This is a genomic window from Saccharothrix sp. NRRL B-16314 (assembly GCF_000716595.1).
Classification (GTDB): Bacteria; Actinomycetota; Actinomycetes; order Mycobacteriales; family Pseudonocardiaceae; genus Actinosynnema.
The window spans coordinates 1-226,223 of sequence record NZ_JNXC01000005.1; the positions used below are offsets into that span (position 1 = coordinate 1).

Genomic DNA, 226,223 nt, shown 5'->3' on the forward strand with positions numbered 1-226,223 from the left:
CCGCCGCCATCTGGCACAACGACCACACCGACCAGCCCGTCAAGCGATCACTGACCGCCTACGACCACTAACGAGCCCTTGGACTTACTCATCTAGTCGCGGCTCGGCGCCACGGTGGTGGCCAGGAAGAAGCGCACCGGCCGGGCGCCTTCCGGGCGGTTCTCGACGGTCTCGAGGCGGTCGGCGTAGGGCGCGAAGATCTCGAAGATCCGGGCGTGCACCTCGGCGGCCTCCGCCACGGTGAGGAACTCGGTCGTGGCGAACGTCCCCATCCGCTCGCGCCACTCCACCGGTTCGCCGTCCTTGCGGCGGAAGCGCTCGCGGATCGCGGAGAACTCCTGGTCCAGGAACGCGTCGCCCGCCGCCTCGGCGGCCATCGCGGTCTCGTCGTCCATCCCGATGGACGACCAGCTCTGGTCCGGGCGCACCAACCGCCACGGCTTCTGCCGACCCTTGCCCTGCACCTCGGCCACGAAGCCGTACTGGCTCAGCACGTTCAGGTGGTAGGAGCAACTGGCGACGCTCTCACCGAGCAGTTCGGCGCACTGGGTGGCGGTCGACGCGCCGTACGTCCGGAGCACGTCGATGAGCTTCCAGCGCATCGGGTGCGCGAGGGCGCGGAGCGTCTTGGGATCCCGGATCAGCTCGTGCTCGTCGGCCATGCCACCACGGTAGCTATATCAAGGAACCTTTAGCAAGGGTTCTTTAGCAAGGGTTCTTGAGGTAGCCCGCCTCGTAACGCCCGCAGCCGTTCAGGCGAACTAGGGGCAACCGATCTGCAGGGAGTTCCGCGTGATCAGGACCGTGCTCGTCGCCGCGGCGCTGCTGGCGCTCGGCGCGTGCACCGGTACCCCGCCGGCCCCGACGCCACCGCCGGCCACGGCGCAGTCACCGACGCCGACCGCCACCGACTCGGCGGGCGTGAACTGCGAGGACGCGCCCGAGGACGTGGTCGGCGCGGCGCTGGGGCTGGAGCTCAACCACCCGCGCCAGACGATCACCGGCGACGTGGTGCGCTGCTCGTACAACGGCGGCATGACAGAGGTCCGGTTCCACACCGGCGCGGACGCGGCGTCGTTCGCCGAGAGTCGCGAGAAGCAGGCCCGTGCCACCGACCTGCCGGACTTCCACGACGAGGCCTACCGCGCCACCGCCGTCACCGGCGAGGTCGTCCTCACCGCCGTCGTGGCCCGCCGCGGCACGGTCGAGATCACGGTGACGTCCAACGCGAACGCCGACCAGGCCCAACGCCTGATCACCGACCTCTTCGCCCGCCTCTAACCCGTGAGTCCTACGTTCAGAACCCGTGAGTCCTACGCTCAGAACAACCATGTCCTACGTTCGGAACGCCTGAATTCAACGCTCAGGTCACGCCGACCGCCCCAGCACGGCCATCGCCGCGTTGTGACCGCCGATCCCGCTGACCCCGCCACCACGCCGCGCCCCCGCCCCGCACACGAACAGGTTCGCCACGTCCGTCTCCACGCCCCACCGGCCGACCTCGTCCTCCGCCTCCGCGAACGGCCACGCCAGCTCGTCGTGGAAGATGTTGCCGCGAGGCAGCCCCAGCTCCGCCTCCAAATCCAACGGCGTGCGCGCCTCCAGGCACGGCTCACCGTCGGCGTCCCTCGCCAGGCAGGACTCGATCGGCTCCTCCAGGTACGCGTTCAACCCGGCCAGGTACCGCCCCACCAACTCGCCCCGCAGCACCGCGTTGTCCCGCTCGAACAACGCCGCCGGCGTGTGCAACCCGAACAACGTCAACGTGTGCCACCCCCGCGACACCAGCTCCGGCGCGAGGATCGACGGATCGGTCAACGTGTGGCAGTACATCTCCGCGGGCAGCACCGACGGCACCAGCCCCGCCGCGCTCTCCCGGTACGCGCTCTCCAACTGCCCGTACGACTCGTCCAGGTGCAACGTCCCCGCGAACGCCACCCGGGCGTCCACCCCGCTCCGGAACCGCGGCAGCCGCTCCAGCAGCATGTTCACCTTCACCTGGCACCCCTCGGCCACCGCCGGCGCAGGCCGACCGCGCAACCGGTCCAAAGTGGACGGAGCAACCCCGGCCAGCACGAACCGTGCGCCGACCGTGCGCCCGTCGTACTCGACCTCGCCCACGACACCGTCCGCGTCCACCCGAGTGACCTCGGCGCCGGTGACGACCTCCACCCCGGCCTCACGCGCCACCCGCGCGAGCTCCCCCGTCACCGCGCCCATCCCGCCGACCGGCACCTGCCACTCCCCCGTGCCGTTGCCGATCACGTGGTAGAGGAAGCACCGGTTCGCCCGCAGGTCGTGCAACGACGTGTGCGTGCCGATCAACGCGTCGGTGGCCACCACCCCGCGCACGACGTCATGCGCGAACAGCTCCTCCAACGCCTCGCCCAACGGCCGTTCCACGACCTGGTCCCACAGCCGCGCGTCGACCCGCCGCCGAACGTCCGCACGCGACCGCAACGGCTCCAACATCGTCGAGGACACCGCCCCCGCCAGCACCTCCAAGGAGGCGTACCACCGCCGCCACCGGTCGTACTCCGCGTCCGAACCGGTCAACGCCCGGAACGACGCCGCCGTCGCCTCACCCGGATCGCGCTCCACCAGCAGGTCACCCGCGGGCGTGTAGGACGACGCCGCCCGTGACCGCAGCGACACCCGCAGCCCGAGGTCCGCGACGATCCGGTCCGGCAGCAGGCTGACCAGGTACGAGTACCGCGACAACCGCGCCTGCACCCCCGCGAACGCCGTCGAGCTCACGGCCGCGCCTCCGACGTGGTCGAGCTTCTCCAGCACCAGCACCGTGCGTCCCGCCCGCGCCAGGTACGCCGCCGCCACCAGCGCGTTGTGCCCGCCGCCGACCACCACCACGTCGTAGGTATCCACCCGCCCGACTCAACCAGATCCAAGATCACGCAGCTACCTCCGTAACCTGGACAGCGGGCACACGAGCGAAGGAGCTTCACATGGGGCGAGTCACGGTGCGTCGCCCGGTGGTGACCTACGCGAGCGGAACGTCCCGCAAGCGGGTCGACGCGCTGGCCGCCGAGGAGCCGCTGGAACTGCGGGTGGGCGGCAAGGCGCTGACCGTCACGATGCGCACACCCGGCCAGGACGTGGAGCTGGCGCACGGCTTCCTGCTCGGCGAGGGCGTCATCGGCGGCCTGGCGGACATCGCCGTGGCCCGGTTCTGCGAGGGCACCGGGCCGGACGGGATGAACACGTACAACGTGCTGGACCTGACCCTCGCGGACGGCGTCGCACCGCCCGAGGTCGGCGTGGAGCGGAACTTCTACACGACCTCGTCCTGCGGCGTGTGCGGCAAGGCGGCGCTGGACGCGGTGAAGTTGAAGACCCGCTTCTCCCCCGCCGCCGACACGTCCAAGGTCGACGTCGGGGTCCTGTCGGCGCTGCCGGACGCGCTGCGCGAACGCCAGAAGGTATTCGCCTCGACCGGTGGCCTGCACGCCGCCGGGCTGTTCACCACGTCCGGTGAGGCGCTGGTGGTGCGCGAGGACGTGGGCCGGCACAACGCGGTCGACAAGGTGCTCGGCTGGGCGGTCCTGCAGGACCGGGTCCCGCTGGGCGGGACGGTGCTGGTGGTGTCCGGGCGGGCGTCGTTCGAGCTGGTGCAGAAGGCCACCATGGCCGGTGTGCCGGTGCTCGCCGCCGTGTCCGCGCCCTCGTCGCTGGCCGCCGAGCTGGCCGAAGAGCAGGGCGTGACGCTGATCGGCTTCCTGCGCGGCGACTCGATGAACGTCTACACCGGCGCGGAGAGAGTGGTCGCGTGAGACCGCTGGACGGCGTGCTCGTCGTCAGCCTCGAACAGGCCGTCGCCGTCCCGTACGCCACCCGGCTGCTGGCCGACCTCGGCGCACGCGTGATCAAGGTCGAACGGCGGGACGGCGGCGACTTCGCCCGCCACTACGACACCGCGTGCGGCTCGGTGTCCTCCTACTTCGCCTGGGCGAACGTCGGCAAGGAGTCCCTGACGCTCGACCTGAAGCACCCGGCGGGACGCGAGGTGCTGGACAAGCTCATCCCGACCGCCGACGTGGTCCTGTGCAACCTGTCACCCGACGCCGCGCGTCGACTGGGTGTGGACGCTTCCTCACTCCGTGCGGTGAAACCCGATCTGGTGGTCGGCGAGCTCTCCGGCTACGGCGACGAAGGCCCGTACGCGTCACGCAAGGCGTTCGACGCGCTCGTGCAGTCGGAGGCGGGGCTGGTCGAGCTGACCGGGGACGGTGACGTCACGGCACGCGCGGGCATCTCGGTCGCCGACATCGCGGCCGGCGTGCAGCTCCAGTCCGCCGTGCTCGCCGCCCTCCTGCACCGCGCCCGGACCGGTGAGGGCGCCACCCTGCGGCTGACGCTGTTCGAGGCGATGACCGAGTGGATGCACCAGCCGATGCTCTACGCGGCGGGCACCGGCCGGGCCGCGCCGCGCACCGGCGCGCACCACCCGAGCATCGCGCCGTACGGCCCGTTCCCATGTGCGGACGGCGCCGTGCACCTCGCCGTGCAGAACGACCCGCAGTGGCGCCGGCTGTGCACCCTCCTCGGCAGACCGGACCTCGCGGACGACCCCCGGTTCGGCACCGTCAGCTCCCGCGTGGCCCACCGCGCCGACCTGCACGCCGAGCTCGACTTCACCGCTTGGACGGCGGCCGACCTGATCGACGCGCTGGACCGCGCCGACGTCCCCGCCGCCCGCACCCGCAGCGTCGCCGACCTGCCCGACCACCCCCAGCTCACCGCACGCGACCGGCTCGCCCGGGTGCCGGTGCCCGACGGTCGCATCACCGTTCTCCGCCCGCCCGTCGACTCCACCGCCTGGGAGTGGACGCCCGGCTCGGTGCCCGCGCCCGGCGAGCACACCGACCACGTTCTGCGCGGGCTCGGCTACTCCGAGGAGCGGATCGCGGAACTTCGGGCCGAGTCGGCGATCTGACGAAACACCCGCTCCACCTCGCGCGATGTGAGGGGAGAATGGGCTTGGGGAGAACATGGTCAGCAGGCGAACGATGCTCGGCGCACTGGGTGCGGGAGTCGCAGCCACCGTGGGTGTCACGGCGGCGTGGCACAGCGATGCCCCGTTCGGTGAGGCGATGCGGCACGCTGTGGGCGTGGCCGGACCGGTGCCCGCCGTGAAGCGGGCCGTCGTGCAGGTCGAACGGGTGCGCTCCGAGTTCCGGGGCCGTGACGTCGACCTGCTCACCATGGTGCCGCCGGGTGTGCCGACCGAGGGCCTGCCCATGTCGATCCTGCTGCACGGCCGCTACGGCAACGCCCGCCTGGCCGCCGTGGGCGGTATGCCCGAGGTGCTGGTGGCGGCCGTCGGTCGAGGCCAGGTCCCGCCGTTCGGGTTCGTCGCGGTGGACGGCGACAACCACTACTGGCACGAGAACCTGCCTGGTGACGACCCGATGGCGATGCTGCTGGAGGAGGTTCCCCGGTGGCTGGCCGAACGCGGGTACGGCGCGCCGTTCGCCTGCACGGGGGTGTCCATGGGCGGCTTCGGCGCGCTGCTCTACGCACGCCGACGGCACGAGCGGCGTGACCCGGCCAAGGCCATCGCCGCCATCGCGCCCGCCCTGCTCACCGACTGGGCCGAGATGGTGAAGCGCGACGCGTTCAGGAGCCCGGAGCAGTGGGCCTCACTGGACCCGCTGAAGAACCTCGACAAGCTCGGCACCGCCCCGACCGGCGTGTGGGTCGGCGACAAGGACCACTTCATCGAGGGAACGCGGAAGTTCATCGCGGGCACCAAACTCGCGGTCGCCTCGATCAGCCCCGGCGGCCACGACGACGGCCTCTACCGCAAGGTCGTCCCCGACGTCATCCGCTTCCTCGGCAAACGCGTTCCCCGCTGACCCTCACAGGACTTCCACAGAACGTCCACACGGCTGTGGTTGTTTGGCTGCATGCTCACGCGACCGGACCCCATCACCTACCTGGACCACGTGGCGGAAGCGGGCCGCGCCTACAAGCAGCGCCTGCTGGACTCCCTGGACCTCCGGCCCGACCACATCGCGCTGGACGTCGGCTGCGGCCCCGGCACGGACCTGCCCTCCTTGGCCGCACGCGCGGGCGCCGTCATCGGCGTCGACCTGGACCCGGCCATGGTCGAGGAGGCAAGACAACGGGCCGCCGGACTGCCCGTCGAGGTACGGCTGGGCGACGCCCACGCGCTACCCCTCGACGACCGCAGCGTGGACCGTGCGCGCGTGGACCGGGTCCTGCACCAGGTCGCCGACCCTGCCGGTGTCCTGGCCGAACTGCGCCGAGTCCTGCGCCCCGGAGGACGTGCGGCGCTCGCTCAACCCGACTGGGAAACCCTCGCCGTCGACCCCGGCTCGGTGGCCACGAACCTCGCGTTCAACCGGTTCGTCTGCGACCGGATCATGACCAACCCCGTCGTCGGCCGCCAACTGGCGCGGCTCGCCGCAGGAGCCGGCCTGACCGTCGTGACGATCGGCGCCGACACCCTCCTGCTGCGGGACTTCCCCGTCGCCGACGAACTCCTCGGCCTGACCCGCAACACCCACCGGGCCGTCGAAGCGGGCCGCATCACCCGCCCCGCCGCCGACGCCTGGCTGGCCGATCTGGAGACCGGCCCGTTCCTGGCCTCGTTCACCCTGTTCAGGGTGGTGGTCAGCGCGGAGTGAGCGGCACGCGCCCGCTGCGGACCCACTTCAGCACGGCGCCCCACGGCCCGTACCCGGCGTCCACGTTCAGGTGCGCGCCGCCCACGATGACGTCCAGGTCGACCCGCAACTCCTCGGCCAACGCCTTGGCCTGCGGCAACGTGCAGTACGGGTCGCCCTCGCCGACCACCAGCCGGGTCGAGACCGCCGCCCGCCGCACCGCCGTCGGATCGAGCGCGGGGTGCAGGAAGCCGGAGATCAACGGCTCGTCGGCGAAATCCGGCGCGGGCGGCGCGACCAGCAGCACCCGGTCCACCCGCAGCGCCTCGTCGAACTGCCCGGCCGCGTGGTGCAGCCACAACAGCCCGGCGAGCGAGTGCGCGACGACCACGCGTTCGGCCGCGCCGGCCTCGGGCATCGCGGCCAGGTGCGACCGCAGTTCCGCCAGCCACACCGGCAGCTCCGGCGCGTCGGGTGCGCTGAACTGGGGCAGGTCCACCGCCCCACCGTGGTGGGCCAGTTCACCTGCCAGCCAGTTCTGCCAGTGCGTCGGCCCGGAACCGCCCAGGCCGTGCAGGATCAGCGCGTGCGGGAGGGTCAACTCACGCCGACTTCTCGCGGCGCTCCCGGCGCGAGGGCTGCCGGGCCACGATGGTCGGGTTGACGTTGTCCTTCACGGTCTGCTCGGTGATGACGACCTTGGCGACGTCCGTGCGGCTCGGGATGTCGTACATCACCGGCAGCAGGACTTCCTCCATGATCGCCCGCAGGCCGCGGGCGCCGGTGCCGCGCAGGATCGCCTGGTCGGCGACGGCCTCCATCGCGGTCCGGGTGAACTCCAGTTCGACGCCGTCCATCTCGAAGAGCTTCTGGTACTGCTTGACCAGCGCGTTCTTCGGCTCGGTCAGGATCCGGACCAGTGATTCCTTGTCCAGGTTCGTGACGCTCGCGACCATCGGCAACCGGCCGATGAACTCGGGGATCAGACCGAACTTGATCAGGTCCTCGGGCATCGAGTCGGCGTAGTAGTCCGCCGCGTCGACCTCGGCCTTGGTGCGGACCTCGGCGCCGAAGCCCAGACCGCGCTTGCCCACCCGGTCCTGGATGATCTTGTCCAGACCGGCGAAGGCGCCCGCCACGATGAACAGCACGTTCGTCGTGTCGATCTGGATGAACTCCTGGTGCGGGTGCTTGCGACCGCCCTGCGGCGGCACGGAGGCGGTGGTGCCCTCGAGGATCTTCAGCAGCGCCTGCTGCACGCCCTCGCCCGACACGTCCCGCGTGATCGACGGATTTTCACTCTTTCGAGCGATCTTGTCGACCTCGTCGATGTAGATGATGCCGGTCTCGGCGCGCTTGACGTCGTAATCCGCCGCCTGGATGAGCTTGAGGAGGATGTTCTCCACGTCCTCACCCACGTAGCCCGCCTCGGTCAGCGCCGTGGCGTCCGCGATGGCGAACGGCACGTTCAGCATCTTCGCCAGCGTCTGGGCCAGGTAGGTCTTGCCGCAGCCCGTCGGGCCGAGCATGAGGATGTTCGACTTGGCGAGCTCCACGCCGTCGTCGCGGCCCTCACGCCCGCGGTCACCCGCCTGGATGCGCTTGTAGTGGTTGTAGACCGCCACCGAGAGCGTGCGCTTGGCCTCGTTCTGGCCGATCACGTACTGGTCGAGGAACTCGTGGATCTCGGCGGGCTTGGGCAGCTCGTCGAGCTTGACGTCACCGGCCTCCGCGAGTTCTTCCTCGATGATCTCGTTGCAGAGGTCGATGCACTCATCGCAGATGTAGACACCGGGGCCGGCGATGAGTTTTTTCACCTGCTTCTGGCTCTTACCGCAGAAAGAGCACTTCAGCAGGTCGCCGCCGTCACCGATACGTGCCATGACCGCTGACCTCTGTCCCCTCCGGCGCACGACCTGGTGAAGTGCGCCTGACTACTGATGTGGCGAGAGCCCGCTGGACGCGGGGTCCGCCCGTTCCCCTCGACGGTACCTGTCCTACCCGCCTGTGCGGGAGGACCAGCGTGCCCCCGACACACCGAACCGAGCAGGACCCCTGGTCGGCTCGGCGTGTCGGACGCCACGCCGGTGCTACTTCCCCGAGAGCTTCCGGTACGGCAGAACGCTGTCGATCAGGCCGTAGTCCTTCGCCTCCGCGGCGGTGAGGATCTTGTCGCGCTCGATGTCCGTGCGCACCTGCTCGGGCGTCTGGTTGGTGTGCCGGGCGAGCGTGGTCTCCAGCAGCCTGCGCACCCGCTGGATCTCGTTGGACTGGATCTCCAGGTCGGAGACCTGCCCGTAGACGCCCTCGGTGGCCGGCTGGTGGATCAGGATTCGGGCGTTGGGCAGCGCGTGCCGCTTGCCCGGGGTGCCCGCCGCGAGCAGCACGGCCGCCGCCGAGGCCGCCTGGCCCAGGCAGTAGGTCTGGATGTCCGGGCGGACGAACTGCATGGTGTCGTAGATGGCCATCAGCGAGGTGAACGAGCCACCGGGCGAGTTGATGTACATCAGGATGTCGCGGTCGGGGTCCTCCGACTCCAGCACGAGCAGCTGGGCCATCACGTCGTTGGCCGACGCGTCGTCCACCTGCACGCCGAGGAAGATGATGCGCTCCTCGAACAGCTTGTTGTACGGGTTGGACTCCTTGATGCCGTAGCTGGTGCGCTCGACGAACGACGGGAGCACGTACCGGGACTGCGGCGCGTGGAACTGGCTCACTTCAGGTCTCCTGGTGCTCTGCTCGCGGTCAGTTGGTCGACGCCTGGCTGGCGCGGCTGATCACCTTGTCCACGAAGCCGTACTCGAGGGCTTCCTGGGCGGTGAACCAGCGGTCGCGGTCCGAGTCGGCGATGATGCGCTCGACCGGCTGGCCGGTGTGCTCCGCGATCAGCTCGGCCATCTCGTGCTTGGTCTTGGTGAGCATGTCCGCCTGGATCGCGATGTCCGCCGCCGTGCCGCCGACACCCGCCGAGGGCTGGTGCATGAGGATGCGGGCGTGCGGGAGGGCGTGCCGCTTGCCGGGCGTGCCCGCGGAGAGCAGGAACTGCCCCATCGAGGCGGCCAGGCCCATCGCGTAGGTGGCCACGTCCGGCTCGATGAGCTGCATCGTGTCGAAGATCGCCATGCCCGCGGTCACCGAGCCGCCGGGCGAGTTGATGTAGAGCGTGATGTCCTTCTCCGGGTCCTCGGCGGCGAGGAGGAGGAGCTGGGCGGTGATCTGGTTGGCGATGCCCTCTTCGACCTGCGACCCCAGCACGATGATCCGCTCACGGAGCAGGCGCTCGTAGACCGAGTCGTTGAGGTTCATCCCCGTGGCCGCTCGCATCTCGGGCGTCGGGAAGGAATGCTGCGTCACGTCTGCCTGCCTAACTTTGCCGACTAGCTGTGCCGAAAAGAGTCTCGTAGCAACGACCTTAACGAAGGCGGGCGGCGTCGACGTCCCGACACCGCCCGCGTTCGCTCAGGGCTTCACTCCGCGTTGGCGGCTTCCTCAGTGGACTTGGCCTCGGGCTTCGCCTCGCCGAAAAGCTCGTCGAGGTCGAGGGCGTTGCCCGCCGCGTCGGTGACGGTGGCCTGGCGCACGACCGTGGCCAGCGCCTTGCCGCGGCGCACGTCGGCGAAGATCGCGCCGAGCTGGCCCGACTGCTGGGCCCGCTTGACGTACTCGTCCGGGCTCACGCCGAACCGCTGGGCCTGGTAGATGATCCGCTCGGTCAGCTCGGCGTCGGTCACGCTGAGCTGCTCGGCGTCGGCGATGGCGTCCAGCACGAGCTGGGTCTTGACCGCCTGCTCGGAGGCCTCGCGCACCTCGGCGTCGAACTCCTCCTTGGTCTGGCCCTGCTCGGCCAGCCACTCGGCGAAGCGCGCCTCGTCGTGCTCGAGGGCGTGGATCGCGTCGTGCGCACGCGCGTCGATCTCGCCCTGCACGACGGCCTCGGGCAGCGGCACCTCGACGCTGGCCATCAGCGCCTCCAGCACCTTGTCCCGGGCCTGGACGCCCTGCTGCATCTTCTTGACGCGGCCCAGGCGGGTGCGCAGGTCGGCCTTCAGCTCGTCCAGGGTGTCGAACTCGCTCGCGAGCTGGGCGAACTCGTCGTCCAGCTCGGGGAGCTGGCGCTCCTTGACCGAGGTCAGCGCGACGGTGACGTCGGCGTCGCGGCCGGCGTGCTCACCGGCGACCAGGGTGGTGGTGAAGTTGCGGGACTCGCCCTCGGAGGCGCCGATCAGGGCCTCGTCGATGCCCTCGACGAGCTGGCCGGAGCCGATCTCGTAGGACAGGCCGGCGGTCTTGGCCTCCTCGACCTCCTCGCCGTCCACGGTCGCCGACAGGTCGACCACGACGAAGTCGCCGTTCTCGGCCGGCCGCTGGACGCCGGTCAGGGTGGCGAAGCGGGCGCGCAGCTCGTTCAGCTGGGTGTCCACGTCCTCGTCGGTGACTTCCTGGTCGTCGACGCTGACGGACAGGTCACCGAAGGCCGGGACGGTGATCTCGGGGCGGACGTCGACCTCGGCGGTGAACGCCAGGGACTCGCCGTCCTCGATCTTGGTCACCTCGAAGTCGGGGCGGCCGAGGGTGCGCAGCTCACCGGAGTTGACCGCCTCCAGGTACTTGGCCGGGATCGCCTCCTGGACGACCTCGTCCAGGACGGGCGCGCGGCCGATGCGGCTCTCCAGCACGCGGGCGGGGGCCTTGCCGGGGCGGAAGCCGGGGATGCGGACCTGCTTGGCCAGCTTCCGGTACGCGCGGTCGAAGTCCGACTTGAGCTCGTCGAACGGCACCTCGACGTTGATCCGGACCCGCGTCGGGCTCAGGTGCTCGACGGTGCTCTTCAACGTGGTCTCCTCGTAACGGGCACGACGTGCGGAACATCCCGGGAACGCGTCTGGGTGCGCCGGGATTCCGCCTGAGTCTAGGCGGTCCGCCGGCGCGGGGGCGCTAGCACCCCGGCTCCGGGGGCCGCAAGGGGACGCGGCGGCCGTGCCACGAGGGCCTCCGGGCATTGTCGCGGCAATAGCGGGTGAGCGGGAATCACATTGTGGGTTCGGCCTGCGGAATTCCTGGTGTCGGCCGCATTACGCGACGGGACGCAATCGGGAACGCTCCCAGATGCAGCCGCCGAGGTGCGCTCGGAGCCCGTCGGCGGTGCCGTGCCGTAGGGGCCGCTCGACGGGCAAGCGGAAATCGCAACACTGGCTATTAAATAGGACCGCTTAAGTGCGGTCTTGGCACCGTGTGACCACGGACGCGTTCCAGGGGTCAGCCAGGACACCGCCGGCGACGCGCCGACCAGGAGCCATTCGCGGCAAGCCGCATTTTTCGGTCTCGGCCGTAGACCGTTCAGCCCTACGACCGCCGCCGGACGGTCGATCAGCACCCCGAATCGCTAGTCCATTCGAGTGACACAGGGAGCCGTGTACCTGACTTGTCACGTCATCACCCCAGCGAAGCCGTCTACTGGTCGTGTAACACATATGTCGTAGCGTCGAGTGACGCTCAGCAACCGAGAGGAGGAACCAGTTGGGCACAAGGAGTGAATTGAGGCCGTTCGGAGTAGTGCCCGACGGAAAGTTTTCACTTGTCGAGATGACTCCAGTCGCCGTAGTCCATTAGTGTGGGTTTCAGGTAGCGTGACGCCCGGACCCGCGTGTTCGACCAGGAATAATTAGTGTTGCCGGACGTTCTGGGGGGTCAGCAGCGGACGCAACCGGCAACCGGGACCGACAGGAACGAGCGAGACAATGTCATCGAGCTCTTTTACCACCTACCAGACAAGGTGCCGATGACCCGATGAGATCCATTCCGCCGCTGCCGAACACGAAAACAGGATCATCGCTGGGCACCGGCCGTGTCGTCGGTGTCCGAAGGGTGGCGGGCACTCCGCCCGACCGCCAGGTGCCATCCCTCACGGTAGAGCGGCGATGTTGATCGACCTCAGGCCGCGCGCACGCAGAAGCGCAGCCAGGGTCGGCTGCCGCCATGCACAAGAGATCACGACGCCGTCCTACACCGGCCTCTCGTGGACCACTTATCCGCACCGTTGGGGAGCTCCATGGAGACGCGTCAACTTTTGGCGTTCACAACTGTGGTTCAAACGGGCAGTTTCACCAAGGCAGCCGCCACGCTGAATTGCTCGCAGCCCACCATCACCACCCGGATCAAGGCGCTCGAAGAAACCCTCGGGGTGCCCCTGTTCCGGCGACTCCCGCGCGGCATCCAGATGACCTCTGCAGGTGTCGAGCTCTTACCGTTCGCACGGAACATCATCACCCTGACCGACAAGGCAAGAAAAGCCATAACGATGAACGGCGAGCCGCACGGCAAGCTGGTCATCGGCAGCGCACAGAGCCTGACCGACTACCGTCTGCTACCACTGATCGAGTACATGTGCTGGCGCTACCCGAGCGTCCAGATCTCCCTCCACTCGCGGAACACCCAGGCGAACCTGACCTCGGTGCGCGAGGGGCGGTTGGACTGCACGTTCTTCATCGGTTCCGTCGAGCCCCGTGAGGGGTTGGAGACGACGGTGCTGTGCCCGGAGCCGCTGGCCATGGTCGCCGGTCCCAGCCACGCGCTCACGAGGCGTTCGGTGATCACCGAGGACGAGTTGCGCGGGAGCACGCTCATCCGGGCCGAGAACGGTGCCAGCTACTACGAGCAGTTCGAGCAGGCGTTGGGCTTGCAGGAGACGGAGTCGAAGTCGCCGGTGCTGGCGCTCGACTCGATCGATGCCGCCAAGCGGGCGGTCGCCTCGGGTCTGGGGATCTCGCTTGTCCCCGAGGTGACGGTCGCGGCGGAACTCGCCGACGGCAGGCTGTGCCGACTGCCCTGGGTACCGCCGTTCAGGGTGTACACCCAGTTCGCGTGGCGCAGGGACAACTCCACCAACCCGTCCGTGACGGCACTCGTGTCTGCGGCGGCGCAGGTGGTGAGCGAGCAGGTGGCCACACCCGCATGACACTGGGGAACCGTTCTTGAGCGCCTGGGCGCGGAGTGCTCAAGAACGGCCCGCGTTTGACTACGCGGCGTGTCGGGTAGGCCGGACTGGTGAGTGTCAAAGCAGGTGATCTGCGGGAGTTGTTGAGCTCCCAGCTGCCGGACCCCAACCTGGTCCTGATCGAGGGACGGTTGGAAGTGGTGCCGGTGGACGACTTGGACGCGGACCGCTACCGCGGTGCCCTGCTGCTCCTGTCGAGGTCGGAACTCCTGGGGCGAGGCGTCGACGAGACCTCGTCGGACGAGGAGCTGGAGCGCCAGGCGGCGACGATCTCCACGGCCGTGAACGACCTGGGCGCCTAGTTGTGGTTCGAAGGAAAAGCCCTGACCAACCACGAGGGTCGGCCAGGGCGACCGTCGGGGCGACAGGATTTGAACCTGCGACCCCCCGCTCCCAAAGCGGGTGCGCTACCAAGCTGCGCCACGCCCCGGTCCACCCCAGCTTATCGGTACCAGCTAAGCTACTCCCGCGCCCACCCCGGTAGGCGCGATGCGGGTGTAGCTCAATGGTAGAGCCCCAGCCTTCCAAGCTGGTCATGCGGGTTCGATTCCCGTCACCCGCTCCAGCCTCTTCCTGCTGGTAGAACCCTCACGGACCGTCCCACGTGGACGGTCTTTTGCGTTTCGTAAATCTTCCGCGCTCCTCGCGTGCCCCGCGTCCTCCCAGCGCCCAACTCGGGCACGGTCCTCTGGCATGGAGGCAAGTGGCTGACACACTCGGCGGCTATGGAGTTGGAGCCACCTTCGCGCGCTGAGGTCGAGCGGCAGTTTGAGCGGCTGTTGTCCGGGTCGGTGGGTCGGGATGAGGTTGATCGGTGGGCGGGGCGGTACGTCGCCGGGGACGTTGACGTGGCGGACGCGGTTGTGTGGCGGGCGCTTGGGCTGCTGCACGGGATCGACCTTCTCGACGGTCCCGGCGGGGCGTACTTGCACGGGCTCGACCAGGTTGCCGGGTGGCTCTCGGAGCTGCGTGAAGGCGACGGCCCTCGCTAACCCCGTTTGCCTCACCCACCGGGGTGGCTCGGCGGGCGGGTGGTGATCGGGGTTCTTAGCGTGACGAGCATGGTTACTTTGCTCGCGCAAGAGTCCGGCAACGCGGTCAGTGTCGTGGTCGTCGTCGTGTTCGGGGCCATCGCGCTGGCCCTCATAGTGCTGTGGGTCGCCGCCATCGTCTCGGTGATGCGCAACGATCGGTTGACCGGCGGCGGGAAGCTGCTGTGGATTGTGGTGATCCTGGGCTTCCCCTTCCTCGGCAGCCTCGCCTGGTTCATCTTCGGGAAGGATGCCCAGCTGGTCAAAGGCGCCGCGGGGCGGTTCGAATGAAGCGGTGGGTGGCTGCGGGGCACGTCGTCAGTCCACATCGGACAGAGGGGGTGCGGGCTGCCTGATGCCCTCCAACCAGGAGGGTCGAGGATGATGCAGCCCATGCGTCTGGATCAGATCGTGGTGGACTGCCTTGATCCCGCACGGCTGGTGCGCTTCTGGGCCGCGCTCTTGGGCGGGGAGCCGGTCGAACGGGAGCTCGGGTGGGCGCACGTCGCCCCGCCGGGATGGCCTCGGATGTCGTTCCAGCCCGTCCCTGAACCGAAGTCGCTCAAGAATCGGCTCCACCTGGACATCGAGGTCGATGATGTCGGGGAGGCCACGGCACGGGCCACTGCGTTGGGCGCCACGGCGCAAGGTGACCTTCAGACCGACGAGCAGGGCAGTTTCCAGGTCCTCCTCGACCCCGCCGGCAACGAGTTCTGCTTCGTCCGCCCCAACCCTAACCGCCCCTAGGCCGTCAGCGCGCGCCACAGGGCTTCGCCGAAACGGATCGCCAGCACCACCATGAGCAAGCCGATGGCGAAGGTCACCAGGCATCTCAGGATCACGCGCAGCTTCGTCACGACGCACAGTGTGCGCCGCGCCCACCGGTAAATCAGCCCGTCGCCCCGGCCACAGCGGCACGCAACGAGCGCACCAGAGCCACGTCGCCGTCGACCGACAGGTGCTCCTCCCCCACCCGCCCCCACAACCACAGGTCCACCGCCGACGGCGATCCGCTGACCACGGCCGCAGGGTCCGCATGGGGGCAGTAGTCGACGATGCCCGAGTGCAGCGCCACGGTCCATGTCCGGCCGGGTACCCGCAGGGACACCGCTTGACCGGACGTGTGCGCCGCGGGTGGCAAGTGGCAGCCCAGCCACAAGCGCAGCACCTCGTCGATGCCGTCGGCCGCCAACCCCGCCTCCAACGGCGCCGCCAAGCCGATCGCGGCCTGCGCGTCGACGCGGTGCACGGCGGTCTCATGCGCCATACGGCGTAACCAGAAGCCGAGCGTGCGGTCCCACGGGCACCACGTCGCCGCAGGAGCACCGGCGCGCGCTGGGTCGAGTACGGCGATCAACGACGCCGCCCCTATCCGGTACCAGTCGACGGGGTCCTCGTCACCGGGCGAGCACGTCCACTCCGCGGGCCGGGCACCGCGCGTGATCCAGCGCGTCACCATCCGGTGGATGGAGCCGACGTGCACCAGCAGGTCGCCCACCGTCATCCCCGGGCACGCCGGCACCGCCCGATCGGGTGGAGCCAGGTCTGCCGCGACCGCCAGCGCCGAGGCTTCGACCCGGAGCGCGCTCGCCAACGAGTGGGCGTCCATCAGCGCAGCATCTCGGATCCCGCCACTCGGTTGCGACCCCTGAATTCGATCGCGCGGCTCCGACATCAGGCGTATGAACGTGTGATGGCGCTCACCCTCCGCACCCTAACGGCGGACGACCTGGTCGAACTCCAGCGGGTCGTCAACGCCGCGTTCCTGTCCGACAGCGTCGAAGACCAGCTCGAACGGTGGCGCGACGTCTTCGAACCGGAACGCCACCACGCGGTGTTCGACGGCGACGAGCTGATCGGCTGCGGCGGCATCCAGACCCGGGACATCACGGTGCCCGGCGGCGGTCCGCAGCCGGTCGCCGCCGTCACGTCGGTGGCCGTGAAGCCGGGCCACCGCCGCCGCGGCGTGCTGACCCGCGTGATGAGGGCGCAGCTGCACGGCCTGCACGAAGAGGGCCGTGAGGCGCTGGCCGCGCTGTGGTCCTCGGAAGCGGCGATCTACCCCCGGTTCGGGTACGGGCTCGCGGCGGAGTTCTCGAAGCTGGACGTACCGGCCAGGGCGCAGTTCCGGTCCGGTGTGTCGGTGGGCGGCGAACGGGTGCGCGAAGCCTCACGGGACGAGGCCATGCCGGTGATGAAGGCCCTCTACGACGAGATCCGACCGAACCGCACGGGCTGGCTGAGCCGGGCGGACCCCTACTGGGACCACCACCTCGCCGATACCGAACGCGACCGCGACGGCCTGAGCGCCTACCGGTACGTCCTGCACCCGCACGGCTACGCGGTCTACCGGGTCAAGGCGCACTGGCCGGACCGCGGTCCGCGCAACGAGCTGCACGTGCGGGAGATCGCGGCGCGGACCGACGAGGCGTACGCGGCGCTCTACCGGTACCTGCTGGACGTGGACATGGTCGGCGAGCTGAAGTTCTTCACCGCCTCCGACGACCCGATCACGCACCTGCTGGAGGACTCGCGCCTCGCCTTGCGCAGCCTGCTCGACTCCCTGTGGGTGCGCATCGTGGACGTCGACCGCGCGCTCACCCTGCGCCGCTACAACTCGGACGTCAACGCGGTGCTGGAGGTCGTGGACGAGTTCTGCCCGTGGAACGCCGGCCGGTGGCGGTTCGCGGTGAAGGACGGCACGGCCACCGTGGAGCGGGTGGACGACGACCCGGACGTCGTCCTGGACGTGCAGGCGCTGGGCGCGGTGTACCTCGGTGGGACCAGGCTCACCTCCATGGCACGCGCCCAACGGGTGCGAGAGGTCACGCACGGTGTCGTCAACGCCCTGTCGCACGTCTTTTCGGGTGACCGCGACCCCCACTGCCCGGAGGTCTTCTGACCGGTTCCGGGAACCTCCGCCGGCCGCGGGGCGTTTTCCCGACAACAGGCACCAGGAGGGTCCGATGACCACCGCGATCGTGTTGCTCGTGCTACTGGTTCTGGTCGTGGGCGCCGGCTGGTACTTCGCCAAGGCCGCCGCCGAGAAGCGCCGCCGCGAGCTGGAGGACGCCCAGGCCGACGCGCGCCGCTGGGTCGAACGGCTCGGCGGCCAGGTGATGAGCCTGACCGGCTCGGACGTCGCCTCGCAGCAGGCGCTCGCGGACGCGTCCGAGCGGTTCACCGCCGCCGGGTCGCAGATGGAGCAGGCGCGCACGGTGGAGCAGTGCCGCCTGGTCACGCAGACCGCGATGGAAGGCCTGTACTACGTGCGGGCCGCGCGCGTCGCGATGGACCTCGACCCCGGCCCCGAGCTGCCGGACCTCACCGGCCAGAGCCGTGCGGGCAAGGTGTTGGAGGACCGGGACGTCACGGTGGAGGGTCACCGGTACGTCGCCTCGCCGCGGCCCGGTTCGGGCACGCCGCACTACTACCCCGGTGGCGTGGTCGCGGGCCGGCCGGTGCCGCAGGGCTGGTACTCGGAGCCGTGGTGGAAGCCCGCCCTGGTGGCCGGCGCTTGGGGTTTCGGCTCGATGCTGCTGTTCAGCGCGATGTTCTCGGGCATGGTCGGTGTGCCTTCCGCGGTCGCGTCCGAGGACGCCGGCGGTGACGCCAGTGCCGGCGACGGTGGTGACGCCGGGGGTGACGGTGGCGATGGTGGCGACAGCGGCGGTGATTTCGGTGGCGACTTCGGCGGTGGCGACTTCGGCGGGTTCTGAGCGAACAGGACCAGGCGCGATTTGATCAGGCCGCGATTTGATCAGCCAGTGATTTGATCAGGCCGGCTGGCAGGTCGGGCACCAGTAGAGGTTCCGGCCCGCCAGCTCGGCGGCGGCCACGGGTGTGCCGCAGACCAGGCAGGGCTGACCGGTGCGGCGGTAGACGTAGACCTCGCCGCCGTGCCGGTCCTTGCGCGGCGCCCGCCCGGTGACGTCGGGCATGTGCTCCGGCCGCACGGTGTCGATGCGACCCGTCTTCACGCCACCGCGCATCAGCACGGTCAGGTCGAGCCACAGGTCGTCCCACAACGCCCGGTCGACCTCGTTCCCCGGCACGAGCGGGTGCACGCCGTGCCGGAACAGCACCTCTGCCCGGTACACGTTGCCGACGCCCGCGAGCACGGACTGGTCCAGCAGCAGCACGGCGAGCGACTGCCGCGACCGGGCGACGCGGGCGTGCGCCACCTCCGGTTTCGCGTCACGTCGCAGCGGGTCCGGGCCGAGGCGGGCGCGCAGGGCGGCGACCTCGACGTCGGTCAGGACCTCGCACCGGGTCGGACCGCGCAGGTCAGTCCAGTGGGTGGGGCCGGCCAGCCGCATCCGCACCTGGCCGACCGGTTCCAGCACCGGGTGCGGGAACTCGGCGAACGTGCCGTAGAGGCCGAGGTGCACGTGGACGGTCGTGTCCGGGCCGTACACGTGGAACAGGTGCTTGCCGTGCGCCTCCGCGCGCACGAACCGCCGACCGTCCACAAAGGACGCAGCGAACTTGCCCTGCGGGCTCGACACCCGGACGGTCGAGCCCGCGTAACGGCGTTGGTGCAGCTTCGCCAGGCGGTGGAGGGTGTGGCCTTCGGGCATCAGGGCAGGGCCGGCGCCTCGCCGGTGCGCTCGTACTCCGCGAGGATGTCGATGCGACGGGCGTGCCGCTCCTGCTCGGAGAACGGGGTGGCGAGGAACGCGTCCACGATCGCGAACGCCTCCTCGGTGGAGTGCATCCGCCCGCCCAACGCGACCAGCTGGGCGTTGTTGTGCTGGCGGGCGAGTTCCGCCGTCTCCACGTTGTAGGCCAGCGCGGCACGGGCGCCGGGCACCTTGTTGGCCGCCATCTGCTCGCCGTTGCCGGAGCCGCCGATGACGACGCCGAGGCTGCCCTCGTCCGCCACGACGCGGCGGGCCGCCTCGATGCAGAACGGCGGGTAGTCGTCCTCCGCGTCGTACACCGCCGGACCGACGTCGACCACGTCGTGGCCCGCGTCGGTCAGGTGCTTGGCGAGGTGGGTCTTCAGCTCGAAGCCCGCGTGGTCCGATCCCAGGTAAACGCGCACTTCAGTGAGTCTGCCATCCTGGCGCAGGTGTTCGGACAAGAGGGTTGCCGGCTGCGGCTGGAGTGGGGACCGGAGGGGGTCGCCGCGCTCGGGAAGCAGTGCGCGGTGCTCGTGATCGTGGACGTGCTGTCGTTCTCGACGGCGGTGGACGTCGTGGTCGGGCGTGGGGGCGCTGTGCGGCCCGTGCGGTGGGCGGACCGGTCTTCGGCGGCTGCCCCGGCGGACCCGTCGTGGACGTTGCGGCCGTCGTCGCTGGTGGCGGTGCCGCCGGGGACGGTGCTGGAGTTGGCGTCGGCCAACGGCGCGACGTTGTGCGACCTGGCCGCGTCCACCGGGTCGATCGTGTTGGCCGGGTGCCTGCGAAACGCGCGTGCGGTCGGGGCGGCGGCACGGACGTTGGCGGCCGGTGGGCCGATCGGCGTGGTGCCCGCCGGCGAGCGCTGGGGTGTGAACATCACCACGCACGGAGCGGACGCGGGACCGCTGCGGCCGGCGGTGGAAGACCTGCTCGGCGCGGGTGCGGTGATGGCGTCGCTGCTGGGCTACGGCTCGGCGTCGGTGGAGGCCGCGCTGGCCGCGGAGATGTACGCGCGGGCGCCGGTGGAGGACGTCCTGGCCGGCTGCGTGTCCGGACGTGAACTCATCGCCGCAGGTCACAGGGGTGATGTCGAGCTGGCTTCCGAGGTGGACGCGAGTTCCGCCGTCCCGCTCCTGCTGGACGGAGTGCTCCGGCCACACGCGTGACACGGCACCGTTCTTCTGGTTTGGTTCTCGCCTGACGACTCGTGGCGACACGAACACGCACGGTGCACATCAGGGGGACTGCGTGGACGGCGATCCGACGGCGCGGATGCGCGACTTCGACCACCTCGACCCCGCTGTCGCGGCCGACATCCACGACCTGACGGGGCAGCTGCGGAGTCGGTGCCCCGTCGCGCACAGCGAGAAGTACGGCGGTTTCCACGTGCTCAGCCGCTGGGAGGAGATCGACCACGCGGCCAAGCGGGACGACCTGTTCAGCGCAGCCGTCGACGGCTTGGGCGCGACGATGGTGCTGCCCGAGCTGGAGAAGGTCGAGGCGCCCCTCTTCGAGACCGACCGGCCGACGCACACGGTGTGGCGGCGCGCCATGCAGCCGTTCTTCACCCCACAGGCGGTGGCCTCGCACGAGCCGTACATCCGGTCCCTGACCAGGGAGGTCCTGGCCGAGCTGCGCCCGCGCGGCCAGGCGGACCTGGTGGCGGAACTCGCCAGCCGGATCCCGCCGATGGTCACCGCCGGGCTGCTCGGGGTGCCGGACGAGCAGCGTCCCGAGCTCAGCCGGCTGGCCCGCACGCTGGTGACGTCGAAGTCGGCCGAGGAGGCGCAGCGGACCGGTGAGCGCTTCGCCGAGTTCCTCCACGCGCAGGTGACGTCACGGCGCGGCCGGGAGGACCGGGACGACGTGCTCACCGCCGTGGTCAACACCTCGATCGACGGCTGCCCGGCCTCCGACGACGAACTGCTCAAGCACGCGTTCCTGATGGTCGCCGCCGGGCACCTGACCACGACCGACACCATCGCCAACACGGCGTTGACGCTGGCGACCGACCCCGCGCTCCAGCGTCGTGTCGCTCAGGACCGGTCGCTCATCCCCGCGCTGGTCGAGGAGAGCGTGCGGCACGAGTCCGCGGTCGCCGCGACCGGGCGGACGGTGCGCGGGGACGTGACGCTCGACGGGGTGGAGCTGACCGCGGGCGACCGCGTGCTGCTGCTGTGGGGCAGCGCCAACCGGGACGTGACGCGCTTCCCCGACGGCGACCGCTTCGACATCGACCGCGCCCGTGCGCCGCACCTGGGTTGGGGCGCCGGCGCGCACCGCTGCCTCGGCATGCACCTGGCCCGCCTGCAGGTGGGCATCGTGATCGAGGAACTGCTGGCGACCCTCCCCGACTTCTCGCTGGAGCCGGGGTTCGAGCCGGCGCGGACGTTCGGCGTGCTGCGCGGTGTGGTCGCCCTGCCGGTCCGCTGGCAGGCCTGAACCTCAGGGCTCCTCGCGCAGGGCGAGCTGGGCGCCGACCCACGTGCTCAGCTCGACCCGGTTCGCCACCCCGACCTTGGCGAACACCGCGGTGAGGTGGTTCTCGATCGTCGACACGGACAGGTGGAGCTTCCGCGCGATCAAGTGATTGGTCATGCCCTGCGAGACCAGCACGGCGATCTCGCGCTGCCGACGTGACAGCTGGTCCCAGCCGGAGTCGGGCGCACGCCGTCCGCCTGCCTCGACCCGCGGACCGAGTGCCAGCGCGTACACCGCTTCCCGGCTGGGCAACGCGGTTCCACGCCCGTAAGCGCGGTGGTACCGGTCGTGACCCAGCCGGGCCACGATGGCGTCACGCGCCTTGTCGCGTTCGCGGCCGAACGGCGTCAGCCCGGCGATCGCGACGCCGGTGACCTTCTGCATCGCGACCGCGCCGCCGAGCAGCTCGGCGGCGATCTCCAGCAGGTCCTCGCCCCCGGCCGTCTCCCGCGCCACGGCGGCCAGTGCCCAGGCGATCGCCTCGGACGCCCACGTGCTGCCCCACTGCTCCTGCAGTCGGACCTGGATCTCCAGGCCCGCGCGGAACCAGGCGACGGCTTCCTCCGGTGCGCCGTGCCGCAACGGCGCCAGGCCGCGCGCCCACAGCGCCCAGCTGATGGCCCACTCCGCGCCGGCCTGGCGCGCGTCGTTCAGGCAGTCCTCGGCCGCTTCGATCGCGGTCGCCTCGTCGCCGTAGAAACCGGCCGCCAACGCCCAGATCAGCTTGGTGTTGCCGCAGTCGCCGCAGAACTCCGGCCCCATCTCCCCGAACAGCTCCACCGCCCGGCGCAGCGGTTCGACGGACTTCGGGTCACCCACCGCCAGCAAGGCGTGCGCGCCTTCGAGGAAGTACAGCGGCGCCACCTGCGCGTCCTCGTCCAGCATCGACACCAGCTCGCGACAGTGCTCCAGCTGGACGGCCACCTCCCGCGGCGCGCCCTGGCACAGCTTGATCCAGCCCAGCAGCGCCACGGACCCGATCCGCTCGGGCGTCGGGCGCACCGGCGCCCGGTCCAACAACGTCTGGAACCACGTCGTGAACTCGCCCAGCTGCGCGAAGAAGAACTGCACCCGCAACCGCGCCAGGTCGTGGACCATCGCCAAGCCGATCTCCGCGAGACCCGACGTGGTGGCGCAGTGGTGCAGTGCCGCGCGGAAGTTGGGCATCTCGACGTGGGCGCGGCGGAGCAGGGCCACCTCGTCCTCGCCGTACCAGGTCGAGGCCAGTTGGGCCGCCAGGTCGCGGAAGAACGCGCAGTGCGCGTCGCGGACCCACAGCTCCTCGTCCAACGCGCGCAGCCGGCGTTGCCCGTACTCGCGCACGGGCTGCAACTGGTGGTAGCGGCCGTTCGGACCGGCCACCACCAACGACTGCCGGACGAGGTCGGCGAGCAGGTCCACGACGTCGTGCTCGCCGATGCCGGAGCCCGAGCAGACGCGTTCGGCGGTGTCGAGCGTGAAACCGCCCGCGAACACGGAGATCCGCGCCAACAGCCGTTGCTGCTCCGGTGAGCACAGGCCGTGCGACCAGTCGAGGGTCTGCTCCAAGGTCCGGTGGTGCGACCGCACGCGACGGGTGCGGGTGGCCAGCAGCCGACCGCCGTCCAGCCTCGTCAGGACCTCGCGGGGCGACATCCCGCCGCCGAGCCGGACCGCGATCAGCTCCAGCACCAGCGGCAGGCCGCTGGACCAGTCGACCAGTTCGGCCAACGCCTCCAGGTCTTCGTCCGCCTCGACCACCCGACCGGCGGCCTCCGCGCGCCGGAGCAGCAGGCGCATGGCGTCCGACGGCCGGGCCGAGCTGCCTTCGGAACGCACCGACAGCGGCGGCACCATCGTGGCGTGCTCCCCGGCGATGCCCAGGTGGTGGCGGCTGGTGGCCAGCACGCGCACCTCAGGCGCTTCGTCCAGCAGCACCGCGCACAGGTCGCCGACCGCTTCCCACAGCTGCTCGCAGTTGTCCAGCACGAGGAGCTTGTCCTGGCCGCGCAGGTGCTCGACCAGGACGTCCACGGGATCGTCGCTGGACTGGTCGGTGATGCCGACGGCGCGGATGATCTCGCGGTGCAGCTCGTCCGACCTGGTGATGTGCCCGAGGTAGGCGACGGCCACGTACTGGTCGTCTGGCTCGCGGTTGAGGCCGGTGGACGTGCCGTCGTGCTGATCGCGGCAGCGGCGGGCCACTTCGAGCGCGAGCGCCGTCTTGCCGACACCTCCGGGCCCGACCAGCGTGACGAGCCGGTCGACGCCGAGCACGCGTTGCACCGTTTCCCGCACCAGGTCGTCGCGCCCGACGAGATCGCCGACCGCCGCCGGCAGCGTCTGCCGTCCACGACCTGTGGCCATCGTCCCCACCCCCACGTCCGCCGGTACACCTCCCAGGAGGTCGACACCACACCCTAGGGGTATCGGGCGCACCCCCGGACTGTGAATTCGGGAGTTAATGGGATGCGCCGCCGCGGTGTTACCGGAATGCTGATCCCGGTCCTGGCACGGGACAGCAGGTCGCGGCTGCTCGAACCGCTACGGCGGCAATAGTGGCCCTGCGACCCGGGGGGCGCGGTCGGGATTCGCGGCGAGCACGCTTGACGAATCCCGGCCTGTCCGGGACCCAAGCAGAAGAAGCCGACAAGTGGCGATTGCCATCACGGGGGTAAGCATGTCCGACTCATTCGACGCCAGACGCATTCAGGTCGTTACCGGGGTTGTGCGCGACGCGGAATTCGGCGGCCTGACGCCGCAGGCGCCCACCCGCCGGCGGGACAACCGCCCGCACCTGCGCCGCACGTCCGACGACGCCAGCGTCGGCTCCGCCTAACCCGCGCGAGTCCTACGTTCACGTCCCGTGAGTCGTACCTTCGGAACCCCCGTGTCCTACGTTCGGAACCCCCGAGTTCAACGCTCAGAACAAGATCGACTGTTCTGAGCGTTGAATTCAGGGGTCCTGAACGTAGGACACGGTGGTCCGGAAGGTACGACTCACGCGTTCTGGACGTAGGACTCACGCGTTCTGGACGTAGGACTCACGGGGTCAGCGTTGGATGGACTTGAGTTCGGTGAACTCGTCCAAGCCGTGTCGGCCGAACTCGCGGCCGGTGCCGGACTGGCGGTAGCCGCCGAACGGGGCACTGGTGTTGAACGCGGCGCCGTTGATGTCCACCTGGCCGGTGCGCAGGCGTTTCGCCACGGCGAGCGCGCGATCCGGATCGGCCGAGAAAACGGCGCCGCCCAGGCCGTAAATGGTGGAGTTGGCGATGCGCACGGCATCGTCCTCGTCGTTGTACGGCATCACGGACAGGACCGGGCCGAAGATTTCCTCCTGCGCGATGACCATGTCCGGGCGAACGTCGCCGAACACGGTCGGAGCCACGTGGAAGCCGCGCTGAGTAGGCGCGTCCGGACCACCCAACGCGAGCTTCGCGCCCGCCTCGACACCGCTCCGGATGTACCCGACCACGCGATCGCGCTGGGCCGCCGACACCGCCGGGCCGATGCGGGTCGCAGGAACGGCCGGATCGCCCGGCTCGTACTTCGACGCGGCGGCCACGGCGATCTCCAACGCCTCGTCATGACGCGACGACGGCACCAGCAGCCGGGTCCACGCGCTGCAAGCCTGACCGTTGTTCATGAACGCGTTCGCCACGCCGATCTTCACCGCGCGCGTCACGTCCGCGTCGTCCAGCACGACGTTCGCGGACTTGCCACCCAGCTCCAACGCCACCCGCTTGACCGTCTCGGCGGCCAGCGCGGATACCCGCCGACCGGCACGCGTCGAACCGGTGAACGACACCATGTCCACCAGCGGGTGGGCCGCCAGCGCCTCTCCGACCACCGGCCCCATGCCGTGGACCAGCGAAAACACGCCCTCGGGCACACCGGCTTCGACCAGGATCGAGGCCAGCAGGTCCGCCGTCATCGGCGCGAGCTCACTCGGCTTGAGCACCACCGCGTTACCCGCCGCCAGCGCGGGCACGACCTTCGCGACCATCTGCTGGAGCGGGAAGTTCCACGGCGTGATGGCGGCGACGACACCGATCGGCTCGCGCAGCACCAGCGAGTTGCCGATCTCCTCGCCGGAGAAGTAGCCGCCCTCGATGACGTCGGCGACTCCCCGCGCGATCCCGACGGGGTTCGGCACCTGCACCCGGGTCGCGAACGTGATGGGCGTGCCCATCTCCGCCGTCATGGTGGCGGCCAGCTCGTCGGTCCGCGCGACCATCGCGTCGGCCACCCGCCGCACCAGCGCCAGCCGCGTGTCCAACGACGTCGCCGCCCACTCCGGGAACGCGGCAACGGCCCTGGTCACGGCCGCGTCCACGTCGGCGGGAGTGCCGGAGCGGACGGTGCCGACGACCTCTTCGGTGGTCGGGTTGACGACCTCGATCACTGCGGACTCCCCGGGGAACGGTGTGACACTCCAAGGCGAAAGCAGCCCCAGAGTGTCACACCGATGACCTCAGGAGAAGTCCAGGTCCCCGGTCCGGGTGCGCTTCAGCTCGAAGAAGTGCGGGTAGCTCGCGAGCGCCCGCGCACCGTCGAAGACCTTCACCGCGTCCTCGCCGCGCGGGATCTTGGTGAGCACGGGACCGAAGAACGCCACGCCGTCGATGTGGATCGTGGGCGTGCCGACGTCCATGCCGACCGGGTCCATGCCGCGGTGGTGGCTGGCACGCAGGTCGGCGTCGTGCTCGTCGGTGTGCGCCGCCTCGGCCAGCTCCGCGGGCAGGCCGACTTCGGCCAGGGCCTCCTTGATGACCTCGTCGTAGTCCTTCCTGCCCTCGTTGTGGAACCGGGTGCCGAGCGCCGTGTAGAGGTCGCGCAGCACGTCGTCGCCCTTGACCTTGGCCGCGGCGATCGCGACGCGCACCGGCCCCCAGCCGAGGGTCATCAGGTCCCGGTACTGGGCGGGCAGGTCACGACCCTCGTTGAGCACGGACAGGCTCATCACGCGGAAGTCGAGGTCGAGATCCCGCTCCTTCTCCACTTCGAGGATCCACCGGGACGAGATCCACGCGAACGGGCAGATCGGGTCGAAGTAGAAGTCGACCTTCGTGCGTCCCTCTGTCGACATGCGGTGTTCCTTCCGTGGCTGTACGTGTTCGGGAACGCCAGGTTCGACGTGTCCCACCGTGGTCAACCAGCCGACCGCACGCAGTCTTCCCTCGGACGCCAGTCCACTTCCCCACGTCCTACGTGATTGGATGCGACTGTCGTGTTCACCGACTCGACACCATCCCCATTCCGACGACGTCGGCGCCGAGATTCCCGTGGCGCCGGCAGACGAGGTGACCAGTGGCGGCACCCAACCTCACCCGCGACCAGGCCCAGCAGAGGGCCGCGTTGCTGGAAGTCGACTCCTACCGGATCGAGCTGGACCTGACCGACGGTGGCGGCAAGCCCGGCTCGGACACGTTCCGCTCGACCACGACGGTGGCCTTCCGCAGTCGCACGCCCGGCGCGTCCTCGTGGGTCGACATCGTGGCCGCCAACGTCCACCGCGCCGTGCTCAACGGGCACGAGCTGGACGTCTCCGCGTACCGCGAGGAAGACGGCGTCCACCTGCCCGACCTGGCCGAGGTCAACGAGCTGACGATCGAGGCCGACTGCCGGTACATGAACACCGGCGAGGGCCTGCACCGGTTCGTCGACCCGGTCGACGGCGAGGTCTACCTGTACTCGCAGTTCGAGACGGCGGACGCCAAGCGCATGTTCGCCTGCTTCGACCAGCCGGACCTGAAGTCCGTCTACGACCTGGCGGTGACCGCGCCGCACCACTGGAAGGTGGTCTCCAACGCGGCGATCGAGTCCACTGTGGACGGTGTCGGTGGCGCCGACAGGCACGTCTTCGGCACCACGAAGCCGATGTCGACGTACCTGGTCGCGCTGGTCGCGGGCCCGTACGCGGAGTGGCGCGACGAGTTCACCGACGGCGAGACGACGATCCCGCTGGGCATCTACTGCCGCGCGTCGCTCGCGCCGCACATGGACCACGAGCGGCTGTTCACCGAGACCAAGCAGGGTTTCGGCTTCTACCACCGCGCGTTCGGGGTGAAGTACCCGTTCGGCAAGTACGACCAGTGCTTCGTGCCCGAGTTCAACGCGGGCGCGATGGAGAACGCGGGCTGCGTCACGTTCCTGGAGGACTACGTCTTCCGCAGCCGCGTCACCCGCTACCTGTACGAGCGCCGCGCCGAGACCGTGCTGCACGAGATGGCGCACATGTGGTTCGGCGACCTGGTGACCATGCGCTGGTGGGACGACCTGTGGCTGAACGAGTCGTTCGCCACCTGGGCGTCGGTGCTGGCGCAGGCCGAGGCCACCGAGTACCGCCAGGCGTGGACGACGTTCGCCAAGATCGAGAAGTCGTGGGCGTACCGGCAGGACCAGCTCCCGTCCACGCACCCCGTGGCCGCGGACATCCCGGACCTCCAGGCGGTCGAGGTCAACTTCGACGGCATCACGTACGCCAAGGGCGCCAGCGTCCTCAAGCAGCTGGTGTCGTACGTGGGCCTGGACAACTTCCTGGCCGGGCTCCGGGTGTACTTCGGCAAGCACGCCTGGGGCAACGCGACCCTCGCGGACCTGCTCAACGCGCTGGAGGAGGCGTCCGGCCGCGACCTGTCGTGGTGGAGCGCGCAGTGGCTGGAGACCACCGGCCTGAACCTGCTGCGCCCCAAGTACTCCGTCGACGCGCAGGGCCGGTTCACCGACTTCGCGGTGCTCCAGGGCGGCGCGCGGCCGGGTGCGGGCGAGCTGCGCACGCACCGGCTGGCGATCGGCGTGTACGACTCGGACGAGAGCGGCAAGCTCGTCCGCACGCACCGGGTCGAGCTGGACGTGTCCGGCGAGCGCACCGAGGTGCCCGACCTGATCGGTGTGCCGCGGGGCAAGCTCGTGCTGGTCAACGACGACGACCTCACGTACTGCACGATGCGGTTGGACGCCGATTCGCTGGCGTCGCTGATCGACCACATCGCCGACATCGCCGAACCGCTGCCGCGCACGCTGTGCTGGTCGGCGGCGTGGGAGATGACGCGCGAGGCCGAGCTGAAGGCCCGCGACTTCGTGAACCTCGTGCTGAGCGGGTTGGGCACGGAGACCGAGGTCGGCGTGGTGCAGCGGCTGCTGCTGCAGGCGCAGACGGCGCTGTCGTCGTACGCGGACACGTCGTGGCGGGACGAGGGCTGGCGGAAGTTCACCACCCGGGTGCTGGCGCTGGCGCTGGCGGCCGAGCCCGGTTCGGACCACCAGCTGGCGTTCGTGAACGCGCTGGCCGGGTCGGTGCTGGACGAGCCGACGCTGGGCGTGGTGCGGGGTTGGCTGGACGGCACGGACACGCTGGCCGGTCTGGACGTCGACACCGACCTGCGGTGGCGGCTGCTGCAAGCGCTGGTCGCGCACGGTGCCGCGTCGCTGGAGGAGGTCGTCGCCGAGGAGGAGCGCGACCCGACCGCGACCGGGCGGCGCAAGGCCGAGTCGGCGCGGGCGCTGCGGCCGACGATCGAGGCCAAGGACGAGGCGTGGGACCGGGCGGTGAACGACGACGAGCTGCCGAACGCGGTGTCGGAGGCCATCATCGCCGGCATCCAGCACCCCGGCCAGAAGGCGCTGTTGCAGCCGTTCGTGGCGCGGTACTTCGCCGACGTGGCGAACGTGTGGGAGCGGCGGTCCAGTGAGCGGGCGCAGTCGATGGTCGTCGGCCTGTTCCCGTCGTGGTCCATCTCGAAGGACACGGTGACGGCGGCCGACGAGTGGTTGGCCGAGGAACGCCCGCCCGCCCTGCGGCGGTTGGTCTCCGAGGGTCGTGCGGGCATCGTCCGCGCCCTGGCGGCCCAGGAGTTCGACCGGTCCTGAGCCGGATGTGCGACATGTGGTGCCACTCGAACGTGTCACCACATGTCGCACACTTCGCCATACAGTTGTGGTGTGGGCACTATCACCTTCCGCCCGGACGGCGAGGCCGAACGGGCCCTCGCGACGTTGACCGCGAACGGACGCAGCGCTTCAGCCGCGATTCGCGACGCGTTGCTCCTGGCGGCCAAGGTGCAGCGGGCCGGTGAGTTGCGCGCGGAAGCGCTGGCGCTGGCCGCAGATCCCGACGACGTGGCGGAAGCACGTGCCGTGCTCGCGGATCTGGAGCCCTTGCGTGCGTGGTGAGATCTACCGCCTTCGTCCCCCGCGCAACGCCACGGGACAGGAACAGGGCAGCCGCTACGCGGTCGTCGTCCAATCCAGCGCGCTGCCGTTGAGCACGTGGCTGGTCGCGCCGACGTCGACATCGGCCCGACCGGCGACGTTCCGCCCCGAGATCGACCTGAACGGGCAGCCGACCAAGGTGCTCGTCGAGCAGACCACGGCCATCGACCCGGAGCGCTTGGGCGATTTGGTGGACACCCTTGCCCTGCACGAGATGAACGCGGTCGACGCCGCACTCCGCATCGTGCTGGACCTCTGAGCCAGGGGTGGGTGGCCCCGGGCACTGGGCTGCGGATGGTCGGCGCGAGTTCTTCCGCGAGCTCGAACTCCCCTGACGAACCCCATCGAACACCGCCGCCGTCCGTCAGGTGCGGGTGTCGCGGTCGTAGGCGTCGGCCCAGCGGGCCAGCACGGCGCGTGACTCGGTCGGGGGCAGGACCAGGCGCTCCAGGTGGTTCATCTTGACCTGGTACGCGGTGATCGCGCCGGGGTCGTCGTGGAAGACGGTTGCGGTCTCCGTCTCGGTGTAGGCCAGCGGTTTGACGGGCGCGGTGAAGGTCAGCAGGGTCGCGGGATGGCGCAGCGCCACGTGCAGCGGCGCGTTCATCGGGATGACGCGCGGGTGGATCTGATCCCAAGCACACATCAGCGTCAGGCGCAGCAACTGGTCGCGCATGACCTTCCGATCGCCGACGACCAGGCGCAACGCGGCCTCGTGGAGGTAGATCACCGTCTCCGGGCCGCCGGTCCGGCGCAGCACCTCCTGCCGCGTCATCCGGGCCTGGGTGACGGCCCGGTTCCTGGTCAACGCGTACGCGTAGTCCTCGGTCTGGGCCAGGCTCGGCACCGTCAACGGCTCGTACGAGGTGACCGTGCGGGCCGTGTGCTCGTGCACGGCCAGCGCGGTCAACGTGTCCGAGGACGAGTCGTGCATGCGCAGGAAACTGCCCGTGTCGGCTTCACTGGCAATGGCCAGAACCCGGTCACGAGTCGGTTTGTCGGCACCGCAGCGACCGAGCAGCGTGCTGATTTCGCAAGGGCTCGTGCCGCGCGTGCCGGTTTCGAGTTTCGACAGTTTTCCCAGCGACCACCCCAGCGCCTCGGCCACGGTGCCCGACGACATCCGGGCCCGGTGCCGGACCCGGCGCAATTCCTCCCCCAATTCCCGACTGCGGGCAGTGCTCAGCCGCACAGGCGGCCGTTCTTCGGACTCCATGTCTCCCCTTGGTACGAGACGCGACGGGTGGTGGGCGCCGCGCGGTCCTCGCGCGCTCCAACCACCCGCCGCGCATGTCCGACCAGCGTGCGGACCGGTCGGCAGCTGTGTTGCACAACAGAGTGTCCGGCCGCGAACAATCGGTCAATGCCCTTATCGAGCGAAAGACCGGACCACCGGTCCCGCTTTAAGCTGCATATTATGAAACGCAATACCCCGAAAGCCATCGAGTTGGGCGCGCTCCTGCGCAACGCCCGTGAGGCGAACAATCTCAGCCAGCGCGCGCTCGGCCGGAAGATCGGTGTCATCCACTCGCTGCTCTCACGCAACGAAAGCGGGCAACGCGTTCCGGCGCTGACCGAAGTGATCCGCATCCTCGACCCGCTCGACATCCCCGATCGTGTACGGAAAGAAATCCTCGCGCTGGCCGAGGACACCACCGGAACACCCCTGGAAGTGATCGAACTGCCCGCACCGCGCACACAACTCGCCGCACTGGTCGAGGTCGAGCAGCTGGCCAACGAGGTGGTGAACTGGTCCCCGCTGCTCGTACCGGGCCTGCTCCAGGTGAGCTCCTACACCCGAACGATCATGGAGGCCGCCCGCCTGCCGCACGAGGAGATCGCCACCCGCGTCGCGATCCGGATGGGCCGGCGCGACATCCTCACCCGCCGCGACCCGGTCCGCTACACCGCGCTCATCGGCGAGGGCGTGCTGGGCCAGAAGTTCGGCGGCCCGAACGTGATGGCAGAGCAGTTCGACCACCTGCTGATGATGAGCGCGCACGAGAACGTCGACCTCCGCGTCGTGCCCACCGCGACCCGCTGGCACCCCGGGCTCTGCGGCCCCTTCTTGCTGATCAAGTGCGACGGCACGTCGTTCGTGCACCTGGAGAACCCGGTCAGCTCGCTGTTCGTCCAGGAGCCTGACGCGGTGGCCGGCTTCGAGGCGTGCGTGCCACAGTTGCTCGAGGTCGCGATGAGCCCGGAGCAGTCCTTCGAGGTCATCGCCCGGGAGGCGGACCGGACGACGGGAGTCGCATGACGGTGCGGTGGAAGAAGTCCAGCAGGAGCAGCGACAGCAGCGACTGCGTCGAGGTGGGCAGCCACCTGGGCGCGGTCCGGGACAGCAAGAACCCGGCCGTGGTGCTGGCGGTCGGCCCGACGCGGTTGAGGGCGTTCGTGCAGGCGCTCAAGACCCGCTAAGCGCGAGGGCCCCGGCTCGTCGCCGGGGCCCTCACTTCGTCACGCTCGCGTCGTCGGGTTCAGCGCTGCTTGGGCGCGCTGCCCGCCTGGTCGGTCAGCATCCGCAGGCCGCTCACGAGTCCGCCGGCGAGGTCGCCCTCCTTGAAGGACGCGACCATGCTCATCACGGCGAGCTTGGCGCCGCGATCGGCGATGCGGCGGCGGGACTCCTCGCCCGTCACCACCTCGACCACGCGCTCACCCGGCGACACCGCGATCAGCACCGCGTGTGCGGGGCGCGTGGTGCTCGCGTGCAGCTCCTCGGCCTTCTCCCGGACGTCGGGGCCGAGTTCGCCGATGTACACGCTGTAGTCCAGTCCGGTGGTCCGGCTGGCCAGCGTCACCGCCTCGTCCAGGCTCGCCAGCTGGACCGGCGTGAACGGCAGGCTCGGCGCGTGCGGCTCGTACATCTTCGCGGCGGACACGCGACCGCTGTTGGTGACGACCGCGCCGACCTCCAGGGTCGAGGGGTCCACGTCCGCCCTCGTCAGCTCACCAGTTGCCACGGGCACCTCCCTTGGCGGTACGGCCCTCGGCCTGGGTCGCGGCGGCCTGGTGCGCGCCGCCGGTCAGCCCGGCGGGGTTCGCGCCCCACCAGACGGGGGCGTAGTTCCATTCCTGGCCCGGGCGGTACCGCTGGATGCGGGTGGCCTTCGGCCTCAGCGTCAGTAGCGTGATCACGCCGTAGATGGCCAGCGGGATCAGCGCGAAGACGAGCATGGTCTCCACGATGGTCACGCCGGTTACGGTAACCGATCGTCCTGGTCACGTGAGGGCGAGGGCACCTGTTCCCACACCGGCGAGGGCTCGACGGGTGCTCGGCGACGTCCGACCGGGCGCTCTATCTGTGAACGCGGGCGGGGAGGGGCGGCTCGTCACCCCGCGTTCGGCGGTGACCGCATCATGGGACCGGGGCCTCCGGCCGCGGCACCGGTTCCGCCACCGGCACGGGCCCCGTCACCCGACATGGGTCGATGTGATCTCCGCGACCCCTACCTGCGGTGATGTCACCCTCAGTGTCCATAGGTACCGGATGCACTAGATCGGCCGCTCGATCGTCGCAGTGCGTACACCCGGACGGCCTTCCCCCATACGGAGGCGTATGGCGGCCGGTTTGGCGTCTTGTACTGGGCCCACTCGGCTTCTAGCTTTTCACCTGTACGGGTCTTGCAAATCCGATTCCGGATCCTAATTCCCGCCCGATGAGTCTCGGAGGACACGACATGTACACCGTGAACCTTGCCCTGGTCGCCGCTCTCACCCTTTCGTCGTACGCCCAATTGGAGCAGAGCGTTACGACCGATCAGCGCCCCGCCGAGCTCGCTTCGTCGGTCCGCATCACCTCCGGGGACTCCGTTCGGATCACGGCGACGTCGACGCAAGGCTCCGTCCGGATCACCTCCTACGACTACGACTCGGTCCGGATCACCGCCGCCGACCCGGCCTCGGTGCGCATCACGGGTTCGGTGCGGATCACGGGCTCGGTGCGCATCACGGGTTCGGTCCGGATCACCGGCGACGACACCGGCTCGGTCCGGATCACGGGCGACGACACCGGCTCGGTGCGCATCACCGGTGACGACACGGACTCCGTCCGGATCACGGGCGACGACACCGACTCGGTCCGCATCACCGGGACCGAACCGGGCTCCGTGCGCATCACTTCGGACCGCGAGGACTTCGTCCAGGCGGCGTGAGGGAGCGAACGCCTAGGCCGCGGGCTCGCCCAGGTAGGGCAGCCACAGCGGGTCGGCTTCGGTGACGCCGGCCAGCAGCCGCCAGTGCGGCCCGCGGGGAGCGTTCGGGACCACGCGCAGGCGCCAGCCGAGCTCCGAGAGGAGCTTGTCCGCCTTGCGGTGGTTGCACTTGGCGCAACAGGCCACGCAGTTCTGCCACGAGTGGGGACCACCCCGGCTGCGCGGCACGACGTGGTCGATCGTCTCGGCGCGCCCGCCGCAGTACGCGCAGCGGTACCGGTCGCGGTGCATCAACCCGGCCCGGGTGAGCGGGACACGGCCGCGGTAGGGCACCCGCACGTAGTTCGCCAGCCGGATCACCGACGGGACGACGACCTCGGACGACGAGGAGTGGACGACGGCCCCGGCGGGATCGCCGTGCACCACCTCGGCCTTCCCGCACACGACGAGGACCACCGCGCGCCGCAGGGGCAGCGCGGTGAGCGGTTCGAACGTGGCGTTGAGCAGCAGGACCTTGCGTCTACCCCAGGGCAACACCACGGGCGCCTGACCGGCCCCCTCCCCGTCGACCACAGCGTGCACGGACGCGACCACGAGCTGTTTTTGGCCGAACGGTGCCGACGACGCGTTCCCGGCGTTCACCAGGGCGCCGATCGGGGTGGGTTGTCGGTCTGGCACGCGACCACCTCCACCGGTTCAGCAATAGCAGACCACAGATCGACCCCAAAAATCACCTGTGATATGCGACGTGTCACGGACCCGAGATCGAAACATCGGGTGAACACACCCCTATCGAAGATGGTTTTCATCGTGGCCGCTACGCTCACCGGGGTGACTGAGGCCTCCCCCGCAGCGCTGCCTGCGACGATCACCTATCCCGCCGCGGCACGGCTCGACCTCGTCGAGGACCTGCACGGACACCCCGTGGCCGATCCGTACCGCTGGCTGGAGGACGCCACCGACCCCCGCACCGCCGACTGGTCCGCCAGTCAGGACGTGCTGGCGAGGTCGTGGCTGGACGCCATGCCCGGACGTGACGCGCTGGGCGCCCGGCTCACCGAGCTGACGCGGACCGGGTCCGTCGGCGCGCCGGTGTGGCGGGCCGGGCGGTCGTTCTACACCCGGCGCGGGCCGGACCAGGACCACCCCGTGCTGTACGTGCGGGTGGACGGCGTGGAGCGGGTGCTGCTGGACGTGTCGGTGGTCGACCCGACCGGGCGGACCACGTTGGACCGGTGGTCGCCCTCCCTCGAGGGCACGCGGCTCGCCTACCAGCTCTCCGTCGGCGGCGACGAGCACTCGTTGTTGCACGTCGTCGACGTCGACTCCGGCGAGTTGCTGGACGGGCCGGTCGACCGGTGCCGGTACTCGCCGGTGGCCTGGCTGCCGGGCGGGGAGGAGTTCTTCTACGTCCGCCGGATCGACCCGGAGCTGGTGCCGGAGGACGAGCGGCAGTTCCACCGGCGGGTGTGGCGGCACCGGGTGGGCGCGCCGGCGTCGGACGACGTGAACGTGCACGGTGACGGGCTCGACCACACGTACTACTACGGGGTGTCCCTGTCCGAGGACGGTCGGTGGCTGCTCGTGAACGGTGTGCCGGGCACCGTGCGGCGGGACTCGGTGTGGATCGCCGACCTGCGCGGTTCCGGCGAGTTGCGGCCGGTCGTCTCCGCCGACGACGGCGCGCAGTGCTCGGCGTGGGTCGCACCGGACGGTCGGCTCTACCTGCGGACCAGCCTCGACGCGCCGCGGTTCCGGCTGTGCGTCGCCGACCCGGCGACGCCCACCGAGTGGACCGAGCTGGTGGCCGAGCAGCCCGACTCCGTGCTGGACGCGGTGACGTGGCTGGACGGGGCGCTGGTGCTGCGGCGGACCCGGCACGCGGTGTCGGAACTGCACCTGCACTCCCCCGACTCCGGCGCGCACCTGCGGGAGGTGCCGCTGCCCGGGACGGGGTCGCTGCACGGGTTGTCCACAGTCGACGCGCGCACGGTGGCGGACCGTGACGTGCTGTGGTTCGGGTGGTCCGACTTCACAACGCCCACGTCGGTGTACCGGTACTCGCTCTCCGAGGGCCGGACGGAGCTGGAGACGGCGGCGCCCGGAACGGTCGCCTTGCCGCAGGTGTCCACACAACAGCTGTCGTACACGTCGTCGGACGGGACGGTCGTGCGAATGTTCGTGGTGTCCGGAGAACAGCACCCGGACCTGCCCCGGCCGACGTTGCTCACCGGGTACGGCGGTTTCGCGGTCGGGCGGGGGCCGGGGTACAGCGCGACGACGTTGGCCTGGGTCGAAGCGGGCGGTGTGTGGGCGCACGCGTCGTTGCGGGGCGGTGACGAGGAGGGAGAGGAATGGCACCAGGCAGGGATGCGTGACCGGAAGCAGAACGTGTTCGACGACTTCCACGCGGCGGCCGGGAAGCTGATCGAGGACGGGTGGACCACGCCTCAGCAGCTGTCGATCATGGGCGGGTCGAACGGCGGGCTGCTGGTCGGTGCGGCGATGACGCAGCGACCGGAGCTGTACGCGGCGGCGGTGTGCTCGGCGCCACTGCTGGACATGGTGCGGTACGAGAAGTTCCTGCTCGGGCGGCTGTGGGCGGAGGAGTACGGCTCCGCAGCGGTGCCGTCGGAGCTGGCGTGGCTGCTGGCCTACTCCCCGTACCACCAGGTCCGGTCCGGGGTTGAGTACCCTTCGGTCCTGTTCACGGTCTTCGAGTCGGACAGCCGCGTGGACCCCAACCACGCCCGGAAGATGTGCGCGGCGCTCCAGCACGCGACGTCGAGTGATCCGACCAAGCACCCCGTGCTGCTCCGCCGCGAGACCGAGGTGGGGCACGCGGGCCGATCGGTGAGCCGATCGGTCGGCCTGGCCGTGGACCAGTTGACCTTCCTGGCCTGGACGACCGGCCTCGATCTGTGAGTGGAGGACTGAGCAGGTGAACGTGGAGGCGACCCTCGCCGTCGAGTGGTGGGTGGTCAACGGGCCGAAGATCGCCGAAGGCGGGCTGCGGATCGCGTTGACCATGATCATCGCGGTGGTGGTCCGGTTCCTGCTCCGCAGGCTGATCGACCGGATGACCCGCGGCAACGGCGGCCGGAAGCCGAAACTGCTCAAGCCGCTGCGGGAGCGCGCGCCGCAGGCCCTGGGCGCCCTGGTCTCCGAGCGGCGCGAGCAGCGGGCCAAGACCATCGGCTCGGTGCTCAAGTCCTTCGTCACGATCATCGTGTTCGGCGTGGCGTTCATCCAGATCCTCACCGAACTGGGCATGAACCCCGCGCCGATCCTCACCTCGGCGGGCATCCTCGGCGTCGCCATCGGTTTCGGCGCCCAGAACCTGGTCAAGGACTTCCTGTCCGGCATGTTCATGATGCTGGAGGACCAGTACGGGGTCGGTGACGTGGTCGACCTCGGCCCGGCGACCGGCACGGTCGAGTCGGTGGCGCTGCGGATCACCACGATCCGCGACACCAACGGCACCGTCTGGTACGTCCGCAACGGCGAGATCCTGCGGGTCGGCAACTCGTCGCAGGGGTTCGCGGTGGCGGTGGTCGACCTGCCCCTCGGCTACGGGGCGAACCTGTCCTCGGCCGCCGACGTGCTGACCAAGGCCGTGGTCGCGGCGACCGACGAGGAGACCCTGGCCAAGGACGTCATCGACAAGCCGCAGGTGCTGGGTGTGGAGAAGGTCACGCCCGAGGGCATCACCATGCGGGTCACGGTGAAGGTGCGGCCGGGCAGGCAGTGGGCGGTCCAGCGCGCCCTGAGGGCCAAGCTGATGCCGGCGCTGGAGGAGGCGGGCATCTCGCTGAAGTCGTCCTAGACCGGCCCTGGGCCCTTGTCGTAGGCCCCTGCGCGTGGGCTTCCGGTTGAGGGCTGAGGCAGGATGGAGGGGTGACCACTCCTCCGGAGAACTTCTACGAAGCAGTGGGCGGGTACGAGACGTTCCACAAGATCGTCGCGCGCTTCTACGAGGAAGTGGCCCACGATCCCGTCCTGCGCCCGATGTACCCCGAGGAAGACCTCGGTCCCGCCGAGGAGCGCTTCCGGCTGTTCCTCATGCAGTACTGGGGCGGACCGCACACGTACTCGGACAACCGCGGTCATCCTCGGTTGCGGATGCGCCACGCTCCGTTCGTGATCGGTCCCGTGGAGCGGGACGCTTGGCTGCGGTGCGCCAAGGTGGGGGTCGACTCCGTTGATCTCTCCCCGGAGCACCGGGCGCAGCTCTGGGCCTACCTGGAGATGGCCGCCAACAGCATGATGAATGCCTGGGTGTGATTCTTGATCACCCGAACGGGGTCGTGGTGTCCGTCGCGAATGGCAGGATGACGTCTCGTGCGACGATCCTCCGATCTGCAACCAGAGATCGCCGACGAGTCCGCCTGGTGGCGTGACGCCGTCTTCTACCAGGTCTACGTCCGGTCCTTCGCCGATTCCAACGGTGACGGCGTGGGCGACCTCGACGGCATCCGCTCCAGGCTCGGCTACCTCGAACTGCTCGGTGTGGACGCCCTGTGGCTCACACCGTTCTTCACCTCGCCCATGGCCGACCACGGGTACGACGTGGCCGACCCGCGCGACGTCGACCCGCTGTTCGGCGACCTGGCCGCGTTCGACCGGCTGGTCGCCGAGGCGCACGAGCACAACCTCAAGGTCACCATCGACCTCGTGCCCAACCACACCAGCGACCGGCACCAGTGGTTCCAGGCCGCGCTGCGGGCCGGGCCGGGTTCGGTCGAGCGGGACCGGTACGTGTTCCGGGACGGCGGTGGGTTCGACGGGTCCGTGCCGCCCAACAACTGGCCGAGCCAGTTCGGCGGGCCGGCGTGGACGCGGGTTCCGGACGGGCAGTGGTACCTGCACCTCTTCGCGCCCGAGCAGCCCGACCTGAACTGGGACAACCACGAGGTCTCGGCGGACTTGGCGCGCACGCTGCGGTTCTGGCTGGACCGCGGGGTGGACGGCTTCCGGATCGACGTGGCGCACGGGATGGCCAAGCCCTACGGGTTGCCGAACATCGATCCGCGGACCGAGATCGGCGCCGGGGTGATGCACGACAACTCGGTGGACCCCCGGTTCGACAACGACGGGGTGCACGAGGTGCACCGGATGATCCGCAAGGTCATCGACGAGTACCCGGGCCGGATGGCCGTCGGCGAGGTCTGGGTCAAGGACGACGAGCGGTTCGCCAAGTACGTGCGGCCCGACGAGCTGCACCTCGGGTTCAACTTCCGGTTGGTCGAGGCGTCGTTCGACGCGGACAGCGTGCGGGCGGCGATCGAGCACTCGCTGGGCGCGGTCCGCGGGCTGGACACGCCGCCGACCTGGACGTTGTCCAACCACGACGTGACGCGGCACGTGACGCGGTACGGCGGTGGCGCGGTAGGCGCGCAGCGGGCGCGGGCGATGACGCTGGTGGAGCTGGCCCTGCCGGGCGTGGTCTACCTGTACAACGGCGAGGAGCTGGGGCTCCCGGACGTGGAGCTGCCGGACTGGGCGTTGCAGGACCCGATCTGGCTGCGGTCCAGGCACACGCTGCGCGGCCGTGACGGCTGCCGCGTGCCGCTGCCCTGGGAAGGCGACACCCCGCCGTTCGGGTTCTCGCAGGCCCCCACCACCTGGCTGCCGCAGCCGAACGAGTGGGCGGGCCTGACGGCGGAGTCGCAGCTGGAAGACCCGGAGTCGATGCTGTCGTTCTACCGGCACGCCCTGGAGCTGCGGAAGTCGCACAGCGCGTTCAACGGGGACGACCTGGAGTGGTACGGCGCGCCGCCCGGGTGCTTCGCGTTCCGCCGCAAGGGCGGCGGCCTGATCTGCGCGCTGAACACGTCCGGCGGCCCAGTACCCCTGCCGCCCGGCGAGGTGCTGCTGGCCAGCGGTCCGATGGACGGCAACCAGCTGCCGTCGGACACGGCCGTCTGGCTGGCTTAGCCCCGCGGTCGTCCACGGGCTGCCCGGTTGTCCACAGGCAGCCCGTGAGCGACGTAGAGCGTCGGCCCTGCCTCATCTTCGAGGGCACGTTCCCGGTGATGACGGCATGCCTGATGTCCCGCTGGTACCGGCGAAGTGCGACAGGTCCAGCCGTCGCCGGCTCAGTGGAGGATCGGCTCGATCCCGGTGAGCACGGCTGTCAGGAGGCCCGCGCCGCGGCGTGTCCGCTCATCAGGGTGCCCGGTCAGCACCTCGCACTCCCGGACGGCGGCATCCCGCTCGTCGGAGAACACCGCGAACACGTCGCGCACTGCTGTTCCGACCCAGTCGGCGTGGTTCGGATCGGCCGCTGCGAGCGCTGAGGCGACCGCCGCGAGCCCGACCGCGTCCCCACGTCGCAGCAACGCCTCCGCCGTTGCGCGGGTGACGAACGTGTCACCCGCGTCGAGCACGAGGGCGAGCAGCGGCCCTCGTGCTGCGGGCATCTCGGCGAAACTGGCCAGGCAGCGGCCTGCGTCCGCCCTGTCGCGGTAGTCGGCGCTTCCCGCCAGGTCGACCAGGGCGGCCACCACCGCGTTCCTCGCCTCGTCACTCATGGACGCGGGTCGAACGTGAAAGCCGGGGCCGCCTGGCAGGAACCCCTGCGCAGCGCGTGCGCCCCATCAGACCAGCAGGGGCAGCATGGAGTGCCGGCGGCGGACTACGGCACCGAAGCGGGCGTCGATGCGCATCCACGAGTCGGTGGCCGTGATCCGCACGTCGTCACCGCCCAGGAAACCCATGCCGGACAACGCGAACAGGCACCGCATCGGCACCTTCACGTCCAGCCCCGACCCGCTCACCGTGATCACCGTCTGGTCCAGCAGCGACGCGGGCGGCGTGCCGCGTGGGCCGGCGTTCTCGCGCGCCACCTCCACGCCCTTCTCCGCCAGCTCCGACACGACGCTGCCGGGCAGCCGGTCCACCGGCAGCCAGCCCGTCGACGGCGGCAGGGCCGAGCGCCACATCATGTCCCGCGCCGGACCGGGGTCGACGGTTTCGCTGCGCACCACGGCCAGGCCGGTGAGCAGGTCCGTGCCGGACACCGTCACGTCGTTCGGGGTGATCTGCCCGGCGACGGTCCGGGTGGCCAGCGCGTCGAACGGCGTCGCCACCCAGGCGTCCACCAGGCCGCCGGACGCGCGGTTGCGCAGCCGCACGACCGCTTGGCCTTCCAGCCGCACGGCTCGGGCGACGAAAGCGCCGAGGTCGTCCCGCTCCGCGGGGTCGGCGAGGACCAGCTCAGGCACCATTGCCTCCGGCACGCCAGCCCGCGAGGAAGTCGCGCTCGGCTTCGAGAAGACGGCGCGGACGTCCGGCCGTCAGGTTGTAGGGCACCATCAGGGTCTCCGCCTTCGTGACCACGGCGCTGCCCTCCCGGCGGTCTTCGCGCACCGCGTAGTCGAGCGTGAACGACGCCGACTTCAGTTCCCGCACCGACATCTCCACCACGATCTCACCGCCCGTGAACATCAACGGCGCGAGGTAGTCCACCACCAGCCTGGCCACCACCACGCCCTTGGCCATGTCCGGCACGCCGTGCCGGGTCGCCTCGGTGAACAGCAGGTCGATCCGTGCCTCTTCGAGCAACGTCACCGTGTTGGCGTGGTTGACGTGACCGTAGGCGTCCATGTCCGACCAGCGCGGTCGAACACCCGTGACGAACACACCCAACTTGAACGCGCCTCCCGGTTCCGATGCGGTGGCAGTGACCCTATCCACGTGCTACACCCAGGTTAAGGCCGCATCCACCTGGAGGAATCGGCCCAGGTCCGCGACCTCCTCGGCGATCTCCCCGGCGAGCTCGGGCCGCGCGCCGAACGAGTGGACGGCGATCCGCGCGCCGTCCCGCCGCCACACCGCGACGACCTTGCCGTCCACGACGACGTGGGGCGTGAGGAAGCCACCGCCGGTCTGGACGAGCGGCGCGTGCTCCGGTGCCAGCGCCGACGAGCGGTCGCGGTAGCCGAGCAGGTAGGGGTCGAAGTGGCCGAGCATGCGGACCGCGCCGTTCGGCTCGGCCGGTTCGCCGGTCACCTCGGGGAGGTCCTTGAGCAGCCGTCTGGGCAGGCCGCTCCACGTGGCGAAGTCGTCGGGCGTCGCCGGGCCGTAGGCACGCCGGTAGCGCCGCCACAGCTCGTCCACGCCACGCGGTTCGCACTCGATGCGCAGCAGCCGGTAGGTGTCGTCCTGGCCCCGGCAGAGCACGCCGGAGTTCGCCGCGAACGCCAGCAGGTGGGCAGGGGCCTGCGACTTGGGGTCCAGGACGATGCCGACGTTGGCCAGGCGGCGGACGACCTCGGCACGTTCCAGCGGCTCGGTCAGGACTTCGCGGAGCGCGGGTAGCGCGCGCTCGCACAGTTCGTCGGTGAGGCCCAACTGGTCGCGGCGACGTCGTCCGGTGGCGATGAAGGTCGGTCCGACGAGGTTCACGACCCACAGGTCGTCCTCGTGGAGCAGGTGGAGCGTCCCGCGCATGGCCCACGTGCGCACTAGAGGGCCGTCAAGGGACCGGACACCCCTGGCGCGCGCTGCGAGCCGTGCTGCGGGCATGTCCTGGGCCTGCAAGGCGAAAACGGACCCGAACAGGTCCGTCACGTCGGTTGCCGGGTGCGAGAGCCGTTGCGCCCGCATCCGCCGGGCCAGGACCTGTTCGACGGACGCGGTCATCTGGGGCGGGCGCCCGTCGAGCCGCGCACCACCAGCTCGGGCTGGAACACGAACTCCGCGTGCGGTGCGGGGGTGCCGCCGATCTCCTCCAGCAACGCGTGCACGGCGGCCTGCCCCATCGCCTCGACCGGCTGGCGGATCGTGGTCAGCGGCGGGTCGGCGAACACGATCAGCGGCGAATCGTCGAAGCCGACGACGGAGATGTCGCGCGGGACTGCGAGACCGCGCTGACGCGCCGCGCGGATCGCGCCGAACGCCATCAGGTCGCTGCCGCACACGATCGCCGTGCAGCCGCGGTCCAGCAGGGCGTTCGCCGCCGCCTGCCCGCCCTCGACCGTGAACAGGGAGTGCTCGACCAGGTCGGACGCCTGCGGGCGGACGAGCGTGAAGCCCTCCACCATGCGCTGGGCGGGCACGAACCTCGGCGGGCCGACCGCCAGCCCGATCGCCTCGTGGCCCAGCTCCAGCAGGTGCGTGACGGCGAGCCGGACGGCCGCCCGGTTGTCCACCGACACGAACGGCGCGGACACCTGGTCGGTGTACCCGTTGATCATCACGAACGGCACGCCGCGCCCGGCCAGCTTCACGTACCGGTCCTTGTTCGCCGTCGTGTCGGCGTGCAGCCCGGACACGAAGACGATGCCGGTGACGCCGCGGTCGACCAGCATGTCGGTCAGCTGGTCCTCGGTCGAACCGCCGGGCGTCTGCGTGCACAGCACCGGCGTGTAGCCGTCGCTGGTCAGCACCTGCTCGATGACCTGCGCGAACGCCGGGAAGATCGGGTTGTTCAACTCGGGGGTGATCAACCCGATCAACCCGGCGCTGCGCTGGCGGAGCCTGGGCGGTCGCTCGTAGCCGAGCACGTCCATCGCGGCGACGACGGCCTGGCGGGTGCTCGCGGACACGCCTGGCTTGCCGTTGACCACCCGGCTGACCGTCGCCTCGCTCACGCCTGCCTGGGTCGCGATGTCACTGAGCCGCGCTGTCACACCGTGTGACTCTACGGGCGCGAGAGCCACACGGTCGTGTCTGCCGGCACGAGGACGTCCGTGCCTTCAGTAGCGCAACCACCCGACGACAGCAGCACCTCGCCGTCGACCGGCAGCCGTGCCACGTCCGGGCCGAAGTTCACCACGCACGTGAAAGCGCCCCGGCGGAAGGACAACAGGCCCTCGGGGACCTCCAGCCACTCCACCTCGGAGCCCGCACCCAGATCCGGGTGCTCGTGCCGCACCCGCAGCGCGCTGCGGTACAGCTCCAGCACCGAGTTCGGGTCGCCCTGCTGCGCGGCGACGCTGAGCCGCGCCCAGTCCGCCGGCTGCGGCAGCCACGAACCGCCGTCGCCGAACCCGAACGACGGGCCGTCCGCCGTCCACGGGATCGGCACGCGGCAGCCGTCCCGGCCGCGGTCGGTGTGCCCGGACCGGACCCACACCGGGTCCTGGAGGACGTCCTCCGGCAGGTCCAGCACCTCGGGCAGGCCCAGTTCCTCGCCCTGGTAGACGTACGCGCTGCCGGGCAGCGCGAGCATCAGCAGAGCGGCGGCCCGCGCCCGCGCCACGCTCCCGTACCGCGTCACGTGCCGCTGCACGTCGTGGTTGGACAGCACCCACGTCGTCGGCGCGGACACCGGCGCCATCGCGGCGAGCGAGTCGTCGATGACCTGCTTGAGGTCGGCGGCGGTCCACTCGGCGGTCAGGTAGTGGAAGTTGAACGCCTGGTGCAGCTCGTCGGAACGCAGGTAGCGGGCGGTGCGCTCCGGGCTCGGCGTCCACGCCTCGGCCACGCCGATCCGGCTGCCCGGGTACGAGTCGAGCACCTTGCGCCAGTCGCGGTAGATCTCGTGCACGCCGTCCTGGTCGAAGAACGGCAGCGCCTCCGTGCCCAGCAGCTTGAGGTGGCCCGGCGTGCCGACGTCCGGCAGGCCGTCCGCCTTGATCATCCCGTGGGCCACGTCGATGCGGAAACCGTCAACGCCGAGGTCGAGCCAGAAGCGCAGGACGTCCAGGAACTCGTCCCGCACCTCGGGCTGGTCCCAGTTCAGGTCCGGCTGCTCCGGGGCGAACAGGTGCAGGTACCACTGGCCGTCGGCGGTCTTCGTCCAGGCGGGGCCGCCGAAGACGGACTCCCAGTCGTTCGGCGGCTGGTCGCCCCGGCCGTCGCGGAAGTGGTAGCGGGCGCGTTCGGGAGAACCGGGAGCGGCTTCGAGGGCCTGCCGGAACCACTCGTGCTGGTCGCTCGTGTGGTTCGGGACGAGGTCCACGATCACCCGGATGCCGAGGTCGTGCGCGTCGTCCACGAGGGCCTTCGCGTCCTGCGTGGTGCCGAACTGCGGGTCGACCACGCGGTAGTCGGCGACGTCGTAGCCGCCATCGGCCATCGGGGACTTGTAGAACGGCGTGATCCACACCGCGTCCACGCCCAGTTCGGCGAGGTAGGGCAGCCGGGAGCGGATGCCGGGCAGGTCACCGACGCCATCACCGTCCGAGTCGGCGAAGCTGCGCACGTAGACCTGGTAGATGACGGCCTCGCGCCACCAGTCCTGCGTCATGGGGGTGTCCTTCCGGATCGGTTCCGCGCCGGTGGGCAATGAAATACTTTGCAAGTGTTTTCAGCAAGTCTGCCGGCTGGTATGACCTAAAGCACATCCCTGCCAGCGAGGAGACATCGTGGTTTCCCTCAGCCGACGCGCCCTGTGCGCGATAGCCGTACTGCTGTTCAGCCTGTTGGCCGTACCGCAAACTTTTGCAGCTCCGCCATCCGCCAAGGACGTGACCGCGACCCTGTTCCAGTGGCCGTTCTCGCGGGTCGCCGCCGAGTGCACGAACGTTCTCGGGCCGAGAGGCTACGGGTTCGTGGAGGTGTCACCGGCCACCGAGCACATCCAGGGCTCCCAGTGGTGGACGTCGTACCAGCCCGTGAGCTACCGGATCGCCGGACGCCTCGGTGACGAGGCCGCGTTCCGGAACATGGTGGACACCTGCCACGCGGCGGGCGTGAAGGTCATCGCGGACGCGGTGATCAACCACATGAGCGCCGGGTCGGGGACGGGCACCGGCGGTTCCTCGTACACGAAGTACAACTACCCCGGCATCTACAGCGACTGGGACTTCCACTCCTGCCGGTCCCACATCAGCGACTACCGCAACCGCGACAACGTGCAGAACTGCGAGCTCGTCGGGCTGTCGGACCTGAACACCGGCAGCGACTACGTGCGCGGGCGGATCGCGTCGTACCTGAACCACCTGATCTCGCTCGGGGTGGACGGGTTCCGGATCGACGCGGCCAAGCACATGCCGGCGGCCGACCTGTCCGCGATCAAGTCGCGGTTGAGCAACCCGGGCGTGTTCTGGGTGCACGAAGTGATCTACGGGGCCGGTGAGGCCGTGCAGCCGGGCGAGTACACGGGCTCGGGTGACGTGGACGAGTTCCGGTACGCGTACGACATCAAGCGGATCTTCAACAACGAGAACCTGGCGTACCTGAGCACGTTCGGGCAGTCGTGGGGCTACCTGCCGAGCGGGCAGGCGCGGTCGTTCGTGGACAACTGGGACACCGAGCGCAACGGGTCGACGTTGACGTACAAGGACGGGTCCACCTACACGCTGGCGAACGTGTTCATGCTGGCATGGCCCTACGGGGCTCCGAACGTGTACTCGGGGTACGAGTTCTCGAACCACGACGCCGGGCCGCCTTCGGGGTCGGAGTGCTACACGTCGGGGTGGAAGTGCCAGCACCGGTGGACGCAGATCTCCTCGATGGTGCAATTCCGCAACGCGGTCGCCGGGACGTCGGTGGTGAACTGGTGGGACAACGGCGGCGACGCGATCGCGTTCGGCCGGGGCGGCAAGGGGTTCGTGGCGATCAACCGGGAGTCCTCGTCGTTGACGCGGACGTTCCAGACCTCGTTGCCGGCCGGGTCCTACTGCAACGTGCAGAAGGACGGGTGCGTGGCGGTTGCCGTGGGGTCGAACGGGCAGTTCACGGCGACGTTGGCTGCAGGTGAGGCGTTGGCGCTGCACGTCGGTGCGACGGGTGGGGGCACCCCGCCGCCCGCCGGCACGGCGTCGTTCTCGGTGAACGCGACGACTTCGGTGGGGCAGAACATCTTCGTCGTCGGTGACCACGCTTCGCTCGGCGCGTGGAACCCGGCCAACGCGGTGGCCCTGTCGTCCGCCGCCTACCCGACTTGGCGGGGGTCCGTGTCGCTGCCGGCGGGGACTTCGTTCCAGTACAAGTACATCCGGAAGGATGCGGGCGGGGCGGTGACGTGGGAGAGCGGGACGAACCGCACCGCCACGGCACCCGTGACGCTGTCCGACACCTGGCGCAACTAGCACACCGAGCACGTTCCAGCCCGTCAGACGCACACCGACACGGCACACACCGACAACGACAGACACCGGCACGGCACACCGCTCGTCGACCCAGCACTCGTCGACCCAGTGCTCGTCGACCCGGCGCTTGGCGGGGGCGCGCTTCGCAGGCGTCCCCGCCAAGGGACCCCTGTCTTGATTTTACCGACGGGGTCCGACAATTCCGTGGCTTCGGTTTCCCAAAGCCGGAAGCGCGGCCCGACTCCAAGCCACCTGGACGCGCGACTCCCACTCGACTCGCGCGTTCTGAGCGTTGAACTCATGCGTTCTGAACGTAGGACTCACGCGTTCTGAACGTAGGACTCACGGGGGGTGGGTGGGTCAGGCGACGCGGGTGGTGGTGATCAGGCCGTCTTCGAGGGCGCGTTGGTACAGCTCCACCGTGGAGCCCGCGGCGCGGCCGGCGGCGCGGTACTTGCAGCGGATGCGCTCCAGGTAGGTCTTCACAGTGCCCTCCGAGAGGCCCAGCGAACGGGCTACCGCGAGCCTGGTCCGCCCCTCGGCCACACCACGCAGCACCTCCACCTCGCGGTCCGACAGGACCGGCCGACGGGAAGGCACGGACAACAGGGCGCCTTGGGCCGACAGCCGGGTCAGGTAGTGGCCCCCGGCTGCCACCGCGACCACGGCGTCGACCAGGTCCGACAACGGCGCGCGCTTGGACACGTAGCCCTTCGCCCCGGCGGCGAGCGCGGCAAGCACGACGTGAGGCGCCTCGTCGGTGCTGTGCACGATCACTCCGGCACCAGCGGAGCACAGCTGTGAAACCGGCTGGGTCGGCCCGGCCGGGGACGGGTCGATCAGCACCACTCCGGGCAACGGACCGGCGACCAGCAGGTCACCCACCGAACGCACCGCCGCCACCACCCTGATCCGCCGGCCCGGCTGGTTCTCCAGCCAGAGCGCCGCCCCGTCGCGGTACATGGAGCGGTCGTCGACGAGCCCCAACTCGATCGGCACACACTCGTCCGGCACGCTGCCCCCATCCGACTGGCCCTGCTGCTGTCAGCATGTTCGACGCGCCAGAAGGCTCCCGGTTGGCCCCGAAGACCGGCTTGACGCCGAAAGTGCCGCCGAAAGCGCCGCCCAGAGCGCCCCCGAAAGGCCGCCGGTCGACCGGCGGACAGCCGGTGAGGGCCGAACCGCCGACTCGTCACCAAGCCGGTCCGCCCGCACTCTCAGGGCTCGTCCCACGAAGGGGTCGGTCCGGGAAGGGCCGATCCAGCACAAAGGGGAGAACATGCGCAGGCTCGTCAACCCCGTGGTGGTCACCCTGGTCGCGGCGACAGCCGTCGTCACCGCCGGCACCGCGAACGCCGACACCGGCCCGGTCGCCGGCGCAGGCTACGTGTGGGCGAACAGCCCGACCGCGGCGTCCTACACGCCCGACCCGACCTACCAGATGAACAGCATCGGACCCACGACGAGAAACACGATCACCAGACGTGGCACCGGCTATTACGCGGTGACCTTCACCGGGTTGGGGATCGCGGGCGGCGTCGCCCACGCCACCGCGTACGGGAACAACACGCACCAGTGCAAGCCCGACACCTGGGTGGTGTCCGGCAGCGACCAGAGCGTCGTCGTCCGCTGCTACACCCTCGCCGGCGCGCCGGTCGACAGCATGTTCACCGCGAGCTTCACCAACAAGCGGGTCTGGCCGGGGTTCGACTACGGCCGGACCTACCCGGGCGGCTACGTGCACCTGACCAGCCCGAGCAGCGCGAACTCCACGCCGCCGCTCCACCAGCAGTTCAACTCGATGGGCATGACCAACACGGTGTCCCGCACCGGCGTCGGCACCTACGCCGTCTTCCTGCCCGAGATCGGGCGCACCACCGCGGGTGGGCACGCCAGGGTGACGGCGGCCGGTTACGGCGCCACGCGGTGCAAGGTCGTGAACTTCGGCTGGACGTCACCGTCCTCGACCATCCGGGTCAACATCCGGTGCTTCAACGCCGCCGGCACCCCGACCGACTCGCGGTTCGCGATGACCTTCACCGACCGCACGAACACCTTCGGCCTCAACGGCTGCTGCAACCCCGACGGCCACCAGTCGGCCTACGCGCTGGCCAACAACCCCACCGGCGCGTCGTACACGCCGAGCTTGTCCTACCAGCACGAGGTCCCGTCCGGCGGCGCGACGGCGAGCCGTTCCGGCACCGGCAACTACTCCATGCGGTTCACCCACGCCGACCTCGCCACGGGCCACGTGCACGTGGCCGCCACCGGCTGGGACGCCGAGTTCTGCAAGGTGCACTCCTGGGGACCGGACAGCGGGATCAACGTCCGCTGCTTCAGCCCGACGGGCGCGCCCGTGGACACCCCGTACGAGCTCGACTACACCGGCCCGTGGCTCCTGGGCTGACCGGAAGACCCGGTCGGGCACCCCACAGCGGGGCGCCCGACCGGCGTCGTCAGCGGATCATGCTGCGGACCTGGCGGGCCGCGACGGACAGGGTGGCCAGGTCCAGCTTGGACACCCGGTTGATCTCCTCCAGCGCGGCGCGAGCACGGCCCAGGCGGGACGAGTTCGCCTGCTCCCACTGCGCGATCTTCTCCTCCGCGCTGTCACCCGGCTCGGACGACCGCAGCACGTCGATCGTGATCGAGCGCAGCGACGAGTAGAAGTCGTCCCGCAACGCCAAGCGCGCCAACGCGTGCCAGCGGTTCAGGCGTTCCAGGCTCGACACCGAGCTGAGCATCCGGTCCACGTCCAGGTGCTCGGACAGCGCGAAGTACAGCTCGGCCGTCTCCTCGTGCGTCCGCTCCCGACCGGTCGCGCCCTCGCCCTCCTCGCGCTCGGCGAGTTCCGCGACCTCCGTGACGTCCAGCAGCCCGTAGGTGAACAGCAGCCCGGCGATCCGGCGCGCCAACGTCACCGGCACGCCGTGCGCCACCAGCCGCTCGACGTGGTCGATCACGGTCTGCTTCTCGTGCCCCTTGAGCATGTCGATCGTCTTCGGCACGAGGGCGCCGACCACCGGGGCGAACCGGCTGATCGTCGACCCGACCGCGAGCGGCTGGGGGCGGTTGGTCAGCAGCCAGCGCGACGCGCGGTCGAGCAGGCGACGCGTCTCCAGCACCATGTCGTCCTGGACGTCGGTCGGGATGACGTTGTCCAGCGCCCGGATCTCCCGCCACAGGGACGGCAGGTCGTAGATCGCCGTGACCACCGCGTACGCGCGCACCGCGTCCGTCGCCGAGGCGCTGGTCTCCTCGGCCAGCCGGAACGCGTACGACACGCCGCCGCCGTCCACGACCTCGTTGACCAGCACCGTGGTGATGATCTCGCGGGACAGCGGGTGGTTGCCGATGGCGTCGGCGAACCGCTCCCGCAGCTCGCTGGGGAAGTAGTCGGGCAGCCGGCGGGCCAGCACGTCGATCGTCGGCAGGTCGCCCGCGAGCACTTCCTCCTTCAACGCCAGCTTGACGTGCGCCAGCAACGTCGCCAGCTCCGGTGACGTCAGACCCTCGCCCGCCTTCTCCAGCGCCTTGAACTCCGCCACGCTGGGCAGCGCCTCCAGCGAGCGGTCGAGCGCGCCGCGCTGTTCGAGATCGGCGACGAGCCGCGCGTGCACCGAGAGCATCGGTGCGGCGTGGGCGCGGGAGATGCCCAGCACGAAGTTCTGCGAGTAGTTGTCGGCCAGCACGAGTTCGCCGACCTCGTCGGTCATCTGGCCCAGCAGCTCGTTGCGCCGCACCTGGTCGAGCCGGCCGTCGCGCACCAGCTCGTCCAGCAGGATCTTGATGTTGACCTCGTGGTCGGAGCAGTCGACGCCCGCCGAGTTGTCCAGCGCGTCGGTGTTGACCTTGCCGCCCTGTCCGTCCGGTCCGCCCGAGCGGGCGAACTCGATCCGGCCGCGCTGGGTCAGGCCCAGGTTGCCGCCCTCGCCGATGACCTTGACCCGCAGTGCCGCGCCGTCGACCCGGATCGCGTCATTGGCCTTGTCGCCGACCTCGGCGTGCGATTCGGTGCCCGCCTTGACGTACGTGCCGATGCCGCCGTTCCAGAGCAGGTCCACCGGCGCCAGCAGGATGGCCTTCATCAGCTCCTGCGGCGACAGCTTCACCACGTCCTCGGGCAGGCCCAGGACCTCGCGGACCTGCGCGCTGACCGGGATCGACTTCACCGAGCGCGGCCACACGCCGCCGCCCTCGCCGATCAGCGAGCGGTCGTAGTCGTCCCACGACGAGCGGGGCAGGTCGAACAGCCGCCTGCGCTCGGCGTAGGACGTGGCCGCGACGGGGTTCGGGTCGATGAAGATGTGCCGGTGGTCGAACGCCGCCACCAGCCGGATCTGCTCCGACAGCAGCATGCCGTTGCCGAACACGTCACCGGACATGTCGCCGACGCCCACGACGGTGAACTCGTCCGACTGCGTGTCCGTGCCCAGCTCGCGGAAGTGCCGCTTCACGCTCTCCCACGCGCCCTTGGCGGTGATGCCCATCGCCTTGTGGTCGTAGCCGACCGAGCCACCGGACGCGAACGCGTCACCCAGCCAGAAGCCGTAGGACTTCGACACCTCGTTGGCGATGTCGGAGAACGCCGCCGTGCCCTTGTCCGCCGCGACCACCAGGTACGCGTCGTCGCTGTCGTGCCGGACGACCTGCGGCGCCGGGATCACCGTGCCGGAGTTCAGGTTGTCGGTCAGGTCCAGCAGGCCGGAGATGAACTGCCGGTAACAGGCGATGCCCTCGGCCAGGAACGCCTCGCGGTCCGCACCGGGGTCACCCGTCGGCGCCGGCGGCTTCTTGACGACGAACCCGCCCTTGGCGCCGACCGGCACGATCACCGCGTTCTTCACCGCCTGCGCCTTCACCAGGCCCAGCACCTCGGTGCGGAAGTCCTCGCGCCGGTCGGACCAGCGCAGACCGCCGCGCGCCACCGGGCCGAACCGCAGGTGCACGCCCTCCAACCGCGGCGAGTACACGAAGATCTCGAACCTCGGACGCGGCTGCGGCAGGTCCGGGATCGCGCGCGGGTCGAGCTTCACCGCCAGGTACGGGCGCGGGTTGCCGTCCGCGTCACGGACGAAGTAGTTCGTACGCAGCGTGGCCTGCACCAACGTGAGCAGGCTGCGCAGGATGCGGTCCGCGTCGAGGCTGGTCACGTCGTCGATCATCTTGGTGATCGCGCCGACGAGGTGCTCGCTGTGGTCGGCGCGGTCCACGTCGGTCAGACCCGGGTCGAACCGCGTCTCGAACAGCCGCACCAGGGCCGTGGCGACCTCGGTGTGCGCGAGGACCGCGTCCTCGATGTAGTCCTGGCTGTACGGGGTGCCCGCCTGGCGCAGGTACTTGGCGTAGGCGCGCAGCATCGCCGCCTGCTGCCACGTGACGCCCGCCTTGAGCACGAGCGTGTTGAAGCCGTCCACCTCGGCCTCACCGCGCCAGGCCGCGCCGAACGCGTCCTGGAAGCGGGTGCGGATCGACTCCATGTCGTCGGTGGACAGCTGGTCCAGCGTGCCCTGGTCGATGCGCAGGCCGAAGTCGTAGATCCAGCACTCGACGCCGTCGTCGCGGGACAGCTCGTACGGGCGCTCGTCCACCACGACCACGCCCATGCGCTGCAACATCGGCAGCACGTCGGACAGCGTCAGCCGGGCACCGACCAGGAACAGCTTGAACCGCCGTTCACCCGGCTCGGCGTCGCGCGGCGTGTAGAAGGCCAGGTCAAGGTCGCCCGGCCGCAACGCCTCGATGCGCAGGAAGTCCGCCAGGCCGTCGGCCGCGGCGAAGTCCTCCTTGTAGGCCTCCGGGAAGGCCGCGGCGATCCGCTGGCCCTGCTCGGACGACGACTCCGCGCCCAGACCGGCGCCCTGGCCCTCCACGACCGCCTCGGCCATGCGGTCGTCCCAGGTGCGGACCGCCTCGGCCAGCAGCTGCTGGATGTAGGCGGTGTCCGGCTCCGCCTGGCGGCTCGGGTCGGTGTGCACGGTGAAGTGCACGCGGGCCAGCGCGGACTCGCCGATGCGCGCGCTGTACTCCAGGTTCACGCCGCCGAGCTGGTCGATCAGGACTTCCTGCATGGCCAGCCGCGACGTCGTGGTGTAGCGGTCGCGCGGCAGGTAGACCAGGCACGAGTAGAAGCGGCCGTACGGGTCGCGGCGCAGGAACAGCCGCAGCCGGCGGCGTTCGGCCAGCGCGATCACGCCCGTGACGGTCTGGTACAGCGTGTCCGTGTCGACCGAGAACAGCTCGGTGCGCGGGTAGTTCTGGATCACTTCGAGCATCCGCTGGCCCGAGTACGAGTGCAGCGGGAAACCGGCGCGGTGGATCACGTCGCGGACCCGGCGTTCGACGGCCGGGATGTCCAGCACGTCCTCGTGCAGCGCCGTGGTGGAGAAGACGCCGAGGAACCGGTGCTCGCCGTTCACGTTGCCGTCGGCGTCGAAGGTCTTCACGCCGACGTAGTAGGGGTAGACCGAGCGGTGGACGCTCGACTGGGCGCTGGCCTGCGTCAGGACGAGCAGTTCCGGTGACAGTGCCTGCGCGCCCGCGTCCGGGCCCGCGGTGAGGCTGCGCGCCGCGAGGCTGTCCTGTCTGAGCACACCCAGGCCACTGGCGAGGACCGCTCGCTGCGCGGGTTCGCCGTCCGTCGCCGGGTCGTCGCGGACCAGCTCGTACTGGCGGTAGCCGAGGAACGTGAAGTGGTCGTTCGCCAGCCAGCGCAACAGCTTCGCGCCGTCCAGGACCTCGTGGTCGGGCAGCGGCGGCGGGTCGGACTCCAGCTGCTCGGCCAGGTGCAGGGCCGTGCCGACCATCTTGTCGGTGTCCTCGACGACCTCGCGGACGTCGTTGAGGACGGTGTGGAGCTTGGACTCCAGCTCACGCGCCCGGTCGGGGTCGGTGAGCAGGTCCACCTCGATGTACATCCAGGACTCGGCGATCGCGTCGCCCTGCGGGTCGGCCGGGTCGGCCTTCGGCAGCACCTCCTGGAGGGCGCCCGTCACCACGTCCCGGCGCACCACGACGATCGGGTGCACCACGCGCTGCACCTGCACGCCGCCGCGGGTCAGCTCGGAGGCGACCGAGTCGACCAGGTACGGCATGTCGTCGGTGACCACCTGCACCACCGTGGCGGGGCACGTCCAGCCGTCGTGGTCGCGGGTCGGGTTGAGGATCCGCACCACCGGGCGGCCGGGCACCCGTGTCTCGGCGAGCTGGTAGTTCGAGCGCACCGCACCCACCAGGTCCACCGGGTCGTCGTCGTTGACTTCCTCGGCGGGGACGTGGCGGTAGTACAGGCGGATCAGGTCGGCGAGCTCGGGGGCGTTGGCGGCGGCCCGTTCGATCAATTCGTCACGAGCCTGTTCGGGACTGGCCGTGCGGGCCGCGCCGACGTCGTGGCGGGCGGCGAGCTCGGGTCGGGACGGGACTCCAGTCGGGGTCATGTTCAGGCGGCTCCACGCTATCCGGCACCTCTGTGTGCCGGGTCCGCACACCACTAAACCAGACGCCGTCGATCCCGTTCGCCGCAACCCTGGCACTGAATCGAACCACTTGCCGGAAAGTAGCAAAATGACTACGGGCCAGGCTATTTCCCGCTTTGTTACCCGCGGGGAACCTTATTAGAACCTCAAATTATTCACGACTCGGGAAGTGTCCAGGTGTCGAACCGGGGTGCGGGTTCGACGCGTCGGATGGGTGCGGTGGTCTCGGCGGCGGACTCCGGCGGCGGGCCGACCGGCGTGATCGGCACGGTGTCCTCGTCCACCCTGCCGGCGGCCTCGTCCTCCCGCCGGGCGTCCTCGTAGGCGACCAGGGCTTCGGCCAGGAGTTCGGCGAGGCTGAGGTCGCTCTTGTGGCGGCGTGAGGCGCGGGTGGCGCTGGGCGATTCCAGGGCCGGGGGCGTGGGTTCGACGATGGCGGGGAGGTCGATCGTCTTGCCGCCGACGACGACCGCGGTGACGAACGGATCCTTCGCCGGGTCCTCCCCCGGGACGTCGGCGGCCGGGGTATCGGCGGTCGGGGCGTTGACAGACGGCGCGTCGGCGGTCGGGGCGTCGGCGGTCAGGGCATCACCGGCCGGCATATCGACAGCTGGAGTGTCGGCGATCGGGGCAGCGGCAGCCGGCACGTCGGCAGCCGGGGCAGCAGGCTCTGCCGGGACGACCGGTGCTGCCGTCGTGACACCGTCTGGGACACCAGTCGGGATGTCGACTGGTGCGGCAACCGGCGCATCGACTGGCGCGTCAACCGGCGCGTCGTCGTGCTCGACGTCGGCGGCACTCAGGAAACCGGTCGACCCGAACGCCGCCGGCGCCGACTCAACCGCCTGGGCCGAGGGTGCGGCCACCTCGGGCGAGGGGTTCGACGGCACCGGGTCGGGAACCGGCACCGGAGGGACCTGATCGGGCTCCGGGACGACCGGAACCTGGTCCGGTTCAGGCCTCGGCTCAGTCATGGACTCGTTCACCTTCGGCGCAGCCGCATCGGGATGCGCCAAGTCGGACACCAAGTCGGACGCCGAGCCCTGCGCGGGCACGGTGGCCATCGCCGAGAAGTCGGGCAGCGGCGAGGCGAAGTCCGGCACGGGCGGTGGCGGGAAGTCGGGCGGGTCGGGCACCCGGGCGGTGGGGATGACCGGCCCCTTCACGAAGGCCGCGCCAAGGCCGACCGGCGGGACGTCGTCGCGCACGGCGGGCTGGACCATCGTCGGCGAGTCGAACATGTCGATGGACGGTTCCTCGGTGCGCAGCCGTTGCGGCGCCTCCACCCGCCACTGCACGGGTTCCGGCACAGCTTCGGGTTGCGTTCCGGGCTCCGCCTGCGGCAGTTCCGCCTCCTGAGTCGGAACGGAAACGGCGGCGTCCTCCTCGACATCACGGGCACGTCGGCGTCCGCCGGTGCGTTGCGAATCGAGGAGCCCGGCGGCCTTCAGGGCGTCCAGCACATTCGGGTCGGACCCGTGATCACCGGAGGTACGTTCGCTGTCGCCCTCGGTGGCCTCACGAGCAGCCCGCCGACGCCCACTGCGCACGACTCCGGCGGCGGCGATCAACCCTGCCGCGGGCACAGTTCGCTCGCCGGCCTCGTTTTCAGGGGTCGAAGGAGAGGCTCCCACCGCGTCCGCTCTGCTCACTTCGCTCGCAGCGCCGGATTGACCAGCACCAATCTCCCGGCCGCCGTCGGCAGCCGTCACGCTGAAGCCACTTCCGACAATGTCCGAATGGTGCCCGCCAATTCCCCCGTCGGCACCAACCTGCGGCGCACCGGAAGAAGTCACGGATTGGTCCGCCACAGCCGACTCCAAGTCACGAGCCGCCAACGGCCCTCGCCCCACTCCGGCAGCACCACCACCGGGCGAAGCAGCACCGGGCGAGACCCCGGCGCTCATGCCACCGTCGCCAGACCCCACACCGCCGCCGTGGCCAACGCTCGGCGCACCCGCCCCGTGCTGCGCAATCCCGAAGCCCCCACCCCCACCAAGCCCAGCCCCCGTACCGCCCACGAAGCCACCGGCCGAAGTGACGGATTGGTCGCGCGAGGCCCCAGCGGGACTATTAGCCGACACGGCGGAACCACCGGTCAACATTGCGGAACCCTTACCCACAGCATCGACCGGTACAGCGCCCGGCACGGCGGAACCGTGACGCGCAACTCCGGCACTGCTCTCAGCCGACGCGGCGGGATTCTGGCGCACAGGGCCGGGGAAGCCGCCGGCTGGCGTGGCGGAACCTTGGTGAACAACGCCGGCAGGCTTGTCCCCCAGCGCTGACGAGTCATGGCGCCCAGCGGCGGAAGGACCGTCAGCCGACACGGACACCGACACCGCCGAATCGTCGCGGACACCGCTGGCAGGGTCACCGGTCGGCGCTGCGGCACCGTGGCGGGCACCTCTCGGCGGGCCACCAGCCGACTCCGCAGCGTCCTGGCGCATGGCCTGCGCTTGGCGGGAGCTGCCGGTGCCGCCGTCGTTGAACTCCGCACGGGCCAGACCTGCATCGGCGGCAGCGTTGGCGGCGGCGGCGATGTTGGCGCTGTCCGGGGCGGGAGTGGTTGCGGCGGCTGCGGCGGGGTGGGGCATGCCGGAGGGGACCTGGTTGAGGTTCGGGGTGCCGTGTGGTGACACGGATGAGTGCGGCCTCGCTTGGCCACTCCTCGCGTGTTCCGGGCGGCCTTCGGTCGCGGCCGGCCCGGTCCCGGGTGCCTGGGGCTGGGTCGTCTGGCTGCCGGAGTGTGAGGTCGGAGCCGCCTGAGATCCAGGCGCTTGGGACTGGAATGCCTGGGGTCCGGTCGGCGCGGCCTGTGGCGTCTGCGTCGCAGAAGCCTGGGCCTGGGCCTGGGCCGCCTGGGTACCGGACGGTGCGATCGAGGCCGCCTGCATCCCAGACAACTGGGGCCCGGCCGCCTCGATGCCGGACGGTGCGGTCGGAGCCGCCGGAGTTCCAGGCAGTTGGGACTGGGCCACCTGGGCACCGGACAGCGAGGTCGAAGCCGCCTGCATACCGGACAGCGAGGTCGGAGCCGCCGGAGTTCCGGGCAGTTGGGACTGGGCCGCCTCGGCACCAGACGGTGCGGTTGGAGCCGCCGGAGTTCCAGGCAATTGGGACTGGGCCACCTGGGCACCGGACAGCGAGGTCGGAGCCGCCGGAGTTCCAGACAGTTGAGACTGGGCTGCCTCGGCACCGGACAGTGGGGCCGAGGCCGCCTGCATACCGGACGGGGAGGTCGAGGCCGCCGGAGTTCCAGGCGGTGGGGGCTGGGCCGCCTGAGTTTCGGGCAGTGGGGTCGGAGCCGCCTGGATCGCGGGCGGTGGGGTCGGGGGTGTCTGGATGCCCGGCGGTTGCGTCAGGGGCGCCTGGGTACCGGCCAGTGAGGGCTGTGGCGTCGGGGTGCCGGGCTGCGAGGGCTGGGGGGTGCGGGTGGGAGCCGGTTGGATGGCTGCTGCGGCGGCGGATGCGGCGGCGGCTTGGTGGTGGGCTGGGGGGTGGGGCTCTGCCGCTTGTGCCGCTCCGAACTCCTCCGCGAGCACTTCCGCGAACTCTGCCGCGTCGTCCAACGCCTCCGCGCTGCCGAACGGCTGCACCAAGCGCCAGCGGTCGGCGGCGTGGGCCCTTGCTGCCGAGATGCCCTCCGCCGTCATGTCCTCGGCCGCACGCCGGGAGCGCTTGACGCGGACGCCCTCGTTGCGGTGCATCTGCACCGGGCGCCACTGCCGGAGTTGCTGCTTCGCCTCGGGTGCGAGAGCGGTGTCCGCAGGAGGCGGTGCGGTTTGGGTTCCGGTGCGGAGCAGGGCGGCCAGTTCGTCGTGCAGGCTGCCGGCCGGCGGCCGGTGGACTCCGGAGAACTCGGCCGCCAGCCGCGCCCGCACCGCGTAGACGGCCCGTGCACGCCTGCGCTCGGCCGCGTGCGCCGAACGCAGGTTGGCCAAGGCCTCCGTCAGGTCGCCGCCCACCTCGTGCACGTGGGCGAGCGCCAGGAGGCTTTCGCTCAGGAGCAGGTCCAACTGGTGCCGTTCCGCGCTGTCCGCCGCGTCACGGAGCAGGTCACGTGCCTGGTCGACCCGCCCTGCCGGGAGGTGGACCCTGGTGGCCAGGGCCAACCGGAGCCAACCCGCCGTGGACGCGGACGGTGCCCGTACCGGGCGTTCCAGGAGCGGGGTGCCGGCTTCCGACGCCTCGCCCGGCTTGTTCAGGTCCAGCAGGGCGCAGACCAACTCCACGGTGAGCCTGCCGCGCACCTGTCCGTTGTCCGACTCCGCCTCCTTGAGGCGGTCCAGCAGGTCCAGGCCGTCGCGGCACGCCGCGGTCGCCGCTTGGAGGTCTCCCCAACGGCGGTGTTGGCCTGCCGAGGCGGCGCGGAGCAGGGCGCGGTGCAGGAGGGTCGTGTCGTGGTCCAGCAGCGGGTCCGCCTGGTAGAGGCGGTCCGCTTCGTCCAAGGCCTGGGACAGCGCGTCGCCCCGACCCACCGAGACCAGGCACTCGCTGGCCTGGACGAGCGCGGCGGCGCGGAGCCCCGGTGGGACGTTCTCGGCTTCGAGGACGGGTCGGACCGCCGCGAAGCCCGTCAGGGGTGCCCCGACCGACCTGGCGCTGTCCGCCAGTTCGACGCGCAGCCGCCAGGCCGTTTCCTGCTCGGACTCGGACTCGGCCGCCTTGAGGGCGTCCAGCGCCCGGTCCGCGGTCCGCACTCCCCGGCCCATGCGGTTGCTCGCGAAGACCACCAGGGCCTCCGCGCGCAACCTGTCCACCTCGTCACGGCGGGCCGAGGCGAGGGCGACGGCGCGCTCGCCCAGCACCAGAGCAAGCTCCGGTGCCCGCCAACGCAACCGCCAGGCGGGCACGACCAGCGTGCTCACCTCGACGTCCGCCCGCGCCTCGCCCCTCGCCGCCACGATGCAGGTTCCCTGCTCTCAGTCCCGCGTGAGCTTGCGGTAGGTGACGCGGTGCGGCCTTGCCGCCTCCGCGCCGAGTCGATCGATCTTGTTCTTCTCGTAGCCCTCGAAGTTGCCCTCGAACCAGTACCACTTCGACGGGTTCTCGTCCGTGCCCTCCCACGCCAGGATGTGCGTGGCGACGCGGTCGAGGAACCACCGGTCGTGCGAGATGACCACGGCGCAGCCGGGGAACTGCTCCAGCGCGTTCTCCAGCGAACCGAGCGTCTCGACGTCCAGGTCGTTCGTCGGCTCGTCCAGCAGGATCAGGTTGCCGCCCTCCTTGAGGGTCAGCGCCAGGTTGAGCCGGTTGCGCTCACCACCGGAGAGCACGCCCGCCGGCTTCTGCTGGTCCGGACCCTTGAAGCCGAACGCGCTGACGTACGCCCTCGACGGCATCTCGACGTTGCCGACGTGGATGTAGTCCAGGCCGTCGGAGACGACCTCCCACACGTTCTTCTTCGGGTCGATGCCGCCGCGGTTCTGGTCGACGTAGGACAGCTTGACCGTCTCGCCGATCCGCACGGTGCCCGCGTCGGGCTCCTCCAGCCCCACGATGGTCTTGAACAGCGTCGTCTTGCCCACGCCGTTCGGACCGATGACGCCGACGATGCCGTTGCGCGGGAGGCTGAACGACAGGCCGTCGATCAGCACCCGCTCGCCGAAGCCCTTCTTGAGCTTCTCCACCTCGACCACGACGCTGCCCAGACGCGGGCCCGGCGGGATCTGGATCTCCTCGAAGTCGAGCTTGCGGGTCTTCTCCGCCTCCGCGGCCATCTCCTCGTAGCGGCCGAGGCGGGCCTTGGACTTGGCCTGGCGGGCCTTGGCGCCCGACCGGACCCACTCCAACTCGTCCCGGAGTCGCTTCTGCAGCTTCTGGTCCTTCTTGCCGGTGACCGCGAGCCGCTCCGCCTTCTTCTCCAGGTAGGTGGAGTAGTTGCCCTCGTACGGGTGGGCTCGGCCGCGGTCGAGTTCGAGGATCCACTCGGCGAGGTTGTCCAGGAAGTACCGGTCGTGGGTGACCGCCAGGACGGCGCCCGCGTACTGCGCGAGGTGCTGCTCCAGCCACAGCACGCTCTCGGCGTCCAGGTGGTTGGTGGGCTCGTCGAGCAGCAGCAGGTCAGGCTTGCTGAGCAGCAGCTTGCAGAGGGCGACCCGGCGGCGCTCGCCACCGGAGAGCGTCGTGACGTCGGCGTCCGGCGGAGGGCAGCGGAGGGCGTCCATCGCCTGGTCCAGCTGGGAGTCGAGGTCCCACGCGTTCGCGTGGTCCAGGTCCTCCTGGAGCTGGCCCATCTCCTCCATCAGCTCGTCGGAGTAGTCGACGGCCATCTTCTCGGCGATCTCGTTGTAGCGGTCTAGCTTCACCTTGATCTCGCCGAGACCCTCCTGGACGTTGCCCAGGACGGTCTTCTCCTCGTTGAGCGGCGGCTCCTGCTGGAGGATGCCGACCGTGTAGCCCGGCGCGAGGAAGGCCTCGCCGTTGCCCGGGGTGTCCAGGCCGGCCATGATCTTCAGCACGCTCGACTTGCCGGCGCCGTTGGGACCGACGACGCCGATCTTCGCACCGGGGAGGAACATGATGGTGACGTCATCCAGGATGACTTTGTCCCCGTGCGCCTTGCGCACCTTCTTCATGGTGTAGACGTACTCGGCCATGCCCGCGATCGTAGAGCGGTGCCGATCGGGCCCGAACCTCGGACGCCGGCAACGGACGTGGGCGCAGCGCAGAGTTAACGCGAACGTGGGTCGCCCCCGCCCGTGACCCGGTCGGACGGCACGCCTGGCGCGACCCCGCGACCAGCGCCTCCGATCGGATGCGCGAACTCGATGCGCTGTCAAACCCCGATGCCTGCGCACGGATCCGGCCCTGGCGCCGGCCCGACGACCTCCCTCCTCCACGCTCGCAACGGCGACGACTGCCCGCGCATTGTCCGCCCGGAGCGGGCGAACGGAACCCCATGTAGCCCGATCGGCTCAGAACGGCACTTCGGCCACCTCCTTCGGCGCCTCCGACCCGACCGAGAGGACGAGCGGCAGCTCGTCCGGCTTGCGGGGCGCGACGATCTCGGGTGCCGCACGGGCCTCGATCGCGTCCGGCGCGAGCCTGGTCCGCAGGGCTGTCGCGGTGCACAGGGCGAGGTTGGGGCCGATCGCGGTGGCCTCGACCTCGACGAGTTGGCTGACCTTCCCGTCGTGCTCCACGTCCTTGATCGCCAGCCGGCCGGTGACCACCACCGGGTCACCCCTGTTCAACGACGCGTGCGCGTTGTCCGCGAGCATCCGCCAGCAGGTGACCGTCAGGAACATCTTCGCGCCGTCGCTCCACGTGCGTTCCTGCTGGTCCCACACCCGCTCCGCGGTGAACAGCCGGAACTTCACCCGGCTGAACCCGGTGCCGACCTTGGTGTGGGTGACCGGGCTGGCGACGTTGCCGCAGATGGTGACCCTGCACTCGTTGTAAGCCATTTCCGCCTCCTGTCGTGGATCGCTTGGGACCAGGTTGCCGGGGGTCGAGGTGCGGGGACAGGTGCGGTTGGGGATCTGTGGACAACTGCTTGGGACACGCATAATCGGATGAGTGAGCGCTCACTCGTTGACATGAGTGAGGACTCACTCATATGCTGGCGGCATGCCCGAGGACATCACCCGACGCCGTCGGCGCGCGCCCGCGATGAGCCCCGAGGACCGCCGCGAGGCGATCGTCACCGCCACCGTCCCACTGCTCTTCGAGCACGGCGCCAACGTCACGACCAGCCAGATCGCCAAGGCAGCCGGCATCGCGGAGGGCACCGTCTTCCGGGCGTTCAAGGACAAGCAGGAACTGATCCACACCTGCGTGCGGACGGTCCTCGCGATCGACTCCGAGCTGGAGCTGATCGAACAGGCGAGGCAGGCGGGCACCCTCGCCGAACGCCTCTCCTGGGCCATCAGCGCCGTCTCCAGCTACCTCGACCGGCTGTGGAAGCTGATGAGCGTGCTCCGGGACTCGGGCTACGACCCGCAGGCCGACCACAAGCACAAGGGCCCGCCGCCGGAGATGCAGCGGATCGCCGAGCAGGTCGCGTCGCTGTTCGGCCCGGACGACGACCTGCGCGTGGACCCGTCCCTGGCGGCACGGCTGCTGCTCGGGCTCGTGTTCACGAACCGCATGCAGGGCAAGGGCTTCGGCGACTCCACCGCCGACTCCGACCTGCTCGTGGAGCTGTTCCTGCACGGCGTGAAGAACTGATCGAGGGGGATGCAGTGAACGACCTGATGATCGAAGCGACCGACGTGGGCAAGGCGTTCGGCACGGAGAAGGCACTCGACGGGGTGAGCATCGCCGTGCCGAAGGGCACGGTGCTCGGCCTGCTCGGGCACAACGGGGCGGGCAAGACGACGCTGGTCAACGTCCTGACCACGATGCTCCCACCGGACTCCGGCAGCGCCAGGGTAGCCGGGTTCGACGTGGTCGCACGGGCGCACGAGGTGCGCAGCCGGATCGGCCTGACCGGCCAGTTCGCCGCCGTGGACGAGCAGCTGTCCGGCCTGGACAACCTGATCCTGATCGCCCGGCTGCTCGGCGCGAGCCCGCGCGAGGCCAGGGCGAGGGGCCACGAACTGCTGGAGCTGTTCGGGCTGGCCGACGCCGCGAAGAAGCAGTCCCGCAGCTACTCGGGCGGCATGCGGCGACGCCTCGACCTGGCCGCGAGCCTCGTCGGCCACCCCGAGGTGATCTTCCTGGACGAGCCGACCACGGGCCTCGACCCGGCGAGCAGGCTCGGCCTGTGGGAGATCGTGGAAGGCCTGGTCACCGACGGCACCACGGTCCTGCTCACCACCCAGTACCTGGACGAGGCCGACCGCCTCGCCGACTCGATCACCGTGCTGTCGAAGGGCAAGGTCGTCGCCGCGGGCACCAGCGCCGAGCTGAAGGCCCAGGTCGGCCAGCGCACGGTCACCGTCACCCTGGCCGACGCAGCGGACGTCACCAAGGCCTCCGCCGCCCTGGAACGGGCGGGTCTCCAGCCCGTGAGCGCGCTGAACACGCTGACCGCGCCGGTCACGTCGTCCCGCGAGATCGCCACCGTGGTCCGCGCCCTGGACGAGGTCGGCCTGGAGGCCACCGAACTGGCCCTGGGCGAACCGACCCTGGACGACGTGTACCTCACCCTCGCGCAGCACGCGGCCTGAACAGGAGCCCCGAATGACCACCACCACCGCCGCACCGCCGCAGACGCGCTGGCGCGGAACCGACTTCGGCACCCAGGTGCTCGTGCTGACCCAGCGGTCGCTGCGCACGCTGGTCAGCGACCCGCGGATGATCGTGTTCAGCATCCTCCAGCCGCTGATCATGCTCACCCTGTTCAGCCAGATCTTCGCCAGCATCGCCAACACACCGGGCTTCCCGCAGGGCGTCGCCTACATCGACTTCCTGATGCCCGCGATCCTGGTCAACACGGCCATGCAGTCCGCGCTCCAGGCCGGCGTCGGCCTGGTCACGGACATGAAGAACGGCGTGCTGGCCCGGTTCCGCTCGCTCCCCATCCGGTCGGGCTCGGTGCTGGTCGCCAGAAGCCTGTCCGACCTGGTCCGCACGGCCTCGCAGCTGCTGCTGATGCTGGTGTTCGCGGTCGTGGTGTTCGGCTTCGCCCCCGCGGGCGGCGTCGTGGGCATCGCCGCGGCACTCGCGCTGGCGCTGGCCGTCGGCTGGGGCCTGGGCTGGATCTTCCTGGCGATCGCCGCGTGGCTGCGCAACGCCGAGCTGATGCAGACCGTCGGCTTCCTGGCCATGTTCCCGCTGATGTTCGCGTCCAGCGCGTACGTGCCGGTCAGCGGCCTGCCCGGCTGGCTCCAGGCGGTCGCCAACGTCAACCCGCTGACGTTCGCGGTCGACGCGGCCCGCTCGCTGGCGCTCGACCAGCCCGTCAGCGGTGTGGTGGGCGCCCTCGCGACCAGCGCCGTGCTCGCCGCAGCCGGCTGGATCATGGCCGTGAAGGGCTTCCGCCGGCCGCTGTGAAGGGTCAGTCCTTCCCGGACATCTTGCGCAGCATCGCGTTGTACGCGACGAGGTCCGCGTCACCGTCCGCGTCGGCCCGCCGGTCAGCCCGGCGGGCCTCGCGGCTGTCCGACCTGGCCCACTGCACCAGCAGCGCCACCATCACCACGATCAGCGGCACCTCCCCCGCCGCCCACGCGATACCGCCGCCCAGCCGCTGGTCCTCCAGCTGCGACGTCACCCACGGCAGGCCCAGCGAGCGGTAGAAGTTGTCGCCGATCCCGGTCTGCGAGCTCATCAGCACGATGCCGAAGAACGCGTGGAACGGGATCGAGGCGAACAGCAGGCCCAGCCGTCCCAGCGGCGGCAGCCGGTTCGGCGACGGGTCGATCCCGATCACCGGCCAGTAGAACGTGTAGCCGACCAGGATGAAGTGGGCGTTCATCGCCAGGTGCGCCCAGTGGTAGTCCAGCGCCCAGTCGAACAAGCCGGAGAAGTAGAGGCCGTAGAACGAGCCGACGAACAGCGCCAACGCGATGAACGGGTTCGTCAGCGCCTTCGCCACCGGCGAGTGCACGAGCGCCAGCAGCCACTCGCGCGGCCCCGGTGGATTGGCCTTGCCCGCCGGGGGCAGCGCGCGCATCGCCAACGTCACCGGACCGCCCAGCACCAGCAGGACCGGCGCGAGCATGGACAGCAGCATGTGCGCTTCCATGTGGACGCTGAACATCGCCGCCGAGTACCGGCCGACACCGGACGACGTGGCGAACACCACGGTCAGGCAGCCCGCGATCCACGCGATCGTGCGGCCGACCGGCCACGCGTCACCACGCTTGCGCAGCAGCCACACGCCCACCGCGTAGAGCGCGGCGAGGGCGAGGAAGACCGTGCCGAAGACCAGGTTGAACCGCCAGTCGAAGAGCAGCCGGGCCAGGGTCGGCGCGCCGGCCAGGTCGTAGCCGATGCGCAGCTCCACCGTGCTGGGCAGCACCCGGCCCTCGACCGGCGGAGGCGTGCGGCTCAGCGCGGCGGCCAGGCCGATCGTGAGGAACATCAGCAGCACCTCGACGCCCGCGAGCTTGAGCAGCGAACGCCCGGAGCCCGTCGCGACGACCTGCTTCACGCTCTTCTCGCGCTGGAAGTACCCCACGACGCCCAGCACGACCAACGCGAGCGTCTTGCCGAGCACCAGCAGGCCGTAGTCGCTGCTCAGAAGCTGGTCCAACGGCAGCCGCACCCACGCGTTGACCACGCCCGAGGCCGCCATCACGATCCAGCAGACCAGCGCCATCCTGGAGAACCTCGTCGTCGCCAACGCCAGGTGGTCGCCGCCCCGCCGGCCGTGCGCGAGCAGCGCGATCAGACCGCCGACCCACAACGCCGCCGCGATCAGGTGGTACAGCAGGCTGTCCGTCGCCACGTCGTGCGCGCCGCCGCCCGACGAGTGCCCCGTCACGGCCACCGGGACCAGCGCGAACACCGACACGAAGAACAGCACCGCGGTCCAGTTCCACGACAGCACCAGCCGGCAGCCCAACGCCAGCAGCGCCACCACGACCGCCGTGACCATCCACGCCTTGGCCTGCTCCATCAGGCCCGCGACCTGGAACAGCACCGACGGCTCCAGCAGCGCCGTCACCGGCTGGCCCAGCGCGTCCGCGACCGTGAACGGCACCGACAGCACCGCGCCCAGCGTCCACACCAACGCCGCCCCGCCCGCCGTGCGCAGGGCCGCGTAGCCGTCCGCCGCGAGCGTGCCGTTCTCCTGCGGCGGGACCAGGAACGCCGCCAGCAGCAGCGAGCCGATGGTCACCACGGCCGCGGACTCGGTCAGCACGCGGACCACGATCAGCGCCGGGCGGTCCGCACCGGTGATCGTGAGCAGCCCCACCGCGACCAGCGCGGCGACCGTCGAGCCGACGATCAGCAGCGGGATCAGGCCGGTGCGCTGGGTTCGGGTTGGCGCTTCAGTGGGCACGCCACGAGCGTAGGCGGCGGCGCCGGGCTGTCACCAACCGCCGGACGTGCACAGATCACACCTACTACCGTTGCCGGACGTGACCAGCTCTCGCACGGTGCTCGTGACGGCCCTCGCCCTGCTGCTGTCGGCGGGGTGCAGCTACTCCATCCACGGGGACGCGCTGCCCCAGGCCGGGGTCACACCGGCGACGGCCCCCTCCACCTCGTCGAACGCGAAGTCGGACGCACCGTCGGCCCCTCCGAAGATCGCCAAGCCGCGCACGGTCGCGGGCGTCGAGCCGTGCACGCTGCTCAACGCGGACGACCTGAAGCCGATCGGGCCGTTCAAGAAAGAGCCCGCGCGCAAGGACGACGTGATCCAGGAGTCGTGCCAGTACGTGCTGGAGGACGGCTCCGCCAAGGGGCGGACCGTGGTCGCCGCGCTCTACCAGAAGTACGAGCAGGTGCGGACCCGGCAGGAGAAGGGCCACGAGGTGGTCGTGGAAGGGCACTCCACGTGGGTGCTGTGCGACCTGAGCGGCAGCGAGATGGCGTGCACCGCGACCCTGGCGGTGAACGCCAACCGCAGCGTCCTGGTGGCGATGGCCCAGCCCAGCGGCGTCCCCGACCTGATGCTGGCCGAGATGCAACCGCTGCTCAAGGCCGCGCTGAGTCGACTTCCAGCCGCTTGACCTCACGGGCGCGGGAGCGCCGCGCCAGCAGCACCGCGGGCACGATCAACGCGATCACGCACGCCACGACGCCGAGCGACACCGAGAGGCTGCTGGCGTGCGCGATGCCGCCGACCATCGGCGGGCCGATGAGGAAACCGGTGTAGGCGACCGTCGTCACCAGCCCGATCTCCCGTTCACCGCCGGTGCCGTCCGCGCGCTTGCCCGCGTCGCCGGCCAGGTCCATGACCACCGGGAACGCGAAGGCCAGCCCCAGGCCGACGAACGCGAACCCGACGAAACCGACGGCCGGCACGTCGACCAGCACGGTCAGCGCCAGCCCTGCCGCGGCCACCACCGCACCCGACGCGAGCAGCCGGTACGGGCCGAGGAGGCGTTGCACGGGCTCGCCGAACATCCGGGCGGCGGCCATCGCGATGGAGAACCCGGCGTACGCCGACGCGGCGGCGGCCTCGCTCAGACCCCGTTCACCGACGAAGAACAGGGCCGACCAGTCGGACGTCGCGCCCTCGGCGATCGCGGCGAAGAACGTGATCACCGCGAGCAGCCACAACAACGGCCGCTTGAGCACCGGGCGGTCGTCCGCCGGGGTGTCGGCGGTCTCGCCGTGCACGCCCGGCACGGCCCTGATCACCACCGCCATCGTGATCGCGCCGATGACGGCGACGGTGACGAGGTGACGGGTCAGGCTCCAGCCCGCGCTCGCCGCCGCCGCCGCGCCCAGCGAGCCGACCAGCCCGCCGACGCTGAAGCCCGCGTGGAACTGGGGCATCAGCGGCCGTTGCAGGCTTCGCGTGACGGCGACCGCGGCGACGTTCATGCCGACGTCCATCGACGCGCTGCACGAGCCGAGCGCGAACAGGATCAGGCCGAGTTGCAGCGGTGACTCCGCGAGCGTGAGGCCCGGCACGGCCAGCGCGGTGACCACCACGCCCACGATGATCAGCTTGCGCGCGCCCACCTTCGCGCACATCCGGGCCGCGATCGGCGCCGACAGCGCCAGGCCGATGCTCGCGCCGAGCAGGGCGAGGCCGAGGGTGGCCTCGGTGGCGCCGACCTGCGCCGACAACGCGGGCATGCGCGCCGCCCACGACAGGAAGAGCACCCCGTTGAACAGGAACACCGTGAAGACGGCGAGGCGAGGCGTGGGCATGGTCCCGAGTGTGACTAGAGCGCTTCAGTACGTCCAACGGATTACCTGGTTACGCTCATCACGTGGACCGCCCTCGCAAGCCGACGCTCGACACGGTGGCCGGTGCGGTCGGTGTGTCGCGCGCCACGGTGTCCAACGCCTACAACCGGCCGGACCAGCTGTCCGCCGCGTTGCGCGAGCGGATCATGGAGACGGCGGCGTCGCTGGGGTACGCGGGCCCCGATCCGGTGGCACGCAGCCTGGCCACCCGGCACAGCGCGGCCGTCGGGTTCATGCTCGGGCAAGGGCTGTCGGCGTCCTTCGCCGACGCCGCGTTGTCGATCGTGCTGGACGGGTTGGCTTCGACCGTGGACGGACACGACCACTGCCTGGTGCTGATGCCCGGGCGTGACAAGGGCGGACCGCGACCGGAGACGGTGGCGCGGGCGCAGGCGGACGTCGTGGTGGCGTACTCGCTGCCGGACGACGCGCCGGCGTTGGCGGCCGTGCGGGCGCGTGGGCTGCCGATAGTGGTGATCGACCAACCCGCGCTGCTGGACACCGCGCGGGTCGAGGTGGACGACTTCGGCGGGGCGCGGCTGGCGGCGGCGGCGTTGTGGGAGATGGGCCACCGGCGGTTCGGCGTGATGACGTTCGCGCTGCACGCGGACGGGCACAACGGGCTCGTGTCGCCCGTGCGGCAGGCGTCGACGTCGTTCCGGGTGAGCCGGGACCGGTTGCACGGCTACCTGGACGTGACGGGGGCCGGCACCCCGGTGTGGGAGTGCGCGCGGAGCAGCCGTGAGCTGGGTCGGGCGGGGGCACGGGCACTGCTGTCCGAGTCGCCGCGACCGACGGCGCTGCTGTGCGCTTCGGACGAGTTGGCGTTCGGCGCGTTGCAGGCCGTTCGGGACTTGGGGCTGCGCGTGCCGGCCGACGTCTCGGTCGCCGGTTTCGACGACGTGCCCGCCGCCGAACACGCAGACCCACCGTTGACTACTGTGCGTCAACCCCTGGCCGAGAAGGGGCGCCAAGCCGGTGAACTCGCGCTGCGCCTGCTCGACGGCGGCAGACCGGGAGAGCCGACAAGACTGGCGGTCTCGCTCGTTTCGCGCGACTCGACAGCCCCTCCAAAGTGATCCACATCACTTTTAAGGCATCTTGATCACTCTTCTGGTGCCTCGACGGAAACGCACCGGGTCTTCCGGACGATGTGTCCGGTGGGGCGGCTACGCTGCTACAGCGCGTGGTCAACAGCCCCTCCAGCCTCCGTAGCTCAGTGGAGAGAGCGAGGGACTTCTAATCCCGAGGTCGCAGGTTCGAATCCTGCCGGGGGCACCAGCTAGACAAGCCCCTGACCTGCAAGAACAGGTCAGGGGCGACAGGTAGTGACGATCGTGTACACGTTCGTGGAGCCACACGTGGAGCCTGAGTGCTCCTAGACTGGCTCCATGAGCCCTCGTAAGACCCCCGCGAAGGCTGCCCAGCGCGGCGAGATCCTGACGCTGCCAAGCGGCTCGCTGAAGGTCCGTGTCTACGCCGGCAAGGACTCCTTGACTGGCAAGAAGCACTTCCTGACCGAGACGATCTCCCACAAGCTCCCCGACTACCGCAAAGTCGCGGAGCGAGCGCGGACGAAGCTGCTCAACCAGGTTGACGAACGCCGCGCCCCGCGCACGAATGCCACCGTCAACATGTTGATGGACAAGTATGAGCAGAACCTGAACGTCGATCGAAGCACCGAAATCAGCTATCGCCGGAACATCCGGCTGCACATCCGCCCGTTGCTCGGTGACCGGCAACTCGGCAAGGACCTGCACGGTGAAACGTGGGACTCCTTCAACGCCACCCTCAAGCAGTGCTCGAAGCACTGCGGAGGCAAAGGCAAGTTCATCGAGCACCGCAAGTCGGGCGAACACGAGTGCACGGACAAGTGCAAAGTGCACGCCTGCGAAGGGTTATCCGACTCCACCATCCGCAAAATCTACTCTTGCTTGAGCGGTGCCATGAAGCTCGCGCTTCGGTGGGGCTGGATCTCAGTCAACCCTCTGGACGTTGCGACGCAGCCCAAAGCGCCGCAATCGAAGCCGCATCCTCCGTCCACCGAAGAGGCCGCGATCATCGTCAACGAAGCGTTCAGGGACTTCGCTTGGGGGATGCTCGTGTGGCTGACGATGGTGACAGGGTTCCGACGCGGTGAACTCTGTGGCGTGAGGATCGCTGACGTCGACTTCACTCAGCGCGCACTCACCGTAGAGGTAGCCGTAGGCCAGGAGGGAGGCGAAACCTGGGAGACTGATCCGAAGGATCACCAGAAGCGGCGAATCGCACTGGACGAGGCGACTTGGAGTCTGCTGCTCATCTACATCGAGCACATCAAGGAGATCGCCGCAGAGGCCGGTGTGACTCTGGCACCCAAGGGCAAGTTGTTCTCCCGGTCCATTGACCACAAGACGCCACTGAAGCCGGATTCCGTCTCCCAGCGCTACTCGCGCATGTGCAAGCGACTTGAGGTCCAGACGAACCTGCACGCGCTACGCCACTACAGCGCGACCGAACTCATCGCGGCAGGGGTCGACCCCAGGACGGTCGCAGGCCGTCTAGGGCACGGCGGGGGCGGCGCAACGACGCTCAAGGTGTACTCGGCGTGGCGGTCGGAAGCCGATCAGCGGGCAGCGTCCACCTTGACCGGTCGGATGCCTACGCCGCCGATCGCGCTGGATCGAAGCGGTAAGGCAGTCTCAACACTTGAGCCGAAAATTACCGGGCCGTACCGGAAGATCGCTGCTGACCTTCGGGGAGCCATCACCTGCGGTGCGCTCCGCCCAGGCGACACACTGCCGACCGTAGCCGAGCTGACTACGCGGTACGGCGTGTCAGCGGGCACAGCGAATCGCGCAGTCGCCGAACTGAAAGCAGCCGGGTTGGTACAGGCGAGTCGCGGCAAGCGGCCGGTCGTACTCGACCCCTCGGCCGCAGCCTCCCAGTCCGCAGAAGTTGTCCAAATTACGTCGAACCGGAAGGCGCGGCAGGGATGAAGTCGAATCAACCGGCTAGCTCCTCCAATCGCCGCCGCTGCCGAACCGACCCGACTCGCGCGGCCAGAATCCGCGCACGTTCAGCGTGAGTGGATGCTTGGCGACGTTCACCAAGTCCTGATAGCACCTGCACCAGGTCCACTCGCACGGCCGTTTCCGCTCGCGCGAATTCTGGGTTCAACTGGTCGAGCACATCGGACAGCACGGCAACAGCCTCAGGCTCGCCGAGTCGTGCGAGCGCGCTACCTCGCCACCTGGCAAGGTGTGTTCCGTCGAACACCAGGTAGGCCGCTTCTGTGTTGCCGGGACGAGTCGGCATGAGTCGCCCTGCATTGTCGAACGCGTGAAGGCTGCCGTCACGATCGCCAGTTGCGGCCAATGCTTCCCCATGACCGGCGAACAGCCACGAGGCGAGAAGTCCGGGGGCATGATGTTCCGCGATAGCGCACGCATAGCGGGTCAACTCGACTGCGGATCGCGTCTCGCCGATGTCGAGCAGAACAACCGCTTGACCCGCACAGGCGTACGCCTCCAGAGCGCTGGATTCGGCGACGCGTGCCGCGCTTCGGGCCTTGTCGTAGTGCTCCCAGGATTCGCGGAGCAATCCTTGATCGAGTGACTGCCAGCCGGCCAGCGTGCACGCGTCCACCAAGACGCGCGCGAGCGCGATCCTCGACCGTTGGTCCAGGACGTTGCCGAGCAGGCTCCACATCTGGCTGATCTGGGCGCGGAGTTCGCCGAGCAGTGCCGACCCACCCAATCGGCGATCAATGATCCGAGTCAGGTCGAGCTTCTGCTGAAGTAGCGAGATCGTCTGTTGATCGACCGCTCGTCCGGAGGTGATCCGTGCCCGCAGTTCCAGCGCCTCCCCTGACCACGACTGGACCTCGGATGGTGAGGGCTTGGCGGGTTTGAGCAGTCGGTCGATCGGGACGCCGAGCATTTCCTCAAGCAGTCGCTTGGTGCCTGCCCGTACCGGCCCCAGTGGTCGGCCGTCGGCGCGTTGGCCCGATGCCAGGCGGTGGACGTGGCGGACGCTGAGCGTCGCGTCGATGCCGTGTTCGTAGGCGAACAGGGTGGCCTGTTCGCTGAACTCCTCTGCTGTCAGCCCGCGCTTGTGGAGCAGTTCGCCCAGCAGTGTTCGTCCGTGCCCTGACGTCATCGGTTGATCTCCATATCACCAATGTCAGCGCTGACCAGTCTATGCCCCCATAGGTCCCGCTGGGGCGCTGGCAGGTCATTTGCTTCCACTGGACCAGCGGGCAAGCTGAAGTCAGCGATTCGTCAAGGACGGTGGTGATCGTGGTGTGGAGTGGGCTTGCGAGCGATGTCGGCGGGGTCGCGCTGTTTCTGGTGTGGCTCGTGATCCCCCTTCTCTACCTCGTCGCTGTCGGCAGGCGATACGTGCGGCAAAGCCAGGAGAACGCACAGGTGGCGGTCCGGGCGCGCGACGAGGTGTGCCAGATCCGCGAGGAGCACAGGGAAGGCAGTCATGACCTTGACGCTGGTGAGTGACGGTGACCGGGGTGAAAGCGGGGAGCGGCGTGCGTCGTTGTTCGATGACCCGAAGATCGTCGCCGAGGTCCAGGAGCTGGTGAACGATCAGGCACCGCGTCTGTTCGCGGTGGTGCGGGAGACGTTCGAGCCTGAGGACGTGCAGGTCGCGGCGTGGGGGATGACCACCCGCAAGGGTGTCGAGGTGTTCCCGGTTCACGGGGGTGCGCACATGAGCCTTCAGTCTGCGGAGAACGCTCTGATCTTCTTCCGCGCCGGCGGGCGGGCGGTTCCCCGAGTGGTCTGGGTCGGGGGCGACGGTGGGAAGTAGCGGCCTGGCGAGTGCGCTGGAGTGCGTGGAGCGTGGATGGCCGGTGGTGCCGGGTGCGCTGTGGATTGATGACGCCTATGTCGATCCTGTGACGAACCTCGACTGCGAGTCTTTGGCCCTGTGTCTACCGGCTATGGCGACGTCGGACCCGGAGTTGGTCCGGCGGTTGTGGCCGGTGCTGGAGGACGGAGTCACGCGTTCGACGCTGGCCGTTCTGGGGCCGGAGATGGTCGCGTTCGCGGTGGAACCGGAGCGGGGACGGCGGGTGGTGATCTCCGGGCGGTTCGGTACTGCTCCCACGCCGGTGGTGATGCTGCCGCTTCCGGCGGCCGGGCTGATGGTGGAGTTCGCGGTGTTCGTGCTGTCGTCCGTGGATGGGTTGGACGAGAAGTTCGTGATTCCGGCGGGGGCGACGTTGCCGCTTCCTCCGGTGGTGGTCGAGGGGTACGAGGCGCGGTGGCTGGTGTCGCCGTTCGAGTGCGAACGGCTGATGACCGGTCCGGAGTTGGCACGTCTGCTGAAGACCTCCGACCGGCGTTAGCAGGATCGGACGGTTGGTGCACGGGTGCCGCTCGCCTCCCTCTCCGGCACCCGTGGGACGGAACGGCCGTGTGCGAACCATCCACCCGGATGGCACCGCACACGGCCGTTTCGCGCTGTCCGGGACGGGTGGCCCGTCCCATGCCCCACCCGTCACAAGAGCCCGTTTAGGCAGGTCAAAGCGCATATCGGGCGTGTCACAGCGGGTGTGACGGGATACCAGGCTTGGGACGGGTTCGGTGACGGGTCAGTCCTCATCCTCGATCACCTCGCCATCCACGACGGTCCCGTCCCTGACTGCGCTCAGCGCCGCACGGATGTCCGCGACGAGGTAGCCGCGCACCTGCCGCACACCGTCATCGGTGGTGATCCGGTCGCGCTTCGGTCGGCACCCCACCTCGCCCATCCGTAGCCCGAACGCGGTTGGCTCGACAGCCAACGCGGCCACGAGTTCCGCCGTGGGAACGAAGTCCCGTCCACCGGGGTGGAGATCGTCGCCGAGGTAGTCCACAACGGACGCCAGCAGTTCCGGCACCTCCGCTTCCTCCGTGCGTTGGACCGCTGTCCCGATCGCCTTCGCCACAGCGGCGTGGTCGAGCGCCGGCTGGCTGTCCTGTCCGGCCGCATGGCCGCTCAACGTGCCCTCCGCTTCTCTGAGCGCACGCCCTCGGGAGCAGATGGTTCGCCAGTCCTCGTTCGGCATGTAGTACGTGCGGACGGTCGTAGCGAGCACGTCTGCCCCTGCTGTGTTCTCCCCGTCCGGTCGGAGGATGCCGACGCCCTTGTGCGTGGCGAGTAGCCGGCTGCTGTCGTAGCCGCGTGTGTTCATCTGTTCACCCAGGACGATGTTGCTGTCGCGCCAGTCCATGACCCGCAGCGCGAACCGTGAGCCGAGCACCGCCCGCAGATTGCTGGGGATGGTCTTGCTGTCGGGGCGTTGGGTTGCCAGGACGAGCACGATCCCTGCGGCCGGTCCCTTGCGGGCAAGCCACGTCAGCAGCTCGCCCACGTACTCGCCTGCGGTGAGCTTCTTGTCCTGCACCTCCAGTGGTGTCCGGTCCTCCAGCGGGATCTGCACTTCGTCGACGACGATCGCGGTCACCGGCATGTCGAGGTCCGGGTCACGGGACATGGCCGGGGTGATCTTCGATTCGGGGCACACCTCGTCGTCGAGGTCCTGCATCCTGCGGTAGCGGCCCTGCACCTCGGCGACGAGTTCCACCAGCCAGTCCACGAGCGTCAGGACGTGTTCCGGTTCGTCACCGGCCATGAACCGATGCGCCACCCGTCCCGCCGCGTACCAGTCCTTCCCCGCCTTGAAATCCGCCACGTAGAGCCGCGTATACGGGTCCAAGATCAAGCCCGCGGCTGCCAACCGTGCCGCGAAAGTCTTGCCCTGCCTGGGAATCGCGCCTACGAGCAACGACGTCCACACCAACGGCAGATCCACCCGCCGCTGCCGCGCGTCACGCCCGAACGGCACCGGCCGCCACGCATCCCACCGCTCGACGCCGAGCAGTGGCGTCCGCAGCGGAGGCGACCCGTACGGGTCCTCATCGGCGACCCACAGCGCGACCCTGCCCGCGTGGCCGCCATTGCCACGCACCCGCTCCACGATGAGCTGTACCTCGTCCACCGCGAGCGCCGACGCCAACGCCTCCCGGTTCTTGACCACATCGGCCGCTTTACGGGTCGCGGGCAGGTCCACTGTGACCGCCCACCCGTCACCCTGCCGCGTGGCGCGCTCGACCAGCCGCAGACTCTCGTCCTTGCCGATGAGCTTGGCGTCCCGAAACGCGTCCACGAGCACCTGCGGGTCCATCGTCCACGTCAGCGTCCGTGGTCCGGCCAGTACCGGTGTGCGACCCGGTGAGCCGTCCTTGCGGCGGCCGAGCACCGCCAGGACCACCGCGACCACCACGCCACCTGTCCACAGCACCCGATGCCCGTAGACGAGATCGAGCACCGCGACCACCACGCCAGTGGCGATGAGAGTGGCGCCGGTGACCTTCCACCGGAACAACGCCAACGCCCGGATGTCGGTGAACTTGTCCGCCAGCTTCTCCGACTGCTCCGCAGCCGCCCGGAAGTCGGCGACCCGAACCCACGACCGCCACCACCGCAACGCCACCACCAACCCCCGCACCACCGCACCACCGCACCGGAACGGCGACCGCAGCACCGCCACCACGAGATCCCTGACGGCCTGCACCACCAGCCGACGCGACTTCATTACGGCGGGCACACGGGGCGAACGCTGCCACCAACCGGCGACCCGCCGCGCCCACGACCGCCGCTCCGTTCGCGGCTGGTCGTTCACGAACTCACCGTCAAGGACCGCGTTCACCAGGTCACGCCGTGACGCCTGCACCGGCAGCGAACCGCTCTCGTCGTTCATGACAACCCACCCCTGCCGAGTTCACGCGTCAGCGTGGCCGCCAGACGTGACGACAGCCCACGCGAGCACCCCGTGACCTCACGGACCCAAGACGGCGTCACCGTGGTCCCTGGTGCCCACGCCGCCCGTGCTGACACCAGGTACTCGGCGAACGTCGTCCGACTGCCGGCGCGCTTACTCTTGGCGGCCGGTCGCGGTCGGGGTTCATGAACGGCTACCGGCATACTGCGGTCGGCTTCCATGAACGCTGCCGACACAGCCTCCGTCAGCTTGTCCCGCAGGTCCGTGACCGCCTCCGCAGCCACGAACACCACCAACGGCGGAACCGAGTGCAGCACGACACCCGACACCGAGCCGGCCGCGTACGACGCCCACGTGTTCATGACGTACGTGGCAGCGAGCGTGAACCACTTCGCCCGCCGCACCCACGGCCCCGTCCGCACCCGATACCGCGCGGTCACCTGCTCCGCCCGCAGGATCGCCAGCAACACCAGCGACACCGTCGGATCAAGCAGCCACGCCGCCAACCACGGCAGCGACCACACCGACGCATCACCGGCCGCGAAGTGCTGGACGTTGGTCATCGTGAACCCCAGGCCCAGGACGATCCCTGCCCAGCACAACCGGTCCACCTGCGCCCGCACCCGCTCGACCCGCAACGCCACCACGTCCGGCCGCGCCTGGTGCGCCCGCAACTCCGCAGCCTCAACCGCCTCCCGCGCAATCCGGGCCGCCGTGTTCTCGTCCGGCGCGGCGGGTGGCCGCCCGAAGGCGACCACCCTTCCCACACCCTTCGGTGTGCTCACCGTCGATCACCCCTGCGACGCGGACCGTCCACCGCAGTCACCGTCAGCGCCTTCGTGAGTGTGTAGCCGGAGAACAACGCCGGCAGACCCAACACCACCCACAACAGCGTGGAGTCCCGACCATGGGTGACCACCAACCACTGAACACCCACGATCACACCGGCCGTCACCACCACCCGGCCCGTGAGCGACAGCAACCGCGCACCGGCACGCGCCGTATCGGCGGCAGCCTTCGCCCGACGCGAACCGGCCCGCCACACCATCACCAGTGCCAGCAGCACACCCACACCAGCGAGCACCTGGGTAACCGTCAGATTGATCGTCATGACGACGGCCCACCCATCCGGCTACGCCGCGCCCGCCACACCGGGTACAGGGCGCGCCGGTCCTCATCGGACAGGCCACCCCACACACCGACCGTGCCAACACCGGCCGTACGCAACTCCAGTTCCAAGCACGCACGCCGCGCCGGACACTCCGCACACAACCAGGCCGCCAACTCCCGATCCGTCAACTCCTCGTCGTCCCACTCCGGCGACTCGTCACCCGACACCAACCACAAGCACCGGCCATCCCGCGTGACGATCTCCAACAACACCTCATCCGGTACCGCCGCGAAGCGGTCGAGGTCCGCCGCAATCACCTCGTAGTAGTTCTCTCCGTTCACCACGAGGCACCCCCGGTCAGCCGAGCGACCTCACGGGCCGTCCGACGCTCGGCAGCCATACCGACCACGTCGACCACTCCCCCGGAGTCCACCGCCCTCCGAGCCATCTCCTCGACCGCCTGCGCCGGCACGACGTACCGGGTTCGGACACGAACGGCAGGGAAGGCGTCTTCCCGAATCGCCCGGTACAGCGTTGACGGAGCGATGCGCATCAAGCGCGCGGCCTCTCGCACCGTGTAGAAGGTGGGCGAGCCAGCGCCCACGCCAGTTGTCTCAGCCATTGGTTCCGCCTTCGAAAGACTGATTTCACCGCTCGAAGCGCTGACATAAGCGTTGATTATCGGTCAATAGACGCTGATATCAGTGATAACTCCGAAATCGGCCTGAACCTCGCGCTAACGTCGGCGCTGAGGGCGGCGCACGGAGGCGGACGTGAAAGAGGATTGGTCGGCAGTCGCGGAGGCAGTCAACGCCCGCGCGGCCGAGCTGGCTTTGAAGCAGCGCGAACTTGCCGAGAAGTCGGGAGTCTCGCTGGCGATCGTGCGTGAGATCCAGCAAGGCCGGATCGAACGTCGCCGCAATCCACGCACGCTCGAAGCGCTGTCGATCGCGCTTGACTGGCACCCGCAGCACCTGACAGCGGTTCTCAACGGCCAGAACCCGCCGGAAGCAGACGCGACCGCAGCACCGGTCGACAACCCGGTAATTCCGCTGCTTAACACCATCATCCGCGAGATTCGCGGACTGCGCGCCCAACTCGGGACGCTCACCAACCGGCTTGACGACGAAGCGCGAAGAAAGGACTGATTCGCGGTAGTCGTTCGGCGGCTTCTGTGTCGCTGTCATGGCAACAGCAGACAGCCGAACAGGGGGACGCAATAATTGTCAGCGGCTAACGCGCCCCATGTTAGGTCGAGTTAAGTTCGCAGGTCACGGCCTCAGGGAACGGGGGAGAACGTGCCAGGACGAGCACGAGGTGACCCGCCGGTCACGCGGCTACAGGCCATCCGCAGGGAGTCCGGACGCACGCAAGCCCAGGTCGTCCGCTACTTCCTCACCAGAGGCAAGACCCTAGGCATCGCAGTAGCCAGCGAGTCAGCACTATCGGTCATGCTCTCCCGCTGGGAGAACGGCCGCGTAGAAGTAACCGACCCCGGCTACCAACGCCTGTTCCGCGAGTTCTACGGCCGAACCAACGAAGAACTAGGCTTCGCACCGGAACGTCAGAATGAATCCGCCGAAGAACTCCGCGACCGCTTGATAGTCGCACGCAACATCGACCGTGAAACCGTGGACCTGTTCCAACGTCAAGTCAACGACCTGCGCAATTCAGACAAACGGTTCGGCGCGCTGGTCGTTCTAGACCAGTTGAACAGCCTCGTCCGCCAAATGGAGAGCGTCAAGACGTTTAGCGTCAGCACCCAACACCGCGAACGCTTGGCAGCCATCCTCACCGACGCCCGAACCCTAGCCGGCTGGACAGCACTCGACCGGGGATCACAACTACAGGCGTGGCAGTACCACGAGGACGCCAAGGTATCCGCCCGCGAAGCAGACTCGCCCTACCTCCTGGCACACGCCGCAGCACAGCAAGCCGTGATCCTCCTCGACATCGGTGAACCGACCGCAGCCGTCGAGCTGCTGGAGTACGCACGGTACGTAGCCGAGAACCGCGCACCGTCCCTCCTGCGGACATGGCTTGCCGCCGCACACGGAGAAGGACTCGCAGCGGCTGGACTCCACGACGAGTCCCTACGCGCATTCGATGAGGCACAAGGACTTCTGCCCTCGGACCCGGTAGACCCCGAGCTGCCCCACCTACTCCTCAGCGACGGTCACCTTGCAAGGTGGCGAGGCAGCGCCCTAGTACGCCTAGGCGACCAGGACGCCATCGGCAGCCTCGAAGCGGTAGCGCGAGAAATGGAGACCTCCCCGCGCTCAACCATCCGCGCCCAACTCCACACCTACACAGACCTAGCCTTCGCCTACGCCGCCGCAGGCGACAGCAGAGGCGCACTGGCCTGCGCCGCCAAAGCCCGCCAACTAGCCACCCGCATCGGCTCCGACCGCCAACGCCAGCGCCTAGCCAAGCTGCAGCTACCCGAGGTCGGCCGAACCGGCATTGCGTGACGCCAAGTAGAACAACAGTGGCACAATCGCCCCAGATCCCAACACCTCACCACGCTTGATCAGATCCAGCATCTGATCAACCGGAATCCACTCGATCCGCGCGGCTTCCTCACCATCGGTGGGCTCGCCCACCTTCTCAGCGTTCCGCCAGATGTAGGCATTCACCGGCGCGTCGACCATGCCAGGCAACGGCTGAAACGTAGCCATGTGTTCAGGCTCGCCGACCGGCCGCCAACCAGTCTCCTCTACCGCTTCCCGCGCAGCCGTAACTGCCGGATCTTCACCTTCCTCAACCAGCCCACCAATGAGTTCATAACCCCATTGGTCAACAGCAAACCGATATCGCCACAGCGTCAGCACCTCTTCGCGCTCGTTCAGAAGCAGCGCAACCGCTACATGATGCAACTTGACAACGTGATGTTCAAACCGACTACCATCGGGCGGTTCAACGTCAACAAGGTTAACCTTGACCCATTCATTGTCGTAGACGGGCCGCTCGCCGTAGACTGTCCATTTGAGTCCTTCATGGAGATCTGCCATGTGTCATATGATACGGCTTCATATACAGCTAGAGAAGTCGCTGTCAGCCATCGGCCACACTCTGAAAACTGCCGTACACGACTTAACACCAAAACCGAAAGATCCTCGCAAATCGTACACAGGCCACCAGGTGCAACTTGCTGTAGCCACCCCCAAGCGCTAAGTAGTGAACATGCAACACTTACCCTGCCGCCTGCAATACGGTAAGATATAGTGATGGCCGACACATTCGCTTTGAAGGAAATAGCCAAAAGCTTGCCCACCTGGTCGGGGGATGCACCAGTTATAGTCGCTCAACACGACGGGTTTGTGGGGACTACAACACCAGATGATGCGTATGTGTGGCCAGATGCGACTACAGAAGAAGATATCACCCGCCAACACATTGTATTAATTACAGCTCCGGGTGCGGGTGGCAAGTCCGCAGCAGCTCGCGCTTTGGCACACCAAATTAACGCACCTCTAGTCGACTTAGCACATTTGCAAGTTGGCAGTAACACATTGACCGGACTCTTACCTAAGGTTCTCGGATGGAAAGAAGTACATAGATTCATCGGCTCACTTTTGGCCGGCGAACGCTCAATCGTGCTAGATAGCCTAGACGAAGCACGCCTGCTGGCCGGAAGGAACAACTTTCAAGCTTTTCTGAAAGACCTCGCCGAGTTCATGAGTGAGGCAACTCCAAAGGGTCAGGTTGTAATCCTTGGCCGGCGCGAAGCGATTGAGGATGCATACCTCATGCTTAGCGAAATGGGCGTAGTTACCTCCATTTCTCGAATTCATCCACTCACACATGCCCAAAGCGCAAGCTTGATCGACAAAACGCTTGACCGCAAGAAAGTTAGTAATGAGAAAATATATCGAGTTCACAGAGAACATCCTGGGCCGTTCGCAACATTTAGAGACAACGTATTTACCGAACTCGCCCAAGCTTTGGGTTTTGACGGGAACGATCCGAGCGAATATTGGACACAAGCAGAGAGCTTTCTCGGTTACCCACCCGTTCTTCTGGCTCTCGCCGAACGGCTAGCCGTCGATAACCCAAAGAGCGAAAAGGGAATCACAAACCTGGCGGGCAGCAGCTCTACGGCTGTTACTCGCGGTAGGTTGTTGCGACAAATCGTCGAAGGAATCCTCGATCGCGAAAGTGAAAAAGTTCGTCCGCGAATCGCAAAAGCCCTCGGATTGCCAGACGACAAGGCGACGGTTCTGTATGGCCGCGAAGAGCAGACCTTAAGGATCTTGCGGGTAATCCTTGACGGCAAATTTGAGGTCGTCTACCCAGCAATCCTTGATTCGGATGAGCGCATCGCGTACGAAGATCAAATTGAAAGCTTCGTGAATGACCATCCGTTTTTGATCGGTCGGAAGTTTTCAAACGCCGTATTCGGAGACTATCTACGCGCGTTCGTCGTAACTTCTGAAACGATCGACGTCGTCGGTATAGGCAAAGAGCAGCTACTGTCTCAATGCGCACCGGAAGGTCCTTTCTACGCGCACTTCCTGTTCGACCTAAGTCCACAGGTTCGCCTGCCTGAGATGTCTATTACGATCGCAGAGATTGTCGACGAATCACTAGTAGACGGTATTATAAGGTCGCATCTACTTGCCGCGAGCGGGACTTCGACTGTTACCTACTACAGCGAAGGGAACAACGCTGCGATGCTGACAGTAGTCGACATGCCTGAGAACGCCACCCTCAGCGCTGGATACAGCATGTCGTTCGGAATTAGAGAGCCTGTAGGGATTCTTGAACTAACAGCACCTCTTTCAAACTGCATGATTTCGGCGAATGCTGCCGTTACGATTTCATCTCCTGCAGGTTCGGTGCAATTGGGCCCGTCAGTTATGCTGATAACCCGGGAGTTGCAAATCGAAGGTGAGCACATTATTGCAACCGCCGGGCCAGACGATGAGGGCGTCATGATTTTTGCTCGGGATGAGGCAAGCCATGATCCTCATTTGAAGGTGGCCGCATACCCGGCTGACTGCCTCACAGCGCATTGGCCTAATATGTGGTACCAGTGGTCCAGTTACAGCATGGAATTTCCGCAACTGGGCGCGTACATCGACTCACAGGCAGCGTACCAGGTTTTGTTTTGGATTCGACGAGTGCTGACTTCCATGAAGGGAAGCACCAAAGAAGCACCATCGGTTTTCGGAGAGCTTCTTGATAAGCTCATCATCGGAACCAATCCGATCGCCCGCGCCACCCTCGAAGCGCTTATCGAGGTCGGTGTCGTTATGCGCGAAAAAACTTATTACCGCTTGCAGCTCGATAAGCTTAAAGAATTTAAAGTTAACTACGCGGCACTTCGCGATCACGACTTCGCAAAGGCACTAGAACTCCTTCAGAAACGAATCGTTAAAACCGATGCAATTCTTTCTGTATTGAGTCGACCCGCCTAACAAGGCTGCGGCGTCAGACGTGATCCGTAATTGAACGCGCCTGCGTCACAATCATGAAATTAGCATCGTGCTCATAGGCGGTCCTGGCCGCCTATGAGCACTCAATCACGCGCTTATTAATAAGCTACTGCACTCAACTAGTCTCTGTTGACGATCGACTTCATGACCTCAGACCACCGATTCTCGTGGAGCCTCGCGTGGAGCCAACTAGAGGTTCACGGTGGCCCCAGAGGCACCAGAGAGACGAGGCTCCACACTAAAAGTGCTGGTAGAAACCTATGAGATCGAAGTCACAGGCACTTCTAATCCCGAGGTCGCAGGTTCGAATCCTGCCGGGGGCACTCAGGCGCTCGTAGCGCCGGTGGTGGCCGATCTACCTCAAGATCGGCCCACACCAGAACCACCTGATCGACAACCGCGCGGCCAGGCACGAGCGCCTGGCCGACGGCTTCCGGCGCGAGGTCGCCGGTGACGCGCTCAGAGCTGGCCGGTGGCCTCGCGCCACGCCCGCTCCTTCTGGATCCACTCGTTGTCCTGCGGGAACTCGTCGATCGACGCGACGCGGCGGATCTCGGCCTTGAACCCCGGACCGCTCAGGGGCGACCGCCTCGCCCACTCGACGGCCTCCTCCTTCGACGTCACGTTGAGGATGTAGAACCCGCCGAACAGCTCCTTCGTCTCGCCGTACGGCCCGTCCGTCACCACCGGCGGCTCGGCGGAGTAGTCGACCACCACTCCCTCCGCCGCATCGGCGAGCCCTTCCGCGGCGACCAGCACACCGGCCCGGATCAGCTCGTCGTTGAACCTGCCGACGGTCTCCAGCATCACGGTGAAGTCGATGTCGCCCATGCACGCGAAGGCCTCGTCGGTCGCGCGCATGATCAGCATGTACTTCATGGTTCGTCTCCTCGGGCTTCAAGGTCCCCTTCGGACCCGCTCACCCCCAGGTCGAACGGCGAACGCGCCGGATCGACAGACGCGCCGAACTTTCCGCAGGACTTCGACGGCACGCCGTGGTGGTGGGTGGGCCGCGTCGGCGACCCACCCACCGGGCTCAGCTGAACCTGGCCCGAACGGACTGCCGTGCGACCTCCAGGTCACCGACCACCAGTCGGGTGAGGATGGTCTTCGCACCCGATCCGTGGTCCGCGGTGTCGAAGGCGAACCGCCAATCCGCCACGCCCTCCGCCCGACGCCAGCCATCCGCGGCGGGCGTCCGGTTGCGGTCGACGACCTGCCACTGGACCTGCGCTTCCGGTGCCACGGTGAACTCGTTCGACGCCACCTGTGACGTCGTGCGGTCGCGCACCGCCCGTGCGAACACCGTGTGCGTGCCCGGTCGCAACGCGCCCAGCGGCGCGGTCCACGTCCCGGTCTTCCCGTCCAGCGCCGCCTCGATCGGCGAGCCGAACTCGGCCACCGACGAGCCCGCAGCGGGTTCGGTGATCGTCACGCCGAACTCCAGTCCGGTCGGCGGGAGCGCGGCGGGCCGGACGCGGACCTTCGAGGCGTGCGCGCCCTCGAAGCCGAACGCCCACGAGCGCGCACCGACCAACTGCACCTGGAACGTCAACTGCTCCCCGGTGAACGCCGGACGCGTCGTCTCGAACGAGAACGCGTACTTGGTCCAGCACCCCCTGGTAGACAAGCAAGGAGTAACAGTTACGCCCATTTGAGTGACCGGCATTAGCGTTAACGGCGGCACTTCTGTACGCCGGGTGCCGCAGAGGACGCAGCCCGCTACACCGGGCGGGCGGAACGGCAGCTGGTGGCGCGGCAGCCCCAAGCGGCGGCCGTCGAGCCGATGGTGACGAGCGCGGCGTGCGCCAGGAACCGGTCGCGCTTCGCGCGTTCGTCCAGGTCCGCGCAGCCGCACGGGACATCGGGCTCGGCCTGCTCGTCGTGCGCCAGGCCCATGTAGCCCAACGGCACGCCGAGGCCCTTCGCGATGTCGGTCAAGGTGTCGTACGACTCGACCTTGGCACCGGTCAGCACGCGGTCGACGTCCTCCTCGGGTTGGCCGGTCAAGGCGGCGATCCGATCGGGTGTCACGCCGTGGTGGAGCAGGAGCAGGTACACGGCGCTGATGTCCCGCAACGCCAGCGCGGCGCGCATCTCCTGCTGCTCCCACACGTCGGGGACGTCCGCCCGGATTCGCACCGGCCGCACGGCCCGCTCGTCGACGGCCGGACCCGGCGCGGTGGCGGCCTGCCACTCGGCCCACGCCCACTCCGGCTCCACCGACGCGGCCAAGGCCAAGGCGTGCTGGGCAGCGGACAGGGCAACACCCCGCACCGCGTTGCGGAAGCTGTACGGCAGGGCCGTCGAATTCGGGATGCCGCAGGCGGAACCGGCGAGGATCGCGGCGATCGACTCGCTCGACGGCCCACCCCGCCAGTACAGCTCCAGGACGTCGTCCACCACGATGCCGTCCAGCCACGCGGCACCGCGCCACAGCGGCAGCCTGCGCAGCACGCCGCTCATCAGGTCGACCGGCAGCACCGGCGGCGAAGCGGACTCCAGCGGATCGAGGGCGTCGCTCATCGCCAGCCTGATCGGCAGACCGGTCGCGACGGCCCGCCGCCACCGTTCCCGCGTCACGCCGAGCAGGCGCAGCTCCCCGTCGGGTGAACGCAGGTCAAGGTGGTCCCGCCCCGGGTGCACGCGCAAGCCCGGCACACCCCGGAGCCGACCGCCCACGACGACCGGCAGCACGTCGGCCAGCAGGTGGTCCAGCGCCGCTTCGTGCACCTGGAGGGCGAGCGCCGGCGAATCCGGCCGCACCCGGCTCACCACGGACGTCGGGCGCAACGCGCAGCCACGTCTGCGCATGCCCGCCATCGCCCGGTACGCCGCGTCGAGGAACGCCGCCTCGAACCGGCGTTGCCCGGACGTCCGCGCGCCCGGCAACGGCGAGCTGGAGAGGTGCGAGCCGGCCGCGTGTGAACCGGACGCGTGCCAGCCGGACCGGCGCACCATGTTCGGCGTCTCGCCGGTGCAGCAGCAGCGTTTGACCAGGTGGGGGGAGAGTGTCGACACCAGGGACCTCCGTGGCCGCCGCCCGGTCGACACCACCGGGTTCGCCGTGCCGAACCGCGGGAACCGGCTGGGAATACGGGCACGTCGGTCGGACGCGCTCTGGAGGCACCCACTCCATCCGGGTCAGGAGGAGCCTCGGTGGCAGCCGCACCTGCCAGGTCACAAAACTACAACAGCCGCCATGGCCGACGGGGTTCGACCACTCGAAGGTGCGAACGATCGGGATGCCGGTCCGCCGAGTGCCGCGGGCCTAAGATGCAGGGACATACCTGCACTACAGGGGGTCGAGTTGTCCGTACGTGAAACGTGGTCCGGCCTCCGGACGCTGCACAACCGGATCAACGCCGACCTGGAGCGCGCGCTGCAACGGCAGTTCCACTTCGGGATGTCGGAGTTCACCGCCCTGTGCGCGTTGGCCGAGGCGGCGGACGGCGAGCTGCGGATGCAGGAGCTGACCGAGGTGGTCGGGCTGAACCAGAGTTCGGTGAGCCGGCTCGTAGCCCGTTTGGAGCAGTCCGGCCTGACCTCGCGCGAGACGTGCGAGACCGATCGGCGCGGCGTGTTCAGCTGCGTCACGACGGCGGGACGCGAGGTGTACGCCACCGCGCTGCCGTTCTACGAGCGCACGCTGGCCGGGATCTTCGACACGATCGAGAACGACCCCGAGCTCGGACCGCTGCTGAAGAAGGTTCGCGCGTAGCCCGTTCGCAGCCCGCGAATTGTCGTACCCCGCCGGTAGAATCGAACAATAGTTCGACGTGTGCGAGGGGAGCTTGTCGTGGAGCCGATCAGCGTCACCGCCCTGTCCTTCACCGAGTACGTCATGAGCGGCCAGCGCGGCCGGATCAGCATCGTGACCGAGCAGCGCCGCATCTACCTGTCGTCGGAGCAGTGGGTCGCCGGGTTCTACAACCCGATGCGGGACGCGATGCGGCGGGCGGCGAACTCGCCCGATCCGGCGGCCGAGCTGGAGAAGGCCGTGGAGGGGGCGCACCGGCAGCCACGGGCCGGGCAGCCCCGCGCGTTCGAGGAACTGCGGGAGGGGTTCCTGCCGTGGCTCCAGTCGACCCGGGCGACGGGCGTGCCGACGGCGGCGGCCACGTGGCAGGCGGGCGACCTGACGTTGCGGGTCCGTCCGCACCTGGGGTTGCTGGCGCCGGACGGGTCGCGGTCGGCGGTGCTGGTGTACGTGAAGGAGGCGCCGATGACGCAGGAGACGGCGAACGTGGGGCTGCGCATCCTCCAGCAGACCGTGCCGGACACCCTGCCGGGCGCGGAGCCGCTGGTGCTGGACGCGCGGCGCGGGCGGGCGTTCCGGATGTCGCGGCGGACGAACCTGGCGAAGCTGGACGCGCTGATCGCGGCCGAGGCGGCGGGGTACGTCGTGCACTGGAGGATGAGCGCCTGACGGAGGGCGGCTCGGCCCGGGGCGCGGGCTCAGCCAGGGGCGCGGGCTCGGTAGGAGCGCGGCTCAGTCGGGGGCGAAGCGGGCCGGGTCGTGGGCGAAGACCCCGTTCACGACGGTGGCCTGCACCCCGATGTCGCCGATCTTGGAGACGTCGCACGTCAGCGGGTCGGCGTCCAGGACGGCGAAGTCGGCGAGCTTGCCCGGCGTGATGGTGCCCGAAGCGCCCTCACGACGGCAGGCGTAGGCCGCGCCGATCGTGTACGCGGCGATCGCCTGCTCGACCGTCACCGCCTCACCCGGACCGATGGGCCGCCCTTCCCTCGACCGCCGCTCGACCATGAACTGGATGGCGCGCAACGGCTTCCCGTCCGCCACCGGCCGGTCCGAGCTGCCCGCCACCACGATCCCCCGGTCGAGGAAACCCTTGCCGCGGTACATCCACGCCGCCCGCTCGGGCCCCATGATCTCCGCGTAGTCGTTCCCGTACGCCCACAGGAACGTCGGCTGGATCACCGGGATCACGTCCAGCTCGGCGATCCGGTCCAGCTGTTCCGGCCGCACCAACCCGCAGTGCTCGATCCGGTGCCTCGCGTCCTCCCGCGGCACGGCGTGCTGGGCTTCCGACAACGCGTCCAGCGCGAAGTCCACCGCGCGGTCACCGATCGCGTGCACGGCGAGCTGCCAGCCGGCGGCGTGCCCGTCCACGATCGCCGCGCGCATCAGCTCCGGGTCGTCCTGGAGTTGACCGGCCGTCTCCATCCCCTCGTACGGCCAGGTCAGCGCGGCCGTGCGGGCCATCATGCCGCCGTCGGTCCACAGCTTGAGCGCGCCGATGGACAGCCAGTCGTCACCGAACCCGGTGCGCAGACCGAGCGGCACGGCGCGGCGGATGCCGTCGGAGACGTGGGCGGACACGGGTTCCAGCCGGTCCGCGGACACCATCAGCTGCACCCGGATCGGCAGCGAGGCGCGTTGGTAGGCCTCGACCTCCAACGGGCTGCTGCCGATCAGACCGCCACCGACGCCGGCCTCGGCCGCCAGCACGATGCCCTCCCGGAGGCACTGCCGCGCACCCGCTTCCACGTCCGCCGCGATGTCGTCCAACGAGTAGGGCAGCCGCAACGCCCGCACCGCCGTCTGCGCGCCTTCCGCCAGGAACCCGGTCAGCGCACCGGATGCGTCCCGCTGCGCCTCGCGCAACGCCGAAGGCGGCAGCACGGCGAGCACGTCGCCGCTCACCACGCACGCGTGCCCGGACAGGTCCTGCACGTAGATCCGCGGCCCGATCAGGTCGAGGTCGCGTGACGTCAACGGCCGGTCCAGCGCGCGGTGGTCGTAGCCCGCCACCTCGATCCAGCCCGACGAGCGGTGGGCGCCGCGCAGCACGTCCAAGACCTGCTCGACGGACGCGCACTGCGAGATGTCCGCCGTCCGCGCCGCCCGACCGGCCCAGGCGAGGTGGTTGTGCGCGTCGACGAACCCCGGCAGCACCACCGCGCCGTCCAGGTCGACGACCCGTCGCGCGGGCAGGTGGGCCACGTCGTCGTCCAGCCCGACGATCCTCCCGGCCCAGACACCGATCACCGACGCCACCGGCCGGGTCCGGTCCATCGTGACGACCCGCCCGCCCACCAACTTCAGGTCAAGGATCACCCGCGAAGGCTAGCCGACCACTGTTGAGTTAGGGTGCGGTAACTTAGGTGAGCCTATCCAAGGAGAGCTCCTATGCGGGTCGTCATGTTCGGCTACCAGACGTGGGGCCACCGCACGCTCCAGGCGCTGCTGGACTCCGAGCACGAGGTCGAGCTGGTCGTGACGCACCCCAAGAGCGATCACGCCTACGAGCGCATCTGGAGCGACTCGGTCGCGGACCTGGCCGCCGAGCACGGCGTCGAGACCGTCATCCGCAACCGCCCGGACGACGACGAGCTGTTCCAGCGCCTCAAGGAGGTCCAGCCGGACGTCATCGTGGCGACCAACTGGCGCACCTGGATCCCGCCGCACATCTTCGCGCTGCCCAAGCACGGCACGCTGAACGTGCACGACTCGCTGCTCCCCTCCTACGCGGGCTTCTCGCCGCTGATCTGGGCGCTGATCAACGACGAGAAGGAGGTCGGCGTCACCGCGCACATGATGGACGAGACGCTGGACGCCGGTGACATCGTGCTCCAGCGCGCCGTCCCGGTCGGTCCGCGCGACACCACCGCCGACCTGTTCCGCAAGACCCTCGAGCTGTTCGGGCCGATCACCGTGGACGGCCTGGCCGAAATCGCCAAGGGCCGCACGGACTTCACCAAGCAGGACCGCTCGAAGGCCAGCTTCTTCCACAAGCGCGCCGAAGAGGACCTGCGCATCGACTGGACGTGGACGGCCGAGGAGCTGGACCGGCTGGTCCGCGCCCAGTGCGCGCCGTACCCGAGCGCGTTCTGCTTCCACAAGGGCAAGCGGCTGGAGATCGTCGAGGCGGACGTGTCCGCGGAGCGTTACGGCGGCACGCCCGGCCGGATCTTCTACCGCGAGGGTGACGGCGTCGCGATCGTCGCGGGCGCGGAGGCACGCCGTGGGCGCAGCCACGCGTTGCTGGTCAAGCGGGTGCGCACGGAGGACGGCACGGAGCTGGCGGCGTCCGAGTACTTCACGACCATGGGCGGGTACCTGACCAGCCGCCCCTGACCCGCCGCCCCTGGACCGCCGCGCGCCGGCACCGCAGACTGGGATTATTCCGGGGGAATTACGCCCCCGGTGTTCCGGTCGAGGCGATCATCGCTGATCATGGGTGCATGAGCGGCAAGCGGTCGACCTCCTTGGTCAGCGTCGTCGTACTGGTCCTCCTGATCGCCATCGGCTACTACCTGACGCAACACCAGGAGTCGACCACCCCGCCGCCCGGCACCGCGACCACCGGCCCGGCCGAGCCCGGCGACGACCCGACGGCGCAACTGGGCGCGTTGAAGGTGGCGCCGGAGGGGAAGATGGCGGGCTACAGCCGTGACCGGTTCCCGCACTGGAGCAGCCAGGGGAACTCGTGCGACACGCGGGAACTCGTGTTGCAGCGGCAAGGCGCGGACGTGCAGGCCGACGACGAGTGCAAGGCGAAGTCCGGGACGTGGACCAGCCCGTACGACGGGGTCGTGGTCACCGACGCGGGCGACCTCGACATCGACCACACCGTGGCGTTGGCGGAGGCGTGGCGTTCGGGCGCGGACAAGTGGTCCGACGCACAGCGCGAGAAGTTCGCCAACGACCTGGGCGGGTTGCAGCTGATCGCGGTGACGGCGAGCAGCAACCGGTCCAAGGGCGATCAGGACGCGGCGAAGTGGAAGCCGCCGGTGGAGGCGTACTGGTGCACGTACGCGCGTGCCGTGGTGTCGGTGAAGACGCTGTACGCGCTGACGGTGGACGAGGCGGAGCGGGACGCGTTGGGCGCGATGCTCAAGACCTGTTGAGCATTACGCGCCGAGCGTTGAACTCACGCGTTCCCAACGTAGGACTCACGCGTTCCCAACGTAGGACTCACGCGTTCTGAACGTAGGACTCACGGGTTAGGGGCGTAGGGACTCCAGTTGGTCGACGATGTCGGTGTAGGCCTCGGCTCGTCGGACCCACGCGGCGAAGCCGGAGGAGGCCGACGGGATCTCGCCCAGCGGGGCGATCGGATCGGTGACGCCGTACTCGAGCCGGTAGGCGACCAGGGCGACGGCGGCCTCCACCCAGTGCGACGGGTCGGGGCTGGTGATCTCGCCCAGCCCGACGCGGAACCACAGCGGCAGGCGGGTGTCGGCGGCCAGGGACCGTTCGAGGCGTCGGCGGGCGATGTCCAGGATCTCCTGCCGGGCCTTGTCCCCCGCCACGACGGCTTGCGCGCGCCACGGTTCCTCGGCGGCGAGCTCGTCGGCGGCCAGGCGCTGGGCGGCGGCCATCGCATCGGACTCCTGCGCGGTGACGCGCCACTCCAGGTTCTGCACCTCGTGCTGCAACGCGTCCCGCTCGAAGCGCGGCATGCGGCCGGCCGACAGCTTCGCCAGCCCCGCGTCCCGCTGCTCCTTCAACGACTCGTACTCGGACACCTCGGCCCGCAGGTCGGCGCGGACCGAATCGGCCAGCAGCTCCTGCTCGGCGTCCCACGCTGCACGCAGCGCGGCGACCGTCTCGCCGATGCCGTCGATCGAGTCGAGGTCTTCGTCCGGCCCCGAACCGGCACCGGACAGCCTGCGTTCCAGCACTAGCAGGCGGGCGCTCACCCGGCCGAGATCAGCCGTCAGCGCCTGGGTGGTGGCGACGAGGTCCGCGACCGTCGGCTCGACCTCGTCGAGCCGTTCCTTCTCTGTGGGCACGCGAACCAGCCAACCGCACCGCGATGCCCTGTCCGGCGACGAAGCCGAAAGTCCACGCGTACGGGCCGATACAAACCCCCGGCAAGGTTAACGCCCGATCACGCACGGTGATCACGACTGAATTCCGGTCAAACGGTGTATGCCTGGTGCATGTCGAGGTCGGTGAACGAGACGGAACGCAAGTACGAGGCCGCCGATGGCACCGCGCTGCCACCCCTGGCCGATCTACCCGGCGTGGCAGCCGTGGCCGGGCCGGAGGAGCAGCACCTGGAAGCGGTCTACTACGACACGTCCGACCTGAGGCTGGCGCGGGCGGGGTTGACGCTGCGCCGCCGCACCGGCGGTGACGACGCGGGCTGGCACCTGAAGCTGCCGGTCGGCGTGGACACCCGCGAAGAGGTGCGGCTGCCGCCCGGCCGTGCGGCCAAGCACCCGCCCAAGCAGCTCGGCTCGCTGGTCCAGGTGCACGCTCGCGGCAACGACCTGGAGCCGGTCGCGCGCATCCGGACCACGCGGCAGCGCTGGCAGCTGGTCGACGAGAAGGGCCGGCTCATCACCGAGGTGGTCGAGGACCAGGTGTCCGGGCAGTCCCTGGCGGACGGCTCGCCGGTGGACTCGTGGCGCGAGATCGAGGTGGAGCTCGGCGAGCTCGGTGACATCGCGATGCTCGACCGGGTCGAGGCGAGGCTGTCGGACGCGGGGATCAGGCGGTCGACGTCGTCGGCGAAGCTGACCCGGCTGCTGGCCGGCCGGATGCCCTCGACCACGCCGCCGCCGACCGACGGGAAGTCCGCCGGTGACGTGGTGCTGGCCTACCTGCGCACCCAGGTCGAGGCGTTGAAGCGCGAGGACCCGCGCGTGCGCCGGGACGAGCACGACGCCGTGCACCAGATGCGGGTGGCGACGCGACGGATGCGCAGCGCGCTCCAGGCGTTCGGCGCGATCGTGGAGCGCGACGAGACGCGTGAGCTGACCGACGAGCTGCGGTGGCTCGCGGGCGCCCTCGGCGAGGCCCGTGACATGGAGGTTCTGCGGGTCCGGTTCGAGGACGGCGTGGCGGCGCTGGACCCGGAGCTGGTGCTCGGCCCGGTCCAGGCGCAGCTCGCCCGGCACTTCGCGCCGCTGGAGACGGCCGCGCACAAGTCGGCCGTGGCGGCGTTGGACAGCGATCGGTACTTCGCCCTGCTCGACGCCGTCGACGCGTTGATCGCCGACCCGCCGTTCACCCCTTCGGCCCGCAAGCAGGCCGCGAAGGTGCTGCCGGAGTTGATCGACAAGACCTACCGCCGGCTGGCCAAGCGGGCCAAGAACGCGCACGACGACGCCAGGCTGCACGAGGCGCGCAAGGCGGCGAAGCGGTTGCGGTACGCGGTGGAGGTGTCCGAGCCGCGATTCGGCAAGGCGGCCAGGAAGTACCGCAAGAAGCTCAAGGTGGTGCAGGAACTGCTGGGCGAGCACCAGGACAGCGTGGTGGCGCGGCCGGTGCTGCGGCAGCTCGGCGCGAAGGCGCACACCGACGGCGGCAACGGCTTCACGTTCGGCTTGCTGCACGGCCGGGAGATCGCGGCGGCCCAGCGCGTCGAGGACCGGTTCCCCGCGGTGTGGCTGGATCTGGGGCGACCGAGGTTCTAGTTGATTGGTCTGGACCTTGACACCTCCTGGTGCGGCTGTAACGGTGAATCGAGCCGCCGCTCGTGACCAGGAGGACGTCAGTGCTTCCCACAGAAGGCGCCGGACGGCGCGGGTTCGGCCATCCGGGATCCGGCTTGGCACTCGTCGCGCTGCTGCTCGTCGGCACGACGGGTCCGGCGGTTCCCGTCCACGCAGCTCCGGAGACGCCGTTGCAGCACATCGTGCCCGCCCCCGTCGCAGCCACCCCGCGGCCGGGCGTGGCGTTCACGCTCAGCGCCGACACCACGATCCACACCCAACCCGGCTCGGCGCCGGCGCAGCAGGTCGGCGAGTACCTGGCGGGCGTGCTGCGCCCGTCGACGGGCTACCGGCTGCCCGTCGTGCCGAGTGGGTCGAGCGCGTCGGGGCGGCGCATCTCGCTGCTGCTCGCCGGCGCGGACGCCCGTGTCGGCGAGGAGGGCTACCAGCTCGACGTGACGCGGCAGGGCGTGCTGATCCGGGCGCGGACGGCCGCCGGCCTGTTCGCGGGCGTGCAGACGTTCCGGCAGATCCTGCCCGCGAAGGTGGAGGCGAAGACCAGGCAGCCCGGACCGTGGACGGTCCCCGGCGGTCAGGTGCTCGACTACCCGCGTTACGCCCACCGGGGCGCGATGCTCGACGTGGCCCGGCACTTCTTCTCCGTGGACGAGGTCAAGGGGTACATCGACCAGATCGCGCTGTACAAGGTGAACCGGCTGCACCTGCACCTCACCGACGACCAGGGCTGGCGACTGGAGATCAAGAGCTGGCCGAACCTCACCGCGCACGGCGGCAGCACGGAGGTCGGCGGCGGCACAGGCGGTTACTACACCCAGGAGCAGTACAAGGACTTGGTGGCGTACGCCGCCGCACGGCACATCACGGTGATCCCGGAGATCGACATGCCGGGCCACACGAACGCCGCGCTGTCGTCGTACCCGGAGCTGAACTGCGACGGCGTCGCCCCGCCGCTCTACACCGGCATCGAGGTCGGCTTCAGCTCGCTGTGCATCGACAAGGACATCACCTACGAGTTCGTGGACGACGTGCTGCGCGAGGTCGCCGCGCTCACGCCCGGCGAGTACATCCACATCGGCGGCGACGAGGCGCACGCCACCACGGACCCGGACTTCGACCTGTTCATGGACAAGGTGCTGCCGCTGGTGGCGAAGCACGGCAAGACCGCCACCGGCTGGCACGAGTTCGTGAAGTCCGGCCCGCCTCCGTCGGCGGTGCCGCAGTTCTGGGGCACGAAGACGGTCGCGCCGGACATGGTCGAGGCCGCCGCGCGGGGCAGCGAGATCGTCCTGTCCCCGGCGACCAAGGCGTACCTGGACATGAAGTACGACGCAAACACCAAGCTGGGGTTGAGCTGGGCCGGGTACACCGACGTGCAGGACGCGTACGACTGGAACCCCGGCGCGTACGTCGAAGGGCTGCCGGCGGACGCGGTGCGCGGGGTCGAGGCGCCGCTGTGGAGCGAGACCATCACGAACTCCGCCGACCTGGAGTTCATGGCGTTCCCGCGGCTGCCCGCGATCGCGGAGCTGGGCTGGTCGCCGTGGTCGACGCACGACTGGGACCGGTTCAAGGTCCGGTTGGCCGCGCAGGCCGAGCGGTGGCGGGTGATGGACGTGAACTACTACCCGTCGCCGCAGGTGCCCTGGGCGTAGTGCCGTGGCGGGAGGGGGCGTGCGGCGCCCCCTCTCACCCCGGGTTCTCCACCAGGAGGGTCTTGGGCTGCTGGTAGTGGTCGATCGTGGGGCGGGTGCCGACGCCGGACGGGAAGGTGTTCACCCACACCCGGCGCGCGCGGATCTGCCGCGCCGCGCGATCGGCCACGCCGGCGTCCCGGGACCAGACGCCCGCGCCGACGCCGCGGGTGGTGTCGTTGGCCGTCTTCACCGCGTCGTCGAAGTCGTCGAACCTGGTCACCGAGACCACGGGTCCGCGGACGTCGTCGTGGGGCAGGCGCGCCCTGTGGTCGCCTTCGAAGACCGCCGGCGTGACGTAGTACCCGCCGGTCAGCTCGCCGCCGAGGTCCACGCGCTCGCCGCCGCAGACGAGCCGCGCGTCCCGCCGACCGGCCTCGATCTGCGCGAGGACCACGTCCAGCTGGTCACGGCTGGTCAGCGCGCCGACCGTGGTCGCCGGGTCGAGCGGGTGGCCCAGCCTGGCCGCCCTGACGCCTTCGGTGACGTCGGCGAGGAACCGGTCGTAGGCCTGGGTCTGCACCAGGGCGCGGTCGACGGCGAACGTGGTGCACCCCCGCAACGCCTTGGCGTAGAACGCGTCCCGACGTGCCGCCACGTCGGCGAAGAAGAGGTGCGGGCACCTGTCCGGGGTGGCCGTCCCGCCGGTGAGACCGTTCACGACGTTGACCACGCCCGGCGGCAGCAGGTCGGCGATCAGGCCCACCAGCACGTGGATCGACGCCGGGGTCTGCTCGGCGGGCTTGAGCACCACGGTGTTGCCGGCGGCCAGGGCGGGTGCGAGCCGACCGGCCGCGGTGAGCAGCGGCCGGTGCGACGGGACGACCTCGCCGACCACGCCCAGCGGCTCGGGGAAGCGGTAGGCCACCAGGCCGCCGCCGAGCTGCGAGACGGCGCCCTCCTGCGCCCGGACCACGCCCGCGAAGTAGCGGAAGTGGTCCACCGCGAGCGGCAGTTCGGCGGCCAGCGTCTCGCCGACGGGTGTGCCGTTGTCCCAGGTCTCGGCCACGGCCAGGGCTTCGAGGTGGTCCTCGACGCGGTCGGCGATCTCGTTCAGCACGGTCGCGCGCTCGGCGACCGACGTGCGCTCCCAGCCGCGGGCCGCGCCGTGCGCAGCGTCCAACGCCCGGTCCAGGTCCTCGGCGGTGCCCCGGGCGACCTCTGTGAACACCTCGCCGGTGACCGGCGTGCGGTCCGCGAAGTACCCGCCCCGCGCGGGCGGCACGTAGTCACCGCCGATGAAGTGGTCGTACCTGTCCCGGTACGACACCACGCTGCCCTTGTCACCGGGTGCCGCGTACCTCGCCATGCCTGGTCTCCCGCGTGGTCGGGTTGGTCTTGGCCGCAGCGTGGGCACCGGCACGTTGCAGTCGCGTTGCACCCGAACGGTTCAGCGGTCGGTTTGCCGCGAGCGAGGGCGTCGGGTCATCCTGGTCCGGGAGGCGCCCATGCAACCGGACCCGCGACGGCTCGCGCACGTGCGCGACGTGGTGCTGGGCGGGGGTCGGACGCGCGGTGCGCGTGAGCTGATCGTGGAGTCGTGGAAGCGGTCGCTGGCCGCCCGGGTCGACCCGGACCGGCACGAGGCGCCCGTGGTGCTCCGCCCCGACGAGGTGGTCGACCTGCGCGGCGCGCACCCGCTCGCGGCGGCGCTGCCGGTGCTGCGCGAGACGCTGGTGAGCATCGCCGACGACGCCGAGCACATCATGATCGTCGCCGACGCGGACGGCACCGTGCTGTGGTGCGAGGGCGCGACGTCCGTGCGCGGCAAGGCCGAACGGGTGCGGCTGGCCGAAGGCACGTCCTGGACCGAGGCGTCGATCGGCACGAACGCGATGGGCACGGCGCTGGCCGTGGACCAGCCGGTGACCGTGCACTCGGCCGAGCACCTGGTGCGGACCTATCACGCGTGGACGTGCACGGCGAGCCCGGTGCGCGACCCGGACACCGGCCGCACGATCGGCGTCGTTGACGTGAGCGGGCCGTTGAGCAGCACTCATCCCGTGATGGGCGCGTTGGTGTCGGCCGCCGCGCGGTTGGCCGAGAGCCAGTTGTCGGTGCGGCTGGCCGCCCGGGACGAACGGCTGCGGTCGGCGAACATGCGGCACCTGATCGGCCTGCGCGGCGAGCCGGGCGCGTTGCTGAGCCCGAGCGGCCGGGTGCTCGCCGCCGAACCGCACGACCTGCTGACCAAGCGCGTGGACGTGACGAACGACCGCGTGCGGCTGGCCGACGGACGTGAAGCGCTCCTGGAGCCGTTGGACGAGGGGTACCTGCTCCGGGTGCCACGGCGGAGCGCGCGAAGACCCGTGCTGTCGCTGCGGTTCCTGGCCGGTTCGACCGGCTCGCTGGACGGGCGGGCGTTGCCGCTGTCGTTGCGGCACGCGGAGCTGTTGACGGCGTTGGCCCTGCACCCGCGCGGGCTGACGGCCGAGCAGTTGGCGCTGCACCTCTACGGCGAGCGCGGCAACCCGACGACCGTGCGGGCCGAGCTGCACCGGCTGCGCGCGCAGCTGGGCGGGGTGCTGCTGACCAGGCCTTACCGGCTGTCCGCCGATGTTCGCGGTGACTTCCTCGCGGTGCGTGAGGCGCTGCGCGCGGGTGACGTCGGCACGGCCGCGGCGGCGTACCGCGGTGGGCTGCTCCCCCGGTCCGAGGCACCGGTGGTGCGGGCGGAACGGGAAGAGCTGGTCGCGGCGCTGCGCTCGGGCGTCCTCGGACACGGTGACGTCGAGGCTTTGTGGGCCTTCGGCCTGGTGTCCGAGGACGCGACCGTGCTGGAACGCCTGGTGCGACTGCTGCCCCGCACCGACCCGCGCCGCGAGGTCGCACTCACCCGCCTGCGGCGTGCGCTCGCCTGACAGCGGGGAACCACCGGCGTTCCTAGCGCCAGGGGTCGAGGGCGTGCTTGCCGCGGGTCTGGCCGGCCTCCAGTTGCCGCAGCACCTTCGGCCCATCGGCCAGGGGGTGGACCTCCGGGGTGCCGGGCGGGTACACGCCGTCGGCGATGAGCGTCCCGAGTTCGGCCAGCAGCGACCGGTAGAGCGACGGTGCCGCGTCCGCCAGCGCACCGATGTGCAGGCCCTTGACCTGGACCCTGTGCTTGAAGACCAGGTCGTGGGTGGTCAGGGTGGCGTCACCGGAAGCGGCGCCGAACACGACGACCCGTCCGGTGAAGGGCTTGGCGACCGACAGGCTGATCCCGAACGTGGCCCGTCCCACCGATTCCAGGACCAGGTCGACGCCGCCGGTCCGGCGGGTGATCTCCGCGGCCAGGTCGGGCCGCCGGCTGTCCAGGACCTCGTCGACGCCGAGCGCCCTGACGGTGTCGTGCTTGTCCTCGGACGCCGTGGCGATCACGCGCGCACCGAAGTGGCGGGCGAGCCGGACGGCAGCCTGCCCCACGCCTCCGGCCGCGGCGTGGACGAGCACCACGTCACCCGCCTTGACCTCGCCCAACGGCTTCAGCGCCGCCAAGGCGGTGGCCCAGTTCAGCACCAGGCCGAGCGAGCCGGCGTCGCTCCAACCGGGCGGTACGGGAAGCGCACCGACGGCCGGCATCGCCATGTACTGCGCGAAGGCGCCCGGACCGGCTCCGACGACGTGGGTGCCGAGCGGGAGCGGGTCCTCGACGGCCGGACCGACACCCACGATCTCACCGGCGGCTTCGAACCCCGCCACGTAGGGCGCCTGCGGCCCTCCCGCATACGTGCCGCGGGTCTGCATGACGTCGGCGAAGTTGATCCCGGCGGCGGTGACGCGGACCAGGTAGTCGCCGGGACCGGGGACGGGGCGGCGGTGGCCGGTCGTCACGGTCAGGTCCTCCGGTCCCCGGTTCGACCGCTGGACCAGTGCCCGTCCGGCCTGATCGGTGGCGTGCTGCTGCTCGTTGACGTTCATGCGCCCGAACGTAGGAGCCTCACACTTGCGTCAAGGTCAAGCAGCCGTCATCGCTCAGTCCGGCGGGCCTCCGCCAGGTAGGCGTCGAGAGCCGCCTGCCGATCGCCGAGAACGGCGATGCGGGCGGCGAGCCGATCCCGGTAGCGCTGCACCTCGTGCAGGAAGTCCGTGCAGACCACAGGCGTGCCGACACCGGGTTCACCAGCCAGGCGCAGGGCTTCCCGGATCATCCGCACGGGCAGCCCGGACTCCAGTAGCGAGCGGATGACGAGCACCCGGTCGATGGTGGACTGGCAGTAGTCGCGGAACCCGTTGCCGAAGCGGCCCGGGACGATCAGGCCCTCGTCCTCGTAGTGGCGCAGCGATCGCGCGCTCACACCGCTGACCCGCGAAGCCTCGCTGATCCTCATACCCGGGCCAACAGCGGGCAGCGCCGCGATCTTCCGGCGACGGACGCCGGTCTAGCCTGGGCCTCATGGGGCATTTCCAGCCGGGGGACGTGGCGTTGCGCCGCGAGGTGCTGCACGGCAGGCCGTGGGTGGTCACCCCCACCAGGGTCGTGGCCGACGAGCCCGACCTGCTCGTCGTGTTCACCGCGCCGGGCACCGAGTTCGGCTTCTTCCCGCACCCGCGGACCCACCACTGGCAGGAGTCGGGCCGCACGCGCTGGACCGGCATCGGCAAGCTCCAGCTCCACCGCCCCGGCGACGCCTACTCCGTCGACCTCTACTGGCAGGGCGCGGATCGCCGGTTCGCCGGCTTCTACCTCAACCTCCAGGCCCCGTTCCGGCGCACCGCGCACGGCTTCGACACGCTCGACCACGCGCTCGACTTCTGGCTGCCGGTCGACGGCGACTGGAAGGAGCTGGACCGCGACGAGTTCGAGGCGATGGTCGCCGACGGCAAGTACGACGCCGCCGAGGCCGACGCGATCCGGCGCACCGCCAAGGAGGTCGAGGCGATGCTGACCGCCGGGACCACGTGGTGGGACCAGGTGTGGGCGGAGTGGGAACCGGACCAGGACTGGCCCGTGCCGGTGCTGCCGGACGGCTGGGAGGACCACCCGCTCCCGTGAAGGTCGTGCCTCTGACGCCGCAGGCCCTCGTGGACGAGCTGGTCGGGCGGATCGACGCGTTGCCGCGCACGACGTGGGCCAGGGTGCTGATCGACGGCGCGCTGCCGACCAGGACCGGTGAGCTGGCGGACGCCCTGGTGGAACCGTTGCGCGCGTTGGGCCGCCCGGTGCTGCGGGTGTCGGCCCGGGACTTCCTGCGGCCCGCGTCGGTGCGGCTGGAGTACGGCCACGAGGACCCCGACTCGTTCCGCGACTCGTGGCTGGACGTCGGCGGGTTGATCCGCGAGGTGCTGGAACCGCTCGACCCCGGTGGGTCCGGGCGGGTGCTGCCGGCGCTGTGGAACGCGGCGACGGACCGGGCGCACCGGGCCGACTACGTCACGCTCGGCGCGGGCGGTGTGCTGCTGCTGGACGGCACGATGCTGCTGGACAAGTGGCTGCCCGCCGAGCTGGCCGCGCACCTGTGGCTGTCGTCGGGCGCGCTGGAACGGCAGCTGCCGGACGAGTGGAAGTGGACGCTGCCCGCGTACGCCTCGTACGAGCCCCAAGCCGACGTGACGGTGCGCTACGACCACCCCGCCAGGCCCGCGCTCGTGGGTAGAGTGATCTGAGACGGGGTCCGAGGCGGGGGAGGTGGGCATGGTCAGGCTGCGGTTGCTCCTGGCGCTGTACCTGCCCGCGCTCTACGCGCTCACCCTGCTGAGCACGCCCACCGAGCTGCTGGCCGCCGTGACGGCCGTGGCGCTGGTCGTGTTGCTGCTCACCGCCACCCCGGTGGTGCGGGCCGCGCCCGCGTGGGTGCGGTCCCTCTCGATCCGCGAGAAGTCGCTCCGCGCCGCGTTCCTGCGGTTGCGCGACCCCGACGCGGCGGGTCGTCCCCGTCCTCGAGCACCGGGACTCGGCCTCAGCTCCTGAGGCCCTTGTTCCGCTCGCTCCGAGGACGGAGTTCTCCCCTTGTTCCACGCTCTGGGCTCAGCCCTGGCCGGTTTCGCCACGCCCGCACTGGCCATCGTCGCCTTCACCGTCGTCGTCCGACTGCTCATGCACCCGCTCAGCCGCGCCGCCGTGCGCGGCGAGAAAGCCCGCGCCGCCTTGGCGCCCGAGATCCGCGAGCTCACCGAGAAGTACGGCAAGGACAAGGTCAAGCTCCAGGAGAAGTCACTGGAGTTGTACCGGGCGAACGGCACTTCGATGCTCGCGGGCTGCCTGCCCGCGCTGGTGCAGGCGCCGTTCTTCATGGTGATGTACCGGCTGGTCACCACGCCGAACCCGCTGCTGGACGGCACGCTGCTCGGCGTTCCGCTGGGCGCGCACTGGTTCGGCGCGTGGGCGCACACGCCCGTGTTCCTCGCGCTGTTCGCCGTGCTCACCGGGGTGGCGTACGCGACCTCGCGGTGGCAGGCGGCGGTGTCCCTGAGGAACGGCGGGCCGCAGCCGCCCTTCGCGAAGCTGCTGCGGCTCCTGCCGTTCGGCACCGTCTTCATCGCCGCCGTGCTGCCCCTGGCGGCCGGGGTCTACCTCGTGACGACGACTAGCTGGACCCTGCTGGAGCGAGCTTTCCTGTACCGCGTAGTTCAGCTCCCGCCTCGTGCAGGTACTCCAGGACGTACCCGTAGGACCTGAACAGGCCGCACTCGGCGTAGGACACCGAGTGTCGTTGGCAGAACTCGCGGACCAGGGCCTGCGAGTGGCGCAGGTTCGGTCGCGGCATGCTCGGGAACAGGTGGTGCTCGATCTGGTAGTTCAGGCCGCCGAGCAGGAAGTCGGTGAACCAGCCGCCCTTGACGTTGCGGGAGGTCAGCACCTGCTTGCGGAGGAAGTCGAGCTGGTGGCCGGCCTGGAGCATCGGCATGCCCTTGTGGTTCGGCGCGAACGAGATGCCCATGTAGACGCCGAACAGGCCCTGGTGCACCGCGATGAACACGAGCGCCTTCGCCGGGGACATCACCAGGAAGACGAGGGTCAGGTAGCCGACGAGGTGGACGGCCAGCAGAGTCAGTTCCAGCTTCCAGCCCTTGACCTCGCGGCGCACCGCGGCGGACGTGCTGATGATGTGCAGGCTGAGGCCTTCGAGCAGCAGCAGCGGGAAGAAGAGCCACGCCTGGTGCTTGACGACGAGCCGGAAGAAGCCGCGCTTGCGCTGCGCCTGTTCGGCGCTGAACGCGAGCACGGAGATGTCGACGTCCGGGTCCTCGTCCTCGTGGTTGGGGTTGGCGTGGTGGCGGCTGTGCTTGCCCATCCACCAGCCGATGCCGACGCCGACGCCGAGGTTCCCCAGCAGCAGGCCGGTCATGTAGTTGGCCTTGCCGCTGGCGAACATCTGCCGGTGGCCGGCGTCGTGACCGAGGAACGCGAGCTGGGTGAACACGACGGCGAGCACGACGGCGAGCAGGAGCTGCCACCACGAGTCGCCGATCAGCACCATGCCGACCACGGTGAGCCCCAGGGCGGCGACCAGGCCGACCAGGAACGTGACGTAGAAACCGATGCGCCGGTCGAGCAGACCTTGCTGCTTGACCAACCTGGACAATTCAGCGAAATCGCTGCCGCGGGCTTGGGTGCTCACGCTCGGAGAGTACGGCGCGAAGCGGTGTGGGCTCAGGTCAGCCTTAGTTGCAGCTGGGCGAACAACCGGAGCAGCGGATCTTCCAGGGTGAAGCCACCGACTTCCGCCGCACGTCGGACGCGGTATCGCAGGGTGTTCGGGTGAACGTGCAGCTTGGCGGCTGCGCGTCTCACATCACCAAATTCGTCCAGGTAGGTCAATAGGGAACGTGCTAGTTCCTCATCCAGTGCGGCGAGGCGCGGATCGCGGATCCTCGGGTGGTCGGCGAGCAGGGCGAGCGTTTCGCTGATCAAGACCCGGGAGCGGACGTCCTCGAGGGTCGCGACGTCGGCGTCGAGGTCCCGCGACATGGCGTCGAGGACGCGGTCGGCCTCGTCCCGGGAGATCATCACCTCGTCCACCGTCGGCACCGTCGAGCCGACGGCGCCCTGCACCCGCAGGCCCATGTGCTTGCGGGCGGCGGCCACGATCTCCCTGGTCAGCGTGAGCAGCGGCGCCTTCGCCGGCAGGTCGGTCAGCAGCGCGTACGTGCGCCCGCTCTGCTGGCTGACCAGAGCGCTGCGCCGGTACGAGGCGGCGTGCACGGAGATCAGGCTGGTCATCTCGGCCCGGCGCAGCTCGTGCTGGGTGCGGTCGCTGTGCTCCTGGCCGCGCAGGGCGAACACCACGACGGCCGCGGGCTTCTCCGGGTCCGCGCCGATCTGCTCGGCGATCGCCCCGGCGTCCATCCGGCCGTCGAGCAGGGACGCGAGCAGGTTCTCCCGGAACGCGGCGGCGGGCTCGCGCTGCTGGACCAGGTGCAGCGCGGTGACGCGGGCGGCGCCGAGAAGGGCGCGTTCGGCCTGTTCGGCGAGGGGTGTGGCGCCTTCCTGGACCCAGATCGTGCCGAGCGGCTGGGTGCCCGCGTGGATGCCGACCGCGATGCGGCGGCGGATGCCCAGCTCGGGGCGCTCGTCGATGCGGACGACCTCCTCGCCGGACCGCAGCCGCTGGTAGACGCCCCACTCGCGGAGCATCTTGAGGTACGGCTCCGGTCCCTGACGTCCGAGGATGGACAGCCGGCGGAGTTCGTCCACCTCGTCGGTGGAGCGGGAGTAGGCGAGCACGCGACTGGCGGTGTCCTCGATGCTGACGATGCCGCCGGTGAGCGAGGCGATGGTCTGGGCGAGGCCGAACAGGTCGCCGAGGACTTCGCCCGCGCCCGCGTCGGCCATCACGCGGGCGTTGTGCACGACCGCCCTGGCGAGCGCTTCGAGGTGTTCCCACCGGACTTCGGGGCGCACCGCGAGCAGTGCCACGCCCGCGTCCGCCGCCGCCTGCCTGAGCACCGGCGACGGCGCGTCCACCTTGACGGCCACCGCCACCGCTCCCCCGGCCGCAGCCGCCCTGACCAGCGGCGCCGCAGCCCGACCGCGGGCTCCGATGATCAACGCGAGGTCGCCGGGACGCGCGTCGGGCGTATCGTCGGGATCGAGGATGACCACGTCCAGGACGTCGGCCTCCAGCCCGTGCGGCGCCACCTGCACTTCGACCAAGGGGTCGCCGAGTGCGATCAAAACCTGCCGCAGGCTCAACTCTTCGTCCATTCGTACAACGGCGGAGGCCCAAGCCTAGACGTCCGGACAACGGGAAGCATGGTTGGAAGTCCTACCGTTGGGCTACCAACCCTGTGGCGTTAGGAGCTGCTTGTGGATGCCGTCACCACGGTCCCCGCACCGGTGAACGAGCCCGTTCTCGGCTATGCCCCCGGCACCCCGGAACGCGCCCAGTTGCAGGCGAGGCTGGCCGAACTGGCCAAGGAGCCCACCGAGCTGACCCTCACCATCGGCGGTGAGCAGCGGGTCGGCGGTGGCGAGCGCTACGACGTCGTGCAGCCGCACAACCACGGTGCCGTCCTCGGCACCCTGCACGGCGCCACGCAGCAGGACACCCGCGACGCCATCGCCGCCGCCAAGCAGGCCGCGCCCGCGTGGCGTGCCATGTCCTACGACGACCGTGCGGCGATCCTGCTCCGCGCCGCCGAGCTGCTCTCGACCAAGTGGCGGCAGACGCTCAACGCCGCCACGATGCTCGGCCAGTCCAAGACCGCGGTGCAGGCCGAGATCGACGCCGCCTGCGAGCTGATCGACTTCTGGCGCTTCAACGTCTCGTTCGGCCGGCAGCTGCTCGCCGAGCAGCCGCAGTCCTCCCCCGGCGTGTGGAACCGCACGGACCACCGCCCGCTGGAGGGGTTCGTCTACGCGATCACCCCGTTCAACTTCACCGCCATCGCGGGCAACCTGCCCACCGCCCCCGCCCTGATGGGCAACGTGGTGCTGTGGAAGCCGTCGCCGACGCAGTCGCTCGCCGCGCACCACACCATGCGGCTGCTGGAAGAGGCGGGCCTGCCGCCCGGCGTGATCAACCTGCTGCCCGGTGACGGCCTGGCCGTGTCCGAGGTGGCGCTGGCCGACCCCGACCTGGCGGGCATCCACTTCACCGGGTCGACGCGGACGTTCCAGCACCTGTGGGGCCAGGTCGGCGCGAACATCGCCGGCTACCGGTCGTACCCGCGGATCGTCGGCGAGACCGGCGGCAAGGACTTCGTGCTCGCGCACCCGTCGGCCGACGTGGACGTGCTGCGCACGGCGCTGGTCCGCGGCGCGTTCGAGTACCAGGGCCAGAAGTGCTCCGCCGCGTCCCGCGCCTACGTGCCGCGCTCGGTGTGGAACCGGATGAAGGACGACTTCCTGGCCGACGTCGAGTCGCTGACCGTGGGTGACGTCACGGACCTGTCGAACTTCATGGGCGCGGTGATCGACCGGCGTTCGTTCGACAAGCTGTCCGGCGTCCTCCAGGCCGCCCGCGACGACGACCAGCTGGAAGTCGTGGCCGGTGGCACGGCGGACGACTCCGAGGGCTTCTTCGTGCGGCCGACCGTGCTGCTGGGCAGCAACCCGTCGCACGAGGTGTTCACGACGGAGTACTTCGGGCCGGTGCTCGCGGTGCACGTGTTCGACGACGCCGACTACGACACCGTGCTGCGGCAGATGGAGAGCGCCGCGCCGTACGCGCTGACCGGGGCGATCATCGCCCAGGACCGGGCCGCCGTCGCGCACGCCCGCGACGAGCTGCGGTTCGCCGCCGGCAACTTCTACGTCAACGACAAGCCGACCGGCGCGGTCGTGGGTCAGCAGCCGTTCGGCGGCGGGCGCGCGTCGGGCACCAACGACAAGGCGGGCTCGGTGCACAACCTGCTGCGCTGGGTCAGCCCGCGTTCGATCAAGGAGACGTTCACGGCTCCCACCTCCTACCGCTACCCGCACCAGGGGTGAACGTGCTGAGGTCAACGCTGCTCGCCGCCTCGCGCTCCGGGGCCGTCCGCGGGCTGGTCGAACGCACGCCGCTGACCCGACCGGTCGTCCGGCGCTTCATCTCCGGTGACGACGTCGACGCGGCCGTCGCCACCACCGGCGAGGTGCTGGCCGACGGCCGGTACGTCACTCTCGACCACCTCGGCGAGGACACCCTCGACGCGGCGCAGGCGACGGCCACCGTCGACGCGTACCTTGACCTGCTTCGCCGTCTCGAACTGGCCGGGCACACCGGGCGGGCCGAGGTGTCGGTGAAGCTGTCGGCGGTGGGCCAGATGCTGCCCTCGGACGGCGAGAAGATCGCGCTGGAGAACGCGCGGCGGATCTGCGTGGCGGCGGGCGCGGTCGGGACGACGGTCACCCTCGACATGGAGGACCACACGACCACCGACTCGACGTTGGGCATCCTGCGCGAGCTGCGGGTGGACTTCCCGTGGGTGGGCGCGGTGGTGCAGTCGTACCTGAAGCGGACCGAGCAGGACTGCCGGGACCTGGCGCACGCCGGTTCACGGGTGCGGCTGTGCAAGGGCGCGTACAACGAGCCCGCTTCGGTGGCGTTCCAGGACAAGGGGGACGTCGACCGGTCGTACGTGCGCTGCCTGAAGGTCCTGATGGCGGGCGACGGCTACCCGATGGTCGCCACGCACGACCCTCGGATGATCAAGGTCGCGGGCGACCTCGCCGGTGACCGGTCGCCGGACAGCTACGAGTACCAGATGCTGTACGGCATCCGACCGGACGAGCAGCGCCGCATCGCCGCCGCGGGCAACCGGATGCGCGTGTACGTGCCCTACGGCAACGAGTGGTACGGGTACTTCATGCGGCGGCTGGCGGAGCGTCCGGCGAACGTGGTCTTCTTCCTGCGCTCCCTGATCACCACGGGCTAGACGACTACCCGCGGCCACCGACACTGTCGGACCCTGCTTGCACAATCAGAGGCATGCTCATCGCTCTGGTGTCGCACGCGGAGAACGCGGGTCGGTTGCGCGTGCTCTCCGACGCCGGGGTGCCCGAGGGGTCTGTGGTCGAGACTTCGGATCTGGCGGCAGCCGTGTCCGATCTGGAGGCTCGGCACAGACCCCGGTGGCTGTGGGCGGAGACGAACGAGGTCTACCCCGGCCTGCTGGCGCGCGGTGTCCGGGTGGAGCGGTGCCAGGACCTGGCGCACGCCGAGTACCTGGTGCTGGCCTACCAGGGCAGGCACAGCGAGCCGCGTGGCCTGGGTGCGGCGATCGCCCGGCTGCGCGGCCTGCCCGTGCCGGACGACCACGGCCCGCGCAAGCGGGACACCCAGCCGACCCTGTTCGAACCCGAGCAGGAGCGGCTGCCCGGTGGCGTCGACCCGTTGGACGCGGTGATCGCGGTGCACGCCGAGCAGCAGCGGGTGGTGGCGACGCTCGGGCACGCCGACCGGCTCCGGCTGCTGTTCGCGGCCGAGGCGGCGAGCGCGCTGGCCGCCGCCGAGATGACCCACTTCGGCCTGCCGTGGCGGGCTGACGTGCACGAGAAGCTGCTGGTGGACACGCTGGGCCCCCGCACGGCCAACGGCGTGCGGCCCCGCAGGCTCGCGGAGTTGGCGGACCGGATCACGGCGGCGTTCGGCGGGAAGCAGGTCAACCCGGACCACCCGCCGGGCATCGTGCGCGCGTTCGCACGGGAGGGCATCGACATCCCGTCGGCTCGGGCGTGGGTGCTCAAGAAGGTGGACCACCCGGCGGTGGAGCCGCTGCTGGAGTACAAGGAACTGGCCCGGTTGTGGGTGGCGCACGGCTGGTCGTGGCTGGACTCGTGGGTCGCCGACGGCAGGTTCCGACCGGACTACGTGGTGTCCGGCGTGGTGTCCGGGCGGTGGGCCACGCGCGGTGGTGCGGCGTTGCAGATCCCGCGCACGCTGCGCACGGCGGTGCGCGCCGATCCGGGGTGGAAGCTGGTGGCGGCGGACGCGGCCCAGTTGGAGCCGCGGGTGCTGGCGGCGTTGTCGGAAGACCGCCGGTTCACCGAGGTCTCCGGTGACGACGACCTGTACACGACGCTGGCCGAGGAGGCGTTCGACGGCGACCGGGGTCGGGCGAAGCTCGCGATGCTGTCCGCGATGTACGGCGGCACGGGCGGTGAGGCGGGTCCGGCGATGGCGGTGCTGCGCCGCCGGTTCCCCGAGGCCGTCGGGTACGTGGAGGCCGCCGCGCTGGCGGGTGAGCAGGGCCGGATGGTGCGGTCCCGGCTGGGCCGGACGAGCCCGCCGCCGTCCGAGGCGTGGCGTGAGGCGACCGGTGACACGGACGTCGGCGAGGACGCGCTGCGCCGGTCGCGGCGAGCGGTGCGGGACTGGGGCCGGTTCACCCGCAACTTCGTGGTCCAGGCCAGCGCGGCGGACTGGACGGCCGCGCTGCTGGGGGCGTTGCGACGGCGGTTGCACCAGTCGGCGCGGGGCTCGCACCTGGTGTTCTTCCAGCACGACGAGGTGCTGGTGCACTGCCCGGAGGAGTTGGCCGAGGTGGTGTGCGCGGAGGTCACGGCGGCAGGCGAGGAGGCGTCCCGGCTGGTGTTCGGCTCGACACCGGTCCGCTTCCCGCTCAAGGCCGTTGCGGTGGACAGCTACGCCGACGCCAAGTAGGGCTTTTGGGCCGTTCGGTCTCTTGAACGATCAGTGTGAGAGCGCTCTCATGGATGCAGGCAATGTGTTGCCGTGCCGAACCAAGGAACAGTGACAAGGAGGTCACCGCTCATGGAGTTCAGCCGGACCAAACGCGTTCTCGTCACCGCCGCCGCCCTGATCACCGCTGTCCCGCTCGCGGTCGTCGCCACGATGGCCGACGCGTCCGTGCCCTCGACCCCGCAGGGCTGGACGCTCCAGTGGAGCGACGACTTCAACGGCTCCGCGAACACCCTGCCGTCGTCCTCGAACTGGATCATCGACCTCGGCCACGGCTACCCCGGAGGCCCCGGCAACTGGGGCACCGGCGAGATCCAGAACTACACCAACAACACGAACAACATCAAACTCGACGGGTCGGGCAACCTGCGGATCACCGCCCTGCGCGACGGCGGCGGCAACTGGACGTCCGCCCGCATCGAGACCCAGCGTGCGAACTTCAAACCGCCGGCCGGCGGCAAACTCGCCATCGAGGGCCGCGTCCAGATGCCCAACGTCACCGGCCAGGCCGCGCTCGGCTACTGGCCCGCGTTCTGGGCGCTCGGCTCGCCCTACCGCGGCAACTACTGGAACTGGCCCGCCATCGGCGAGTTCGACATCATGGAGAACGTCAACGGCATCAACTCCGTGTGGGGCGTGCTGCACTGCGGCGTGAACCCCGGCGGGCCGTGCAACGAGACGAACGGCCTCGGCGCGAGCCGGACGTGCCCCGGCTCGTCGTGCCAGTCGGCGTTCCACACCTACCGGTTCGAGTGGGACGAGAGCTCGTCGCCCAAGGCGTTCCGCTGGTACGTGGACGGCCAGCAGTTCCACAGCGTCAACCAGAACCAGTTCGACGCGACCACGTGGAACAACATGACCAGCCACGCGGGCTACTTCCTGCTGCTGAACCTGGCCGTCGGCGGCGCGTTCCCCAACGGCGTGGCGGGCCACGGCACGCCGACCTCGGCGACCGTGCCGGGTCACTCGATGCTGGTGGACTACGTGGCGGTGTGGACCGCGGGCGGTGGCACCCAGCCGACGACCACGACCACCAACCCGCCCGGCGGGAGCGGGTGGGACGCGTTCAGCGACATCCAGGCCGAGCAGGCCACGTCGCGGTCCGGTGGCTTCACCGAGGCAGGTGACGGCGGGCAGACCGTCGCGCAGCTGAGCAACGGCAACTCGCTGCGGTTCTCCGGCGTCCGGTTCGGTTCCCGCACCGCCACGCAGTTCGTCGCACGGGCCGCGTCCGGCGCGTCGGGAGGGGTGAGCGGCCTGGTCGAAGTGCGTCTCGACAGCCCGACCGCCACACCCGTCGGCAGCTTCGCCATCGGCAACACCGGCGGCTGGCAGAGCTGGCGCACGGTGCCCGCGAACATCTCCGGGATCACCGGGACGCACGACGTGTACGTGACGTTCACCAGCGGCCAGCCCGCGCCGTACGTGAGCCTGAACTGGGTCCGGTTCGGGTAACCAGCTCGTGGCGGGCCGCGTGGACGCCTCCTCCTGCGCGGCCCGCCACTACCATCGTCGAGGTGTACGAGGAACGCCCGTTCCCCGGTCTGGCCTGCGTGTGGCGGCGGACCACGTCGTCGCCCGCCGTGGGGCGGGTCGTGCCGGACGGGTGCACGGACATCATCTACTCGGCCACCACCGGTGACGTGTTCGTGGCCGGGCCGGACACGGTCGGGCACGTCACCCGGATGGCGTCGGGCGCGCTGTTCGGTGTGCGTTTCGGCCCCGGGGTGGGGCCTTCGGCGTTCGGCGTGCCCGCGGTCGAGCTGCGTGACCAGCGCGTGCCGCTGGCGGCGCTGTGGGGGCCGTCCGCCCGCCTGGAGGATGCGCTGGGGTCGGCGGACGACCCGTGCTCGGTGCTCGCGTCGGTCGCGTCGACCCGGTTGCGGACGACTCCGCCGGACCCCGCGGTCGGTGCGATCGCGTCGGCCGTGTCGTCGGTCGGCGTCGCCGAGCTGGCCCGGTCGTTGGGGCTCAGCACCCGGCAGCTGCACCGGCGCAGCCTGGCCGCGTTCGGCTACGGCCCCAAGGTGCTGCACCGGGTGCTGCGGTTCGACCGGGCGGTCAAGCTGGCGTGGGCGGGCGTGCCGTTCGCCGACGTCGCCCACCGCACCGGGTACTCGGACCAGGCGCACCTGTCCCGCGAGGTGCGCGAACTGGCCGGCGTGCCGCTGGGTCAGCTGATCCGGCCGTAGGCGCGCAGGGTCAGCAACGCCTCGATCGTGACGACCGGCCGCCACTCGTAAGTGGTCACCGGGGTCCACGCGGGCCACGGGAACGTCCACCCTCCGTCGTCCTGCTGCTGCGCGGCGAGCTCGTCGAGGTCCCGGCTCATCTCGTCGTCGCCGAACCACTTCCGGGCCAGGCCGTCCGGGGTCGACGCGTAGTGGTGCGGCTTGTGCGTCTCCCCCGCCGCGTAGCCCTCGTGGGCCTGCCCGTCGCCGAGGTCGACCAGCCCTTGCTCGCGCACCAGCGCACCCAGCCGCTCTGCGTGGCGTTCGGCCCACGGCCGGTCGGGCGCGTGGTCGAGGAACCGGACGCACGCGCCGACCTCGTACGGGTGCGACTTGGCCAGGTCCTCGATGCGCCGCCGGCAGAAGTCCGTGGCCCCGTCCAGCCACGCGTGCTCGACGGCCGTCTTGTGCAGGACGCCCGCCAGCAGCGCCGTCATCAGCAGGTCGCTGTCCTCGGACACCTGCCACCACGGCGCCCGCGGGTGGTCGCGTGCCGTGGTCAGGCAGTTCGGCACCCCGCCGTCCGGGTTGGTGATCGTGGTCAGGAAGTCGCACGCCTGCTCGACGTGGTCGGTGACGCCCACCTCGTGCAGCAGGGACAACGCGGTGTACGTGTGCAACGGCTGACTCGTCGGCCCACGCCCGTCCGGCTCCAGCGCGTGCCCGAACCCGCCGTCGTCGTTCCGGTACGCGAGGACCGCCGCCACGACGGGCGCCGCCGGTCCGCCGTCGAACAGGTGCAGGAAGCGCCGCTGCTCCAGGACGCGCGCGTTGTGCCAGAGGAAAGAACGAGCTGCTTCGATCATGCGCCAACGGTAGGCGTGATGGGGACCCGCGGTCTTGAACGGATCGGACGTTCGTCCCCCACAAGGAGCAACCGTCCCGATAGCCCCAATGGGGCAGAGACCCTGTGCCATCATCATTTCGGGTAGTTCGGCGTGAGGGGAGCACGACAATGTTCGACGCCGAGATCGGCGGTGCCGCGAAGCAGATCGGGTTCGTGGCCGACACGGTGTCCGCAGGGCCGGCCGGTGCGGGGCTGGTCGCCGGTCAGACGAAGTTCAGCGTCGACCCCCAGCAGGCCCAGAAGCTGATCGACGGCCTGATCGAGGCCCGCGACCGGCTGCAAGAACTGCTCAACCAGTCGTACGCGATCAGCAACATCTCCTCGCCCGGCAAGGACCCCTACAGCGGGTTCGCCACCCTCGCGATCCAACGCGCGGGAGGAACGGAACCCGGCGGGTACGGGTGGGCCAACAAAGCGGCCTTCGAGGCGTTGAACAACACTATCGACAACATCCAAGCGGCCCTGGAGACCTACAAGAACCAGGACCAGGCGACCGCCGACGCCTTCCAGGGCGAAGGGAAGTAACCGTGAGGCGAGCAGTGCTGGCAGTTCTCTCCGCAGCAGCCATCACGGCGCTGGCCGGTTGCTCCATGCAGGGCACACCCTCACCCGCGACGACCACCACGACCACCACGGCGGCCGGCGGTCAGACCACGACCGGGTCGGCCGGCAACGGCGACGCGCCCGCGATCACCGGCCCGGAGTTGGACGTGTCGAAGCTCGGTGGCCCCTGCGGGCTGCTCAAGAGCGACCAGTTGGCCGCGCGCGGCGTGACCAAGCCCGGCACCGAGCGGACCGATCCGGCCGGGCCCGCCTGCCAGTGGCGGCCTGACGACCGAGCCGACGGCACCAGCTTCAGCATCTCGTTCCTGGAGAAGACCAAGGGCCTCGAAGGCTTCTACGAGAACCGCGACAAGAACCCGGTGTTCGAGCCGATCGAGGTCGGCGGGTACCCGGCGGTGAACGGTGACCCCACCGATGCCAAGAGCGGCACCTGCTCAACGGCCGTGGGAACCGCGAAGGACGAAGGCTTCCTGGTCCAGATCAACGTCAACGACAAGAAGCTGCCCGAGTACACCAACCCGTGCTCCGTCTCCAGCGCCATCGCGGAGACGGTCGTCGAAAACCTGAAGGGGTAGGGACATGGCCGGTGACGTCGACACTGACGTGTTGGGCTTCGCGCTCCTCCAGCTGGGCATGGGGGCCGACAAGATCTACGGCTGGTTCCACGAGGGCAAGGGGCCTGAGCAGACGACCGACAGCGGCCTGGAGACGTGGGGGACCATCGCGCAGGGTCAGGTCGAGGTCAGTGACCTGATCAACCAGGCGGTGCGGGACTCGGGCGCGGCCTGGGAAGGCGCGGCCGGTGATGAGGCGCGCTCCTCGACGACGCCCCTGGCGAGCTGGTCGGAAACCGCCGGCACCAGCGCCACGACGGCGGGCGAGAACACGGCCGAGATCAGCCGGGCGTTCCGCGAGGCCAAGGGCAGCCTGGAGAAGCCCGTCGACGTGCCGGACAAGCCCTGGTACAACGACGCGCTGCCGTGGGACACCGACTACGACGACGCGGTCGAGAAGAGCCAGCAGGTCAACTCCCACAACATGCAGGTGCTGAACAGTTACGGCACCACGGCCAACTCCGCCGGCGCCGGGATGCCGACGTTCCAGTCCCCGAACGAGGTGGGTGCGAACGTCGAGCAGGAGAAGCAGGTCATCCCGCCGACGTGCACGCTCAAGCCGGTCGAGCCGCCCAAACCCGGTGACGGCACGGGCGACGACAGCACCGGTGACCGGAGCGGCGACGACCGGGGCACCACGAAGCCGACGTGGACCGACCCGACGCTCCCCACGGGCTCGAACGACGACGGCACCACCAAGAAGTCCTCGGTGTCGACCGACGTCAACAAGCCACAGGTCGACGTGCCGTACCGGCCGCCGGACCAGCGTGATCCGCGCCTGCCGAACGACCCGAGGCTGCCCTACGACCCGAGGTTGCCGTACGACCCGCGCAACCCGAACGATCCGCGCAACCCCAACAACCCCAACAACCCGCGCAACCGTCCCCCGGTGCCGCCCGGCGTGCCGCGCGGCCCGGGTGGTGGCCCCGGCGGCGGCCAGGGCGGTGGGCCGGGCGGAGGTCGCAGCGGCGGTCCCGGTGGCATGGGCGGCGGGCGGATGCCCGGCATGGGCGGCCCCGGCGGGTTCGGGCCGGGCGGCATGTCCGGTTCGATGGGGCACGGCGAGGGTCGCGGTGGTTTCGGGCCGGGCGGCGGCGGTTTCGGGCCCGGTGGGTCGGGGGCCGGTCGCGGTGGCGCGGGTGCGGCCGGGATGGGCGCGGGTATGGGCGCCGGTGCCGGTCAGGGCCAGGGCGAAGAGGACAAGGAGCACAAGGCCGCGTCGTACCTCCAGGAGACCGAGGACATCTTCGGCGACGGCACGATGGTGGCGCCGCCGGTCATCGGCGGCTAGTCGAACAGGGGGGAACGTGCTGCGCACCAGGGTCGCCATCCCGGTCGTCGCGCTCTACAACGCCTGGCAGGCCGAAGGTCTCCCGAGGTTGCACAACGCGCTGCTGACCGAGGTCGACTTCGACGAGGACCAGCTCGCCGAGGGTGACGTCACGGTCCTCACCGACCTCGCCCGCCGCGGCTGGGCCGAGTTGGAGCGCCTCGGTCTGGCCCGCGGCCGTCAGGTGCACACCGACCTGGGTCGGTCGCTGCGCCTCATCGCCGACGCGAGCGTCGAGTACTACGCGTTCTTCAACCAGGGTGACGGCGACACGCGGACCGCTCTCGTGGCGCAGTCCGGTGACGAGGCGCTGCGCGTGGTGCTGCGGCCGGACAAGCACTTCGTGCTGGAGCCGGTGCGCGTCGAGGACGTCGTGCCGTCGCTGATCTCCGCGTTGCCGGAGGCGAAACCGGGCCGCGGCGGCGTGGTCTCGCTGCCCGCGGACTCGTTGGCGGACAAGCCGAACCGACCCCGGCCGGACGAGGACGGCGGGTCGTTCATGCAGGCCAGCAGGCCGACCGGTGCGCACGTCGGCGAGGCGCAGCAGGTGCGCAAGCTGCTGGCCGAGGAACGCACCGGCGGCGGTCAGCTGTACGCCGCCCGACGTGACCGGTACGGCCGCAAGCAGCGCTGCGCGGCCCCGCTGACCTACTTCGACACGATCACCGGCCGCTACCTGTCGGCGAAGGCGCCCGGCGGCGACGGCACGCCGTGGATCACCGTGCAGCCGGCCGACTTCACCACGTTGCAGAACAGGCTGCGGCAGCTCAGCGCGGACGCAGTGCCTCGCGGTTGAGCTCGGCCGGGCTGCGGTGCCCGGACAGGCCCAGGGTGAGGTCGAAGTCGGCGAGCAGGCTGCGCAGCACGTGCCGGACGCCGACCTGCCCGCCGTGCGCCAGGCCGTAGGCGAACGGGCGACCGACGAGCACGGCTTTCGCGCCCAACGCGAGCGCCTTGACGATGTCCGCCCCGCTGCGGATGCCGGAGTCGAACAGCACCGCGAGCTGCTCCCCCACCGCGTCCGCGATCTCGGGCAGCACCTCCAACGACCCGACGGCGCCGTCCACCTGCCGTCCGCCGTGGTTGGAGACGACGATCCCGTCCATGCCCGCGTCGACGGCCTTGCGCGCGTCGTCCACGTGCTGGATGCCCTTCAGCACGATGGGGCCGTCCCAGTGCTCGCGCAGGAACGACAGCTGGTCCCACGACTTGTCGGTGCCGGTGAACAGCTGCACCCACCGCAGGATCGCCATCGGCAGGTCGTCCTCGGGTGACGCGGCGAGCCCCGCCCGGAACGCCGGGTCGGAGAACGGGATAGCCGTCCCGATCCCGCGCAGGAACGGCAGGTAGGACCGGTCGAGGTCGTGCGGGCGCCACGCGAGCGTCCACGTGTCGAGCGTGACGACGAGGACCCGGTAGCCGGCGTTGCGCGCCCGGTCCAGGATGCTCGCGGCGACATCCGGGTCGTTCGGCCAGTAGAGCTGGAACCAGCGCGCGGCGTCACCGGCGGCGGTGGCGACTTCCTCGATGGTGTGCGAGGAAGCGGTGGACAGGACGAACGGCACACCCAACTCGGCGGCGGCACGGGCGGTCGCCAGCTCGCCGTCCGGGTGCAGGATCGACTGGACGCCGACCGGCGCGAGGAGCACGGGGGCGGGCATGTCGGTGCCGAGCAACGACGTCCCCAGGTGCCGCTCGGTGGCGTTGGTGAGCATCCGGGGCACGATCCGCCAGCTGTCGAACGCCTCCCGGTTGGCCCGAGCCGTGGCCCCCGCCCCAGCCGCACCCGCCACGTACCAGAACGGCCCCGGCCCCAAGCGCTCCCGGGCGGAAGCCTCCAGCCCTTCGGGATCCGTGGTGAACGGCGGCAGGTTCCCCGCCAGGCCTTGGAGGTAGATCTCGTTCTGGTAGGCAGCGAACTGACCAGCCACTGTGCACCCCATCCCCCGCTCAGGCCATCAACAGGCCGTCTGCGGAACCGTCCGCGTCGTCGGTCTGCGGATCATGCTCTGCCTCTTCGGACGAGCCTGCAAGCACACGATCAACCGCTGCCCGCGTCCGAGCGGGACGGCAAACCTTCTTCGTTCGACCAGGCCAGGAAGTCCGCCCAGAACTCCGCGGTGGCGGCGACCTGGAGTTCCTCGGCACCGCCGTCCTGCGGGTCGCCGAACTCGCGGCGCACGTAGTCGATGAGGTCGTAGCCGTAGGAGATGATGTCGGCACCGCGGATCGACAACACCGGGTGGGCGAAGGTCGCCCTGCCCTCGGGCAGGTAGCGGTGGGCGTAGACCGGGACCAGTTGCGGCACTGAGGCAAGTCGCGTCCGCGCGGCGGCCACGGCGTCGGCCTTCCGGGCGGGACGCGTGCCCCAGCTCGAATGCCAGTAGGCGGCCTCCACCACCGCGAACACCACGTCCTCGACCGGCCGGTCGAGCCACGAGCGGAGCTGGGTGGCGTTGCCGTGGCGCCAGTCCGGCCACGCTCCTCCCGTGGGCAGCCCCACGGAGAGGAAGGCGCGGTGGTCGTCGGCGAACGCGAACCCGAACCGCGTTTCGACACCGGCCAACTCCGGCTCCGTCAGCCCCGGGCGGATCTCGACGCGCCCGAGCCGGGCCAGCAGGCGGGCGGCCTTGGAGCCGAGCCTCACCCCGAACGGATTGGCCATTCGCGCAGGCTACAACGCCACACAGACAAGAACGCCGGCCCTGATGGAACGACAACTCGGGGCCGGCGCGCTTATCTGCGCTGTTGAACCGTCACTTGGAGGCGAACGCGCGTTTCGGCAGCAGCCAGGTGAGGTGGTGGGAACGGAGGACGGCCAGCGGCCCCACCACGGCCAGGAGGAGGACGTAGCCGGCCACGAACGGGGCCACCCGGGAGTCCAGGCCTGCCGTCACCGCCATCGCCGCGAGCACCAGGGAGAACTCGCCGCGCGTCAGCACGGTCAGCCCGATGTCCACGGCCTGCTGCCGGTCGAACGAGTGGACCTTGGCGGCGAACAGACCGGCTCCGAGGTTGAGCACGATGGTGACCCCGACGGCGGCGAGGACCGGCAGCCACACCGTCCCCACCGTCCCCGGGTCGATGCTGAGCCCGAAGATGAAGAAGAACAACGCCCCGAACGCATCCCGCAACGGCAGCACCAGCTTGTGCACGCGCGGCGCGACGCCGGAGCCTCCGAGCACCGCCCCGACCATGAACGCGCCGATCGCGTCGGACACGCCCAGCTCGTGCGCGACGGCCGCCCCCGTCACCGCCACCCCGACGAACGTCACCACCAGCAGCTCGTCGTCGGCCGACTGGAACAGCCTGGTCACGACGCGCCCTCCCCACCGGGCGACCGCGCCGAGCACCACCAGGAACGCGAACGCCTTCCCGAAGTCCACCAGCGCCGACACCCCGGACGTCCCGCTGAGCACGGGCTGCAGCACCGCCAGGTACAGCGCGAGGAACACGTCCTCGATCACGATGATCCCCATCACGAGCCGCGACTCGGGGTTGCGCAACCGCTGTGCCTCGACGAGCAGCTTCGTCACGATCGCCGACGACGAGATGCCGATCGCACCGGCGATCACCAGCGCCTCGCGCGTGCCCCACCCCAGCGCGAAGCCGAACGCCAGCCCGCCGCCGATGTTGAGCACCAGGTACCCGGCGCCGGCCACCGCCAGCCGACGCCCGCCCGACACCAGGTCGTCCACCGAGAACTCGAGCCCCAGGTAGAACAGCAGGAACACCAGCCCGAGCCCGGACAGGACGGCCATCTCACCGGGATCGTCCACAAGCGACAGACCGGGCGTGTGGGGCCCGAACACGATGCCCGCCACCATGAACAGCGGGATGGTGGGCAGTCCTATCCGGACTCCCGCACGTGCGATGACACCCGCCGCGAGGAAAGCGCCGCCGACCGCGAGCAGCGCATGACCAGTGCTCATCGGTCCTCCAGCACGATCGCCACCGGTGCGGCGGTCAAGACCGTCGACACGGTACCGGCGACCAGGCCGATCAGCAGCGCGGTGGCGAAGTCGGCCAGCGAGCCGTCACCCAGGACCAGGAGGGCGGCCAGGACGAACAGGACGCCGATACCCGTGTTGACGGTTCGCGGCAGGGTTTGGAGGACTGCCGAGCTCATCACGTCGGGGAACGGCGCACGGGTCCGGCGCAGTTCGCGCACCCGGTCGAACACCACCACCGAGTCGTTGACCGAGTAGCCGATCACGGTCAGCAGGGCGGCGAGGAACACGGCGTCCGCCGTCTTGCCCAGCCACGCGAACACGCCGACCAGCACGACCACGTCCGTCACCAGCGCGACCACCGTGGCCACGCCGAGCCGCCAGTCGAACCGCACCGCCAGGTACAGGAGCTGGGCCGCCACGGCGATGGCCAGCGCGATCAACGCGTTGCGCCGCAGCTCCGACCCCAGGCTCGGCCCGATCAGGTCGTTGCTCACCTGCTCCGCACCACCGGTGGCGCGGTCGACTGCTTCACCCACGCGCACGGCGGCGGCCGAGTCGATCGGGCCGGTGCGCACGGAGACCCCGTCCGTCCCGGAGGTCACCACGACCGCGTCGGGGAAACCGGCGGACGCCAGCTCGGTCCGCACCTTGCCCGCGTCCACCGAGGACGCGGTGAACTCCAGCATGCGACCGCCGGTGAACTCGACGCCCAGCGCGAGTCCGCGCACGAACAACCCTGCGACCGCCGCGAGGAGCACGAGGCCGGCGGCGAGCAACCAGCGCTTGGGCCGCCGGAACAGGGTGATCCCCCGCGCGGTCAGCCACGTGCGCACGCGTCCCAGCGTGTGGAGGCCGCTCCACGACGGACGTCGCGCCAGCAGTGGCATGACCAGCTGCAACAACACCCGGCTGAGGACCAGTGCGCTGAACAGCGACGCCAGCACACCGATGGACAGCGTGACGCCGAAGCCCTTCACCGGCCCGGTCGCCAGCCAGAACAGCAGACCGGCGGCCAGCAACGTGGTGACGTTCGAGTCGGCGACCGCGCTCAACGCACCGCGGAACCCTTCGTCGACCGAGCGGGGCAAGCGCTTGCGACGGGCGAACTCCTCCCGCGACCGCTCGAACACCAGCACGTTCGCGTCCACGGCCATGCCGATGGCCAGCACGAAACCGGCCAACCCCGGCAACGTCAAGGTCGCGCCGATCGCGAGCATCGCCGCGTACGCCAACGCCGCATAACCACCCAGCGCCAGCACCGCCACCAGCCCCGCCAGCCGGTACACGAAGATCAGGAACAGCCCGGTCAGCGCCACCCCGATGATCGCCGCACGGGCGCTGGCGTCGATCGCCTCCGCTCCGAGCGTCGGCCCGACGGTCCGCTGCTCCACCACCTCGACCGGCACCGGCAGCGCGCCGGACCGGATCACCAGCGCCAAGTCCTCCGCCTCGGCCTGCGCGAACTGCCCGGTGATCGACGTGCTGCCGCCGATCATCCCGGTGCCGCACGCGGTCGACACGTCCACCTGCGGCGCGGACACCACCTCGCCGTCCAGCACGAACGCGACCCGCCGCCGGGGGTCGCCCGGCGGTGAGCACGCGGCCTCGGCCGTCACCTTCTGCCACGCCCGGGGCGCGTCACCCTGGAAGTCGACCCCCACGAGGTAGCCGACGCCCTGCGGGTTGAGGGTGGCACGGGCGTCCTTGATGCCCTCACCGGTCATCACGACCTCGCCGAGGCTCACCGCGTCGCCTTCCGGCGTCGGCACGTCGCCGAGCCCGGTCACCGGCCGCACCTGCAACTGGGCGGTGCGGCCGAGCACTTCGATGGCCTCCGTCGGGTCCTGGAGGCCGGGCAGTTTCACCACGATCCGGTGCTCGCCGGACCGCGCCAGCACGGGCTCGGCCACCCCGAGTTCGTCGACCCGGCGGCGCAGCACCTCCATCGCGCGGTCGGTCGCGTCGGACGTGGCTTCGGACGGTGTTTCCAACACGATCTGGGTGCCGCCGCGCAGGTCGAGGCCGAGGCGCGGTTGCACGGTGAGCAGGGTGAACGTGGACGCGACGAGCACGCCGAGGGCAAGCAGCCCGCGGACGAGTAGCGCTCGCCGCGCGCTGGGGCGCGGCATGGTGAAGAGACCTCCGGTCGAGGGTGAACGGTGTGGGTTCAGCTACCGGAGGTCGAGGGCGGTGCGCGTTCGCCGAGCGGGGTCTGGGCGTTCCGCTCGGGCGTGCGGTGGGTCGGGTCGATCGCGTCCGCCCGCACGGGCGGCGCGGGCGTGGCGTGCACGGCGGGCTGGACGCCGTCCAGCGGTTGACCCAGGTGGACCTGCACCGGGTGCACGGCGTTGGCGCCGCGGGTGGTGGTGCCGGGTTGGTGGGTCCCGTCCGCGGTCGCCGAGATGGCGACGAGCTCACCGGTGGCGGCCGGGCCGGGTCCGGACACGACGAAACCCGCGATCATCGCCAGGATCGCGAGCAGCGCGCGTCGGGTCATCGACCCCCCTTCCGGTGTCCAGGTTAGCGATCGCCGGCGAGAACCACGACGGCTCCGCCGAGCAGCGCGCACAGCCAGGCGATCGTCAACGGCTGCATCGTCGTCGCTCCGAGGAAGAGCGCCACGGTCCAGCCGGTCAGCACGACCAGGGACAACGTGAACATGACGGCCACCACGGCGACCTTCGGCCGGTGCCGTGGCAGCCGGAACAACGCCCGCCGCCCGCGACCGACCCGCAGCAGGAGCAGGCCCACGACCCCGAGGCAGGCGACGACCAGGAGGCCGGAGAACCAGCCGAGCAGCGGCGTGGGCTTCGGCATGCCCGCCAGCAGGAGCAGCAGCCCGCCCGCGACCAGGATCGCGGCGAGCCGGGACAGCGCGGGCCACAGCAGGACGTGCGTGGCGTGCAGCACCTCACCGGACGGCGGGGGTATGGGCGCGCCGCCGCGCTTGCGCCGCACGGTGGCGAGGTTCGCCCGCACGTCGTCGTCACCGGGGTCGAGGCGCAACGCGGTCCGGTAGGCGCGTTCGGCCATGCCCCAGTCCCGGGCGCGCAGAGCGGCGTCACCGAGCACCTGGAACGCGCGGGCTTCACCCGGTGCGAGGTGCGCCGCCTCCCTCGCGGCCTCCACTGCCTCCGAGAGCCCTTGGGGAGTGGCCGCCAACACCTCCGCGAGCACCACCTGGCACCGCCAGTCGCCCGGCTTGCGGCGCGCGCACTCCCGGGCCGCGACGGCCGCTTCGGTGTGCCGTCCGAGTTCGCTCAACGCCAATGCGGTCAGCCGCTGCGCCCAAGCGTGGTCACCGTTGAGGACGAGCGCGCGCTTCGCCGCGTCCAGGGCCGGGTCGGGTTCACCGGCGTCGAGGTAGGCGGCGGCCAGTCGGCACCACGCCTCGCCGTGCAGCGGATCGGCCGCGAGGGCGGGCTGGAGCAGTTCGATCGCCTGGCGCGGTCTGCCGCGGGCGGTCAACTCGGCGGCACGCACGACGGCCGCCGCGATCGACTGGGACATCGCACCTCCCGGACCTCGCCGACAAGTGTGACAGCCCGAGGAAGCCTCCCCGGTCGCGTGACGGGCCGACCCCTCGACGGCCCGTCACGCCGACAAACCCCCCGGAAAGCGGTACTGCGGAGAACTTCCCAGTCGAGAACATATTGGTGACAGCGTTCCGCGTCAAGATGTTCTCGGGTGAGAATATCTCGGGGCTGTCGTATGATCGGCGCATGGACGCCCCGGCCGACCGCGCGTGCGAGTTCCGCGCGAGCCTCAACTGGCTGCTGCACCGGGCAGCGCAGAAGTTGGGCACGGTCGCGCAGGAAGCGGCGGGCAGGCACGGCATCACCATGCGCGGGCACGTCGTGCTGACCGCATTGGCCGGCGAGCGGTCCGAGCGCACCCAGCTGGCCCTCGGCCACGCGCTGGGCCTCGACAAGACCACCCTCACCGCCGAGCTGGACCGGCTGGAACGCGCGGGCCTGATCGTGCGGCAGCCCGACCCGAACGACCGGCGCGTGCGCGTCCCGGTGATCACCGCGCAGGGCCGGGCGGTGCAGGTCGAGGTCGAGAAGCTGCACCACCAGGTGGAGTGCGACTTCATCGCCGACCTCGACCCGCAGGAAGCGAAGGCCCTGCGCGCCCTGCTGGAACGCCTGATCGCGTCGGACCACCGCCCCGACAGCGGCTCCTGCCTCTAGCCCAAGCCCGCCAGGTCCGCGTCGCGCAACTGCTCCGGCGTGACGGCCGCCCGCGCGTCGACCAACGCCTGCAACGCCTCGCCGTCGTCCCACTGGTTCACGTTCATCGCCGCCTGCACCCGCCCCTCACGCAGCCAGAACGCGGTGAACTCGCGCGCGTCGACGTCACCGCGCACCACCAGCTCGTCCTGCTCCGCGTCGGCGAGACCCCGGTACTCCATGCCGAGGTCGTACTGGTCGGTGAAGAAGTACGGCGCGGTCACGTACGGGTCGTCCGCGCCCAGCACGGTGCCCGCCACGTGCGCGCCCTGGTCCTTGGCGTTCGCCCAGTGCTCGACCCGGACCCGCCGCCCGTAGCGGGGGTGGTCGTGCGCGGCGATGTCACCGACCGCGAAGACGTCCGGCACCGAGGTGCGCAGCGCGGCGTCCACCGCCACCCCTCCGTCGGCAAGCGCGAGCCCGGCGTCGCGCGCCAGCTCCACGTTCGGCGACGCGCCCACCGCCACCACCACGACGTCACCGGTCAGCTCGCTGCCGTCGGCGAGCCGGACACCGTGCTCGGCGAAGCCGTCCACGCCGACGCCGAGCCGCCACGTCACGCCGTTCGAGGCGTGCAGGTCGCGGAACACCTCGCCCATCCGAGGACCGAGGACGCGGCGCAGCGGCAGGTCGACCGGGTCGACCACGGTCACCGACACGCCGTGCCGCCGGGCCGCGGCGGCCACCTCGCAGCCGATCCACCCCGCGCCGACGACGACAACCCGCGCGCCCTCTGTCAACGCCGCGCGCAACGACAACGAGTCGTCGAGCGTGCGCAACGTGCGCAGACCAGCGAGATCCCCACCCGGAACGGGCAACCGGCGTGGTGTCGAACCCATCGCGAGAATCAGCCGATCGTACGAATGCGTTACGCCGGCCGAATCGACGACCGCCCGTTCACCGACGTCGATCCGCGTGATCTCGGACGTCAACCGCAGCTCGATTCGGCTCTTTCGTAGAAATCGGCGTCGTGCACGCGGTGTGGCGAGTCGGTGTCTCCGAGCAACAACTCCTTGGACAGCGCGGGGAGTTCGTAAGGCTGGTGCGCTTCCCGACCGAAGACGACCACGTCACCGGTGTAGCCGCGGTCCCGCAACGCTCCCGCGGCGGAGGCACCGGCCAGGCCCGATCCGATTATCACGATCCGTTGCGGTTCAGCCATTTTTACAGCCTTCCAGGTGACTGGGGCGACTACCGCGTGCAACGCTGTCGACAGCTCGGCACGGTCGCCCGATGGGTTTTCCCGTCATGGCACCAGCCCGCGTGCGTCTCCCCCTCATGAGCGCCCGGATCGGTCCGAGCGCCCCGGGTCGACAGTTGGAGGTTGGGGGCCGTGAATACTGGCAAAGAGTGGCAGATCTCGTGCCGCGACATCGCGTCACGTCGCCGCGACATGACGGTTTTCGTCAGCCAAGGGCACGTCGTGGTGACGGTGCCGCCGGGCGAGGCGGCCGTGCTGACGCCGTTAGAAGTGGGTCGTCTGCGCGCCGCCCTGCGCGACGCCGTCGTGAACGCCTCGGGCACACCGGAGCACTGAGTCACCGCCCGAGTCTTCCTACTCACGGGTAGGTAGTGTCAGTATCGAGGGGTGAGCACCTACTTCGGCATCGGCGCGACGGCCTTCAACCGAGTGGCAGGAGTGCTGCGCGCGGTGGTGACGCTGGTGCGCGTCGGCGTCGTGCGCCCGATGGGGCCCGGCCGGCTGCTCGGCGTGCTCGACGCCTACCTGCGGTGGGACCTCACCCTGGCGTTCGGTTTCGCGACCGGCGCGGTCCGGCGCCCGGACCGACCGGCGATCATCGACGACGCCGGCACCCTCACCTACGCCGACGTGGACGAACGCACCACCCGGCTGGCACACGGGCTGCACGACCTCGGGGTGCGGGCGGGTTCGAAGGTCGCGGTGCTGTGCCGCAACCACCGCGGTTTCCTGGAGACCGTGACCGCGTGCGTGAAGCTCGGCGCGCACAGCGTGCTGCTCAACACGGGGTTGAGCGCGGGCCAAGTCGCGACCGTGCTGCGCGAGCAGGACGTGGCCGTGGTCGTCGCGGACACCGAGTTCCGCGGCCTGCTGGCCAACGCGCCGCGCAAGGTGCGCCGGGTGATGGCGTGGGTCGACGGCGGCACCAAGAGCAGGACGCTGGAGGAGCTGATCGCGAACTCCCCCGCCACACCGCTGCCAGCACGTCCGCCGCGCGGCCGGATGATCGTGCTGACCTCCGGCACCACGGGTGCGCCCAAGGGCGCGAAGCGACCGGAACCGGGCGGCCTCACGCCCGCCGCCGCGTTGCTGTCCCGCATCCCGCTGAAGGCCGGCGACCGGTTCTCCGTGCCCGCGCCGCTGTTCCACACGTGGGGCCTGGCCGCGGTCCAGATCGGGCTCGTGCTCGGCGCGACGCTGGTGCTGCGCCGGAAGTTCGACCCGGCGCTGACCGTCGCCGACGCCCGCGAGCACCGCTGCGACGCGCTGTTCGTCGCTCCCGTGATGCTGCAGCGCATCCTGGAACTGGCCGACCGACCGCGCCTGCCGGACCTGCGGGTCGTCGCGTCCAGCGGCTCGGCGCTGCCGCCCGCGGTGGCGCGGCGGTGCCTCCGAGACCTCGGCCCGGTCCTCTACAACCTGTACGGCTCCACCGAGGTGTCCTGGGTGACCATCGCCCGCCCGGACGAGTTGGCGCGGCACCCGGACACGGCGGGTCGGCCGCCGTTCGGCACCCGGCTGGAGATCCTGGACGACGAGGGCCGCGCGGTGCCCGTCGGCGCCACCGGCCGCATCTTCGTGGCCAACGAGATGCTGTTCGACGGCTACACCGACGGCGCGGGCAAGGAGGTCCGGAACGGCCTGATGTCGACCGGTGACGTCGGCTACCGCGACGACGACGGCCTGCTGTTCGTGGCCGGCCGGGACGACGAGATGATCGTCTCGGGCGGCGAGAACGTGTACCCGCGCGAGGTCGAGGACCTGCTCTCCGGTCTGGCCGGTGTGCGTGAGGTGGCCGTGGTCGGCGTTCCCGACGAGCGGTTCGGCCAACGGCTCGCCGCCTACGTGGTGTGCGAGGAGCCGGGCGGGCTGGACGAGGACGCGGTCCGCGAGCACGTGCGCGTCAACCTGGCCAGGTTCTCCGTGCCGCGCGACGTCGTGTTCCTCGACACCCTGCCGCGCAACGCGACCGGGAAGGTGCTGAAGCGGGACCTGCGGTGAGCGCCCATCACTTCCGCGGACCGGGCTCGTTGACGGTCGTGGAGGAGCCTCTCCGGGGCGCCTCTCAGGGGGTATCGCCTGGTTGGCCTAGTCACAAGTGTGGTGATGACCGTGACGACCCGCGTGTGCCATGCTCCGCTTGGATGCTTTCGGGCGTCCCCTGCGGACCGGATCCGGCTCCCCCTGCCGACAAGAGCCGCTACGAATGAACGGAGTTCGACGATGGTTGTGCACTCCCTGCACAAGATCATGGCCGCGCTGGCCGTCTGCGCCGGTCTCGCGGTCGTCGTGGGTGTGCCCGCCGCTGCCGCCTTCCAGGGTGAGAGCGCCGTGGCCCAGGCCTTCCAGGCGCCGTACTCGATCCACCCGTGAGCCGCGCCGTGCGGTCCTGACACCGCTCTCGGGGCCGGGTTCTCGCGCACGCGGACTCGGCCTTGAGGCACAGTGGACGGCGTGAGCAGCGAAGTGTTGCGCCTGCGTGCGCCGCGGCACCAGGTGAGCCGCAAGTCGATCACCCTCTGGACCCTCCACGCGTTGATCGGCTGGACGGTGCTGCTGGTGCCGCAAGCGGTCGTGCTGATCTTCGCCGCGACCCCCTTGCAGGTCGCCGCCGCGATCGCCACCCTGGTGGTCGGCACCGCGCACACCCTGGTGATGCCGCGCTGGCGGTACCGGGTGCACCGCTGGGAGGCCACGCCGGACGCGGTGTACACGCTGGCGGGCTGGCTGAACCAGGAGTGGCGCATCGCGCCCGTCTCGCGCATCCAGACCGTCGACACCAAGCGCGGTCCGCTGCAGCAGCTGCTCGGCCTGTCCACGGTCACCGTGACCACCGCGTCGGCGGCGGGCCCCGTGTCCATCGAAGGCCTGGACCACGACGCGGCGGTGCGGCTGGCGGACGAGCTGACCACCACCACCCAGGCCACGCCGGGTGATGCCACGTGACCACCGAACTGCCCGCCGCGCCGGAGTACGCCGAACCGGTGGTGGACTGGCACCGGCTGGACGTGCGCATGCTCATCGTCCGCCCGCTGAACGAGATGGTCGGCCTGATCCCGCTGTTCATCGGCCTGCTGGTGCTCGGCAAGGGCGAGACCTGGCGGTTCCTGGCCAGCGGCGGCGTGATCGTGGCGATCGTGCTCTTCGGACTGCTGCGCTGGATCAGCACCCGCTACCGGATCACCACCGAGCAGGTCGAGCTGCACACCGGGCTGCTCGTGCGCAAGCGCCTCGCGGTGCCGCGCGACCGCATCCGGACCGTCGACCTGACCGCGAAGCTCGGGCACCGGCTGTTCGGGTTGTCCGCGATCCGGGTCGGCACCGGGCAGCGCGACCAGCCCGGCGAGGACGGCCTGACCCTGGACGCGGTGTCGTCGGCCGAGGCCGAGCGCCTGCGCGTGCTGCTGCTCACCACCGCCAAGTCGGAGGCCCCGACCGAGGCCGTGGTCGCCCGGCCGGGTGTCGTGCTGTCCGAGTGGGACAACCGGTGGCTGCGGTACGCGCCGTTGACGCTGTCCGGCCTGGTGGCCGCCGGTGCGCTGTTCGGCTTCGTGATGAACTTCGCGCGGGAGCTGGACATCGAGGTGCTGGACCCGATGACGGAGGCCGCGCACTGGGTCGCGGAGCAGCCGATCGGGTTGACCGTCGCGCTGTTCGCGGGCGTGGTGCTGCTGGTCGCGACCCTCGGATCGGTGCTGGTGTACGTGGTGCAGTTCTGGGGCTACCGGCTGACCCGTGAGCCGGACGACACCGTCCGGGTGCGCCGCGGCCTGCTCACCACGCGTTCGGTTTCCGTTGCGGAGCAACGACTTCGTGGCGTCGAGCTGGTCGAACCGCTGCTGCTGCGCGCCGGGCGCGGCGCGCACGCCAAGACCGTCACCACCGGTTTGGGGCGCAAGGGCGAGAGCAACCTGCTGCTGCCGCCCGCGCCCGTCTCCGAAGCCCACCGCGTGTCGGCGGAAGCCTTGCGGCAGGCCGAGTCTCCGACGCGGACCCCGCTGCGGCGTCACCCGATGGCGGCGCTGCGGCGTCGGATGGTGCGCGCCGTGGTGCCGTTGTTGGTGCTCGCGGCGGTGCTGGCGTGGTTCGCGCCGAGCTGGACGTGGCAGGTCGTGCTGGCGCTGGTGCCGTTCTCCGCGGCCCTGGGCTGGGACCGCTACCGCTCGCTCGGCCACGCGCTGACCGACCGCTACCTGCTCGCCCGCGCGGGCTCGGCGATCCGGGAAACCGTGGCGCTGCAACGCACCGGCATCATCGGGTGGCGCATCTACCGCTCGTTCTTCCAACGCCGTGCGGGCCTGGTCACGATCTCCGCCACCACCGCCGCGGGCGACGGCGCGTACCACGTGATCGACGTGGCCGAGGGTGACGGGCTGGCGCTGGCCGACGAGGCGGTGCCGGGCTTGCTGCGGCCGTTCCTGGAGCGCTAGGCGGTGCGGAACGTGGTGCGGTAGGCGCTGGGCGCGACACCCAGCGTCGCGCTCATCTGCTGCCGCAACGCCGCGCCCGTGCCGAAACCGGACCGCCGGGCCACCTGGTCGACCGCCAGGTCCGTCGTCTCCAACAGGTGCCGGGCCCGCTCGACGCGCTGCTGGATGATCCACTTCGCCGGGCTCGCCCCCGTCTCCTCCCGGAACCGGCGGGTGAACGTGCGCACGCTCATCCGCACGTGGGCGGCCAGCACGCGCAGGTCGAGCGGCTCGTCCAGGTGCTCCAGCGCCCAGGCGCGGGCGGGCGCGGTGGAGGTGTCGGCTTCGTCCGGGATCGTGCGCACGATGTACTGCGACTGGCCACCGGGCCGCCACGGCGGCACGACGCACCGGCGCGCGGCCAGGTTGGCGATCCGACTGCCGTGGTCGTGCCGGACGACGTGCAGGCAGAGGTCGACGCCCGCGCCGACACCGGCCGACGTGAGGACGTCGCCCTCGTCCATGAACAGGACGTCCGGGTCGAGGTCGACGTCCGGGAACAGCCTGCGGAAGTTGTCCGCGTGCGCCCAGTGCGTGGTGGCCCGGCGTCCGTCCAGCAGACCGGCCGCGGCCAGCACGAACGCGCCCGTGCAGATCGACATCATCCGCGCGCCCCGGTCCGCCGCCGCGCGGAGGGCGTCCAGCACCGGCGGCTCCAGCGTGCCGTCCACCAGCACCTTCGCCCCGTAGTGCACGCCCGCCGCGATCACCGTGTCCGCTTCGGCCAGCAGCTCCAGGCCGTGGTCGGGGACGAGGGTGAAGGCCGCCGACGTGCGCACCGGCCGACCGCCGGGCGTGCAGATCCGCACCCGGTAGAACCGCCGCTCGTCCTCGTCGCGGGCGGCGTTGAGGATCTGCGTCGGCGTGCCGAGGTCGAACGTCACGACCTCGTCCAGCGCGAGCACGGCGACCTGGTGGCGGAGGTCCGCGGCCGGATTCATGGCCGGATTCTTTCACATGATGGCCATCAAGCCACTTTCGTCGGGTCGGGGTGTTCACCGACGCTTACCGGCGTGATTCGCAGCAAGCAGAACTGGGCATGGGTGGTCGCCGGCGTCGCGTTCATCGCGCTGGTCGGCGCCGCGGCGTTCCGGGCGACCCCGGGCGCGTTGATCGAACCGCTGCAGAGCGAGTTCGGCTGGTCCACCAGCACCATCGGGCTCGCCGTGTCGGTCAACCTGATGTTGTTCGGGCTCACCGCGCCGTTCGCCGCCGCGCTGATGGAACGGCTCGGCGTGCGCAAGGTCGTGGCGTCGGCGTTGACGCTGGTCGCGGTGGGCAGCGGGTTGACCGTGTTCATGACGACGGCGTGGCAGCTGGTGCTGTTCTGGGGCGTCCTGGTCGGCCTGGGCACCGGCTCGATGGCGCTGGCGTTCGTGGCCACCATCACCGGCCGCTGGTTCGTCAAGCACCGGGGCCTCGTCACCGGCGTCCTCACGGCGGGCGGCGCGACCGGACAGCTGGTGTTCCTGCCCGCGGTGGCCGCGCTGTCCGAGGCGTCCGGCTGGCGCTCGGCGTCGCTGATGGTGTCCCTCGCGGCCCTCGCGGTGGTGCCCCTGGTGCTGCTGTTCCTCCGCGAGCACCCCGCCGACCTGGGGATTCCGCCCTACGGCGGTGACGAGGTCGTGCCCGTGCCACCGGCCTCCGGCGGTGCCGCCCGACGGGCCATCGGCGCCTTGACCAGCGCCGCCCGCACCGGGCCGTTCTGGTTCCTCGCCGCCGGGTTCGCCATCTGCGGCGCCACCACCAACGGCCTGGTCGGCACCCACTTCATCCCCGCCGCCCACGACCACGGCATGCCCACCACGACCGCCGCCGGTCTGCTCGCCCTGGTCGGTGTCTTCGACATCGCCGGGACGGTGCTGTCCGGCTGGCTCACCGACAAGGTCGACCCGCGGCTCCTGCTCGCCGTCTACTACGTGCTGCGCGGCGCGTCCCTGCTCGTCCTGCCGCAGTTGTTCCACGACTCGGTGCAGCCGTCGATGCTGGTGTTCATCATCTTCTACGGCCTGGACTGGGTGGCGACCGTCCCGCCGACGGTGGCGCTGTGCCGCGAGATCTTCGGCCTGTCCGCGCCGGTCGTGTTCGGCTGGGTCTTCGCGTCCCACCAGATCGGCGCGGCCCTCGCCGCCACCGCCGCGGGCCTCACCCGCGACCACTTCGGCGACTACGCGCCCGCCTGGTACGTCGCCGGCGTGCTCAGCATCAGCGCCGCGTTCCTGTCCATGAAGGTCAAGCGGTCACCGGCGTTTGCGGGAGGTCCCGAACAGCCCGCGCGTGATCTCACGCCCGAGGGCACTCGCGGCTGACCGGAGGAACGACTTCACCGCCGTGTTCCCGAGCACCTGCTGCACCACACCGGGATCTTCACGCTCGGGCTTCCGCTGTGGTGCCTCCCGTGGCGCCTCCTGCTGCTCCGCTTCCCCGGCAGGGGGCGCCACCTTGGCGGTCAGCTTCTCGTACGCCGACTCGCGGTCGACCGTCTCCGAGTACTTGCCGTGCAACTCCGACGACCCGGCCACCTGCTTGATCGCGTCCGCCCCGATGGTGTCCATCAAGGACCGCGGCGCGCGCAGCCTGGTCCACGCCACCGGCGTCGGCGCGCCCTTCTCGCTCAGCACCGTCACCACGGCCTCACCGATGCCCAGCGACGTCAACGCCTCGTCCAGCTCGTAGTGCGGCGTCGTCGGGTACGTCTTGACCGCCTTCGCCAGCGCCGCCTGGTCCTCCGGCGTGAACGCCCGCAGCGCGTGCTGAACCCGTGCGCCCAGCTGCGACAGCACCGCGTTCGGCACGTCCGTCGGCAGCTGCGTGCAGAAGAACACGCCCACACCCTTGGACCGGATCAGCTTCACCGTCTGCGTGATCCGCTCCAGGAACGCCTTCGACGCGTCCGCGAACACCAGGTGCGCCTCGTCGAAGAAGAACACCAGCTTCGGCTTGTCGAGGTCGCCCTCCTCCGGCAGCTCCTCGAACAGCTCCGCCAGCAACCACATCAGGAACGTGGAGAACAGCGCGGGCCGGGACTGGAGGTCGGCCAGCTCCAGCAGCGACACCACGCCCTTGCCGTCCGCGACCCGCATCAGGTCGCGCGGGTCCAGCTCGGGCTCGCCGAAGAACGTGTCGCCGCCCTGCGCCTCCAGGTTCACCAACGACCGCAGGATCACCCCCGCCGTCGCCGACGAGACGCCGCCCAGGCCCTTCAGGTCCGCTTTGCCCTCTTCGCCGGTGAGGTGCGTGATCACCGAGCGGAGGTCTTTGATGTCCAGCAGCGGGAGGCCGCGGGCGTCGGCCCAGTGGAAGATCAGGCCGAGCGTGGACTCCTGGGTGTCGTTGAGCCCCAGCACCTTCGACAGCAAGATCGGCCCGAAGCTGGTCACGGTCGCGCGCACCGGCACGCCGACGCCGCCCGTGCCCAGGGACAGGAACTGCACGGGGTACGCCTGCGGCTGCCAGTCGTCACCGGTCTCGGCGGCCCGCGACGTGACCCGGTCACCGCCCTCGCCCGGCCGGGACAGGCCCGACAGGTCGCCCTTCACGTCCGCCATGACCACCGGCACACCCGCCGCCGACAGCTGCTCGGCGATCAGCTGCAACGTCTTCGTCTTGCCGGTTCCGGTCGCGCCCGCCACCAGGCCGTGCCGGTTCAGCGTCGCCAACGGGAGCCGCACGTGCGCGGTCGACTCGACCGCTCCGTCCACCAGCACCGCACCGAGTTCGATGGCCGCGCCCTCCGAGGCGTAACCGGCAGCGATATCGCTCTGGGCCGTCATTGCCATGAGCGTAATGAGATTGGTAGGGGCCGCCACCCGAAGCGACGCGGGGCCGGGACGGCCGGGCGACTAGGCTCGCCCGCGTGATGGATCGCTTGGTGTGGATCGACTGCGAGATGACGGGCCTCGACCTGGGCAAGGACGCCTTGATCGAGATCGCGGCGCTGGTGACGGACGCGGAGCTGAACGTGCTCGGCGAGGGTGTCGACGTGGTGATCCACGCCGACGACACAGCGCTCGACTCGATGCCGGACGTCGTCATGCAGATGCACGCCAAGTCCGGGCTGACCGAGGAGGTCCGGCGGTCCGCGGTGACGCTGGCCGACGCCGAGGCCCAGGTGCTGGCGTACATCAAGGAGTGGGTGCCGGACCCGCGCACCGCACCGCTGGCCGGCAACTCGATCGCCACGGACCGCGGGTTCATCGCCCGTGACATGCCCGAACTCGACGCACACCTGCACTACCGGATGGTCGACGTGTCGTCGATCAAGGAGCTGTGCCGGCGCTGGTACCCGCGCATCTACTACGCCCAGCCCGGCAAGGGCCTGGCGCACCGCGCGCTCGCCGACATCCGGGAGTCCATCCGGGAGCTGGCGTACTACCGGCGCACGGCGTTCGTGGCTCAGCCGGGGCCGTCGTCGGAGCAGGCGCAGGCGGTCGCCGCCGAGCTGCTGGCCGCCGACCGGGTCGAATAGGGTCGATTTCAGGACCGGAGGCAGGGCACTGTATGCTCTCTTCCGCCGGGTCAGCCGGTCTTGGTGGGTGTAGCTCAGCTGGCAGAGCACTGGGTTGTGATCCCAGGTGTCGCGGGTTCAAGTCCCGTCACTCACCCCAAGCGGAACGCCCCTCGACGGACTTGTCGAGGGGCGTCTTCTTTTGTCCCTACTTTGTCCTGCGGAGTTGCCATGAGCGCCACACTCGTCGCGAAGGACCTGGCCGCCGGGCACGGCGACCGGGTGCTGTTCGAAGGTCTGGACCTGGTCGTGGCGCCCGGTGACGTGATCGGGCTGGTCGGGGCGAACGGCGCGGGCAAGTCGACGCTGCTGAGGACGCTGGCCGGGCTGCTGCCCGCCGAGCAGGGTGTGATCCGCCTCTCCCCGACGAACGCGACCGTCGGCCATCTGCCGCAGGAGCCCGACCGCCGGCCGGGAGAGACGGTGCGCGCGTTCCTGGCCCGGCGCACGGGCGTGGCCGACGCGCAGGTCGAGCTGGACCGGGCCACCGAGGCGTTGGCCACGGGCGCCGACGACGACACGTACTCCGAGGCGTTGGAGCGGTGGCTGGCGCTCGGCGGCGCGGACCTGGAGGAGCGGTCGCTGGAGGTGGCGGCGGACCTGGGGCTGGGGGTGTCGCTGGACCTGGCCATGACGGCGCTGTCCGGTGGTCAGGCGGCGCGGGCGAGCATGGCGTCGCTGCTGCTGAGCCGGTACGACGTGTTCCTGCTGGACGAGCCGACCAACGACCTCGACCTCGACGGCCTGGCGCGGCTGGAGCGGTTCGTGACGGGGCTGCGCGCGGGCACCGTCCTGGTCTCCCACGACCGCGAGTTCCTGTCCCGCACGGTGACGCGGGTGGTGGAGCTGGACCTGGCCCAGCAGCAGGTGCGGTCCTACGGCGGTGGGTACGAGTCGTACCTGGAGGAGCGGGAGATCGCCCGCAAGCACGCCCGTGACGACTACGAGGAGTTCGCGTCGACGAAGGCATCGCTGGAGGAGCGGGCGCGGGCGCAGCGGGCGTGGATGGAGAAGGGCGTGAAGAACGCCCGGCGCAAGGCTCCCGACAACGACAAGTCGGGGCGCAAGTTCCGCACCGAGGCGACCGAGAAGCAGGCGTCGAAGGCCAGGCAGACGGAGCGGCTGATCGAGCGCCTCGACGTGGTCGAGGAGCCGCGCAAGGAGTGGGAGCTGCGGATGGAGATCGCCGCCGCGCCCCGGTCCGGTTCGGTGGTGGCGGTGCTGCGGGCGGCGGTGGTGACGCGGGGGTCGTTCACGCTGGGGCCGGTGGACCTCCAGGTGGACTGGGCGGACCGGATCGCCATCACCGGGGCGAACGGGTCGGGCAAGTCGACGTTGCTGGCGGCGCTGCTCGGTCGGGTGCCGTTGACCTCCGGGTCGTCGGCGCTGGGGTCGGGCGTGGTGGTGGGCGAGATCGACCAGGCGCGCGGGTTGTTCCTGGGTGACGAGCCGTTGCTGGACGCCTTCGGGACTGCCGTGCCCGATCTGGTCCCGGCGGACTTGCGCACGTTGTTGGCGAAGTTCGGGCTGAAGGCGGCGCACGTGATGCGGCCGGCGGCGTCCCTGTCCCCCGGTGAGCGGACGCGTGCCGCGCTGGCGCTGCTCCAGGCGCGCGGGGTGAACCTGCTGGTCCTGGACGAGCCGACGAACCACCTCGACCTGCCCGCGATCGAACAGCTGGAGTCCGCGCTCGACTCGTACACGGGCACCCTGCTCCTCGTCACCCACGACCGCCGGATGCTCGACGCCGTGCAGACGACCCGCCGCCTGGTCGTGGCAGCGGGTCGTGTCACGGACGCCTGACCTCGGTTGCAGATGCCGCTCACCCGTGACGCCACGCGGGTTCCCAAGGCAGCATTGGAGCGTCACTCACCGGCCGACGGAGTCCCGCCTGACCGTCGGAGACCTGCTCGATCGCCTGAGTCACCCGACCGGCGCGCCACGCTTCGCCGGCCGGGTGCGTCGCCGGCTGAAGTGATCGCTGGGCATGCGAACGGCCCGCCGCCTGGTCGTGGCGACGGGCCGTGTCACGGGCCTCTGGTCCCTATCGGTTGCCCTTGACCCACTGGTCCCACGGGATCTGCCAGTCGCCGAAGCCGTCCCACGACTCCAGCACCGGGCCGCCGGAGTTGGTGACGATCACGACGTCACCCGGCTTGGAGGTGTCGAACACCCACTTCGCGTTCTCCGGGGACAGGTTCAGGCAGCCGTGGCTCACGTTGCGGTAGCCCTGGTCGCCGACCGACCACGGCGCGCTGTGGAAGAAGATGCCGGAGTTGGACATCCGGTACGCCCAGTCCACTGGCGTGACGTAGCCGCCCGCCTCCAGCGACAGACCGTACGTGCGGGAGTCCATCACCATGTTGGCGTGCTTCTCGGTGAGCACGTAGGTGCCCGTGGGCGTGGGGTTCTGCGCGTCGCCCATCGACGTCGGCATGGTGCGCACGACCTGGCCGTTGACCTTCGTGATCACCTGGTGGGTCTGGCCGTCCGCCTCGTGGATGACCGAGTCGCCGATCGTGGTGGTGATGACGCGGTCCTCCTCGCCGTAGACGCCGTTGCCGACGTGCTTGCCGTAGATCTTCGCGTTGATGGTGATCTTCGTGCCGGGCGTCCAGTAGGCCTGCGGGCGCCAGTGCACGGTCTTCTCGTCGTACCAGTAGAAGGCGCCCTCGACGCGCGGTTCAGCGGTGATCGAGATCATCGCCTCGGCGGCGGCCTTGTCGGCGATCGGCTCGTCGAAGTAGAACGCGAGCGGCTGTCCGACGCCGACCGTGGTGCCGTCCTGCGGGTTGACCGACAGGTACGTCAACGTCCGCGGCTTGACGGTGGTGAAGGTCGACGTCTTGCTGACCGGCTTCCCGTCCGCGCCCTCGCCCGTCACGGACAGCGTGTACGTCTTCTGGTAGCCCAGCGGCTCGGTGTTCGTCCACTGGAGGCCGTCCGGCGTCACCTGGCCCGCGACCGCCACGCCCTCCGGGTTGGTCAACGTCACCTGGGTCAGCTTGCCGTCGGCCGCCGTCACCACGACCGGCACACCGGGTGCCACGTCGACCGCCGCGTCCACCGGGCCGGTGGTCAACGACACGGGCTTCGGCGGCGGGGTGGACGACGTGGTCGTCGTGGTCTCACCGGCGGTGCCCTCGGTAGCCGCCGAACCGGTCGTGCAACTTGTGACCAACATCGCAACCAGCCCGATCGCGACGATCCCCAGCGCTCTGCGCGCCCCCCGCTTGCGGTGCATCCCCATCCTCCGGTTCGTCCCCAGTACGCGCAGCCCACCCGTAACACGGGGTTCGCTGGCGTCCCCTGACAAGGTGACGCCCGGAAGGTTGACGATGTTGCCCGAGATGCTGGATCGTTACGAAGGCGAAGTTCCCCCTGTACCAGGGCGGCACACCCACCCTGACCAGGCGATTGGGAGCTCCGTCAGACGCTGTGCTAATGTTCTTCGCGTCGGACAAGAGCAAGAGAGTCCGAGCGCCGCTAGCTCAACTGGCAGAGCAGCTGACTCTTAATCAGCGGGTTCGGGGTTCGAGTCCCTGGCGGCGCACCACCACTGATCAGGCGGTTTCCCGAAAAACGGGGAGCCGCCTGATTCGTTTTCGGCTCAAGGGAGCCCGTAGGGAGACCATCCGTACCCGTTGAACGCTTTCGGGGAATCAGCGCGGCGGTCCTTTCCGCGGCTTCTCTCGCCAATTCAGGGACCACGCTGGTGTACGTGTCGCGGGTCAACACCGACGACGAGTGCCCCAGCATCTCCTGAACCACCTTCACGTCCACTCCGGCGGTGAGCGCGAGCGTGGCCGCGCCGTGCCGGAGGTCGTGAAGCCGGATCGGCGGCAACCCCGCATCGGCGGCCAGGTCCCCGAACCGGGAGGTGACGTTGGCCGGGTGCAGCTCGGTCCCGTCCTCGCGGGTGAAGATCCGCCCGGAGTCCGTCCACGCCTTCCCCCACTGCATCCGCTCGGCGAGCTGGGTCCGGCGCCAGGTGCGGAGCACCGTCACCGTCTCGGCGTCCAGGTGCACCGTCCGCGCGCCTGCGTCGCTCTTGGGCGTGCCGGACTCGACCGCCCACCCGAGTTGCACGAGCTGTTCGGAGACGACCAGCGTCCCGGCGTCGAGGTCGACATCCGTCCACCGCACGCCACACGCCTCACCGCGGCGCAGGCCGCGCAACGCGATCAGGTGGTACAGGGCGTAGAGCCGTTCGTCGTGCGCGTGGTCGAGAAACGTGCCGGTCTGCTCGGCGGTCCACACCATCACCGGTGACGGCCGCTCGGTGGCGTCCAAGTGCTCGATCTCCCGGCGCAGCAGGTCCGCGCGGTACTGGTCGGACAGGGTCCGCGCGTCGGCCAGCTCGGCGACGGCCTCCGCACGGCGCGCCCGGTTCGCCTTCCATGCGGTGACCCGCTCGACGCTCCACACCACGGCCTTCGGCCTCTTGGCGCTCTCCATCTCCACGATGGTGGCCACGTTGACCAAGAGGAGCTGTTGGCGCATGGCGTCGTTGAGCGCCTTGCGCAGCGTCGCCCGGATGCGCTGCTTGCTGGCCGGCCCCACCGCCCGGCGGTTCTTCACCGCGGCCCGCTCGGAGTCGGTGCCGGTCGCCCGGATCTCCGCGATGCGTCGGTTCTCAGCGTCGATCGCCTCGAACATGTCGGACACGTGCGCCACGCGAAGCTTGTCCAGCGGCAGCGGCCCGAGGTGCGGCACGAGGTAGAGCCGCACGTGCGATTCGTAGGAGCGGAACGTGGCGGCCTTGAGCTTGCGGCGCCCGGACAGCCACGACGTGAGCCACTGCTCGACGGTCAACGTTCCGGCGAGGGACTGGCCGGTCTGGTCGCGGCGGCGCACGTCGTCGTAGTCCGGCAGCGGCTTGCGCCGGCGGAACGCGTCGTCGACCAGGCGCAGGATCTCGGCACGCGCGGCGGCACCGGCCGGACCAGGGTCCGGGATGGAGAGCAGCCGGTCAACGGCGTCCTGTGCGGCTTCGGCCTTGTCCTTGCTGTCGAACCCGCCGCGCTTCATCACCTGGCGCTGCTCGCCCTCGGACACCGGCACTTCAAGGCGGAAGTACCAGGTGCCGTGCTTCGGGTTCCACGCGCCGTCGGCTCGTCGCAGCCGCGGGCAGGTCGCGCCGACCTCGCGCCCGTTGGCGTCGCGGCACTTGCACCGCTTGTACGTGCTGCCTCTGCCGCTCACTTCAGCTACCCGCCTTCCGTGCCTTGAGGGCCGTCATCCGGCTGCTTTCCCCGGCCCCTCAGAAGGCCCGAGGAACCCTTGGTTACGGGCAAGAGCGATCCACCGGCCGGTCTTGGACCTTGATAGCTGGAACAGGTCCGACACTGTCTTGGCTGGGGGGTCGCCAACCGCGATTGACCAGCGATAGATGTAGGCCAGGAGGGCTAGCGTCCGGTCAGTCGGACCTTCCTCGGCTGCCTTGCGAACATCTTCGGGACTAACTGATCTTTGAACGAGTTCAAAGACTCCTGTCGGAAGCTCCTCCACCTCGCGCAGCTCTGAAGCAGCCTCACGAGTCAGCGAGGCAATAGGCAGCGCTCGTACACCATCCAAGGTGACAGGTGGGCCATTCTCCCGTTGGGAGACCGTTACACGCGCTGCGACAAGCCTTCCCTTCTGAGGGATCACTGCCACCTCGACGTCGTACCCCTGCACGTCCTCGGCCTCAACGAGGATCGGGCTGTGGATCACTAGGCCTGGGCCTACGGGCCGTGTCTTTCCCCGGCCAAAACGCAGTGTCACCTTGTTCACCTAGGCATCCTCGCATCGATGAGTCACTCATGCCAAGGCTTACCCAATCGCGCGCAGTGCTGATACAGTCCCTCCGTAGGTCACCTACGTACCCCGTGACCCACCCACGATGGGACTGTGATGACAGGCGACGGAAACTTGACGGACAGGCGGTTGCTCAGCCCACAAGAGTTGGCCGAGTACACCGGAGTTCCGCTGGCGACCATCTACCGGTGGAACAGCAAGGGATCAGGGCCGCGACGGCTTCGGGTCGGAGTCCACGTCCGATACCGCCTGAGCGATGTCGAGGCATGGCTCGAAGCTCAGGAATCCGGCCAGGGACGCCCCGCACCCACCCTCATGGCCGACGTATCGGCCAACAGCGGTGACGGCCATGCCGCGTGACGCCCTGCGCCCCCCGACCATCGATGAGATCAGAGCTTGGCCAGCGACGGTGGATCTCGTGACCGCCGCCAGCACGGTGGGCGTCCGCAGGACCAAAGCGCACGAGATGGCGCGTTCCGGGACGTTTCCCGTCCGGCTTCTCAAGATCGGGAACCGCTACCGAGTCCCCACCGCGGACCTCTGCGAATACCTCGGCATCCGGATCGACGCAGACGACGCAGCGCCGGCGGCATGACCCCCAGACATGACGATGGCCGGCCCCCGCTGCAAGGAGACCGGCCGTCACGAGAAAGGCCACCAACCATGACCAACCATCCTCGGCAGGGACAGTCTAACCCGTACGTGCGTGTCGTCATCCGCCTCACCGAAGGGGACGCCGTCCGCGCCTTTACCCAGTCGTGGACCGACGCGGCTAGCGGCAACGGGCCGCATCTCGGCACACCCGAGTGGGCCGCACTTCCCGACGACCACCCGGACAAGCTCGCGGCAGTCGGGTTCGCGGTACGCCGATGGTTCGAGGCGAACACCTTGGAAGCGCAGGCAGAGCGCGCGGAGGTCGCCGAGTACCTCGACCGGACCGCCGAGAAGCAGGCCACGGTGGTCATGTCCGAGATGTGGTGGGACCGGGGCCGAACGTGCGTGACGTGCCGCGACGAACGCGGGCAACTGCTCGGCGCTGCGTGCCCCCGGCTGAAGACCGACCGGCGTCACGGCTACCGCGCCGACTTCCCGACGTTCGCCGAGCTTCAGCGTCGCCGCGCTGTGGTTCCACCCACCCGCGTCATCGACCCCGACGCCGTAGCCCGGTGGGTCGCCACCGGCAGCAGCAACCCCCAGACCACCCCGGCCGCGGCGCGGCGGGCAGGACGGAGCACTGCGGCGTGACTACGTTCAACCCAACCGACCAGTGGGAACCCCCCGAGGAACCACTAGGCGGTTGGACTGCGGAGGAAGCCGCCGAGATGCGCCCAGCGCACCTCGCGGTGGTCCCCGCACTCGAAACCGGGAGCTCTCTGGCCGGTCCGGCCCTGAACCTCCCCGACGAGTTCTGGACAGCGCGGCCTGTCCTCCGCCACATCCGCGACGCTGCCCGGTCGCGGTTCGCCAGCCCCGACGCCGTTCTCGGTGCCGTGCTCGCACGGCAGAGCGCCTACCTGAACCCCGGCGACAATGTGGACCTGTACAGCACCGGCAACGGTGCCCCGATGACGGTGTTCGCGATCATCCTCGGACACCCCGGCACCGGCAAGGGACAGGCAGTCCGGTGCGCCACCGACCTGCTTACCGTGCCCAAGCACCTCACAGACGAGTTCCGCGCCCGGTCCCTCGGGTCCGGTGAAGGCATGATCGAGGCGTACTACGGGATGGCCGACGACATCGGACCGAAGGGCGAGCCGGTCAAAGTCCGGGCACAGGTCCGCTCAAACGTCCTGTTCGAGCTGGACGAAGGCGAGTCCCTGCTCAAGGTCATCACCGGGCGCAGCGGAACCACCGTGGCCCAGATGATCCGATCGGCGTGGTCCGGCGAGAACCTCGGGCAGGCCAACGCCAGCGCCGAGCGGGACCGGCAACTACTGGCCGGCGGCTACTCGATGGGGCTGGTCATCGGGTTCCAGCCGGACACCATCGGACCCTTGTTCGACCCCAAGCAGGTCGGTGGAGGCACCCCACACCGGTTCTTGTTCTGCTCCGCACTCGACCCCGACGCACCCGAGGAACTACCCCCGTGGCCGGGACCTCTGAACAGCACACCAACCAACAGCGGCCCGCGGCCAGATGCCCCGCCTGTCCAGCACGTCCTCAAGGACCGCGCCATCCGTGCGGAGATCATCGCGACCCGACGCGCGGTGCTCACCGGGCACACCACCCTCAGCGAGCAGGACACCCACGCCACTCAGTTCCGGGGCCGCATCGCCGCGCACCTCGCCCGGTGGGACGGGCGCCAGGACGTCACCGCTGAGGATTGGGAGTTGGCCGGGATGGTCATGGGAACCTCGGCCGCCGTCCGTGACTCCGCCATCGCCCACGGCCGCAGCCTTGCGGCACGAGAGGCAGAGGAACGCGCACAACGCGTTGTGTCGGTCGGCGTCCGCACTGCCGACGCCGTCGCCGAGAACACCGAGAAGCGCGAACAGGTCGCGTTCACCAACTGCGTATCGGTCCTGGTGCGCCGTGTCGCCCGCGACGCGAACGTGCCCGCGGTCGAGCACCGCCAGCTCAAGGACGCGTCCGGGCGATACCGCGCCCACTTCTCCGCCGCGCTCGATTACGCCGTCGACCGCGGCTACCTCGTCCCGGAGAAGGCCGGTCGCGGCAACCGCTACCGCGTCGGTCCGAACGCCCCGGAGGTGCTGGATGCATAAGGGGGAACGGGGGAACGGGGGGAACGGCTCATCGCTCGCGCGGCGGCTACCGCCCGTAACCGCCGACAGAGCGAAACCCTCTGACCTGCATAAATACATTCGCCATCTGACTCCACGTGAACGCGCGAGAGACAGAGCGACCCAACCCGTTCCCCCCGTTCCCCCGTTCCCCCTTTCCTCACACTTCGGAGAAGCGCCCATGAGACTGCTCGAAAAGATCACCGCAGCAATGCCCGGCGTCCGCGAAGCCGAGACCGGCCTGGCCATCATCAAGGAGCACCTCGCAGACCTCGCCGCCCGAACGAAGCGCCGCAACCTCGACACCGCACTACTGACCGACATCACCGCCGCAGCCTGCGCCGGCGGACCGCTTCCCGACGACCTCGGCCGCCGCGCCCACGAGAACGCCAACCACGGCGAGATCCTCAAGGCCGAGGAGTCGGTGCTCGTGTGGGCTCAAGCCGCCCTGGAGAACAGGCGTGAACTCGCCGTACAAGACGGTGCCGACGACGGACTCGACACCCTCCACGACCACCTTGGAGAACTCATCGACGAAGCCCGCACGCTCCTGACCCACCTCGACGGCATCCACAGCGCACAAGACGCCATCACCAGCGGCCCCGCCGCAGCATCGGCCTGGGCCAGTCTCGGGCCGCTGGCCGAGCGCTACCAGGAGATCCGTGATGCGCAAGTCACCCTGTCTCAGAAGCGGTGCGGCACGGACACCCAGTGGATTGAACTACCCGCCAGCGGGCAACAGGTGTCCCTGCGCAGCGTGCTGAACCTCGTTGGCGAGATCGCCAACTACGCCGAGCTGCACCCCGACTGGCGCCGCACCATCCAGGACTTGCCCAAGGACAAGCGCGACCCGCAGCCGTTCGTCTTCACCGACCCCATCGGCCACCTGCGAAGCCTGCTCGCCAACCCCGCGGTCGAACTGTGGGTGCCCACCATCGGGCAGGCCGCCGAGAAGTACGAGCGCGCCCGCGTGATCGCCGCCGAACACCAAGCAGCGATCGACAAGCGGGAAGACCGAAAGCCCTACCCGACGCCCATCATGCTGGACAACCTGGCCAGCCAGATCCGCGCCCACCGAACCTCTGCCGAACTCCAGCGCGCCGCCCGCATCATGAACGGAGGCCACCGTGAGAAGTGACTACACCCCCGCCGAGATCCGCGCTCTGCCCGACACCGGACGTAACCGCGGCCTGCTCCAAGCCATCGCCCGCTTCGGCAACCTCACGGTGCGGCAGACCGCCGCCGACCGGCTTCGCGAGTGGAACCACAACCAGCGGCAAGCACCGACCGGCAACGACGCAGCCTGACCGACCCGACAGGGGTGTCCATTGCGCACCCCCTGTCGGCACCACCTGACCAGCACGGACGCAGAGCTTCGAGCCACCCCCAGGCGGTGACCCCGCCCGGGGTGGTCTCCACACGCAGCGCTCTCGGCAAGGGCCGTGTGCGTGCTGCCGAGTTTTCGAGTTTTCACCCCAGGAGGTACCGGAATGGGTAAGAGAGGGCCTGCCAGGCGGCCTACCAGCCTGGCCATCCTGCACGGGGAGCGTTCCTCGCGGCTGAACCTGAATGAGCCGAAGCCCAGCATGGTCGAGGTGGTCCCGCCGGCGTGGTTGGACGAGCGGGCGCTGGCGGTCTGGGAGCGGTTGGCGCCGGACATGGTGGCCAAGGGCGTGTTGACGGCGTGGGATGTGGACGCGTTCGCCCAGCTGTGCACGGTGGTGGTCATCGCCAGGGAAGCGTTGGCGGACATCGCGGAGAACGGGTCGAGCTGCAAGACGGTGGTCCGGGAGTTGTCGGACGGGACGTTGATCTACGACCTGCGCAAGAACCCGTCCTGGCAGATCGCGCGGGAGTCGATGGGGCTCATCGTCAGTCTCGGCGGCCGGTTCGGCTTGAACCCGTCCGACAGGTCCGGGTTGACGATGGACTCGGGATTTGGCGACAAGGATGACGACTTGCTCTCCCCGCACAACCCGGGCCGGCTTCTGAGCTGACGGGGTGCCCTACCCCTTGTGCGGGCCTGGACCGGATAGTGCTGATCATGGCCGCGGGCACTACCGGTGGTCGGGGACGAACGTCCGCCAACCCACCTGACCCCGGATGCGGGCGATGGTGTCGAGTACGAGGTCGTGGCAGCCCTGACCGGCGTCGGCCACGACCTGGTCCATGAAGTCGTTCGCGCCGTCGAGGTCGTCGGCTGCTAGGTAGGACTCGACCTCGGCGACGCAGCGACGCAGGTAGGCCCACAGCTGTGTCACCTGGTCCTCGGTCAGCGTGATCTGGAACATGCCTCACCATCCGCGATCGTTCTGAACGTCCCATCCGTTCCGTGCAGAGAGTGCCACAAAACGTCCCATCGGTTCTGCCTGTCCCACTCGTTCCGACCACCAGGCGAACGTCCCGTTTGTCCCACATCGTGTGGGTGTGAGCAGCGAACTCGTGTCCACCACGCTGGCCGCCAAGGCGCTCGGCATCGGCCGGACGACGCTGCACCGGTGGTGGACCGAGGGCCTGGTGACACCCGAACTGGTGACGGCGGGCGGTCACGCCCGGTGGGACGTCGAGGCGCTCAAGGCCCAGTTGCGCGCGATGCGACGCACCGACGCCGACGAGTAGCCGCACGTGCCCTTGTGCGGGCCTGTGCGGGCCTGAACCGACGTGGTCCGCACTACCTCCGCACGAGACGCTTGCGGCCCGTACAGCGCAGCTCAGAGCGCGTTGTACGGGCCGTAGACGGGTCTGCACGAGGTGCACGGGGTCCGCACACCCTGTGCGGACCCCGTGCGGACCTCACTTGTTCTTCTGCGCTGCCTCGCAGGCGGGGCAGACCTTGCGGCCGAACACCCGCGGGAACACCACGCGGTCGGCGGCGGACCACCGCTCACCACAGAGGGTCTTGGCGGTGCCGTCCCACCAGCTGCGCTTGCCGATGTGCACGAGGTCGTCGTCGTTGGACATGTCGGAGTCTCCAGTCAGTAGCGGGTGATGGCGGTCTTCACGGCGTCGATCGAGACGACCGTGACCGGTTGCGGGGACCCGTTGAGTCGTTGGCGCGCGGGGTTGGGGCGTTGGACGCCGGCCGCGCGCAGTGCCTCGCCGAACCGCTTGGCGTCCCACCCGATGCGGTCGGCGAGCTCGGCGACCGGGACCAGGCCGTGCTCCTGGTCCTCGATGACGTCGACCAGCAGCGCCAGCACCTCGGGCATCTCGAGGTCGTCGACGATCTCGGCGTCGACCACCTCGGCCACCGGGGCCGACGCGGCTGCTTCCTGGTCGATGAGGTCGGCGACCTCGGGCGGCAGTTCACCGAGCACGGTGTCCCCGACCGCGTCGCCGGTGAGGGTGCCCGCGGCCTCACGCAGCGCCCTGCCGCGCTCGCACGCAGCCCGGATCTCGGCGATGCCGAGCAGGTCCGTCGACACCGTGACGGCGTCACCGGCGGACAGGTCCGACTCGCCATCGGCGCCGAGCAGCAGCCCGACGCCCTTGTGCGCCTTGAGCAGCTTGGAGGCGTCCATGCCGGCCTTGTAGGTGCCGGCACCGAGGATGGTCTCCGACGCCTGCCACGTCATGACCTTGAGAGCGAAGCGGGTGCCGAGCTGGCCGCGGAGCTTGTCCGGCAGAACCTTGCCGTCCGGCTTCTGCGTGGCCAGGACCAGCGAGTACCCGGCGGCCGGGCCGGTCTTGGCGATGAACGTCAGCAGGTCGCAGATCCGCTGCCCGATGCGCTTGCCCTTCGGCTGGTCTGGGTCGAGCGGCGTGTCGTTCTCCAGGTAGTTCTGCACCTCGTCCACGGCGATCACGGTCAACGGCATCCCGTGCGCGGGGTCGCGGGTGATCTCCGGTGTCACCTTCGACTCGGGGCACAGGTCGTCGTTCATGTCGGCGAGTCGCCCGAAACGGTCCTCGACGTCCGCGGCGGCCTCTTCGAGCACGGCGACCAGGCGCAGCGCCGACGCGGTACGGGCGTCGCGCACGAACCGGTGCGCGACCCGCTCGAACGGCCGGAAGTCCTTGCCGCCCTTGCCGTCCGCCACGATCAACCGCACGTACGGGTCCAGTGCCGCCGCGGTGACCGGGATGCGCGCGGCGTACGTCTTGCCCATGCGCGGGATGGCGCCGACCAGCAGCGACGTCCACACCACCGGCACGTCGACCCGCTCCCCGCGTGCCGTGCGGCCGAACGGCACCGCCCGCCACAAGTCCCACTCGGGGGCGTCGGCCAGCGGGGAGGACACGGGCGGCTTGGCGTAGGGGTCGGAGTGGCCGATCCACACCGAGATGCGCCCGGCGTGGCCCTGGTCCCCGCGGACGCGTTCGAGGATGAGCCGCACCTCGTCCACCGCCAGCGCCGACGCCAGCGCCTCGCGCTTGGCGACGACGTCGGACGCCTTCCGCGACGGCGGCAGGTCCAACACCATCGACCAGCCGGACGGGTCGTTGCGGGGCCGCTCCACCATGAGCAGGCCCTCGGCCTTGCCGATCGCGCCGGCCGCCCGGAACGCCTCGACCAGGTTGTTGCCGTCCATCAGCATGGCCAGCGACCGGGCGCCGCCGAGCGAGGCCTGACGGCCCGGTGAGCCGTCCCGACGCCGTCCGACAACGGCGAGTGCCACCGTGGCAGTGCCACCGACGAGAGCGACTGTCAGCCCGCCGGACAGCCACCACCACACGGTGCCGCCGACCCCGGTCATGCCGACCCCCGCGAGGCTGAGCAGCGCCCGACGCTTGCGGACCTCGGCGATGTCCTGCCACCTGGCAGCGAGGGTGTCAGTCGACTTGGCGGCGGCGTAGAAGTCGGCGACCCGCACCCACTGCCACCATGCCCGGCAGGCCACCACCGAACCGCGTACCACCGCACCGGGGTAGCGCAGTGGCATGACCGCGACGGCCCGCGTCATGTCGGCGACAGCGGCGTTGTCCTGCCACCGGGCGGGCAGCTTCGCGCGGGCGACCTCGACGGCCTTCCGTGCGCGTGACCGCTGGTACTCGTCCTCGGTGACCAGTTCGCCGGTGAGCACCTGGCGCACCGGTTCGGCGGCTGCGCCCGGCAGGTGCACGAGGTTGCTCGGCTGGTCGTCGTCACGGGGCAGGGGTTGTGCCATGATCTCGGCTCCACTCCTCGGGGTGGGACCAGGTGGGCGGCCAGGGTCTCCAGCCGGTAGCCGCCCACCTGGGGCTTCAGGTGGTGTAGGTGCCGGACAGGGACACCGGCTTGCCGTGCTGGGGGCAGGTGGCGTTGGCGGTGGCGACCCCGTGGGTGCCTCGCACGACGCTGACCGGCATGTCGTAGGTGACCGGGTGCCCGGCCGGGCAGGTACCGGTGGTGTGGACGGTGATGCTCACCTGGTCGCTCATCTCGTGTTCCTCCTGGTGTTGGTGCTGCTCGTGGCGAGCAGCGCGACTCTGTGGCGGCCTACGTGGTGACGGCCGGTCGGGGACCGTCGTCACCGGGGCCGGTAATGGCGCGGCACACGATCGCCGCGTGCTCGGCACGGCAGCGCAGGAACTTGCGCACCGCGGCCTGACTCGGCCGGTCCGGCAGGGCACCGGAGGCGATGGCGGCACGGACACGCGCGACGTGACCCGCGATCCGTTCCGCGATCTCCACCGGCACCCCGTCGAGGAGCGTTTCCGCACTTCCCGGCCCATACCCGGCGCTACCCAGGTACTCGGCGACCTCGGCCGCCAGGGCGTCGCCGAGCGCCGTGTCAACCTCGGTCACCGGAAGGCCGGGAACGATCGCGGGCACCAGCCGGGAACGACCCCACCGGCGCCGGTAGGCCACCAGGCCGGGCCGGTGCACAAGGGTGGCGGTGCCGTCCGGCGCGAGCTCCGCGACCGCCTGGCCCAGCGCCGCGCGGCGGACCGCGAGCACCTTCCGGGCGGCCTGCCGGTCCAGCCGGGAAGCGTCCCGCTCGGCACGGGTACGGCGGGTACGGGCCGGCGCGGCGGTCACCAGCTGGTGCACCACGACACCGCCGACCGACACCAGCGCCATCACCACGCCGTACGCCACGGTCGAGCCGTGCACGAAGTTCAGGACGGCAGCCACCGCGGCGAACACCCACGTCCCGACGTGCAGCCACCCGACCGGGCGACCCGCGCGGCGGGCCATCGGCACGGCGAACGCGAACATCCACATCGCGCCCTCGGAGAACAGCGGCAACAGCGTGCCCACCGGCCCGAACACCTCACGGCCGTAGGCGGCCATCGCCGTCCACGCCAGCACCGCCGGAACCACGATCACCGGCACGAACAACAGGTTCAGGGTGTTCGCCCGGACCCATCCGGACAGCACGGCCCGACGCTCGGCGCGACGCTGTGCCGCCGCGTCCCGCTCGGCCTGGCGGCGCTCGGCGTCGGCCTGCCGGTCGGCGCGACGCTGCTCGAACATCAACGCCTGATCGGCGCGGCGCTGCTCCGCAGCCGCCACCCGGTCGGCACGCCGGTCCTCCGCCCACCCGCTCACCGGACACCCCCGGCGGTGTCCGCGGACATCCGCTGTTCCCAGGAACGCAGCGACGCCCGCGCGTCGGCCGCCCGCTGCTCGTGCAGCCGCGCGGCGTCGTACGCGGCCGACCACAGCACGTGGTGCATCGCGGACCCCACCGGCGTCCCCGCGCCGATCTCGTTCCACAACGCGGCCAACTCGGTCTCGACCTCGGCAAGCCGGCGGTAGTAGTCGCACCACTCCCGCGCGGTGGTCGTCGACACGCCGCGCAGCGCGGCACTCCGGTCCTCTGCCGCACGCACCCGGTCCAGGATCGCTTTCCACTGGATCACCGGACACCGCCCGAGGTGGTCGCCGGCGCGGTGGACGCGGTGTGCACCGACAGGCGCGCGGTGTCGCCGGCGTCGGCCAGGCGCTCGGCGACGTCGGCGACCAGCGCCGCGGCAAACACCACGATCCGGGCGCACAGCGTCAGCACGGTCACCACCGCGAACGCCACGGCCACCGGCAGCGGCAGCCTGCGCAGCGTGTTGAACGTGGTCACGGTTCCTCCCTCAAGGTTGGCGGGCTGAGACGCCCCGGATATCCACCGACCACCAGGCCGGTGGACACCCGGCACGGTCAGGGTCAGTAGTTGGCGTGGCACCTGTCGCACAGCACCGTGCCGTTGCCGGTCTTGGCGCTGCACCGGACGCACAGCCCGATGCGGCGCTCGTTGTCGTTGTTGGTGGCGGTCTTCGTGGTGATCACAGTTGGTGTCCCTTCGGAATACGGGCTGAGTCGCCCCGTGAAGCCCACCGACCGGCGCGCGGCCGGTGGGCAACCGGCACGGTCAGACCGCGCGGGATCGGGCCAGCGCTTCGGCATCGTCAGCGGCGTCAAGCAGCACGGCAGCGAGACGGCGCAGGTCCGAGGGATCGAATGTGAGGTGATCGCGCCCGTTGGTGTCGATGTGCAGCTCGATACCGGCGTACCGGGCCGCGCCCACCGTCTCGGCGACGACGCTGACGCTGACGGACCGTCCGAGGTCGGGCGTCATGGAGTCCTTGACCACGGCCACCGGCCGCTCGGCGTGGCACATCTTCTTCCGCAGGCCCTGCACCGCGTGGCGCACGTGATCGGTGATGCAACCGGCCAGGCACGGCATCGGGTTCAGGTGCGCGTCCAGCCCAGCCGTAGGGCCGGCGAACATGCCGTAAATGGGCACGTCGCCCGGGTTGGCGTCGGTTGTCCGGATGCTGCGAGAATCCGTCATGGGTCCGCTCCCTGGTTGAGTCAGGTCGGTGGATCAAGGCCCTCGGTCGGTGCGCCAACACCACCGGGGGCCGCTCGCTTGTTCAGGGTTTTCGCTGATCGCGTCTTCCCTGTGTCATGACACAACGGTAGCCTTGTGTCATGACACATGCAACCCCCATCACGGACGATCGTCATGACACCCTGGCGCCCGTGACAGTCAGGAGCGGGCGCGGCACTGCTCGGCAGACCATCCGCGTTGACACCGACCTGTGGGACCGGTTCGGCGCGGCAGCCGAGCAGTCCGACACCGACCGGTCGGAAGCGGTGCGCGCGTTCATCCGCTGGTACCTGCGTGAGCCGGGGGCGAAGATGCCGCGCCGGCCGGACGCCTCCACGGGAGACCACGGGGAGACCGCACGTTCCGATTGATCCCGGTCTAACGCGACACGGCTTGACACTTCCGCAAGACTTCTACCTGCGGTAACGGCGGAACATGACATCATGCGTCACTATCCGACACGTTCTCACGGGCACTCTTAATCAGCGGGTTCGGGGTTCGAGTCCCTGGCGGCGCACAATTCGGAACCAGGCCGGTATTACCACCGGCCTGGTTCTTTTTTTATGCCCGGACGACATCGCCGGTGATTCGGAAGCCGGATTCACGGCGATCCGTGCACTTTCCCGCTCCGCAGTGGCGAGGGCTCCACCCGGGGCAGCTTCGCGGCCTGGTCTGGTAGCCACCAGTTCCACATCCCCATCATCGCCACGGTCGCCGCCACCAGGACCGCGCGGATCACGGTCGCGTCCAGGACCATTCCCAGTGCCATTCCGGACGCGAACAGGCCACCATCGCCCCGATCACGGCACGACCGACAGCGGTTCATCAGGACCGCTTTGAGCGGCAGCAACGACGAGCCGTGACCACCAGTCCGGAACAATGATCGCCTTCCCGCGGTGGCATGGCCTGGTACACCGCCGTGGTGGCGGTCACCCGAAAGCGAGTGCGATCCGTCTGCCGGCCAGCAGCCGGGTCCGCTCGACGTCCTGGTTCACGAGGGCGTCCGTGTTGCGATCGAGGCGGTCGTAGGACTTGGCCAGGAGCCAGTGGGCGGCCTCCGCGCCGATCGGGGTCAGCGGGCCTTGTTCGGCCAAGCGGTGGCGCGCGGTGGTGACGTCCCGGGTGACGAACGCCGTGCGCACCTCGCCGCCGGACAGCTCGTCGATCAGGAACACCATCGCGTGCCCGTCGTCCCCGAACGTATAGGTGCAGATCAGGGCCAGGTAGCCGGCGTCGATGGAACGGTCGCAGATCCAGGCGCCGCCGACCGCCAGGGCCGGGCGGGCCGGGGCCACGGCGTTCGCGGCCCACTCGCGCGGCCGGCCGGTGAGGGTGGCGGCCAGGACGCGGAGCAGGGCGTGGTTGCGGCGGCTGGGCAGTGAGACGGCGTGCTCGATCAGACCCGCCCAGAACTCCTCGTCCGGCCGGACGTCGGCGACGGCGGTGCTGACCGTCAACTCGGCCTCCAGCGGGTCGAGCAGTTGCGGCAGGGTGCGGCAGCGGTGCACGACCCGCTGCTGCTCCGCGGTCAGCGGCGTCCCCTGTGGACGGCGGACCACCACGATCTGCCGCCGTTTCGTGGTCTGCGTCTTCCGGCTCACGGCGCGAGGCTGGCACGTCGGAGCGCGCGCAGACCCGCAACGCGCACCGGCTGCCGCGACACCACACCCGAAAGGGGACAATCGGCGGTCGTGAGCTCCCTACGCGAGGTGTTGTGGCGGGCCGCGGCGAATCGCCGGGCCTCGCTGCCGCACACCTCCTCCCTCCCACCGGCCGAAGTGGACGACGCGGTCCAGTGGGTGCTTCGACGTGCCTTCGAGCACCTGTGGGAGCACGGCTGGCTGCCTTACGACGTGTACGAGGTGGTGCGGCGCAACGAGGACGAGCGCGCGCTGTCGGTCTTGGTCGACGCGCTGGCGGCGGAGGCTTCGCGGTACTCGTCGTTGCACCCGCGCTGGCAGGAGCAGTTGGCGGAGATCGAGGCGACGGTCTGGTGGGACGTCACGCAGCCCTACCTCGACCAGTGGGCTCGCCGGCACATCGAGTTGCGGGACGACGCCGTGGCCGGTGCGGTGGCGGTGCTGCGCGTCTTGATCACGTTGCCGGGGCTGCCGGTGATCCTGCCGAAGCCGGGCACACCGCTGGCCGCGATGGACCACCACCACGTGGACCCCCGCATCCTCAACCGGGTGCGCGGGCTGCTCGCGAAGGCCGAGTCGACGGCGTTCCCGGAGGAGGCCGAGGCGCTGTCGGCCAAGGCCCAGGAGCTGGTGACGCGGCACGCGCTGGAACGGATGCCGCTGGAGGCGGCGACCACGACGTCCCGGCGGTTGTGGCTGGACAAGCGGTACTTCGACGGCAAGGCGCAGGTGGTGCACGTGGTCGCCGAGGCGAACCGGTGCCGGGCCGTGGTGTACGACCTGGGGTTCGTGGCGCTGGTCGGCGAGGAGCTCGACCTGGAGATCGTGGAGCTGCTGTCGGCGTCGCTGCTGGTCCAGGCGACGCGTGCGATGGTCGCGGCGGGTGAGAAGGCGCGCAAGGGCGACGAGGCGAGGTCGGCGTCGTTCCGGAAGTCGTTCCTGCTGTCGTACGCGCACCGGATCGGGGAACGGCTGCGGACGGCGAACGAGGTGCCGGCCGATGACGAGCGGCTGTTGCCCGTGCTGGCGGAACGCAAGAAGGCGGTGGAGGAGTACTTCGGGGCGATGTTCACGCGGACGGTCGCGAAGAGCACGCCGGTGCGCAGTGCCGCGGGGTGGGACGCGGGGCGGTCGGCGGCTGACCGGGCCAACCTGTCGATCACCTGACCTGCGGTTTCTCCGGGACTGTCGGTGGTCGTCCGTACCCTCTGCGTCATGACTGGGGCAATGGACGTGCGTCGGCTTTTCAACGTCACGCAGGAAACGCGGTTCCACTTCAACCACTGGTACGGCAAGCGGAAGCACGTCGTCGAGCACGTGATGGCGCACGAGTCCGTTGCGGTGTACCGGGTGACCGCGGATCAGGTCGAGGCGGCGTGCCGCAGTGCGCCGGTGGTGAGGTCGGGGTCGGAGCCCGTCGAGGTTCGGCAGTGGCGGCCGGACTTCGCCTTCACGCATGTGGCGCACCACGTGGTCGAGGCGCTGGGGCGATTACCCGGGTGGTCCGAGTTCCGGGAGTTCTGCGAGGCGGACGAGAAGGCTCGGGCGATGTTGTGGACGCCGGCGCGCGAGGTGATCGCCGAGGTGGGTGCGGAGGGGCGTGCTGCGGTGCGCAAGCGGGTCGTGTCCGAGTACCTGGGGTTCCTGCGTGACTTGTGGGTGCTGGCGGTGCTGCGCGGGCATGGGCTGGACGTGCGCGTGCACCCGTTGGCGGACACCGTGTTCAAGGTCGATGCGTGGGTGGAGCGCTTGATCATCAACCCGCGCGGCGGTTCGCAGCGGTCGGAGGACTTGTTGGTGCACGCGATGCCGCCGTTCTTCTTCACCGATCTGGGAGTCACGGAGTACACGCAGGTCGGCGCGGCGGTGCTGCCGTCGCGCACGCAACTCGACCGTGCGGCGCGGAGGCTGCGGGACGTGCTGCACCCGGCGTGAGCCATCATGGCCTGGTGCCGAACCTGGAGACGACGGACGACGTCCGCGCCCGGATGAGCAAGCAGCGCTCTCGTGACACGGCGATCGAGGTGGCGTTGCGGCGTGAACTGCACCGGCTCGGGTTGCGCTACCGGGTGCACCAGCGGCCTGTGCGCGCCGTGCGACGTGAGGCGGATGTCGTGTTCGGGCCGACGAAGGTCGCGGTGTTCGTGGACGGCTGCTTCTGGCATGGCTGCCCGGAGCACGGCACGTGGCCCAAGCGCAACGGCGAGTTCTGGCGTACCAAGATCGAGACGAATCAGGCTCGGGACGTCAACACGGATCGTGTGTTGGCCGATGCGGGGTGGCTCGCGGTGCGGGTGTGGGAGCACGAGGACCCGACGATCGCGGCTGCTCGGGTTCGGGCGGCGGTACTGGAGCGACGCGCCCGGCTGGGTTGATCCGGCGCTGGAGCGTGCCGGCGGAGTCGGAGCGGCGGGGTCCGGCCGGCCAAGCCTGAGCGGCGAGGTCGGCTTCCCCGAGTCGATGCCGTTCATGGACTAGCCTGGCCCTCGTGCTGTCCATGATCGACCTGTTCGCCGGCTGTGGCGGCATGACTTCCGGGTTCGCCGCAGCGGGCGGGTACCGGCAGGCGATGGCGGTCGAGTGGGACCTGCACGCGGCGGCGACGTACGCGGCGAACTTCGGTGAGGACCACATCCGCTGGTCGGACATCGCGGCCGTGCCGGACGACGCGATCCCCGAGGTGGACGTGATCGTGGGCGGTCCGCCGTGCCAGGGGTTCTCGAACCTCGGCTCGAAGGACGTCGACGATCCGCGCAACTCGCTGTGGCGGGAGTACCTGCGCTTCGTGCGGCGGGCCCGACCGGCGGTGTTCGTGATCGAGAACGTCGACCGGTTCCTGGCGTCGACGGAGTTCGCGTTGCTCCAAGCCGAGACCGAGGGCTACGAGCTGAGTTACGGCATCCTGCTCGCGGCCGATTTCGGTGTGCCGCAACGGAGGCGGCGGACCATCGTGATCGGCTCCCGGATCGGACGCATCCCGCTGCCCACGCCCACTCATGCGCGGGAGCGCTGGCACACCGTGGGCGACGTGCTGCGCGGCCTGCCGGAGCAGCCGTTGACGACGTCGCTACCGGGGTCCGTGGTCGAGTTCTTCGGTCGGGAGTTGCCGGGGCCGTTCAAGAGCCCGGAACTGCACATCGGGCGCAACCCCACGCCGATGTCGTTGGAGCGGTACCGGCACATCCCGCCCGGCGGCGGTCGGTTCGACCTGCCGGTGGAGTTGTTGCCCCGGTGTTGGCGGGAGAAGAAGACGGGCACGACGGACGTGATGGGCCGGATGCGGTGGGACCAGCCGTCGCTGACCATCCGGACCGAGTTCTACAAGCCGGAGAAGGGCCGATACCTGCACCCGCAGTGGGAGCCGGGTGAGGACGGGCACCGGGTCGACCGGCCGATCACGCACCTCGAAGCCGCCCGGCTGCAGTCGTTCCCGGATGACTTCGAGTGGTGCGGGTCGAAGATCTCGGTGGCCAGGCAGATCGGGAACGCCGTGCCGCCGGGTCTGGCTCGGGCCATCGCGGAGCACCTGAAGGTGTACCTGGCGGGCGCCGCGGCCGGTGCCCACGGTTGTCGGCTCTGCGGCTGAGCGGGACCGCGGTCGATCAGAATTGTCGGACCCCTGCGCTAGCGTCATCGACATGACGACAACGACGTATGAGAACGCGGTCCGGATCGGCTCCACCACCTACCAGTTGGTCGCGACGGCCGATTCGGGGCTGTCGGTCGACCTGGCCGGCGTGGACGGGTCCGGGGCGTTGGTGGCCGAAGGGTCGATCCGGATGCCCGCCGAGGCGGGCGTGAAGATCGGCAAGTTGCTCGGGCAGGTCTTGGACGCTCTGGCCCGGTTGAGCGGTGCGCCGGCGGGCTCGTCCCGAGATCGACCGGACCGGCCGGGTCGTCCTGCGAACGCCAATCAGCCTTGGACGCAGGAGTTGGACGACGACCTCAGGAGCGAGTGGATGGCCGCGTCCCACGACGTGCCGGCTGCCGATCTGATCCGCTCCATCGCCAAACGGTTGGAACGATCCCCCACCTCGATCCGATCGCGGGTGGCCAAGGTGGGCTGTGATCCGGATGTGCCTGGGCGAGCGCTGTCCGACGACGGTGCGGACGTGTTGAGGCGGGTGTGACGACTCCAGACGAGACCGGTCGAGTGGGCTCGGCTGAACCTGACCAGCCGCCCCGCCCGATGTGACGACCGTGCGGAGGTGTTCCGGCGGGTTAGGACGGCTCCAGGTGAGACCAGTCGAATGAACTCACCGGGACCTGACCCGCCGGCCCGCCAGAGGTGATGACGGTGCGGAGGCTGCCGCAGGTATGACGGCTCCGGACGAGACCGGTCAAATTGGCTCGGCTGAACCTGACCAGCCACGCCGCCAGAGGTAATGACGGTGCGGAGGTGTTGAGGCGGGTGTGACGGCTTCGAGTGAGATCGGTCAAGTGGGCTCGGCTGATCCCGACCAGCCGCGCCACCAGAAGTAACGAGGGCGCGGAGGGCAGCGGCGGGTGTGACGACTCCGGGCGAGGCTGGCCGAATGTGAGCCGCTGAACCTGACCTGCCGTGCCGCCGGACGTGACGACGGTGCGGAGGTGCTGCGGCGGGGTTATGCAGCGGCGGGTGGTACCAGTCGAGTGAGGGCTGCTGGACCTGACCGGCCGCGTCGAGGGAGGTTCGGTCGGGTTCGGTGATGTGCCCAGGGTCTTGTCGGGTGACCGGCGGGCCTGCCGTGGTGGCGCCGCCACGGCAGGCCCGACCCCTCACGAGACCACCACCGGCCGGCGCGGACCGACGGTCGGGTGGACCCGGTGGAAAGGAGGGGTGGGTGTTGGGCGGATAGTGCAGGGGTGTTGGTGCTGCACGCGCTGGGCGTGGCTGGTGGACGGGTCGCTTTGTGGGCCGAGGACTCGTCGTTGCCTGGTCGGGTTGTCGGGCGGTTGCCGCGGGTGGCGGTCGGGCATCCGTTCGCCGTTCCCGGGGACGCCTTGGCCTCGTTGCTCACTGGCGGCGAGGTGGGGCTCCTGGCTGTCCGGTTGCCGTCCTACGCGAGCGGACCCGTGGAGTCGCCCGAGTTGGTCCGGGCGTCTACCGGCTCCCGGCGTGGCGCGCTTCGGTGGCGTGAGTGGCTGGTCCCTGTCGTGTGGGTGGACGGGATGCCGGCCGAGCCACCGCCGGATTGCCGGGTGGGCGCCTCCGGGAAGTTCCTCGTCGACGTCCTCGACCTCGGCCGCGAGTTGGTTCGTCGGGGACGCGTCCTTCCCTCTGTCGACGGCGACGGGTGTGCCCGGTGGCGTTCCGCCCTGTCCGGAGTGGACTCGTTGCGGTATGCGGCGCTTCGGGCTGGTGCGCCGCCGTCGTTCCGCGCTGACGACGGGACCGGCGATCTCGTGCTGGAGGTCTTGGACCGTGCTGTCGACCGCGAAGCAAGGCGTGCGCTGGCGGGCACTGCCGTTGGCGGGAAGGGGATCGTCGGGCGCTGGCTCAACGCGTTGACGGGTGACCCCCGCGTCGAAGGGGAGGTGGGAGCGCTTCGCGCCAAGTTGGCGGCTTGGCGGACCACCGGGTTGCAGGAGAGTCCTGTTCGGACCTGTTTCCGATTGAGCTCACCTGACCAGGGCGGCTCCGCCAAGGACGGGTGGCGGGTCGAGTTCCTGCTGCAAGCCGTGGACGAGCCGAGCGTGGTGGTCACCGCGGAACAGTTGTGGCACAAGCAGGACGCGGTCCTCCGACGGTGGGTCGCCCGACCCGAGGACGTCCTGCTGGGCGACCTGGGCCGGGCGGGGCGGCTCTACCCCGCGCTGGACCGGGCACTGGCGGCTCGGCGGCCCGTCGAGTTGGAGCTCGACGTCGAAGGCGCTTACGACTTCCTCCAGCACGCCGCGGTTCTGTCCGAGGCCGGGTTCGGCGTGATGCTGCCCTCGTGGTGGCGTCAGCCCCACCGGCTCGGGCTGCGGCTCAGCGCAACCAGTCGCGGCACGGCGGGTCAGGTGGCGAAGGAGAGCGAGCTCGGGCTGAAAGTCCTGGTGGACTACCAGTGGCAGCTCGCGGTCGGTGACGAGCGGTTGACCGAGGACGAGTTGCTGTCGCTCGCCTCGGCCAAGGTGCCGTTGATCCGCGTCCGCGGCCAGTGGGTGCACGTCGACCCCAAACGGCTCGCTGCCGGCCTCGCCTTCCTCAGGCGCGGCGGCGGGCAGATGACGGCGGCGCAGGTGTTGTTGCACTCCGGGCTGCACCCGGACGACGTCGACCTGCCGTTGCCGTTGACCGGGGTCGAAGCCACCGGGTGGCTGGGCGACCTGCTGTCCGGCGAGGTCGAGCACCACCTCGAACCGGTCGCGCAGCCACCGGGACTGGTCGCCGAGCTGCGTCCCTACCAGCAGCGGGGGCTCGCCTGGCTGGCATTCCTCGACCGGCTGGGGCTGGGCGCCTGCCTGGCTGACGACATGGGGCTCGGCAAGACCGTTCAGGTCCTGGCACTGGAGGCGCACAACAGGCGGGACGGACGGCGGCTGCCGACGTTGCTGGTGTGCCCGATGTCGGTCGTCGGCAACTGGCAGCGGGAGGCCGCGCGGTTCACGCCGGGGCTCGAGATCCGGGTCTACCACGGCGCGGACCGGGCGTTGGACGTCTCCTGCGACCTGGTGATCACCACGTACGCGGTGGTCGCGCGGGACGGTGGGAAGCTCGCCGACGTCTCGTGGGACCGGGTGGTGCTGGACGAGGCGCAGAACATCAAGAACAGCTCGACCCTCCAGTCACGGGTGGTGCGCTCCCTGCCCGCTCGGCACCGGGTGGCGTTGACCGGAACGCCGGTGGAGAACCGGCTGGCCGAGCTGTGGTCGATCATGGACTTCGTCAACCCCGGCGTGCTGGGCACGATCAACACGTTCCGCGCCCGGTTCGCCGTGCCGATCGAACGGCACCACGATGAGGACGCCGCCGTCCGGTTGCGCCGGATCACCGGCCCGTTCGTGCTGCGCCGGCTCAAGACCGACCCCCGGATCATCACCGACCTGCCGGACAAGATCGAGGTCAAGCAGCTCTGCACGCTGACCGCCGAGCAGGCCTCGCTGTACCAGGCGGTGGTGGACGACATGCTCGCCCGGATCGCCGAAGCGGAGGGCGTGAAGCGCAAGGGCCTGGTGCTGGCCACGATGTCCCGCCTCAAACAGGTCTGCAACCACCCGGCGCAGCTCCTCGGTGACGGCTCGCGCGTCGCCGGCCGGTCGGGCAAGCTCGCCCGGCTGGAGGAAGTCCTGGACGAAGCGCTCGCGGACGGCGACAAGGCGTTGTGCTTCACCCAGTTCACCGCCTTCGGCTCGCTCGTCGTCCCGCACCTGGCCGCCCGGTTCGACACCGAGGTGCTCTACCTGCACGGCGGCACGACCAAGAAGGCGCGGGACGAGATGGTGCGGCGGTTCCAGGAGGAGGACGGCCCGTCGATCTTCGTCCTCTCGTTGAAGGCGGGCGGCACCGGGCTGAACCTGACCGCGGCGAACCACGTCATCCACCTCGACCGGTGGTGGAACCCGGCGGTGGAGGACCAGGCGACCGACCGGGCGTTCCGCATCGGCCAGCGCAACCACGTGCAGGTGCGCAAGTTCGTGTGCGTCGGCACGCTGGAGGAGCGCATCGACCGGATGATCGAGGAGAAGCGCGGGTTGGCGCAGCTCGTGGTCGGCGCCGGCGAGGACTGGCTGACCGAGTTGTCGACCGGCGAACTGCGCGCGCTGTTCGCCCTGTCCGGGGAGGCCGTCGGTGACTGACTGGCACGGATCGCACCCGCCGTCACGCCCGATCCGGGTCGAAGGCGGCCTGACGCTGCGCAGCAAGCGGGGTGACATCGCGCAGACGTGGTGGTCGCGGCGGTTCCTGGAGGTGCTGGAGTCGTTCGGCATGGCCGCGCGCCTGAACCGTGGCCGCACGTACGCGAGGTCCGGGCAGGTGATGACCATGTCCCTGTCGACCAGCCTGGTCGTGGCGCTGGTGACGGGGACGCGACCGGAGCCGTACCGGGCGCGGATCGGCGTGCGGAAGTTCAGCGACGAGGACTGGCGACGCATCGAGCACGCGTTGGCGGACCGGGCGATCTTCGCGGCCAAGCTGCTCGCGGGCGAGATGCCGCCGGAGATCGAGGAGGTGTTCGCCGACCTCGGCCTGACCCTGTTCCCGAGCACGATGCGCGAGCTGTCCATGGACTGCACGTGCCCGGACTGGGAAGTGCCGTGCAAGCACCTGGCCGCCACCTGCTACCTGCTCGCCGAGTCGTTCGACACCGACCCGTTCGAGATCCTGGCCTGGCGCGGCCGGTCGCGGGAGGACTTGCTGGACCGGCTGCGCGACCTGCGGGCGCCCATCCCCGCCGAGGAGCCGAGGGAGGTCGCGGAGGAGCCGGACTTCGACCGGTTCTGGCTGCGGCCGAAGGTCGCCGAGGTCGTGCCGGACGTCGCGGAGCCCGTGCGCAGGCGGCCGGACGCCCTGCTCGACCAGCTCGAACCGCTGGTCGTGGACGGGCACCCGGTGACCGACGCGCTGCGCCCGCTCTACCGGGTGATCACCGAGCGGCGATCGGAGCAGTGATCGGGGTGGCGCTCAGCCGCCGGCGACCGAAGGCAGAATCCGGACCTCGGAGTCAGGCGTGAGCCGGGTGTCGGCGCCGGACAGCCGGCGGCACTCCTCACCGTCCACGTAGACGTTCACGTACCGCCGCAGGACATCCCGCTCGTCACGCAGCCGCCGGTCCAGCAACGGGTACCGCGCGGCCAGGTGGTCGAGCAGGGTGCCCAGGGTGGCCTGCTCCGGCAGGTCGACCTCCACCTTCGCCTGGTTGCCGGCCGTCTGCCGGAGCGGCCCCGGGATCAGCACGAGCACGCGCACCGCGATCACACCTCCGCGGCCCGCACGCACACCACGTCGGGCAGGTGCTCCGCGATCCGCCGCCAGCTGTCGCCCTCGTCCGTGCTCGCGTACACCTCACCCGAGCGCGACCCGAAGTAGACGCCCGCCGGTTCCGCCGCGTCGGTGCACAGCGCGTCCCGCATCACGGCCGTCCAGAAGCCGTCCGGGAGGCCGTTGCGCAACGCCTCCCACGACTCGCCCGCGTCCGACGACCGGTACACCGCGCACTCGCCACCGGGCGGGAAGCGGTGGTCGGCCGCGACCAGCGGGAAGTTGTAGACGACGTCCGGCTCGTGCGGGTGGTTGACCATGGCGAAGCCGAAATCGGCGGGCAGACCGCCGGCGATCGACGTCCACGTCGCCCCGGCGTCGTCGGACCGGTACACGCCGTGGTGGTTCTGCAGGAACAGCCGGTGCGGCACGGCGGGGTGCCAGCTGACCTTGTGCACGCACTGGCCGAACTCCGGGTACGGGTCGGGCAGGAAGTTCGCCTTGATGCCGGTGTTGGCCGGCTCCCACGACGCACCGCCGTCGAACGTCCGGTACACCCCGCCGGTGGACATGGCCACGGTCAGCCGCAGCGGGTCGGCCGGGTCCGGCAGCACGGTGTGGATCGCCTGCCCGCCGTACCCCGCGTCCCAGTGCTCCCGGTGCGGGTGCTTCCACAGGCCCTCCACCAGGGAGTACGTCCGGCCGCCGTCCTCCGAGCGGAACAGCGCCGACGGCTGGGTTCCCGCGTACACGACCTCCGGGTCGGGCGTCAGCGCCAGCTGCCAGACCCTCTCCAGCGCGGCGTCCTCCGGGAACGCGACCGGCGCGTGGTCCGGCTCCTGCCACGTCGCGCCGAGGTCGTCGCTGGTCATGACGGTCGGCCCGAAGTGGGAGCTCGTCGTGCCCACCAGCAGCCTGGGCCGGTCGCGGCGGTTCTCGATCGCGGTCGCGTAGACCTCGGCCATCGGGTGGTGAGGTCCGCTGAGGCTCCACGACTCGCGGTCTTCGCTGGTCGCGAGCCACAGTCCTTTCCTGGTGCCGATGGCGAGCAGGTGCATGGCGTGCTCCTCGAAGCTGTGACGCAGAGCACCGTACGCCGGAGGTCCGACGATCGCCGTCCGGCGGAGCCGACCGATAAGTTACCGACTGGTAGCGTGCGGCGCCGACGAAGGGAGAACCCCGGTGCTGTTCCACCCCGACACCTACGACGCCCCTCACCTGGACGCCGAGAGCCGTCGCCTGCTGCGGGCGACGATCGACTGGTTCGAGGAGCGCGGCAAGCGCCGCCTGATCGCGGACGACCAGGCCAAGGTCTGGTACGCCGAGTTCCTGGACTTCGTCCGCCGCGAGAAGCTGTTCGCCACCTTCTGCACGCCCGCGTCCGAAGCGGACGGCGCGCCCGACAAGCGCTGGGACGCCGCCCGGAACGCCGCGCTGAGCGAAATCCTCGGTTTCTACGGCCTCCAGTACTGGTACGCCTGGCAGGTCAGCGTGCTCGGCCTCGGCCCCGTCTGGATGAGCGACAACGCCGTGGCCCGCAAGAAGGCCGCCGAACTCCTCGACGACGGCGCGGTCTTCGCGTTCGGGCTGTCCGAGAAGGAGCACGGCGCGGACGTCTACTCCACCGACATGGTGCTCACGCCCACCGAGAACGGCTTCACCGCGACCGGGGGCAAGTACTACATCGGCAACGGCAACGTCGCCGGCATGGTCTCGGTGTTCGGCCGCCGCGCGGACGTCGAGGGCCCGGACGGCTACGTCTTCTTCGCCGTCGACTCGCAGCACGAGAAGTTCTCGCCGGTCAAGAACATCGTGGACTCCCAGATGTTCGTCAGCGAGTTCCGCCTGGACGAGTACCCGGTCACCGCCGACGACGTCCTGCACACCGGCCAGGACGCGTTCAGCGCCGCCCTGAACACCGTCAACGTCGGCAAGTTCAACCTGTGCACGGCGTCCATCGGCATCGGCGAGCACGCGTTCTACGAGAGCATCACGCACGCCCACAACCGGATCCTGTACGGCAAGCGGGTCACCGACTTCCCGCACGTCCGGCAGGGCTTCGTCGACGCCTACGCGCGGCTCACGGCCATGAAGCTGTTCGCCGACCGCTCGGTGGACTACTTCCGCAGCGCCTCCCCCGAGGACCGCCGCTACCTGCTGTTCAACCCGATCACCAAGATGAAGGTCACCAGCGAGGGCGAGCGGGTCGTCGACCTGCTGTGGGACGTGATCGCGGCCAAGGGCTTCGAGAAGGACACCTACTTCTCCATGGCCGCCCGCGACATCCGCGCCCTGCCGAAGCTGGAGGGCACCGTCCACGTGAACCTGGCCCTCGTGCTCAAGTTCATGCCCAACTACCTGTTCGACCCGGCCGGGTACCCCGAGGTCCCGACCCGGCACGACCCGGCGGACGACGGGTTCTTCTGGCGCCAGGGCCCCGCGCGCGGGCTCGGCAAGATCCGTTTCCACGACTGGGAGACGGCCTACCGCGACCACGCGCACGTGCCCAACGTGGCCCGCTTCCACGAGCAGGCACGGGGGCTGCGCACGCTGCTCACGAACGCCGCGCCGGACGACGAGCAGCAGAAGGACCTCGACTTCCTGCTCAACCTCGGCCACCTGTTCACGCTGGTCGTCTACGGCCAGCTCGTGCTGGAGCAGGCCGGGATCACCGGGCTCGACACCGATGTGCTCGACCAGGTGTTCGACGTCCTCGTGCGGGACTTCTCCGCCTACGCGGTCGCCCTGCACGGCAAGGCGTCGTCGACCGAAGCGCAACAGGAGTGGGCACTCGGCCAGGTCCGCAAGCCCGTTGTCGACCAGTCCCGGTTCGAACGCGTGTGGCACGAGGTGGCCGCGCTGTCGGGCGCCTACGAAATGCGCCCATAAGTCGCCCGCGGTAAGGCGGTGGAGTGTTCACCACCGCCTTACCGGGGAAGCCGCAGGTAAGCGATTGAGTGCGTCCGGTAGGCGGCAACGCGGCACCGGCAATGGCACCAATCAGGGGCACTCCGACCGGCCGGGTGCGACCACCGCAGCCGGGTGTACGCGGTCCCGTGAATGGGTTGCGTCTTGACTGGTCGCGCAAGCACGTGTTTCGTCGTCAGCTACCGACGAACCGGAGGGGAACGCGCGCATGACCGCGTCCAAGGCACTGCGGGCCCTGCGGGAGGCGATCGTGCTGGAGCACCTGGAGTCGGAGAACGAGCACGAGTTCGACGCCACCGTCCGCACGTTCGACCACCCCCGCTGCGAGATCGTCGCGACCGGGCAGGTGTTCGACGGCCGCGCCGAGGTCGCCGGGTACTACGCCCGGGTCCGCGACGCGTTCCCCGACCAGCGCAGCCGGCTGGTCGCGCTGCGCCACGCCGACGACGCGGTGATCGTGGAACTGGAGCTGCGGGGCACCCACCTGGGCAGTCTCCGCGGCGAGGAGCCGACCGGGCGGGCGTTCGTGGTCCGGACGGCGGCGTTCTTCGTGTTCGACGAAGCGCGACTGGTGGGCAAGCGCGTCTACGGCGAAGAGGTCGTGCCCGCCCCCGCGTTGACCACCTGAGAATGCGAATCGGGCCGCCACCCCCGCTGAAGGGGATGACGGCCCGACAAGATCCAGGTCCTGGTGGTGACCCGGATTAGGTTCAGAGCGGTCGAACCGACTGCGCCTGCGGGCCCTTCTGGCCCTGGCCGATCTCGAACTCCACCCGCTGGTTCTCTTCCAGCGTGCGGTAGCCGTTGCTCTGGATCTCCGAGTAGTGCACGAACACGTCGGCGCCACCGTTGTCCGGGGAGATGAAGCCGAAGCCCTTCTCCGCGTTGAACCACTTGACGGTGCCCTCAACTGCCATCTTGCTACTTCTCCTCTAACAGGTGCCGGATCGCGCTTGCGACCACCGGGTCAGCGTGGGCTCCGGCCCCTTCCTGGCGAGGAAGTTTCGGCGCCCGCAACTCCGATCCGCGAGCGTGGTGGAACACGAACACAGAAAGGTACGACCGAAGACAGTCAACCATGAGATCCCGCCGGCAGTCGAGCGGAAGAATGCGGCGAGTCGCACTGCTACGGTGAGCGAGACGTCGATCACGGGGAGTCTCCTGATGGCCGAACCGCTCCTGCTCTCCATCGCCGCCTCGCTCGCGTCACGGGCCGTGGCCGGGCTGTACGAGCTCGTCCGGGCGAAGTTCGCCGATGATCCCGTCGCCACCGCGGCGCTCACCGCGGCCGACGGCGCGCCCGCAGATTCCCCCGAGGTACGAGCGCTGGGCGAGGTGCTGGAGCGGACCGCCGAGGCCGATCCGGAGTTCGGCGCCAGGCTGCGCGCGCACACGACCGTGACGCAGACCGGACGGGTGAACAACCAGATCTCCGCTCCGCTGCAGGGCGGCACCGTCCAGGTCGTGCAGGCAGGGGACATCAAGGGCGACATCACCTTCAGATGACCCCGGCGGGTGAAGATGGGGTCGTGCAGACGCTCCACCTGCCCCAGTCGCGGTTGCTGTTCTTCTTCCTCGGCCTGGTGGTCACCTTCGTCCTCATCCGCATCAGCGTGCGCCTGATCAGGGCGAAGGTGCGCTGGTGGCCGGGCAACATCACGTCCAACGGGACGCACATCCACCACGTCGTGTTCGGCACCGTGTTCATGCTGCTCGGCGGGGTGATCGGGCTGGCGGCGCCGGACGACCAGCACGGGGTGCGGGTTGCCGCAGCCACGTTGCTCGGCGTCGGCGCCGCCCTCGTGCTCGACGAGTTCGCCCTGATCCTGCACCTCAGGGACGTGTACTGGACGAAGGACGGCCGGCTGTCGGTCGACGCGGTCTTCCTCGCCATCGGGATGACCGGGCTGCTGCTGATCGGCGCCCGACCGCTGGGCTACGACGAGTTCTACGGCGAGGGCGTCGCCCTGCGGGTGCTGATCATCCTGGTCAACCTCGGGTTCGCCATAGTGGCCCTCCTCAAGGGCAAGGTGTGGACCGGGCTGCTCGGCCTGCTGGTGCCCGTGCTGCCGGAGATCGGCGCGCTGAGGCTGGCCCGACCAGGCTCACCGTGGGCCCGCTGGCGGTACGCGGAGGGCTCGCGGAAGCTGCGCCGCGCGTACCGGCGGGAGGCCCGCATCCGCCAACCGCTCATCCGGGTGAAGATCCGCGTGCAGGAGTTCATCTCCGGGCGGCACGACGACGAGGAAGCCGCGTAGCGGGTCCGGCGATCACACGTCGTACTCGTCACGCAGGCGCAGCCACGCCATCGTGGGCGTCTGCGGCCAGCCTTCCGGCGAGTCCTCCCACTTCTCCTGACGGCCGTACGGGGTCAGGTCGAGCAGGTTGAAGTCCATCCGCAGCCGGTCGACGCCGCGCCCGCTGGTGAAGTAGCTGCGGAACACCTCGTCGCCGTCGCGCAGGAAGACGCTCAGCCCGAACCCGCCGCCCAGCCCCAGCTCGTCGTAGAACGCCTGGCGCGACGAGTACCACGGCACGGTCCAGCCCATCCGCTCGCGCACGGGGGCGATCTCGTCCTGGGGTGCGCGCGACATCAGGATCAGCGTGGTGTCGCGGGCGTTGAGGTGGACCTGGCCGGCGAGGTTGTCGGTGAACGAGCAGCAGCCGCTGCACAGGTGGTCGTCGCCGGGCGCGAGCATGTGGTGGTAGACGACGAGCTGGCGGCGGTCCGCGAACAGGTCCGCCAGGCCGACCACGGTGCCGTCCGGCGCGGTGAACTCGTGGCCCGAGCCCAGCCGGACCATCGGCAGCCTGCGCCGCCGTGCGGCGAGCGCGTCCAGCGCGTGGGTCAGTTCCTTCTCCTTGACCAGCAGTTCGTCCCGGGCGGCCTGCCACTCCTGCGGCGAGACAACGGTCGGTCGAGCCATCACGCACCTCCAAGTTCCTTAAGGGAACTCAACCGTAGCAGAGGTCAGTTCCCTGAAGGAACTCTCCCGGCTAGACTGGTCGCATGCAGCGGACGAGGTTCGGCGAGATGACGTGCTCGATCGCGCGCACCCTGGACGTCATCGGCGAGCCGTGGTCACCGCTGATCCTCCGGGACGTCTACGTCGGCACCGGCCGCTTCGACCAGCTCCAGAACGACCTCGGCATCTCGCGCAAGGTGCTCGCCGAACGGCTGAAGTGGCTGGTGGAGCAGGGCGTGCTGGAACGCCGCGAGTACTCGGCCAAGCCGCCCCGGCACGAGTACGCGCTCACCCCGAAGGGCACCGAGCTGGTCGAGGTGCTGATGGTGATGGTGCGCTGGGGCGACCGGTGGACGGCGGGCGACGAGGGGCCGCCCGTGCTCTACCGCCACCACGCGTGCGGCCGGATCGCGCACGTGGAGCTGCACTGCTCGGAGTGCGGCGGGCCGATGGGGCCCACCGACATCGACGTGCTGCCGGGTCCGGGCGCGCCCGTCGACGCCTAGTTCGCCAGGATGTTCAGCTCGGTGCAGGCCGCCGCGGTGTCGCCCGCGCACAGGTCCGCCGGCTTGACCGCGCCCTCGGCGACGAGCGTCCGCACGTTGTCGCGGGTGATCAGCTCGGCGCCCAGCAGCACGGACTTCACGTCCCGCTTCGCCACCAGGTCCCGGGTGTTGCCGGTGGCCAGGTCGTCCGCGCCGCTCAGGTCGCCGCGCGCCACCGCGATGGCCAGCCGCGCCGCCGCCTCGGCCTCGTCCCGGATCGGCTTGTAGACCGTCATGCACTGCTCGCCGCGCAGGATCGCGCGCAGGCCGTCCAGCGTGGCGTCCTGACCGGTCACGGGCACCCGACCGGCCAGGCCCTTCGCCTTCAGCACCTCGATCGCCGCGCCCGCCAGCCCGTCGTTGGCGGCGACCACGCCGTCCACCACGCCGCCGTTGGCGGCCAGCATCTGCTCGAACGCGGCCTTGCCGATCGCCGCGTCCCACTGGTCGACGGGCTTGCTGTCGACCAGCCGCAGCGAGCCGCTGTCGTACTTCGGGCCGAGCAGGCGGCGCTGGCCGTCGAAGAACAGGGTGGCGTTGTTGTCCGTCGGCGCGCCCTGCAGCTCGATGATCTGCGCGCCCTTCTTGTCGCCCAGGCACCCGAGCAGGCCCTCGGCCTGCAGTTCGCCCACGTTGAGGTTGTCGAACGAAACGTAGTAGTCGGCCGTGCCGCCCAGGCTGATCCGGTCGTAGTTGATCACGGGGATGCCCGCGGCCTTGGCCTTGCGCTCCACCGCCATGCCGCCTTCGGGGGTCAGCGGCGTCGTCATCAGCACGTTCACCCCGCGGCCGATCATCTCGTCGGCGATGGAGGCGAACTTCGCCTCGTCACCGTCGGCGTTCTCCACCACGCCCTCGACGCCCGCGAAGCTCATCGCCTGGAGCAGCAGCGGCTTGTCCTGGGCGTCCCACCGGTCCGACGACGCGCGGTCCGGCAGGATCACGCCGACCACCGGCTTCGGCGCCGGGCTGCCGGTCGGCGGAGCCAGCGGATCGACCGGCGTGCCGCACGACGCGACGAGCAGGACGAGCAGGCCGCAGGACGCGGCTCTGGGTAGCCTTCGCATTCGCCAACCCCTTGCACGGCACATCGACGTCCACGCCGAAAAACGGAATGTCGCGAATTCCATCCTTCCGGAGCGGGTTCGTCAAGACGTAGCAACGTGCAGGCTCCGAATGCGCGGCCCCATTCGATCGACAGACCCTCCCCCAGTATCGAAACCCCAGGCCAGAGGGCCACAACGGCACCTATCACGCTCCGCACCCGATTGGTCACGGAGCCCGCACGCCAGAAAGGGGACTTCCCGTTGGGACGTTTTCTGTGCGATGGTGTCGCCTGCCGAACCCTGGCCGGGTGTGTGAGGAGAAGCAGCGTGAGAATCATCCCCGCAGCGCTGGTGGCCGCGACCGCCGCGGCACTGCTCGCCTTGGGCGCCGGGCCGGCTGCCGCCGAAGAGGTCACGCCGGACCACACCGTCGCCGTCGACAGTTCGCAGACGCTCGCCCAGTCAGGGACGAGCAGCCTGTACAACCGAGACATGTAGCGGTACCAGACGAAGATCCCCGCCCACCGGTTCGTCCGGGGGCGGGGATCTTCGTCTGTCCGGGTCTGCGGCGCTCAGCCCTGACCGAGGGCGGTGCCCAGCGCCTGCCAGTCCAGCACCGGCGCGGCCAGGTCGCGGATCGCGGCCAGCAGCCCGAGCCTGGCCCGCTTCACGTCCGGGTCCTCGGCCATCACCAGCACCTCGTCGAAGAACGTGTTCACCGGCCCGGTGAGGCCCGACGCGGCGGCGACGAACGCGGCCAGACCGGTCTCGCCGGCGGGCACGTCGGCCAGCGCCTTGTGCAACGCCACCTCCGCCGGCTCCACCAGCACCTGCGGGTCGTACTCGCCGACGGTGTCCGCGGGCACGATCCGCCGCACCCGCTGCAACGCGGCGACCAGCCCGGCGAAGTCCGCGTCACCGGCCAGCCCGGTCAGCTCGGCCAGCGTCGTGTCGGCGACCGCGGGCGCGTCGGCCAGCGGCAGCACCGCGTTGACGAACCGGTGGTCGTGCCCGGCGTCCAGCAACTGCTGCTCGTACCGCCGCACGGTGAACTCGCGGGCCACCTCCAGCGACTCGGCGGACACCTCGAGCCCCTGGACCCCGACCTCTTGGGCGGCCAGAGACAACGCCTTCGTCAGCGTGATGTCCTTCAGCCCCGGGAACGCCCGCAGCACGCTCACCGCGCCCAGCGCGGCCCGCCGCAGCCCGAACGGGTCGGAGCTGCCGGTCGGGTTGGCCCCGATGCCGAACAGCCCGGCCAGCAGGTCGAACCGGTCCGCCAGGGACAGCAGCGCACCAGGCGTGGACGACGGCAGCGCGTCGCCCGCCGACCGCGGCAGCTCCATCTCCCACAGCGCCCGCGCGACCTCCGGCGTCTCCCCCGCCCGCTCCGCGTACTCGCGGGCCATCACACCGGCCAGGCTGGACAGCTCGATCACCATCTGCGAGCCGAGGTCGAACTTGGCCAGCGCGCCCGCCCGCGCCAGCGTGTCACCGGCCGCGCCCACCTCCGCGGTGCTCACCGCTTCGGCCAGCCGACCGGCGAGCGCCGCGATCCGGCCCGCCCGGTCCGCCATCGAGCCGAGCTTGTCGGCGAACGTGAGCTTCTCCAGCCCGGCCTTCATGTCCTCCAACGGCGTGCGCAGGTCCGCGCGCCAGAAGAACGCCGCGTCCTCGTACCGGGCGCGCAGCACGCCTTCGTTGCCGGCGCGGACCAGGTCCTCGTCCACCTCGCCGTTGGCCACCGCGACGAAGTGCGGCAGCAGCGAGCCGTCCTGGGCGCGCACCGGCAGGTAGCGCTGGTGCTTGCGCATCACGGTGGTGAGGATCTGCGCGGGCAGCTCCAGGTAGCGCTCCTCGAACGAACCGAGGATCGGCGTCGGCCGCTCGACCAGGTTGGTGACCTCGTCCAGCACGCCCTCGAAGTCCACGACGCCGCCAACGGACGCGGCCAGCTCCTCGGCCCGCGCCAGGATCGAGGACTTCCGGGCCTCGGCCGACGCGTCGATGCCGTGCCCGGCCAGGAACTCCAGGTAGCCGTCGGCCGTGGGCACGTCGACCACCGGCGTGGACGCGGTGCGGTGCACGCGGGTCTTCGGCTCGGCCACCAGCGAGGACACCGCGACCGGCACCGGCGTGGTGCCCAGCAGGGCCAGCAGCCAGCGGATCGGACGGGTGAACGACAGCTTCGGGTCGTTCCACTTCATGTTCTTCTCGGCGCGCAGCTCGGCCACCACCTCGCCGAGCAGTCCGCTGAGCACCTCGACCGCGCCGCGACCGGGGTCGGTGCGCACGAGGGCGACGTGCTCGACGCCGTTCTCGGTGACCCGCCCCAGCTCGTCGACGTCCACGCCCTGACCGCGGGCGAAGCCCTGCACGGCCTTCGTGGGGTTGCCGTCCGCGTCGAAGGCGGCGGACACGCGCGGGCCTCGCACGGTCTTCTCGGCGTCCGGCTCGCGCGGCGCGACGTCCGGCACGAGCACCACGATCCGGCGCGGCGTGCCGTGCACCTCGACCGCGCCGTGCGCCAGCCTGGTCGCGCCCAGCTTGTCCGCCACGGCCTTCCCGACCGCGTCCACGGTCCGGGTGACCTCGGCGGGCGGCAGCTCCTCCGTGCCGATCTCGAACAGCAGCGTGCCCGACCCCGTGACCTCGGCGAACGTCTTCGGCAGCACGGCCGCGGCGGGCGCCTCGACCAAGCCGAGCGGGTGACCCAGCTCCTCGCGGCGGGCCGCCCACAGCTGGGCGACCTCACGGGCCAGGCCGCGCATCCGGCCGAACGCGCGTGCCCGCTCGGTGGTGCTGATCGCGCCACGGGCGTCCAGCACGTTGAACGCGTGCGAGCACTTCAGCACGAAGTTGTGCGCGGGCACGGGCAGGCGCGCGTCGAGCATCCGGCGGGCCTCGGCGGCGTACTCCTCGAACAGCCGCTTGTTCGCCTCGACGTCGGCGTCGTCCAGGTAGTAGCGGCTCATCTCGTACTCGGCCTGGCCGAACGCCTCGCCGTAGGAGATGCCGGGGCCGTAGGCGATGTCCTTGAAGTGGTCGACGCCCTGGAGCGCCATCATGATCCGCTCGATGCCGTAGGTGATCTCCACCGACACCGGGTCGAGCGACATGCCGCCGGCCTGCTGGAAGTAGGTGAACTGGGTGATCTCCAGCCCGTCCAGCCACACCTCCCAGCCCAGGCCCCAGGCGCCCAGCGCGGGCGACGCCCAGTTGTCCTCGACGAACCGCACGTCGTGCGCCCGGACGTCGATGCCCAGCGCTTCGAGGCTGCCCAGGTAGAGCTCCTGCGGGTTGCCCGGGTCCGGCTTGAGGATCACCTGGAACTGGGTGTGGGTCTGCAACCGGTTCGGGTTCTCGCCGTACCGCGCGTCGTCGGGCCGCACGCTGGGCTCGACGTAGGACACGCGCCACGGCTCCGGCCCCAGCACCCGCAGCACGGTCGCCGGGTTCAACGTGCCGGCGCCGACTTCGGTGTTGTACGGCTGCACGACGACGCAGCCCCGTTCGGTCCAGTACCTGGTCAGCGCGAGCAGCGCATCCTGCATGGTCAGCACGGTGGCAGTCTACGAACGCGGTGGAGCCGATCTCACAATCGGGTAACCGACCTGGTCAGCCGCGCCGGCACCCGGTATCACGACTGGGCGCGCAGTGCTGTGCCAGGCTGTTGGCAACCCGGGCGACCCCTCGTGCGTCCAATGGGATGAACCTGGGTACATAGGAGGAGTGGGAGTGGACAACCGGCCGCCGAGGCCAGGCGAACCCGAGGGGTTCCGCAGGCGACCTGTTCCCCCAAGGAGTCCTTCCGCAGGTCAGCAGCCCCGCGCCCAGCAACCGCCGCGGCGTTCGGAGCCCCTCGACCCGTCCGATCCGCCGCGTCGGCCGACCGGTGAGCGGACGCGGGCGTCCGGCGAGCGGCCCAGGCGTCCCTCGCCCGATCGGTCCAACCCGGCCAGGTCCGAACGACCCGGCGCGGGTGAGCCCCGGTCCGGAGCGCCGCGCACCGGTGCCGCGGGTGCGCCGAAACCCGGTGAACGGGCCAGGGCCGGCAGCGAGCCCCCGGGCCGTGCCAGGTCCGGCGCCGAACGCCGTCCTGCCGCAGGTCAGCGCACGCCGGAAGGCCGCACCCCGGCAGGTCAGCGCACGCCGACCGGCCCGCGGCCACGTCCCGCCGCCGGCAGCGGTGGTCCACCGCGCCGACGTCCACCCTCGCGCCGTTCGGGCGGAGGTTCCGTCGCCGGCCGCACGATCCTCGCGTTCCTGTCGGTCGTCGTGCTGCTGGGCACGGGTTACGCCTGGGCCAACTACCAGTCGCTGATCAGCGACATCGCCACCACCGACGTGATCAGCGGCGCGGGCGGCGGCGAGAAGCCCGCGGACGGCTCCGTCGACATCCTCATGGTCGGCATGGACAGCCGCACCGACTCCAAGGGCAACCCGCTGCCCCAGGAGATCCTGAACGAACTGCACGCGGGCGACGAGTCGTCCGGCGGCCTGAACACCGACACGCTGATCCTGATGCACGTGCCGAACGACGGCGGCAAGGCGGTCGCGGTGTCGTTCCCGCGCGACGCGTACGTGCAGATCGCGGGCGGCTACGGCCGGCACAAGATCAATTCCGCTTACGGGTACGGCAAGAACGACGCGATCGCCGAGCTGGAGCGCTCGGGCGTCTCCGACCCGCGCGAGCTGGAGGTCCAGTCCCGCCAGAAGGGCGCGAAGAACCTCATCGGCACCATCGAGGGCCTGACCGGCGTCACCATCGACCACTACGCCGAGATCAACCTGGTCGGGTTCTACGAGATCACCAAGGCCGTCGGCGGCGTGGACGTGTGCCTCAACCAGGCCACCCGGGACACCATGTCGGGCGCGAACTTCGCCGCCGGGCCGCAGCGGATCCAGGGCCGCGAGGCGCTGGCGTTCGTCCGGCAGCGGTACGGGCTGCTGCGCGGCGACCTCGACCGCATCGTCCGCCAGCAGGTGTTCATGGCGGGCCTGGCCAAGCAGATCCTGTCCGCCGGCACCCTGTCCGACCCCGGCAAGCTCAGCGCCCTGATCGACGCGCTGAGCAAGTCCATCGTGCTGGACCAGGGCTGGGACGTGCTCCAGTTCGCCACCCAGATGAAGGACCTGACCGGCGGCAGCCTCAAGTTCGAGACGATCCCGACCGGGAACCCCGAGCTCGAGACGCCCGAGGACGGCCTCGCCGTCGAGGTGAGCGAGCGCGAGGTGAAGAAGTTCATCAAGGGCCTCAACGCCGACCCGAACGCGCCGACCAGCACGGCGCCGGCGATCGACAACGCCACGGTGACCGTCGAGGTGCGCAACGCGTCCGGCGCGGCGGGGCTCGCGGGCCGGGTGCTCCAGTCGCTCCTGGCCGACAAGTTCCTCGACGGCGGCACCGACAACGCCGAGCTGATGGACACGTCCGTGGTCCGTTACGGGGCGGGCGGCGAGGCGGGCGCGGAGGCCGTCGTGGAGGCCCTGGGCGGCGGGCTGGAACTGGAGCAGGACGACAACGTCCCGACCGGCCACGTCCGCGTGTTCGTCGGCGGCGACTACTCCGGTCCCGGCAGGCAGAGCCTCGCGGGCGCGCCGCTGGTCGGCCTGGACGGCGCGCGGCAGCAGCAGCCCGACACGACGACCCCGAGCCAACCGCCGATCACCGCGGACGGGGTTCGCTGCGTCAACTGACCGGGTTCAGGGGGGAACGTTCGTGGGGGACTTCTTCAGGCGGTTGCGCTGGAAGCGGGTGCTGATCGCGCTCGGGCTGCTGGCCGTGCTCGCGGCGACGCCGTGGGTGTGGGTGCAGACGAGCAGCGCGGCCTACCGGCACACGGCGTCCGACGTGCCGGACGCGCCGGTGGCGCTCGTCCTCGGCGCGGGCCTGACCAGCGCGGGCACGCCGACGGCGTTCCTGGCCGGCCGGCTGGACGTGGCCGCCGACCTGTACCGGCGCGGCAAGGTCGAGGTGCTGCTGGTCAGCGGCGACAACAGCCGCACCGGGTACGACGAGCCGAGCGCGATGCGGACGTACCTGATCGACCAGGGCGTGCCCGAAGACCTCGTGGTCGCCGACTACGCGGGCCTGGACACGTGGGACTCGTGCACGCGCGCCAAGCGGATCTTCGGCGTCGAGCGGGCGACCGTGGTGACCCAGGAGTTCCACCTGCCGCGCGCGGTGGCGCTGTGCCGCTCGGCGGGCATCGAGGCGTTCGGCGTGGGGCACGACACGTCCCGGCAGTGGACGACGACGACCGCCTACGGGCACTTCCGCGAGACGGCCGCGGCGGCCAAGGCGATGTGGGACGGGCTGGTGGCCCGGCCGGACCCGCGCTTCCTCGGACCGCGGGAGACGGGCGTGACCAGCGCCTTGGAGCGCTGAAACTCTACTTTGCGTACCCATCGATTAGACTGATCGGGCGATTATTCGGACAAGTCGCGTAAGCAATCCTCTTGTCGCGCTTTCCATCTGCGTGGGGTCCTGTCGGGGCCCCGGCGGACTGGAGGACTTGACGGTGCAGATCGACACAGCGGCGTACCAGCGCGTGCTCGGCGACGAGCTCCGCAGCCTTCGCAAGCAGCGCGGATGGACCCGCAAGGAGCTCAACCGCCGGCTGCAGAGCGAAATCTCGCTGCAGACGCTGGCCACGTACGAACTGGGCACCCGCCACTGCTCGGTGATCAGGTTGGTGGAGATCTGCGTCGCGCTGGGAGTGCCCGCGCACCAGGTTCTGGCGCGCGTGCACGAACGCGTGTTCGGCGAGGCGCCCACCGGGCACCTGGCGGTCGACCTGGCCACGGTCGTCGCCGACACGCGACCGCAGCTGATGCCGCTGCGCCGCTGGGCGCAGGGCAGGCTCGCGCACCTCGTGCCCGGCCAGGCGCCCGAAGTGCACCTCGACCTGCCCGCGCTGGAGTACATGGCGCAGTTGTGCCAGCTCAGCACGGTGGAGCTGATCAGGACCCTGCGGGAGTTGGCCGACCACCGATCCCGGTAGCATCGGACACTCCCCCTCCCCTGAGCGATGCAGGAAGTCCGCTTGCCGAACACTCCAGGTGCAGACCCAGCCCGCTTGCCGCTGCGCACCGCGGCGGCCGTGCGACTGGGCAACATGAGTTCCAAGCTGTCGCAGAAGATGGGTCTGGGCGCCGGCGGCATGATCGGCGGCCGGGTCGCGCTGCGGCTCGACCCGCAGGCGTTGGCGCACTTGACGTCCGGGCGCTCGGTCGCGCTCGTGACCGGGACCAACGGCAAGACCACCAGCACGATGATGCTCAGCCGGGCGATGTCGTTCCTGGGTGAGGTCGCGACCAACCACGGTGGCGCGAACATGCCCGACGGGCACGTGACCGCGCTGTCCAAGCAGCCCGACGCGCCGTACGCGGTGCTGGAGGTCGACGAGGGGTACTTCCCCGAGGTCGTGCGGGCCGCGTCACCGGCCGTGGCGGTGCTGCTGAACCTCAGCCGCGACCAGCTCGACCGGGTCGGCGAGGTGCGCACCATCGAGAAGTCGCTGCGCACGGCGCTGTCGTCCGTGACCGGCGTCGTGGTGGCGAACTGCGACGACATCATGGTGACGTCGGCGGCGCGCGACTCGGCGAACGTGGTCTGGGTGGCGACCGGGACGGGCTGGCACAACGACGCCGCCTCGTGCCCGCGCTGCGGTGACCCGATCCGGTGGGAGGGCGCCGAGCACTGGCAGTGCACCGGGTGCGACCTGGCCCGGCCGCGGCCCCACTGGGTGACCGGCGACGGGTACCTGGTCGCGCCGAACGGCATGAAGGTCGAGCTGTCGCTCCGGCTGCCGGGCAAGTTCAACCAGGCGAACGCGGTGATGGCGACGGCCGCCGCGGCGGCTCTGGGCGTGCCCGTGGAGGAGGCCGTGCAGCGGTTGCGCGGCGTGTCCAACGTGGCCGGCCGGTACCGGACGATCCAGCGCTCCGGGCACCGGGCCCGGTTGCTGCTGTCGAAGAACCCGGCGGGGTGGAGCGAGACGCTGACCGTGGTGCGGGAGGCCGACCACCCGGCGGTGCTGGTGATCAACGCGCACGAGGCCGACGGGCGTGACCTGTCGTGGCTGTGGGACGTGCCGTTCGAGCGGATGCGCGGCCGGCAGGTGATCGCGTCCGGTGAGCGCGCGACGGACCTCGCGGTACGGCTGACGTACGCGGAGGTCGAGCACACGATCGTGCCGGACCCGTTGCTGGCGATCGACGCCATGCCACCCGGACCGGTCGAGGTGATCGCGAACTACACCGCGTTCCGCGACCTGAACGCGAGGGCTGCCCAGTGAGCACGAACAAGGTCCAGATCGCCCTCGTCCTGCCCGACCTGCTCGGCACGTACGGCGACTTCGGCAACGCGGTGGTGCTGGAGAAGCGGATGACGTGGCGGGGCATCCCGGCCGAGATCGTCAGCGTGAAGTTCGGCGAGCCCGTGCCGAACTCGTGCGACATCTACGTCGTCGGCGGCGGTGAGGACACCGCGCAGACGTTGGCCGTCCGGCACCTCCGGGAGCACCCCGGCATGCAGCACGCGGCGGCCCGTGGCGCGGTGATCCTGGGCGTGTGCGCCGGTATCCAGATCTTCGGCGAGTCGTTCACCCGGGCCGACCAGGTGACCCACCCCGGTCTCGGGCTGATCGACTCCACCTCGCACGCGGGCGGCAGCCGGGCCATCGGCGAGGTCATCGCGACCCCGGCCGACGGCCTGTTCGAGGGCCTGCTGACCGGGTTCGAGAACCACCAGGGCCGCACCGTCCTCGGCCCTTCGGCCCGTCCCCTGGCCCACGTCAAGGTCGGCACCGGCAACGACGGCTCGGTCGAGGGCGCCGTCCAGGGCCGGATCCTGTGCACCTACCTGCACGGCCCCGTCCTGCCGCGCAACCCGCAGATCGCCGACTTGCTGATCGAGTGGGCCACCGGCGCCAAGCCGGCCCCGCTCGACCTCCCCGACGTGACCCGCTTGCGCACCGAACGGGCCAAGGCCGCCGGCGTCTCCCTCTGACCCGCCGTCCCGAACGTTGAATTCACCCGTCCCGAACGTAGGACACGCCCGTCGCGAACGTAGGACTCACGCACCCCCGCGTGAGTCCTACGTTCGCGTCCCGTGAGTCCTACGTTCGCGACCCCCGAATTCAACGCTCAGGTCAGGCCGGGACGCGGGTTCGGCGGGCTCGGGTCAGGGTGTAGTCCTCGGCGCGGACGGTCTTGGTGCGCATCCAGTAGCGCCAGGTGAAGCCGGGCCAGACCGTGCGGTTGACGCCCTGCGCGTCCAGGTACCAGCTCTTGCACCCGCCCTCGGTCCACACGCCCTTGGTCAACTTGCGCTGCAACTCGCGGTTGAACCGGGCCTGCACCTCGGGACGCACGTCCAGCTCGTCGGCCTGGTGCCGGTCCAGCAGCTCCAGGCACTGGCGGACGTACCGGATCTGCGACTCGATCATGAACACCACGGAGTTGTGCCCGAGACCGGTGTTCGGGCCGAGGAGGAAGTAGAAGTTCGGGAAGCCCGAGACGGTGATGCCGTAGTAGGTCTCGATGCCCTTCTCCCGCCACTGCTTGGCCAGGTCGACGCCACCCTTTCCAGTGACGTCCAGGTAGTCGAACGAGTCGACCACGTGGAACCCGGTGCCGTAGATGATCACGTCGACCTCGTGCTCGACGCCCGCCCGGTCCACCACGCTGTTCGCCCGCACCTCGGCAATGCCGTCGGTCACCAGGTCCACGTTCGGCTTGGCCAACGCCGGGTAGTAGTCGTTGCTGATCAGCACCCGCTTGCAGCCCATGGTGTAGTCCGGCGTCAACTTGGCCCGCATCGCCTCGTCCGGCACCTGGCGGCGCATGTGCCGCCGTGCGATGTTCTGCGCGAACTCCATGATCTTCGGGTTCACCGCGAACCCGAGCGCGCTCGACTCCCGCGTCCAGTACACGAAGTTCCGGTACAGCCGCTGGGTGAACGGCAGGGCGCGGAACAGCCGCTGCTCCCACGTGTTGATGGCCCGGTCGATCTTGGGCATGACCCACGGCGGCGTGCGCTGGAACAGCGTGAGGCTCTCGACGTCGTCGGCGATCCGCGGCACGAACTGGATCGCGGACGCCCCGGTGCCGACCACGGCGACCCGCTTGCCCTTGAGGTCGTAGTCGTGGTCCCACTGCGCGGAGTGGAACGCCTTGCCCTGGAACGCGTCGATCCCCGGCAGGGTCGGGACGTTCGGGATGTGCAGCGCGCCGACTCCCGCCACCACCGACTTCGCGGTGTACGTGTCACCGTTCCCGGTGGTGACGTGCCAGACCTTGTCGTCCTCGTCCCAACGGGCGCCGCTCACCTCGCTGTCGAACCGGATGTGCTCGCGCAGCCGGTACTTCTCGGCCACCTGCTTGAGGTAGTCCCAGATCTCCGGCTGCCGCGCGAACATCCGCGACCAGCGCGGGTTCAGCTCGAACGAGAACGAGTACATGTGCGACGGGACGTCACAGGCGCAGCCGGGGTACGAGTTGTCCCGCCACGTGCCGCCGAGGTCGCCCGCCTTCTCCAGCACGACGAAGTCCTGCTTGCCCGCGCGTTTCAGCTCGATCGCCATGCCCAGGCCGGAGAAGCCCGTGCCGATGATCAGGACTTCGACCTCTCGGTGCATGCCCGTCCTCCGTGTACCCCAATGGGATCGATTGCTTACATACTCTCCAGTAGGTTACTCCAAGTAAGTTACCTCCGGTAGCCTGAACCTCGTGACCACCACCGAGCCACGCCGCCGGCGGATGCCGAAGGCCCAGCGCAAGGCTCAGATGCTCGACATCGCCGAGGGCGTCTTCGCCGAGCGCGGGTACCTGGCGGCTTCGATGGACGAGATCGCCGAACGGGTCGGGGTGTCCAAGCCGATGCTCTACGAGTACTTCGGCTCCAAGGAGGGCCTGCTCATCGGCTGCATCCGCCGGGCACGCGCCGAACTGCTCGACCGCACGCAGCAGGCGATCACCGGCGCGGACGGGCCGGAGGAGGTCCTGCGCCGCGGCCTGCTGGCGTTCTTCGAGTTCATCGTCGACCACAAGCAGTCTTGGTCGCTGCTGCGGCAGGAGGCGGCGATCACCGTGCCCTCGGCCGTCGAGGAGGTCGAGGGCATCCGGCGCCAGCAGACGGACCTGATCGCGGCCGTGATCGTCGGCTTCGACTCCGACCTGGGCCCGGTCGAGGCCGAGGCGTTCGCGGAGATCGTGGTCGGCTCGGCCGAACGGCTGGCGCTGTGGTGCGAGCGCAGGCCCGAAGTGGGGCCCGCGCTCGCGACCGGTTACGTCATGGACGTCGTGTGGCGGGGTGTGTCGAACCGGCTCACGACCTGACCCACGCGTTCACGCGCGGCGCCGGCGGCCGAACAGCACCAGGACCGAGCCCGCGACCAGCAGGGCCAGGCCGCCGAGGCCCGTCCAGAGTGGCGTAGTGCCCGTGTCGGCGAGTGCGTGCGTCGGGGTCGAGCCCGACATCGGCGGACCGGCGGGCACGGTGGTTTTCGGCGGCACGGTGTGCGAGGTGGCCGTCGTGTGGCCCACGTCCGTCGTCGTCACCGTGACGGAGGTGGTCGACGTGGTGCTGCCGGGCGTCGTGTGCGTCGTGGTCGACGAGGTCGTGTCGGACGTTGTCGTGCCGGACGTGGTCGTGCCCGACGTCGTAGCGGAAGTCGTGGTCGAGGTCGCCGACGTGCCGGACACGTCGGTCGTGGTGGTGGTCGCCCCTGTCGATGTCGTCGTGTAGCCGGTGGTCGTCGTGTACGACGTCGTCGTGGTGTGGCACGGCGGCTCACCGCGGTGCTTGCACACGTCGCCCCGGCCGTGACTTCCCCACGCCGGTACGTCCGAGGGCACGAACGGCGCCCACGGCGGATCGGCCAACGCCACTCCGGGCACGACCAGCAATCCGAACGCGAGGCACACCGCGACGGTCATTCGACGGCTCATCAAGGACCTCCAAACCAAAGACGTTGCTCCAAATGGCCTATCGGTTGCCGGTAGCATGGTGTCACTGAACGTGCACACAGTGTGCATATCTTTCGTGGGTCAACCGTTCGCGTGACGAACAGGCGGCAAAGCCGACGAAAGCGTCAGCTGCGGGTGCTCATTCACTCGATAGAGGGACACAAGACGCGGCGAAGCCGAAACGCAGGTCAGATAGGCCCCAAGACCAATCGGAAGGCAAGGCATGTCCAAGCTCACCATCACTGCGAACTACCGACGCGAGGGCGACGACTGGGCGGTCGCCGTGCGTGCCGACGGGAAGGAACTCGACGCGACCGCGCCGGGCCTGATCGCGGCCAGGCTCGCGGCGGACCAGCTGGTGGACGAGATCGCGACCGGACGGACGAACCGGGCCGTCGTGCACATGCTGGACGGCGACGCGTTCGCGTTCTCGGTGGCGTACCTGCACACCCGCGCGGGGCTGACCCCACCGGCGCCGGCGGGTGAATCCGAAGCGAGCACTGCTCATGAGCAGGTGATCGAGGCTTGACGCCGGACGCTCCGGCCTAGGATGTCCGGCCAAAGGCGACGGGAGCACAGACATGGCCACACCGGTGTACAGCGGGGCCGCACGGACCCCGCAGCGGGGCAGACCGAGAGACGCCAGCCGGGACGACGCGCTGCGACAGGCCGCACTGGAGGTGATGGCCGAAGTGGGCTACCGGGCACTCACCATGGACGCCGTCGCGGCGCGCGCCCGTGCGGGCAAGGCGACGATCTACCGGCGGTGGGAGTCCAAGCTCGACCTCGTGATCGACACGTGCACCCAGCTCGCGCAGCAGAACCTGGCCGAGCCGGACACCGGCTCGTTGGCCGGCGACCTGCGTGAGTTCCTGAGCGCGTTCGCCGCGTTCCTGTCCGGCCCGATCGGCAAGGCGGCACAGGCCTTGGTCGGCGAGCTGCCGCACGAGCCGGAGCTGGCCACGGCGTTCCGCGACACGTTCCTGATCGCCCAGCGCGACGTGCTGCGCCGCATCCTCGAACGTGCCGCGGAACGCGGTGAGCTGCGCGCGGACGCACCGCGCGGCATGGCGGTCGAGATCGCGGGCGCGGCTCTGATCTACCGGTTGATGCTCACCGGCGACCCACTTGACCTGCCGTTCGTGGACCGCGTGGTCGACCAGGTGCTACTGCCCCTCGTCGCCGAGGGGCAGTAGGTCACCGGAACAGCTTGCGCAGCAAGGCGAACCCGACGAGCACGGCCACCGCGATCAGCGAGTACCGGATCTTGGGTTCGTCGAGCTTCGCGCGCACGCTCTCCTTGCCGGACTCGACGAAGCGCTGGGGATTCGCCCTGGTCCCCAGCTCGTCCAGGGTCACGGCCAGCGCGTCGCGAGCCTGCTCGATCTCGCGCTGGATGGTGTCGGGATCGCGGGCCACATCTCCTCCTAGCTGCGGTCTGGCCACAACCGTAGTTGAGGCGTCCGGGCGCCGTTGACGGGACCGGCCGGACGATGCCTCCGCAACGGCGTTTCGATTCGGGTGGGAGGGGTGGCGCGTCCCTCGGCACCGGGCCGTCGAAAGGTCCGGATAAGCTTGCGGGGTCGGGCTCGTAGCCCAATTGGCAGAGGCACACGGTTTAGGTCCGTGCCAGTGAGAGTTCGAGTCTCTCCGAGCCCACGCGTGACCCGCGGCCCTCGGCGTTCCGGCGCCGGGGGCCGCTTCGCGTTCGTTCACGCGGTGTAGCGCAGGACTTCCAGCATCGACTGCGGGTCGACCGCGGACGGGTCCGGTTCGACGCACGAGGCGAGTCCGGCGCGGATCGCGGCGACGTCCAGGCCCGTGCCGATGAGCACCAGTTCGGTGCGCCGCGGGCCCGGCCACGCCGAGCGTTCGAACCGCAGGAACGCGCCGACCGTGTGCAGGCCGAACCGCTGGCGGTACCCCGGCACGTCGAACCGGACGAAGCCCTTGATCCGGTACAGGCCCTTCGGCCGGGCGTCGAGGAACGCCATGAGCCGGACCGGGTTCATCGCTTCGTCGGCGGTGAACTCGATGCTGTCGTAGTGCACGTGATCGTGCTCTTCGTCCAGCAGGTCCTCGAACGACAGCTGGCCGTACCGCTCCCGTGGCCGTGGGTCGAACAGCAGGGCCGGGTCGACGCGCCCGAACGACGACAGCAGGACGGGCACGCCGGGCTTGAGCCGGTCGATCTCCGAGGCCAGCGCGGCCGGGTCGGCGACGCGGTCGGCCTTGTTCAGCACCACCAGGTCCGCCACGCGAAGGTGCCGGGCCAGGTCGTCGGGGAACTCGGCCGCGTCGACCAGGAGCACCAGGCCGCCGTAGACCAGGCGCGGGTTCTGGCTCGCGAGCAGCATCCGCGTCATCGCCTGCGGTTCGGCCAGGCCGCTGGCCTCGATCACGATGACGTCCACCAGCGAGTCGAGCTTGGCCAGCATGTCGTCGAGTTCGCTGACGTCGACCGCGCAGCACAGGCAGCCGTTGCTCAGCGAGACCGTGGAGTCGACCTGCCCGGCCACGCTCATCGCGTCGATGCCGATCGCGCCGAAGTCGTTGACCACCACGCCGATCCGGGTGCCGCGACTGCCGCCGAGCAGGTGGTTGAGCAGCGTGGTCTTGCCGGAGCCGAGGAACCCCGCGACCACGATCACCGGGATCCGCTTCACGTCGACCGATCCTAGTGCCGCCCCGATCGACGGGGTCGGGGTGCCCGCGCGGAACGCTCACGTGTTCTGAGCGTTGAACTCATGGGTTCCGAACGTAGGACTCGGGTGTCCTGAACGTAGGACTCACGGGTTCTGAACGTAGGACTCACGGGTGCATGAGGGTGGTGAAGTGGTCCATGGCGGCGGTGACGGCGGGTTCGTCGTCGGTGGCGACCAGGTCCAGGAGGAGGCCGCGGGCCACCGCCAGGCCGAGGCGGGCTCGGGCGGCGGCGACGTCCGGCGGGTGGCCGTTGGCGCGTTCCACGGCGGCCAGCGGTTCCAGCCAGTCCGTGACGATGCCGTCCAGCAGCGGGGTGGTGCCCGGTCGGCCTTGGACGGCCTGGGCGTAGAGCTCGAAGAACAGGCGTTCGTGGGCACGCAGGGCGGGGTCCGTCAGGACGCGCCAGAACTCGCGCGCGGCGTCCGCCGGGCTGTCGGTCGGCAGGAGGGACGCGAGCACGGCCCGCTGCTTCGCCTCGACCGCCCGCACGACCTCCACCAGGAGGCCTTCCATCGAGCCGAAGTGGTAGATCAGCATCCGGTGGCTGGTGCCGACGGCCTCGGCCAGGCGGCGCAGGCTCACGTCGGTCAGGCCGTGTTCGGCCATGTGGTCGACCACGGCGCCGAGGAGCCGTTCCCGCGGAGCCTCTTGTTCCGGCATGTACCGGATGGTACATGTACCGCATGGTTCAGACAGTGGACGTCCACGTGCGCAGCACCGCACCCCCGGATCGCGTTTACCGCCTGGCAGCGGACAGTTCCACCTGGCCCGAGTGGTCACCGGTGGTGCGGTACGAGCGGGAACGCGCGGGTGACGCGCATGGGGTCGGCGAGGTCCGGGTATTCCACAACAAAGGCCGCAAGGCGCTCACGAGGGAGGAGGTCGTCGAACTGACGCCGAACCGACGGGTGGGCTACGTCCTGCTGTCGGGTCTCGCCATTCGCGACTACCGCGCGTTCATCGACCTCACGCCGGACGGGGAGGGCACGGCGATCCGCTGGCACTCCTCGTTCGAACCGGAGGCGCGCGGTACCGGTTGGCTCTACCGCTTGGTGCTCCAAGCCGTGATCACGCGGTACGCCAAGGGCTTGGCGGAGCACGCCGGACGCTGACACTGGGGTTTTCCACACCCGGTCGTGCGGCCGGCTTCATGGCGGGGACGTCGGCGCGTTCGTAACTTCACGATCATGGATGTCGTCTCGTGGCTGACCAACCTGATGGAATCGCTCGGCGCGCCCGGCGCCGGGATCGCGATCGCCCTGGAGAACCTGTTCCCACCACTGCCCAGTGAGCTGTTCCTGCCGCTCGCCGGCTTCACCGCGAGCCAGGGCAAGATGAGCCTCGTCGCCGCGATCATCTGGACCACCGTCGGGTCGGTCGCCGGCGCGCTGTCGCTCTACTACCTCGGCGCGCTGCTCGGCCGCGACCGGATGCGGGCGATCGCCCGGCGGATGCCGCTGATGAAGCTGTCCGATGTGGACAAGACCGAGGAGTGGTTCGCGCGGCACGGCAAGGCGACCGTGTTCTTCGGCCGGATGGTGCCGATCTTCCGCAGCCTCATCTCCATCCCCGCGGGCGTGGAACGCATGGCGCTGCCGGCTTTCGTGCTGCTCACGGCGGCGGGCAGCCTCATCTGGAACACCGCCCTCATCGTCGCCGGCTACGTCCTGGGCGAGAACTACCACGTCGTCGAGCAGTACCTGGGCATCGCGGGGAAGGTCGTGCTCGGCCTCGTGGTGCTGGCCGCCGGCTTCTTCATCGCGTCACGGCTCAGCCGGCGGAAGAACTCTCAGGCGCGCAAGTAGCGCAGGATCGCCAGCACCCGCCGGCTGTAACCGTCCACATCGGACAGCCGGAGCTTGTCGAAGATCGAGTTGATGTGCTTCTCCACCGCGCTGCGCGACACGTGGAGGCGCGCGGCGATCGCGTTGTTCGTGTGCCCCTCGGCCATGTGCGCCAGCACCTGGCGTTCCCGCTCGGTCAGCACGTCCAGCGGGTGGGTGGTGCGGGCCAGCAGCCGCCGCACCACCTCGGGGTCGAACGCGACGTCGCCGTTCCCGACCCGGCGCAGCGCGTCCAGGAACTCCTCCACCTGGACCACCCGGTCCTTCAGCAGGTAGCCCACGCCGTCGGTGTGCTCGGTGAGCAGGTCGACGGCGTAGCGCTGCTCGACGTACTGCGACAGCACCAGCACGCCGACCCCCGGGAACCGCCGGCGGATCTCCAGCGCGGCCTTCATGCCCTCGTCGGAGTTCGTCGGCGGCATCCGCACGTCGGTCACCACCACGTCCGGCAGGTGCGCCGCCACCGCGCCGAGCAGGGCTTCCGCGTCTCCCACGGCCGCCACCACGTCGTGGCCCTCCTCGACCAGCAGCCGCACCAGGCCCTCGCGCAGCAACGTCGAGTCCTCGGCCAGGATCACCCGCACGGCACCTCCGCGGTGATCACCGTCGGGCCGCCGACCGGGCTGCTCACGTCGAACGCGCCGTCGAGCGCGAGCACCCGCCGCGACAGGCCGGCCAGCCCGCCGCCCGCCGGGTCCGCTCCCCCGACGCCGTCGTCCGCGATGCGCACGCGCACCGCCCCGCCGTGCCCGGTGATGTCCACGTCGATCATCGTCGCACCCGAGTGCTTGGCCGCGTTCGTGACCGCCTCGCAGATCACGAAGTACACCGCCGTCTCCACCCGCGGCGGCGCGTCGAGCGGCGCGCACCGGATGCGCACCGGGATCGCGGACCGGTCCGCCACCGCCTCCAGCGCGTCCGCCAAGCCCAACGAGTCCAACGCCGTCGGGTACACCCGCCAGGCGACCTCGCGCAGGTCCTCCAGCACGTGCCGGGACTCCTCGTGCGCCTGGACCAGCAGGTCGTCGGCGTGCTCCGGGTTGCGGCGGGCCCGGCCGAGCAGCATGCCCAGCGCGACCAGCCGCTGCTGCACGCCGTCGTGCAGGTCGCGCTCGATCCGGCGCCGCTCGGCGTCCACCGCCGCCACGATGCCCGCCCGGCTCGCCGCCAACTCGTCGATGCGCAGGCGCAGCAGCTCGGCTTCGCTCGGGCCGAGCCACCGACGGGCGACCTTCGCCTCCAGCGCGACCACCCCGATGATGCCCTGGACCTCGATGTAGAGCAGGACCGTGCCGATCAGCCCGGTCCACGCGAAGTCCGTCCAGTCGTCGGAGAGGTCCAGGCCGCTGCCGGGTCCGCCGACCACCAGCCGGTGCGCGACCACCGCGCCCATGGCCAGCCCGTAGAACAGCCAGGCCAGCACGAACCCGCCGAACAGGCCGACCGGCGCGCGGACGGCCAGGTAGCGCACCGCCTGCGCCCTGGTCGGCTCGGCGCCGTCCAGGTCGAGGAACCACCGCAGCCGGCGGCGTTCCAGCCCGGCGACCGCCACGGCCGCGTTCCGGGCGAACGCCACGACGAGCAGGTCGAGCAGCGCCGACAGGAAGCCGAGCACCAGCCCGGCGACGACGCGCAGCCCCCTTCTCACCTGATCGAGGTTAGTCGGGGTCGGGTGATCGTCAGGCGGCTTCGCGGCGGGACAGCGACTCCCGGATCTCCTTCGCCGCCGCACGTCCCGCGCGCGTCGCGCCGACCGTGCTGGCCGACGGGCCGTAGCCGACGAGGTGCACGCGCGGGTCGGCGACGACCCTGGTGCCGTCGAGCCGGATGCCGCCGCCGGACGTGCGCAGGCGCAGCGGCGCCAGGTGGTCGAGCGCGGCGCGGAACCCGGTCGCCCAGATGATCACGTCGGCCCGCTCGTGCGTGCCGTCCGGCCAGACCACGCCGTCCTCGGTGATCCGCTCGAACACCGGCCGGCGGTCGAGCACGCCGGTCCTGAGGGCTTCGCGCACGGCCGGTGTGAGGCTCAGGCCCGTCACGCTGACCACGCTGCGGGGCGGCAGGCCCTGGCGGACGCGTTCCTCGACCGCGGCGACCACGGCCCGGCCGAGTTCCGGCGTGAACGGCTCGTCGGAGAACTCCGGCTCGCGGCGGGTCACCCACGTCGTGGTGGCGTGCCGGGCGATCTCCAGCAGCTGCTGGACCGCCGACGTGCCGCCGCCGACCACGACCACGTGCTGCCCCGCGAACTCCTCCGGCCCCCGGTACTGCGACGAGTGCAGTTGGCGGCCCCGGAACAGCTCCTGGCCGGGGTAGCGGGGCCAGAACGGGCGCGTCCACGTGCCGGTCGCGTTCACCAGCGCCTTCGTCTCCCAGACGCCGCGGTCGGTCTCGACCCGCAGCAGTCCGCCATGGTCACGGACGGCGTGCACGCGCACTGGCCGCTCCACCTCGATGCCGTTGCGGCGTTCGAAGTCGGCGAAGTACGCGGGCAGCACCTCGTTGGCCGGCGCGGTCGGGTCCGGTTCGGCGAACGGCATGCCGGGCAGGTCGTGGATGCCGTGCACGGTGGCCATCCGCAACGTCGGCCAGCGGTGCCGCCACGCGCCGCCCGGCCCGGCGTCGGCGTCCAGCACGACGTGGTCGAGGTTCGCGCGCTTCAGGAAGTAGGCCGCGGACAACCCCGCCTGACCTGCACCGATCACGACCACGTCCATATCCCGACCAACACCCGGACCCGCGGCGGGCTTCCCGGTGTGATCGTCACGATGGTCACACCAGGAAGACACCGGGAACCGCGCGCGTTGATCCCGGGCATGAGTCGACTTCGCGATGTGCCGCTGTCCGCGCTCGACCTGGCCACGGTCACCACGGCGACGGACGCGCGCACGGCCCTGCGGCACACGCGTGAGCTGGCCCAGCACGTGGAGCAGCTCGACTTCACCCGGTTCTGGCTGGCCGAGCACCACAACATGCCCGGTATCGCCAGCTCCTCCCCCGCGATCCTGATCGGCCACGTCGCCGACGCGACCACCACGCTGCGGGTCGGTTCCGGCGGCGTGATGCTGCCCAACCACCCGCCACTCGTGGTCGCCGAGCAGTTCGGCACGCTGTCCGCCCTGCACCCCGGCCGCATCGACCTGGGCATCGGCCGCGCGCCCGGCACGGACCAGCGCACCGCGCAGGCGCTGCGCCGCACCGCCGGACCGCTGTCCGTTGACGACTTCCCGCAGCAGCTCAACGAGCTGACCGGGTACTTCAACGGCACCGAAGCGCTGAACGCGATGCCCGCCGAGGGCAACAAGCCGGACATCTTCCTGCTCGGGTCGAGCGGGTACAGCGCGCAGGTCGCCGGTCTGCTCGGGCTGCCGTTCGCGTTCGCGCACCACTTCAGCGCGGAGAACACGCTGCCCGCGCTGGCCCTGTACCGCGAGCGGTTCCGGCCTTCGGAACGTCTTCAGCAGCCGTACGCGCTGGTCTGCGCGTCGGTGATCGTGGCGGACACCGACGAGCGCGCGCAGTGGATCGCCGGTCCGGGCGCGCTCGCTTTCGTCAAGCTCCGCAGCGGGCGGCCCGGTCCGCTGGCGACCAACGAGGAGGCCGCCGAGTACCCGTTCACCGACGTCGAGCGGTTGATCTTCGAGGACCGGCTGGAGTCCCAGGTCATCGGGTCGCCGGCCACCGTCGCGGCGGGTCTGGAGCAGTTGCTCGAGGACACGCGGGCCGATGAGCTGATGGTGACGACGATGGTCGCCGAGCAGTCGGACCGGCTCCGGTCGTACGCACTCCTGGCCGAGATCGCCGGACGTTCACCCGCTCGGGGTTCCGCCGAACGGGTGAAGACCGAAGTCTAGGTGTAGCGGATGGCGCACGGACCGCGATGATCGGTATGGAGCGCGCACGCCCCCCGACGCGCTCCCCAACTTCCGGGCGGACCACCCGCCCGATCACCGGCCGCCGCCGAACCCGCGTGGACGGCGCTGCCGCACCGCGGGTGTGGCGCCGCCCACGTGGGCAGCCGTGCGTCATCACGGGTTGGCCACAGGCAGGCACCAGGTGCGAATCAAGGCCCTGAATCGGTCACCCGGCACCCCCCGGCACCGTCATGGTGGTGGCTAGTCGCAGTCAAGCCCACCGCCGGGGCGGGAAGGGGAGGTTCGTGAAGTTCGCCAGACTGGCCGTCGGCGTGTGCCTCGGCCTGGCAATGGCGGGATGTGCGGACCCCTCCGACATTTCCACGCCCACGCCTCCGTCCGCGGTGGTCGAGCAAGGTGGCGACGCGCCGTCCGCGTCGGGCTACACCGCGTTCGGCGCGCAGCGGGTGTGGGCCAACGGCATGGCCGTGACCGTGTCCCCGCCGTCCTCGCTCAAGCCGAGCGACACGTCGTTCCCGGAGTCACCGCGCACCGCGGTGTTCACGCTGACCGTCGTCAACGGCACCAAGACCGCTTACCGGACCAGCCAACTCGTCGTGCGCGCGCTGGTCGGCGGCGAGCCGGTGGCCGAGGTGCGCGACTCCGTGCAGGGGCTCAACGGCATCGCCGCCGCCGTGACCGAGGTCGCACCGGGCGCGGAGACCGTGCTGACGCTGGCCTTCGCCGTGCCCGCCGATCCCGTGCGGCTGCAACTCGTGGTCGAGCCCAACGGCGCGAACCTGGAGCCGAGCGCGACGTTCGAGGGCACCGCCTGACCCGGTGGCGTCCGGCCGGGTTGTAGCGTCTGGGCCCATGACCGAGCAGAAGCGCCTGTCACCGGGCGACCAGGCCCCGGCGTTCACGCTGCCCGACAGCGAGGGCAAGCCCGTCTCGCTTTCCGACTACGCCGGCCGCTCCGTGGTCGTCTACTTCTACCCGGCGGCGGCCACACCGGGCTGCACCAAGCAGGCGTGCGACTTCCGCGACAGCATCGGCGACCTGGCGTCGTCCGGCTACGACGTCGTCGGCATCTCACCGGACAAGCCGGGGAAGCTGGCCAAGTTCGCCGCCGCGGAGGGCTTGAACTTCCCGCTGCTGTCGGACGTCGACCGCAAGGTGCTGACCGAGTGGGCCGCGTTCGGGGAGAAGCAGAACTACGGCAAGACCGTCATGGGCGTGATTCGCTCGACGTTCCTGGTCGACCCCGAGGGGAAGATCAAGAAGGCCATGTACAACGTCCGCGCGACCGGCCACGTGGCCAAGCTGCTGCGCGAACTGCCCGCCTGATCCGGTCGCCCGCCGCTGCTCGGCGGCGGGCTCTACCCGGTCGTCGGTCCTACCTGGTCGTCGGTTCTACCCGGCGAGTTCGCGCAGGTGCGGCAGCAGGAGGCGCAGCGCGCGGCCCCGGTGGGAGACCTCGTCCTTCTGGTCCGGGGTCAGCTCGGCGGACGTCACGTCGTGGCCCTCGGGGCGGAAGATCGGGTCGTAGCCGAAGCCGTTCTCGCCGCGCGGCTCGCGGGTGATCGTGCCGCGCCACTCGCCGCGCACCACGGTCTCCACGCCCGGCCCCGCCACGAACGCCGCCGTGCACACGAACGCGCCGCCACGGCGGTCGTCCGGCACGTCCCGCAGTTGGCCCAGCACCAGCTCGAGGTTCGCCACGTCGTTGCCGTGCACGCCGGACCAGCGGGCCGACAGGACGCCCGGCATGCCGTTCAGCGCGTCGATCTCGATGCCCGAGTCGTCGGCGACGGACGGCAGCCCGGTGGCGTTGAACGCGTCGCGCGCCTTGGCCAGGGCGTTGCCCTCGAACGTCGGGTCGGTCTCCGGCGCCTCCGGGAACGGCGGCACGTCGTCCAGGCCGAGCACCTCGATCCCGGCCAGCCCCTCGGCCAGCAGGATGCGGCGCAGCTCGCCGAGCTTCTTCTTGTTGCGCGACGCGAGGAGGAGCTTCACTTCCGCTTCCCCCTCGGCTCGGGCAGCACGCCGGGGTACGGCAGGGCCAGCGCCTCGGCCTGCATCCGGTTGAGCTGCGCGCAGCCCTCCAGCGCCAGGTCGAGCATCTTGTCCAACGTCGAGCGCGCGAACGTGGCGCCCTCGCCGGTGCCCTGCACCTCGATCAGCGTGCCGGCGTCGGTGGCGACCACGTTCATGTCGACCTCGGCGCGCGAGTCCTCCTCGTACGGGAGGTCGAGGCGCACCCGGCCGTCCACCACGCCGACCGACACGGCCGACACGGCGCACGAGAGCGGCTGGGGGTCGGCGAGCCGGCCCGCCGCGCCGAGCCACGTGACGGCGTCCGCCAGGGCCACGTACGCGCCGGTGATCGCGGCGGTCCGGGTGCCGCCGTCGGCCTGGATCACGTCGCAGTCGATCACGATCGTGTTCTCGCCCAGCGCGGCCAGGTCGATGCACGCCCGCAAGGATCGCCCGATCAGGCGGCTGATCTCGTGCGTGCGACCCCCGATCCGGCCTTTCACCGACTCGCGGTCGCTGCGGGTGTGCGTCGCCGACGGCAGCATCGCGTACTCGGCGGTCACCCAGCCGAGACCGGAGCCCGCGCGCCACCGCGGCACGCCTTCCGTCACGCTGGCCGCGCACAACACGCGCGTGTTGCCGAACTCGATCAGCACCGACCCGGCCGGCCACTGCTGGAAGCCGCGGGTGATCCGGATGTCGCGCAGTACGTCGTCGTTCCTGCCATCGGTCCTCAGCACGGCACTACCCTATGTCGCTGAACCCCGGAGCAACCCACCGGCGTAGGGAGAGGCATGGCACTCGCAGACGACCTGGTGACGATCTTCGGTCTCCCCGCGCACCCGCTGCTGGTCCACGCGGTGGTGGTGCTGCTCCCGCTGGCGGCTGCGGGGGCCGCCGCCCTGGCGTTGGTACCGCGGTGGCGGCGGCGGTACGCGTGGCTCCTGCTGGGCGTGACGCTGCTGGGCGTCGGCTCGGTGCCGCTGGCCCAGTGGGCGGGCGACCAGCTGTACGCGCGGATGGCCGGGCTGGGCAACCCGTTGATCGAGCGGCACGCGTCGTTGGGCAACGACCTGCTGCCGTTCGCGCTGGGCTTCGGCGTGGTCGTGGTGGCGATGCTCGTCGCGGGCCGCTTGGCCGACCGCGAGGGCGCCGCTGCGGCCGACGACCCTGCCGTGCCGAAGACGTGGCGCCGGATCGCGGTGGTGGTCGCCGTCCTCGTCATCGCCGCCGGCGCCGCCGCCACCGTCCAGACCGTCCGCATCGGCCACAGCGGCTCCACCGCCGTCTGGGACGGCGTAGCCACCACCCCCGCGTGAGTCCTACGTTCCCGCCCCGTGAGTCCTACGTTCAGAACGCGTGAGTCCTACGTTCACGACCCCCGAGTTCAACGCTCAGAACAGTCGATCTTGTTCTGAGCGTTGAACTCGGGGGTCGTGAACGTAGGACACGGGTGTTCTGAAGGTACGACTCACGCGACCGGAACGTAGGACTCACGCCGGGGTGGGCGGCGGCGGTGGGTTACGCGGGGAGGGTGACGGGAGTCGGCGGGGTGGACTTGAGGGTCCGGGTGACGGTGCAGAGCTGGTCGATCGCACGGCGGACGGCGGCGTCCAAGGCGGCACGTTGGGCGGCGTCCAGCTGCGAGATGTCGTAATCGAGCGTGATCGGGACGGCGTCCAGCTCGTGCGCGCCTTCAGGACGCACGTCGTCCGCACGGGCCACCAAGCCACCCTCGACCCTGCGCGTCACCAACGTCTCCGCCGTCACGGCCGCACAGCCGGCAGCAGCCGCCAACAGCAGCTCGACCGGCGTGAAAGCCCCCGGGGCGCCCTTGCGGCCGACGCGCACCGAGGCGCCACGGTCGTTCGTGGCCACGAAGTCGTGCTGACCGACCAGCCTCACCTCGACGTTCGACACCCGATCGACGCTAGTCGATCCGGTCCTCCGTCGCCGCCGCGACCTTGCGCACGTAGGCGATGTCGCCGCAGTTGTCGTCCAACCGGTCCTGCCTGATCTCCACGAACAACCGGCCCAGCTCGTCCCGCCGCGCGTCGGCCACCTGCTCCCGGGCGTCGTTGAGGATGGTCCGCTCCTCCTCGTCCACGTGGTGGTTGAGCGCCTGGACCAGTTCCTCCAGCTTGCTCTCCCACTCCTCGGACTGCGTGTCGCCGACCTCCATCAACGCCAGCAGCGCCTGGTGCCCCTCCGCGTGCTCCTCGGCACCGTGGTCGACCTCGTGGTTGTCGACCTCCTTGTACCGCTTGAGCGCCGGGTACACCTCCGCTTCCTCCGCCTCGGCGTGCGCCACGAGCAGCGCCGCCAACTCCGCCAACAACGTCGACCGGTCGGACTCCCGGTCTCGCAGCGAGCGGAACAGTTCCTCGAACCTGCGGTGGTCCGCCAGGATCAATTCGACGACATCAGTTGCCATGGCCGCCGATTACCCGGACCACCGGCTCGTCAACCGCGTACCTGTCACCCGCGGCGACCACGTCGACCGGCCCGGTGAACCGCCCGCGCGCCTCGGCCAGCACGGCGTCCCGATCGGTCCACGGCGCGATGTGCGTCAGCAGCAGCCGCCCGACACCCGCGTCCGCCGCCAGCCGACCCGCCTGCACGCCCGACAGGTGCCTGCCGGGCGGCCGGTCGTCGGCGTGCGTCCACGTCGCCTCCGACAGCAGCACGTCCACCCCTTCGGCAAGGCCGAGCAACGCGTCGCACGGCCCCGTGTCGCCCGTGTACGCCAGCGTCGCGGTCTTGGTGGCGATGCGGAACCCGTACGCCTCCGTCGGGTGGTCGACCCGCACGGCGGTGATCTCGAACGGCCCGATCGTGGTCACCACGTCCTCCTGGAGGGAGTGGAACTCGAACACGTCGGACAGGTCGGTGGTGAGGAATTCGTCGGCCGTCTCCGCGTACGCGCGGGCGAACCTGTCGGCGGACTCGGACGGCCCGTGCACCGGCAGTCGGTGTTCACGCGGGTCGTAGGGCGGGTGGGTGTGGTAGCGGCGGGTGACGGCGAGGGTGGTGAAGTCGCTGCAGTGGTCCGGGTGCAGGTGGGAGAACAGCAAGCCGTCCAACGAGAACAGGTCGTGGTGCGCTTGCAACGCGGCCAGCACACCGCTTCCCAGTTCGATCGCGAGCCGGCAGCCATCCGCCTCGACGAGGTAGCCGGATGCGGGCCCGTGCGGTCCCGGCAGGCTGCCCGAGCAGCCGAGGATGGTCAACAGCACCCGTGGAGCGTGCCAGGTCAACCGTGGGCGTGAAAGGTCGCGTTCTCCAGTCCGGGCAGGAACCGGCGGGCCAGCCGACCGAACTGCTCCACCGATCCGGTACAGCCGAACCGCTGATCAGGGGCACCGTCGCGGAACAGGTCACGCTCCGTCAGCACCCGCACAACGTCCTTCACGGTCTCCTCGGCGCTGGAGACGAGCGTCACGCCGTCACCCATCACGATCTGGAGGACACCGGTCAGCAACGGGTAGTGCGTGCAGCCGAGGACGAGCGTGTCGACCCCGGCGCGCTGCAACGGTTCCAGGTAGGCCTGCGCCATGCCCAGCACTTGGCGGCCGGACGTGGTGCCGCGTTCCACGAAGTCCACGAACCTGGGGCACGCGACCGCGGTGACCTCGATGTCGCGCGCGGCGGCGAACGCGTCCTGGTACGCGCCGGACGTGACGGTGCCCAGCGTGCCGATGACGCCGACCTTGCCGGTCCGGGTGGTGGCGACCGCACGGCGCACGGCCGGCAGCACGACCTCGACCACCGGGATGTCGTAACGCTCCCGCGCGTCGCGCAGGCACGCCGCGGAGGCGGTGTTGCACGCGATGACCAGCAGCTTCGCGCCGTCGGCGACGAGCCGGTCGGTGACTTCGAGGGCGAGCTTCCGCGCCTGCGCGATGGGCAGCGGGCCGTACGGGCAGTTGGCCGTGTCACCGACGTAGCGGATGCGTTCGCCGGGCAGCTGGTCCATGATCGCCCGTGCGACGGTCAACCCGCCGACTCCGGAGTCGAAGATCCCGATGGGCGAATCGGCGGTGACGGTCACGCGTCGAGCGTAGTCGGGGCGCCCTTCCTGGCATCCCGGGCGACACCCCAGGCCGCGAGCACGCCGCCGAGCGCGCCGAACAGGTGACCTTCCCAGGAGATGCCGGGTTGGCCGGGCAGCACGCCCCACAGCGCCGCGCCGTACATCGCGAAGACCACCACGGCCAGCACGATCTGGAGCGCGCTGCGCGCGAACACACCGCGCACCAGCAGGAACATCAGGAAGCCGAACACCAGGCCGGACGCGCCGATGTGGCTGCCGTACGAGCCGAAGATCCACACGCCGAGGCCCCCGCAGAGCCAGATGACGGCGGTGACCTGGAAGAACTGCTTGATGCCGCCGGACGTGGCCAGGTAGGCGAGGACCATCAGCGGCACCGCGTTGCCGGTGAGGTGGGTCCAGTCGCCGTGCAGCACCGGGTACCAGAGGATGTTGTCCCACTGGTCGAAGTCGCGCGGGATCACGCCGTCGTCGTTCAGCGTGCCGCCGAGCACCGTGTCGATGGCCTCGACCACGTAGAGCAGGCCGACGAAACCCAGCACGACCACGGCCGACAGCACCGGTTTGGGCGGCACGACGCGCTTTGCCGGCGACTTCACCCGTCCGGGCGCAGCGACCACCGGATCGGGTGGTGATGGGAAAGCGCCGCTGGGGTCCACGTGATCCAGGCTACGCGTCCGACGATCGCGATCGGACGAGTGCGAGCGCCGGGTTGGTGGTGCACGGGTGGGCGACTCGACGTGCGCCGTCGGGGGGCTTGCGGTATTGGGGTGGGGGCTGCACGGGTGACCGTAGGCTGTGCCGGTGTCGATCGAAGTCGCAGTGCGGGCCGAAGCGGCGCTGGGCGAGGCCCCCACGTGGGACCACGCCAGCGGAACGCTCCTCTGGGTGGACGTCCTCGGCAGCGAGGTGCACCGCTACAGCCCGTGGCGCGACGACGACGCGGTCCTGGAGATGCCGCAGCACGTCGGCGCGGCGAAGCCCCGGACCGCCGGCGGCCTGGTGGTCAACCTGCGTGACGGCGTGGCCCTGATCGACCGGGACGGCGCCAAGACGTGGCTCGTGTACTGGGCCCGGGACGGCGTGCGGGGCAACGACGCCGCGGTCGACCCGGCGGGGCGGTTGTGGGCGGGCACGATGCGCTACGACGAGGCGCCGGACGGCTGGCTCGCGCGGGTGAAGCCCACCGGTGACGCGAAGGTCGTGCTGGACAAGGTGGGCGTCAGCAACGGCATCGGCTGGAGCCCCGACGGCACGCGCATGTACTACATCGACTCCGCGGAACGCCGCGTCGACGTCCTGGACTTCGACGCGGAGTCCGGCGAGGCGACGAACCGCCGTCCGCTGGCCGAGGTGCACCGCGGGCTGCCCGACGGCCTCACCGTGGACGCGTCCGGCGCGATCTGGGTCGCGTTGTGGGGCGGGGCGGCGGTGCACCGGTACACGCCGGACGGCGCGCTGGACCTGGAGGTCGAACTCCCGGTCGGCCAGCCGACGGCGTGCTGCTTCGGCGGACCGGACTTCACCGACCTCTACGTGACGACGGCCCGGGTCGGACTGAGCGAGGGCGCGTTGAGCGAGTTGGCCGGGTCGGTGCTGGTGCTGCCGGGCGTGGGCGAAGGCCTGCCGTCCCCGGCGTTCGCGGGCTGACCGCCCGTTCCGCTCTCAGGCCGCCCGTTCCGCTCTCAGGCCGCCCGTTCCGCTCTCAGGCCGCCCGTTCCGTTCGCGGGCCGGCCGGCCGTTCTGAGCGTTGAATTCGGGGGTTCCGAACGTAGGACTCACGCGTTCTGAACGTAGGACTCACGGGGTTAGGGGGTAGGTGGCGCCGGGGGTGGCCAGGGAGACCGGGCCGGGGAACACCTCGGCCGCGTCCGCCAGGACCCCCTCGCGGTCGGACCACGGGAGCACGTGCGTGAGGACCAGGCGCCGGACGCCGGCGGCGGCGGCCACCTCGCCCGCTTCCCGGCCGCTCATGTGCAGGTAGTTGGCACGTCCCGCCTGCGTCCGCCACGCCGAGTCGGCCAGCAGCAGGTCGGCGCCCCGGGCCAGCCGCACCAGGTCCGGGCACGGCACCGTGTCGCCCGAGAACACCAGCGACACCCCCTCGTACGAGATGCGGAACCCGTAGGCCTCGCAGATGTGCCGCACGGCGGCCACCTCGACCTCGACCGGACCCACCGCGTACCGACCGGGCGCGAGCGGCACGAAGTCGAACTCCTCCGTCAAGTCCGTCCTCGCCAACGACGCGCGGTCGGCGGCGTGCGCGGCGGCGAGGCGGGACGGCGCGTGCGACGGCGCGAACACCCGCAGCCGGCGCTCGGTGACGTCATAGGGCGGCTCGGGGTGCTCGCGCCGGTAGACGGTCAGCGAGCTGAAGTCGGCGCAGTGGTCGAGGTGCAGGTGCGACAGCAGCACGGCGTCGAGGTCGAACGGGTCGCAGTGCCGCATCAGCGCGCCGAACACGCCACTGCCGAGCTCCACCACGATCCGGACGCCGCCCGCCTCGACCAGGTACCCGGAGGTGGGCAGATCAGGCCCCGGCGCACTGCCCGAACACCCGAGCACCGTCAATTGCATGGGGCGAACGATAGCAGCCCGAGAGTCGGCAAAAATGCGGAATACCGCACGCAACAAGAGGCCGACAATCAATACCGGGCGAGTTCACTCGAATGTCTCAACCCGGCACCCTGAATGCATCGAATACGTATTCGAACAATTGCATCGGTGGCCGGGGCGCGGCAGGTGGCGGACGTTCAAGCCGAACGGCCGACCGTCACGGGCGGTCGGCCGAAAGTTTCCCCGCACAACCCCTGCGGCCGAACGGACGCATGGAACGTTCCCGCAGCTCAACACGCCATTTGAGACTCGCAATATTCACGAAACTTATTGTCCGCAGCCGGAGGGTGACACATAGTGACGGGCAACTCTCGCCGTGATCCTCAAGGAGGAGGGATGGTCTTGAGAAGCCTTCTGGCGGTGGCGCTGCTGTTCGCCGCACCGCTGCTCACCGCGCCGGCCGCGTCGGCCGCGCCGGTCGCGGCAACCGCGCGCGCCGCCGCGCCGGTCGCCGCAGCCGCGTGCTCCGGCTACGTGGCGCTGACATTCGACGACGGGCCCAGCCCGCAGTACACCCGGCAGCTGCTGTCCGCGTTGGCTTCGGCCGGCGCGCGGGCCACGTTCTTCGACCTCGGCTCGCGCGTCCAGCAGTACCCGGACCTCGCGCGGGCCACCACGGCGGCGGGCATGTGGGTCGGCAACCACTCCTGGTCGCACCCGCGCCTGACCCAGTTGAGCGCGTCCCAGCTGACCGCCGAGCTGTCCAACACGTCGAACGCGATCAGGTCCGCGACCGGTCAGACGCCGACCCTCTTCCGCCCTCCTTACGGCGACACGAACTACGCCGTGCAGACCGAGGCGCGCCGGCTGGGCATGGCCCAGGTCATCTGGTCGGTCGACACGCGTGACTGGGCGAACGCCTCCACCGACGCGATCGTCCGCTCCGCGACCGGGGCGACCTTCGGCGGCATCGTCCTGATGCACGACGGCTACCAGACGACGGTCAACGCCGTGCCGCAGATCGTCCGCGGCCTCCAGGCCAAGGGTCTGTGCCCCGGCCGCATCGACAACACCGGACGGGTGGTGGCTCCGTGAAGGCGCTCGGCGCGATCGTGACCTCCCTGGCCGCCGCGGCGGCCTTCGTGCTGGCGTTCGTCGCCGCACCGCAGGCTTCGGCGGCCACGCTGACCGAGGTCACCGGCTTCGGCACGAACCCCAGCAACCTGCGCATGCACCTGTACGTGCCGGACCGCACGCAGGCCAGGCCGCCGGTGCTGCTGGCGGTGCACTACTGCACCGGCACCGGCCCGGCGTTCTACTCGGGCACCGACTTCGCCCGGTTGGCCGACCAGTACGGGTTCATCGTGATCTACCCGTCGGCCACCCGCAGCGGCCAGTGCTTCGACGTGTCCAGCCCGCAGGCGCTGCGGCGTGACGGCGGCAGCGACCCGGTCGGCCTGATGTCGATGGTCCGGTACGTGCTCCAGCGCTACAACGGCGACACCGGCCGGGTGTTCGTCACCGGCGTCTCGTCCGGCGCGATGACCACGAACGTCATGCTGGCCAACTACCCGGACGTGTTCCAGGCCGGCGCGGCGTTCGCGGGCGTGCCCGCGGGCTGCTTCGCCACCACCGACGGCTCGGGCTGGAACAGCGCCTGCGCCAACGGCCAGGTGCTCCGGACGCCGCAGGAGTGGGGCAACATCGCGCGGGCCGCCTACTCCGGCTACACCGGCCCCCGGCCGCGGATGCAGACCTGGCACGGCACCGCGGACGACACCCTGCGGTACCCGAACTTCGGCGAGCAGATCGACCAGTGGACCAACGTCCACGGCCTGTCCACCACGCCGACGTCCTCCGACAGCCCGCAGTCCGGCTGGACGCGCACCCGCTACGGCGACAAGGTGGAGGCCATCTCCCTCCAGGGCGTCGGCCACAACATCCTGATGTCGGGCATGGCGTTGCGCGCCATCCAGTTCTTCGGCCTCGACAAGCCGGGCGACACGACCACCACGACGTCCACGACCACGTCCACCACGACCAGCACCACTACGACGACCACGACCTCCACGACGACGACCACCACGACCCAGCCGGTGTCGAACTGCCGCGTCACCTACACCGTCAACGCCTGGAACACGGGCCTGACGACGAGCATCACGATCGCCAACACCGGCAGCACGGCGGTGAACGGCTGGACCCTCGCGTTCACGCTGCCGAGCGGTCAGACGATCACCAGCGGCTGGAACGCGACCTACTCGCCCACCAGCGGCATGGTCAACGCGGGCAACGTCGGCTACAACGCCACCATCAACCCGTCCGCATCGGTCGGGATCGGCTTCCAGGCCACGCACGGCGGCAACACGAGCAAGCCGGACTCGTTCAGGCTCAACGGAGTTCCCTGCACGGTCGGCTGAAAACCCGGGAAGGGCCCCGCAGTGTCGCGGGGCCCTTCCCGACCTGAGTCATGCCGGACGCGTCATGCCGGACGCGTCACGCCCAGAGGTGGCCGTCGAGCCGTTCCGCGGCTTCGTCCAACGTGCCCGCGTAAGCGCCGGTGGACAGGTACTTCCACCCCGCGTCGGCCACCACGAAAGCCACGTCCGCGGACTCGCCGCGCGCCGCCGCCTTCTCCGCCGCGGCCAGTGCCGCGTGCAGGATCGCGCCGGTGGAGATGCCCGCGAAGATGCCCTCGACCTCCAGCAGCTGACGGGTGCGGCGCAGCGCGTCGTACGAGCCGACCGAGTAGCGGCCGGTCAGCACGGAGGCGTCGTACAGCTCGGGCACGAAACCCTCGTCGAGGTTGCGCAGCCCGTACACCAGCTCGCCGTACCGCGGCTCGGCCGCGATGATCTGCACGTCCGGCTTCTGCTCGCGCAGGAACCGGCCCACGCCGACCAGGGTGCCGGTGGTGCCCAGGCCCGCGACGAAGTGCGTGATCGTCGGCAGGTCCTTGAGGATCTCCGGCCCGGTGCCGTGGTAGTGCGCGCCGGCGTTGGCCGGGTTGCCGTACTGGTAGAGCATCACCCAGTCCGGGTTCTGCCCGGCCAGTTCCTTCGCCAGTGCCACGGCCTGGTTCGACCCGCCGGCAGCGGGTGAGAACACGATCCGCGCGCCGTACGCCTGGAGCAGCTGCTTGCGCTCGGTTGAGGTGTTCTCCGGCATCACGCACACCAGGCCGTAGCCCTTGAGCTTTGCGGCCATGGCGAGCGCGATGCCGGTGTTGCCGGACGTCGGTTCGAGGATCGTGCAGCCCGGCGTGAGGACCCCGGTCCGCTCGGCCTCCTCGATCATCATCAGGACCGGGCGGTCCTTGATCGAGCCGGTCGGGTTGCGGTCCTCGAGCTTCGCCCACAGCCGCACGTCCTTCGACGGCGACAGCCGGGGCAGGCCCACGAGGGGCGTGCCGCCGACCGCGTCGAGCAGTGACTCGTAGCGGGCCACGATGCGTCCTCCGGAGTCGGTCAGCCGCCCGCGACGGCCGGGAGGATCGTCACGGTGTCGCCGTCCTTGACGGCCGCTTCGAGACCGCCCGCGAACCGCACGTCCTCGTCGTTGACGTAGACGTTGACGAACCGGTGGAGCGCGCCTTCCTTGACCAGGCGCTGCTTCAGGCCACCGTGGTTGGTCTCCAGGTCGTCGATGACCTGGGCGAGCGTGGCGCCCGCGGCCTCGACCGACTTCTGCCCGCCCGTGTGAGTGCGCAGGATCGTGGGGATGGAGACGATGACGGCCATGCTGGAACCTCCGAGGAACCGGGTTGGTGAGGGTGGGGCGAAGACGCGGCTCAGGGACAGTCGGGCGTGTCGTCCGCGCCGGTGTGGGCGAACATGTACGACTCCACGACCTCGACCGGTTCTTCGGTCACCACGCCGTCCACGATCCGGTAGGAGCGCAGCTCGTACTGCTCCGGGTCCCGGGTGGAGACGAGGACGTAGTGCGCTTCCGGCTCACCGGCGTAGGAGACGTCCGTGCGGGACGGGTACGCCTCGGTCGCGGTGTGGGAGTGGTAGATGACGACCGGCGCCTCGTCGTTGCGGTCCATCTCGCGCCACACCCGGAACTGCTCGGCCGAGTCGAAGCGGTAGAAGGTGGGCGAGCGCTCGGCGTTGTCCATCGCGACGAACCGCTCCGGGCGGTCGGAGCCCTCGGGGCCCGCGATGATCCCGCACGCCTCGTCCGGGTGGTCGCGACGGGCATGCGCCACCATCGCGTCCACGAGGTCACGGCGAATCACCAGCACGTCTTCATCCTACGTGGTGGGGGAAGGTGTCCCGCCGTGTGAGAACTCGCACTACACCGGTTCGCGGACGCCTCCGGGACCCCGTTGGGGCCGGTGCGCCGCCGTTCCCGGTTGCGCGGGTTTCACCGGCTGGAGGCCGAGCAGACCGCCTGCGGCGAGGGCCGCCAGTCCGACGGCCGAGACGGCCCTGGCGACGAGGCCGAAGCCATGCCCGCGCAGGCGGAACGACGTGAGGTAGCACACATCGGCCGCGGCGTTGGCCGCGAGCTGCACGAACGCCGTGCGCCGCTGCCGCTCGTCCAGCGTGCCGTACTCGGCCAGCTCGGTCGCCAGCGCCACCGGTGCCGCCGCCAGCCCGGCGCCGATCACGGCACGTGCCGCCTTGCTGCTCCCCGGCATCAGGTCCAGCGCCGCCGACGCCGCGTACAGCCCGATCGGCAGCACCACGACCGCCGGGTGCACCGGCTTGCCCAACGCCCGCACGCCCAGCAGCCCGGTCACCTCACGCCGCCGCAACACCGCCGGCACCACCTCGGCCAACGCACCGGCCGCCTTGTCCAGCACCGGACTGCTCCGCACCCACCGAACCGCCCTGTCCACACCAGCCATGGCCCCGGGGTACCCACCCCACCCCTCTCCCACCCCCGTGAGTCCTACGTTCGGAACGGGTGAGTCCTACGTTCGGAACGCGTGAGTTCAACGCTCAGGAGCGGCGGCCGTGTTCTGAGCGTTGAACTCGGGGGACCGGAACGTAGGACTCACGGGTTCTGAACGTAGGACTCACGGGGGTTGGGGGTGTGAGGTGGGGGCGGCGGGGGTCAGGTGGTTCGGGCTGCGTGTTCCAGGGCGTCGGCGGCCGTGGTGCAGAGGGTGTTGAGCGGGGTGTCGGTCGGGTTCCCGGTGGCGATCGCGAACACGGTCGCCGGCACGGTCACGCCGGCCCGTGCGAACCCGTCGTGGGCCGACATCGCGACCCTTCGGCATTCGGCCGGTCCGACTTCGGCATCGACCACGACGAGGCCCACCGCGGTCTCACCGATCATCGCCAAGGCCGGCGGCACGTCGGCCGAAGCCGCCTCGCACGCCGCACGTCCGTCACCCGAGGCCAGCCCGAGAGCCACCGCCGCGGGCACGATCGGCACCACCTCGAACGGCCGCGCACCCACCGGGAACCCGTGCCCGCGCTCCGCCAGCCACCGCACGACACCGTCGACGCCCGAGAGCCCGTCGACGCCTGAAAGCCCGCCACCGGCCAGCACCACCGCGTGCACCCGCTGCACCAACGTCGACGGGTCCAGCAGGTCCAGCTCACGCGTCCCGACCGGCGCACCGCGCACGTCCACCCCGGCCACCGCACCGGCGGGCGTCAGCACCACCGCCACCCCGGGCACCCGCCCGACCAGCATCAGCTCATGACCGCTTCGACCAGCGTCTCCTGCACCCACGTCAACCAGTGGTACACGCCCAGGTGCGGCGAACGCGGGTCGTCGGCCGGCAACTCGTCCGGCATGTCGTCCTGCACGTCCAACGCCGTCCCCAGCGCCAACCGCACGTCGTTCAACGCCGACAGCCAAGCCTCGGCCTGCTCCATCGCCAACCGCACCTCGCCACCGTCCGGCGGGCACGTCTCCAGCACCACCGCCGCCACACCGGTCTTCTGGTCCAGCAGCTCGGGCTCGTGCAACGACCGCAGCGCATTGGCCGAATCGACCTCCGCCGGGTCCGGCGCGTCCGGGTCCAACCGGTGGAAGTCGGGCAGCAGCCTGCCCAGGATCGGGTCGTCCGGCGGCGTCGACGGCCCGGTGCGGATACCGGTCAGCTCGGCCAACTCGTCCTGCGGGGCTTCCTCCGCACGTGCCAGCAGCATGTCCTGGATCTGGCTCACCAGACCGCGCACCACCGCGGCCTCCTGCCGGTCGAACCGGCCCAGCACCTGGTCACCGGTGCGCGTCCACTTCTTCACGACGAACGCTGCATGGTCGCCCAGAGCCCGGCCGCGTGCAGCTTGGCCACGTCGGCCTCCACCTTGTCCTTGCTCCCCGACGACACGATCGCCCTGCCCTTGTGGTGCACGTCCAGCATCAGCTTGGTCGCGTGGTCGCGGCTGTAGCCGAACAGCTTCTGGAACACGTACGTCACGTAGGACATCAGGTTCACCGGGTCGTTCCAGACCAGGGTCTGCCACGGGCGGTCCTCGGTGCGGACCTCCTCGCCGGCCGGGTCAACCTGCGTCCGCTCATGCTCGACGGGCGTGGTCATACCGCCAATGGTGTCATGTTCCCGTCTGCGGTGGAGCCCGCAGGGGCACCTGTGCGCACAGCTTAGGCTCTGCTCCCATGTCGACGTCGCTGTTCACCGACCACTACGAGTTGACGATGCTCGCCGCGGCGCTTCGCGACGGCACCGCCGAGCGACCGTGCGTGTTCGAGGTCTTCGCCCGGCGGCTGCCCGAGGGCAGGCGGTACGGGGTGGTCGCGGGCACCGGGAGGCTGCTGGACGCGATCGCCGACTTCACGTTCACCGAACGTGACCTGGAGCTGCTGGAGCACACGAACGTGGTCGACGAGGCCACCCTCGCGTGGCTCGCGGACTACCGGTTCACCGGTGACGTGGACGGCTACCCGGAGGGCGAGCTGTACTTCCCGGGCTCGCCGATCCTGTCCGTGCGCGCGCCGTTCGGCGTGGGCGTGGTGCTGGAGACCCTGGCGCTGTCGATCCTCAACCACGACAGCGCGATCGCGTCGGCGGCGGCACGGATGGTGGGCGCCGCCAACGGCCGGCGGATGATCGAGATGGGCTCTCGCCGGACGCACGAGGAGTCCGCGGTGGCGGCGGCGCGCGCGGCGTTCCTGGCGGGCTTCACGGCGACGTCGAACCTGGAGTCGGCCCGGCGGCACGGCATCCCGACCGCCGGGACGTGCGCGCACGCGTTCACGCTGCTGCACGACACCGAGGAGTCGGCGTTCCGGTCGCAGATCGAGACGCTGGGCGTGGACACGACCCTTTTGGTCGACACCTACGACATCACGAACGGCATCAAGACCGCCGTGGAGGTCGCGGGGCCGTCGTTGGGCGCGGTGCGGATCGACTCCGGCGACCTGGGCGTGCTGGCGCGGCAGGCGCGTGACCAGCTGGACTCGCTGGGGGCGCGGAACACCCGGATCGTGGTGTCCGGCGACCTGGACGAGTACTCGATCGCGATGCTGCGGGCCGAGCCGGTGGACGCGTACGGCGTGGGCACGTCCCTGGTCACGGGGTCCGGCGCGCCGACCGCGGGCATGGTCTACAAGCTGGTCGAGGTGGACGGTCGGCCGGTGGCCAAGCGCAGTTCGCACAAGGAGTCCCGGGGCGGGCGCAAGGGCGCGCTGCGGCGGCACAAGGAGACCGGGACGGCGTTGGAGGAGGTCGTGTACCCGCACGCTTCGGAGCCGGACATGGGCGCGCACGACCGGTTGCTCCCGGTGCCGCTGGTCCGCGCCGGGCGGCGAGTGGACGGTCTGGACACCTTGGTGGAGAGCCGGGAACGTCTTCGTGCCGCTCTCGTGACCGTGCCGTGGGAAGGTCTGAAGTTGTCCCGCGGCGAGCCCGCGATTCCGACGACGTTCCTGTGAGGGGGCTCCGATGAGCAAGGCGCTGATCGTGGTGGACGTGCAGAACGACTTCTGCGAGGGCGGTTCGCTGGCCGTGGCCGGCGGTGCGGCCGTGGCGGCGGCGATCTCGGCGCACGTCGCCTCGTCGTCGTACGACCACGTCGTGGCTACCCGTGACTACCACGTGGACCCCGGTTCGCACTTCAGCGAGACGCCGGACTTCGTCGACTCGTGGCCGGTGCACTGCGTGGCGGGGACGGCCGGTGCGTCGTTCCACCCGGAGTTCGACGTCACGGCGGTGGAGGCGGTGTTCTCCAAGGGCGCTTACGAGGCGGCGTACTCGGGGTTCGAGGGCGCGTCGGGGTCTGGCGCGTCGCTGACGGACTGGCTGCGGGAGCGCGGCGTGGAGCAGGTGGACGTGGTGGGCATCGCCACCGACCACTGCGTGCGGGCGACCGCGCTGGACGCCGCGTCGGCCGGGTTCACGACGACCGTGCTGCTCGACCTGACGGCGGGTGTGGGGCAGGCGTCCGTGGACAGCGCGTTGACGCGGTTGGGCGAGGCGGGCGTGACGCTGACCGGGACGCCGCACGTCGGCTGACCACCACGCCGGGGCACCCCGAACGGGGCGCCCCGGCGCGCAACCCGCGGTCCCGGGGGGAGGACTCGCGGTTGTCAGGGGGTCGGTGAGCAGGCCGTCGCGCCCAGGACCACCTCGCCGGCGATGGCCGACGCCTCGGTGAAGCGGATGTGCAGCATCGTGAGGGCGATGCTGCCGTCGTTCGGGGTGGGCAGGACCGTCTCGCCGAAGGTGGCGGTGGCCAGCACGGTGCCGTCGGACTTGGTGATGTTGTGCACGTAGTTCGGCGGGATCTGCTCGGGCAGGCCGTGGAAGCCGCGCAGGCCCCCGATCGACCAGCCCGCGTGCGTGCCGGACTCGGTGCCCGTGCAGGTGACCTTCCAGTTCGCCACCCGCAGCCGCGGCCCGTCCTCGGACACCAGCGCGGACAGCTCGAAGTCGGTGCCGCTCGCCTCGGACGTCGTGGTGGTCGTGCCGGCCGCCTCGTCCACGACCGCCGTGGTGCACGTGGACGTGCCGGCGCCGAACCGGACGCCCGTGCGGGCCACCGCCTCGGACTGGTTGGACGTCGGCCCCTCCACCGCGCAACGCCCCAGCTGCGGCACGCTGACCTGCGTGCCCGCCTTGGTGAACTCGGCCGAACCGACCGTCGCGACGCCCGCCGGGTTGGCCGCCCACGCGGGCGGTGCGACGACCAGGCCGAGCACGAGCGCCGCTGTCAGCGCCCCGAACCGGCGCGCTCGAATCTGCTTCATGGTGTTGCCCTTCTCGTTTTCCCCACGGCCTACCGAACTCCGCGCCCTCGCGCTAACGCTCGTGCCCTCACATCACCCGCAAGAGGAAAACCGCTACCCGGTCGTGTGATGAATGGCGTGCGCTTTCAGCAGGGAATGCGCATCGGCAGCGGCGCGGTGGCGAAATCGCTCGGCAGACCGACCAGTCGTTCCAACGCGCCGCGCACCCGGGACGCGGCCGAGCCGTCGCCGAACGGGTTGCGCCCCAGCGGCAGGCGCAAGCGGGACCCGAGCACCCAGCCGGCCTCGGCGAGGATCCGGATCGGGTCGGTGCCGACCAGCCACGCGCAGCCGGCGTCCACCGCGGCCGTCCGCTCGGTCGTGTCGCGCAGCACCAGGACCGGCACCCCGAACGACGGCGCCTCCTCCTGGATGCCGCCGGAGTCGGTGAGCACCAGCGCGGCCCGGCGCAGCGCGCGCACCAGGTCCGGGTAGTCCAACGGCTCGGTCACCACGATCCGGTCGTGCCCGCCGAGCACGTCACGTGCCGCCGCGCGGACTTCCGGGTTCGGGTGCGCGGGCAGCAGCACGCGCACGTCGGGGTGCCGGTCGGCGATCGCCCGCACGGAGTGCAGGACGCGTTCCAGCGGCTCGCCCCACGACTCGCGCCGGTGCACGGTGACCAGCACCAGGCGTTCGGAACGCTCGTCCAGCACGCGTTCGAGCAGCGCGAGGTCCGGGTCGCGGGCGGGCCGGTCGGCGAGGGCCGTCCGCTCCACGGCGTCGACCACGGTGTTGCCGGTGACCACGATCTCGCGGTCCGACAGGTTCTCGTCGAGCAGCACCGCCGCGGCGTCGTCGGTCGGGGCGAGGTGCAGCGAGGCGATCCGGGCGATCATCTGCCGGGTGCCCTCCTCCGGGAACGGTCCCGCGAGGTCGCCGGTGCGCAGGCCGGCTTCGAGGTGGGCCACCGGGATGCCGCGCCAGAACGCCGCGAGCGCACCGGCCAGCGCGGTGGTCGTGTCGCCCTGCACGAGGACGACGGCCGGGGCGCGCGTGCGCAGCACCCGGTCGAACTTCGGCACCAGCAGGGACAACAGCTCGGACTGGCTGCCGCTCGCCCGCGGCACGTCCAGCTCGACGTCCGCGACCAAACCGAACGCGCGCAGCGCCGGTCCGACCACGCCCGCGTGCTGTCCACTGTGGACGATCACGGGCCGGAGCACCGGGTGGTCGGCCAGCGCCAGCGCCACCGGTGCGATCTTCACCGCCTCGGGTCGGGTGCCCGCCAGCAGCACGACTTCCTTCACCTTGCTCCCTTCACTCGAACTGCCTGCAGGTGGTTCCAGGGGATGCGGTGCCCCGGAGCGCGACTGGGGGTCGGCGCGCTCCGGGGCACACGCCCGCTACTCGTCGGTCGTGGCTCGTCGCCCGCGGACCGCGTGGGTCAGGAGCAGACCGGACACGAGGAGCACCACGCCGGCCACCACCCACCACGCGACGCCGGCGCCGGTCGCCGCCAACGAGCCGATTCCGGTGCCGACCGCGACGCCGCTGCCGGGGACCTTGTACATGTCTCAGACCGCCCGGAGGTCGTGCCGGCGGCGGAGCGCCACGGCGGCGACGGGCACGCCGAACAGGGCCAGCAGGCCGAGTCCGATCCACAGCCCCGCGCCGGAGGCCATCGGGATGGGCAGGCCGGCCGGGCCGCAGGTGGCGGACGACACCACCAGGTCGCCGGTGCCGAGGGAGCCGAGCACGCCGCCGAGGAGGGTGACGTGGAGGGCGTTGACCGTCAGGCTGCCGTCCGCGTTGCGGACCTGCTCGTTGAAGACGATCTTCGCGATGTCCACGCCGAGGAGGTCGACGTCCGCGGTGGTGTCGGGCGCGGGCTCGACGTCGACCGCGCCCAGCCGGCCGAGGTCCAACCCGACCAGCTTCGACTTGCCGGTGACGCCGGTCTGGGTGGCGTCGCACCGGGCCTCGACCAGTTCGGCCGACACACCGCCGGTGATCGACTGGAGCAGGTCCAGCCGCACATCGGCGGTGCTCGCTCTGGAGTGGACCCCGCCGGTGTCGTCGTCCCTGGACGCGGACGCGTTGATCACGCCCGTGCGGAGGACGTCGGGCAGGTCCACTCCGGCGAACGTGTTGGACGTGGGTCCGTTGGCGTCGGCGGCGGCGAACGGCCCGGCCGACACGGCGTCGCTGCCGAGCAGCGACAGGTCGAGCTTCACGCCGTAGGCCGAGGCGTCTCCGGGTGCCGCCGAGGCGGGCGCGGCGCCGACCACCAGCGCCGCGACGGCTACCAGTCCGGCGACCGCGGCGCGACGCGTCATTCGCACACGCATGGAGCTCCTTTCTCGAAACGTTATCTGCGAGCAATTGCTCCTATCGGCGTTCCACCCGTCGGATTAAGGGTCACTGACCGTAAAGGGGGACGCCGTCCACTCGAATCGCCCAACTGCCGCCACCGAACGTGGGTCAACCGCCCGAAAACAGGGGCAGCCGTCACTCGATCCGGGGGTGAGGTTCGCTCTCTGACTCTCCGATGACTTCCAAGCAGCCCTATCGGGCGATACCCGATCGATAACGAGCTCGACCAACTCGAACGAAAGGACCCGTTCAGTGGCGTGTGCCGTGCCCCGCACCGAACCTCTCAATCGGGTGATCGTCATCGCGCTGGTCGCGGGCGCCGCCGGGCTCGTCCTGGCCCACCGGGCCTACCGGACGGCCGAGATCGTGCTGTCCGGGCTGCTGCTCGACGCGCTCGGCTCGGACGGCGTCGAGGTCGTCGCGTCGCGGCAGACCGTGTACTTCGGGCTCGGCTCGGACAGCCCGCTCGGTCTGCGGATGACGCCGGAGTGCACGTCGGCGTTCCTGGTCCTGCCGCTGCTGGTGGTGGGCGCGGTGATGATCGCGTTGCGGCCCCGGATCGCCCGGCGGGTGCTGTTCGCGCTGGCGGTGGCGTCCGTCGCGGTGGTCGTGGTCAACCAGTTCCGGGTGTTGACGCTGGTCGGGCTGGTCGACTGGCTCGGCGTGGACACCGGGTACTACTGGGGCCACACCCTGCTCGGCTCGATGGTGAGCGTGTTCGGCGGCGCTGCCGCGCTGGTCGCGTTCGTGTGGTTGGCGACGCGGAAGTGAGGCGCGCCGACGTGCTCGCTGCCGGGGAGGCGCCGCTGAGCTTCGACGTCCTGCTGGGTTTCACCCAGGCCTTGGCGCTGACCATGAGCGTGGCGTTCGTGACGTACGTGTTCCTGATCGTCGTGCCGTACCTGCGGCACAAGCCGCAGCCCGTCGGCTGGTCCGGGGCGTTCGAGTGGCACATCCTCGTGCCGTGCCGGGACGAGGAGGCCGTCATCGGCGACACGGTCCGGTACCTGCGTGGCGCGTTCCCCAGCGCGCACGTGTGGGTCGTGGACGACGACTCCGACGACGGCACGGTGGCCGTGGTGCGCGGGTTCCGCGACGACCCGAACGTCCACCTCGTGCGCCGGCACCGCCCGCACGCCCGCACCGGCAAGGGTGACGCGCTGAACGACGCCTACCGGACGTTGAAGCTGTGGATGGGGCGGCACGTCGACGCCGACCGCGCCGTCGTCGTGGTGGTGGACGCCGACGGACGGCCCGCGCCGAACTGCCTCGAGGTGTGCGCGGCGGACCACCTGTTCGGCGACGCCGCGGTCGGGGCGGTGCAGGTGGACGTCCGGATGGTGAACGCGGGTGTGCGCCAGGAGGGCGTGGCCCGGTGGCGGGGGTTCTTCGGTGGCTTGCTGGTGCGGATGCAGGACCTCGAGTTCCGGACCGCTATCGCGGCGATCCAGCTGTCGCGCGGGGTGACCGGCACGATCTCGATGGGCGGCAACGGGCAGTTCACCCGGCTGTCGGCGCTCGACTCCATTGCCGGGCGGGCTGGTCAGCCTTGGCGCGGGTCGCTGTTGGAGGACTTCGAGCTTGGCGTGCACTTGTTGACCGTGGGGTGGCGCACGGGGTTCACGATGGACACGCACGTGCATCAGGAGGGGTTGTACAGCCTGCGGCGGTTTCTGGCGCAACGCACGCGGTGGGGGCAGGGGACGATGCAGTGCATGCGTTACGTGCGGCGGATCTGGGCGTCGCCGCACCTGTCGACGTTGGGCGCCGCGGAGATGATGTACTACCTCGCCCAGCCGTGGATGCAGCTGCTGGGGACGCTCATCTACCCCATTCCGCTGATCATGCTGGGGCAGCGGGCGGCGGCTTCGCCGGGCGAGGTCTGGGCGTGGTTCACCGACGGCGCCTGGATCCTGTTCACCGTGTACGGGATGTTCGGCCTCTTGCCGTTCGTGCTGTGGGGGCCGGTGTACCGGAAGCGGTGCCAGCCGTCGCTCGGTTGGTGGCGCGCGATCGGCTACGGGTTTGTGTACGCGATCTACATCTATACGTTCTACATCACGTCGTGGCGGGCAGTCGTCCGGTTGGTGCGCGGGCGCAACGGGTGGACGAAGACGCGGCGGAACACCGAGCGGATCACCCGACGCGGTGGAGCGGCTCCGGCGTGACGTGCCCAACTTTGTAGACGTCCGACAAAGACCGGACCGGTGATCGGCGGTTAACCTCCGAGAGAAGTCGATCCCCTCGGAGGTCCTACAAGTGTCCGTCCTCGCCGTTCCCGGCCGCCGCGCGGTGCTCGCCGACCTGCTGCCGGGCGCTCTCGCGCGTGACATCGCCCTGGTCGTCGCCGGCGCCGGGCTGACCGGGCTCGCCGCCCAGGTCGCGCTCCCCGTGCCGGGCAGCCCCGTCCCGCTCACCGGCCAGACGTTCGCCGCCCTCCTGGTCGGCGCCGCCCTCGGCTGGCAGCGCGGTGGCGCTTCGATGCTGCTCTACCTGATCGCCGGCATGGCCGGTGTGCCGTGGTTCCAGGGCGGTTCGTCGGGCATGCCCGCGTCGCTCGGCTACGTGGTCGGGTTCGTGTTCGCCGGTGCGCTCGTCGGCCGGCTCGCCGCGCAGGGCGGTGACCGGACGCCGCTGCGCACCGTCGGCACGATGGCGTTGGGCAACCTGGCGATCTACGCGTGCGGTGTGCCGTGGCTGATGGCCGCGGCCGGGATCGGGTTCGGCAAGGCGCTGCAACTGGGCGTGACGCCGTTCCTGCTCGGTGACGCGCTGAAGATCGCCCTCGCCGCCGGTCTCCTCCCCGCCGCTTGGGCTCTGGTCAACCGCAAGTAGGCCCGAGAGTCCCGCCCCGCGTTGACGGTGTGGGCGGGTACGGTCTTCGCCGTGCCCGCCACCACCGCCATCCCCGACACCCGGACGTTGCTCGCCGTTGCCGTGGAGGCGGTGGGCGGAGCCGAACGCCAGGGCCAGGTGGACATGGCCGAAGCCGTCGAGCGCTCGATCCGGACGGGCGAGCACCTGGCCGTCCAGGCGGGCACCGGAACCGGCAAGTCGCTGGCGTACCTGGTGCCCGCGCTGCGGCACGCGGTGGCCGAGGAGACCACGGTCGTCATCTCCACCGCGACGATCGCGTTGCAGCGCCAGCTGGTCGACCGCGATCTGCCGAGGCTCGCCAAGGCGTTGCGCAAGGAGTTGGGCCGCGAGCCGAGGTTCGCCATCCTCAAGGGCCGCCGCAACTACCTCTGCATGCACCGGCTGCACACCGGCGCCCCGGACGAGCCGGAGGACGCGGGCCTGTTCGACCCGTTCGCGGTGTCCAAGATGGGCCGCGAGATCAAACGCCTGCACGAGTGGTCGTCCGACACCGAGACCGGTGACCGGGACGAACTGGTGCCCGGCGTCACGGACCAGGCGTGGCGGCAGGTCTCGGTGACGGCGCGCGAGTGCCTCGGCGTGAACAAGTGCCCGATCGGCGTCGACTGCTTCGCGGAGAAGGCGCGGGCCGAGGCGGGCAAGGCGGACGTCGTGGTGACGAACCACGCGATGCTCGCGGTGGACGCGCTGGAGGGCTACCAGGTCCTGCCCGACCACGACGTCGTGGTGATCGACGAGGCGCACGACCTGGTCGACCGGGTGACGTCGGTGGCGACCGAGGAGCTGAGCGCGTCCCTCGTCGCCACGGCCGCGCGCCGCTGCGGGCGGCTCATCGACCAGGGCGTGGCCGACCGGATGGCCGAGGCGAGCGACGGCCTGGCGATGATCCTGGAGGACCTGCCGGTGGGTCGGCTCGACAGCCTGCCGCAGGCGTTGGCCGGGGCGTTGCGCGCGACCCAGGACGCGGCGCACGCGTGCATCACTTCGTTGGGGCCGGAGCGCAAGGAGGACGTGGACGGCGCGACGTCCCGCAAGCTGGCGATGTCGCTGCTGGACGACGTGCACGACTGCGCGGCGCGGATCTTGGGCGCGTTCGACGAGGACCACGACGTGGTGTGGGTGTCGGGTGACTTCGCGGACCGGAACAAGGCGCCGTCGCTGCGGGTGGCGCCGTTGGGGGTCGGCGGGCTGCTGCGCGAGCGGCTGTTCGGGAAGCGGACCACGGTGCTGACGTCGGCGACCTTGACGTTGGGCGGCACGTTCGACACGTTGGCGCGTCAGTGGGGGCTGCCGGCGGCGTCCGGCGCGAAGAAGGCGGAGGGGACGGCGACCGACAAGGAGCCGCCGTCGGACGCGGGCGGGCCGCGGTGGAGCGGTCTGGACGTCGGGTCGCCGTTCGAGCACGGGAGCAGCGGAATCCTGTACGTGGCACGGCACTTGCCGCCGCCGGGACGTGACGGGCTGCCACCGTCCTACGTGGACGAGATCGAGGGTCTGGTGAACGCGGCCGGCGGGCGCACGCTGGGTCTGTTCTCGTCGATGCGCGCGGCGAAGGCGGCGGCGGAGGCGTTGCGGGGGAAGGTCGACTACCCCGTGCTGTGCCAGGGCGACGACGCCACGGGGCAGTTGGTGAAGCGGTTCGCCGAGGACGCTGAGACGTGCCTGTTCGGGACGTTGTCGCTGTGGCAGGGCGTGGACGTGCCGGGGCCGGCGCTGTCGCTGGTGGTGATGGACCGCATCCCGTTCCCGCGGCCGGACGACCCGTTGGCGTCGGCGCGGCAGAAGGCGGTGGAGTCGAGGGGCGGCAACGGTTTCCTCACCGTGGCGGCGACCCACGCGGCCCTGCTGCTGGCCCAGGGCGCCGGGCGGCTGTTGAGGTCGATGAACGACAAGGGCGTGGTGGCCGTCCTCGACCCGCGCCTGGCGACCGCGCGTTACGGCGGGTTCCTGCGGGCTTCGCTGCCGCCGTTCTGGACGACGTACGACACCGAGGTCGTGAAGGCGGCTCTCAAGCGCCTGGACGCCGCCAACAATTGACCGCGTTTCCGCACGTCGCATGTTCTGAGCGTTGAATTCGGGGGTTCCGAACGTAGGAGCGTTATTCAGAAGGTTGATCTTGGGGTGGTAGCGCAACAGCCCCGTCCGGATAGGGTCGGTTTCCTTCCACAGAAACGATCCATCACGAGGCGGGGCCGTTGCGCTACCAGTCTACGACCGGGCTCGACTACGACCGGATCCAGGAGTTGGTCGCCCGGATCCACCAGGTCCTGGCCTCGTCGGACCGGCGGTCCGGGCGACCTCCGGCGCTGGGCCTGTACCGATCGGTGCTGCTCACGCTCGTGCTGTTACGCCAGAACCTGGCCCAGACCGTGGCCGCGGACTGGTTCGGCGTCTCCCAACCCACCGTCTCCCGCATCTTCCGACGCCTCGCCCCGCTGATCGGACAGGTGCTCTGCCTGCACACCCCACCCCTGCCCGAAGCACTCGCCGGACGGGTCGTGCTGGTCGACGGAGCCCTGATCCCCACCGACGACCACGCCTCCCACCGCAAACCCAACTACAACAGCAAACACCGCCAGGCCGGCATGACAGTGCAGGTCCTGGCCGCCCTGGACGGCACCCTGCTCGCCGTCACCCACCCGGTCGAGGGCCGCACCCACGACAGCAACGCCTACACCCTCACCGGCCTGGACCTGCTGCTATCCGCCAACCAGGTCGTCGCCGACCTCGGCTACCAGGGCACCCCGACCACCCGACCCCGCCGCAAACGCCCCGGCCACAAACAGCACACCCCCGCCGACAAGACCTGGAACACCAGCGTCAGCCGGATCAGATGGGCCGTCGAACACGCCATCGCCCACCTCAAGAACTGGAAGATCCTCGCCACCGGCTACCGCGCACGCCTCACGAACTCCCGAACATCATCCGCATCGTCACCAGCCTCGAGTACTACCGCCTCGGCTGGTGACTTCTGAATAACGCTCTAGGACTCACGCGTTCGGAACGTAGGACTCACGCGTTCGGAACGTAGGACTCACGGGTTCTGAACGTAGGACTCACGCGGGGGTTAGCCGTCTACCAGGAGGCCGCGTAGGGGGCCCTGTAGGCGGCCGGCTCGGCGGGAGACGCCGGGCAGGGCGGTGACGCGGTGCTCGCCGGGTGACTTCAAGGTGGGGCGCCAGAGGGTGTCGACCACCTCGTGCGCGGGGCCCGAGACGTCCTGGAGCGGGCGCCGGAGGTGTTCCGACCACAGGCGCAGGCGAGTGTCCCGGGCGATCTCCGGGTCGTCGGTCACCACGTTGACCTCGGTGTCGTTGAACAGCGAGTGCTCGTTCAGGTTGGCCGAGCCGATGGTCAGCCAGCGGTCGTCCACGATCGCCAGCTTGGCGTGCACGTAGACCGACGAGGACGTTTCGCCGTCGTGCGACGACAGCGTCGCGGCGACCAGGTGGTGGTTGCCGTCGTCGGCGTCCAGCAGCCGGCCCAGCTGGCCACGCGTGGTGTCGGCGCCGTTGCTCGGCTTGCGCGGCAGGACCAGGACGACGCGGAAGTCGGGGTTCGCCGGTTCCCGGAGCTTGTCGAGCAGCACCTCCGTCACCTCGGGCGACCAGAGGAACTGGTTCTCGATGTAGATCAGGCTGGTGGCCGAGCGCAAGGCGCGCAGGTACGAGTCGAGGAGGCTGAACTCGCCCTTCGGCGCGAAGTCGTAGGTGCGTTCCGGGATCGTCCGCACCAGCTGTGCCGAGGACGACCCGACCGGCGGTGGCGGAGGCGCGGGAGGCAGCTGCTCGCCGGCGATCTCCTGCCAGCGCAGGCGGAAGTGGTCGGCCACGTCGGCGACGATCGGCCCCTCCAGGCGGGCGCCGAGGTCGTGCCAGCCCAGCGGTTCGCGCGGTGGGTGGTCGGCGGTGTCGTGGCGGTCGCCCTCCACCGCGGTCAGGTCCATGCCGCCGACGAACGCCACCTCGTCGTCCACCACCACGATCTTCTCGTGGTGGCAGTGCAACGTCCGCTCCCGCGCGTCGAGCACGCAGGACACCTCGCTGTCGCGCATGAACTCCCGCCGCGCCGCCTGCACCCGCTTCCGGGTCGGCTCGAACATCGGCACCGGCGGCCCCGCCCACAGCAGCACCCGCACGGGCACCCGGGCAGCGGTCGACACCAGCAGTTCGCGCAACGTCGGCGAACCCGGTTCACGGGTCAGCCGGAAGTCCGGGCTGGCGCACCACCCCGCCAAGTGCACGGACTTCTTTGCCGACTCGATCGCCGAAGCGATGGCGGGCAGCACCTCGTGCCCGTCCACCAGCACCTCGATCCGGTTGCCGGTCCGCACCGGCCGCCGGGGCGTCCACCAGCCGCTCTCCGACCCCAGCGCCGAGCCCCACCCCAGTTTGCGCAGCCGCCGTGAGTGGTGCGCGCACATCAGGCTCTCCACACCGTCGCCGAGCTTGGCGTCCAGCACGTCCAACAGGCCCACGACGAGGATGGTTACCGCAAACCGGGCAGTCGAAACGTCAGGGCCTGTTCACTGCCACCGTGGCGGTCCCCGGCGCGACCTCCGTGAACCCGGCGTCCCGGACCATGACGACGTCCGGACGTGCCACCAGGGCGTCCCACTCGGCCGCGGGAGGTGTGCGGACGGCGCACCGGTAGTCGACCGCCGCCCACTCCTTCAGCTCGGCCTCGGTGAGGTGCGGCGCGAGCAGCATCGACGCGTGGCCGACCTGGGCCGCGGCCTTGCCCGCCGTCATCTCCACCCGCGGGTTCAGCCACAGCTCGTACGCGCCGGCGGGCACCGGACCGGGCTCGTCCGGCGGCAGCTCGCTGCCCGAGATCTGCAACCGGCTCAGCTCCTTGGGCAGGTCGACGACCCGCCCCGGCACGAACGCCCGCGCCGACGCGCCGCCCACCGTGATCGTCACGCCAGGCAGCGCCTGCACGGCCTCCCAGTGCGCGCCCCGCGCCCGCCGCGTCACCTTCCGGATCCGCCCGTGCACCCACGCCACCAGCTCGTCGTGCCACTCCCCCTCCGGCTCGGCGCGCTCGTCCAGGCAGACGGCGATCGCCGCGGCGGCGGCGGCCTCCAGCAGCTCGGTCCGGGACGGCGGCGCGGACCGCTCGATCCGCAGCACCACCGGCATCGCCCGCACCGACTCCGGGTCCTCCGGGTCCCTGAACGTCCGGTCGACCAGCATCCGCAGGATCGGGTTCACAGCCGGTTCAGCTCCAGCCCGTCCGCGGCGTCGGCGGCTTCCACCTCGGCCCTCGTCACGCCGAGCACGAACAGCACCGCGTCCAGGAACGGGTGCGACAACGCGGTGTCCGCGACCTCACGCAACGCGGGCTTGGCGTTGAACGCGATGCCCAACCCGGCCGCGCCGAGCATGTCGATGTCGTTCGCGCCGTCGCCGACCGCGACCGTCTGCGCCAGCGTGATCCCCTGCTCGTCCGCGAACCGCCGCAGCGCGACCGCCTTGGCCGCCCGGTCCACCACGTCCCCGACGACCCGCCCGGTCAGCTTCCCGTCCACGACCTCCAGCTCGTTGGCCGCGCAGAAGTCCAACGCGAGGTCGTCCACCAGGCGTTGGATGACGCGGGTGAACCCGCCGGACACGACACCGCAGCGGAACCCGAGCCGCTTCAACGTGCGAATGGTCGTCCGGGCGCCGGGCGTCAGCTCCAGCGACTCCGCCACCTCGTCCAGCACCGACTCGTCCAGGCCCGCCAGCAGCGCCACCCGCTGCCGCAGCGACTCGGTGAAGTCCAGCTCACCGGCCATCGCCCGGTCGGTGATCTCCTTGACCTGCGGTTCCACCCCGACGTGCGCGGCCAGCATCTCGATCACCTCGCCCTGGATGAGCGTGGAGTCGACGTCGAACACCACCAGCCGCTTCGCCCGCCTGGTCAGCCCGGCCCGCTCCACCGCGATGTCCAGCCCGCCGCGCACCGACACCTCGGCCAGCGCCGACCGCAGCTGCGCGTCGCTCTCCGGCGTGTCGTCGGCGACGGAAACCCGCAGCTCGAGGCCGGTGACGGGGTAGTCGGCCACGCCCCGGATCGCGTCGATGTTCACGCCGAGCGACGCCAGCCGCCGCGCCACCTCGCTGAACGCGCGGGCGGTGACCGGGCGGCCGAGCAGGATCAGCACGTGGCTGGACTCCAGCCGCGCGGTGCGCTTCGAATCGGCGCCGATCTCCACCTCGACGTGCATGGACACCGTCGCCATGGCCTGCTCGACGGCCTCCTGCAACCCCTCGGGGTCGTGCTCGGCGGCGACGAGCACACCGAGCACCAACCGGCCGCGGATGACGACCTGCTCGACGTCGAGGATCTCCACGCCGTGCCGGGTGAGCACCGCGAACAGCACCGAGGACACCCCCGGCTTGTCCGGTCCGGTGACCGTGATCAGGACGGGCGTGGCGCTGAGCTTGGTCCCTTGGGGCTTGGTCACTGATGGCTCCTATGCCAGACAGCGGCGAGCCCCGGCGACCTCGGCCGAGGGGATCGGACGCTGGTCGTCGGGGCTCGTCGTCGAACCTGTGCTCAGGTTACAAGCGCTACTTGTGGTCGCTCTCGGTGTTCTCCGACGCCGTGCCCGACTGCACCGCGCCGGCGGCCACCTCGGACGGGGCGCGCTTGGCGTCCTCGTGGGCGATCGCCTTGCCGGTGAACGTCACGTGCGCCTCGGTGTGCAGCCGCTCGATCATGTGCGGGTAGTGCAGCTCGAACGCCGGGCGCGCCGAGCGGATGCGCGGCAGCTCGGTGAAGTTGTGCCGCGGCGGCGGGCAGGACGTGGCCCACTCCAGCGAGTTGCCGAAGCCCCACGGGTCGTCGACCGTGACCGTCTCGCCGTAGCGGTAGCTCTTGAAGATGTTCCAGATGAACGGCAGCGTGGACGCGCCCAGGATGTACGCGCCGATCGTGGAGACCGTGTTGAGCGCGGTGAAGCCGTCGCTGGCCAGGTAGTCCGCGTACCGGCGCGGCATGCCCTCGTTGCCCAGCCAGTGCTGCACCAGGAACGTGGCGTGGAAGCCGAGGAACGTGGTCCAGAAGTGGAGCTTGCCCAGCGGCTCGTCCAGCATCCGGCCGGTGATCTTCGGGAACCAGAAGTAGATGCCCGCGAAGGTGGCGAACACGATCGTGCCGTACAGCACGTAGTGGAAGTGGGCGACCACGAAGTACGTGTCGGAGACGTGGAAGTCGATCGCCGGGGCGGCCAGCAGGATGCCGGACAGGCCGCCGAAGAGGAACGTGACGATGAAGCCGATGCTGAACAGCATCGGGGTCTCGAACGTCAGCTGCCCCTTCCACATCGTGCCGATCCAGTTGAAGAACTTGATACCGGTCGGCACCGCGATGAGGAACGTCATGAACGCGAAGAACGGCAGCAGCACCGCGCCGGTGGCGTACATGTGGTGCGCCCACACCGCCACGGACAGCGCCGCGATGCCCAGCGTCGCGTAGACCAGGCCGTTGTAGCCGAAGATCGGCTTGCGGCTGAACACCGGGAAGATCTCCGACACGATGCCGAAGAACGGCAGCGCGACGATGTAGACCTCGGGGTGCCCGAAGAACCAGAAGAGGTGCTGCCAGAGGATCACGCCGCCGTTGGCGGGGTCGAACACGTGGGCGCCGAGGTGGCGGTCCGCCAGCAGGCCGAACAGCGCGGCGGTCAGGATCGGGAACGCCAGCAGCACCAGCACGGACGTCACCAGGATGTTCCAGGTGAAGATCGGCATCCGGAACATGGTCATGCCGGGCGCCCGGAGGCAGACCACGGTGGTGATCATGTTGACCGCGCCGAGGATGGTGCCGAGACCACCGACGATCAGGCCGGAGATCCACAGGTCGGCGCCGACGCCGGGCGAGTGGATGGCGTTCGACAGCGGGGTGTAGGCGAACCAGCCGAAGTCGGCCGCGCCGCCCGGCGTGAGGAAGCCCGCCATCACGATCAGGCCGCCGAACAGGTACAGCCAGTACGAGAAGGCGTTGAGCCGCGGGAACGCGACGTCCGGCGAGCCGATCTGGAGCGGCAGCACGAAGTTGGCGAAGCCGAACACGATGGGGGTCGCGTAGAGCAGCAGCATCACCGTGCCGTGCATGGTGAACAGCTGGTTGAACTGCTCCTGCGACAGGAACTGCATACCGGGGCGTGCCAGCTCGGTCCTCATCAGCATGGCCATCGCGCCGCCCACCATGAAGAAGGCGAACGACGTGACCAGGTACATGATCCCGATCTGCTTGTGGTCCGTGGTGCGGAACATCCGCAGCAGGAACGAACCCTTGACCGCGTCGCGAGTCCCGAAGGGCCGCGTTGCGATCGGCTGCGGGGCTACGGCCGTCACGGTGCCTCCTGCACTGTCTGGTTCTGGCATTGCCGGTGGGTGGCGCCGCCGGCTCATCGGATCGTAGACCGGGGCGCCGCGGCGGTCTGCGCTGGGCCGCCCCCTGGATCAAGTGAGGTAGCGCAGGTCACACACACCGAGGGCCGCCCCCGCAGGTTCGCGGGGGCGGCCCTCCGTGTCGTTCCGGGTCCTGTTCCGGGTCCTGTTCCGGATCGACCCGGGTCAGCGGCGCAGCAGGCCGCGCAGCTTCGGCGACGCGACGAACGCGGCGCCCGCGGCCACCAGGGCCAGGCCGACGATCAGCATCCAGCCGCCGTCGAAGCCGGTGCTGGCCAGGTCGTCGTCACCCGGGCCGGCCACCGCGCCGGCTTCCGTGGTGGTGGTCGTCGCGGGGGCTTCGGTGGTGGTCACCGTGGTGTCCGGCGTGGTGGTCGTCGTCGCGCCGGGCGCCTCGGTGGTGGTCACCGTGGTGGCCGGGGTGGTGGTCTCCGGGGCGGTCGTGGTCGTGGTGACCGAGTCGTCCACCTCCACGCAGAAGAACCAGTGGCTGATGTCCGCCGGAGCGCCGCTGGAGTTGTTCGGCGCGACCAGCTTCTCCCAGTCCAGCTCGCCCAGCGGCTCGGTGCCCTCCGGCGGGTCGACGAAGTAGACGTTGGAGTCGTTGCCGCCCTTGACGACCACACCGGTCACGATGTAGCCCTCAAGGCCGCCCGTGATGGTGATCGACCGCTTGCCGTCCGCGGTGTGGGGCAGGGTCGCCGTCTCGGAGTCGTCGCCGTCCATCGCCGTGCCGGGCAGGCCGGCCTTGGCGCAGACGTTCGGGTGGTTCCACTCGAGGTTGTCCTCGACGATGACCGCGCGCGGGTCGGGCTCGACGGGGGTCGGCGTCGCCGAGGCTGTGCCGCCCAGGAAGAGACCACCTGTGGTCACGGCGAGCAACGTCGCTGCTCCGAACAGGCGGCGGGGGTTCATGCGCATGGTGCTGCTCCGCAGGGGTCGAGGGGTGACCGATGGATCGAACCGCATCGGCCATCCCTCTATCGATGTAGCCCATTCGTATGAAACGGGTTGCCGCCCGATCGTTATGAGTCAGTGATGTGGGCAACTGCCGCGACCAGGCTCACGGCCGGGGACGACGGCGGAGCTTCGACGCCATGAGTGCTGCCGCACCGCCCGCAACCAGGGCCGATCCCCCGATGATGAGCCACAGGCCGTTGAAGCCGGTAGCCGCGAGATCGTCATCGGAGCCGGGGACGGCGGCAGGGGCCTGCTTCGTCGTGGTCGTGGTCGGCACGGCCGGTTTGGTGGTCGTGGTGGCGCCGGGCCTGGTGGTCGTGGAGACACCCGGCGAGGTCGTCGTGGTCGGGGCGGTCGTCGTCGGGGCGGTCGTCGTCGGGACGGACGTGGTCGTCACGGCCGTGGTGGTCGTTGTCGCGGGAACGTCCACGCAGACGAACCAGTGGCTGATCTTGGCCGGCTCGCCGCTCTCGTTCAGCGGCGAGTGCAGGAGTTGCCAGGGCAGCGGACCGAGGTTGCCGGCCGGGTAGATGTTGTAGGCGGGGCCGCCCTTCACCACGACACCGGTGATCACGGTGCCGGGCGGGTACGCGCTGATGTCGATGAAGGTGCCGTCAGTGGTGTACGTGCCGGGAGGCAACACCGCCTCGTTGCCGGGCAGGCCCACCGCGTCGCAGGCGTCACCGGGCTGGCCGATGTCGATGTTGCCCGCGACAGCGGTCGCGCGCGGGTCTCCGGGGTCTGGGTCGTCCGGCTGGGCCGACGCGCCGGCGGTGAACACGCCCACCGCGACCGTGGCCAACAGGAGTGCTGCTGTTCCGAACAAAGTGCGAGATGCCGTGCGCATGGACGCTCCCACGTGGCTCGAAGTAATGCCCGGCCGACCGATTCGATCCGCCGTTTGGACTATCGGTGCGATCCGTTTGGACCACTCACTTCGATGCCAATCCGTTATGACACAACCGGGTGGAAAATCAACGTCCACGCGTGGACACGTCGGCTGTGGTGCGCGAAATCCGGGTGCGGGGTGCGGGACCTTTACCGAACCCGAACGTCGTCGCGGCCTTGATCGCCCCGTCTCCCGTGCCACGATTCGCGGCGTGCGCGGACTGGTGCTGGTCGTGGAGGACGAACGGGCCATCGCCGACCTGGTGGGCCTCTACCTTCGGCGCGACGGCTTCGGGGTGCACGTGGAGGCGGACGGGCACGCGGCGTTGGCGGCGGTGCGGCGGCTGAAGCCGGTGGCGGTGCTGCTGGACGTCGGCCTGCCCGGTCTGGACGGGGTCGAGGTGTGCCGGGCGATGCGCGCGGCGGGTGACTGGACGCCGGTCCTCTTCGTGACCGCGCGGGACGACGAGGTGGACCGGGTGCTCGGGCTGGAGCTCGGCGCGGACGACTACGTGACCAAGCCGTTCAGCCCCCGTGAGCTGGTGGCGCGGGTCCGCACCGTGCTGCGGAGGTCGGCGCCGCAGGTCGAGCCGGTGCACGTGGTCGGGGACGTGCGGCTCGACGGCGACCGGCGGCGGGTGTGGGTGGGTGCCGTCGAGGTGGGGCTGACGTCGACCGAGTTCGACCTGCTGGCGCACCTGATGCGGCAGCCGGGGCGGGTGTTCGCGCGGGAGCAGCTGCTCAGCGCGGTGTGGGGTTACGCGGCGGCGGCGGGCACGCGGACGGTGGACGTGCACGTGGCCCAGTTGCGGGCGAAGCTCGGTGACGGCAGTCCGATCCGGACCGTGCGCGGTGTCGGCTATTCGGCCGAGGCGCCGTGAAGGGCAGTGGGGCTGGGCAGGGCAGTGGGGCTGTGAGGCGGACGAGTCTGGCGTTCCGGATCACGGCGCTGTGCCTGGCCGTCGCCGGGGTGGCGGTGGTGGTGGCCGGTCTGGTGTCGGCCCGGCTGGTGCTCACGGCGTCCCGCGAGGTGATGCGCGAGGCGTTGGCGGATCAGGCGGACGTGGTGGCCGAGCAGGTCGGCGAGACGGGCCGGGCCGGTCGGCTGCGGGTGGTCGAGGTGCTGCGGGGTCAGGGCATCGCGGTGGTGCTGATCGGCCCGGACGGCGGCCTGGTCGGCGACCCGCAGGCGGTGCGCGCGGTGCGGGCGACGGGCAAGGAGTCCGCCACCGTCGGCACCCGGCTCGTGGAGGTCCGACCCGGTGTCGCGCTCGTGCAGGAGACCGCGACCGGCGACGGACCGGGGCGGAAGCTGCTGCGCAACATCACCTTCGCGTTGGGTGTCGGGCTGCTGGTGGCGGCGCTGGCCGGGTTGGTGCTCGGCAAGCTGGTCGCCCGGCCGTTGAGGCAGACGGCGGCGGTCGCGCGCACGATGAGCGGCGGGCGGCGGGACCTGCGTGCGCCCGAGCACGGTCCGGCCGAGGTCTCCGAGGTCGCCGGGGCGGTGAACGCGCTGGCGGACGCGTTGGCGCGCAGCGAGGCCCGGCAGCGCGAGTTCCTGCTGTCCGTGTCGCACGAGCTGCGCACGCCGTTGACGGCGGTGACCGGGTTCGCCGAGTCGCTGGCCGACGGCGTGGTGTCCGGGCCGGACGTGCCGGTGGTGGGCCGCACCATCCAGCAGGAGGCGCACCGGCTCGACCGGCTGGTCACCGACCTGCTCGACCTGGCCCGGCTGGGCGCGGACGACTTCCGGGTCGACCTCGCCCCGGTCGACCTGACCGACCTGGTCTCCGGCGCGGCCGAGGTGTGGCGGGCCCGGTGCGCGGCGAAGGGCGTCGAGTTCCGGCTCGAACTGCCGCCGCACCCGACCGTCCGCACCACCGACCCCCGGCGGCTGCGGCAGGTGCTGGACGGGCTGCTGGAGAACGCCCTGCGCCTCACGCCCGCCGGTCGGCCGGTGGTGCTGTCGCTCGGCGACGTGCTGCTGCAGGTGCGCGACGGCGGGCCGGGGCTGTCGGAGGAGGACTACCGGGTGGCGTTCCGGAAGGGCGCGCTGCACGCGAAGTACGAGCGGTCGCGGCCGGTCGGCACCGGCGTCGGGTTGGCGCTGGTGCACGGTCTGGTGACGAGGCTGGGTGGCACGATCGAGGCCGGTCCCGCGCCCGAGGGCGGCGCGGCCTTCACGGTGAGGTTGCCGGATGCATGAGCTGATCGCGCGGTGGCACGGGGCGGTCCGGGAGCTGGGTGGCGCGCACGACCCCGGTGACCTCGCGGACCGCTACGCCGAGCCCCATCGCGGCTACCACAACACCGACCACGTGCTGGCCGTCGTCCGCGACGTGGACGTCCTCGCGGCAGCCGACGACCGCACCGCGCGGGAGAGGGCCGTGCTGACGCTCGCCGCGTTGGCGCACGACGTGGTCTACGACGGCAAGCCGGGTGACGACGAGCGGCGCAGCGCCGAGTGGGTCCGCGAACGGCTCGCCGGCCTCCCCGAGGCGGACGAGGTGGCGCGCCTCGTGCTGGCCACCGTGGACCACGCCTCGGACGACCCGCTGACGTGCCTGCTCCTGGACGCCGACCTGGCCGTCCTCGGCTCCGACCCGGCCGCCTACGAGCGCTACCGGACCGCCGTGCGCACCGAGTACGCGCACGTCCCGGACGACGCGTGGCGGGTCGGCCGGGCGAGAGTCCTGCGCGCCCTCGCCGAGCGCGACCCGCTGTACGTCACGCCGCACGCGCGTGCGCGGTGGGAGGCGCGGGCCAAGGCCAACCTCGCCGCCGAGATCAGCTCGCTCGACGGCCCGCCGTGATCACGTCGAAGGTCGGGAACGACCGGGCGATGTCGCTGCCGGTGAAGTTGCCGACCCAGCCCTCGTCGTCGTGGAAGAACCGGATCGACACGTAGTCCGGCCGGGTGCCCATGTCGAACCAGTGCGTGGTGTTCGCGGGCACGCTCAGCAGGTCTCCCGCCTCGCACAGGATCGCGTAGACCCGCTCCTTGACGTGCAGGTAGAACACCCCGGAGCCACGCGCGAAGAACCGGTCCTCGTCGTCGTCGTGGGTGTGCTCGGCCAGGAACTTCAGCCGCGCCTGGCCGGCGGACTCCAGCCACGCCGGGTCGTCCGACGGCGTCATCTCCATCGCGTCGACCAGGGTGTAGCCCTCCGCCTCCGTCACGCGGGCGACCTGCTCGGCGTACACCTCCAGCGCGTTCTCGCTGGTCACATCGGGTACAACCGGCCACTGCTCGTACCGGACGCCCAGCTGCTTGAGCTCCACCGCGATCTCGGCGGGATCGGCGGTGCGCACCACCGCGGTCCCCGGGTCGGTGTCCGGCCACACGGTCAGCAACGTCATCGCGCCTACCTCCTGCGGGTTTCGGCTTCGAAGCGCAACAGCCACTCCAGGCATTCCAGCCGGTGCCGGGCCTGGTGCAGGTCGTCACCCCACACGTACACCCCGTGCCGGGCCACGATCAAGGCCGGCACGTCCGCGCGGAACCCGGCCTCGAACGCGTCGCCGAGCACCCGCATGTCCTGGCTGTTCGGCACGACCGGGACCACGACCAGGTCGTCGTGCGCCTGCCGCCCGAAGCCCTTCAGCATCTCCAGGTCGCGCAGTTCGACGCCGCCCGGCCAGTGCTCGGCCGCGACGACGGGCGCGAGGGCGTGCACGTGGACCACCGCGCCCGCACCGGACACCGCCGCGATCCGCCCGTGCAGGCCCGCTTCGGCCGACGGCACGCGCACCGGGTCGTCGGTGCGCCCCTCGGCGTCGACGATCACGACGTCCTCGGGCGTGAGCTCGCCCTTGTCCTTGCCGCTGACCGTCACCGCGAGCCGCAGCGGGTCGCGGTCGACGACCACGGACAGGTTGCCCGACGTGCCGCGCATCCAGCCCATCGCGGTGTACCGGGCGCACTCCGCGGCCAGCGCCTCGCCCGGCGTCACAGGGCTTCGACCGTCCGGTGTGGACCGAAGTCCGCGTCGCCGTAGGGCTCGCCGGGACGCGCCACGCCGACCGTCCGCCAGCCCGCCTCGGCGGCGGCGTCCAGTTCGGCGGGCACGTCCGAGTAGAACGTGATGTCGGCGGCGTCCGGCACGTCGAGCGCGGACGCGATCTTCAGGTACGACCCGGCCTCGCGCTTCGGGCCCGCGTTCACGGTGTCGAAGTGGTACTGGAACAACGAGGTCAGGTCGCCGTCCGTGGTGTGCGCGAAGAACGCCACCTGGCCGGCCACCGAACCCGACGAGAACACCGCCAGGTCCTTGCCCTCGTCGTGCCACTTGCGCAGGGCGGGCACGACGTCCGGGAAGAACTCGGCCACGAGGTCGCCAACGGCGTAGCCCCGCTGCCAGATCAGGCCCTGCAACGTCTTCAGCGGGGTGACCTTCTGGTCGGCGTCCATCCAGCCGTGCAGCACGCGCACCAGCTCGTCCGTGCCACCGTCCACACCGGACAGTTCACGGATCTGCGCGACGGCCTCGACCACGGTCGGGTCGTCGGGGTGCTCGTCGATCCACGGGCCGAGCCTCGGCCGGGCGTAGTCGTACAGCGTGACCAGGACCTGGTCGGTGGCGCTGAGCGTGCCCTCGATGTCCAGCACAACCCACTCACTCATGGACGTTCCTCAACGTAGTAATCGGCCAGGCCGTGCGGAGCGTACGCACCGCGGTCGGTCACCACCGAGGTCACGAACCGCGGCGGCGTGACGTCGAACGCCGGGTACAGGCCGCGCGCCCGTTCGGTGGCGGTGCGGCGGCCGAGGGTGTGCAGCACGTCGTCGCCGGGCCGGTACTCGATCGGCACGTCGGCGGCGGTCGGCGCGAGCCGGTCCGGGGCCTGCACCATGGCCAGGAACGGCACGTCGAACGCGTGCGCCGCGACGGCCAGGCCGAGCGTGCCGACCTTGTTGACCACGTGCCCGTCCATGGTGACCCGGTCGGCGGCGGTGAGCAGCACGTCCACCTGGCCGGTCGACATCACGGCCGCGCCCATGCCGTCGGTGATGAGGGTCGTGTCGACGCCCATCTCACCCAGCGTCTCCGCGGTCAGGCGGGCGCCCTGGAGGTACGGGCGGGTCTCCGTGCAGACGAACCGCAAACGCTTGCCCAGCGCCTGAGCAGCGGTGACGGTCTCGGTCAGGTAGAGGTCGGCCCAGCAGTGCGTGAGCACCGCGCCCTCGTCCGGCAGCAGCTCGGCGGTGTGCTCGCCCAGCTTCCGGCTGCGCGTGCGGTACCGCTCGTCCCCCGCCTTCGCGCCCTTGAGCGCACCGGCCTCTACGTCGTCCGACTCGTCCACGCCGGCCAGCACCGCGGCGACCGCCTTGCGCAGGTGGTTGTTGGTGCGGCGGGTGGCGATGAGCAGCTGCCCGGCCCGGTCGAGCTGGGCGCGGGCTTCGTCACGCGGCAGTCCGCGTGCCTCGCGGGCGGCCAGCACCATGCCCCACAGGGCGGCGAAGTACGGGCCCGAGGACTGCGTGACCATGTCCTCGATGGCCTTGGCGACCTCGGCGACGGTGCCGCAGCGCACCCAGGTCCGCTCGAACGGGAAGTTCCGCCGGTCGAGGACGTGCACACCGTCGTCCTCCAGGCGCACGCTGCGCGCGAGCAGCGGTTCCATCAGCTGTACCCGGTGAACGGGGCGTGCTCGCCGGTGAGGAAGTACGCGCCGACCTCGCGCGCCTTGTACGAGACCGGGTCGTGGAGCGTGAGCGTCCGCGCGTTGCGCCAGAACCGGTCGAACGCGTACCCGGCCGCCGTGGCGCGGGCGCCGCACAGCTCGAACACCCGGCTGGTGGTCTGGTTGGCCACCTTCGTGGCGACGACCTTGGCGGACGAGATGGCGGCGGCGGTCTCGGCGCGTTCGTTCCTGGTCAGGTCGGCGCCGCGCTCGGAGGCTTGGTACAGCTTGTCCGAGGCGTGGTCGGTGAGGAACCCGGCGGCCTGCGTCTCGG

The 226,223-nt window shown here is 70.3% G+C and carries 230 protein-coding genes, 6 tRNA genes and 3 pseudogenes (1 of these 239 running past the window's edge); 123 read left to right on the forward strand and 116 right to left on the reverse strand.

The features are described 5' to 3' along the window. Positions 1-92: 92 nt before the first annotated feature. On the reverse strand, positions 93-662 hold the full coding sequence (locus OQ02_RS11140) for an ArsR/SmtB family transcription factor (protein WP_033438298.1): 570 nt from the start codon (positions 660-662) through the stop codon (positions 93-95). 130 nt (positions 663-792) lie between these two features. Here OQ02_RS11140 and OQ02_RS11145 point away from each other — a divergent pair, with 130 nt between their 5' ends. Next, positions 793-1,281, forward strand: a complete 489-nt coding sequence (locus OQ02_RS11145; RefSeq protein ID WP_033438299.1) for a hypothetical protein — start codon at positions 793-795, stop codon at positions 1,279-1,281. 87 nt (positions 1,282-1,368) lie between these two features. Here the strand turns inward: OQ02_RS11145 and OQ02_RS11150 are convergent, their stop codons facing one another. Then, complete coding sequence (locus tag OQ02_RS11150; protein WP_033438300.1) at positions 1,369-2,883, reverse strand: phytoene desaturase family protein; 1,515 nt, start codon at positions 2,881-2,883, stop codon at positions 1,369-1,371. 80 nt (positions 2,884-2,963) lie between these two features. On the opposite strand from OQ02_RS11150, the gene fdhD reads away from it, so the two are divergent. The 4 genes from fdhD to OQ02_RS11170 are packed head-to-tail and all read left to right on the forward strand — an operon-like array spanning position 2,964 to position 6,668. Further along, complete coding sequence (gene fdhD / locus OQ02_RS11155) at positions 2,964-3,788, forward strand: formate dehydrogenase accessory sulfurtransferase FdhD (protein ID WP_033438301.1); 825 nt, start codon at positions 2,964-2,966, stop codon at positions 3,786-3,788. After that, a complete protein-coding gene (locus OQ02_RS11160) occupies positions 3,785-4,951 on the forward strand; it encodes a CaiB/BaiF CoA transferase family protein (RefSeq protein ID WP_033438302.1) in 1,167 nt (388 codons plus the stop codon). Before fdhD ends, OQ02_RS11160 begins: the two co-directional genes overlap by 4 nt. A 55-nt stretch (positions 4,952-5,006) precedes the next feature. After that, positions 5,007-5,873, forward strand: coding sequence for an alpha/beta hydrolase (locus tag OQ02_RS11165; RefSeq protein WP_033438303.1), 867 nt, complete (start codon positions 5,007-5,009; stop codon positions 5,871-5,873). Positions 5,874-5,924: 51 nt separating this feature from the next. Continuing rightward, complete coding sequence (locus OQ02_RS11170; RefSeq protein ID WP_033438304.1) at positions 5,925-6,668, forward strand: methyltransferase domain-containing protein; 744 nt, start codon at positions 5,925-5,927, stop codon at positions 6,666-6,668. On the opposite strand, the gene OQ02_RS11175 is transcribed toward OQ02_RS11170, so the two are convergent. The 5 genes from OQ02_RS11175 to tig form a co-directional block, all read right to left on the reverse strand. Beyond that, a complete protein-coding gene (locus OQ02_RS11175; RefSeq protein ID WP_033438305.1) occupies positions 6,655-7,248 on the reverse strand; it encodes an RBBP9/YdeN family alpha/beta hydrolase in 594 nt (197 codons plus the stop codon). The genes OQ02_RS11170 and OQ02_RS11175 overlap by 14 nt on opposite strands. A gap of 1 nt (position 7,249) precedes the next feature. Further along, on the reverse strand, positions 7,250-8,530 hold the full coding sequence (gene clpX, locus OQ02_RS11180; protein ID WP_033438306.1) for an ATP-dependent Clp protease ATP-binding subunit ClpX: 1,281 nt from the start codon (positions 8,528-8,530) through the stop codon (positions 7,250-7,252). Positions 8,531-8,737: 207 nt separating this feature from the next. After that, the gene (locus OQ02_RS11185) at positions 8,738-9,364 is read right to left on the reverse strand and encodes an ATP-dependent Clp protease proteolytic subunit (protein WP_033438307.1); all 627 of its coding nucleotides are present in this window, start codon (positions 9,362-9,364) and stop codon (positions 8,738-8,740) included. A gap of 28 nt (positions 9,365-9,392) precedes the next feature. Beyond that, on the reverse strand, positions 9,393-10,001 hold the full coding sequence (locus tag OQ02_RS11190) for an ATP-dependent Clp protease proteolytic subunit (RefSeq protein ID WP_081915524.1): 609 nt from the start codon (positions 9,999-10,001) through the stop codon (positions 9,393-9,395). A 113-nt stretch (positions 10,002-10,114) separates the two neighbouring features. Next, entirely contained in the window at positions 10,115-11,479 is a 1,365-nt protein-coding gene (tig, locus tag OQ02_RS11195; RefSeq protein ID WP_033438309.1) for a trigger factor, read from the reverse strand. Between the two features lie 1,217 nt (positions 11,480-12,696). Between tig and OQ02_RS11200 the strand changes: the two genes are divergently transcribed. Together OQ02_RS11200 and OQ02_RS11205 are read left to right on the forward strand one after the other, a co-directional pair. Next, positions 12,697-13,602, forward strand: coding sequence for a LysR family transcriptional regulator (locus OQ02_RS11200; RefSeq protein ID WP_033438489.1), 906 nt, complete (start codon positions 12,697-12,699; stop codon positions 13,600-13,602). An 89-nt stretch (positions 13,603-13,691) separates the two neighbouring features. Continuing rightward, positions 13,692-13,943, forward strand: coding sequence for a hypothetical protein (locus tag OQ02_RS11205; protein ID WP_033438310.1), 252 nt, complete (start codon positions 13,692-13,694; stop codon positions 13,941-13,943). 54 nt (positions 13,944-13,997) lie between these two features. Here the strand turns inward: OQ02_RS11205 and OQ02_RS11210 are convergent. Then, positions 13,998-14,071 (reverse strand) — tRNA-Pro (locus tag OQ02_RS11210). Between the two features lie 61 nt (positions 14,072-14,132). Between OQ02_RS11210 and OQ02_RS11215 the strand changes: the two genes are divergently transcribed. The 3 genes from OQ02_RS11215 to OQ02_RS11230 all read left to right on the forward strand — a co-directional run bounded on the left by OQ02_RS11215 (position 14,133) and on the right by OQ02_RS11230 (position 15,419). Continuing rightward, a tRNA-Gly gene (locus tag OQ02_RS11215) sits at positions 14,133-14,206 on the forward strand. A 496-nt stretch (positions 14,207-14,702) separates the two neighbouring features. After that, a complete protein-coding gene (locus OQ02_RS11225; RefSeq protein WP_156076980.1) occupies positions 14,703-14,963 on the forward strand; it encodes a PLD nuclease N-terminal domain-containing protein in 261 nt (86 codons plus the stop codon). Positions 14,964-15,053: 90 nt separating this feature from the next. Then, entirely contained in the window at positions 15,054-15,419 is a 366-nt protein-coding gene (locus OQ02_RS11230; protein ID WP_231499965.1) for a VOC family protein, read from the forward strand. Positions 15,420-15,561: 142 nt separating this feature from the next. On the opposite strand, the gene OQ02_RS11235 is transcribed toward OQ02_RS11230, so the two are convergent. Further along, on the reverse strand, positions 15,562-16,281 hold the full coding sequence (locus OQ02_RS11235) for a maleylpyruvate isomerase family mycothiol-dependent enzyme (protein ID WP_033438312.1): 720 nt from the start codon (positions 16,279-16,281) through the stop codon (positions 15,562-15,564). 84 nt (positions 16,282-16,365) lie between these two features. Between OQ02_RS11235 and OQ02_RS11240 the strand changes: the two genes are divergently transcribed. Together OQ02_RS11240 and OQ02_RS11245 are read left to right on the forward strand one after the other, a co-directional pair. After that, positions 16,366-17,574: a GNAT family N-acetyltransferase gene (locus OQ02_RS11240; RefSeq protein ID WP_033438313.1), complete on the forward strand. Its 1,209-nt coding sequence runs from the start codon at positions 16,366-16,368 to the stop codon at positions 17,572-17,574. Between the two features lie 64 nt (positions 17,575-17,638). Further along, positions 17,639-18,391, forward strand: a complete 753-nt coding sequence (locus tag OQ02_RS11245; RefSeq protein ID WP_033438314.1) for a hypothetical protein — start codon at positions 17,639-17,641, stop codon at positions 18,389-18,391. A gap of 57 nt (positions 18,392-18,448) precedes the next feature. On the opposite strand, the gene OQ02_RS11250 is transcribed toward OQ02_RS11245, so the two are convergent. Both OQ02_RS11250 and OQ02_RS11255 read right to left on the reverse strand, forming a co-directional pair. Further along, the gene (locus tag OQ02_RS11250) at positions 18,449-19,252 is read right to left on the reverse strand and encodes an Fpg/Nei family DNA glycosylase (RefSeq protein WP_033438315.1); all 804 of its coding nucleotides are present in this window, start codon (positions 19,250-19,252) and stop codon (positions 18,449-18,451) included. Further along, positions 19,252-19,719: a ribose-5-phosphate isomerase gene (locus OQ02_RS11255; RefSeq protein WP_033438316.1), complete on the reverse strand. Its 468-nt coding sequence runs from the start codon at positions 19,717-19,719 to the stop codon at positions 19,252-19,254. The genes OQ02_RS11250 and OQ02_RS11255 overlap by 1 nt, the downstream gene beginning before the upstream one ends. 27 nt (positions 19,720-19,746) lie before the next feature. On the opposite strand from OQ02_RS11255, the gene OQ02_RS11260 reads away from it, so the two are divergent. Both OQ02_RS11260 and OQ02_RS11265 read left to right on the forward strand, forming a co-directional pair. Continuing rightward, positions 19,747-20,463, forward strand: a complete 717-nt coding sequence (locus OQ02_RS11260) for a 2-phosphosulfolactate phosphatase (RefSeq protein ID WP_033438492.1) — start codon at positions 19,747-19,749, stop codon at positions 20,461-20,463. A gap of 82 nt (positions 20,464-20,545) precedes the next feature. Next, positions 20,546-21,739 (forward strand): cytochrome P450, encoded by a 1,194-nt coding sequence (locus OQ02_RS11265; protein WP_033438317.1) that lies wholly within the window; start codon positions 20,546-20,548, stop codon positions 21,737-21,739. Between the two features lie 3 nt (positions 21,740-21,742). Here OQ02_RS11265 and OQ02_RS11270 read toward each other — a convergent pair whose 3' ends face one another. Then, complete coding sequence (locus tag OQ02_RS11270) at positions 21,743-24,124, reverse strand: LuxR C-terminal-related transcriptional regulator (RefSeq protein ID WP_051772165.1); 2,382 nt, start codon at positions 24,122-24,124, stop codon at positions 21,743-21,745. 286 nt (positions 24,125-24,410) lie between these two features. Between OQ02_RS11270 and OQ02_RS43665 the strand changes: the two genes are divergently transcribed. Beyond that, a complete protein-coding gene (locus OQ02_RS43665) occupies positions 24,411-24,596 on the forward strand; it encodes a hypothetical protein (protein ID WP_156076981.1) in 186 nt (61 codons plus the stop codon). Positions 24,597-24,809: 213 nt separating this feature from the next. Here the strand turns inward: OQ02_RS43665 and OQ02_RS11275 are convergent, their stop codons facing one another. Next, positions 24,810-26,165, reverse strand: a complete 1,356-nt coding sequence (locus OQ02_RS11275; RefSeq protein ID WP_081915526.1) for an aldehyde dehydrogenase family protein — start codon at positions 26,163-26,165, stop codon at positions 24,810-24,812. A 69-nt stretch (positions 26,166-26,234) separates the two neighbouring features. Continuing rightward, positions 26,235-26,849: a DsbA family oxidoreductase gene (locus OQ02_RS11280; protein ID WP_033438319.1), complete on the reverse strand. Its 615-nt coding sequence runs from the start codon at positions 26,847-26,849 to the stop codon at positions 26,235-26,237. 221 nt (positions 26,850-27,070) lie between these two features. On the opposite strand from OQ02_RS11280, the gene pepN reads away from it, so the two are divergent. From pepN to OQ02_RS11295, 3 genes are all read left to right on the forward strand, one after another. After that, the gene (gene pepN, locus OQ02_RS11285; RefSeq protein WP_033438320.1) at positions 27,071-29,632 is read left to right on the forward strand and encodes an aminopeptidase N; all 2,562 of its coding nucleotides are present in this window, start codon (positions 27,071-27,073) and stop codon (positions 29,630-29,632) included. Between the two features lie 72 nt (positions 29,633-29,704). Next, complete coding sequence (locus tag OQ02_RS11290; protein WP_033438321.1) at positions 29,705-29,935, forward strand: hypothetical protein; 231 nt, start codon at positions 29,705-29,707, stop codon at positions 29,933-29,935. Then, complete coding sequence (locus OQ02_RS11295) at positions 29,925-30,233, forward strand: type II toxin-antitoxin system PemK/MazF family toxin (protein WP_033438322.1); 309 nt, start codon at positions 29,925-29,927, stop codon at positions 30,231-30,233. Before OQ02_RS11290 ends, OQ02_RS11295 begins: the two co-directional genes overlap by 11 nt. 105 nt (positions 30,234-30,338) lie before the next feature. On the opposite strand, the gene OQ02_RS11300 is transcribed toward OQ02_RS11295, so the two are convergent. After that, positions 30,339-30,908, reverse strand: a complete 570-nt coding sequence (locus OQ02_RS11300) for a DUF5753 domain-containing protein (protein ID WP_231499966.1) — start codon at positions 30,906-30,908, stop codon at positions 30,339-30,341. A 57-nt stretch (positions 30,909-30,965) separates the two neighbouring features. After that, positions 30,966-31,190: pseudogene (locus OQ02_RS47135) on the reverse strand (helix-turn-helix domain-containing protein); the annotation flags it as partial. A 147-nt stretch (positions 31,191-31,337) separates the two neighbouring features. Between OQ02_RS47135 and OQ02_RS11305 the strand changes: the two are divergent. After that, on the forward strand, positions 31,338-32,234 hold the full coding sequence (locus tag OQ02_RS11305) for a helix-turn-helix domain-containing protein (RefSeq protein WP_081915528.1): 897 nt from the start codon (positions 31,338-31,340) through the stop codon (positions 32,232-32,234). Continuing rightward, positions 32,231-32,395 (forward strand): DUF397 domain-containing protein, encoded by a 165-nt coding sequence (locus OQ02_RS42285; protein WP_081915529.1) that lies wholly within the window; start codon positions 32,231-32,233, stop codon positions 32,393-32,395. Before OQ02_RS11305 ends, OQ02_RS42285 begins: the two co-directional genes overlap by 4 nt. 59 nt (positions 32,396-32,454) lie before the next feature. On the opposite strand, the gene OQ02_RS11310 is transcribed toward OQ02_RS42285, so the two are convergent. Both OQ02_RS11310 and ctaJ read right to left on the reverse strand, forming a co-directional pair. Beyond that, complete coding sequence (locus OQ02_RS11310) at positions 32,455-32,940, reverse strand: DUF5130 family protein (protein WP_033438325.1); 486 nt, start codon at positions 32,938-32,940, stop codon at positions 32,455-32,457. Then, a complete protein-coding gene (gene ctaJ / locus OQ02_RS11315; protein WP_033438326.1) occupies positions 32,927-33,172 on the reverse strand; it encodes an aa3-type cytochrome oxidase subunit CtaJ in 246 nt (81 codons plus the stop codon). The genes OQ02_RS11310 and ctaJ overlap by 14 nt, the downstream gene beginning before the upstream one ends. Before the next feature lie 485 nt (positions 33,173-33,657). Here ctaJ and OQ02_RS11320 point away from each other — a divergent pair, with 485 nt between their 5' ends. Beyond that, a complete protein-coding gene (locus OQ02_RS11320; protein WP_033438327.1) occupies positions 33,658-34,131 on the forward strand; it encodes a hypothetical protein in 474 nt (157 codons plus the stop codon). Positions 34,132-34,143: 12 nt separating this feature from the next. Here OQ02_RS11320 and OQ02_RS11325 read toward each other — a convergent pair whose 3' ends face one another. After that, complete coding sequence (locus OQ02_RS11325; protein WP_197043290.1) at positions 34,144-34,809, reverse strand: HNH endonuclease; 666 nt, start codon at positions 34,807-34,809, stop codon at positions 34,144-34,146. A 153-nt stretch (positions 34,810-34,962) separates the two neighbouring features. Here OQ02_RS11325 and OQ02_RS11330 point away from each other — a divergent pair, with 153 nt between their 5' ends. From OQ02_RS11330 to OQ02_RS11345, 4 genes are all read left to right on the forward strand, one after another. After that, entirely contained in the window at positions 34,963-37,056 is a 2,094-nt protein-coding gene (locus OQ02_RS11330; RefSeq protein WP_051772203.1) for a prolyl oligopeptidase family serine peptidase, read from the forward strand. 16 nt (positions 37,057-37,072) lie between these two features. Further along, positions 37,073-37,957: a mechanosensitive ion channel family protein gene (locus tag OQ02_RS11335; protein ID WP_033438328.1), complete on the forward strand. Its 885-nt coding sequence runs from the start codon at positions 37,073-37,075 to the stop codon at positions 37,955-37,957. A 71-nt stretch (positions 37,958-38,028) separates the two neighbouring features. Further along, complete coding sequence (locus OQ02_RS11340; protein WP_033438329.1) at positions 38,029-38,415, forward strand: globin; 387 nt, start codon at positions 38,029-38,031, stop codon at positions 38,413-38,415. Between the two features lie 57 nt (positions 38,416-38,472). Continuing rightward, on the forward strand, positions 38,473-40,068 hold the full coding sequence (locus OQ02_RS11345; RefSeq protein ID WP_081915531.1) for a glycoside hydrolase family 13 protein: 1,596 nt from the start codon (positions 38,473-38,475) through the stop codon (positions 40,066-40,068). Between the two features lie 161 nt (positions 40,069-40,229). Here OQ02_RS11345 and OQ02_RS11350 read toward each other — a convergent pair whose 3' ends face one another. The 6 genes from OQ02_RS11350 to OQ02_RS11375 form a co-directional block, all read right to left on the reverse strand. Next, the gene (locus tag OQ02_RS11350; RefSeq protein ID WP_051772169.1) at positions 40,230-40,664 is read right to left on the reverse strand and encodes a hypothetical protein; all 435 of its coding nucleotides are present in this window, start codon (positions 40,662-40,664) and stop codon (positions 40,230-40,232) included. Positions 40,665-40,730: 66 nt separating this feature from the next. After that, entirely contained in the window at positions 40,731-41,357 is a 627-nt protein-coding gene (locus OQ02_RS11355; RefSeq protein ID WP_033438498.1) for a hypothetical protein, read from the reverse strand. Next, a complete protein-coding gene (locus tag OQ02_RS11360) occupies positions 41,350-41,781 on the reverse strand; it encodes an acyl-CoA thioesterase (RefSeq protein WP_033438499.1) in 432 nt (143 codons plus the stop codon). The genes OQ02_RS11355 and OQ02_RS11360 overlap by 8 nt, the downstream gene beginning before the upstream one ends. A gap of 51 nt (positions 41,782-41,832) precedes the next feature. Next, a complete protein-coding gene (locus tag OQ02_RS11365; protein WP_033438330.1) occupies positions 41,833-42,777 on the reverse strand; it encodes a DNA glycosylase AlkZ-like family protein in 945 nt (314 codons plus the stop codon). Further along, a complete protein-coding gene (locus OQ02_RS11370; RefSeq protein ID WP_197043291.1) occupies positions 42,774-43,766 on the reverse strand; it encodes a LacI family DNA-binding transcriptional regulator in 993 nt (330 codons plus the stop codon). The genes OQ02_RS11365 and OQ02_RS11370 overlap by 4 nt, the downstream gene beginning before the upstream one ends. 11 nt (positions 43,767-43,777) lie before the next feature. Beyond that, complete coding sequence (locus tag OQ02_RS11375; RefSeq protein WP_051772204.1) at positions 43,778-45,328, reverse strand: glycoside hydrolase family 13 protein; 1,551 nt, start codon at positions 45,326-45,328, stop codon at positions 43,778-43,780. 220 nt (positions 45,329-45,548) lie between these two features. On the opposite strand from OQ02_RS11375, the gene OQ02_RS11380 reads away from it, so the two are divergent. Next, a complete protein-coding gene (locus OQ02_RS11380) occupies positions 45,549-47,114 on the forward strand; it encodes a carbohydrate-binding module family 20 domain-containing protein (protein ID WP_231499967.1) in 1,566 nt (521 codons plus the stop codon). Between the two features lie 360 nt (positions 47,115-47,474). Here the strand turns inward: OQ02_RS11380 and OQ02_RS11385 are convergent, their stop codons facing one another. Beyond that, complete coding sequence (locus OQ02_RS11385) at positions 47,475-48,128, reverse strand: response regulator transcription factor (protein ID WP_156076982.1); 654 nt, start codon at positions 48,126-48,128, stop codon at positions 47,475-47,477. Positions 48,129-48,393: 265 nt separating this feature from the next. Between OQ02_RS11385 and OQ02_RS11390 the strand changes: the two genes are divergently transcribed. Beyond that, positions 48,394-49,521: a hypothetical protein gene (locus OQ02_RS11390; RefSeq protein ID WP_033438333.1), complete on the forward strand. Its 1,128-nt coding sequence runs from the start codon at positions 48,394-48,396 to the stop codon at positions 49,519-49,521. 49 nt (positions 49,522-49,570) lie between these two features. Here the strand turns inward: OQ02_RS11390 and OQ02_RS11395 are convergent, their stop codons facing one another. The 4 genes from OQ02_RS11395 to OQ02_RS11410 all read right to left on the reverse strand — a co-directional run bounded on the left by OQ02_RS11395 (position 49,571) and on the right by OQ02_RS11410 (position 62,001). Beyond that, positions 49,571-54,550: an NAD-glutamate dehydrogenase gene (locus OQ02_RS11395; protein ID WP_033438334.1), complete on the reverse strand. Its 4,980-nt coding sequence runs from the start codon at positions 54,548-54,550 to the stop codon at positions 49,571-49,573. 194 nt (positions 54,551-54,744) lie between these two features. Further along, the gene (locus tag OQ02_RS43670; RefSeq protein WP_156076983.1) at positions 54,745-59,460 is read right to left on the reverse strand and encodes a hypothetical protein; all 4,716 of its coding nucleotides are present in this window, start codon (positions 59,458-59,460) and stop codon (positions 54,745-54,747) included. A 54-nt stretch (positions 59,461-59,514) separates the two neighbouring features. Further along, entirely contained in the window at positions 59,515-61,191 is a 1,677-nt protein-coding gene (ettA, locus tag OQ02_RS11405) for an energy-dependent translational throttle protein EttA (RefSeq protein ID WP_033438335.1), read from the reverse strand. Positions 61,192-61,509: 318 nt separating this feature from the next. Then, on the reverse strand, positions 61,510-62,001 hold the full coding sequence (locus OQ02_RS11410; RefSeq protein ID WP_051772173.1) for a single-stranded DNA-binding protein: 492 nt from the start codon (positions 61,999-62,001) through the stop codon (positions 61,510-61,512). Positions 62,002-62,164: 163 nt separating this feature from the next. On the opposite strand from OQ02_RS11410, the gene OQ02_RS11415 reads away from it, so the two are divergent. From OQ02_RS11415 to OQ02_RS11425, 3 genes are read left to right on the forward strand one after another with little or no spacing between them, the layout of a single operon-like run. Then, positions 62,165-62,764 (forward strand): TetR/AcrR family transcriptional regulator, encoded by a 600-nt coding sequence (locus OQ02_RS11415; RefSeq protein ID WP_051772174.1) that lies wholly within the window; start codon positions 62,165-62,167, stop codon positions 62,762-62,764. A 14-nt stretch (positions 62,765-62,778) separates the two neighbouring features. Then, a complete protein-coding gene (locus tag OQ02_RS11420) occupies positions 62,779-63,708 on the forward strand; it encodes a daunorubicin resistance protein DrrA family ABC transporter ATP-binding protein (RefSeq protein WP_033438336.1) in 930 nt (309 codons plus the stop codon). A 13-nt stretch (positions 63,709-63,721) separates the two neighbouring features. Beyond that, positions 63,722-64,534 carry an ABC transporter permease gene (locus OQ02_RS11425; protein WP_033438337.1) on the forward strand — a complete coding sequence of 271 codons (813 nt, stop codon included), beginning with the start codon at positions 63,722-63,724 and terminating at the stop codon, positions 64,532-64,534. Positions 64,535-64,538: 4 nt separating this feature from the next. Here the strand turns inward: OQ02_RS11425 and OQ02_RS11430 are convergent, their stop codons facing one another. Continuing rightward, positions 64,539-66,491, reverse strand: a complete 1,953-nt coding sequence (locus OQ02_RS11430) for a cytochrome c oxidase assembly protein (protein ID WP_033438338.1) — start codon at positions 66,489-66,491, stop codon at positions 64,539-64,541. A 79-nt stretch (positions 66,492-66,570) separates the two neighbouring features. Here OQ02_RS11430 and OQ02_RS11435 point away from each other — a divergent pair, with 79 nt between their 5' ends. Beyond that, entirely contained in the window at positions 66,571-67,164 is a 594-nt protein-coding gene (locus OQ02_RS11435) for a DUF3558 family protein (RefSeq protein WP_197043292.1), read from the forward strand. Here OQ02_RS11435 and OQ02_RS11440 read toward each other — a convergent pair. Continuing rightward, entirely contained in the window at positions 67,130-68,317 is a 1,188-nt protein-coding gene (locus tag OQ02_RS11440; protein ID WP_033438340.1) for an MFS transporter, read from the reverse strand. The two genes, OQ02_RS11435 and OQ02_RS11440, sit on opposite strands and share 35 nt — an antisense overlap. A 62-nt stretch (positions 68,318-68,379) precedes the next feature. On the opposite strand from OQ02_RS11440, the gene OQ02_RS11445 reads away from it, so the two are divergent. The 3 genes from OQ02_RS11445 (at position 68,380) to OQ02_RS11455 (ending at position 71,334) form a co-directional block, all read left to right on the forward strand. Further along, positions 68,380-69,435: a LacI family DNA-binding transcriptional regulator gene (locus OQ02_RS11445; RefSeq protein WP_033438341.1), complete on the forward strand. Its 1,056-nt coding sequence runs from the start codon at positions 68,380-68,382 to the stop codon at positions 69,433-69,435. 126 nt (positions 69,436-69,561) lie between these two features. Next, positions 69,562-69,637 (forward strand) — tRNA-Arg (locus tag OQ02_RS11450). 110 nt (positions 69,638-69,747) lie between these two features. After that, positions 69,748-71,334, forward strand: coding sequence for a tyrosine-type recombinase/integrase (locus OQ02_RS11455; RefSeq protein ID WP_081915535.1), 1,587 nt, complete (start codon positions 69,748-69,750; stop codon positions 71,332-71,334). Positions 71,335-71,341: 7 nt separating this feature from the next. On the opposite strand, the gene OQ02_RS43675 is transcribed toward OQ02_RS11455, so the two are convergent. Further along, entirely contained in the window at positions 71,342-72,496 is a 1,155-nt protein-coding gene (locus tag OQ02_RS43675) for a hypothetical protein (protein WP_156076984.1), read from the reverse strand. A 134-nt stretch (positions 72,497-72,630) separates the two neighbouring features. Between OQ02_RS43675 and OQ02_RS11460 the strand changes: the two genes are divergently transcribed. The 3 genes from OQ02_RS11460 (at position 72,631) to OQ02_RS11470 (ending at position 73,700) form a co-directional block, all read left to right on the forward strand. Further along, positions 72,631-72,849, forward strand: coding sequence for a hypothetical protein (locus OQ02_RS11460; protein ID WP_033438342.1), 219 nt, complete (start codon positions 72,631-72,633; stop codon positions 72,847-72,849). Continuing rightward, positions 72,827-73,159: a hypothetical protein gene (locus OQ02_RS11465; RefSeq protein ID WP_063747044.1), complete on the forward strand. Its 333-nt coding sequence runs from the start codon at positions 72,827-72,829 to the stop codon at positions 73,157-73,159. Before OQ02_RS11460 ends, OQ02_RS11465 begins: the two co-directional genes overlap by 23 nt. A 133-nt stretch (positions 73,160-73,292) precedes the next feature. Beyond that, positions 73,293-73,700, forward strand: coding sequence for a hypothetical protein (locus OQ02_RS11470; RefSeq protein WP_033438343.1), 408 nt, complete (start codon positions 73,293-73,295; stop codon positions 73,698-73,700). A 246-nt stretch (positions 73,701-73,946) separates the two neighbouring features. Here OQ02_RS11470 and OQ02_RS11475 read toward each other — a convergent pair whose 3' ends face one another. From OQ02_RS11475 to OQ02_RS11495, 5 genes are read right to left on the reverse strand one after another with little or no spacing between them, the layout of a single operon-like run. Then, positions 73,947-76,097: a cell division protein FtsK gene (locus OQ02_RS11475; protein ID WP_033438344.1), complete on the reverse strand. Its 2,151-nt coding sequence runs from the start codon at positions 76,095-76,097 to the stop codon at positions 73,947-73,949. Beyond that, positions 76,094-76,885 (reverse strand): hypothetical protein, encoded by a 792-nt coding sequence (locus OQ02_RS11480; protein ID WP_033438507.1) that lies wholly within the window; start codon positions 76,883-76,885, stop codon positions 76,094-76,096. Before OQ02_RS11480 ends, OQ02_RS11475 begins: the two co-directional genes overlap by 4 nt. 14 nt (positions 76,886-76,899) lie before the next feature. Next, a complete protein-coding gene (locus OQ02_RS11485) occupies positions 76,900-77,229 on the reverse strand; it encodes a hypothetical protein (protein ID WP_033438345.1) in 330 nt (109 codons plus the stop codon). Beyond that, entirely contained in the window at positions 77,226-77,570 is a 345-nt protein-coding gene (locus tag OQ02_RS11490; RefSeq protein WP_331281531.1) for a WhiB family transcriptional regulator, read from the reverse strand. The genes OQ02_RS11485 and OQ02_RS11490 overlap by 4 nt, the downstream gene beginning before the upstream one ends. Then, positions 77,567-77,851 (reverse strand): helix-turn-helix domain-containing protein, encoded by a 285-nt coding sequence (locus tag OQ02_RS11495; protein ID WP_033438347.1) that lies wholly within the window; start codon positions 77,849-77,851, stop codon positions 77,567-77,569. Before OQ02_RS11495 ends, OQ02_RS11490 begins: the two co-directional genes overlap by 4 nt. 151 nt (positions 77,852-78,002) lie before the next feature. Between OQ02_RS11495 and OQ02_RS11500 the strand changes: the two genes are divergently transcribed. Beyond that, on the forward strand, positions 78,003-78,377 hold the full coding sequence (locus OQ02_RS11500; protein ID WP_033438348.1) for a helix-turn-helix domain-containing protein: 375 nt from the start codon (positions 78,003-78,005) through the stop codon (positions 78,375-78,377). A 303-nt stretch (positions 78,378-78,680) separates the two neighbouring features. After that, entirely contained in the window at positions 78,681-79,700 is a 1,020-nt protein-coding gene (locus tag OQ02_RS11505; protein ID WP_231499968.1) for a tetratricopeptide repeat protein, read from the forward strand. On the opposite strand, the gene OQ02_RS11510 is transcribed toward OQ02_RS11505, so the two are convergent. Further along, on the reverse strand, positions 79,668-80,240 hold the full coding sequence (locus OQ02_RS11510) for an NUDIX hydrolase (protein ID WP_033438350.1): 573 nt from the start codon (positions 80,238-80,240) through the stop codon (positions 79,668-79,670). The genes OQ02_RS11505 and OQ02_RS11510 overlap by 33 nt on opposite strands. Before the next feature lie 216 nt (positions 80,241-80,456). Between OQ02_RS11510 and OQ02_RS43680 the strand changes: the two genes are divergently transcribed. Then, entirely contained in the window at positions 80,457-82,649 is a 2,193-nt protein-coding gene (locus OQ02_RS43680) for a hypothetical protein (RefSeq protein WP_156076985.1), read from the forward strand. A gap of 477 nt (positions 82,650-83,126) precedes the next feature. On the opposite strand, the gene OQ02_RS11515 is transcribed toward OQ02_RS43680, so the two are convergent. The 3 genes from OQ02_RS11515 to OQ02_RS11525 all read right to left on the reverse strand — a co-directional run bounded on the left by OQ02_RS11515 (position 83,127) and on the right by OQ02_RS11525 (position 85,688). Next, positions 83,127-83,546, reverse strand: coding sequence for a YciI family protein (locus tag OQ02_RS11515; protein ID WP_033438351.1), 420 nt, complete (start codon positions 83,544-83,546; stop codon positions 83,127-83,129). A 157-nt stretch (positions 83,547-83,703) separates the two neighbouring features. Then, the gene (locus tag OQ02_RS11520; protein WP_033438352.1) at positions 83,704-84,297 is read right to left on the reverse strand and encodes a hypothetical protein; all 594 of its coding nucleotides are present in this window, start codon (positions 84,295-84,297) and stop codon (positions 83,704-83,706) included. Between the two features lie 92 nt (positions 84,298-84,389). Further along, positions 84,390-85,688: a hypothetical protein gene (locus tag OQ02_RS11525; protein ID WP_033438353.1), complete on the reverse strand. Its 1,299-nt coding sequence runs from the start codon at positions 85,686-85,688 to the stop codon at positions 84,390-84,392. Between the two features lie 289 nt (positions 85,689-85,977). On the opposite strand from OQ02_RS11525, the gene OQ02_RS11530 reads away from it, so the two are divergent. Next, the gene (locus OQ02_RS11530) at positions 85,978-86,388 is read left to right on the forward strand and encodes a MarR family winged helix-turn-helix transcriptional regulator (protein ID WP_033438354.1); all 411 of its coding nucleotides are present in this window, start codon (positions 85,978-85,980) and stop codon (positions 86,386-86,388) included. 78 nt (positions 86,389-86,466) lie between these two features. Beyond that, positions 86,467-87,096 carry a hypothetical protein gene (locus tag OQ02_RS11535; RefSeq protein WP_033438355.1) on the forward strand — a complete coding sequence of 210 codons (630 nt, stop codon included), beginning with the start codon at positions 86,467-86,469 and terminating at the stop codon, positions 87,094-87,096. Positions 87,097-87,159: 63 nt separating this feature from the next. Here OQ02_RS11535 and OQ02_RS11540 read toward each other — a convergent pair whose 3' ends face one another. Next, a complete protein-coding gene (locus tag OQ02_RS11540; RefSeq protein ID WP_197043293.1) occupies positions 87,160-88,749 on the reverse strand; it encodes an amidohydrolase in 1,590 nt (529 codons plus the stop codon). A gap of 72 nt (positions 88,750-88,821) precedes the next feature. Between OQ02_RS11540 and OQ02_RS11545 the strand changes: the two genes are divergently transcribed. Together OQ02_RS11545 and OQ02_RS11550 are read left to right on the forward strand one after the other, a co-directional pair. After that, positions 88,822-89,769, forward strand: coding sequence for a methionyl-tRNA formyltransferase (locus OQ02_RS11545; RefSeq protein WP_033438356.1), 948 nt, complete (start codon positions 88,822-88,824; stop codon positions 89,767-89,769). A 107-nt stretch (positions 89,770-89,876) separates the two neighbouring features. Then, positions 89,877-90,542 (forward strand): HNH endonuclease family protein, encoded by a 666-nt coding sequence (locus OQ02_RS11550; protein ID WP_033438357.1) that lies wholly within the window; start codon positions 89,877-89,879, stop codon positions 90,540-90,542. Between the two features lie 96 nt (positions 90,543-90,638). On the opposite strand, the gene OQ02_RS11555 is transcribed toward OQ02_RS11550, so the two are convergent. Then, positions 90,639-91,430 (reverse strand): hypothetical protein, encoded by a 792-nt coding sequence (locus OQ02_RS11555; RefSeq protein ID WP_033438358.1) that lies wholly within the window; start codon positions 91,428-91,430, stop codon positions 90,639-90,641. Between the two features lie 150 nt (positions 91,431-91,580). On the opposite strand from OQ02_RS11555, the gene OQ02_RS11560 reads away from it, so the two are divergent. After that, positions 91,581-93,062, forward strand: a complete 1,482-nt coding sequence (locus OQ02_RS11560; protein WP_033438359.1) for a CYTH and CHAD domain-containing protein — start codon at positions 91,581-91,583, stop codon at positions 93,060-93,062. Between the two features lie 134 nt (positions 93,063-93,196). Continuing rightward, positions 93,197-94,753 carry a family 20 glycosylhydrolase gene (locus OQ02_RS11565; RefSeq protein ID WP_033438360.1) on the forward strand — a complete coding sequence of 519 codons (1,557 nt, stop codon included), beginning with the start codon at positions 93,197-93,199 and terminating at the stop codon, positions 94,751-94,753. 34 nt (positions 94,754-94,787) lie between these two features. Here the strand turns inward: OQ02_RS11565 and OQ02_RS11570 are convergent, their stop codons facing one another. After that, positions 94,788-96,101 carry an aldehyde dehydrogenase family protein gene (locus tag OQ02_RS11570; RefSeq protein ID WP_033438361.1) on the reverse strand — a complete coding sequence of 438 codons (1,314 nt, stop codon included), beginning with the start codon at positions 96,099-96,101 and terminating at the stop codon, positions 94,788-94,790. Between the two features lie 139 nt (positions 96,102-96,240). On the opposite strand from OQ02_RS11570, the gene OQ02_RS11575 reads away from it, so the two are divergent. Beyond that, on the forward strand, positions 96,241-97,653 hold the full coding sequence (locus OQ02_RS11575) for a GAF domain-containing protein (RefSeq protein WP_033438362.1): 1,413 nt from the start codon (positions 96,241-96,243) through the stop codon (positions 97,651-97,653). 22 nt (positions 97,654-97,675) lie between these two features. Here OQ02_RS11575 and OQ02_RS11580 read toward each other — a convergent pair whose 3' ends face one another. After that, positions 97,676-98,692, reverse strand: a complete 1,017-nt coding sequence (locus OQ02_RS11580) for a zinc-binding dehydrogenase (RefSeq protein WP_051772177.1) — start codon at positions 98,690-98,692, stop codon at positions 97,676-97,678. Positions 98,693-98,739: 47 nt separating this feature from the next. Continuing rightward, positions 98,740-99,102: a MerR family transcriptional regulator gene (locus OQ02_RS11585; RefSeq protein WP_033438363.1), complete on the reverse strand. Its 363-nt coding sequence runs from the start codon at positions 99,100-99,102 to the stop codon at positions 98,740-98,742. Between the two features lie 65 nt (positions 99,103-99,167). Between OQ02_RS11585 and OQ02_RS11590 the strand changes: the two genes are divergently transcribed. Genes OQ02_RS11590 through OQ02_RS11605 form a run of 4 tightly spaced genes read left to right on the forward strand, consistent with a single transcriptional unit; the run spans position 99,168 to position 101,390 of the window. Then, complete coding sequence (locus tag OQ02_RS11590) at positions 99,168-99,767, forward strand: DUF402 domain-containing protein (RefSeq protein ID WP_033438364.1); 600 nt, start codon at positions 99,168-99,170, stop codon at positions 99,765-99,767. Further along, entirely contained in the window at positions 99,764-100,378 is a 615-nt protein-coding gene (locus OQ02_RS11595) for a uridine kinase (protein ID WP_033438365.1), read from the forward strand. The genes OQ02_RS11590 and OQ02_RS11595 overlap by 4 nt, the downstream gene beginning before the upstream one ends. A 28-nt stretch (positions 100,379-100,406) precedes the next feature. Next, the gene (locus tag OQ02_RS11600; protein ID WP_033438366.1) at positions 100,407-100,682 is read left to right on the forward strand and encodes a DUF6412 domain-containing protein; all 276 of its coding nucleotides are present in this window, start codon (positions 100,407-100,409) and stop codon (positions 100,680-100,682) included. Positions 100,683-100,721: 39 nt separating this feature from the next. Beyond that, entirely contained in the window at positions 100,722-101,390 is a 669-nt protein-coding gene (locus OQ02_RS11605) for a YidC/Oxa1 family membrane protein insertase (protein WP_033438367.1), read from the forward strand. Here the strand turns inward: OQ02_RS11605 and OQ02_RS11610 are convergent. Both OQ02_RS11610 and OQ02_RS11615 read right to left on the reverse strand, forming a co-directional pair. After that, a complete protein-coding gene (locus OQ02_RS11610) occupies positions 101,299-102,333 on the reverse strand; it encodes a fatty acid desaturase family protein (protein WP_033438368.1) in 1,035 nt (344 codons plus the stop codon). The genes OQ02_RS11605 and OQ02_RS11610 overlap by 92 nt on opposite strands. Before the next feature lie 32 nt (positions 102,334-102,365). Continuing rightward, positions 102,366-103,919 (reverse strand): PucR family transcriptional regulator, encoded by a 1,554-nt coding sequence (locus tag OQ02_RS11615; RefSeq protein ID WP_033438369.1) that lies wholly within the window; start codon positions 103,917-103,919, stop codon positions 102,366-102,368. 102 nt (positions 103,920-104,021) lie between these two features. Here OQ02_RS11615 and pruA point away from each other — a divergent pair, with 102 nt between their 5' ends. The 5 genes from pruA to OQ02_RS11640 all read left to right on the forward strand — a co-directional run bounded on the left by pruA (position 104,022) and on the right by OQ02_RS11640 (position 110,531). Beyond that, complete coding sequence (gene pruA / locus OQ02_RS11620; protein WP_033438370.1) at positions 104,022-105,647, forward strand: L-glutamate gamma-semialdehyde dehydrogenase; 1,626 nt, start codon at positions 104,022-104,024, stop codon at positions 105,645-105,647. A 2-nt stretch (positions 105,648-105,649) separates the two neighbouring features. Next, positions 105,650-106,573 (forward strand): proline dehydrogenase family protein, encoded by a 924-nt coding sequence (locus OQ02_RS11625; protein WP_033438371.1) that lies wholly within the window; start codon positions 105,650-105,652, stop codon positions 106,571-106,573. A 53-nt stretch (positions 106,574-106,626) separates the two neighbouring features. After that, complete coding sequence (locus tag OQ02_RS11630; RefSeq protein ID WP_033438372.1) at positions 106,627-108,300, forward strand: bifunctional 3'-5' exonuclease/DNA polymerase; 1,674 nt, start codon at positions 106,627-106,629, stop codon at positions 108,298-108,300. Positions 108,301-108,411: 111 nt separating this feature from the next. Further along, a complete protein-coding gene (locus OQ02_RS11635) occupies positions 108,412-109,794 on the forward strand; it encodes a carbohydrate-binding protein (RefSeq protein WP_033438373.1) in 1,383 nt (460 codons plus the stop codon). A gap of 62 nt (positions 109,795-109,856) precedes the next feature. After that, positions 109,857-110,531, forward strand: a complete 675-nt coding sequence (locus tag OQ02_RS11640; protein WP_033438374.1) for a helix-turn-helix domain-containing protein — start codon at positions 109,857-109,859, stop codon at positions 110,529-110,531. On the opposite strand, the gene OQ02_RS11645 is transcribed toward OQ02_RS11640, so the two are convergent. After that, entirely contained in the window at positions 110,513-111,376 is an 864-nt protein-coding gene (locus OQ02_RS11645; RefSeq protein ID WP_033438375.1) for a hypothetical protein, read from the reverse strand. The genes OQ02_RS11640 and OQ02_RS11645 overlap by 19 nt on opposite strands. Before the next feature lie 149 nt (positions 111,377-111,525). Here OQ02_RS11645 and OQ02_RS11650 point away from each other — a divergent pair, with 149 nt between their 5' ends. From OQ02_RS11650 to OQ02_RS11665, 4 genes are read left to right on the forward strand one after another with little or no spacing between them, the layout of a single operon-like run. After that, complete coding sequence (locus OQ02_RS11650; RefSeq protein ID WP_033438376.1) at positions 111,526-111,942, forward strand: hypothetical protein; 417 nt, start codon at positions 111,526-111,528, stop codon at positions 111,940-111,942. Between the two features lie 2 nt (positions 111,943-111,944). Then, positions 111,945-112,556: a DUF3558 domain-containing protein gene (locus tag OQ02_RS11655; RefSeq protein ID WP_156076986.1), complete on the forward strand. Its 612-nt coding sequence runs from the start codon at positions 111,945-111,947 to the stop codon at positions 112,554-112,556. A 4-nt stretch (positions 112,557-112,560) separates the two neighbouring features. Beyond that, entirely contained in the window at positions 112,561-113,886 is a 1,326-nt protein-coding gene (locus OQ02_RS44745) for a hypothetical protein (protein WP_051772178.1), read from the forward strand. 16 nt (positions 113,887-113,902) lie between these two features. Continuing rightward, positions 113,903-114,721 carry an ESX secretion-associated protein EspG gene (locus OQ02_RS11665; protein ID WP_033438378.1) on the forward strand — a complete coding sequence of 273 codons (819 nt, stop codon included), beginning with the start codon at positions 113,903-113,905 and terminating at the stop codon, positions 114,719-114,721. On the opposite strand, the gene OQ02_RS11670 is transcribed toward OQ02_RS11665, so the two are convergent. From OQ02_RS11670 to OQ02_RS11695, 6 genes are all read right to left on the reverse strand, one after another. Continuing rightward, complete coding sequence (locus OQ02_RS11670; RefSeq protein WP_197043295.1) at positions 114,693-115,856, reverse strand: lactate 2-monooxygenase; 1,164 nt, start codon at positions 115,854-115,856, stop codon at positions 114,693-114,695. The two genes, OQ02_RS11665 and OQ02_RS11670, sit on opposite strands and share 29 nt — an antisense overlap. A gap of 110 nt (positions 115,857-115,966) precedes the next feature. After that, positions 115,967-116,590, reverse strand: a complete 624-nt coding sequence (locus OQ02_RS11675) for a hypothetical protein (protein WP_051772179.1) — start codon at positions 116,588-116,590, stop codon at positions 115,967-115,969. A 91-nt stretch (positions 116,591-116,681) separates the two neighbouring features. Further along, positions 116,682-117,857, reverse strand: coding sequence for a cation:proton antiporter (locus OQ02_RS11680; RefSeq protein ID WP_033438380.1), 1,176 nt, complete (start codon positions 117,855-117,857; stop codon positions 116,682-116,684). Further along, complete coding sequence (secD, locus tag OQ02_RS11685) at positions 117,854-120,007, reverse strand: protein translocase subunit SecD (protein ID WP_033438381.1); 2,154 nt, start codon at positions 120,005-120,007, stop codon at positions 117,854-117,856. Before secD ends, OQ02_RS11680 begins: the two co-directional genes overlap by 4 nt. Positions 120,008-120,045: 38 nt before the next feature. After that, positions 120,046-120,375: a hypothetical protein gene (locus OQ02_RS11690; protein ID WP_033438382.1), complete on the reverse strand. Its 330-nt coding sequence runs from the start codon at positions 120,373-120,375 to the stop codon at positions 120,046-120,048. Between the two features lie 23 nt (positions 120,376-120,398). Continuing rightward, the gene (locus tag OQ02_RS11695) at positions 120,399-121,388 is read right to left on the reverse strand and encodes a tetratricopeptide repeat protein (protein ID WP_033438383.1); all 990 of its coding nucleotides are present in this window, start codon (positions 121,386-121,388) and stop codon (positions 120,399-120,401) included. A 212-nt stretch (positions 121,389-121,600) separates the two neighbouring features. Between OQ02_RS11695 and OQ02_RS11700 the strand changes: the two genes are divergently transcribed. Continuing rightward, complete coding sequence (locus OQ02_RS11700) at positions 121,601-122,071, forward strand: MarR family winged helix-turn-helix transcriptional regulator (protein ID WP_033438384.1); 471 nt, start codon at positions 121,601-121,603, stop codon at positions 122,069-122,071. Here OQ02_RS11700 and OQ02_RS40055 read toward each other — a convergent pair. After that, positions 122,068-123,272 (reverse strand): annotated as a pseudogene (locus OQ02_RS40055) (NAD(P)/FAD-dependent oxidoreductase). The gene OQ02_RS11700 and the pseudogene OQ02_RS40055 overlap by 4 nt on opposite strands. Before the next feature lie 171 nt (positions 123,273-123,443). Here OQ02_RS40055 and OQ02_RS43685 point away from each other — a divergent pair. The 5 genes from OQ02_RS43685 to OQ02_RS11725 all read left to right on the forward strand — a co-directional run bounded on the left by OQ02_RS43685 (position 123,444) and on the right by OQ02_RS11725 (position 127,741). After that, positions 123,444-123,647 (forward strand): hypothetical protein, encoded by a 204-nt coding sequence (locus OQ02_RS43685; protein ID WP_033438385.1) that lies wholly within the window; start codon positions 123,444-123,446, stop codon positions 123,645-123,647. Between the two features lie 51 nt (positions 123,648-123,698). Further along, positions 123,699-125,312 carry an AMP-binding protein gene (locus OQ02_RS11715; RefSeq protein ID WP_081915542.1) on the forward strand — a complete coding sequence of 538 codons (1,614 nt, stop codon included), beginning with the start codon at positions 123,699-123,701 and terminating at the stop codon, positions 125,310-125,312. Between the two features lie 222 nt (positions 125,313-125,534). Beyond that, positions 125,535-125,684 carry a hypothetical protein gene (locus tag OQ02_RS43690; protein WP_156076987.1) on the forward strand — a complete coding sequence of 50 codons (150 nt, stop codon included), beginning with the start codon at positions 125,535-125,537 and terminating at the stop codon, positions 125,682-125,684. A gap of 81 nt (positions 125,685-125,765) precedes the next feature. Beyond that, a complete protein-coding gene (locus tag OQ02_RS11720) occupies positions 125,766-126,257 on the forward strand; it encodes a PH domain-containing protein (RefSeq protein ID WP_231499969.1) in 492 nt (163 codons plus the stop codon). Beyond that, on the forward strand, positions 126,254-127,741 hold the full coding sequence (locus tag OQ02_RS11725) for a PH domain-containing protein (RefSeq protein ID WP_033438387.1): 1,488 nt from the start codon (positions 126,254-126,256) through the stop codon (positions 127,739-127,741). Before OQ02_RS11720 ends, OQ02_RS11725 begins: the two co-directional genes overlap by 4 nt. On the opposite strand, the gene OQ02_RS11730 is transcribed toward OQ02_RS11725, so the two are convergent. Continuing rightward, a complete protein-coding gene (locus tag OQ02_RS11730; RefSeq protein ID WP_033438388.1) occupies positions 127,738-128,721 on the reverse strand; it encodes a GlxA family transcriptional regulator in 984 nt (327 codons plus the stop codon). The genes OQ02_RS11725 and OQ02_RS11730 overlap by 4 nt on opposite strands. Before the next feature lie 72 nt (positions 128,722-128,793). On the opposite strand from OQ02_RS11730, the gene OQ02_RS11735 reads away from it, so the two are divergent. After that, positions 128,794-130,089: an MFS transporter gene (locus OQ02_RS11735; protein WP_051772180.1), complete on the forward strand. Its 1,296-nt coding sequence runs from the start codon at positions 128,794-128,796 to the stop codon at positions 130,087-130,089. Here OQ02_RS11735 and OQ02_RS11740 read toward each other — a convergent pair. Next, complete coding sequence (locus OQ02_RS11740; RefSeq protein WP_033438389.1) at positions 130,021-131,553, reverse strand: helicase HerA-like domain-containing protein; 1,533 nt, start codon at positions 131,551-131,553, stop codon at positions 130,021-130,023. The genes OQ02_RS11735 and OQ02_RS11740 overlap by 69 nt on opposite strands. A gap of 83 nt (positions 131,554-131,636) precedes the next feature. Between OQ02_RS11740 and orn the strand changes: the two genes are divergently transcribed. From orn to OQ02_RS11755, 3 genes are all read left to right on the forward strand, one after another. Further along, the gene (gene orn, locus OQ02_RS11745) at positions 131,637-132,248 is read left to right on the forward strand and encodes an oligoribonuclease (protein WP_033438390.1); all 612 of its coding nucleotides are present in this window, start codon (positions 131,637-131,639) and stop codon (positions 132,246-132,248) included. Between the two features lie 63 nt (positions 132,249-132,311). After that, a tRNA-His gene (locus tag OQ02_RS11750) sits at positions 132,312-132,387 on the forward strand. Positions 132,388-132,458: 71 nt separating this feature from the next. Further along, positions 132,459-134,090 (forward strand): ABC-F family ATP-binding cassette domain-containing protein, encoded by a 1,632-nt coding sequence (locus OQ02_RS11755; RefSeq protein WP_033438391.1) that lies wholly within the window; start codon positions 132,459-132,461, stop codon positions 134,088-134,090. 241 nt (positions 134,091-134,331) lie between these two features. On the opposite strand, the gene OQ02_RS11760 is transcribed toward OQ02_RS11755, so the two are convergent. Beyond that, entirely contained in the window at positions 134,332-135,471 is a 1,140-nt protein-coding gene (locus tag OQ02_RS11760; protein WP_231499970.1) for a L,D-transpeptidase, read from the reverse strand. Between the two features lie 296 nt (positions 135,472-135,767). On the opposite strand from OQ02_RS11760, the gene OQ02_RS11765 reads away from it, so the two are divergent. Continuing rightward, a tRNA-Lys gene (locus OQ02_RS11765) sits at positions 135,768-135,843 on the forward strand. A gap of 212 nt (positions 135,844-136,055) precedes the next feature. Here the strand turns inward: OQ02_RS11765 and OQ02_RS47140 are convergent. Next, a pseudogene (locus OQ02_RS47140) lies at positions 136,056-136,550 on the reverse strand (site-specific integrase); the annotation flags it as partial. On the opposite strand from OQ02_RS47140, the gene OQ02_RS45675 reads away from it, so the two are divergent. The 9 genes from OQ02_RS45675 (at position 136,522) to OQ02_RS11795 (ending at position 142,824) form a co-directional block, all read left to right on the forward strand. Further along, entirely contained in the window at positions 136,522-137,010 is a 489-nt protein-coding gene (locus OQ02_RS45675) for a hypothetical protein (RefSeq protein WP_033438393.1), read from the forward strand. The pseudogene OQ02_RS47140 and the gene OQ02_RS45675 sit on opposite strands and share 29 nt — an antisense overlap. A gap of 8 nt (positions 137,011-137,018) precedes the next feature. Continuing rightward, positions 137,019-137,519: a hypothetical protein gene (locus OQ02_RS45680; RefSeq protein WP_231499972.1), complete on the forward strand. Its 501-nt coding sequence runs from the start codon at positions 137,019-137,021 to the stop codon at positions 137,517-137,519. Positions 137,520-138,182: 663 nt separating this feature from the next. Next, positions 138,183-138,446 carry a helix-turn-helix transcriptional regulator gene (locus OQ02_RS42305; protein ID WP_081915557.1) on the forward strand — a complete coding sequence of 88 codons (264 nt, stop codon included), beginning with the start codon at positions 138,183-138,185 and terminating at the stop codon, positions 138,444-138,446. 58 nt (positions 138,447-138,504) lie between these two features. Beyond that, positions 138,505-138,681 (forward strand): helix-turn-helix domain-containing protein, encoded by a 177-nt coding sequence (locus tag OQ02_RS11775; RefSeq protein ID WP_231499973.1) that lies wholly within the window; start codon positions 138,505-138,507, stop codon positions 138,679-138,681. Positions 138,682-138,749: 68 nt separating this feature from the next. Further along, entirely contained in the window at positions 138,750-139,331 is a 582-nt protein-coding gene (locus tag OQ02_RS40865) for a hypothetical protein (protein WP_231499974.1), read from the forward strand. A 77-nt stretch (positions 139,332-139,408) separates the two neighbouring features. Further along, positions 139,409-140,809 carry a hypothetical protein gene (locus OQ02_RS11780; protein ID WP_033438394.1) on the forward strand — a complete coding sequence of 467 codons (1,401 nt, stop codon included), beginning with the start codon at positions 139,409-139,411 and terminating at the stop codon, positions 140,807-140,809. Between the two features lie 199 nt (positions 140,810-141,008). Continuing rightward, the gene (locus tag OQ02_RS11785; protein WP_156076989.1) at positions 141,009-141,965 is read left to right on the forward strand and encodes a hypothetical protein; all 957 of its coding nucleotides are present in this window, start codon (positions 141,009-141,011) and stop codon (positions 141,963-141,965) included. Then, on the forward strand, positions 141,955-142,134 hold the full coding sequence (locus OQ02_RS11790; RefSeq protein ID WP_033438396.1) for a hypothetical protein: 180 nt from the start codon (positions 141,955-141,957) through the stop codon (positions 142,132-142,134). The genes OQ02_RS11785 and OQ02_RS11790 overlap by 11 nt, the downstream gene beginning before the upstream one ends. 279 nt (positions 142,135-142,413) lie before the next feature. Then, complete coding sequence (locus tag OQ02_RS11795; protein ID WP_051772182.1) at positions 142,414-142,824, forward strand: phage terminase small subunit P27 family; 411 nt, start codon at positions 142,414-142,416, stop codon at positions 142,822-142,824. Positions 142,825-142,884: 60 nt separating this feature from the next. Here the strand turns inward: OQ02_RS11795 and OQ02_RS11800 are convergent, their stop codons facing one another. Then, positions 142,885-143,118 carry a hypothetical protein gene (locus tag OQ02_RS11800; RefSeq protein ID WP_033438398.1) on the reverse strand — a complete coding sequence of 78 codons (234 nt, stop codon included), beginning with the start codon at positions 143,116-143,118 and terminating at the stop codon, positions 142,885-142,887. A 136-nt stretch (positions 143,119-143,254) separates the two neighbouring features. Here OQ02_RS11800 and OQ02_RS11805 point away from each other — a divergent pair, with 136 nt between their 5' ends. Next, positions 143,255-143,446, forward strand: a complete 192-nt coding sequence (locus OQ02_RS11805) for a hypothetical protein (RefSeq protein ID WP_033438515.1) — start codon at positions 143,255-143,257, stop codon at positions 143,444-143,446. Between the two features lie 174 nt (positions 143,447-143,620). Here OQ02_RS11805 and OQ02_RS44750 read toward each other — a convergent pair whose 3' ends face one another. The 8 genes from OQ02_RS44750 to OQ02_RS11830 all read right to left on the reverse strand — a co-directional run bounded on the left by OQ02_RS44750 (position 143,621) and on the right by OQ02_RS11830 (position 148,539). Next, entirely contained in the window at positions 143,621-143,788 is a 168-nt protein-coding gene (locus tag OQ02_RS44750) for a hypothetical protein (protein WP_197043296.1), read from the reverse strand. A 14-nt stretch (positions 143,789-143,802) separates the two neighbouring features. Beyond that, positions 143,803-145,935, reverse strand: coding sequence for a hypothetical protein (locus tag OQ02_RS11810; RefSeq protein WP_081915543.1), 2,133 nt, complete (start codon positions 145,933-145,935; stop codon positions 143,803-143,805). A 76-nt stretch (positions 145,936-146,011) separates the two neighbouring features. Continuing rightward, positions 146,012-146,188 carry a hypothetical protein gene (locus OQ02_RS43700; protein ID WP_156076990.1) on the reverse strand — a complete coding sequence of 59 codons (177 nt, stop codon included), beginning with the start codon at positions 146,186-146,188 and terminating at the stop codon, positions 146,012-146,014. A gap of 58 nt (positions 146,189-146,246) precedes the next feature. Beyond that, complete coding sequence (locus tag OQ02_RS40870) at positions 146,247-147,302, reverse strand: DUF2637 domain-containing protein (protein ID WP_051772183.1); 1,056 nt, start codon at positions 147,300-147,302, stop codon at positions 146,247-146,249. After that, complete coding sequence (locus OQ02_RS11820) at positions 147,299-147,616, reverse strand: hypothetical protein (RefSeq protein ID WP_033438399.1); 318 nt, start codon at positions 147,614-147,616, stop codon at positions 147,299-147,301. Before OQ02_RS11820 ends, OQ02_RS40870 begins: the two co-directional genes overlap by 4 nt. Then, positions 147,613-147,828: a hypothetical protein gene (locus tag OQ02_RS11825; protein WP_033438400.1), complete on the reverse strand. Its 216-nt coding sequence runs from the start codon at positions 147,826-147,828 to the stop codon at positions 147,613-147,615. The genes OQ02_RS11820 and OQ02_RS11825 overlap by 4 nt, the downstream gene beginning before the upstream one ends. An 83-nt stretch (positions 147,829-147,911) precedes the next feature. Next, positions 147,912-148,034 carry a hypothetical protein gene (locus OQ02_RS46650; RefSeq protein WP_269321612.1) on the reverse strand — a complete coding sequence of 41 codons (123 nt, stop codon included), beginning with the start codon at positions 148,032-148,034 and terminating at the stop codon, positions 147,912-147,914. A gap of 82 nt (positions 148,035-148,116) precedes the next feature. Next, positions 148,117-148,539 carry a DUF6907 domain-containing protein gene (locus tag OQ02_RS11830; protein ID WP_156076991.1) on the reverse strand — a complete coding sequence of 141 codons (423 nt, stop codon included), beginning with the start codon at positions 148,537-148,539 and terminating at the stop codon, positions 148,117-148,119. Between the two features lie 191 nt (positions 148,540-148,730). Between OQ02_RS11830 and OQ02_RS11835 the strand changes: the two genes are divergently transcribed. Next, a complete protein-coding gene (locus OQ02_RS11835) occupies positions 148,731-148,949 on the forward strand; it encodes a hypothetical protein (protein WP_033438402.1) in 219 nt (72 codons plus the stop codon). 230 nt (positions 148,950-149,179) lie between these two features. Here the strand turns inward: OQ02_RS11835 and OQ02_RS42310 are convergent, their stop codons facing one another. Beyond that, positions 149,180-149,347: a hypothetical protein gene (locus tag OQ02_RS42310; RefSeq protein WP_197043297.1), complete on the reverse strand. Its 168-nt coding sequence runs from the start codon at positions 149,345-149,347 to the stop codon at positions 149,180-149,182. 160 nt (positions 149,348-149,507) lie between these two features. Beyond that, positions 149,508-150,179 carry a hypothetical protein gene (locus OQ02_RS11840; RefSeq protein ID WP_033438403.1) on the reverse strand — a complete coding sequence of 224 codons (672 nt, stop codon included), beginning with the start codon at positions 150,177-150,179 and terminating at the stop codon, positions 149,508-149,510. A gap of 90 nt (positions 150,180-150,269) precedes the next feature. Here OQ02_RS11840 and OQ02_RS11845 point away from each other — a divergent pair, with 90 nt between their 5' ends. The 7 genes from OQ02_RS11845 (at position 150,270) to OQ02_RS11875 (ending at position 158,796) form a co-directional block, all read left to right on the forward strand. Then, positions 150,270-151,385: a DUF2786 domain-containing protein gene (locus OQ02_RS11845; protein ID WP_051772184.1), complete on the forward strand. Its 1,116-nt coding sequence runs from the start codon at positions 150,270-150,272 to the stop codon at positions 151,383-151,385. 48 nt (positions 151,386-151,433) lie between these two features. Next, entirely contained in the window at positions 151,434-152,153 is a 720-nt protein-coding gene (locus OQ02_RS11850) for a hypothetical protein (RefSeq protein WP_156076992.1), read from the forward strand. A 53-nt stretch (positions 152,154-152,206) separates the two neighbouring features. After that, positions 152,207-152,593, forward strand: a complete 387-nt coding sequence (locus OQ02_RS11855) for a very short patch repair endonuclease (protein ID WP_051772208.1) — start codon at positions 152,207-152,209, stop codon at positions 152,591-152,593. Positions 152,594-152,715: 122 nt separating this feature from the next. Beyond that, positions 152,716-153,804 (forward strand): DNA cytosine methyltransferase, encoded by a 1,089-nt coding sequence (locus tag OQ02_RS11860; RefSeq protein WP_033438519.1) that lies wholly within the window; start codon positions 152,716-152,718, stop codon positions 153,802-153,804. A gap of 52 nt (positions 153,805-153,856) precedes the next feature. Further along, positions 153,857-154,348 (forward strand): hypothetical protein, encoded by a 492-nt coding sequence (locus OQ02_RS40875; RefSeq protein ID WP_156076993.1) that lies wholly within the window; start codon positions 153,857-153,859, stop codon positions 154,346-154,348. A 715-nt stretch (positions 154,349-155,063) separates the two neighbouring features. After that, positions 155,064-157,982, forward strand: a complete 2,919-nt coding sequence (locus OQ02_RS11870) for a DEAD/DEAH box helicase (protein ID WP_033438406.1) — start codon at positions 155,064-155,066, stop codon at positions 157,980-157,982. Continuing rightward, positions 157,975-158,796: an SWIM zinc finger family protein gene (locus OQ02_RS11875; RefSeq protein WP_033438407.1), complete on the forward strand. Its 822-nt coding sequence runs from the start codon at positions 157,975-157,977 to the stop codon at positions 158,794-158,796. Before OQ02_RS11870 ends, OQ02_RS11875 begins: the two co-directional genes overlap by 8 nt. Positions 158,797-158,808: 12 nt before the next feature. Here OQ02_RS11875 and OQ02_RS11880 read toward each other — a convergent pair whose 3' ends face one another. Continuing rightward, a complete protein-coding gene (locus tag OQ02_RS11880; protein ID WP_033438521.1) occupies positions 158,809-159,093 on the reverse strand; it encodes a ubiquitin-like small modifier protein 1 in 285 nt (94 codons plus the stop codon). A gap of 5 nt (positions 159,094-159,098) precedes the next feature. After that, entirely contained in the window at positions 159,099-160,163 is a 1,065-nt protein-coding gene (locus OQ02_RS11885) for a WD40/YVTN/BNR-like repeat-containing protein (protein ID WP_033438408.1), read from the reverse strand. A 124-nt stretch (positions 160,164-160,287) separates the two neighbouring features. Here OQ02_RS11885 and OQ02_RS11890 point away from each other — a divergent pair, with 124 nt between their 5' ends. Further along, positions 160,288-161,994, forward strand: coding sequence for an acyl-CoA dehydrogenase (locus OQ02_RS11890; RefSeq protein ID WP_033438409.1), 1,707 nt, complete (start codon positions 160,288-160,290; stop codon positions 161,992-161,994). 247 nt (positions 161,995-162,241) lie between these two features. Further along, the gene (locus tag OQ02_RS11895; RefSeq protein WP_033438410.1) at positions 162,242-162,661 is read left to right on the forward strand and encodes an ester cyclase; all 420 of its coding nucleotides are present in this window, start codon (positions 162,242-162,244) and stop codon (positions 162,659-162,661) included. A gap of 82 nt (positions 162,662-162,743) precedes the next feature. Here OQ02_RS11895 and cspE read toward each other — a convergent pair whose 3' ends face one another. Next, positions 162,744-162,950 carry a transcription antiterminator/RNA stability regulator CspE gene (gene cspE, locus OQ02_RS11900; RefSeq protein ID WP_033438411.1) on the reverse strand — a complete coding sequence of 69 codons (207 nt, stop codon included), beginning with the start codon at positions 162,948-162,950 and terminating at the stop codon, positions 162,744-162,746. 247 nt (positions 162,951-163,197) lie between these two features. On the opposite strand from cspE, the gene OQ02_RS11905 reads away from it, so the two are divergent. Beyond that, positions 163,198-163,539 carry a hypothetical protein gene (locus tag OQ02_RS11905; RefSeq protein ID WP_033438412.1) on the forward strand — a complete coding sequence of 114 codons (342 nt, stop codon included), beginning with the start codon at positions 163,198-163,200 and terminating at the stop codon, positions 163,537-163,539. Between the two features lie 23 nt (positions 163,540-163,562). Then, positions 163,563-164,291 (forward strand): hypothetical protein, encoded by a 729-nt coding sequence (locus OQ02_RS11910; protein WP_051772187.1) that lies wholly within the window; start codon positions 163,563-163,565, stop codon positions 164,289-164,291. A 12-nt stretch (positions 164,292-164,303) separates the two neighbouring features. Here the strand turns inward: OQ02_RS11910 and OQ02_RS11915 are convergent, their stop codons facing one another. Beyond that, complete coding sequence (locus tag OQ02_RS11915) at positions 164,304-164,960, reverse strand: DUF899 domain-containing protein (protein ID WP_033438414.1); 657 nt, start codon at positions 164,958-164,960, stop codon at positions 164,304-164,306. Positions 164,961-165,043: 83 nt separating this feature from the next. Between OQ02_RS11915 and OQ02_RS11920 the strand changes: the two genes are divergently transcribed. Continuing rightward, entirely contained in the window at positions 165,044-165,505 is a 462-nt protein-coding gene (locus OQ02_RS11920) for a winged helix-turn-helix transcriptional regulator (RefSeq protein WP_033438415.1), read from the forward strand. Here OQ02_RS11920 and OQ02_RS11925 read toward each other — a convergent pair. After that, positions 165,502-166,611, reverse strand: a complete 1,110-nt coding sequence (locus tag OQ02_RS11925; protein ID WP_033438416.1) for a sugar ABC transporter substrate-binding protein — start codon at positions 166,609-166,611, stop codon at positions 165,502-165,504. The genes OQ02_RS11920 and OQ02_RS11925 overlap by 4 nt on opposite strands. A 306-nt stretch (positions 166,612-166,917) precedes the next feature. Between OQ02_RS11925 and OQ02_RS43705 the strand changes: the two genes are divergently transcribed. Beyond that, positions 166,918-167,088, forward strand: a complete 171-nt coding sequence (locus OQ02_RS43705) for a hypothetical protein (protein ID WP_156076994.1) — start codon at positions 166,918-166,920, stop codon at positions 167,086-167,088. 74 nt (positions 167,089-167,162) lie between these two features. Here OQ02_RS43705 and OQ02_RS11930 read toward each other — a convergent pair whose 3' ends face one another. Continuing rightward, positions 167,163-170,144 carry a glycine--tRNA ligase gene (locus OQ02_RS11930; RefSeq protein WP_033438522.1) on the reverse strand — a complete coding sequence of 994 codons (2,982 nt, stop codon included), beginning with the start codon at positions 170,142-170,144 and terminating at the stop codon, positions 167,163-167,165. Between the two features lie 724 nt (positions 170,145-170,868). Between OQ02_RS11930 and OQ02_RS11935 the strand changes: the two genes are divergently transcribed. The 5 genes from OQ02_RS11935 (at position 170,869) to OQ02_RS11955 (ending at position 175,606) form a co-directional block, all read left to right on the forward strand. Continuing rightward, positions 170,869-172,290: an LCP family protein gene (locus tag OQ02_RS11935; protein WP_231499975.1), complete on the forward strand. Its 1,422-nt coding sequence runs from the start codon at positions 170,869-170,871 to the stop codon at positions 172,288-172,290. 22 nt (positions 172,291-172,312) lie between these two features. Continuing rightward, positions 172,313-172,981 carry a SanA/YdcF family protein gene (locus tag OQ02_RS11940; RefSeq protein WP_033438417.1) on the forward strand — a complete coding sequence of 223 codons (669 nt, stop codon included), beginning with the start codon at positions 172,313-172,315 and terminating at the stop codon, positions 172,979-172,981. Between the two features lie 133 nt (positions 172,982-173,114). Beyond that, on the forward strand, positions 173,115-173,597 hold the full coding sequence (locus OQ02_RS11945; protein WP_033438524.1) for a helix-turn-helix domain-containing protein: 483 nt from the start codon (positions 173,115-173,117) through the stop codon (positions 173,595-173,597). Between the two features lie 75 nt (positions 173,598-173,672). Continuing rightward, on the forward strand, positions 173,673-174,893 hold the full coding sequence (locus OQ02_RS11950) for a Mur ligase family protein (RefSeq protein ID WP_231499976.1): 1,221 nt from the start codon (positions 173,673-173,675) through the stop codon (positions 174,891-174,893). Next, the gene (locus OQ02_RS11955; RefSeq protein ID WP_033438418.1) at positions 174,890-175,606 is read left to right on the forward strand and encodes a type 1 glutamine amidotransferase; all 717 of its coding nucleotides are present in this window, start codon (positions 174,890-174,892) and stop codon (positions 175,604-175,606) included. The genes OQ02_RS11950 and OQ02_RS11955 overlap by 4 nt, the downstream gene beginning before the upstream one ends. A gap of 142 nt (positions 175,607-175,748) precedes the next feature. Here the strand turns inward: OQ02_RS11955 and OQ02_RS11960 are convergent, their stop codons facing one another. Next, positions 175,749-177,236 carry a flavin-containing monooxygenase gene (locus OQ02_RS11960; RefSeq protein WP_033438419.1) on the reverse strand — a complete coding sequence of 496 codons (1,488 nt, stop codon included), beginning with the start codon at positions 177,234-177,236 and terminating at the stop codon, positions 175,749-175,751. A 91-nt stretch (positions 177,237-177,327) separates the two neighbouring features. On the opposite strand from OQ02_RS11960, the gene OQ02_RS11965 reads away from it, so the two are divergent. After that, positions 177,328-177,936, forward strand: coding sequence for a TetR/AcrR family transcriptional regulator (locus OQ02_RS11965; RefSeq protein WP_231499977.1), 609 nt, complete (start codon positions 177,328-177,330; stop codon positions 177,934-177,936). Positions 177,937-177,945: 9 nt separating this feature from the next. Here OQ02_RS11965 and OQ02_RS43710 read toward each other — a convergent pair whose 3' ends face one another. Next, positions 177,946-178,548, reverse strand: a complete 603-nt coding sequence (locus OQ02_RS43710; protein WP_156076995.1) for an LPXTG cell wall anchor domain-containing protein — start codon at positions 178,546-178,548, stop codon at positions 177,946-177,948. 241 nt (positions 178,549-178,789) lie between these two features. Here OQ02_RS43710 and OQ02_RS11975 point away from each other — a divergent pair, with 241 nt between their 5' ends. Continuing rightward, complete coding sequence (locus OQ02_RS11975; protein ID WP_033438421.1) at positions 178,790-179,095, forward strand: hypothetical protein; 306 nt, start codon at positions 178,790-178,792, stop codon at positions 179,093-179,095. A gap of 52 nt (positions 179,096-179,147) precedes the next feature. Then, positions 179,148-179,762, forward strand: coding sequence for a TetR/AcrR family transcriptional regulator (locus OQ02_RS11980; RefSeq protein WP_033438422.1), 615 nt, complete (start codon positions 179,148-179,150; stop codon positions 179,760-179,762). Between the two features lies 1 nt (position 179,763). Here the strand turns inward: OQ02_RS11980 and OQ02_RS11985 are convergent, their stop codons facing one another. Continuing rightward, complete coding sequence (locus tag OQ02_RS11985) at positions 179,764-179,985, reverse strand: DUF3618 domain-containing protein (protein WP_033438423.1); 222 nt, start codon at positions 179,983-179,985, stop codon at positions 179,764-179,766. Positions 179,986-180,151: 166 nt separating this feature from the next. Here OQ02_RS11985 and OQ02_RS11990 point away from each other — a divergent pair. Continuing rightward, positions 180,152-180,225, forward strand: a tRNA-Leu gene (locus OQ02_RS11990). Between the two features lie 53 nt (positions 180,226-180,278). On the opposite strand, the gene OQ02_RS11995 is transcribed toward OQ02_RS11990, so the two are convergent. Both OQ02_RS11995 and OQ02_RS12000 read right to left on the reverse strand, forming a co-directional pair. Continuing rightward, positions 180,279-181,232 carry a CobW family GTP-binding protein gene (locus tag OQ02_RS11995; RefSeq protein WP_033438424.1) on the reverse strand — a complete coding sequence of 318 codons (954 nt, stop codon included), beginning with the start codon at positions 181,230-181,232 and terminating at the stop codon, positions 180,279-180,281. A gap of 145 nt (positions 181,233-181,377) precedes the next feature. Beyond that, positions 181,378-181,932, reverse strand: a complete 555-nt coding sequence (locus tag OQ02_RS12000) for a TetR/AcrR family transcriptional regulator (RefSeq protein WP_033438425.1) — start codon at positions 181,930-181,932, stop codon at positions 181,378-181,380. Between the two features lie 23 nt (positions 181,933-181,955). On the opposite strand from OQ02_RS12000, the gene OQ02_RS12005 reads away from it, so the two are divergent. Beyond that, on the forward strand, positions 181,956-182,384 hold the full coding sequence (locus tag OQ02_RS12005; protein WP_033438527.1) for an SRPBCC family protein: 429 nt from the start codon (positions 181,956-181,958) through the stop codon (positions 182,382-182,384). A gap of 75 nt (positions 182,385-182,459) precedes the next feature. Next, complete coding sequence (locus OQ02_RS12010) at positions 182,460-183,077, forward strand: DedA family protein (RefSeq protein WP_033438426.1); 618 nt, start codon at positions 182,460-182,462, stop codon at positions 183,075-183,077. Here OQ02_RS12010 and OQ02_RS12015 read toward each other — a convergent pair. Genes OQ02_RS12015 through OQ02_RS12025 form a run of 3 tightly spaced genes read right to left on the reverse strand, consistent with a single transcriptional unit; the run spans position 183,062 to position 185,833 of the window. After that, the gene (locus tag OQ02_RS12015; protein WP_033438427.1) at positions 183,062-183,700 is read right to left on the reverse strand and encodes a response regulator transcription factor; all 639 of its coding nucleotides are present in this window, start codon (positions 183,698-183,700) and stop codon (positions 183,062-183,064) included. The genes OQ02_RS12010 and OQ02_RS12015 overlap by 16 nt on opposite strands. After that, complete coding sequence (locus OQ02_RS12020; protein ID WP_033438428.1) at positions 183,691-184,764, reverse strand: sensor histidine kinase; 1,074 nt, start codon at positions 184,762-184,764, stop codon at positions 183,691-183,693. The genes OQ02_RS12015 and OQ02_RS12020 overlap by 10 nt, the downstream gene beginning before the upstream one ends. Before the next feature lie 31 nt (positions 184,765-184,795). Further along, positions 184,796-185,833 (reverse strand): FAD-dependent oxidoreductase, encoded by a 1,038-nt coding sequence (locus OQ02_RS12025; RefSeq protein WP_033438429.1) that lies wholly within the window; start codon positions 185,831-185,833, stop codon positions 184,796-184,798. Positions 185,834-185,932: 99 nt separating this feature from the next. Between OQ02_RS12025 and OQ02_RS12030 the strand changes: the two genes are divergently transcribed. From OQ02_RS12030 to bcp, 3 genes are all read left to right on the forward strand, one after another. Continuing rightward, a complete protein-coding gene (locus OQ02_RS12030) occupies positions 185,933-186,970 on the forward strand; it encodes an LLM class flavin-dependent oxidoreductase (protein WP_033438430.1) in 1,038 nt (345 codons plus the stop codon). Positions 186,971-187,275: 305 nt separating this feature from the next. Then, positions 187,276-187,806 carry a hypothetical protein gene (locus tag OQ02_RS12035; RefSeq protein ID WP_033438431.1) on the forward strand — a complete coding sequence of 177 codons (531 nt, stop codon included), beginning with the start codon at positions 187,276-187,278 and terminating at the stop codon, positions 187,804-187,806. A gap of 37 nt (positions 187,807-187,843) precedes the next feature. After that, a complete protein-coding gene (bcp, locus tag OQ02_RS12040; protein ID WP_033438432.1) occupies positions 187,844-188,317 on the forward strand; it encodes a thioredoxin-dependent thiol peroxidase in 474 nt (157 codons plus the stop codon). A gap of 66 nt (positions 188,318-188,383) precedes the next feature. On the opposite strand, the gene rdgB is transcribed toward bcp, so the two are convergent. Both rdgB and rph read right to left on the reverse strand, forming a co-directional pair. Continuing rightward, entirely contained in the window at positions 188,384-188,986 is a 603-nt protein-coding gene (gene rdgB, locus OQ02_RS12045) for an RdgB/HAM1 family non-canonical purine NTP pyrophosphatase (RefSeq protein ID WP_033438433.1), read from the reverse strand. Then, on the reverse strand, positions 188,983-189,747 hold the full coding sequence (rph, locus tag OQ02_RS12050) for a ribonuclease PH (protein WP_033438434.1): 765 nt from the start codon (positions 189,745-189,747) through the stop codon (positions 188,983-188,985). Before rph ends, rdgB begins: the two co-directional genes overlap by 4 nt. 54 nt (positions 189,748-189,801) lie before the next feature. Between rph and OQ02_RS12055 the strand changes: the two genes are divergently transcribed. Further along, a complete protein-coding gene (locus OQ02_RS12055) occupies positions 189,802-190,326 on the forward strand; it encodes a DUF2231 domain-containing protein (RefSeq protein ID WP_033438435.1) in 525 nt (174 codons plus the stop codon). A gap of 202 nt (positions 190,327-190,528) precedes the next feature. On the opposite strand, the gene OQ02_RS12060 is transcribed toward OQ02_RS12055, so the two are convergent. The 5 genes from OQ02_RS12060 to OQ02_RS12080 are packed head-to-tail and all read right to left on the reverse strand — an operon-like array spanning position 190,529 to position 193,657. Then, positions 190,529-190,927, reverse strand: a complete 399-nt coding sequence (locus OQ02_RS12060; protein WP_033438436.1) for an OsmC family protein — start codon at positions 190,925-190,927, stop codon at positions 190,529-190,531. Between the two features lie 10 nt (positions 190,928-190,937). After that, a complete protein-coding gene (locus OQ02_RS12065; protein WP_033438437.1) occupies positions 190,938-191,441 on the reverse strand; it encodes a hemerythrin domain-containing protein in 504 nt (167 codons plus the stop codon). Further along, positions 191,431-192,243, reverse strand: coding sequence for an MBL fold metallo-hydrolase (locus OQ02_RS12070; RefSeq protein WP_033438438.1), 813 nt, complete (start codon positions 192,241-192,243; stop codon positions 191,431-191,433). Before OQ02_RS12070 ends, OQ02_RS12065 begins: the two co-directional genes overlap by 11 nt. Before the next feature lie 17 nt (positions 192,244-192,260). Beyond that, positions 192,261-193,058: a glutamate racemase gene (gene murI / locus OQ02_RS12075; RefSeq protein WP_033438439.1), complete on the reverse strand. Its 798-nt coding sequence runs from the start codon at positions 193,056-193,058 to the stop codon at positions 192,261-192,263. Further along, on the reverse strand, positions 193,055-193,657 hold the full coding sequence (locus OQ02_RS12080) for a rhomboid family intramembrane serine protease (protein WP_231499978.1): 603 nt from the start codon (positions 193,655-193,657) through the stop codon (positions 193,055-193,057). The genes murI and OQ02_RS12080 overlap by 4 nt, the downstream gene beginning before the upstream one ends. A 205-nt stretch (positions 193,658-193,862) precedes the next feature. Here OQ02_RS12080 and OQ02_RS12085 point away from each other — a divergent pair, with 205 nt between their 5' ends. Beyond that, positions 193,863-194,708 (forward strand): SMP-30/gluconolactonase/LRE family protein, encoded by an 846-nt coding sequence (locus tag OQ02_RS12085; RefSeq protein ID WP_331281532.1) that lies wholly within the window; start codon positions 193,863-193,865, stop codon positions 194,706-194,708. A 150-nt stretch (positions 194,709-194,858) separates the two neighbouring features. Here OQ02_RS12085 and OQ02_RS12090 read toward each other — a convergent pair whose 3' ends face one another. Next, a complete protein-coding gene (locus tag OQ02_RS12090; RefSeq protein WP_033438442.1) occupies positions 194,859-195,635 on the reverse strand; it encodes an MBL fold metallo-hydrolase in 777 nt (258 codons plus the stop codon). 375 nt (positions 195,636-196,010) lie between these two features. Between OQ02_RS12090 and OQ02_RS12095 the strand changes: the two genes are divergently transcribed. Continuing rightward, on the forward strand, positions 196,011-196,709 hold the full coding sequence (locus OQ02_RS12095) for a polysaccharide deacetylase family protein (protein ID WP_197043299.1): 699 nt from the start codon (positions 196,011-196,013) through the stop codon (positions 196,707-196,709). Continuing rightward, on the forward strand, positions 196,706-198,031 hold the full coding sequence (locus OQ02_RS12100) for an extracellular catalytic domain type 1 short-chain-length polyhydroxyalkanoate depolymerase (protein ID WP_231499979.1): 1,326 nt from the start codon (positions 196,706-196,708) through the stop codon (positions 198,029-198,031). Before OQ02_RS12095 ends, OQ02_RS12100 begins: the two co-directional genes overlap by 4 nt. 76 nt (positions 198,032-198,107) lie before the next feature. Here the strand turns inward: OQ02_RS12100 and OQ02_RS12105 are convergent, their stop codons facing one another. From OQ02_RS12105 to clpS, 7 genes are all read right to left on the reverse strand, one after another. Further along, a complete protein-coding gene (locus tag OQ02_RS12105; protein WP_033438444.1) occupies positions 198,108-199,058 on the reverse strand; it encodes a PLP-dependent cysteine synthase family protein in 951 nt (316 codons plus the stop codon). A gap of 20 nt (positions 199,059-199,078) precedes the next feature. After that, positions 199,079-199,351 carry a MoaD/ThiS family protein gene (locus OQ02_RS12110; protein WP_033438445.1) on the reverse strand — a complete coding sequence of 91 codons (273 nt, stop codon included), beginning with the start codon at positions 199,349-199,351 and terminating at the stop codon, positions 199,079-199,081. A gap of 50 nt (positions 199,352-199,401) precedes the next feature. Next, entirely contained in the window at positions 199,402-199,857 is a 456-nt protein-coding gene (locus OQ02_RS12115; protein ID WP_033438446.1) for a Mov34/MPN/PAD-1 family protein, read from the reverse strand. Between the two features lie 51 nt (positions 199,858-199,908). After that, the gene (locus OQ02_RS12120; protein ID WP_156076996.1) at positions 199,909-200,436 is read right to left on the reverse strand and encodes a DUF2231 domain-containing protein; all 528 of its coding nucleotides are present in this window, start codon (positions 200,434-200,436) and stop codon (positions 199,909-199,911) included. 239 nt (positions 200,437-200,675) lie between these two features. Next, a complete protein-coding gene (locus tag OQ02_RS12125; RefSeq protein WP_081915546.1) occupies positions 200,676-201,263 on the reverse strand; it encodes a P1 family peptidase in 588 nt (195 codons plus the stop codon). After that, positions 201,263-201,820 carry a DUF2017 domain-containing protein gene (locus OQ02_RS12130; RefSeq protein ID WP_033438447.1) on the reverse strand — a complete coding sequence of 186 codons (558 nt, stop codon included), beginning with the start codon at positions 201,818-201,820 and terminating at the stop codon, positions 201,263-201,265. The genes OQ02_RS12125 and OQ02_RS12130 overlap by 1 nt, the downstream gene beginning before the upstream one ends. Continuing rightward, positions 201,817-202,116 carry an ATP-dependent Clp protease adapter ClpS gene (gene clpS / locus OQ02_RS12135; RefSeq protein WP_033438448.1) on the reverse strand — a complete coding sequence of 100 codons (300 nt, stop codon included), beginning with the start codon at positions 202,114-202,116 and terminating at the stop codon, positions 201,817-201,819. Before clpS ends, OQ02_RS12130 begins: the two co-directional genes overlap by 4 nt. 77 nt (positions 202,117-202,193) lie before the next feature. Here clpS and OQ02_RS12140 point away from each other — a divergent pair, with 77 nt between their 5' ends. After that, positions 202,194-203,468: a nicotinate phosphoribosyltransferase gene (locus tag OQ02_RS12140; protein ID WP_033438449.1), complete on the forward strand. Its 1,275-nt coding sequence runs from the start codon at positions 202,194-202,196 to the stop codon at positions 203,466-203,468. Positions 203,469-203,478: 10 nt separating this feature from the next. After that, entirely contained in the window at positions 203,479-204,048 is a 570-nt protein-coding gene (locus OQ02_RS12145; protein WP_033438450.1) for an isochorismatase family protein, read from the forward strand. A 74-nt stretch (positions 204,049-204,122) separates the two neighbouring features. Here OQ02_RS12145 and OQ02_RS12150 read toward each other — a convergent pair whose 3' ends face one another. The 4 genes from OQ02_RS12150 to OQ02_RS12165 form a co-directional block, all read right to left on the reverse strand. Next, entirely contained in the window at positions 204,123-204,782 is a 660-nt protein-coding gene (locus OQ02_RS12150) for a hypothetical protein (RefSeq protein ID WP_033438451.1), read from the reverse strand. 125 nt (positions 204,783-204,907) lie between these two features. Further along, the gene (gene wecB / locus OQ02_RS12155) at positions 204,908-206,071 is read right to left on the reverse strand and encodes a non-hydrolyzing UDP-N-acetylglucosamine 2-epimerase (RefSeq protein WP_033438452.1); all 1,164 of its coding nucleotides are present in this window, start codon (positions 206,069-206,071) and stop codon (positions 204,908-204,910) included. 96 nt (positions 206,072-206,167) lie between these two features. Beyond that, positions 206,168-206,335, reverse strand: a complete 168-nt coding sequence (locus OQ02_RS12160) for a hypothetical protein (protein WP_033438453.1) — start codon at positions 206,333-206,335, stop codon at positions 206,168-206,170. A gap of 3 nt (positions 206,336-206,338) precedes the next feature. After that, the gene (locus tag OQ02_RS12165) at positions 206,339-207,112 is read right to left on the reverse strand and encodes a choice-of-anchor P family protein (RefSeq protein WP_033438454.1); all 774 of its coding nucleotides are present in this window, start codon (positions 207,110-207,112) and stop codon (positions 206,339-206,341) included. A gap of 316 nt (positions 207,113-207,428) precedes the next feature. Between OQ02_RS12165 and xrtP the strand changes: the two genes are divergently transcribed. The 5 genes from xrtP to OQ02_RS12190 all read left to right on the forward strand — a co-directional run bounded on the left by xrtP (position 207,429) and on the right by OQ02_RS12190 (position 212,989). After that, positions 207,429-207,908 (forward strand): exosortase P, encoded by a 480-nt coding sequence (xrtP, locus tag OQ02_RS12170; RefSeq protein WP_033438455.1) that lies wholly within the window; start codon positions 207,429-207,431, stop codon positions 207,906-207,908. 83 nt (positions 207,909-207,991) lie between these two features. After that, positions 207,992-209,305 (forward strand): glycosyltransferase family 2 protein, encoded by a 1,314-nt coding sequence (locus OQ02_RS12175; RefSeq protein WP_051772209.1) that lies wholly within the window; start codon positions 207,992-207,994, stop codon positions 209,303-209,305. A 91-nt stretch (positions 209,306-209,396) separates the two neighbouring features. Beyond that, complete coding sequence (locus tag OQ02_RS12180; RefSeq protein WP_033438456.1) at positions 209,397-209,972, forward strand: biotin transporter BioY; 576 nt, start codon at positions 209,397-209,399, stop codon at positions 209,970-209,972. Between the two features lie 51 nt (positions 209,973-210,023). Next, on the forward strand, positions 210,024-212,051 hold the full coding sequence (locus OQ02_RS12185; RefSeq protein WP_033438532.1) for an ATP-dependent DNA helicase: 2,028 nt from the start codon (positions 210,024-210,026) through the stop codon (positions 212,049-212,051). 158 nt (positions 212,052-212,209) lie between these two features. Next, positions 212,210-212,989, forward strand: coding sequence for a transposase family protein (locus OQ02_RS12190; protein ID WP_051772192.1), 780 nt, complete (start codon positions 212,210-212,212; stop codon positions 212,987-212,989). Positions 212,990-213,081: 92 nt separating this feature from the next. Here the strand turns inward: OQ02_RS12190 and OQ02_RS12195 are convergent, their stop codons facing one another. From OQ02_RS12195 to OQ02_RS12220, 6 genes are all read right to left on the reverse strand, one after another. Beyond that, the gene (locus OQ02_RS12195; RefSeq protein WP_051772193.1) at positions 213,082-214,491 is read right to left on the reverse strand and encodes a phospholipase D-like domain-containing protein; all 1,410 of its coding nucleotides are present in this window, start codon (positions 214,489-214,491) and stop codon (positions 213,082-213,084) included. Between the two features lie 37 nt (positions 214,492-214,528). Then, positions 214,529-215,209, reverse strand: a complete 681-nt coding sequence (locus OQ02_RS12200; RefSeq protein ID WP_081915563.1) for a peptidyl-tRNA hydrolase — start codon at positions 215,207-215,209, stop codon at positions 214,529-214,531. Positions 215,210-215,223: 14 nt separating this feature from the next. Then, on the reverse strand, positions 215,224-216,465 hold the full coding sequence (serB, locus tag OQ02_RS12205; protein ID WP_033438459.1) for a phosphoserine phosphatase SerB: 1,242 nt from the start codon (positions 216,463-216,465) through the stop codon (positions 215,224-215,226). Positions 216,466-216,571: 106 nt separating this feature from the next. Next, positions 216,572-218,359, reverse strand: coding sequence for an aa3-type cytochrome oxidase subunit I (gene ctaD / locus OQ02_RS12210; RefSeq protein ID WP_033438460.1), 1,788 nt, complete (start codon positions 218,357-218,359; stop codon positions 216,572-216,574). Positions 218,360-218,581: 222 nt separating this feature from the next. Then, complete coding sequence (locus OQ02_RS12215; RefSeq protein ID WP_033438461.1) at positions 218,582-219,337, reverse strand: hypothetical protein; 756 nt, start codon at positions 219,335-219,337, stop codon at positions 218,582-218,584. Between the two features lie 142 nt (positions 219,338-219,479). Beyond that, a complete protein-coding gene (locus OQ02_RS12220) occupies positions 219,480-220,223 on the reverse strand; it encodes a hypothetical protein (RefSeq protein ID WP_156076997.1) in 744 nt (247 codons plus the stop codon). Between the two features lie 253 nt (positions 220,224-220,476). On the opposite strand from OQ02_RS12220, the gene OQ02_RS12225 reads away from it, so the two are divergent. From OQ02_RS12225 to OQ02_RS12235, 3 genes are read left to right on the forward strand one after another with little or no spacing between them, the layout of a single operon-like run. Further along, on the forward strand, positions 220,477-221,145 hold the full coding sequence (locus OQ02_RS12225; RefSeq protein ID WP_231499980.1) for a response regulator transcription factor: 669 nt from the start codon (positions 220,477-220,479) through the stop codon (positions 221,143-221,145). Positions 221,146-221,177: 32 nt separating this feature from the next. Continuing rightward, positions 221,178-222,470: a HAMP domain-containing sensor histidine kinase gene (locus OQ02_RS12230; protein ID WP_033438462.1), complete on the forward strand. Its 1,293-nt coding sequence runs from the start codon at positions 221,178-221,180 to the stop codon at positions 222,468-222,470. Beyond that, positions 222,463-223,077 carry an HD domain-containing protein gene (locus tag OQ02_RS12235; protein ID WP_033438463.1) on the forward strand — a complete coding sequence of 205 codons (615 nt, stop codon included), beginning with the start codon at positions 222,463-222,465 and terminating at the stop codon, positions 223,075-223,077. Before OQ02_RS12230 ends, OQ02_RS12235 begins: the two co-directional genes overlap by 8 nt. Here OQ02_RS12235 and OQ02_RS12240 read toward each other — a convergent pair. The 5 genes in view from OQ02_RS12240 to OQ02_RS12260 are tightly spaced (at most 5 nt apart) and all read right to left on the reverse strand, a layout consistent with a single transcriptional unit that may run on beyond the window. Further along, positions 223,052-223,624 carry a 1,2-dihydroxy-3-keto-5-methylthiopentene dioxygenase gene (locus tag OQ02_RS12240; protein WP_033438464.1) on the reverse strand — a complete coding sequence of 191 codons (573 nt, stop codon included), beginning with the start codon at positions 223,622-223,624 and terminating at the stop codon, positions 223,052-223,054. The genes OQ02_RS12235 and OQ02_RS12240 overlap by 26 nt on opposite strands. 5 nt (positions 223,625-223,629) lie before the next feature. Continuing rightward, the gene (gene mtnB, locus OQ02_RS12245; RefSeq protein WP_033438465.1) at positions 223,630-224,217 is read right to left on the reverse strand and encodes a methylthioribulose 1-phosphate dehydratase; all 588 of its coding nucleotides are present in this window, start codon (positions 224,215-224,217) and stop codon (positions 223,630-223,632) included. After that, positions 224,214-224,888, reverse strand: a complete 675-nt coding sequence (mtnC, locus tag OQ02_RS12250; RefSeq protein ID WP_033438466.1) for an acireductone synthase — start codon at positions 224,886-224,888, stop codon at positions 224,214-224,216. The genes mtnB and mtnC overlap by 4 nt, the downstream gene beginning before the upstream one ends. Further along, positions 224,885-225,889, reverse strand: coding sequence for a s-methyl-5-thioribose-1-phosphate isomerase (locus OQ02_RS12255; RefSeq protein WP_033438467.1), 1,005 nt, complete (start codon positions 225,887-225,889; stop codon positions 224,885-224,887). The genes mtnC and OQ02_RS12255 overlap by 4 nt, the downstream gene beginning before the upstream one ends. Beyond that, positions 225,889-226,223, reverse strand: the 3' end of a protein-coding gene (locus OQ02_RS12260) for an acyl-CoA dehydrogenase family protein (RefSeq protein ID WP_051772195.1). The gene runs 814 nt beyond the window's last position; 335 of the gene's 1,149 nt are visible here — the last part of the coding sequence; the start codon falls outside the window, past its right edge; it ends in the stop codon at positions 225,889-225,891. The genes OQ02_RS12255 and OQ02_RS12260 overlap by 1 nt, the downstream gene beginning before the upstream one ends.

Excerpts from the sequence above, each read along its gene's own strand:
- OQ02_RS11140 (WP_033438298.1), bottom strand. The coding sequence starts at position 662 with ATGGCCGACGAGCACGAGCTGATCCGGGATCCCAAGACGCTCCGCGCC.
- fdhD (WP_033438301.1), top strand. The coding sequence starts at position 2,964 with ATGGGGCGAGTCACGGTGCGTCGCCCGGTGGTGACCTACGCGAGCGGA.
- OQ02_RS11165 (WP_033438303.1), top strand. The coding sequence starts at position 5,007 with ATGGTCAGCAGGCGAACGATGCTCGGCGCACTGGGTGCGGGAGTCGCA.
- OQ02_RS11170 (WP_033438304.1), top strand. The coding sequence starts at position 5,925 with ATGCTCACGCGACCGGACCCCATCACCTACCTGGACCACGTGGCGGAA.
- clpX (WP_033438306.1), bottom strand. The coding sequence starts at position 8,530 with ATGGCACGTATCGGTGACGGCGGCGACCTGCTGAAGTGCTCTTTCTGC.
- OQ02_RS11200 (WP_033438489.1), top strand. The coding sequence starts at position 12,697 with ATGGAGACGCGTCAACTTTTGGCGTTCACAACTGTGGTTCAAACGGGC.
- OQ02_RS11225 (WP_156076980.1), top strand. The coding sequence starts at position 14,703 with ATGGTTACTTTGCTCGCGCAAGAGTCCGGCAACGCGGTCAGTGTCGTG.
- OQ02_RS11230 (WP_231499965.1), top strand. The coding sequence starts at position 15,054 with ATGATGCAGCCCATGCGTCTGGATCAGATCGTGGTGGACTGCCTTGAT.
- OQ02_RS11235 (WP_033438312.1), bottom strand. The coding sequence starts at position 16,281 with ATGGACGCCCACTCGTTGGCGAGCGCGCTCCGGGTCGAAGCCTCGGCG.
- OQ02_RS11240 (WP_033438313.1), top strand. The coding sequence starts at position 16,366 with ATGGCGCTCACCCTCCGCACCCTAACGGCGGACGACCTGGTCGAACTC.
- OQ02_RS11245 (WP_033438314.1), top strand. The coding sequence starts at position 17,639 with ATGACCACCGCGATCGTGTTGCTCGTGCTACTGGTTCTGGTCGTGGGC.
- OQ02_RS11250 (WP_033438315.1), bottom strand. The coding sequence starts at position 19,252 with ATGCCCGAAGGCCACACCCTCCACCGCCTGGCGAAGCTGCACCAACGC.
- OQ02_RS11270 (WP_051772165.1), bottom strand. The coding sequence starts at position 24,124 with ATGGCCACAGGTCGTGGACGGCAGACGCTGCCGGCGGCGGTCGGCGAT.
- OQ02_RS11280 (WP_033438319.1), bottom strand. The coding sequence starts at position 26,849 with ATGTCGACAGAGGGACGCACGAAGGTCGACTTCTACTTCGACCCGATC.
- OQ02_RS11300 (WP_231499966.1), bottom strand. The coding sequence starts at position 30,908 with ATGCACGACTCGTCCTCGGACACGTTGACCGCGCTGGCCGTGCACGAG.
- OQ02_RS11305 (WP_081915528.1), top strand. The coding sequence starts at position 31,338 with ATGCCCTTATCGAGCGAAAGACCGGACCACCGGTCCCGCTTTAAGCTG.
- OQ02_RS42285 (WP_081915529.1), top strand. The coding sequence starts at position 32,231 with ATGACGGTGCGGTGGAAGAAGTCCAGCAGGAGCAGCGACAGCAGCGAC.
- OQ02_RS11320 (WP_033438327.1), top strand. The coding sequence starts at position 33,658 with ATGTACACCGTGAACCTTGCCCTGGTCGCCGCTCTCACCCTTTCGTCG.
- OQ02_RS11350 (WP_051772169.1), bottom strand. The coding sequence starts at position 40,664 with ATGAGTGACGAGGCGAGGAACGCGGTGGTGGCCGCCCTGGTCGACCTG.
- OQ02_RS11365 (WP_033438330.1), bottom strand. The coding sequence starts at position 42,777 with ATGACCGCGTCCGTCGAACAGGTCCTGGCCCGGCGGATGCGGGCGCAA.
- OQ02_RS11375 (WP_051772204.1), bottom strand. The coding sequence starts at position 45,328 with ATGACGCAGGACTGGTGGCGCGAGGCCGTCATCTACCAGGTCTACGTG.
- OQ02_RS11390 (WP_033438333.1), top strand. The coding sequence starts at position 48,394 with ATGCGCAGGCTCGTCAACCCCGTGGTGGTCACCCTGGTCGCGGCGACA.
- OQ02_RS11395 (WP_033438334.1), bottom strand. The coding sequence starts at position 54,550 with ATGACCCCGACTGGAGTCCCGTCCCGACCCGAGCTCGCCGCCCGCCAC.
- ettA (WP_033438335.1), bottom strand. The coding sequence starts at position 61,191 with ATGGCCGAGTACGTCTACACCATGAAGAAGGTGCGCAAGGCGCACGGG.
- OQ02_RS11410 (WP_051772173.1), bottom strand. The coding sequence starts at position 62,001 with ATGGCTTACAACGAGTGCAGGGTCACCATCTGCGGCAACGTCGCCAGC.
- OQ02_RS11415 (WP_051772174.1), top strand. The coding sequence starts at position 62,165 with ATGCCCGAGGACATCACCCGACGCCGTCGGCGCGCGCCCGCGATGAGC.
- OQ02_RS11425 (WP_033438337.1), top strand. The coding sequence starts at position 63,722 with ATGACCACCACCACCGCCGCACCGCCGCAGACGCGCTGGCGCGGAACC.
- OQ02_RS11440 (WP_033438340.1), bottom strand. The coding sequence starts at position 68,317 with ATGCCCACGCCTCGCCTCGCCGTCTTCACGGTGTTCCTGTTCAACGGG.
- OQ02_RS11455 (WP_081915535.1), top strand. The coding sequence starts at position 69,748 with ATGAGCCCTCGTAAGACCCCCGCGAAGGCTGCCCAGCGCGGCGAGATC.
- OQ02_RS43675 (WP_156076984.1), bottom strand. The coding sequence starts at position 72,496 with ATGACGTCAGGGCACGGACGAACACTGCTGGGCGAACTGCTCCACAAG.
- OQ02_RS11465 (WP_063747044.1), top strand. The coding sequence starts at position 72,827 with ATGACCTTGACGCTGGTGAGTGACGGTGACCGGGGTGAAAGCGGGGAG.
- OQ02_RS11470 (WP_033438343.1), top strand. The coding sequence starts at position 73,293 with ATGGCGACGTCGGACCCGGAGTTGGTCCGGCGGTTGTGGCCGGTGCTG.
- OQ02_RS11475 (WP_033438344.1), bottom strand. The coding sequence starts at position 76,097 with ATGAACGACGAGAGCGGTTCGCTGCCGGTGCAGGCGTCACGGCGTGAC.
- OQ02_RS11485 (WP_033438345.1), bottom strand. The coding sequence starts at position 77,229 with ATGACGATCAATCTGACGGTTACCCAGGTGCTCGCTGGTGTGGGTGTG.
- OQ02_RS11495 (WP_033438347.1), bottom strand. The coding sequence starts at position 77,851 with ATGGCTGAGACAACTGGCGTGGGCGCTGGCTCGCCCACCTTCTACACG.
- OQ02_RS11505 (WP_231499968.1), top strand. The coding sequence starts at position 78,681 with ATGCTCTCCCGCTGGGAGAACGGCCGCGTAGAAGTAACCGACCCCGGC.
- OQ02_RS11510 (WP_033438350.1), bottom strand. The coding sequence starts at position 80,240 with ATGGCAGATCTCCATGAAGGACTCAAATGGACAGTCTACGGCGAGCGG.
- OQ02_RS43680 (WP_156076985.1), top strand. The coding sequence starts at position 80,457 with ATGGCCGACACATTCGCTTTGAAGGAAATAGCCAAAAGCTTGCCCACC.
- OQ02_RS11515 (WP_033438351.1), bottom strand. The coding sequence starts at position 83,546 with ATGAAGTACATGCTGATCATGCGCGCGACCGACGAGGCCTTCGCGTGC.
- OQ02_RS11545 (WP_033438356.1), top strand. The coding sequence starts at position 88,822 with ATGCGGGTCGTCATGTTCGGCTACCAGACGTGGGGCCACCGCACGCTC.
- OQ02_RS11550 (WP_033438357.1), top strand. The coding sequence starts at position 89,877 with ATGAGCGGCAAGCGGTCGACCTCCTTGGTCAGCGTCGTCGTACTGGTC.
- OQ02_RS11560 (WP_033438359.1), top strand. The coding sequence starts at position 91,581 with ATGTCGAGGTCGGTGAACGAGACGGAACGCAAGTACGAGGCCGCCGAT.
- OQ02_RS11570 (WP_033438361.1), bottom strand. The coding sequence starts at position 96,101 with ATGGCGAGGTACGCGGCACCCGGTGACAAGGGCAGCGTGGTGTCGTAC.
- OQ02_RS11575 (WP_033438362.1), top strand. The coding sequence starts at position 96,241 with ATGCAACCGGACCCGCGACGGCTCGCGCACGTGCGCGACGTGGTGCTG.
- OQ02_RS11580 (WP_051772177.1), bottom strand. The coding sequence starts at position 98,692 with ATGAACGTCAACGAGCAGCAGCACGCCACCGATCAGGCCGGACGGGCA.
- OQ02_RS11585 (WP_033438363.1), bottom strand. The coding sequence starts at position 99,102 with ATGAGGATCAGCGAGGCTTCGCGGGTCAGCGGTGTGAGCGCGCGATCG.
- OQ02_RS11590 (WP_033438364.1), top strand. The coding sequence starts at position 99,168 with ATGGGGCATTTCCAGCCGGGGGACGTGGCGTTGCGCCGCGAGGTGCTG.
- OQ02_RS11600 (WP_033438366.1), top strand. The coding sequence starts at position 100,407 with ATGGTCAGGCTGCGGTTGCTCCTGGCGCTGTACCTGCCCGCGCTCTAC.
- OQ02_RS11615 (WP_033438369.1), bottom strand. The coding sequence starts at position 103,919 with ATGGACGAAGAGTTGAGCCTGCGGCAGGTTTTGATCGCACTCGGCGAC.
- OQ02_RS11630 (WP_033438372.1), top strand. The coding sequence starts at position 106,627 with ATGCTCATCGCTCTGGTGTCGCACGCGGAGAACGCGGGTCGGTTGCGC.
- OQ02_RS11635 (WP_033438373.1), top strand. The coding sequence starts at position 108,412 with ATGGAGTTCAGCCGGACCAAACGCGTTCTCGTCACCGCCGCCGCCCTG.
- OQ02_RS11645 (WP_033438375.1), bottom strand. The coding sequence starts at position 111,376 with ATGATCGAAGCAGCTCGTTCTTTCCTCTGGCACAACGCGCGCGTCCTG.
- OQ02_RS11650 (WP_033438376.1), top strand. The coding sequence starts at position 111,526 with ATGTTCGACGCCGAGATCGGCGGTGCCGCGAAGCAGATCGGGTTCGTG.
- OQ02_RS44745 (WP_051772178.1), top strand. The coding sequence starts at position 112,561 with ATGGCCGGTGACGTCGACACTGACGTGTTGGGCTTCGCGCTCCTCCAG.
- OQ02_RS11675 (WP_051772179.1), bottom strand. The coding sequence starts at position 116,590 with ATGGCCAATCCGTTCGGGGTGAGGCTCGGCTCCAAGGCCGCCCGCCTG.
- OQ02_RS11680 (WP_033438380.1), bottom strand. The coding sequence starts at position 117,857 with ATGAGCACTGGTCATGCGCTGCTCGCGGTCGGCGGCGCTTTCCTCGCG.
- secD (WP_033438381.1), bottom strand. The coding sequence starts at position 120,007 with ATGCCGCGCCCCAGCGCGCGGCGAGCGCTACTCGTCCGCGGGCTGCTT.
- OQ02_RS11690 (WP_033438382.1), bottom strand. The coding sequence starts at position 120,375 with ATGACCCGACGCGCGCTGCTCGCGATCCTGGCGATGATCGCGGGTTTC.
- OQ02_RS11695 (WP_033438383.1), bottom strand. The coding sequence starts at position 121,388 with ATGTCCCAGTCGATCGCGGCGGCCGTCGTGCGTGCCGCCGAGTTGACC.
- OQ02_RS11700 (WP_033438384.1), top strand. The coding sequence starts at position 121,601 with ATGGACGCCCCGGCCGACCGCGCGTGCGAGTTCCGCGCGAGCCTCAAC.
- OQ02_RS43690 (WP_156076987.1), top strand. The coding sequence starts at position 125,535 with ATGGTTGTGCACTCCCTGCACAAGATCATGGCCGCGCTGGCCGTCTGC.
- OQ02_RS11730 (WP_033438388.1), bottom strand. The coding sequence starts at position 128,721 with ATGAATCCGGCCGCGGACCTCCGCCACCAGGTCGCCGTGCTCGCGCTG.
- OQ02_RS11740 (WP_033438389.1), bottom strand. The coding sequence starts at position 131,553 with ATGACGGCCCAGAGCGATATCGCTGCCGGTTACGCCTCGGAGGGCGCG.
- OQ02_RS11755 (WP_033438391.1), top strand. The coding sequence starts at position 132,459 with ATGAGCGCCACACTCGTCGCGAAGGACCTGGCCGCCGGGCACGGCGAC.
- OQ02_RS11760 (WP_231499970.1), bottom strand. The coding sequence starts at position 135,471 with ATGTTGGTCACAAGTTGCACGACCGGTTCGGCGGCTACCGAGGGCACC.
- OQ02_RS42305 (WP_081915557.1), top strand. The coding sequence starts at position 138,183 with ATGACAGGCGACGGAAACTTGACGGACAGGCGGTTGCTCAGCCCACAA.
- OQ02_RS40865 (WP_231499974.1), top strand. The coding sequence starts at position 138,750 with ATGACCAACCATCCTCGGCAGGGACAGTCTAACCCGTACGTGCGTGTC.
- OQ02_RS11780 (WP_033438394.1), top strand. The coding sequence starts at position 139,409 with ATGCGCCCAGCGCACCTCGCGGTGGTCCCCGCACTCGAAACCGGGAGC.
- OQ02_RS11785 (WP_156076989.1), top strand. The coding sequence starts at position 141,009 with ATGAGACTGCTCGAAAAGATCACCGCAGCAATGCCCGGCGTCCGCGAA.
- OQ02_RS11795 (WP_051772182.1), top strand. The coding sequence starts at position 142,414 with ATGGTCGAGGTGGTCCCGCCGGCGTGGTTGGACGAGCGGGCGCTGGCG.
- OQ02_RS11800 (WP_033438398.1), bottom strand. The coding sequence starts at position 143,118 with ATGTTCCAGATCACGCTGACCGAGGACCAGGTGACACAGCTGTGGGCC.
- OQ02_RS44750 (WP_197043296.1), bottom strand. The coding sequence starts at position 143,788 with ATGTCCAACGACGACGACCTCGTGCACATCGGCAAGCGCAGCTGGTGG.
- OQ02_RS11810 (WP_081915543.1), bottom strand. The coding sequence starts at position 145,935 with ATGGCACAACCCCTGCCCCGTGACGACGACCAGCCGAGCAACCTCGTG.
- OQ02_RS43700 (WP_156076990.1), bottom strand. The coding sequence starts at position 146,188 with ATGAGCGACCAGGTGAGCATCACCGTCCACACCACCGGTACCTGCCCG.
- OQ02_RS11830 (WP_156076991.1), bottom strand. The coding sequence starts at position 148,539 with ATGACGGATTCTCGCAGCATCCGGACAACCGACGCCAACCCGGGCGAC.
- OQ02_RS42310 (WP_197043297.1), bottom strand. The coding sequence starts at position 149,347 with ATGGCACTGGGAATGGTCCTGGACGCGACCGTGATCCGCGCGGTCCTG.
- OQ02_RS11850 (WP_156076992.1), top strand. The coding sequence starts at position 151,434 with ATGACTGGGGCAATGGACGTGCGTCGGCTTTTCAACGTCACGCAGGAA.
- OQ02_RS11855 (WP_051772208.1), top strand. The coding sequence starts at position 152,207 with ATGAGCAAGCAGCGCTCTCGTGACACGGCGATCGAGGTGGCGTTGCGG.
- OQ02_RS11860 (WP_033438519.1), top strand. The coding sequence starts at position 152,716 with ATGATCGACCTGTTCGCCGGCTGTGGCGGCATGACTTCCGGGTTCGCC.
- OQ02_RS40875 (WP_156076993.1), top strand. The coding sequence starts at position 153,857 with ATGACGACAACGACGTATGAGAACGCGGTCCGGATCGGCTCCACCACC.
- OQ02_RS11885 (WP_033438408.1), bottom strand. The coding sequence starts at position 160,163 with ATGCACCTGCTCGCCATCGGCACCAGGAAAGGACTGTGGCTCGCGACC.
- OQ02_RS11895 (WP_033438410.1), top strand. The coding sequence starts at position 162,242 with ATGACCGCGTCCAAGGCACTGCGGGCCCTGCGGGAGGCGATCGTGCTG.
- cspE (WP_033438411.1), bottom strand. The coding sequence starts at position 162,950 with ATGGCAGTTGAGGGCACCGTCAAGTGGTTCAACGCGGAGAAGGGCTTC.
- OQ02_RS11905 (WP_033438412.1), top strand. The coding sequence starts at position 163,198 with ATGGCCGAACCGCTCCTGCTCTCCATCGCCGCCTCGCTCGCGTCACGG.
- OQ02_RS11915 (WP_033438414.1), bottom strand. The coding sequence starts at position 164,960 with ATGGCTCGACCGACCGTTGTCTCGCCGCAGGAGTGGCAGGCCGCCCGG.
- OQ02_RS11920 (WP_033438415.1), top strand. The coding sequence starts at position 165,044 with ATGCAGCGGACGAGGTTCGGCGAGATGACGTGCTCGATCGCGCGCACC.
- OQ02_RS11925 (WP_033438416.1), bottom strand. The coding sequence starts at position 166,611 with ATGCGAAGGCTACCCAGAGCCGCGTCCTGCGGCCTGCTCGTCCTGCTC.
- OQ02_RS11930 (WP_033438522.1), bottom strand. The coding sequence starts at position 170,144 with ATGCAGGATGCGCTGCTCGCGCTGACCAGGTACTGGACCGAACGGGGC.
- OQ02_RS11960 (WP_033438419.1), bottom strand. The coding sequence starts at position 177,236 with ATGCACCGAGAGGTCGAAGTCCTGATCATCGGCACGGGCTTCTCCGGC.
- OQ02_RS43710 (WP_156076995.1), bottom strand. The coding sequence starts at position 178,548 with ATGAGCCGTCGAATGACCGTCGCGGTGTGCCTCGCGTTCGGATTGCTG.
- OQ02_RS11975 (WP_033438421.1), top strand. The coding sequence starts at position 178,790 with ATGTCCAAGCTCACCATCACTGCGAACTACCGACGCGAGGGCGACGAC.
- OQ02_RS11980 (WP_033438422.1), top strand. The coding sequence starts at position 179,148 with ATGGCCACACCGGTGTACAGCGGGGCCGCACGGACCCCGCAGCGGGGC.
- OQ02_RS12000 (WP_033438425.1), bottom strand. The coding sequence starts at position 181,932 with ATGCCGGAACAAGAGGCTCCGCGGGAACGGCTCCTCGGCGCCGTGGTC.
- OQ02_RS12005 (WP_033438527.1), top strand. The coding sequence starts at position 181,956 with ATGGTTCAGACAGTGGACGTCCACGTGCGCAGCACCGCACCCCCGGAT.
- OQ02_RS12010 (WP_033438426.1), top strand. The coding sequence starts at position 182,460 with ATGGATGTCGTCTCGTGGCTGACCAACCTGATGGAATCGCTCGGCGCG.
- OQ02_RS12025 (WP_033438429.1), bottom strand. The coding sequence starts at position 185,833 with ATGGACGTGGTCGTGATCGGTGCAGGTCAGGCGGGGTTGTCCGCGGCC.
- OQ02_RS12030 (WP_033438430.1), top strand. The coding sequence starts at position 185,933 with ATGAGTCGACTTCGCGATGTGCCGCTGTCCGCGCTCGACCTGGCCACG.
- bcp (WP_033438432.1), top strand. The coding sequence starts at position 187,844 with ATGACCGAGCAGAAGCGCCTGTCACCGGGCGACCAGGCCCCGGCGTTC.
- OQ02_RS12055 (WP_033438435.1), top strand. The coding sequence starts at position 189,802 with ATGGCACTCGCAGACGACCTGGTGACGATCTTCGGTCTCCCCGCGCAC.
- OQ02_RS12065 (WP_033438437.1), bottom strand. The coding sequence starts at position 191,441 with ATGGCAACTGATGTCGTCGAATTGATCCTGGCGGACCACCGCAGGTTC.
- OQ02_RS12090 (WP_033438442.1), bottom strand. The coding sequence starts at position 195,635 with ATGCAATTGACGGTGCTCGGGTGTTCGGGCAGTGCGCCGGGGCCTGAT.
- OQ02_RS12095 (WP_197043299.1), top strand. The coding sequence starts at position 196,011 with ATGGTCTTGAGAAGCCTTCTGGCGGTGGCGCTGCTGTTCGCCGCACCG.
- OQ02_RS12110 (WP_033438445.1), bottom strand. The coding sequence starts at position 199,351 with ATGGCCGTCATCGTCTCCATCCCCACGATCCTGCGCACTCACACGGGC.
- OQ02_RS12125 (WP_081915546.1), bottom strand. The coding sequence starts at position 201,263 with ATGCTGGTCGGGCGGGTGCCCGGGGTGGCGGTGGTGCTGACGCCCGCC.
- clpS (WP_033438448.1), bottom strand. The coding sequence starts at position 202,116 with ATGACCACGCCCGTCGAGCATGAGCGGACGCAGGTTGACCCGGCCGGC.
- OQ02_RS12140 (WP_033438449.1), top strand. The coding sequence starts at position 202,194 with ATGTCGACGTCGCTGTTCACCGACCACTACGAGTTGACGATGCTCGCC.
- OQ02_RS12145 (WP_033438450.1), top strand. The coding sequence starts at position 203,479 with ATGAGCAAGGCGCTGATCGTGGTGGACGTGCAGAACGACTTCTGCGAG.
- OQ02_RS12150 (WP_033438451.1), bottom strand. The coding sequence starts at position 204,782 with ATGAAGCAGATTCGAGCGCGCCGGTTCGGGGCGCTGACAGCGGCGCTC.
- OQ02_RS12160 (WP_033438453.1), bottom strand. The coding sequence starts at position 206,335 with ATGTACAAGGTCCCCGGCAGCGGCGTCGCGGTCGGCACCGGAATCGGC.
- OQ02_RS12165 (WP_033438454.1), bottom strand. The coding sequence starts at position 207,112 with ATGCGTGTGCGAATGACGCGTCGCGCCGCGGTCGCCGGACTGGTAGCC.
- OQ02_RS12175 (WP_051772209.1), top strand. The coding sequence starts at position 207,992 with ATGAGCGTGGCGTTCGTGACGTACGTGTTCCTGATCGTCGTGCCGTAC.
- OQ02_RS12200 (WP_081915563.1), bottom strand. The coding sequence starts at position 215,209 with ATGCTGGTCGACCGGACGTTCAGGGACCCGGAGGACCCGGAGTCGGTG.
- OQ02_RS12215 (WP_033438461.1), bottom strand. The coding sequence starts at position 219,337 with ATGCGCATGAACCCCCGCCGCCTGTTCGGAGCAGCGACGTTGCTCGCC.
- OQ02_RS12220 (WP_156076997.1), bottom strand. The coding sequence starts at position 220,223 with ATGCGCACGGCATCTCGCACTTTGTTCGGAACAGCAGCACTCCTGTTG.
- OQ02_RS12235 (WP_033438463.1), top strand. The coding sequence starts at position 222,463 with ATGCATGAGCTGATCGCGCGGTGGCACGGGGCGGTCCGGGAGCTGGGT.
- OQ02_RS12240 (WP_033438464.1), bottom strand. The coding sequence starts at position 223,624 with ATGACGTTGCTGACCGTGTGGCCGGACACCGACCCGGGGACCGCGGTG.
- mtnC (WP_033438466.1), bottom strand. The coding sequence starts at position 224,888 with ATGAGTGAGTGGGTTGTGCTGGACATCGAGGGCACGCTCAGCGCCACC.
- OQ02_RS12255 (WP_033438467.1), bottom strand. The coding sequence starts at position 225,889 with ATGGAACCGCTGCTCGCGCGCAGCGTGCGCCTGGAGGACGACGGTGTG.